This is a genomic window from Mycobacterium sp. 23 (assembly GCF_048287075.1).
Lineage (GTDB): Bacteria > Actinomycetota > Actinomycetes > Mycobacteriales > Mycobacteriaceae > Mycobacterium > Mycobacterium gordonae_B.
This window is the reverse complement of sequence record NZ_JBLVUX010000005.1, coordinates 1,083,382-1,314,067: the sequence shown is the minus strand read 5'-3', so window position 1 is coordinate 1,314,067 and position 230,686 is coordinate 1,083,382. Positions and strand designations below refer to the sequence as shown.

200 protein-coding genes and 5 pseudogenes (2 of these 205 running past the window's edge) are annotated in these 230,686 nt (G+C 67.7%); 119 read left to right on the top strand and 86 right to left on the bottom strand.

Translation table 11 applies throughout. From position 1 onward, the window contains the following. Positions 1-2,526: the 5' portion of a DUF1990 family protein gene (locus ACNQS7_RS07065; protein ID WP_418012007.1), read on the bottom strand. The gene continues 3,885 nt to the left of window position 1, outside the view; the window shows 2,526 of its 6,411 coding nt (coding positions 1-2,526); its start codon is at positions 2,524-2,526; the stop codon falls past the left edge of the window. A 601-nt stretch (positions 2,527-3,127) separates the two neighbouring features. Here ACNQS7_RS07065 and ACNQS7_RS07060 point away from each other — a divergent pair. From ACNQS7_RS07060 to ACNQS7_RS07005, 12 genes and pseudogenes are all read left to right on the top strand, one after another. After that, the gene (locus tag ACNQS7_RS07060; RefSeq protein WP_418012005.1) at positions 3,128-3,670 is read left to right on the top strand and encodes a TetR/AcrR family transcriptional regulator; all 543 of its coding nucleotides are present in this window, start codon (positions 3,128-3,130) and stop codon (positions 3,668-3,670) included. A gap of 37 nt (positions 3,671-3,707) precedes the next feature. Beyond that, on the top strand, positions 3,708-4,571 hold the full coding sequence (locus tag ACNQS7_RS07055) for an aldo/keto reductase (RefSeq protein WP_197419810.1): 864 nt from the start codon (positions 3,708-3,710) through the stop codon (positions 4,569-4,571). Between the two features lie 123 nt (positions 4,572-4,694). Beyond that, positions 4,695-6,514: pseudogene (locus tag ACNQS7_RS07050) on the top strand (PE family protein). Between the two features lie 105 nt (positions 6,515-6,619). Next, positions 6,620-8,425 (top strand): PE family protein, encoded by a 1,806-nt coding sequence (locus tag ACNQS7_RS07045; protein WP_418012004.1) that lies wholly within the window; start codon positions 6,620-6,622, stop codon positions 8,423-8,425. A gap of 35 nt (positions 8,426-8,460) precedes the next feature. Beyond that, positions 8,461-9,084 (top strand): PaaI family thioesterase, encoded by a 624-nt coding sequence (locus ACNQS7_RS07040; RefSeq protein WP_418012003.1) that lies wholly within the window; start codon positions 8,461-8,463, stop codon positions 9,082-9,084. A gap of 171 nt (positions 9,085-9,255) precedes the next feature. Beyond that, positions 9,256-10,251 carry a glycosyltransferase gene (locus ACNQS7_RS07035; protein ID WP_418012002.1) on the top strand — a complete coding sequence of 332 codons (996 nt, stop codon included), beginning with the start codon at positions 9,256-9,258 and terminating at the stop codon, positions 10,249-10,251. Positions 10,252-10,376: 125 nt separating this feature from the next. Beyond that, positions 10,377-12,437: a threonine--tRNA ligase gene (gene thrS, locus ACNQS7_RS07030; RefSeq protein ID WP_418012001.1), complete on the top strand. Its 2,061-nt coding sequence runs from the start codon at positions 10,377-10,379 to the stop codon at positions 12,435-12,437. Beyond that, positions 12,430-12,984 carry an HIT family protein gene (locus tag ACNQS7_RS07025; protein WP_418012000.1) on the top strand — a complete coding sequence of 185 codons (555 nt, stop codon included), beginning with the start codon at positions 12,430-12,432 and terminating at the stop codon, positions 12,982-12,984. The genes thrS and ACNQS7_RS07025 overlap by 8 nt, the downstream gene beginning before the upstream one ends. A gap of 7 nt (positions 12,985-12,991) precedes the next feature. Next, on the top strand, positions 12,992-13,645 hold the full coding sequence (gene pgsA / locus ACNQS7_RS07020; protein WP_418011999.1) for a phosphatidylinositol phosphate synthase: 654 nt from the start codon (positions 12,992-12,994) through the stop codon (positions 13,643-13,645). Further along, complete coding sequence (locus ACNQS7_RS07015) at positions 13,642-14,592, top strand: phosphatidylinositol mannoside acyltransferase (RefSeq protein WP_310785831.1); 951 nt, start codon at positions 13,642-13,644, stop codon at positions 14,590-14,592. Before pgsA ends, ACNQS7_RS07015 begins: the two co-directional genes overlap by 4 nt. Further along, positions 14,592-15,716, top strand: coding sequence for a glycosyltransferase family 4 protein (locus ACNQS7_RS07010; RefSeq protein ID WP_418011998.1), 1,125 nt, complete (start codon positions 14,592-14,594; stop codon positions 15,714-15,716). The genes ACNQS7_RS07015 and ACNQS7_RS07010 overlap by 1 nt, the downstream gene beginning before the upstream one ends. Further along, positions 15,716-16,738 (top strand): NUDIX hydrolase, encoded by a 1,023-nt coding sequence (locus tag ACNQS7_RS07005; RefSeq protein WP_418011997.1) that lies wholly within the window; start codon positions 15,716-15,718, stop codon positions 16,736-16,738. The genes ACNQS7_RS07010 and ACNQS7_RS07005 overlap by 1 nt, the downstream gene beginning before the upstream one ends. Before the next feature lie 94 nt (positions 16,739-16,832). Here ACNQS7_RS07005 and ACNQS7_RS07000 read toward each other — a convergent pair whose 3' ends face one another. Then, positions 16,833-18,542, bottom strand: coding sequence for a PE-PPE domain-containing protein (locus ACNQS7_RS07000; protein ID WP_418011996.1), 1,710 nt, complete (start codon positions 18,540-18,542; stop codon positions 16,833-16,835). Positions 18,543-18,701: 159 nt separating this feature from the next. Here ACNQS7_RS07000 and pdxS point away from each other — a divergent pair, with 159 nt between their 5' ends. From pdxS to pdxT, 3 genes are read left to right on the top strand one after another with little or no spacing between them, the layout of a single operon-like run. Continuing rightward, positions 18,702-19,598 carry a pyridoxal 5'-phosphate synthase lyase subunit PdxS gene (gene pdxS / locus ACNQS7_RS06995; protein WP_156452285.1) on the top strand — a complete coding sequence of 299 codons (897 nt, stop codon included), beginning with the start codon at positions 18,702-18,704 and terminating at the stop codon, positions 19,596-19,598. A gap of 9 nt (positions 19,599-19,607) precedes the next feature. Beyond that, positions 19,608-20,453 (top strand): acyl-CoA thioesterase II, encoded by an 846-nt coding sequence (gene tesB, locus ACNQS7_RS06990; RefSeq protein ID WP_418011995.1) that lies wholly within the window; start codon positions 19,608-19,610, stop codon positions 20,451-20,453. Then, complete coding sequence (gene pdxT / locus ACNQS7_RS06985; protein ID WP_418011994.1) at positions 20,450-21,043, top strand: pyridoxal 5'-phosphate synthase glutaminase subunit PdxT; 594 nt, start codon at positions 20,450-20,452, stop codon at positions 21,041-21,043. The genes tesB and pdxT overlap by 4 nt, the downstream gene beginning before the upstream one ends. Here the strand turns inward: pdxT and ACNQS7_RS06980 are convergent. Then, on the bottom strand, positions 21,040-22,077 hold the full coding sequence (locus ACNQS7_RS06980) for an alpha/beta fold hydrolase (protein WP_418011993.1): 1,038 nt from the start codon (positions 22,075-22,077) through the stop codon (positions 21,040-21,042). The genes pdxT and ACNQS7_RS06980 overlap by 4 nt on opposite strands. 243 nt (positions 22,078-22,320) lie before the next feature. Between ACNQS7_RS06980 and ACNQS7_RS06975 the strand changes: the two genes are divergently transcribed. Both ACNQS7_RS06975 and ACNQS7_RS06970 read left to right on the top strand, forming a co-directional pair. Beyond that, positions 22,321-23,076 carry a YebC/PmpR family DNA-binding transcriptional regulator gene (locus tag ACNQS7_RS06975; RefSeq protein WP_310785839.1) on the top strand — a complete coding sequence of 252 codons (756 nt, stop codon included), beginning with the start codon at positions 22,321-22,323 and terminating at the stop codon, positions 23,074-23,076. Positions 23,077-23,269: 193 nt separating this feature from the next. Continuing rightward, positions 23,270-27,463: a PE family protein gene (locus ACNQS7_RS06970; protein ID WP_418011992.1), complete on the top strand. Its 4,194-nt coding sequence runs from the start codon at positions 23,270-23,272 to the stop codon at positions 27,461-27,463. Positions 27,464-27,473: 10 nt separating this feature from the next. Here the strand turns inward: ACNQS7_RS06970 and ACNQS7_RS06965 are convergent, their stop codons facing one another. From ACNQS7_RS06965 to ACNQS7_RS06945, 5 genes are read right to left on the bottom strand one after another with little or no spacing between them, the layout of a single operon-like run. Continuing rightward, on the bottom strand, positions 27,474-29,042 hold the full coding sequence (locus ACNQS7_RS06965) for a polyamine aminopropyltransferase (protein WP_418011991.1): 1,569 nt from the start codon (positions 29,040-29,042) through the stop codon (positions 27,474-27,476). Beyond that, positions 29,039-29,497: a DUF350 domain-containing protein gene (locus tag ACNQS7_RS06960; RefSeq protein WP_055578324.1), complete on the bottom strand. Its 459-nt coding sequence runs from the start codon at positions 29,495-29,497 to the stop codon at positions 29,039-29,041. The genes ACNQS7_RS06965 and ACNQS7_RS06960 overlap by 4 nt, the downstream gene beginning before the upstream one ends. A gap of 22 nt (positions 29,498-29,519) precedes the next feature. Continuing rightward, the gene (locus tag ACNQS7_RS06955) at positions 29,520-29,951 is read right to left on the bottom strand and encodes a DUF4247 domain-containing protein (protein WP_418015918.1); all 432 of its coding nucleotides are present in this window, start codon (positions 29,949-29,951) and stop codon (positions 29,520-29,522) included. Then, on the bottom strand, positions 29,948-30,442 hold the full coding sequence (locus tag ACNQS7_RS06950) for a DUF2617 family protein (protein ID WP_418011990.1): 495 nt from the start codon (positions 30,440-30,442) through the stop codon (positions 29,948-29,950). Before ACNQS7_RS06950 ends, ACNQS7_RS06955 begins: the two co-directional genes overlap by 4 nt. A 5-nt stretch (positions 30,443-30,447) precedes the next feature. Next, the gene (locus ACNQS7_RS06945; protein WP_418011989.1) at positions 30,448-31,056 is read right to left on the bottom strand and encodes a DUF4178 domain-containing protein; all 609 of its coding nucleotides are present in this window, start codon (positions 31,054-31,056) and stop codon (positions 30,448-30,450) included. Positions 31,057-31,204: 148 nt separating this feature from the next. Here ACNQS7_RS06945 and ruvC point away from each other — a divergent pair, with 148 nt between their 5' ends. The 5 genes from ruvC (at position 31,205) to ACNQS7_RS06920 (ending at position 34,616) form a co-directional block, all read left to right on the top strand. After that, positions 31,205-31,759, top strand: coding sequence for a crossover junction endodeoxyribonuclease RuvC (gene ruvC / locus ACNQS7_RS06940; RefSeq protein WP_418011988.1), 555 nt, complete (start codon positions 31,205-31,207; stop codon positions 31,757-31,759). Continuing rightward, positions 31,756-32,349, top strand: coding sequence for a Holliday junction branch migration protein RuvA (gene ruvA / locus ACNQS7_RS06935; RefSeq protein ID WP_418011987.1), 594 nt, complete (start codon positions 31,756-31,758; stop codon positions 32,347-32,349). Before ruvC ends, ruvA begins: the two co-directional genes overlap by 4 nt. Beyond that, entirely contained in the window at positions 32,346-33,389 is a 1,044-nt protein-coding gene (gene ruvB / locus ACNQS7_RS06930) for a Holliday junction branch migration DNA helicase RuvB (RefSeq protein WP_418011986.1), read from the top strand. The genes ruvA and ruvB overlap by 4 nt, the downstream gene beginning before the upstream one ends. A gap of 10 nt (positions 33,390-33,399) precedes the next feature. Continuing rightward, positions 33,400-33,786, top strand: coding sequence for a DUF1304 domain-containing protein (locus tag ACNQS7_RS06925; RefSeq protein WP_418011985.1), 387 nt, complete (start codon positions 33,400-33,402; stop codon positions 33,784-33,786). Positions 33,787-33,944: 158 nt separating this feature from the next. Beyond that, positions 33,945-34,616, top strand: a complete 672-nt coding sequence (locus ACNQS7_RS06920; protein ID WP_418011984.1) for a hypothetical protein — start codon at positions 33,945-33,947, stop codon at positions 34,614-34,616. On the opposite strand, the gene ACNQS7_RS06915 is transcribed toward ACNQS7_RS06920, so the two are convergent. After that, positions 34,603-37,245, bottom strand: a complete 2,643-nt coding sequence (locus tag ACNQS7_RS06915) for a PE family protein (protein WP_418011983.1) — start codon at positions 37,243-37,245, stop codon at positions 34,603-34,605. The genes ACNQS7_RS06920 and ACNQS7_RS06915 overlap by 14 nt on opposite strands. A 500-nt stretch (positions 37,246-37,745) precedes the next feature. Between ACNQS7_RS06915 and ACNQS7_RS06910 the strand changes: the two genes are divergently transcribed. After that, complete coding sequence (locus ACNQS7_RS06910) at positions 37,746-38,441, top strand: hypothetical protein (protein WP_418011982.1); 696 nt, start codon at positions 37,746-37,748, stop codon at positions 38,439-38,441. Between the two features lie 17 nt (positions 38,442-38,458). Here ACNQS7_RS06910 and ACNQS7_RS06905 read toward each other — a convergent pair whose 3' ends face one another. From ACNQS7_RS06905 to ACNQS7_RS06895, 3 genes are all read right to left on the bottom strand, one after another. Then, positions 38,459-39,154 (bottom strand): GAF and ANTAR domain-containing protein, encoded by a 696-nt coding sequence (locus ACNQS7_RS06905; RefSeq protein ID WP_418011981.1) that lies wholly within the window; start codon positions 39,152-39,154, stop codon positions 38,459-38,461. 104 nt (positions 39,155-39,258) lie between these two features. Then, complete coding sequence (gene car, locus ACNQS7_RS06900) at positions 39,259-42,759, bottom strand: carboxylic acid reductase (protein ID WP_418011980.1); 3,501 nt, start codon at positions 42,757-42,759, stop codon at positions 39,259-39,261. 141 nt (positions 42,760-42,900) lie between these two features. After that, positions 42,901-43,365 carry a MarR family winged helix-turn-helix transcriptional regulator gene (locus ACNQS7_RS06895; protein ID WP_418011979.1) on the bottom strand — a complete coding sequence of 155 codons (465 nt, stop codon included), beginning with the start codon at positions 43,363-43,365 and terminating at the stop codon, positions 42,901-42,903. 57 nt (positions 43,366-43,422) lie between these two features. On the opposite strand from ACNQS7_RS06895, the gene ACNQS7_RS06890 reads away from it, so the two are divergent. Further along, positions 43,423-44,256 (top strand): alpha/beta fold hydrolase, encoded by an 834-nt coding sequence (locus tag ACNQS7_RS06890; RefSeq protein WP_418011978.1) that lies wholly within the window; start codon positions 43,423-43,425, stop codon positions 44,254-44,256. Positions 44,257-44,320: 64 nt separating this feature from the next. On the opposite strand, the gene gabT is transcribed toward ACNQS7_RS06890, so the two are convergent. Further along, entirely contained in the window at positions 44,321-45,661 is a 1,341-nt protein-coding gene (gene gabT / locus ACNQS7_RS06885) for a 4-aminobutyrate--2-oxoglutarate transaminase (RefSeq protein WP_418011977.1), read from the bottom strand. A 238-nt stretch (positions 45,662-45,899) separates the two neighbouring features. Here gabT and yajC point away from each other — a divergent pair, with 238 nt between their 5' ends. The 7 genes from yajC (at position 45,900) to ACNQS7_RS06850 (ending at position 54,613) form a co-directional block, all read left to right on the top strand. Beyond that, complete coding sequence (yajC, locus tag ACNQS7_RS06880) at positions 45,900-46,256, top strand: preprotein translocase subunit YajC (protein ID WP_418011976.1); 357 nt, start codon at positions 45,900-45,902, stop codon at positions 46,254-46,256. A gap of 117 nt (positions 46,257-46,373) precedes the next feature. Beyond that, positions 46,374-48,242, top strand: coding sequence for a protein translocase subunit SecD (gene secD / locus ACNQS7_RS06875; protein ID WP_418011975.1), 1,869 nt, complete (start codon positions 46,374-46,376; stop codon positions 48,240-48,242). A 3-nt stretch (positions 48,243-48,245) separates the two neighbouring features. Next, the gene (gene secF, locus ACNQS7_RS06870) at positions 48,246-49,532 is read left to right on the top strand and encodes a protein translocase subunit SecF (RefSeq protein WP_418011974.1); all 1,287 of its coding nucleotides are present in this window, start codon (positions 48,246-48,248) and stop codon (positions 49,530-49,532) included. A 5-nt stretch (positions 49,533-49,537) separates the two neighbouring features. Next, positions 49,538-51,190 carry an ABC transporter substrate-binding protein gene (locus tag ACNQS7_RS06865; protein ID WP_418011973.1) on the top strand — a complete coding sequence of 551 codons (1,653 nt, stop codon included), beginning with the start codon at positions 49,538-49,540 and terminating at the stop codon, positions 51,188-51,190. A gap of 25 nt (positions 51,191-51,215) precedes the next feature. Then, positions 51,216-51,722 carry an adenine phosphoribosyltransferase gene (locus ACNQS7_RS06860; RefSeq protein WP_418015917.1) on the top strand — a complete coding sequence of 169 codons (507 nt, stop codon included), beginning with the start codon at positions 51,216-51,218 and terminating at the stop codon, positions 51,720-51,722. Positions 51,723-51,749: 27 nt separating this feature from the next. Next, complete coding sequence (locus ACNQS7_RS06855; RefSeq protein WP_418011972.1) at positions 51,750-52,208, top strand: hypothetical protein; 459 nt, start codon at positions 51,750-51,752, stop codon at positions 52,206-52,208. A 44-nt stretch (positions 52,209-52,252) separates the two neighbouring features. Beyond that, the gene (locus tag ACNQS7_RS06850) at positions 52,253-54,613 is read left to right on the top strand and encodes a RelA/SpoT family protein (RefSeq protein WP_055578380.1); all 2,361 of its coding nucleotides are present in this window, start codon (positions 52,253-52,255) and stop codon (positions 54,611-54,613) included. Between the two features lie 80 nt (positions 54,614-54,693). On the opposite strand, the gene ACNQS7_RS06845 is transcribed toward ACNQS7_RS06850, so the two are convergent. From ACNQS7_RS06845 to ACNQS7_RS06835, 3 genes and pseudogenes are all read right to left on the bottom strand, one after another. Further along, positions 54,694-58,158, bottom strand: coding sequence for a PE family protein (locus ACNQS7_RS06845; protein ID WP_418011971.1), 3,465 nt, complete (start codon positions 58,156-58,158; stop codon positions 54,694-54,696). Between the two features lie 581 nt (positions 58,159-58,739). Beyond that, positions 58,740-59,496, bottom strand: a pseudogene (locus tag ACNQS7_RS06840) (serine/threonine-protein kinase); the annotation flags it as partial. A 99-nt stretch (positions 59,497-59,595) separates the two neighbouring features. Beyond that, complete coding sequence (locus ACNQS7_RS06835) at positions 59,596-60,498, bottom strand: peptidylprolyl isomerase (protein WP_055578341.1); 903 nt, start codon at positions 60,496-60,498, stop codon at positions 59,596-59,598. 43 nt (positions 60,499-60,541) lie between these two features. On the opposite strand from ACNQS7_RS06835, the gene ACNQS7_RS06830 reads away from it, so the two are divergent. From ACNQS7_RS06830 to ACNQS7_RS06820, 3 genes are all read left to right on the top strand, one after another. Beyond that, on the top strand, positions 60,542-61,216 hold the full coding sequence (locus tag ACNQS7_RS06830) for an MBL fold metallo-hydrolase (RefSeq protein WP_418011970.1): 675 nt from the start codon (positions 60,542-60,544) through the stop codon (positions 61,214-61,216). Continuing rightward, positions 61,213-62,472, top strand: a complete 1,260-nt coding sequence (gene hisS, locus ACNQS7_RS06825; protein ID WP_418011969.1) for a histidine--tRNA ligase — start codon at positions 61,213-61,215, stop codon at positions 62,470-62,472. The genes ACNQS7_RS06830 and hisS overlap by 4 nt, the downstream gene beginning before the upstream one ends. 615 nt (positions 62,473-63,087) lie before the next feature. Then, on the top strand, positions 63,088-64,110 hold the full coding sequence (locus tag ACNQS7_RS06820; protein ID WP_418015916.1) for an Rv2578c family radical SAM protein: 1,023 nt from the start codon (positions 63,088-63,090) through the stop codon (positions 64,108-64,110). Here ACNQS7_RS06820 and ACNQS7_RS06815 read toward each other — a convergent pair. Both ACNQS7_RS06815 and ACNQS7_RS06810 read right to left on the bottom strand, forming a co-directional pair. After that, positions 64,107-65,675 carry a purple acid phosphatase family protein gene (locus ACNQS7_RS06815; RefSeq protein ID WP_418011968.1) on the bottom strand — a complete coding sequence of 523 codons (1,569 nt, stop codon included), beginning with the start codon at positions 65,673-65,675 and terminating at the stop codon, positions 64,107-64,109. The genes ACNQS7_RS06820 and ACNQS7_RS06815 overlap by 4 nt on opposite strands. A 58-nt stretch (positions 65,676-65,733) precedes the next feature. Next, the gene (locus ACNQS7_RS06810; RefSeq protein WP_418011967.1) at positions 65,734-66,579 is read right to left on the bottom strand and encodes a patatin-like phospholipase family protein; all 846 of its coding nucleotides are present in this window, start codon (positions 66,577-66,579) and stop codon (positions 65,734-65,736) included. 62 nt (positions 66,580-66,641) lie between these two features. On the opposite strand from ACNQS7_RS06810, the gene ACNQS7_RS06805 reads away from it, so the two are divergent. After that, positions 66,642-67,079 carry a hypothetical protein gene (locus ACNQS7_RS06805; protein ID WP_055578347.1) on the top strand — a complete coding sequence of 146 codons (438 nt, stop codon included), beginning with the start codon at positions 66,642-66,644 and terminating at the stop codon, positions 67,077-67,079. A 238-nt stretch (positions 67,080-67,317) separates the two neighbouring features. On the opposite strand, the gene ACNQS7_RS06800 is transcribed toward ACNQS7_RS06805, so the two are convergent. Both ACNQS7_RS06800 and ACNQS7_RS06795 read right to left on the bottom strand, forming a co-directional pair. Further along, positions 67,318-67,995, bottom strand: a complete 678-nt coding sequence (locus ACNQS7_RS06800) for a class I SAM-dependent methyltransferase (protein ID WP_418011966.1) — start codon at positions 67,993-67,995, stop codon at positions 67,318-67,320. Positions 67,996-68,315: 320 nt separating this feature from the next. Beyond that, positions 68,316-68,828, bottom strand: a complete 513-nt coding sequence (locus tag ACNQS7_RS06795; protein WP_418011965.1) for a helix-turn-helix domain-containing protein — start codon at positions 68,826-68,828, stop codon at positions 68,316-68,318. An 88-nt stretch (positions 68,829-68,916) separates the two neighbouring features. On the opposite strand from ACNQS7_RS06795, the gene ACNQS7_RS06790 reads away from it, so the two are divergent. After that, positions 68,917-69,714: an aldolase gene (locus ACNQS7_RS06790; protein WP_418011964.1), complete on the top strand. Its 798-nt coding sequence runs from the start codon at positions 68,917-68,919 to the stop codon at positions 69,712-69,714. A 12-nt stretch (positions 69,715-69,726) separates the two neighbouring features. Next, entirely contained in the window at positions 69,727-70,605 is an 879-nt protein-coding gene (locus tag ACNQS7_RS06785) for a dihydrodipicolinate synthase family protein (RefSeq protein WP_418011963.1), read from the top strand. 3 nt (positions 70,606-70,608) lie between these two features. On the opposite strand, the gene ACNQS7_RS06780 is transcribed toward ACNQS7_RS06785, so the two are convergent. Genes ACNQS7_RS06780 through ACNQS7_RS06765 form a run of 4 tightly spaced genes read right to left on the bottom strand, consistent with a single transcriptional unit; the run spans position 70,609 to position 74,145 of the window. Continuing rightward, positions 70,609-71,823: a cytochrome P450 family protein gene (locus ACNQS7_RS06780; RefSeq protein ID WP_418011962.1), complete on the bottom strand. Its 1,215-nt coding sequence runs from the start codon at positions 71,821-71,823 to the stop codon at positions 70,609-70,611. Beyond that, on the bottom strand, positions 71,820-72,701 hold the full coding sequence (locus ACNQS7_RS06775; RefSeq protein WP_418011961.1) for a neutral zinc metallopeptidase: 882 nt from the start codon (positions 72,699-72,701) through the stop codon (positions 71,820-71,822). The genes ACNQS7_RS06780 and ACNQS7_RS06775 overlap by 4 nt, the downstream gene beginning before the upstream one ends. Positions 72,702-72,743: 42 nt before the next feature. Then, entirely contained in the window at positions 72,744-73,247 is a 504-nt protein-coding gene (locus ACNQS7_RS06770) for an SRPBCC family protein (protein ID WP_418011960.1), read from the bottom strand. A gap of 10 nt (positions 73,248-73,257) precedes the next feature. Beyond that, complete coding sequence (locus ACNQS7_RS06765; RefSeq protein ID WP_418015915.1) at positions 73,258-74,145, bottom strand: oxidoreductase; 888 nt, start codon at positions 74,143-74,145, stop codon at positions 73,258-73,260. Between the two features lie 85 nt (positions 74,146-74,230). Between ACNQS7_RS06765 and aspS the strand changes: the two genes are divergently transcribed. From aspS to ACNQS7_RS06750, 3 genes are read left to right on the top strand one after another with little or no spacing between them, the layout of a single operon-like run. After that, complete coding sequence (gene aspS, locus ACNQS7_RS06760; protein ID WP_418011959.1) at positions 74,231-76,006, top strand: aspartate--tRNA ligase; 1,776 nt, start codon at positions 74,231-74,233, stop codon at positions 76,004-76,006. Then, entirely contained in the window at positions 76,003-76,431 is a 429-nt protein-coding gene (locus ACNQS7_RS06755) for a nitroreductase family deazaflavin-dependent oxidoreductase (protein ID WP_418011958.1), read from the top strand. The genes aspS and ACNQS7_RS06755 overlap by 4 nt, the downstream gene beginning before the upstream one ends. Before the next feature lie 53 nt (positions 76,432-76,484). Then, a complete protein-coding gene (locus tag ACNQS7_RS06750) occupies positions 76,485-77,537 on the top strand; it encodes an FUSC family protein (RefSeq protein ID WP_418011957.1) in 1,053 nt (350 codons plus the stop codon). On the opposite strand, the gene ACNQS7_RS06745 is transcribed toward ACNQS7_RS06750, so the two are convergent. From ACNQS7_RS06745 to ACNQS7_RS06735, 3 genes are all read right to left on the bottom strand, one after another. Further along, on the bottom strand, positions 77,529-77,918 hold the full coding sequence (locus ACNQS7_RS06745) for an MmcQ/YjbR family DNA-binding protein (protein ID WP_418011956.1): 390 nt from the start codon (positions 77,916-77,918) through the stop codon (positions 77,529-77,531). The two genes, ACNQS7_RS06750 and ACNQS7_RS06745, sit on opposite strands and share 9 nt — an antisense overlap. 62 nt (positions 77,919-77,980) lie before the next feature. After that, positions 77,981-78,727, bottom strand: a complete 747-nt coding sequence (locus ACNQS7_RS06740; RefSeq protein WP_418011955.1) for an SDR family oxidoreductase — start codon at positions 78,725-78,727, stop codon at positions 77,981-77,983. A 12-nt stretch (positions 78,728-78,739) separates the two neighbouring features. After that, positions 78,740-79,987 carry an esterase/lipase family protein gene (locus tag ACNQS7_RS06735; protein WP_418011954.1) on the bottom strand — a complete coding sequence of 416 codons (1,248 nt, stop codon included), beginning with the start codon at positions 79,985-79,987 and terminating at the stop codon, positions 78,740-78,742. Positions 79,988-80,134: 147 nt separating this feature from the next. Between ACNQS7_RS06735 and ACNQS7_RS06730 the strand changes: the two genes are divergently transcribed. Then, positions 80,135-81,073, top strand: a complete 939-nt coding sequence (locus ACNQS7_RS06730; RefSeq protein WP_418011953.1) for a transglutaminase family protein — start codon at positions 80,135-80,137, stop codon at positions 81,071-81,073. Then, the gene (locus ACNQS7_RS06725) at positions 81,066-82,109 is read left to right on the top strand and encodes a zinc-binding metallopeptidase family protein (protein ID WP_418011952.1); all 1,044 of its coding nucleotides are present in this window, start codon (positions 81,066-81,068) and stop codon (positions 82,107-82,109) included. Before ACNQS7_RS06730 ends, ACNQS7_RS06725 begins: the two co-directional genes overlap by 8 nt. Before the next feature lie 69 nt (positions 82,110-82,178). Here ACNQS7_RS06725 and ACNQS7_RS06720 read toward each other — a convergent pair whose 3' ends face one another. From ACNQS7_RS06720 to ACNQS7_RS06695, 6 genes and pseudogenes are all read right to left on the bottom strand, one after another. Beyond that, positions 82,179-82,787 (bottom strand): NUDIX domain-containing protein, encoded by a 609-nt coding sequence (locus tag ACNQS7_RS06720; RefSeq protein ID WP_418011951.1) that lies wholly within the window; start codon positions 82,785-82,787, stop codon positions 82,179-82,181. Beyond that, positions 82,784-84,286 carry a nicotinate phosphoribosyltransferase gene (locus tag ACNQS7_RS06715; RefSeq protein WP_418011950.1) on the bottom strand — a complete coding sequence of 501 codons (1,503 nt, stop codon included), beginning with the start codon at positions 84,284-84,286 and terminating at the stop codon, positions 82,784-82,786. Before ACNQS7_RS06715 ends, ACNQS7_RS06720 begins: the two co-directional genes overlap by 4 nt. Continuing rightward, positions 84,283-85,158 carry a phosphoribosyltransferase family protein gene (locus ACNQS7_RS06710; RefSeq protein WP_418011949.1) on the bottom strand — a complete coding sequence of 292 codons (876 nt, stop codon included), beginning with the start codon at positions 85,156-85,158 and terminating at the stop codon, positions 84,283-84,285. Before ACNQS7_RS06710 ends, ACNQS7_RS06715 begins: the two co-directional genes overlap by 4 nt. A gap of 129 nt (positions 85,159-85,287) precedes the next feature. Beyond that, positions 85,288-87,950 (bottom strand): annotated as a pseudogene (locus ACNQS7_RS06705) (circularly permuted type 2 ATP-grasp protein). After that, a complete protein-coding gene (locus tag ACNQS7_RS06700) occupies positions 87,950-91,267 on the bottom strand; it encodes a DUF2126 domain-containing protein (protein WP_418011948.1) in 3,318 nt (1,105 codons plus the stop codon). Before ACNQS7_RS06700 ends, ACNQS7_RS06705 begins: the two are co-directional and overlap by 1 nt. Before the next feature lie 120 nt (positions 91,268-91,387). Continuing rightward, the gene (locus ACNQS7_RS06695; RefSeq protein ID WP_418011947.1) at positions 91,388-92,464 is read right to left on the bottom strand and encodes a hypothetical protein; all 1,077 of its coding nucleotides are present in this window, start codon (positions 92,462-92,464) and stop codon (positions 91,388-91,390) included. A 137-nt stretch (positions 92,465-92,601) separates the two neighbouring features. On the opposite strand from ACNQS7_RS06695, the gene ACNQS7_RS06690 reads away from it, so the two are divergent. Beyond that, on the top strand, positions 92,602-93,954 hold the full coding sequence (locus ACNQS7_RS06690; RefSeq protein WP_418011946.1) for a replication-associated recombination protein A: 1,353 nt from the start codon (positions 92,602-92,604) through the stop codon (positions 93,952-93,954). Positions 93,955-94,089: 135 nt separating this feature from the next. Here ACNQS7_RS06690 and ACNQS7_RS06685 read toward each other — a convergent pair whose 3' ends face one another. Then, the gene (locus ACNQS7_RS06685) at positions 94,090-94,710 is read right to left on the bottom strand and encodes a hypothetical protein (RefSeq protein ID WP_418011945.1); all 621 of its coding nucleotides are present in this window, start codon (positions 94,708-94,710) and stop codon (positions 94,090-94,092) included. A gap of 118 nt (positions 94,711-94,828) precedes the next feature. Between ACNQS7_RS06685 and ACNQS7_RS06680 the strand changes: the two genes are divergently transcribed. The 6 genes from ACNQS7_RS06680 (at position 94,829) to ACNQS7_RS06655 (ending at position 100,982) form a co-directional block, all read left to right on the top strand. Further along, on the top strand, positions 94,829-95,218 hold the full coding sequence (locus ACNQS7_RS06680) for a secondary thiamine-phosphate synthase enzyme YjbQ (RefSeq protein ID WP_197419847.1): 390 nt from the start codon (positions 94,829-94,831) through the stop codon (positions 95,216-95,218). 105 nt (positions 95,219-95,323) lie between these two features. After that, positions 95,324-98,029: an alanine--tRNA ligase gene (gene alaS / locus ACNQS7_RS06675; RefSeq protein WP_418011944.1), complete on the top strand. Its 2,706-nt coding sequence runs from the start codon at positions 95,324-95,326 to the stop codon at positions 98,027-98,029. After that, positions 98,030-98,530, top strand: coding sequence for a Holliday junction resolvase RuvX (gene ruvX / locus ACNQS7_RS06670; protein WP_310785914.1), 501 nt, complete (start codon positions 98,030-98,032; stop codon positions 98,528-98,530). It begins immediately after the preceding gene. Beyond that, positions 98,523-99,758 (top strand): endolytic transglycosylase MltG, encoded by a 1,236-nt coding sequence (gene mltG / locus ACNQS7_RS06665; RefSeq protein WP_418011943.1) that lies wholly within the window; start codon positions 98,523-98,525, stop codon positions 99,756-99,758. The genes ruvX and mltG overlap by 8 nt, the downstream gene beginning before the upstream one ends. Next, positions 99,755-100,558 carry a shikimate dehydrogenase gene (locus ACNQS7_RS06660; RefSeq protein WP_418011942.1) on the top strand — a complete coding sequence of 268 codons (804 nt, stop codon included), beginning with the start codon at positions 99,755-99,757 and terminating at the stop codon, positions 100,556-100,558. Before mltG ends, ACNQS7_RS06660 begins: the two co-directional genes overlap by 4 nt. A gap of 10 nt (positions 100,559-100,568) precedes the next feature. Next, positions 100,569-100,982 carry a prepilin peptidase gene (locus ACNQS7_RS06655; protein ID WP_418011941.1) on the top strand — a complete coding sequence of 138 codons (414 nt, stop codon included), beginning with the start codon at positions 100,569-100,571 and terminating at the stop codon, positions 100,980-100,982. On the opposite strand, the gene ACNQS7_RS06650 is transcribed toward ACNQS7_RS06655, so the two are convergent. Next, a complete protein-coding gene (locus ACNQS7_RS06650) occupies positions 100,979-104,632 on the bottom strand; it encodes a PE family protein (RefSeq protein ID WP_418011940.1) in 3,654 nt (1,217 codons plus the stop codon). The two genes, ACNQS7_RS06655 and ACNQS7_RS06650, sit on opposite strands and share 4 nt — an antisense overlap. A 225-nt stretch (positions 104,633-104,857) precedes the next feature. Here ACNQS7_RS06650 and aroC point away from each other — a divergent pair, with 225 nt between their 5' ends. Genes aroC through aroQ form a run of 4 tightly spaced genes read left to right on the top strand, consistent with a single transcriptional unit; the run spans position 104,858 to position 108,100 of the window. Beyond that, positions 104,858-106,066, top strand: coding sequence for a chorismate synthase (aroC, locus tag ACNQS7_RS06645; protein WP_418015914.1), 1,209 nt, complete (start codon positions 104,858-104,860; stop codon positions 106,064-106,066). A 5-nt stretch (positions 106,067-106,071) separates the two neighbouring features. After that, positions 106,072-106,596: a shikimate kinase gene (locus tag ACNQS7_RS06640; RefSeq protein WP_310785922.1), complete on the top strand. Its 525-nt coding sequence runs from the start codon at positions 106,072-106,074 to the stop codon at positions 106,594-106,596. Then, a complete protein-coding gene (gene aroB, locus ACNQS7_RS06635; RefSeq protein ID WP_418011939.1) occupies positions 106,593-107,678 on the top strand; it encodes a 3-dehydroquinate synthase in 1,086 nt (361 codons plus the stop codon). The genes ACNQS7_RS06640 and aroB overlap by 4 nt, the downstream gene beginning before the upstream one ends. Continuing rightward, the gene (gene aroQ, locus ACNQS7_RS06630) at positions 107,675-108,100 is read left to right on the top strand and encodes a type II 3-dehydroquinate dehydratase (protein ID WP_418011938.1); all 426 of its coding nucleotides are present in this window, start codon (positions 107,675-107,677) and stop codon (positions 108,098-108,100) included. Before aroB ends, aroQ begins: the two co-directional genes overlap by 4 nt. On the opposite strand, the gene ACNQS7_RS06625 is transcribed toward aroQ, so the two are convergent. Next, positions 108,101-108,856 carry a B-4DMT family transporter gene (locus ACNQS7_RS06625; RefSeq protein WP_418011937.1) on the bottom strand — a complete coding sequence of 252 codons (756 nt, stop codon included), beginning with the start codon at positions 108,854-108,856 and terminating at the stop codon, positions 108,101-108,103. It abuts the gene before it with no gap. A gap of 33 nt (positions 108,857-108,889) precedes the next feature. Here ACNQS7_RS06625 and ACNQS7_RS06620 point away from each other — a divergent pair, with 33 nt between their 5' ends. From ACNQS7_RS06620 to ACNQS7_RS06590, 7 genes and pseudogenes are all read left to right on the top strand, one after another. Beyond that, complete coding sequence (locus ACNQS7_RS06620) at positions 108,890-110,002, top strand: M24 family metallopeptidase (protein ID WP_418011936.1); 1,113 nt, start codon at positions 108,890-108,892, stop codon at positions 110,000-110,002. A 167-nt stretch (positions 110,003-110,169) separates the two neighbouring features. After that, positions 110,170-110,400: pseudogene (locus ACNQS7_RS06615) on the top strand (M24 family metallopeptidase); the annotation flags it as partial. Between the two features lie 15 nt (positions 110,401-110,415). Then, positions 110,416-110,979, top strand: coding sequence for an elongation factor P (gene efp, locus ACNQS7_RS06610; protein ID WP_055579581.1), 564 nt, complete (start codon positions 110,416-110,418; stop codon positions 110,977-110,979). Between the two features lie 2 nt (positions 110,980-110,981). Continuing rightward, positions 110,982-111,497, top strand: coding sequence for a transcription antitermination factor NusB (gene nusB / locus ACNQS7_RS06605; protein ID WP_418011935.1), 516 nt, complete (start codon positions 110,982-110,984; stop codon positions 111,495-111,497). Further along, entirely contained in the window at positions 111,494-111,898 is a 405-nt protein-coding gene (locus tag ACNQS7_RS06600) for an antitermination protein NusB (RefSeq protein ID WP_418011934.1), read from the top strand. The genes nusB and ACNQS7_RS06600 overlap by 4 nt, the downstream gene beginning before the upstream one ends. A 104-nt stretch (positions 111,899-112,002) precedes the next feature. Then, positions 112,003-112,440 (top strand): DUF6636 domain-containing protein, encoded by a 438-nt coding sequence (locus ACNQS7_RS06595; RefSeq protein WP_418011933.1) that lies wholly within the window; start codon positions 112,003-112,005, stop codon positions 112,438-112,440. A gap of 21 nt (positions 112,441-112,461) precedes the next feature. Continuing rightward, the gene (locus ACNQS7_RS06590; protein ID WP_418011932.1) at positions 112,462-115,293 is read left to right on the top strand and encodes an aminotransferase class I/II-fold pyridoxal phosphate-dependent enzyme; all 2,832 of its coding nucleotides are present in this window, start codon (positions 112,462-112,464) and stop codon (positions 115,291-115,293) included. A 136-nt stretch (positions 115,294-115,429) separates the two neighbouring features. On the opposite strand, the gene ACNQS7_RS06585 is transcribed toward ACNQS7_RS06590, so the two are convergent. Both ACNQS7_RS06585 and ACNQS7_RS06580 read right to left on the bottom strand, forming a co-directional pair. Next, positions 115,430-115,981: a GNAT family N-acetyltransferase gene (locus tag ACNQS7_RS06585; RefSeq protein WP_418011931.1), complete on the bottom strand. Its 552-nt coding sequence runs from the start codon at positions 115,979-115,981 to the stop codon at positions 115,430-115,432. Beyond that, the gene (locus ACNQS7_RS06580) at positions 115,978-117,186 is read right to left on the bottom strand and encodes a serine hydrolase domain-containing protein (RefSeq protein WP_418011930.1); all 1,209 of its coding nucleotides are present in this window, start codon (positions 117,184-117,186) and stop codon (positions 115,978-115,980) included. The genes ACNQS7_RS06585 and ACNQS7_RS06580 overlap by 4 nt, the downstream gene beginning before the upstream one ends. Positions 117,187-117,579: 393 nt before the next feature. Here ACNQS7_RS06580 and ACNQS7_RS06575 point away from each other — a divergent pair, with 393 nt between their 5' ends. The 5 genes from ACNQS7_RS06575 (at position 117,580) to ACNQS7_RS06555 (ending at position 124,920) form a co-directional block, all read left to right on the top strand. Beyond that, on the top strand, positions 117,580-118,443 hold the full coding sequence (locus ACNQS7_RS06575) for an LppX_LprAFG lipoprotein (protein WP_418011929.1): 864 nt from the start codon (positions 117,580-117,582) through the stop codon (positions 118,441-118,443). Positions 118,444-118,765: 322 nt separating this feature from the next. Continuing rightward, on the top strand, positions 118,766-120,235 hold the full coding sequence (locus ACNQS7_RS06570) for a fatty acid desaturase (protein WP_418011928.1): 1,470 nt from the start codon (positions 118,766-118,768) through the stop codon (positions 120,233-120,235). Continuing rightward, complete coding sequence (locus ACNQS7_RS06565) at positions 120,232-121,413, top strand: type III polyketide synthase (RefSeq protein ID WP_418011927.1); 1,182 nt, start codon at positions 120,232-120,234, stop codon at positions 121,411-121,413. Before ACNQS7_RS06570 ends, ACNQS7_RS06565 begins: the two co-directional genes overlap by 4 nt. A 5-nt stretch (positions 121,414-121,418) precedes the next feature. Then, a complete protein-coding gene (locus ACNQS7_RS06560; RefSeq protein ID WP_418015913.1) occupies positions 121,419-122,387 on the top strand; it encodes a sulfotransferase domain-containing protein in 969 nt (322 codons plus the stop codon). A 280-nt stretch (positions 122,388-122,667) separates the two neighbouring features. After that, complete coding sequence (locus tag ACNQS7_RS06555; RefSeq protein WP_418011926.1) at positions 122,668-124,920, top strand: PE family protein; 2,253 nt, start codon at positions 122,668-122,670, stop codon at positions 124,918-124,920. Here the strand turns inward: ACNQS7_RS06555 and ACNQS7_RS06550 are convergent. After that, a complete protein-coding gene (locus tag ACNQS7_RS06550; protein WP_418011925.1) occupies positions 124,917-125,570 on the bottom strand; it encodes a class I SAM-dependent methyltransferase in 654 nt (217 codons plus the stop codon). The two genes, ACNQS7_RS06555 and ACNQS7_RS06550, sit on opposite strands and share 4 nt — an antisense overlap. Before the next feature lie 236 nt (positions 125,571-125,806). On the opposite strand from ACNQS7_RS06550, the gene pyrR reads away from it, so the two are divergent. From pyrR to metK, 12 genes are all read left to right on the top strand, one after another. Then, positions 125,807-126,358, top strand: a complete 552-nt coding sequence (pyrR, locus tag ACNQS7_RS06545) for a bifunctional pyr operon transcriptional regulator/uracil phosphoribosyltransferase PyrR (protein ID WP_055579566.1) — start codon at positions 125,807-125,809, stop codon at positions 126,356-126,358. Next, positions 126,355-127,302: an aspartate carbamoyltransferase catalytic subunit gene (locus ACNQS7_RS06540; protein WP_065042627.1), complete on the top strand. Its 948-nt coding sequence runs from the start codon at positions 126,355-126,357 to the stop codon at positions 127,300-127,302. The genes pyrR and ACNQS7_RS06540 overlap by 4 nt, the downstream gene beginning before the upstream one ends. Then, positions 127,299-128,591, top strand: coding sequence for a dihydroorotase (locus ACNQS7_RS06535; RefSeq protein WP_418011924.1), 1,293 nt, complete (start codon positions 127,299-127,301; stop codon positions 128,589-128,591). The genes ACNQS7_RS06540 and ACNQS7_RS06535 overlap by 4 nt, the downstream gene beginning before the upstream one ends. Further along, complete coding sequence (locus tag ACNQS7_RS06530; RefSeq protein WP_055579563.1) at positions 128,588-129,088, top strand: hypothetical protein; 501 nt, start codon at positions 128,588-128,590, stop codon at positions 129,086-129,088. The genes ACNQS7_RS06535 and ACNQS7_RS06530 overlap by 4 nt, the downstream gene beginning before the upstream one ends. A gap of 30 nt (positions 129,089-129,118) precedes the next feature. Further along, positions 129,119-130,237 (top strand): glutamine-hydrolyzing carbamoyl-phosphate synthase small subunit, encoded by a 1,119-nt coding sequence (gene carA / locus ACNQS7_RS06525; RefSeq protein ID WP_418011923.1) that lies wholly within the window; start codon positions 129,119-129,121, stop codon positions 130,235-130,237. A 91-nt stretch (positions 130,238-130,328) separates the two neighbouring features. Further along, positions 130,329-133,673, top strand: coding sequence for a carbamoyl-phosphate synthase large subunit (gene carB, locus ACNQS7_RS06520; RefSeq protein ID WP_418011922.1), 3,345 nt, complete (start codon positions 130,329-130,331; stop codon positions 133,671-133,673). Continuing rightward, the gene (pyrF, locus tag ACNQS7_RS06515; RefSeq protein ID WP_418011921.1) at positions 133,670-134,488 is read left to right on the top strand and encodes an orotidine-5'-phosphate decarboxylase; all 819 of its coding nucleotides are present in this window, start codon (positions 133,670-133,672) and stop codon (positions 134,486-134,488) included. The genes carB and pyrF overlap by 4 nt, the downstream gene beginning before the upstream one ends. Positions 134,489-134,903: 415 nt before the next feature. Continuing rightward, positions 134,904-135,218, top strand: coding sequence for an integration host factor, actinobacterial type (gene mihF, locus ACNQS7_RS06510; RefSeq protein WP_036355303.1), 315 nt, complete (start codon positions 134,904-134,906; stop codon positions 135,216-135,218). Between the two features lie 25 nt (positions 135,219-135,243). Then, complete coding sequence (gene gmk / locus ACNQS7_RS06505; RefSeq protein WP_418011920.1) at positions 135,244-135,849, top strand: guanylate kinase; 606 nt, start codon at positions 135,244-135,246, stop codon at positions 135,847-135,849. A gap of 89 nt (positions 135,850-135,938) precedes the next feature. Beyond that, positions 135,939-136,271 (top strand): DNA-directed RNA polymerase subunit omega, encoded by a 333-nt coding sequence (gene rpoZ, locus ACNQS7_RS06500; RefSeq protein WP_055579611.1) that lies wholly within the window; start codon positions 135,939-135,941, stop codon positions 136,269-136,271. Positions 136,272-136,285: 14 nt separating this feature from the next. Next, entirely contained in the window at positions 136,286-137,554 is a 1,269-nt protein-coding gene (gene coaBC / locus ACNQS7_RS06495; RefSeq protein WP_418011919.1) for a bifunctional phosphopantothenoylcysteine decarboxylase/phosphopantothenate--cysteine ligase CoaBC, read from the top strand. Between the two features lie 140 nt (positions 137,555-137,694). Then, complete coding sequence (metK, locus tag ACNQS7_RS06490; RefSeq protein ID WP_418011918.1) at positions 137,695-138,906, top strand: methionine adenosyltransferase; 1,212 nt, start codon at positions 137,695-137,697, stop codon at positions 138,904-138,906. Between the two features lie 94 nt (positions 138,907-139,000). On the opposite strand, the gene ACNQS7_RS06485 is transcribed toward metK, so the two are convergent. From ACNQS7_RS06485 to ACNQS7_RS06470, 4 genes are all read right to left on the bottom strand, one after another. Further along, complete coding sequence (locus tag ACNQS7_RS06485) at positions 139,001-139,567, bottom strand: pyridoxamine 5'-phosphate oxidase family protein (RefSeq protein WP_418011917.1); 567 nt, start codon at positions 139,565-139,567, stop codon at positions 139,001-139,003. A 115-nt stretch (positions 139,568-139,682) separates the two neighbouring features. Next, on the bottom strand, positions 139,683-141,176 hold the full coding sequence (locus ACNQS7_RS06480) for a flavin-containing monooxygenase (protein ID WP_418011916.1): 1,494 nt from the start codon (positions 141,174-141,176) through the stop codon (positions 139,683-139,685). After that, complete coding sequence (locus tag ACNQS7_RS06475) at positions 141,173-142,135, bottom strand: alpha/beta hydrolase (protein ID WP_418011915.1); 963 nt, start codon at positions 142,133-142,135, stop codon at positions 141,173-141,175. The genes ACNQS7_RS06480 and ACNQS7_RS06475 overlap by 4 nt, the downstream gene beginning before the upstream one ends. A gap of 25 nt (positions 142,136-142,160) precedes the next feature. Next, positions 142,161-143,126, bottom strand: a complete 966-nt coding sequence (locus ACNQS7_RS06470; protein WP_418011914.1) for an alpha/beta hydrolase — start codon at positions 143,124-143,126, stop codon at positions 142,161-142,163. Here ACNQS7_RS06470 and ACNQS7_RS06465 point away from each other — a divergent pair. From ACNQS7_RS06465 to ACNQS7_RS06455, 3 genes are all read left to right on the top strand, one after another. Then, positions 143,125-143,850 carry a lysoplasmalogenase gene (locus ACNQS7_RS06465; protein WP_418011913.1) on the top strand — a complete coding sequence of 242 codons (726 nt, stop codon included), beginning with the start codon at positions 143,125-143,127 and terminating at the stop codon, positions 143,848-143,850. The genes ACNQS7_RS06470 and ACNQS7_RS06465 overlap by 2 nt on opposite strands. A gap of 47 nt (positions 143,851-143,897) precedes the next feature. Next, positions 143,898-145,913, top strand: coding sequence for a primosomal protein N' (locus ACNQS7_RS06460; protein WP_418011911.1), 2,016 nt, complete (start codon positions 143,898-143,900; stop codon positions 145,911-145,913). A 170-nt stretch (positions 145,914-146,083) separates the two neighbouring features. Further along, positions 146,084-146,563 (top strand): MarR family transcriptional regulator, encoded by a 480-nt coding sequence (locus tag ACNQS7_RS06455; protein WP_418011910.1) that lies wholly within the window; start codon positions 146,084-146,086, stop codon positions 146,561-146,563. Positions 146,564-146,583: 20 nt separating this feature from the next. Here the strand turns inward: ACNQS7_RS06455 and ACNQS7_RS06450 are convergent, their stop codons facing one another. Then, on the bottom strand, positions 146,584-147,408 hold the full coding sequence (locus ACNQS7_RS06450; RefSeq protein ID WP_418011909.1) for a class I SAM-dependent methyltransferase: 825 nt from the start codon (positions 147,406-147,408) through the stop codon (positions 146,584-146,586). Positions 147,409-147,548: 140 nt separating this feature from the next. Here ACNQS7_RS06450 and fmt point away from each other — a divergent pair, with 140 nt between their 5' ends. From fmt to ribD, 4 genes are read left to right on the top strand one after another with little or no spacing between them, the layout of a single operon-like run. Continuing rightward, positions 147,549-148,481 carry a methionyl-tRNA formyltransferase gene (gene fmt, locus ACNQS7_RS06445; RefSeq protein ID WP_418011908.1) on the top strand — a complete coding sequence of 311 codons (933 nt, stop codon included), beginning with the start codon at positions 147,549-147,551 and terminating at the stop codon, positions 148,479-148,481. Beyond that, the gene (locus tag ACNQS7_RS06440; protein ID WP_418011907.1) at positions 148,478-149,893 is read left to right on the top strand and encodes an RsmB/NOP family class I SAM-dependent RNA methyltransferase; all 1,416 of its coding nucleotides are present in this window, start codon (positions 148,478-148,480) and stop codon (positions 149,891-149,893) included. Before fmt ends, ACNQS7_RS06440 begins: the two co-directional genes overlap by 4 nt. A 1-nt stretch (position 149,894) precedes the next feature. Continuing rightward, positions 149,895-150,596 carry a ribulose-phosphate 3-epimerase gene (rpe, locus tag ACNQS7_RS06435; protein ID WP_418015912.1) on the top strand — a complete coding sequence of 234 codons (702 nt, stop codon included), beginning with the start codon at positions 149,895-149,897 and terminating at the stop codon, positions 150,594-150,596. A gap of 11 nt (positions 150,597-150,607) precedes the next feature. Beyond that, complete coding sequence (gene ribD, locus ACNQS7_RS06430; RefSeq protein ID WP_418015911.1) at positions 150,608-151,624, top strand: bifunctional diaminohydroxyphosphoribosylaminopyrimidine deaminase/5-amino-6-(5-phosphoribosylamino)uracil reductase RibD; 1,017 nt, start codon at positions 150,608-150,610, stop codon at positions 151,622-151,624. Here the strand turns inward: ribD and ACNQS7_RS06425 are convergent. Both ACNQS7_RS06425 and ACNQS7_RS06420 read right to left on the bottom strand, forming a co-directional pair. After that, the gene (locus tag ACNQS7_RS06425; protein WP_418011906.1) at positions 151,605-153,227 is read right to left on the bottom strand and encodes an MFS transporter; all 1,623 of its coding nucleotides are present in this window, start codon (positions 153,225-153,227) and stop codon (positions 151,605-151,607) included. The genes ribD and ACNQS7_RS06425 overlap by 20 nt on opposite strands. Positions 153,228-153,232: 5 nt before the next feature. Continuing rightward, a complete protein-coding gene (locus ACNQS7_RS06420; protein ID WP_418011905.1) occupies positions 153,233-153,952 on the bottom strand; it encodes an LppX_LprAFG lipoprotein in 720 nt (239 codons plus the stop codon). Between the two features lie 75 nt (positions 153,953-154,027). Between ACNQS7_RS06420 and ACNQS7_RS06415 the strand changes: the two genes are divergently transcribed. Next, positions 154,028-154,639, top strand: coding sequence for a riboflavin synthase (locus tag ACNQS7_RS06415; RefSeq protein WP_055579543.1), 612 nt, complete (start codon positions 154,028-154,030; stop codon positions 154,637-154,639). 41 nt (positions 154,640-154,680) lie between these two features. Here ACNQS7_RS06415 and ACNQS7_RS06410 read toward each other — a convergent pair whose 3' ends face one another. The 4 genes from ACNQS7_RS06410 to ACNQS7_RS06395 all read right to left on the bottom strand — a co-directional run bounded on the left by ACNQS7_RS06410 (position 154,681) and on the right by ACNQS7_RS06395 (position 158,745). Continuing rightward, a complete protein-coding gene (locus ACNQS7_RS06410; protein WP_418011904.1) occupies positions 154,681-155,844 on the bottom strand; it encodes an NDMA-dependent alcohol dehydrogenase in 1,164 nt (387 codons plus the stop codon). A gap of 61 nt (positions 155,845-155,905) precedes the next feature. Further along, the gene (locus ACNQS7_RS06405) at positions 155,906-156,700 is read right to left on the bottom strand and encodes an SDR family oxidoreductase (RefSeq protein ID WP_418011903.1); all 795 of its coding nucleotides are present in this window, start codon (positions 156,698-156,700) and stop codon (positions 155,906-155,908) included. Positions 156,701-156,932: 232 nt separating this feature from the next. After that, positions 156,933-157,565 carry a TetR/AcrR family transcriptional regulator gene (locus tag ACNQS7_RS06400; RefSeq protein WP_418011902.1) on the bottom strand — a complete coding sequence of 211 codons (633 nt, stop codon included), beginning with the start codon at positions 157,563-157,565 and terminating at the stop codon, positions 156,933-156,935. A 55-nt stretch (positions 157,566-157,620) separates the two neighbouring features. After that, positions 157,621-158,745 carry a dihydrodipicolinate reductase gene (locus tag ACNQS7_RS06395; RefSeq protein WP_418011901.1) on the bottom strand — a complete coding sequence of 375 codons (1,125 nt, stop codon included), beginning with the start codon at positions 158,743-158,745 and terminating at the stop codon, positions 157,621-157,623. A gap of 147 nt (positions 158,746-158,892) precedes the next feature. Here ACNQS7_RS06395 and ACNQS7_RS06390 point away from each other — a divergent pair, with 147 nt between their 5' ends. Continuing rightward, on the top strand, positions 158,893-160,032 hold the full coding sequence (locus ACNQS7_RS06390; RefSeq protein WP_418015910.1) for an ABC transporter substrate-binding protein: 1,140 nt from the start codon (positions 158,893-158,895) through the stop codon (positions 160,030-160,032). Here the strand turns inward: ACNQS7_RS06390 and ACNQS7_RS06385 are convergent. Next, positions 160,024-161,097, bottom strand: a complete 1,074-nt coding sequence (locus ACNQS7_RS06385) for a dihydrodipicolinate synthase (RefSeq protein ID WP_418011900.1) — start codon at positions 161,095-161,097, stop codon at positions 160,024-160,026. The genes ACNQS7_RS06390 and ACNQS7_RS06385 overlap by 9 nt on opposite strands. Positions 161,098-161,214: 117 nt before the next feature. On the opposite strand from ACNQS7_RS06385, the gene ACNQS7_RS06380 reads away from it, so the two are divergent. Further along, positions 161,215-162,453 (top strand): cytochrome P450, encoded by a 1,239-nt coding sequence (locus ACNQS7_RS06380; protein WP_418011899.1) that lies wholly within the window; start codon positions 161,215-161,217, stop codon positions 162,451-162,453. 57 nt (positions 162,454-162,510) lie between these two features. Beyond that, positions 162,511-163,533, top strand: a complete 1,023-nt coding sequence (locus tag ACNQS7_RS06375; protein WP_418015909.1) for a dihydrodipicolinate reductase — start codon at positions 162,511-162,513, stop codon at positions 163,531-163,533. Positions 163,534-163,545: 12 nt separating this feature from the next. Here the strand turns inward: ACNQS7_RS06375 and ACNQS7_RS06370 are convergent, their stop codons facing one another. From ACNQS7_RS06370 to ACNQS7_RS06350, 5 genes are all read right to left on the bottom strand, one after another. After that, positions 163,546-164,349 carry an SDR family NAD(P)-dependent oxidoreductase gene (locus ACNQS7_RS06370; protein WP_418011898.1) on the bottom strand — a complete coding sequence of 268 codons (804 nt, stop codon included), beginning with the start codon at positions 164,347-164,349 and terminating at the stop codon, positions 163,546-163,548. 38 nt (positions 164,350-164,387) lie between these two features. Then, the gene (locus ACNQS7_RS06365; protein WP_418011897.1) at positions 164,388-165,158 is read right to left on the bottom strand and encodes an SDR family oxidoreductase; all 771 of its coding nucleotides are present in this window, start codon (positions 165,156-165,158) and stop codon (positions 164,388-164,390) included. 157 nt (positions 165,159-165,315) lie between these two features. Beyond that, positions 165,316-166,140, bottom strand: coding sequence for a mycofactocin-coupled SDR family oxidoreductase (locus ACNQS7_RS06360; RefSeq protein ID WP_418011896.1), 825 nt, complete (start codon positions 166,138-166,140; stop codon positions 165,316-165,318). A gap of 3 nt (positions 166,141-166,143) precedes the next feature. Then, complete coding sequence (locus ACNQS7_RS06355; protein WP_418011895.1) at positions 166,144-167,223, bottom strand: dihydrodipicolinate reductase; 1,080 nt, start codon at positions 167,221-167,223, stop codon at positions 166,144-166,146. Positions 167,224-167,253: 30 nt separating this feature from the next. Next, positions 167,254-168,042, bottom strand: a complete 789-nt coding sequence (locus tag ACNQS7_RS06350) for an SDR family NAD(P)-dependent oxidoreductase (RefSeq protein WP_418011894.1) — start codon at positions 168,040-168,042, stop codon at positions 167,254-167,256. Between the two features lie 110 nt (positions 168,043-168,152). On the opposite strand from ACNQS7_RS06350, the gene ACNQS7_RS06345 reads away from it, so the two are divergent. Then, a complete protein-coding gene (locus ACNQS7_RS06345; RefSeq protein ID WP_418011893.1) occupies positions 168,153-168,593 on the top strand; it encodes a VOC family protein in 441 nt (146 codons plus the stop codon). Here ACNQS7_RS06345 and ACNQS7_RS06340 read toward each other — a convergent pair. Continuing rightward, complete coding sequence (locus ACNQS7_RS06340; protein WP_418011892.1) at positions 168,590-170,203, bottom strand: class I adenylate-forming enzyme family protein; 1,614 nt, start codon at positions 170,201-170,203, stop codon at positions 168,590-168,592. The two genes, ACNQS7_RS06345 and ACNQS7_RS06340, sit on opposite strands and share 4 nt — an antisense overlap. A 113-nt stretch (positions 170,204-170,316) precedes the next feature. On the opposite strand from ACNQS7_RS06340, the gene ACNQS7_RS06335 reads away from it, so the two are divergent. From ACNQS7_RS06335 to ACNQS7_RS06320, 4 genes are all read left to right on the top strand, one after another. Continuing rightward, the gene (locus ACNQS7_RS06335) at positions 170,317-170,844 is read left to right on the top strand and encodes a nuclear transport factor 2 family protein (protein ID WP_418015908.1); all 528 of its coding nucleotides are present in this window, start codon (positions 170,317-170,319) and stop codon (positions 170,842-170,844) included. A gap of 132 nt (positions 170,845-170,976) precedes the next feature. Beyond that, positions 170,977-172,182, top strand: a complete 1,206-nt coding sequence (locus ACNQS7_RS06330; protein WP_418011891.1) for a CaiB/BaiF CoA transferase family protein — start codon at positions 170,977-170,979, stop codon at positions 172,180-172,182. 8 nt (positions 172,183-172,190) lie between these two features. Continuing rightward, positions 172,191-173,411 carry a cytochrome P450 gene (locus ACNQS7_RS06325; protein WP_418011890.1) on the top strand — a complete coding sequence of 407 codons (1,221 nt, stop codon included), beginning with the start codon at positions 172,191-172,193 and terminating at the stop codon, positions 173,409-173,411. Positions 173,412-173,413: 2 nt separating this feature from the next. Then, positions 173,414-173,962: a hypothetical protein gene (locus ACNQS7_RS06320; RefSeq protein WP_418011889.1), complete on the top strand. Its 549-nt coding sequence runs from the start codon at positions 173,414-173,416 to the stop codon at positions 173,960-173,962. On the opposite strand, the gene ACNQS7_RS06315 is transcribed toward ACNQS7_RS06320, so the two are convergent. The 8 genes and pseudogenes from ACNQS7_RS06315 to ACNQS7_RS06280 all read right to left on the bottom strand — a co-directional run bounded on the left by ACNQS7_RS06315 (position 173,920) and on the right by ACNQS7_RS06280 (position 180,658). After that, positions 173,920-174,546, bottom strand: a complete 627-nt coding sequence (locus ACNQS7_RS06315; RefSeq protein WP_418011888.1) for a TetR/AcrR family transcriptional regulator — start codon at positions 174,544-174,546, stop codon at positions 173,920-173,922. The two genes, ACNQS7_RS06320 and ACNQS7_RS06315, sit on opposite strands and share 43 nt — an antisense overlap. A gap of 20 nt (positions 174,547-174,566) precedes the next feature. Beyond that, complete coding sequence (locus tag ACNQS7_RS06310; RefSeq protein ID WP_418011887.1) at positions 174,567-175,736, bottom strand: lipid-transfer protein; 1,170 nt, start codon at positions 175,734-175,736, stop codon at positions 174,567-174,569. Next, on the bottom strand, positions 175,733-176,185 hold the full coding sequence (locus ACNQS7_RS06305) for a MaoC family dehydratase (RefSeq protein ID WP_418011886.1): 453 nt from the start codon (positions 176,183-176,185) through the stop codon (positions 175,733-175,735). Before ACNQS7_RS06305 ends, ACNQS7_RS06310 begins: the two co-directional genes overlap by 4 nt. Beyond that, positions 176,182-177,305: pseudogene (locus tag ACNQS7_RS06300) on the bottom strand (acyl-CoA dehydrogenase family protein). Before ACNQS7_RS06300 ends, ACNQS7_RS06305 begins: the two are co-directional and overlap by 4 nt. A gap of 14 nt (positions 177,306-177,319) precedes the next feature. Further along, the gene (locus tag ACNQS7_RS06295) at positions 177,320-177,733 is read right to left on the bottom strand and encodes a Zn-ribbon domain-containing OB-fold protein (protein ID WP_418011885.1); all 414 of its coding nucleotides are present in this window, start codon (positions 177,731-177,733) and stop codon (positions 177,320-177,322) included. Beyond that, positions 177,733-178,281: a MaoC family dehydratase gene (locus ACNQS7_RS06290; RefSeq protein WP_418011884.1), complete on the bottom strand. Its 549-nt coding sequence runs from the start codon at positions 178,279-178,281 to the stop codon at positions 177,733-177,735. Before ACNQS7_RS06290 ends, ACNQS7_RS06295 begins: the two co-directional genes overlap by 1 nt. Then, the gene (locus ACNQS7_RS06285) at positions 178,278-179,486 is read right to left on the bottom strand and encodes an acyl-CoA dehydrogenase family protein (RefSeq protein WP_418011883.1); all 1,209 of its coding nucleotides are present in this window, start codon (positions 179,484-179,486) and stop codon (positions 178,278-178,280) included. The genes ACNQS7_RS06290 and ACNQS7_RS06285 overlap by 4 nt, the downstream gene beginning before the upstream one ends. Then, positions 179,486-180,658: a cytochrome P450 gene (locus tag ACNQS7_RS06280; protein ID WP_418015907.1), complete on the bottom strand. Its 1,173-nt coding sequence runs from the start codon at positions 180,656-180,658 to the stop codon at positions 179,486-179,488. The genes ACNQS7_RS06285 and ACNQS7_RS06280 overlap by 1 nt, the downstream gene beginning before the upstream one ends. 258 nt (positions 180,659-180,916) lie before the next feature. Between ACNQS7_RS06280 and ACNQS7_RS06275 the strand changes: the two genes are divergently transcribed. Together ACNQS7_RS06275 and ACNQS7_RS06270 are read left to right on the top strand one after the other, a co-directional pair. Then, the gene (locus ACNQS7_RS06275; RefSeq protein ID WP_418011882.1) at positions 180,917-182,377 is read left to right on the top strand and encodes an aldehyde dehydrogenase family protein; all 1,461 of its coding nucleotides are present in this window, start codon (positions 180,917-180,919) and stop codon (positions 182,375-182,377) included. Continuing rightward, positions 182,374-184,743, top strand: coding sequence for a CaiB/BaiF CoA transferase family protein (locus tag ACNQS7_RS06270; RefSeq protein ID WP_418011881.1), 2,370 nt, complete (start codon positions 182,374-182,376; stop codon positions 184,741-184,743). The genes ACNQS7_RS06275 and ACNQS7_RS06270 overlap by 4 nt, the downstream gene beginning before the upstream one ends. Positions 184,744-184,747: 4 nt before the next feature. On the opposite strand, the gene ACNQS7_RS06265 is transcribed toward ACNQS7_RS06270, so the two are convergent. From ACNQS7_RS06265 to ACNQS7_RS06255, 3 genes are all read right to left on the bottom strand, one after another. Next, positions 184,748-185,224: a MaoC family dehydratase gene (locus ACNQS7_RS06265; protein WP_418011880.1), complete on the bottom strand. Its 477-nt coding sequence runs from the start codon at positions 185,222-185,224 to the stop codon at positions 184,748-184,750. Further along, positions 185,221-186,414: an amidohydrolase family protein gene (locus tag ACNQS7_RS06260; RefSeq protein WP_418011879.1), complete on the bottom strand. Its 1,194-nt coding sequence runs from the start codon at positions 186,412-186,414 to the stop codon at positions 185,221-185,223. Before ACNQS7_RS06260 ends, ACNQS7_RS06265 begins: the two co-directional genes overlap by 4 nt. An 86-nt stretch (positions 186,415-186,500) precedes the next feature. After that, a complete protein-coding gene (locus tag ACNQS7_RS06255; RefSeq protein ID WP_418011878.1) occupies positions 186,501-187,136 on the bottom strand; it encodes a cysteine hydrolase in 636 nt (211 codons plus the stop codon). Positions 187,137-187,186: 50 nt separating this feature from the next. Between ACNQS7_RS06255 and ACNQS7_RS06250 the strand changes: the two genes are divergently transcribed. Further along, on the top strand, positions 187,187-187,624 hold the full coding sequence (locus ACNQS7_RS06250; protein ID WP_418011877.1) for a nuclear transport factor 2 family protein: 438 nt from the start codon (positions 187,187-187,189) through the stop codon (positions 187,622-187,624). A gap of 7 nt (positions 187,625-187,631) precedes the next feature. Here ACNQS7_RS06250 and ACNQS7_RS06245 read toward each other — a convergent pair whose 3' ends face one another. Both ACNQS7_RS06245 and ACNQS7_RS06240 read right to left on the bottom strand, forming a co-directional pair. After that, positions 187,632-188,534, bottom strand: coding sequence for a TIGR03619 family F420-dependent LLM class oxidoreductase (locus ACNQS7_RS06245; RefSeq protein ID WP_418011876.1), 903 nt, complete (start codon positions 188,532-188,534; stop codon positions 187,632-187,634). Continuing rightward, positions 188,531-189,658: an acyl-CoA dehydrogenase family protein gene (locus ACNQS7_RS06240; protein WP_418011875.1), complete on the bottom strand. Its 1,128-nt coding sequence runs from the start codon at positions 189,656-189,658 to the stop codon at positions 188,531-188,533. The genes ACNQS7_RS06245 and ACNQS7_RS06240 overlap by 4 nt, the downstream gene beginning before the upstream one ends. A gap of 200 nt (positions 189,659-189,858) precedes the next feature. Here ACNQS7_RS06240 and ACNQS7_RS06235 point away from each other — a divergent pair, with 200 nt between their 5' ends. From ACNQS7_RS06235 to ACNQS7_RS06220, 4 genes are read left to right on the top strand one after another with little or no spacing between them, the layout of a single operon-like run. Further along, the gene (locus ACNQS7_RS06235; RefSeq protein WP_418011874.1) at positions 189,859-191,052 is read left to right on the top strand and encodes an amidohydrolase family protein; all 1,194 of its coding nucleotides are present in this window, start codon (positions 189,859-189,861) and stop codon (positions 191,050-191,052) included. A 6-nt stretch (positions 191,053-191,058) separates the two neighbouring features. Further along, positions 191,059-192,027 (top strand): acyl-CoA dehydrogenase family protein, encoded by a 969-nt coding sequence (locus ACNQS7_RS06230; protein WP_418011873.1) that lies wholly within the window; start codon positions 191,059-191,061, stop codon positions 192,025-192,027. After that, complete coding sequence (locus tag ACNQS7_RS06225; RefSeq protein ID WP_418015906.1) at positions 192,024-193,226, top strand: acyl-CoA dehydrogenase family protein; 1,203 nt, start codon at positions 192,024-192,026, stop codon at positions 193,224-193,226. Before ACNQS7_RS06230 ends, ACNQS7_RS06225 begins: the two co-directional genes overlap by 4 nt. Further along, complete coding sequence (locus ACNQS7_RS06220) at positions 193,223-194,779, top strand: class I adenylate-forming enzyme family protein (protein WP_418011872.1); 1,557 nt, start codon at positions 193,223-193,225, stop codon at positions 194,777-194,779. The genes ACNQS7_RS06225 and ACNQS7_RS06220 overlap by 4 nt, the downstream gene beginning before the upstream one ends. 26 nt (positions 194,780-194,805) lie before the next feature. Here the strand turns inward: ACNQS7_RS06220 and ACNQS7_RS06215 are convergent, their stop codons facing one another. Genes ACNQS7_RS06215 through ACNQS7_RS06175 form a run of 9 tightly spaced genes read right to left on the bottom strand, consistent with a single transcriptional unit; the run spans position 194,806 to position 203,661 of the window. Then, positions 194,806-195,990 (bottom strand): amidohydrolase family protein, encoded by a 1,185-nt coding sequence (locus ACNQS7_RS06215; protein WP_418015905.1) that lies wholly within the window; start codon positions 195,988-195,990, stop codon positions 194,806-194,808. 56 nt (positions 195,991-196,046) lie between these two features. Continuing rightward, the gene (locus ACNQS7_RS06210) at positions 196,047-196,805 is read right to left on the bottom strand and encodes an SDR family NAD(P)-dependent oxidoreductase (RefSeq protein WP_418011871.1); all 759 of its coding nucleotides are present in this window, start codon (positions 196,803-196,805) and stop codon (positions 196,047-196,049) included. Beyond that, positions 196,802-197,302: an SDR family oxidoreductase gene (locus ACNQS7_RS06205; RefSeq protein WP_418011870.1), complete on the bottom strand. Its 501-nt coding sequence runs from the start codon at positions 197,300-197,302 to the stop codon at positions 196,802-196,804. Before ACNQS7_RS06205 ends, ACNQS7_RS06210 begins: the two co-directional genes overlap by 4 nt. Next, on the bottom strand, positions 197,299-198,750 hold the full coding sequence (locus ACNQS7_RS06200) for a class I adenylate-forming enzyme family protein (RefSeq protein WP_418011869.1): 1,452 nt from the start codon (positions 198,748-198,750) through the stop codon (positions 197,299-197,301). The genes ACNQS7_RS06205 and ACNQS7_RS06200 overlap by 4 nt, the downstream gene beginning before the upstream one ends. Beyond that, positions 198,747-199,547, bottom strand: coding sequence for an enoyl-CoA hydratase/isomerase family protein (locus tag ACNQS7_RS06195; protein WP_418011868.1), 801 nt, complete (start codon positions 199,545-199,547; stop codon positions 198,747-198,749). Before ACNQS7_RS06195 ends, ACNQS7_RS06200 begins: the two co-directional genes overlap by 4 nt. Further along, complete coding sequence (locus tag ACNQS7_RS06190; protein ID WP_418011867.1) at positions 199,544-200,359, bottom strand: enoyl-CoA hydratase/isomerase family protein; 816 nt, start codon at positions 200,357-200,359, stop codon at positions 199,544-199,546. Before ACNQS7_RS06190 ends, ACNQS7_RS06195 begins: the two co-directional genes overlap by 4 nt. Beyond that, positions 200,356-201,603 carry an acyl-CoA dehydrogenase family protein gene (locus ACNQS7_RS06185; RefSeq protein ID WP_418011866.1) on the bottom strand — a complete coding sequence of 416 codons (1,248 nt, stop codon included), beginning with the start codon at positions 201,601-201,603 and terminating at the stop codon, positions 200,356-200,358. The genes ACNQS7_RS06190 and ACNQS7_RS06185 overlap by 4 nt, the downstream gene beginning before the upstream one ends. Continuing rightward, positions 201,600-202,406, bottom strand: a complete 807-nt coding sequence (locus tag ACNQS7_RS06180) for an enoyl-CoA hydratase/isomerase family protein (protein ID WP_418011865.1) — start codon at positions 202,404-202,406, stop codon at positions 201,600-201,602. Before ACNQS7_RS06180 ends, ACNQS7_RS06185 begins: the two co-directional genes overlap by 4 nt. A gap of 4 nt (positions 202,407-202,410) precedes the next feature. Further along, positions 202,411-203,661 carry a hypothetical protein gene (locus ACNQS7_RS06175; protein ID WP_418011864.1) on the bottom strand — a complete coding sequence of 417 codons (1,251 nt, stop codon included), beginning with the start codon at positions 203,659-203,661 and terminating at the stop codon, positions 202,411-202,413. A gap of 53 nt (positions 203,662-203,714) precedes the next feature. Here ACNQS7_RS06175 and ACNQS7_RS06170 point away from each other — a divergent pair, with 53 nt between their 5' ends. Continuing rightward, positions 203,715-204,536: an enoyl-CoA hydratase/isomerase family protein gene (locus tag ACNQS7_RS06170; protein WP_418011863.1), complete on the top strand. Its 822-nt coding sequence runs from the start codon at positions 203,715-203,717 to the stop codon at positions 204,534-204,536. Positions 204,537-204,539: 3 nt separating this feature from the next. Here the strand turns inward: ACNQS7_RS06170 and ACNQS7_RS06165 are convergent, their stop codons facing one another. Beyond that, positions 204,540-205,406, bottom strand: a complete 867-nt coding sequence (locus ACNQS7_RS06165; RefSeq protein ID WP_418011862.1) for an SDR family NAD(P)-dependent oxidoreductase — start codon at positions 205,404-205,406, stop codon at positions 204,540-204,542. 56 nt (positions 205,407-205,462) lie between these two features. Between ACNQS7_RS06165 and ACNQS7_RS06160 the strand changes: the two genes are divergently transcribed. After that, positions 205,463-207,046 (top strand): class I adenylate-forming enzyme family protein, encoded by a 1,584-nt coding sequence (locus tag ACNQS7_RS06160; RefSeq protein WP_418011861.1) that lies wholly within the window; start codon positions 205,463-205,465, stop codon positions 207,044-207,046. Here the strand turns inward: ACNQS7_RS06160 and ACNQS7_RS06155 are convergent. Both ACNQS7_RS06155 and ACNQS7_RS06150 read right to left on the bottom strand, forming a co-directional pair. Continuing rightward, on the bottom strand, positions 207,018-207,425 hold the full coding sequence (locus ACNQS7_RS06155; protein ID WP_418011860.1) for a Zn-ribbon domain-containing OB-fold protein: 408 nt from the start codon (positions 207,423-207,425) through the stop codon (positions 207,018-207,020). The genes ACNQS7_RS06160 and ACNQS7_RS06155 overlap by 29 nt on opposite strands. After that, positions 207,425-208,570, bottom strand: a complete 1,146-nt coding sequence (locus ACNQS7_RS06150; RefSeq protein ID WP_418011859.1) for an acetyl-CoA acetyltransferase — start codon at positions 208,568-208,570, stop codon at positions 207,425-207,427. Before ACNQS7_RS06150 ends, ACNQS7_RS06155 begins: the two co-directional genes overlap by 1 nt. Positions 208,571-208,646: 76 nt before the next feature. Between ACNQS7_RS06150 and ACNQS7_RS06145 the strand changes: the two genes are divergently transcribed. The 4 genes from ACNQS7_RS06145 to ACNQS7_RS06130 are packed head-to-tail and all read left to right on the top strand — an operon-like array spanning position 208,647 to position 212,490. Further along, positions 208,647-209,423, top strand: coding sequence for an HpcH/HpaI aldolase family protein (locus ACNQS7_RS06145; RefSeq protein WP_418011858.1), 777 nt, complete (start codon positions 208,647-208,649; stop codon positions 209,421-209,423). A 33-nt stretch (positions 209,424-209,456) separates the two neighbouring features. Then, complete coding sequence (locus ACNQS7_RS06140; protein ID WP_418011857.1) at positions 209,457-210,575, top strand: TauD/TfdA family dioxygenase; 1,119 nt, start codon at positions 209,457-209,459, stop codon at positions 210,573-210,575. Beyond that, a complete protein-coding gene (locus ACNQS7_RS06135) occupies positions 210,572-211,669 on the top strand; it encodes an NAD(P)-dependent oxidoreductase (protein ID WP_418011856.1) in 1,098 nt (365 codons plus the stop codon). Before ACNQS7_RS06140 ends, ACNQS7_RS06135 begins: the two co-directional genes overlap by 4 nt. Beyond that, on the top strand, positions 211,666-212,490 hold the full coding sequence (locus ACNQS7_RS06130; RefSeq protein ID WP_418011855.1) for an enoyl-CoA hydratase/isomerase family protein: 825 nt from the start codon (positions 211,666-211,668) through the stop codon (positions 212,488-212,490). The genes ACNQS7_RS06135 and ACNQS7_RS06130 overlap by 4 nt, the downstream gene beginning before the upstream one ends. A gap of 18 nt (positions 212,491-212,508) precedes the next feature. Here the strand turns inward: ACNQS7_RS06130 and ACNQS7_RS06125 are convergent, their stop codons facing one another. Then, complete coding sequence (locus ACNQS7_RS06125) at positions 212,509-213,696, bottom strand: amidohydrolase family protein (RefSeq protein WP_418011854.1); 1,188 nt, start codon at positions 213,694-213,696, stop codon at positions 212,509-212,511. 194 nt (positions 213,697-213,890) lie between these two features. On the opposite strand from ACNQS7_RS06125, the gene ACNQS7_RS06120 reads away from it, so the two are divergent. Next, complete coding sequence (locus ACNQS7_RS06120; protein ID WP_418011853.1) at positions 213,891-214,679, top strand: TetR/AcrR family transcriptional regulator; 789 nt, start codon at positions 213,891-213,893, stop codon at positions 214,677-214,679. Here ACNQS7_RS06120 and ACNQS7_RS06115 read toward each other — a convergent pair. Next, on the bottom strand, positions 214,668-215,840 hold the full coding sequence (locus tag ACNQS7_RS06115; protein ID WP_418011852.1) for an acyl-CoA dehydrogenase family protein: 1,173 nt from the start codon (positions 215,838-215,840) through the stop codon (positions 214,668-214,670). The two genes, ACNQS7_RS06120 and ACNQS7_RS06115, sit on opposite strands and share 12 nt — an antisense overlap. A gap of 103 nt (positions 215,841-215,943) precedes the next feature. Here ACNQS7_RS06115 and ACNQS7_RS06110 point away from each other — a divergent pair, with 103 nt between their 5' ends. The 7 genes from ACNQS7_RS06110 (at position 215,944) to ACNQS7_RS06080 (ending at position 221,922) form a co-directional block, all read left to right on the top strand. After that, positions 215,944-216,963 (top strand): acyl-CoA dehydrogenase family protein, encoded by a 1,020-nt coding sequence (locus ACNQS7_RS06110; RefSeq protein ID WP_418011851.1) that lies wholly within the window; start codon positions 215,944-215,946, stop codon positions 216,961-216,963. An 83-nt stretch (positions 216,964-217,046) separates the two neighbouring features. Continuing rightward, positions 217,047-218,132 (top strand): dihydrodipicolinate reductase, encoded by a 1,086-nt coding sequence (locus ACNQS7_RS06105; protein WP_418015904.1) that lies wholly within the window; start codon positions 217,047-217,049, stop codon positions 218,130-218,132. Between the two features lie 35 nt (positions 218,133-218,167). After that, positions 218,168-218,767 (top strand): nitroreductase family protein, encoded by a 600-nt coding sequence (locus ACNQS7_RS06100; protein ID WP_418011850.1) that lies wholly within the window; start codon positions 218,168-218,170, stop codon positions 218,765-218,767. A gap of 261 nt (positions 218,768-219,028) precedes the next feature. Continuing rightward, positions 219,029-220,306: a bifunctional 3,4-dihydroxy-2-butanone-4-phosphate synthase/GTP cyclohydrolase II gene (locus ACNQS7_RS06095; protein ID WP_055579490.1), complete on the top strand. Its 1,278-nt coding sequence runs from the start codon at positions 219,029-219,031 to the stop codon at positions 220,304-220,306. Positions 220,307-220,319: 13 nt separating this feature from the next. Further along, the gene (gene ribH / locus ACNQS7_RS06090) at positions 220,320-220,802 is read left to right on the top strand and encodes a 6,7-dimethyl-8-ribityllumazine synthase (RefSeq protein WP_055579489.1); all 483 of its coding nucleotides are present in this window, start codon (positions 220,320-220,322) and stop codon (positions 220,800-220,802) included. Then, complete coding sequence (locus ACNQS7_RS06085; RefSeq protein WP_418015903.1) at positions 220,796-221,266, top strand: PH domain-containing protein; 471 nt, start codon at positions 220,796-220,798, stop codon at positions 221,264-221,266. The genes ribH and ACNQS7_RS06085 overlap by 7 nt, the downstream gene beginning before the upstream one ends. Then, positions 221,266-221,922, top strand: coding sequence for a hypothetical protein (locus ACNQS7_RS06080; protein ID WP_418011849.1), 657 nt, complete (start codon positions 221,266-221,268; stop codon positions 221,920-221,922). Before ACNQS7_RS06085 ends, ACNQS7_RS06080 begins: the two co-directional genes overlap by 1 nt. Here the strand turns inward: ACNQS7_RS06080 and ACNQS7_RS06075 are convergent. Then, on the bottom strand, positions 221,919-223,622 hold the full coding sequence (locus tag ACNQS7_RS06075) for a PecA family PE domain-processing aspartic protease (protein WP_418011848.1): 1,704 nt from the start codon (positions 223,620-223,622) through the stop codon (positions 221,919-221,921). The genes ACNQS7_RS06080 and ACNQS7_RS06075 overlap by 4 nt on opposite strands. A gap of 203 nt (positions 223,623-223,825) precedes the next feature. Here ACNQS7_RS06075 and uvrC point away from each other — a divergent pair, with 203 nt between their 5' ends. The 5 genes from uvrC (at position 223,826) to ACNQS7_RS06050 (ending at position 230,194) form a co-directional block, all read left to right on the top strand. Continuing rightward, positions 223,826-225,769, top strand: coding sequence for an excinuclease ABC subunit UvrC (gene uvrC, locus ACNQS7_RS06070; RefSeq protein WP_418011847.1), 1,944 nt, complete (start codon positions 223,826-223,828; stop codon positions 225,767-225,769). Then, positions 225,766-226,650: an RNase adapter RapZ gene (gene rapZ, locus ACNQS7_RS06065; RefSeq protein ID WP_418011846.1), complete on the top strand. Its 885-nt coding sequence runs from the start codon at positions 225,766-225,768 to the stop codon at positions 226,648-226,650. Before uvrC ends, rapZ begins: the two co-directional genes overlap by 4 nt. Beyond that, positions 226,647-227,672, top strand: coding sequence for a YvcK family protein (locus ACNQS7_RS06060; protein ID WP_055579483.1), 1,026 nt, complete (start codon positions 226,647-226,649; stop codon positions 227,670-227,672). The genes rapZ and ACNQS7_RS06060 overlap by 4 nt, the downstream gene beginning before the upstream one ends. Then, the gene (gene whiA, locus ACNQS7_RS06055; RefSeq protein WP_055579598.1) at positions 227,669-228,646 is read left to right on the top strand and encodes a DNA-binding protein WhiA; all 978 of its coding nucleotides are present in this window, start codon (positions 227,669-227,671) and stop codon (positions 228,644-228,646) included. Before ACNQS7_RS06060 ends, whiA begins: the two co-directional genes overlap by 4 nt. Positions 228,647-228,811: 165 nt before the next feature. Then, positions 228,812-230,194, top strand: a complete 1,383-nt coding sequence (locus ACNQS7_RS06050; protein ID WP_306237242.1) for a WS/DGAT/MGAT family O-acyltransferase — start codon at positions 228,812-228,814, stop codon at positions 230,192-230,194. A 13-nt stretch (positions 230,195-230,207) separates the two neighbouring features. On the opposite strand, the gene ACNQS7_RS06045 is transcribed toward ACNQS7_RS06050, so the two are convergent. After that, a protein-coding gene (locus tag ACNQS7_RS06045; RefSeq protein ID WP_418011845.1) for an alpha/beta hydrolase crosses the window boundary here: on the bottom strand, positions 230,208-230,686 show its 3' portion. 799 nt of this gene lie beyond the right edge of the window; 479 of the gene's 1,278 nt are visible here — the last part of the coding sequence; its start codon lies beyond the right edge, outside the window; its stop codon occupies positions 230,208-230,210.

Here is a 230,686-nt window from a genome sequence, read left to right as displayed (position 1 = left end):
CGGGTCGCCGCCGGCGCCCCCGGTACCGCCGACGCCACCGTTGACTGTCATGGCCCCGGTCGCGCCGGCGCCGCCGTCGCCGGCAATGCCGCCGGTGCCGCCGTTACCGCCGGCGCCGCCGACTCCCTGGGCGCCGGCGTGACCGGCAGCGGACTGGGCCGCGCCACCGGCGCCGCCGGCCCCGCCCGCGCCGCCCACTCCGCCGGTGCCGCCATTGCCCCCGGCCTTACCGGCGGAGCCCGGGGTGGTGCCGTCGGCACCGCGTCCGCCGACACCGCCGGTACCACCGTCACCGCCGGCGCCGCCGGCACCACCGACTCCGCCGTCGCCGGCCAGAGCCCCGCCGTTGCCACCGCGTCCGCCGGAGCCGCCGGTTCCGCCGGTGCCGCCGAAGTTGCCGGTGGCGCCCGGCGTGGCGGCAGGTTCGCCGTTGCTGCCGGTAGCGCCGTTGCCCCCGGTGCCGCCGGCGCCGCCGTTGCCGACGAGGCCGCCGTTGCCGCCGTTGCCGCCGGCCGCGCCGCTGATACCTGTTGCGGTTGCGTTGGCGCCGGATCCGCCGTTGCCGCCATTGCCTCCGCTGGTGTGGGCGCCGCCGGTGGCGCCTTGCTTTCCGATGGTGGAGCCGGCGCCTCCGGACCCGCCCGCGCCGCCCGCTCCCGGGTCTCCACCGTTACCTCCGGCACCGCCCGTGCCGCCGTTGATCGAGGCGACACCGTTTGCTCCGTTGCCGCCGTCGCCGGCGATGCCGCCCATGCCGCCGGTGCCGCCTTCGCCGCCGGCGCCTCGGCCGCCGGCCTGTCCGGTCGCCGATCGGGCAGCGCCGCCGACGCCGCCCTTGCCCCCGTCGCCGCCGGTACCACCGGCGCCGCCGTCGCCCCCTTGATTGCCGGCCGCACCGAGGGAACTGGCGTCCGCGCCGCGGGCGCCGCTGCCGCCGTTGCCGCCGTCGCCGCCGGTCCCACCGGTCCCGCCGCTGCCACCGTCACCCGCCCGAGTTCCGCCGTCACCCCCTGCGCCGCCAGCGCCGCCGCTGCCGCCGGTGTGGCCGGTGCTGCCGTTGTCGCCGGGGGTGGTGGCGTCGGCGCCGGCGGTGCCGGCCGCGCCGTTCCCGCCGCGTCCGCCGGTGCCACCGCTGCCGACCAGGCCGCCGTCGCCACCCTTTCCGCCGGCGCCACCGGTGCCGCCGGGTGTGCCGGCGTCGGCACCGCGTCCGCCGGTGCCGCCGTCACCGCCGCTGGTGGGCGTGAGCCCGTGTGCGCCCGCCGCGGCGCCACTACCACCGGCCCCGCCCGCACCGCCGGTACCCGGGTTGCCCCCTTGACCGCCGGCGCCGCCGTTGACGTTGCCTGCCACGCCGTCGCCGCCGGCACCGCCGTTGCCGGCCACACCGCCGCTGCCGCCGGCCCCGCCTGCGCCGCCGGCCGCGGGTCCGCGATCCACGCCGAACAGGCCGCCGCTGCCGCCCTTGCCGCCCTCGCCGCCCTCGCCACCGGACCCGCCGTCGCCCCCGTTCCCGCCGGCATGGCCGGTCGCGCCCGCCAGCAGCGCATCGGCACCACTGCCGCCGGCACCGCCGGCGCCGCCCGTGCCGCCGACCCCGCCGGTACCGCCGAAGCCGCCGTTACCGGCCAACCAGCCGCCGGATCCGCCGTCGCCGCCCGTACCGCCATTGCCGCCCGCTCCGCCGGCCGTGCCGGACGCGCCGATACCCGTACCGCCGGTGACACCGGAGATCCCGGCCGCACCGGCGCCACCGGATCCGCCCGCCCCTCCGTGGCCCAACATCACCGCGCTACCGCCCTGACCGCCCGCGCCGCCCAGGCCGTCCAGGGTTACCGCTCTACCTCCCGCGCCACCGGCCCCGCCGTTGCCCCACAGCATCCCGCCGGTGCCTCCGGTACCACCGGTGCCTCCCACGGCACCAGCCGTCAGCGCGACGCCACCGGCACCGCCGGTACCGCCGGCCCCCAACAGCCACCCGCCGCGGCCGCCGGCACCACCGGTTGCACCGGCCCCGCCCATGCCGCCGGTTCCGCCACGTCCGATGAGGCCGGCAGCACCACCGGCGCCGCCGGACACACCGTCGGCGAACCCGGCCGCTCCATTACCGCCGTTGCCCCACAGCAGTCCACCGGCGCCCCCGGCCTGTCCCGGCGACGTGCCGTCGGCGCCGTTGCCGATCAGCGGGCGCCCCAGCAGCGCCTGCGCGGGCCCGTTGACGGCGTGGGAGAGCAGCTGCCCGGCCCCGGCGACTTCGGCGGTCGCATACGACTGCGCGGCGCCGGTCAAAGCGGCCACGAACTGCTCGTGAAATGCGGCCGCTCGGGCTCCGATCGCCTGATACTCCCGACCGTGCCGGCCGAACAGCGCCGCAATCGCGGTGGAGACCTCGTCGCCGGCGGCGGCGGCCAGCGCGGAGGTCGACATCGCAGCCGCTGCGTTCGCCTCACTGACCGCCCAGCCGACGCGGGTGAGATCCGCCGCAGTCGCCGCCATGAATTCTGGCGTAGCGATCAACAAAGACATGACAATCCTCCACTTCGGGGCGCTCGGCTCGGCGCCGAATAGTCGCGCGCAAGGTCAGGTGTCGCCCGAAGTAAGTCCGTCGCCGGAGTTGCGGGCGCGGCGCGATCGCGCCGATTAAGGTGTCGAAGTCCCGATTGCCGGTGTCTTCGAACCGGTTGTGGCTCCGCTATTCGTCAGTCGGTGCAGGCAGTCCGCGAAAGCATGTGAGTTCGCTCGCTGACCCTGATGGTTCCGCGCGCCGGCAACGGGCATCCAGCGCTTCGCGAAAAGATCGCCAAGCAACTGAAATGGTTTGCATGACAACATCATTCGGTGTTCGAATTGTCGGTGTCAAGCGGTTTGGGAAATCGATAACCGGCGGCGAATGCAATATCGCTTCGGCGTCTCACGGCGACGCTGCGACCTGTGATTTCGTCATGAAAGGCGCTCGTCGGCGTCTCATTGCGAGACATATTGACCGGGCGGCGTCACGGGCCGTGCCTTTGATGCCGGACGCGCTACCGCCAGGCTAAACAACTGCGCTGACTGACATTCGGCTGGGGTCGTGATATTTGATCACAAATAAGGCCGCCGGCAGGGGCCGAGTCGTTAGTATCGTCGCGTGGATTGGCTGGCCGGCGATCGGCATCACAACGCACGAGAGCGAATCTATGACGCCGCCGGTGCGTTGGTTGAGGCCAGGGGCTTCGATCGGCTCAGTATCGATCTCATCGCCCGAAATGTCGGGTGCTCGCGGGCTACCGTCTACCGGCACGCCGGCGGCATCGAGGCCATTCGCGATGCACTTTTGATCCGGGCCACGACCCAGGTCGCCGAAACAGTCGCGGAGTCGGTCAAATCCCTTCCGGCCGACGAGCGGATGGTTGCCGCAATCCTGATGTCTCTCAGGGTGGTTCGCGCTCATCCCGTCTTCGCGGCGGTGGGTTCCTCGACGGCGACGGCCCGACTCATCGAGCAGACGCTGATCGGCTCTCCGCGCGTCCCGGCGGCCGCTGCCACCATCGCCGGACTGCCCGGTGATGACCCATTGGCGGCGCTCTGGATGGTGCGCGTCGTGCTCGGCCTGTTGTATTGGCCGATCACCGAAATCGAGGGTGGGGAAGAGGCGATCGTGCGCCGGTTCGTCGCTCCGCTCTTCGGTTGAGCAGATCTCACAGGACAACGCGCGTACGGTCGGGAGGGTGGCTGCACATGTATCGGAAAAGTTCACCCTGGGTAGTGACCTGACGGTCAATCGCCTCGGCTTCGGCGCGATGCGCCTCACCGGAGACGGCGTGTGGGGTCCGCCCGCTGACCGTGACGAGTGCGTCCGGGTGTTGCGGCGTGCGGTTGAACTGGGCGTGAATTTCATCGACACGGCAGATTCGTACGGGCCCTATGTCTCCGAGGAGATCATTCACGAGGCGTTGCACCCCTACCGGGGTCTGGTGATCGCCACCAAGGCCGGCCTGCTGCGCACCGGCCCGAATGTCTGGATCCCCCTTGGTAATCCGAGCTATCTGCGGCAGGAGTGCGAGATGAGCCTGCGCCGGCTCGGCGTGGAGACGATCGACCTGTACCAGCTGCATCGCATCGACCCGAACTTCCCGCTGGCCGACCAGCTGGGCGAGTTGGTCACGTTGCAGGGTGAGGGCAAGATTCGCCACATCGGCCTCTCCGAGGTCGACGTCGACCAACTCAATGCCGCACGGGAGATCGCGGCCATCGTGTCGGTGCAGAACATGTACAACCTGACGTCCCGCAAGGCCGAGCCGCTGCTGGATGCCGCGACCACTCAGGGCATCGGCTTCATTCCGTGGTTCCCGCTGGCATCGGGCCCGCTGGCGGCACCGGACGGTCCGCTGCAGAAGATGGCCGCCGCGCACGACGCGACGCCCTCCCAGCTGGCGTTGGCCTGGCTGCTCAAGCGGTCGCCGGTGATGCTGCCGATTCCGGGCACCTCGCGGGTGTCGCATCTGGAAGAGAACGTCGCGGCCACCCAGATCAGTCTCACCGATGAGGAATTCGAGGCATTGTCGGCAGCAGGTGCCGCGCAAGGTGACTGAATTGAATTCAACCGGCCATTAGCAGTTTCATTTGTCTTTAGTTGAATCGCGAACGAATTACTGTCGCGCAGCGCACAATACTTCTGCCCTATTCGGGAATGGGTTTGTAGCTTGGAGGCTGCCATGTCGTTCGTCGTCGCTACCCCACAGCTGTTAATGGCAGCGGCAACGGACCTGGCAGGCATAAGGTCGGCGCTCGGTGCCGCGAACGCAACCGCTTTCGCCCCGACAACAGAAGTGCTGACGGCCGCAGCCGACGAGGTGTCGACGGCAATCGCGACGGCATTCGGCGGGCATGCCAGGGCCTATCAGGAGGTCAGCGTGCAAGCGGCGGCATTCCACGCCGAGTTTGCCCGGGCTCTCAATTCCGGCGCCCTGGCGTATTCCGGTGCTGAGGCAACCAGCATCGACCAGCTCGTGCTCGCCGCGGTGAACGCACCCACCCAGGCGCTGCTGGGACGGCCACTGATCGGCGACGGCTATAACGGCGTGGCGGGCCAGAACGGTGGCGCTGGGGGCTTGCTGTTCGGCAATGGTGGCCGCGGTGGCGATGGGCGTCCAGGTCAGGTGGGAGGCAACGGTGGCGCTGCGGGTCTGATCGGAAACGGGGGCGCCGGTGGAACCGGGGGGCGGGCGTGGCGGGCGGCTCCGGCGGTAGCGGTGGCTGGCTGTTCGGCAACGGGGGCAACGGCGGTCAAGGTGGGGCTGCTCTCTTCGGCATCAACGGCGGCAACGCCGGTCCGGGCGGCAACGGTGGCAGCGCCCTGTTTTTCGGCGACGGGGGAGCGGGCGGGCAGGGCGGTACGGGCCTCACCGGTGCCGCGGGAGTCAATCCCACGGTCAGCGGCGTCGGCGCCACAGGGACCGCCGGCACCTGGGATGGCCGAAGTGGGGGTAACGGCAATGTGCAGGGCGGCAATGGGGGCAACGGCGCCGACGCCGGGCTTGGAGCCACCGGTGGTACCGGTGGAGCCGGTGGGGACGCGTCAATCGTCGATGCCGGTATTGGGGACGCAGTGGGCGGCGCCGGCGGCGCCGGCGGCGCGGGTGGAAATGGGGGTGCCGGTGGCCAGGCCGGAGCCGCGGTGGTTGATTCCGGAAATGCCACGGGCGGCACCGGCGGCAACGGAAACGTGGGTGCCGCACCTGGTGGCGCGGGCGGTGTCGGGGGGGACGGCGGCCTGGCGTTGAGCCAAGCGAACGGTGACGCCTACGGCGGGCTCGGCGGCAAGGGTGGGGGCGGTGCCACCGGAGCGTCCGGCGGTGGTGGTGGTGCCGGTGGCTTGGGTGGATATGGCGGTAACGGTGGACTCTTGGTCGGTAGCGGCGGTGCCGGTGGGGTCGGCGGCACAGGCGGTGCGGGAGGTGTCGGTGCGACCGGAGGTAGCGGTGGCGGTGGTGGTTTGGGCGGTTTCGCGTTGACCAATTCCAACCATGGCGCAGCGGGTGGCCCCGGTGGAGAGGGGGGAGATGGAGCCGTAGGCGGGACCGGCGGCACCGGCGGCGCAGGCGGGGATGGCGGCCGCGGCGGCCGCGGCGGCTGGTTGGTCGGAAACGGCGGCAACGGTGGGGACGCTGGACTGGGCGGCACCGGCGGCACCGGGGGCACTGGCGGTCAGGGCGGTGCCGGTGGCGGGGGCGGTGGCGCCGTGGGTGCAGCTACCTCAGGCGGTTCGGGAGGGGATGGGGCTGACGGTGGCACCGGTGGCACCGGTGGCAACGGCGGCGGCAGTGGCAGCGGCGGCATAGGCGGCGCGGCGGGTGTGCTGTTCGGTCAGTCGGGCGTCAACGGCGCGGCCGGTCCCGGCGGCGCGGGTGGTGGGGGAGGCATTGGGGGCGGCTTCGGCACTGGCGGAACCGGCGGTTTTGCAATCCCGAACTATGGCACCAGCGGCGCCGACGGGCAGCCCGGCGGCCCTGGGGCGTCGGGCCAATCTGGCTGAGCCGTCCGGTTGACAAACAATGCAGCAAAACGCGGAGCCAGCATGTCCGCTTGGCGCACAATACTTCTGCCCAAATTCGGGATTGGGTCCTAGCTGGGAGGCCGCGTGTCATTTATCACCGTCACACCGGAGTTGTTGATCACCGCCGCAAGCGATCTCGCGAGTGTGCATGCGACGCTCGGTGCGGCGAACGCGGCAGCCCTCGCCCCGACGACGCAGGTGCTGGCGGCGGCGGCCGACGAGGTGTCAGCGGCGATAGCGACGGTATTCGGCGGGCATGCCCAGGCCTACCAGGCACTCAGCGCACAAGCGGCGGCATTCCACGCGGAGTTCGTGCACGCACTCAATACCGGTGCCAGGGCGTATTCCGGTGCCGAGGCCGCCAGCATCGACCAACTCGTCCTCGGCGCGCTCAACGCACCCACCCAGGCACTCCTCGGCCGTCCCCTGATCGGCGACGGAGCCAACGGAGCGCCGGGCGCTGACGGCGGCGCCGGTGGGTTGCTCTACGGCAACGGGGGGCGGGGCGGGGATGGTCTGCCCGGCCAGGTGGGTGGCAACGGCGGCGCGGCGGGCCTGATCGGTAGCGGCGGGGCCGGTGGGCAGGGCGGAGCCGGGGCGGTCGGCGGCAACGGCGGCAGCGGCGGATGGCTGTTCGGCAGCGGCGGGGCCGGCGGGCAGGGCGGGACCGCGGTCGCGGGCATCAACGGCGGCAACCCAGGACAGGGCGGCCACGGCGGCAACGCCCTGCTGTTCGGCGACGGCGGGGCCGGCGGGCAGGGCGGCACCGGCCTGACCGGGGCGAATGGGGTGAATCCGGTATTCAGCGGTCAGGGCGCCACCGGGGTGTCCGGCATGCCCGATTCAGTGACAGGTAGCGCGTACGCGACCGAAGGGGGGACCGGTGGCGACGGCGGTCTCGGCGCCACGGGTGGCACCGGGGGTAAGGGCGGCGACGCCAGTTCGACGTCGAGTTTTGCCGTCGGCGGTAACGGTGGCATCGGTGGAGCTGGCGGTAATGGAGGCGCGGGTGGTGACGGCGGCTCTGCATACGCGGGCGGCGGTGCTGCTGCTGGCGGTAGTGGCGGGAACGGCGCCATCGGTCAGGGTTTTGGCGGCGCAGGCGGCACCGGCGGTAAAGGGGGTGCCACCACAAGTGTCGGGTCATCCAGCATCGCGGGCCAAGGCGGTAGCGGAGGAGACGGTGGAACCGGCACGTCAGGCGGCGCGGGTGGCACCGGAGGGGTGGGCGGCGATGGGGGACGCGGCGGCTTCTTTGTCGGTCAGGGAGGTCATGGGGGCACGGGCGGTCAGGGGGGCGTGGGCGGTACGGGTGCGGTGGGTGGCGACGGTGGCAACGCCGGCTCCGGCGGCGCGGCGACATCGGTTCTCAGTGCCAACAACACGACGGGCGGTAAGGGCGGCGTCGGCGGAAACGGCGCAATCGGCGGTGTCGGAGGCTCCGGTGGCGCCGGCGGGCGCGGCGGTAACGGTGGGGCTGGAGGTTTCCTCGTCGGTAATGGAGGAGCCGGCGGCACGGCAGGCACGGGTGGAGTCGGTGGAGTAGGCGGCGTCGGTGGAGTAGGCGGCGTCGGTGGCGCCGGCGGTGTCGCCGCGCCGGCCACGTTCAGCTTTGGCGGTAGTGGTGGGGCCGGCGGTAATGGCGGCGGCGGCGGAGCCGGTGGCGATGGTGGCGGCAGCGGGCTCGGTGGGCATGGGGGTGCCGGCGGGCTGCTGTTCGGCGATTCGGGCGCCAACGGCAACGCGGGCCAGGGCGGTGCCGGCGGTGCCGGGGGCGACGGTGGAGCCTTCGGCAAGGGCGGAGCCAAGGGCACCGGAACCACCAGCAGTGGCGCGACCGGGGCGAATGGCAAGGCCGGGGGACAAGGCGCCTCGGGCCAACCCGGCTAGCCGGCAGCCGGGGCGGGGTCGAATACGGTGTCCTGGTGACACACGACCGGGTCCCGCACCCCGGCGGGGGATTCAACCCGCCCGAGCCCACTGACAAAGGCGGCCCGGACTACCACCGGTTCATCGAGGGGGTGCGCAGGCTGCAGGATCACGCCCGCGCCGTCGACGCGCCCGACGACGTGATCACCCGGGCCGCGGACCGGCTCGAGGAACTGTCGGCCATGCTGGCGCCGTTCGACGCCGACGAATGGCAGTCGCCGTCGGGTCGCCGGATGGATCTGCCGATGCGCGGGAACGTCCTGACCATTCCCATGGACGCGCACAAGACGGACGACGGCCGCGTCGAGGGCTGGGCCCGGTTCGCCCGGTTCCACCTCGGCCGCAACGGGGCCGTGCACGGCGGTTCGCTCGGCATGCTTTTCGACACGGTGCTCGGGCTGACCGCCTCGGTGCTGACCGGCAGCCGCCGTCAGCGCACCGCATACCTGAAGATCGATTACCGCCAGATCGTGCCGATCGAAAAGGAATTGCAGTTCGATGCCGGTGTCGATAGCGAGGACGGGCGCAAGATCTTCGTGTCCGCCCGATTGAGAGACGGGGACACCCTGCTGACCGAGGCCAACGCGCTGTTTGTGCGGCTCAAGCCGGGCCAGCCATAGCCCCCAATCTGAATATGCTTCAAAAACAATTTCTTTGACAAACCATTGCCTAGGTGTCGAATATGAGTGCGGGTCGATCGGTGGCCGCTAGCTGATCGACCAGGGCATCCCCACCGCATCTCGCCGGGGCGCATCGGGCAACAGGCGGCAGCAGGGACAGTGGGTCGGGCCATGACCGAATTCTTGAACGCGGTAAGTCCTCGGTTATCCGGTGGATCGGGAGTCTCGGTAGCAATTGTCATTCCCGCCTATAACGAGGAACGATTCATCGGTAGGTGTCTTGCGTCCTGCCTTTGTCAGACATCACTGCCGGACGAGATAATCGTCGTCAACAACCGGTCGACAGACGATACCGCGACGATCGTGCGCCGGTTCCAGGCCCAAAACCGTCACATCGACGTACGGTTGCTGACCCAGGACGAATACCAGGGCATCGCGCCAACCCGCAATTATGGTTTCGACCGCGTGTGCAGCACCGTCATCGGAAGAATCGACGCCGATTCCCGCCTCGCTCCCGACTGGGTTGAGACAATCCGGCGCCGATTTCGGGACCCCGCTGTCGACGCGGTGACGGGACCGGTCTGGTACTACGATATGCCGTTGCGACAAAAGGTCTTTCGACTCGATCGCGCCGTCCGGGGCAGGTTGCATCGCAAGGCGCGGGACCAACGGTTCCTGTTCGGTTCGAATATGGCAATGCGGACTTCGGCGTGGCGCGCCATCCGTCACCTCACGCGGCTGGATCTCGAAGACCAACTGCATGAAGATATCGATCTCGCCCTCACCTTGTTCAAGAATGGCTTCGCGATCGAATACCAGCCCACCTTGGTTGCCGGCTGCTCAGGCCGGCGGGTGGAGAATTCCCCGCGCGATTTCTATCACTACGCGACGCGTTATCTGAGAACCGCGAGGGCACACAACGTCGATAGCCGCTCCGCGTTGATGACCGTGGCGATTTTGTTGCTGGGGTATTTCCCGGCCCATATCTTGCGTTCTTTCTACGACGGTGAAACCAACCGATTCACGGTGGCGCAGCTGCAGCACAGGGAGCGCCCCCGGCACAGCCAGGGGCCGGCGGTCGGTCAGTTGGAGGGTGTCTGGAGCCGTACCTTGCGCCCGGCCCGTACGCCGGGGCTGCCGGTGGCCGCGGCAATGCTCGGTTCCTAGGGCCGGCGCGCCGATTTCCGCACCGCCGCGGGGTCATCGGCTTGGGCTCCTCTTGGTCGGCATAGCATGGTCGCGATCGATTCCGCCGCGTCCCCGACCACGCCCGAGCCAGGGAGAATTACGCAATGAGCGCCCCCGCAGACCACGTCCAGACAGCCCCGATCCGGGTGCCTGCCGGGACTACCGCGGCGGCCGCTGTCGGCGAGGCGGGACTACCGAGGCGTGGGTCGCCGGACGCGGTCGTGGTCGTCCGCGACGCGGACGGCAAGCTGCGCGACCTCAGCTGGGTGCCCGACGCCGACGCCGAGGTGACCCCGGTGGCGGCCAACACCGACGACGGACGCAGCGTCATCCGGCACTCGGCCGCGCACGTGTTGGCCCAGGCCGTGCAGGATCTGTTCCCGCACGCCAAACTCGGCATCGGCCCGCCCATCACCGACGGTTTCTACTACGACTTCGACGTGGCCGAGCCGTTCACGCCCGACGATCTGGACAAGCTGGAAAAGCGGATGCGCCAGATCGTCAAGGAAGGTCAGCTGTTCGACCGGCGGGTCTTCGAGTCCAAGGACGAGGCGCGCGAGGAACTGGCCAACGAGCCGTTCAAGCTCGAACTGGTCGACGACAAGTCCGGCGACCCGGATGTCATGGAAGTGGGGGGCGACGAGCTCACGGCCTATGACAACCTCAATCCACGCACCCGCGAGCGGGTGTGGGGTGATCTGTGCCGCGGACCGCACATCCCGACCACCAAGCACATCCCCGCGTTCAAGCTGACCCGGAGTTCGGCCGCGTATTGGCGCGGAGACCAGAACAACGCCAGCCTGCAACGCATCTACGGCACCGCATGGGAGTCGCAGGAGGCGCTCGACCGCCACCTGGAGCTGATCGCCGAAGCCCAGCGCCGCGACCACCGCAAGCTGGGCGCCGAACTCGACCTGTTCAGCTTCCCCGACGAAATCGGTTCCGGCCTCGCGGTTTTCCATCCCAAGGGCGGCATCATCCGTCGGGAGCTCGAGGAGTACTCGCGCCGCAAGCACGAGCAGGCCGGGTACGAGTTCGTCAACACCCCGCACATCACCAAAGAACAGCTCTACATCACCTCGGGGCACCTGGAGTGGTACGCCGACGGGATGTATCCGCCGATGCACCTCGATGCCGAGTTCAACCCGGACGGCACCGTGCGCAAGCCCGGCCAGGATTACTACCTCAAGCCGATGAACTGCCCGATGCACCACCTGATCTACCGGTCGCGCGGCCGTTCGTATCGCGAACTTCCGTTGCGGCTCTTCGAGTTCGGCAGCGTCTATCGGTACGAGAAATCCGGCGTCGTGCACGGTCTGACCCGAGTGCGGGGAATGACCCAGGACGATTCCCACATCTACTGCACCCTCGACCAGATGCGCGACGAACTCACCTCGGTGCTGCGATTCGTGCTCGACCTGCTGGCCGACTACGGACTCGACGACTACTACCTGGAGCTCTCCACCAAGGACCCGGACAAATACGTCGGCTCCGACGAGGTGTGGGAAGAGGCCACCGAGATCCTGCGCGAGGTCGGCGAGGCCTCGGGTCTGGAACTGGTGCCCGACCCGGGCGGCGCGGCGTTCTACGGACCGAAGATCTCCGTTCAGGTCAAGGACGCGCTGGGCCGCAGTTGGCAGATGTCGACGCTGCAGGTCGATTTCAACATGCCGGACCGCTTCGAACTGGAATACACCGCCAGTGACGGTTCGCGACAGCGCCCGGTGCTCATCCACCGCGCGTTGTTCGGATCCATCGAGCGGTTCTTCGGCATCCTCACCGAGCACTACGCGGGAGCGTTCCCGGCCTGGCTGGCACCGGTTCAGGTGGTCGGCATACCGGTGGCCGACGAACACATACCTTACCTGGAAGACGTTGCGGCAGAACTGAAATCGCACGGCGTCCGGGTCGAGGTGGACGCCAGCGACGACCGGATGGCCAAGAAGATCGTGAACCACACCAATCTCAAGGTGCCGTTCATGCTGCTGGCCGGCGACCGCGACGTGCAGGCCGGCGCGGTGAGCTTCCGCTTCGGTGACCGCACCCAGATCAACGGGGTGCCGCGCGACACCGCGGTGGCGGTTATCGCCGACTGGATCCGCCGCCGCGAAAACGCTGCTCCCACAGCCGAACTGGTGAAAGTCCCGGAGGCCGGCCGTGAGTGACCCCGACGACACCATCCACGACCGCGGCGTCGGCCAGCGGGACCACCTGCAGCGGTTGTGGACGCCATACCGGATGAACTACCTGGCTGAGTCGCCCGCGACCCGGGACAGCGCCGACCGCGGTCAGCCGTTCACCGACATCCCGCAGATGTCCGACGAAGAAGGCCTGGTGGTGGCTCGCGGTGAACTCGTCTACGCCGTACTGAACCTCTATCCGTACAACCCCGGCCACCTGATGGTGGTGCCCTACCGGCGGGTGTCCGAACTCGAGGACCTCACCGAAGCCGAGAGCGCCGAGGTGATGGCCTTCACCCAGAAGGCGATCCGGGTGATCAAGAAGGTATCCCGGCCGCACGGCTTCAACGTCGGGATGAATCTGGGCACCTCGGCGGGCGGCTCGCTGGCCGAGCACCTGCACGTGCACGTCGTCCCCCGGTGGGGCGGCGACGCGAACTTCATCACCATCGTCGGCGGCTCGAAGGTGATCCCGCAGCTGCTGCGCGAGACCCGGCGGTTGCTCGCCGACGAGTGGGCGAAGCAGCCATGAGGCACGGATGAGCAAACTGCCGTTTCTGTCCCGCGCGTTCTTCGCCCGCGCTACCGACCCGGTGGCCCGGGCCGCGCTGAAGGTCGGTCTCACCCCGGACCTCGTCACGGTGATCGGCACTGTCGGCTCGATGGCGGGGGCGCTGGTGTTCTTCCCGATGGGCAAGCTGTTCATCGGCGGGTGTGTGGTCTGGTTCTTCACCCTGTTTGACATGGCCGACGGGGCGATGGCGCGTATCCGCGGCGGCGGCACCCGGTTCGGCGCGGTGCTCGACGCCACCTGCGACCGCATCAGCGACGGCGCGGTGTTCTGCGGGCTGGCGTGGTGGATCGCCTTTCACATGCACGACAAGCTGCTGACCGCGGCGACGCTGATCTGCCTGGTCACTTCCCAGGTGATCTCGTACATCAAGGCCCGGGCCGAAGCCAGCGGACTGCGTGGCGACGGTGGTTTCATCGAGCGTCCGGAACGGCTGATCATCGTGCTGGTCGGGGCCGGGGTTTCGGATTTCCCGTTCGTCGCCTGGCCGCCGGCGCTGCCGATCGGCATGTGGCTGCTGGCTGTCCTGAGCGTGATCACCTGCGGGCAGCGGTTGTACGCGGTGCGCACCTCTCCCGGGGCCGTCGACCGTATTCCCATCCCAGGAAAGAACGAGCAGTGATACCGCCATCCGTAGGTCTGAAACTGCCCGGCCGGCCTCGCGACCTGCTGACCGGCAAGGCCACCGATTGGGCGTACGCCACCGGTTGGCGCGCCGTGCGGGTGCTGCCGGAGTTCGCCGCGCGCAACGCATTCGAGGCCGGCGCCCGCTATGCCGCCCGCAACGGCGGGCCCGAGCAGCTGCGCAAGAACCTGGCCCGCGTGATCGGGACGACGCCGGCGCGGGTACCGGACTCGCTGATGCGCGCCTCGCTCGCGTCCTATGCCCGGTACTGGCGGGAAGCCTTCCGGTTGCCGACGATGGATCTGCGCGAGTTGACCCGCCAACTCGACAGCGGAACCCACGGCCAGGACAATCTCAACGCGGCGCTGGCGGCCGGACGCGGCGTGGTGCTGGCACTGCCGCACAGCGGCAACTGGGACATGAACGGTGTGTGGCTGGCGCAGACCTACGACACCTTCGCGACCGTCGCCGAGCGCCTCAAGCCCGAATCGCTGTACCAGCGCTTCATCGACTACCGGGAGACCCTCGGCTTCGAGGTCATTCCGCACTCCGGCGGCGACCGACCGCCGTTCGAGGTGCTGTGTGACCGGCTGCGGGACAATCAGATCGTGGCTCTGATGGCCGAGCGCGACCTCACCCGCACCGGCGTCGAGGTCGACTTCTTCGGCGAACCCACCCGGATGCCCGCGGGGCCGGCAAAGCTGGCGATCGCGACGGGCGCGGCACTGCTGCCGTCGCACTGCTGGTTCTCCGGCGACGGCTGGGAATGCAACATGCAGACGCCGCTGGACTGCAGCAGCGGCGACGTCGGCGCCATCACCCAGGCCCTCGCCGATGAGTTCGCGCGCAATATCGCTGCCCATCCCGCAGACTGGCACATGCTGCAACCGCAGTGGCTGGCGGATCTGTCGGACGACCGGCAGGCCTGGTTGAAGGACGGCTGATGCGGATCGGGATGGTCTGCCCCTACTCGTTCGACGTGCCCGGCGGGGTGCAGTCGCACGTGTTGCAGCTGGCCGAGGTGATGACCGATCGCGGACATCAGGTCAGTGTGCTGGCGCCGATGTCCCCGGACACTGCACTGCCCGACTACGTGGTGTCCGCCGGCAAGGCCGTCCCCATTCCCTACAACGGGTCGGTGGCGCGGCTGCGCTTCGGCCCGGTCACCTACCGCAAGGTGAAGAAGTGGCTCGCCGAAGGCGATTTCGACGTGCTGCACCTGCATGAGCCGGGTGCGCCGAGCCTGTCGCTGCTGGCCCTGGACATCGCCGAAGGCCCGATCGTGGCGACGTTTCACACCTCGACCACCAAGTCGGTGGCGATGTCGGTGCTGGGCGGCATGCTGCGGCCCAGGTTCGAGAAGATCGTCGGCCGGATCGCGGTGTCCGACCTGGCGCGACGCTGGCAGATGGAGTCGGTGGGCTCGGATGCCGTGGAGATTCCCAACGGCGTCGACGTCGAATCGTTCGCCTCCGCGCCCCTGCTGGACGGTTATCCGCGACCGGGCAGGACGGTGCTGTTCCTGGGTCGCTACGACGAGCCGCGCAAGGGGATGGCGACGCTGCTGGCCGCCATGCCCACCGTGGTGCAGCGTTTTCCCGACGTGCAGCTGTTGATCGTGGGACGTGGCGACGAAGACGAATTACGCTCTCAGGCAACAGGATTCATCGATCACCTGAAGTTTCTGGGTCAGGTCGACGACGTCGGCAAGGCGTCGGCGATGCGCAGCGCCGACGTGTACTGCGCGCCCAACACCGGCGGCGAGAGCTTCGGCATCGTCCTGGTCGAGGCGATGGCCGCCGGCACCGCCGTGGTGGCCAGCGACCTGGACGCGTTCCGGCGGGTGCTGCAGGACGGAGAGCTGGGCAGGCTGGTTCCGATCGAAGACGGAGAAGCGCTGGCCGAGGCGTTGATCACGGTGCTGGAAGACGACGCGCTGCGGGCCGGATACGTCGCCGCCGGGAGTGAGGCGGTGCACCGCTACGACTGGTCGGTGGTGGCCAGTCAGATCATGCGGGTCTACGAGACCGTGGCCGGGTCGGGGGTCAAGGTGCAGGTGGCCAGCTGATGGTGTGGCTGATCGTCGGTGGCGTCCTGCTGTTCGTGGTGCTGGTGGTCTTCGGCGCCTGGGGCTACCAGCGGGCCAACCGGCTGGACCGGCTCAACGTCCGTTACGACCTGTCCTGGCAGGCGCTGGACAGCGCGCTCGCGCGGCGCGCGGTGGTGGCGCGCGCGGTCGCCATCGATGCCTACGGCGGCTCGCCCGAGGGGGAGCGGCTGGCGGCGCTGGCCGACGCCGCCGAGCGGGCGCCCCGCAGCATGCGGGAGACCGCTGAAAACGAGCTGTCCGCCGCGCTGGCGCTGGTGGACCCGGCGTCGGTGCCGGCGGCGCTGGTGGCCGAGTTGGCTGACGCCGAGGCGCGGGTGTTGCTGGCCCGCCGATTCCACAACGACGCGGTGCGCGACACCCTGGTGCTGGCCGAGCGGCGCATGGTGCGGTTGTTCCATCTGGGCGGAAGGGCGCCGCTGCCAACCTATTTCGAGATCGCCGAGCGGCCGCACGCGCAGCGGCACACCGGCGACAAGCTCAACCACCGCACCTCGGCGCGGGTGGTGCTGCTCGACGAGGACGGCGCGGTGCTGTTGCTGTGCGGGTCGGACCCCGCCATCGCCAACGCACCGCGGTGGTGGTTCACCGTCGGCGGCGAGGTCAGGCCGGGGGAGCGACTGGCCGAAGCCGCCGCCCGCGAGCTGGCCGAGGAAACAGGTCTGCAGGTGGCGCCGGGCGATCTGATCGGACCCGTCTGGCGGCGCGACGAGGTCTTCGAGTTCAACGGCTCGATGATCGACAGCGAGGAGTTCTACCTCGTACACCGCACCCGGCGGTTCGAGCCGACGCTGGACGGGCGGACGGCGCTGGAACGCAGCTACATTCACGGCGCGCGCTGGTGCGGGCCGGCCGACATCGCCGAACTGGCCGCCGCCGGCGAGATCGTCTACCCGCGGCAGTTGGGTGAGTTGCTGCCGAGGGCCAATCAGCTGGTCGACTCGGCCCCGCGGGATGCCGTGGCGCCGCAGTCGATCAGCTGACGCCCTGTTCGCCGAGACTGCGCCAGCGGTGTGGTTCGAGGTGGGAAGGGCGATCTGTACGCAGTCCCGCGGCCACGACCGCAGTGTCGCCGCCTCACGGCAAGCGCACCGGCCAGACCAATCCCGCCAGGGCGTCGTTGACCCCCTGTATCGCGCCCTGCTGCAGCTGCGCGCCCAGCACCACCGGATCGACCCGGGGGAACAACCCGGCCGGCGTCGGCACATCTTGGTAGGCGGTGCGGTCGTAGCCCAGCTCGACGAGCACCCGCAGGTCGGGCTGCACCAGGTCGGCCAGCGGATTCCCCAGGAACGGTATGGCGCGCAGCGGATTGAGCAGCGGCAGGTCGTGGGTCGGGATCAGGATGTAGGTGGTCAGGCTGTCGGGCGACACCGGCTGCACGATGCCCGACGCGAACTGGGCGGCCGACAGCGAGTACGACGGGTGGATGTAGGCGAAGCCGGCCAGCGCGTTGGCCGTCGCCAGCAGGTTGAGCGGGTATTGCGGGAAGTCGGCGGCGCCGTCGTACTGGATCGCGTAGTCGACGGTCGGGTAGACGTTGGCAGGGGTGGCGCCGTTGAAGGTGAACCCCATGAACGGGATGGACAGGCCCGTGAACCGGGACAGCAGGCCGCCGTCGGGCCGGTTCGGGTTGGCGACCAGCACGAAGGACAGTTCGTCGGTCCCGGGCCGCAACGCCGCCGGCAACGACTGCAGATAGCGCATCTCCAGCGTCGCCACCGTGGAGCTCTGGGACAGGCCGAAGACGACGGTGTCCTTGCCCGCCGCGTGCAGGTTCATGATCGCGGTGTTGAGTCGCTGCATCCCCTCGGCGATCGAGGCGTCGAAGGTCAGGCTGGTGGGTCCGGTGATCGGGAACAGTTTGGACGGGGTCACCAGAAACTGCGCGTCGTAGGACGGGTGGGTCGGGGTGATGAAGCTGTTCGCCAGTGTCTGAAAGCCCGACCAGGGCAGTGGGCTGGGCCCGGTGCCGCCCATGAGCAGGGCCGACGTGGTCGGACTGCCGCCCCCGACCGGCTTCAGGTCGATCAGGTTGATACCGATGTTGCCGTCGCCGGGATTTCCGTAACCGATCAGCCGGTTGCCGGTGTTGATGAGCCCGACGTTCCAGTTGCCCCTGTTCTGGAAGCCGATGTTGCCGTCGCCCCGGTTGTCGACGCCGATGTTGCCGTTGCCGATGTTGCCGAACCCGATGTTGTTGACGCCCTGGTTGCCCGACCCCAGGTTGAAGGTGCCCTTGGCCCAGTCGATGCTGAGCCCGGGCAGGCCGGTGGCCGCGTAGGCGCCGGCCAGTTGCTCGGCCACCGCCGAGGCCTGCGCGTGATAACCGGCCATGGCGGCGACGTCCTGGGCCCACATCTGCTCGTAGGCGGCCTCGGCGGCCGCGATCGCCGGGGCGTTCTGGCCGAACAGATTGCTCACCACCAGCGAGACCAGGCCCGACCGGTTGGCGGCGACCAGCGCCGGGTGTACCACCGCCGCCTGTGCGGTCTCGAAGGCGCCGGCCGCCGCCCGTGCCTGCACGGCCGTCCGCCCCGCCTGCGCCGCCGCCGTCGTCAACCACGTCAGGTACGGGCCCGCGGCCCGCGTCATCGCCAGCATCGCCGGTCCCTGCCAGGCACTGTCGGCCAGTCCCGAGGTGACCGCCGCGAACGAACGCGCCGCGGCATCCAGCTCCGCGGCCAGCCCGTCCCAGGACGCGGCCGCCGACAGCCACGGTTGCAGCCCGGCACCGGCGAAGATGCGCGCCGAGGTGAGCTCCGGCGGCAGAACGGCGAAATTCATCGCGAGGCTCCCCAACTCGCTGGCCAACAACGCGGAGCTTAAGGCACCACGGGCCTGCGCTGCCGGTAATTCCGGTTGTCGGCCCCCTTTAGACTGATGGTCACTTCCCGAAATTCAAGGAGAGTAGTGAACAGCCAGCAGAACGGCGCCCAGTCGGCTTTGAGCCAAACCGGAGCCGAAACCGGAACGGCACGCGTCAAGCGCGGCATGGCCGAAATGCTCAAGGGCGGCGTCATCATGGACGTCGTCACCCCCGAGCAGGCCCGCATCGCCGAAGGTGCGGGTGCTGTCGCGGTCATGGCGCTGGAACGGGTGCCCGCCGACATCCGCGCGCAGGGCGGGGTGTCGCGGATGAGCGACCCCGACATGATCGAGGGCATCATCGACGCCGTCACCATTCCGGTCATGGCCAAGGCCCGTATCGGGCACTTCGTCGAGGCGCAGATCCTGCAGAGCCTCGGCGTGGACTACATCGACGAGTCCGAGGTGCTCACCCCGGCCGACTACACCCACCACATCGACAAGTGGCAATTCACCGTGCCGTTCGTCTGCGGGGCGACCAATCTCGGCGAGGCGCTGCGACGCATCGGCGAGGGCGCGGCGATGATCCGCTCCAAGGGTGAGGCGGGCACCGGCGACGTCTCCAACGCCACCACGCACATGCGCGCGATCGGCGGCGAGATCCGCCGGCTCACATCGTTGTCGGAAGACGAATTGTTCGTTGCCGCAAAGGAATTGCAGGCACCCTACGATCTGGTCGTGGAGGTGGCGCGGGCCGGCAAGCTGCCGGTGACGTTGTTCACCGCCGGCGGCATCGCCACCCCCGCCGACGCCGCGATGATGATGCAGCTCGGCGCCGAAGGCGTGTTCGTCGGGTCCGGGATCTTCAAGGCCGGCGACCCGGTGCAGCGCGCCGCGGCGATCGTCAAGGCCACCACGTTCTTCGACGACCCCGACGTGCTGGCCAAGGTGTCCCGCGGGCTCGGGGAGGCGATGGTCGGCATCAACGTCGAGGAGATCGCCCAGCCGCATCGCCTGGCGCAACGCGGCTGGTAAAAACAGTCCGTGGCGATCGAAGAGATCCTCGATCTCGAGCAACTCGAGGTCAACATCTACCGCGGCAGCGTCTTCAGCCCCGAATCGGGCTTCCTGCAGCGCACGTTCGGCGGGCACGTGGCCGGACAGTCGCTGGTGTCGGCCGTGCGCACTGTCGACCCGCGTTACCAGGTTCATTCGCTGCACGGCTATTTTCTGCGCCCCGGAGACGCCAAGGAACCCACGGTCTTCATCGTGGAGCGCACCCGCGACGGCGGGTCGTTCGCTACCCGGCGGGTCAACGCAATTCAGCACGGGGAAATCATCTTCAGCATGGGGGCGTCGTTCCAGACCGACCAGGAGGGGATCAACCACCAGGACGCCATGCCGGCGGCGCCGCCACCGGACGGGCTGCCGGGGTTGTCCTCGGTGAAGGTCTTCGACGACGCCGGGTTCAAGCAGTTCGAGGAATGGGACGTCTGCATCGTGCCGCGCGAGCAGCTGAAACTGTTGCCGGGCAAGGCTTCTCAACAGCAAGTGTGGTTCCGGCACCGCGATCCGCTACCGGATGACCCGGTGCTGCACATCTGTGCGCTGGCGTACATGAGCGACCTGACGCTGCTGGGTTCGGCGCAGGTCACCCACATGGCCGAGCGCGAGCATCTGCAGGTGTCGTCGCTGGACCACGCGATGTGGTTCATGCGGTCCTTCCGGGCCGACGAATGGCTGCTCTACGACCAGTCCTCGCCGTCGGCCGGCGGGGGCCGGTCGCTGTGCCAGGGCAAGATCTTCAACCAAAGCGGTGAGATGGTGGCCGCGGTGATGCAGGAGGGGCTGACCCGCTTCAAGCGCGGATACCAGCCGACCACCCAGTGAGTGCGCCGCTGATCGGCGTGCTCGCACTGCAGGGCGACACCCGCGAGCACCTGGCCGCGCTGCGTGAAGCCGGCGCCGAGGCGATCACGGTGCGCCGCCGCGACGAACTGGACGCGGTGGACGGGCTGGTGATACCCGGCGGCGAATCCACCGCGATGAGCCACCTGTTGCGCGACTTCGACCTGCTCGACCCGCTGCGAGCCCGGCTGGCCGACGGGTTGCCCGCCTATGGTGCGTGCGCCGGCATGATCCTGCTGTCCAGCGAGATCCTCGACGCCGGCGCGGACGGCCGGGCAGCGCTGCCGTTACGCGGGATCGATATGACGGTGCGGCGCAACGCTTTCGGACGTCAGGTCGACTCGTTCGAGGGTGACATCCCGTTCGAAGGCCTGGACGGGACGGTGCGTGCGGTGTTCATCCGGGCGCCGTGGGTCGAGCGGGTCGGCGCCGGTGTGCAGGTGCTGGCGCGGGCGGCGGGGCACATCGTCGCGGTACGCCAGGGTGCGGTGCTGGCGACGGCGTTCCATCCGGAGGTGACCGGCGACCGGCGGGTGCATCAAATGTTCGTGGACATGGTGACCGGCCGCTAGCTCGCCGAGTTGTCTGCCGGCAGCGCGAGCAGTTCGCGCAGATGCGCAGTGGTAGTCGCCGGGTCTTCCAGCGTCCAGAAGTGACCCGCGTCGACGAAACGAACCATGACTTCGGCCGCATTCGGGATGTGGTCGCGGGCGTCGAGGTAATACTCCCGGGGCTGGATGGTGCCTTCGCGGCTCTGGATCACCATCACCGGGCACGTCCAGCGATCGAGGAGGCGCGTTCGCCTCGCGATCCATTCCGTCCGAAAGGTTGCGGTGTTGAAGTAACGGGGGACCGCCCTGTCGATGTCGGGGTAGCTGAATTCCTGGATCACCCGTCGCATTTCGCCGTCCGGGAGGTCGATGTGTCCGATCCACGTGTAGACCAGCACGACGAACCGGGTCCGGTCGGCCATCAACCCCGTGAACGGCGAATCCCGGAACAACGCGGCCTGCGGGGCCAGCGCGGGGTGGAAGTGGTAGAGGTGTTGCTCGCCGCGGCCGTACCGCAACACGCGGTCGGGATGGTTGGCGGCAACGAAGTCACCCTGCACGCTGCCGCGATCGTGGGTGATCAGGTTGAACCGGTCGACACCGATGCGGTCCAGGGCGGCCACCAGCTGCTCGGCCGCCGCCTCATGGCGATAGTCGCCCTCCGCGGTGCTCGATTGCCCGTAGCCCTTGAGATCGAAGGCGACGCAACGGCAGCGACCGGCAAACGCCGCCATCTGGTGGTGCCACTGGTACCAGGAGTCCGGCAGTCCGTGCAGAAAGACGACGGGTTCACCGGTCGGGGGGCCGGCCTCGACGTAGTGGAATCGCACAGTCTCCCCGTCAGCTCCCTCGACCTCGGTGAACCGGTGGGTGAAGGTCACTCCGTCGAGTTGCTCGGTGGCGCCGTCGGCGTCCGGGTCGCGCGGTGTCACATCGCGGAACCGCGCGAGCCTTTCCTCGACGCGCCCCGCGTCTGGTCGGTAGGAGGCCAACGCCGGCACGATCCGCTCGGGTAGTTCGCTGTACTGCGGTCTCGTCACGATCGCCGTTGTCATTGGCATCCTTCGCTCACTGCCTGCGGATTCGTCGCTAGTTTCACGATACGTTGAAACTAATTTCAACGCAAGATGAGACTTTTCGTCCGGTACCGAGGCGCCGGTTGGCCCCCCTGCTCCCATGTTGAGCGCGACGGCTGTCCTCGACCCGGCGGTGCCACCCCGGCGCGACGCTCGATGCGTGGAAGCCGCCACGTAGACTCGCTAGGCGAACTTTTCCAGCGAAAGAGGTAAGAGGCACCGATGAGCGGCCATTCCAAGTGGGCCACCACCAAGCACCAGAAGGCCGTCAAAGACGCGCGCCGGGGCAAGGAGTTTGCCCGGCTGATCAAGAACATCGAGGTTGCCGCCCGTACCGGGGGCGGTGACCCGGCGGGTAACCCGACGCTCTACGACGCCATCCAGAAGGCGAAGAAGACGTCGGTGCCCAACGACAACATTGAGCGGGCGCGCAAGCGCGGCGCGGGTGAGGAAGCCGGCGGCGCCGACTACCAGACCATCATGTACGAGGGTTACGGGCCCAATGGCGTCGCGGTTCTCGTCGAGTGCCTCACCGACAACCGCAACCGCGCGGCCAGCGAGGTTCGGGTGGCGATGACGCGCAACGGCGGCACCATGGCCGACCCTGGTTCGGTCGCCTATCTATTCACCCGTAAAGGCATGGTGACCCTGGAGAAGAACGGGCTCACCGAGGACGACGTGTTGACCGCGGTGCTGGAGGCCGGCGCGGAGGACGTCAACGATCTCGGCGACAGCTTTGAAGTGGTCTCCGAGCCGACCGATCTGGTCGCCGTCAGAACCGCGCTCCAGGATGCCGGTATCGACTACGAATCGGCCGAGGCGAGTTTCCAGCCGTCGGTGAGTGTCCCGGTCGACGTCGAGGGTGCCCGCAAGGTATTCAAGCTGGTTGATGCGCTGGAGGACAGCGACGACGTGCAGAACGTCTGGACCAACGTCGACCTCTCCGACGAGGTGTTGGCCGCGCTCGACGAGGAGTGAGCCTGCCGGCGGCCCGCCGTAGGGCGAAACCCCGCCCCGTCTAAGGGGTTTGCCGCGAGCTGTGCAGTGTGCAGTGTGCACTGTGCAGCTCGCCGGATCTGTGCAATTCGACTTTGCGGGCATTGCCCGCCCGTCGTGATCATCTTCCCGGGGATTTCGCTTTATTGACCGGGTGGATGAGAGGCAGTGTCCGATGTCCTTTGTTATCGCGAGTCCGGACCTGTTGGCTTCAACTGCGGTCGATCTGACCGCCATCGGTTCGGCGGTCGGTGCCGCCAACGCGGCCGCGCTGGCGCCGACCGTGAATCTGCTGGCGGCCGGCGCCGATGAAGTGTCAGCGGCGATCGCGGCGCTGTTCGGCACCCACGCTCAGGATTACCAGCTTCTCAGCGCGCAGGCTGCACAGTTCCACGAGCGCTTCGTCCAGAGCCTGAATGCGGCCGGCGGCGCGTATGCCATCTCGGAGGCGGCCAACGCGAACCCGCTGCAGGTCGTCGAGGAGCAGGTGCTCGGCGCGATCAATGCGCCCACGCAGCTGCTGTTCGGGCGTCCACTGATCGGCGACGGCGCCAGTGGTGCTCCCGGAACCGGTGCGGCCGGAGCCCCCGGCGGTTTCCTCTATGGCAATGGCGGAGCGGGCGGGTCCGGGGCGCTCGGGCAGAACGGTGGCGCCGGTGGCGCCGCGGGCTTGATCGGCAACGGCGGTGTCGGCGGCGCCGGCGGCGCCGCCACCACGCCCGGCGGATTGGCCGGCAGCGGCGGTAGCGGCGGGAACGGTGGATTGCTCTGGGGCAACGGCGGTGTCGGCGGTTCCGGTGGACAGGCCGGAGCGCTCGGGGTCGCCGGCAACGGCGGGGGCGGCGGCCATTCATTCATCTTCGGTGATCCGGGCGCCGGTGGGGCTGGTGGGAGCTCGCCCGGCGGGACAGCCGGGGCCGGCGGTGGCGGCGGTACTGACGGGCTGTTCGGCAACGGCGCCGTGGGCGGCGCCGGCGGTGACGGACGCTTCGGTGGTGCCGGTGGCCTCGGCGGAGAGGGCGGATTCATCGGAAGCGGCGGCGCCGGTGGGACCGGCGGCGCCGGTCAGGGCGGTCCGGGTGGAGCGGGCGGCGCCGGCGGAACCGCGGGAGTGTTCGGGGATGGCGGCGCAGGAGGTGCCGGTCAGGGCGGCGGCGCCGGTGGCCTCGGTGGAAACGCGCGGGTATTGGGCATGGGCGGCGCCGGAGGGGTCGGTGGAGACGGGGGTGCTTCGGCGGCGATCCACGGGGGTGCTGGGGGTAACGGCGGCCTCGGCGGAATCCTGTACGGCAACGGCGGCGCCGGTGGCCTCGGCGGCAACGGGGCCGTCGGCACTGGCGGACCCGCGGGCGTGTCCGGCACGGTCGGCGGAAACGGCGGCGCCGGTGGCGCCGGCGGCCGGGGCGGTGCGTTCATCGGCACCGGCGGGTCAGGCGGCCTCGGTGGTCACGGCGGCGACGGCGGCAGTGGCGGTACCGGGGCCAGCCCGCTCACCGCCGGCGCAAATGGCCAGTCGGGCGGTGACGGGGGCGCCGGCGGCAGTGGCGGCATCGGCGGTGCGGGCGGTGCCGGCGGCTGGGTGAACAGCCTGCTGACCCCCACCGGAGGTGACGGACTTGGCGGCGCCGGAGGAGCCGGCGGCAACGGTGGAGCACCCGGCAACGGCGGCAACGGCGCCAACGGCGTCAACGGGGGTGCCGGTGGTAGCGGCGGCAACGGCGGTAATCCCGGCGTCGGCGGCGCGGGTGGTTCCGGCGGCGGGGGCGGCAAAGCCGGTGCCGGAGCGGCCGGCGCCGCGGGCACCAGTCCGACCAGCGGCGGCGACGGCGGCCGCGGCGGCCACGGTTCCGACGCGATCGGCACCAGTCAGGCCGGCGGCAATGGCGGCGCCGGCGGAAACGGCGGGCTGTACGGCAACGGCGGTGCCGGCGGAGACGGCGGCAAAGGCATGTCCGGCAGCCCTGCCATCTCCGGCACGAATCCCGGCAACGGCGGCGACGGGGGAGCGGGCGGCGCCGGCGGTGCCGGGGGCAATGGGGGAGCAAAGGCCGGCAACGGCGGTGCCGGCGGTGCCGGCGGCCTGGGCGGCCGGGGAGCCGACGGCGGCAACGGCTTCAACGGCTTGGACGGCTTCACTGCCGGCGCAAACGGCGGCAACGGCGCCAGCGGTGGAAATGGCGGCCACGGCGGAGCGGGCGGCGCCGGCGGCGTTGGCGGCAGCGCGCCGGCAGGCACGGCTGGGGCGCACGGCGTCGGCGGTGTGGGCGGAGACGGCGGCAATGGCGGGACTCCCGGCAGCGGCGGCAACGGTCGCGACGGCACGATCAGCGTCAACGGTGGAGTCGGCGGCAAGGGTGGCAACGGCGGCAACCCCGGCGTCGGCGGCGCCGCCGGGGCCGGCGGGAGCAGCGGCGGCAGCAGCGTCGCCGCCAGCGGCAAGGCCGGCACCGCTCCCGGCAGCGGCGGCAACGGCGGCAACGGCGGCAGGGGGGCCGACGCGCCGGCCGCCGGCCTCAACGGCGCTGCCGGCGGCGCGGGCGGCGACGGAGGAACCGTCGGTAATGGCGGTAACGGCGGTACTGGGGGAACCGGTGGCGTGGGCACCCAGGGTGGTGCGGTGGCCGGCGCCGGCCAGAACGGCGGGGACGGGGGAACCGGGGGTACCGGGGGAGCCGGAGGCGCGGGAGGCAAGGGCGGAAACCTCGCCGGCAAGGGCGGTAACGGCGGCACCGGCGGTGTCGGGGGCGTCGGCGGAAACGCCAGCAGCGGCACCAACGGCGTGTCCAATGCGGCGAACTCGAACGGAGCGGCCGGAGGGGACGGCGGCGACGGTGGCGTCGGCGGCCAGGGTGGTCAGGGCGGCAAGGGTGGTGTCGCCGGGACCGGTGCGGGTGGCAGCGGAAGTGCCGGTACCGGTGGAGCCGGCGGCAAAGGCGGCAACGGTGGCAACGCCGGAAGCGGCGGTGACGGCGCCAGAGGCACCTTCACCGGTGGTGACGGAACCGGCGGCAAAGGCGGCAACGGCGGTGACCGTGGGGCCGGTGGGGAGGGCGGTGCCGGTGGTGCCGGAGGCGGTCCCGGTGCGAACACGGGTGCCAAGGGGGGTTCGGGCGACTACGGCACCGGCGGCGGCAACGGCGGCAAGGGCGGTGCCGGGGCCGACGCCGTCACCATCACCGGAACCGGCGGCACCGGGGGCGCTGGTGGCAACGCCGGAATCATCGGCAACGGGGGCGACGGCGGCACCGGCGGGGCCGGCGGTACCGGCACCACGGCCGGGACCGCCGCGACGGGCGGCACCGGCGGATCGGGAGGGAAGGGCGGGGCCGGCGGCAATGCCGGAACGTTCGGCGGTGACGGCGGCAACGGTGGCGTCGGCGGCGTCGGCGGCAAGGGCGGCACCGGTGGGAAGGGGATTGCCGGCGGCAACGGCAGCAGCCAGGGGCCGGGTGGTGGTGACGGCGGCAACGCACAGACCGGCGGCACCGGCGGTCAAGGGGGCCAAGGCGGTACCGGCGGTGAAGGTGGTACCGCCGGCAAGGGCAGCTTCATCGGCAACGGCAAAGACGGAGTGACCGGCAAGGGCGGCGCGGGCGGCCAGGGTGGCACCGGCGGGACCGGTGGTACCGGAGGCACCGGCGGTAACGGCGGCGATTCAACCGCGGGCAGGCCACAAGCCGGTCAAGGAGGCCGCGGCGGCGACGGCGGCGTAGGTGGCGCCGCCGGGACCGGCGGCACCGGCGGCGGGTCCGGCGCCAACCAGGGCGCCACCGGTGGGATCGGCGTGCAGGGCAACGGTGGCCAGGGCGGCGTCGGCGGCAACGGCGGCACCGGTAACGTCGGCGGCGTCGTCAACCCCGCGGGTGGTCAGGGCGGCAACGGCGGTAACGGTGGGACCGGCGCCAACGGCGGCAATGCGGGCAACGGTGGCCGTGGTGGCGACGGCGGCGTCGGCGCCAACGCCGACGGAGCCCGTGGCGGCACCGGTGGCGTCGGCGGCACCGGCACGCAAGGCTTCGGTGGCCGCGGCGGCAACGGCGGCGACAGCGGCAACGGCGCGGACGCGTCCGTCCTGTTCGACGCCGGTGACGGCGGTATCGGCGGCAACGCCGGCGGCGGGGGTAAGGGAAGTTTCCTCGGCTCTGGCGGTGCCGGCGGTAACGGTGGTCGGGGCGGCAACGGCGGCAACGGTATTGCTCCCCTGCTCGGCAGCGGAGTCGGCGGGAAGGGTGGTCTCGGCGGTGCCGGCGGGTTCGGTGGCGACGGCGAATTTCCCGAACCCGCGGTACCCGGCGGCAATCCCACCGGTGACCCGTACCCCACCACCGGAGGGCAGGGCGGCGCCGGCGGCAAGGGTGGCGGCCAGTAACGGTGTTCGTCTAGTCGTACCCGCGCCGCATGTCCTCGACGATCCGCGGATTGTCCAACGTCGAGGGCTCCATCGGCCGCGGCCGGACGTCCTCGGAGAACACCGTCGCGGCGTCCAGCACCCGCTGGTCGAGGTAGCGCAGCGGCGGAACATCGCGTGGCAGCGCCGCGATCGGCGCGGCGCCACCGCGTTGTGCCAGCACGAATCCCCAGTCCCCGAATGTGGGCACGTACACGTGGTACGGCGTGACGGCATAGCCGCCCGAATGGATGGTCGAGACGGTGCGCCAGAAGGCCGTTCGGGTCGAGAACGGGCTGCCCGCCTGCACCACCATCAGCCCGCCCGGGTTCAGCACCCCCGCGACCAGCGCGTAGAACTCGGTCGAATAGAGCCGACCCAGTGCGGGCGTGTCGGGATCGGGCAGGTCGACGATCACCGCATCGAAGCGATCCGACCGGGCGCCCCGCAGCCAGCTCAGCGCGTCGTCGATCACCACGCGCACCCGCGGATTCTCCAGCGACCCGCCGTTGGCGGCACGCATGGTGGTGCGCGCCAGTTCGATGACCGCCGGGTCCAGCTCCACCTGCACGATCCGCTGCAAACCCGGCTGGCGCAGCAGTTCGCGCGCCGCCAGCCCGTCACCGCCGCCGAGCACCAGCACCGAACGGGCGCCGCCTCCGAGTGCCGGGTAGACCAGGCTCTCGGTGTAGCGGTATTCGTCCCGGGTGGAGAACTGCAGATCCCCGTCCAGGTACAGGCGCATGTCGTTGTCGCGGCGGGTGACCACGATGTCCTGATAGGCGGAGTGCCGGTGGGCGATGATCGGGTCGGCGTAGAGCTGCTGCCGGGTGGAGATCTCGATGTCCTGGGCGCGGACCAGCAAAGTGATGAGCAGGGCCAGCGCCGCGGCCAGCGCGGCCAGCGCCGCCGCCAATTGCCGTGCCGAAACGACCCGCCGTAGCAGGAATACCGCGACGATCGCCGCTGCCACCAGGTTGACGATGCCGGTGGCGGCAGCGCCTCTGATCATCCCCAGATGCGGGAGCAGGAGGAACGGCCAGGCCAATCCGCCCAGCAGTGCGCCCAGGTAGTCGGCCGCGTTCAAGTTGGCCAGCGCGCGACCGGCGTCGGTGGCCAGATCGGACGGGCCCGGAGCGCGTCCGCGCTGCAGCAGCGTCATCAGCAGCGGCACCTCGGCACCCACCAGACACCCGATCAGCGCGGTGCTCACGGTCAGCACCAGCGTCGAACCGTCGACGAATGCGAACGCGACATACAGGGCCGCGGCGGACAGTCCGCCGACGATGCCTAACAGCACCTCCACCGCGATGAACGTGATCGCCGCGCGCGCCAGCAGCGGCTTGATCAGCAGCGCACCCAGACCGAGCGCGGCGATGTACCCCGCGACGATGAGCGACGTCGCCACGATGCCGCCGCCGTTGAGGCTGGTCGACAGCGTCAGCATCGCCAGTTCATAGACAATCCCGCAGGCGGCACACGCGGCGACCGCGGCCAGCAGCACGGCCCGCCACCGGCCCAGCGACGACGAGACCAGCCCGGCGACAGCGGTTGTCGTCATAAGAGCGCGGCCGCGTTGACCCCTCCCACCGCCAGCAGCATCGCCGCTGTGGCGAACGCGGCCGGATGCAGTGTGGGTTCCTCGACATGCTCGTGAAAGTTGCCCGGCACCGCGATTCGCAGGATGACCAGCGCCAGTCCCTGCAGAATGACGCCGATTCCGCCGTAGATCGCCACCCCGAGCAGGCCCTCGCCCAGCTGGTTGGAGCTGGTATTGATCGCCGCGATGATGACGGTGCCCAGCGCCGCGTACATCGCGGTGGCCAGGATGGCGGCGTTGGGCCGGCGCTCGATGAACACCAGCTGACGCAGATTTCCGGGGGTCAGGACGTCGACCATGAGGAACCCGGCGATCAGTACGGCGATCCCGACCGCGAAGTAGAGGACCGTGGCGACGGCCCCGCGCAGGATCGGATCGAGGCTGACGCTGCCGAACTCCACCGCGCTGTAGTACATGACAGTCCTCCTTTGCGAGTGCCTACTTGACGCCGCCCGGGCCGCCGGGTCGGCCGCCCGAGCCGCCCGATGGGGATCCGGGCGTGAACCCGGGACCGAGGAAGACGTAGGAGCCGTGGCTGTATCCCGCACCCAGGTCTTCGACCCGGATGCTGCAGGGACGGGTGCCGTCCGGGCCGACGATCACGACGTAGTCGCTGTACCGCAGATATTCATTGCCGCCGTTGGACGCCCGGGCGGAGGGCGATTTGTAGTGAGTCAATGTGTCGGCCACCTGCTTTGGTGACCCGGAGCAGGAGTAGCGGTTGGCGTTCGCGTCGTGGGCGTACGCCTGGTAGTGGTCGGCGATGTAGGAGCCGACGTCCCGGCTCACCAGCACGATGCCGAAGACCAGCGACACGGTGGCGGCCAGTGCCAGCCCGCCGGCGACCAGCAGCAGCCGGTTGCGGGTCACGGCTGCCACCGGCTGGCTGTGTAGACGACGGTCCCGCCGGTGCCGGTGGGGTAGAGGTGCCAGGTCTGCCACTGCCAGCCGTCGCCGTCGGGCTCGGCCGCCAGGGCCGTCAGCGCCGCGTCGTCGCCCGGGAACACACCGCCCAGCCAGCCCGGGTCGCGGGCGCACCGCTCGCGCAAGTCGCCGGCCAGGGCGCGGAAGGTGGCTTCGTCGTGCGTCACACTGTGCGATTCGAGGTGATAGCCCGGAGCATCCGAGTGCGCGGGCAGACCGTCCCCTGCGGCGCACGAGACCTGTTCGGAGAACCGGCCGGTGCCGTGTTCCACGGTGACGACGTGCGACGCACCCAGGACGCCCAGCAGTAGCGCGCCGCCACGCGGATGTGCCACTCGGTAGCTGGCCAGCGTGGGCGGTGCCGCCGCGTTGAGCGCCAATGCCAACCTGGCCCCGGACACATCGGCCGGAGCCACCGCCAGATGGTGAAGCGGCACCTCGGTCAGCCCGCGGGTGCGGGGTAGACGGTGATCTCGCCGGTGACCACGGTCTTGCCGGTGGATATCTCCCAGGGTGTTTCCGGTGCCCACCGCTCGAACGAGAGCAGCGTGGCCTTATCGGCGCTCGCGTAATCGACGTAGTCCATCTCGCCGCCGGGCGGCAGGCCGGTGGTGCCCTCGGTGGTGTAACCGGCGTGACCGCGCTCCACTTCGTGTAAGTCGGTGCCGTCGACCGTGTGGCGGCCGCCGGGCTGCAGGTCCAGATCCGCGCGTTTGAACCACATGGCCAACTCGAGTCGGCCGTCGTCCTCCTCGACGCTGAACCAGACCGGCTCGTCACCGCCTTCGAGCAGGTGTTCCCACCACACGAACGGGCCTTCGCGGTAGGTGACCGAGCCGCGCACCACGTAGTCGATGCCGCCGTGGCTGACGATCGCGCCAGGGCCGAGTTGGCGGGGACCGTATTCGGCGGGCATCGCGGTGAACGCGAGCGGGTCCTGCCTGGGTTCGGGGGTCTTGGGGGTTCTGGGCGCCCTCTTGAGCGCATAGACAAGCACCAGCAGAGACGCGATGAACAGCGCCACCGCGATCACGATGAGTTGTGCTCCCACGCGGACCCTTCCGTCGTGCGCATAACGTAACTCACGGCCGCAGCGCGTGTCTTTCACCGGTGATGTCCCACTTGGCGGCTAGGCTATCGAACAGCTGTTCGGAAATTCGGCCTACGACTCGGCCTCGGGAAGAACGTGGGGAGCTGCGGTGCGTGTGATGGGCGTTGACCCCGGCTTGACGCGGTGCGGCTTGTCGCTGGTGGAAAGCGGTCGCGGTCGGCAGATCACCGCTCTGGACGTCGACGTGGTTCGCACTCCGTCGGGCGAACCGCTGCACCGGCGGCTGCTGGCGATCAGCGACGCCGTCGACCACTGGCTGGACACCCACCACCCGGACGTACTGGCCATCGAGCGGGTGTTCTCCCAACTCAACGTCAGCACGGTGATGGGGACGGCGCAGGCCGGCGGCGTGATCGCGCTGGCGGCCGCCAAGCGAGACATCGACGTCCACTTCCATACGCCCAGCGAGGTCAAGGCGGCGGTCACCGGCAACGGCAACGCGGACAAGGCGCAGGTCACCTCGATGGTCACGAGAATCCTGGCGCTGCAGGCCAAGCCCACTCCGGCCGATGCGGCCGACGCGTTGGCGCTGGCCATCTGTCACTGCTGGCGAGCGCCGATGCTGGCGCGGATGGCGGCCGCCGAGGCTCAGGCGGCGCAGCAGCGCAGCAAATACCTGGCCAAGTTGAAGGCCGTCCGGTGATCGCCTCGGTCCGCGGTGAGGTGCTGGAGGTGGCGCTGGACCACGCCGTGATCGAGGCGGCCGGGGTCGGCTACCGGGTCAACGCGACGCCGTCGACACTGGCCACGCTCCGGTCGGGCAGTGAGGCGCGGCTCATCACCGCGATGATCGTGCGCGAGGATTCGATGACGCTGTACGGGTTCTGTGATGCCGAGAACCGCGACCTGTTCCAGACGCTGTTATCGGTCTCGGGTGTCGGGCCGCGGTTGGCGATGGCGACGCTGGCCGTGCACGATGCGGCGGCGCTGCGCCAGGCGCTGGCCGACGGCGACGTCACCGCCCTCACCCGGGTGCCCGGCATCGGCAAACGCAGCGCCGAACGGATGGTGCTGGAATTGCGCGACAAGGTGGGCCTGGTCGCAGGGTCCGGGGCAACACCGGCGGTGAACGGTCACGCGGTGCGCGGGCCGGTGGTGGAGGCGCTGGTCGGGCTGGGTTTTGCGGTCAAGCAGGCCGAGGAGGCCACCGACAAGGTGCTCGCGGCCGACCGGGAGGCGTCTACGTCGTCGGCGCTGCGGGCCGCCTTGTCGCTGCTGGGTAAGGCCAAATGAGCGATCCTGAGGAGCTCGACGAGCGCGACGTCTCGCCTGCGCTGGCCGTCGGCGAGGGGGACATCGACGGCAGCCTGCGGCCCCGCTCGCTTGGGGAGTTCATCGGCCAGCCACGGGTCCGCGAGCAGTTGCAGCTGGTCATCGAGGGGGCCAAGAACCGCGGCGGCACCCCCGACCACATCCTGCTGTCCGGGCCGCCCGGCCTGGGCAAGACGTCGTTGGCGATGATCATCGCGGCCGAACTGGGGTCCTCGCTGCGGGTGACCTCGGGGCCGGCTCTGGAACGCGCCGGCGACCTGGCCGCGATGCTGTCCAACCTGGTGGAGCACGACGTGCTGTTCATCGACGAGATTCACCGGATAGCCCGGCCCGCCGAAGAGATGTTGTACCTGGCGATGGAGGACTTCCGGGTCGACGTGGTGGTCGGCAAGGGCCCGGGTGCGACGTCGATTCCGCTGGAGGTCGCACCGTTCACGCTGGTCGGTGCGACCACCCGGTCCGGTGCGCTGACGGGCCCGCTGCGCGACCGGTTCGGGTTCACCGCGCACATGGACTTCTACGAGCCCGCCGAGCTGGAACGGGTGCTGGCCCGCTCGGCCGGCATCCTCGGTATCGAGTTGGGCGCCGAAGCGGGGGCGGAGATCGCGCTCCGCTCGCGCGGCACCCCGCGGATCGCCAACCGGTTGCTGCGTCGCGTGCGTGACTTCGCCGAGGTGCGCGCCGACGGCATCATCACCCGTGACATCGCCAAGTCCGCGCTGGAGGTCTACGACGTCGACGAGCTGGGGTTGGACCGGCTGGACCGGGCGGTGCTGTCGGCGCTGACCCGCAGTTTCGGCGGCGGCCCGGTGGGCGTCTCGACGCTGGCGGTGGCCGTGGGCGAAGAGGCTGCGACCGTCGAAGAGGTGTGCGAGCCTTTCCTGGTGCGCGCCGGAATGGTCGCGCGCACGCCGCGGGGCCGGGTGGCCACGGCGCTGGCCTGGACGCATCTGGGCATGACGCCGCCCGCCGGGGTCTCGCAGCCCGGGTTGTTCGACTAGGAGGACTCAGATGGTCACCGCCGCTTTGATCTTCGCCGCGCTGGCCGCGGTCCTGCACGTCTACATCTTCACGATGGAGTCGTTGACGTGGACCTCCAAACGCACTCGCGCGACGTTCGGCACCACGGTCGAGGAGGCCGAGACCACCAAGCTGCTGGCGTTCAACCAGGGGTTCTACAACCTGTTTCTCGCCATCGTGTCGGGAGTAGGCATTGCCGCGATGTTCACCGGGCACCGTGACGTCGGGGCGGCCCTGGTGTTCGCCGGCGTCGGGTCGATGGCGGCGGCCGCGGTGGTGCTGCTGCTCTCGGCTCGGGACAAGGCGCGCGCGGCCGTGACGCAGGGGCTGTTCCCGGTCATCGCGATCGTGCTGCTGCTGGTTGGTTTACTGACGTAACACCAGTAACACCAGTCACGGCTGAGCTCGGCATGACCGCGTCTGAAAAACGATATCGCCGGCGATATCACCGGCGTCTGCGCGTTCGGATGAGAAGACGGCTGCTTTAACGCCTCGGGGTCCGGGTACCCACCCCGGTACCTACCGAGGGAGATGTCATGAAAACCATCGAGGACCGCCCCACCCGGGGACGAATCCCACGCTCGCGTGGCGCCGTGATCGGATTGCTGCTGGTGATCCTGGGCGCATGGGGAGCACTGATCCCCTTCATCGGCCCGAACTTCGACTTTTCCTACACACCCGGCCAGGCCTGGACCGCCGCGCGCGGTTGGCTGGAGCTATTGCCCGGCGTGGCCACCGCGGTCGGTGGCCTGTTGCTGATCGTCTCGCGTAATCGCGGCAGCGCCATGCTGGGTGGCTGGCTGGCGGCGCTGGGCGGAGCCTGGTTCGTCGTCGGCCGCACCTTCGCACCGTTGTCGGGCATCGGCTCGGTCGGTGACCCGGTGGGCGCCACCGACCGCAAGCGCGTCGCGGTGGAACTCGCGTACTTCTCCGGCTTGGGCGTCCTGATCGCCTTCCTGGCCGGGGCCGCTCTGGCCCGGATGGCGTTCCGGTTGGCGCGCGACGTGCGCCCCGTCGAGCCCGTCGCGCATCCGGTGGAACCGGCTACTGCGGAGCCGCAGTACAGCGGGTTGGTCGAGCCCGAACGCGAGGTGTCGACCGACGCTCTGACCACACCGCGGGACCGGTTCGGGCCGGCCGACGGTGAAGCCGAGACTCGGCGTGGCGGTCTGTTCCGGCGGCACCGCGCGCCGGTCACACACCGCTAATCCTGTTGTCTAGGCTGCGCGGTCCGACCCCGTTGATACCGGCGCCGCTGGTGCCGCCTCGGCCGCCGCTACCGCCCTGGCCGCCCTGAACGCCCTGGGCCGGGTTAACCGGGTCGCTTGGGCTGCTCGCGCCGGTTGCACCGTTGCCGCCGTTGCCGCCGAGGCCGCCGGTGCCTCCGGTGCCGTGGGTGCCGGCCGCGCCGCCGTCCACTTGAGTCCCTGCCGCTCCGGCGGTGCCACCGGTGCCGCCTTGGCCGCCGCTGGCGCCGGTACCGCCGCCGACGGTGGCGGTGAACCCGTAGTTGCTGCCGCCGTTGCCGCCGGTGCCGCCGGTGCCGCCGCGCCCGCCGTCGCCGGCTTCGCCACCGCCGGCGCCGTTGATGCCGGCGCCGCCGGTGCCGCCTTGGCCGCCGGTGCCGCCTTGGCCGCCTTGGCGGCCGGCGCTCGGGTTGAGGATGTCATCGGAGCCGTTGGTGCCCGCAGCACCGTTGCCGCCGTTGCCGCCGAGACCACCGGTGCCCCCGGTGCCGTGAGCGCCGGCGGCGCCGCCGTCGATACGGGTGCCGGCGGCTCCTGCGCTGCCGCCCGTTCCGCCTTGTCCTCCTTGGCCGCCCATGCCTCCGCCGGTGGCTCCGGTGGTGGTGGTGCCGGTGTTGGTGCCGCCGTTGCCACCGCCCCCGCCGCGCCCGCCGTGGCCGCCGTCGCCGGCTTGTCCGCCGCCTGTGCCGTTGACCCCGGCGCCGCCGGTGCCGCCGGCACCACCGGCACCGCCTTGGCCGCCCTGGTTACCAGCGGTTGGGCTTCCAATGGAGTTCGTGCCCGCGGTGCCGGTGGCGCCGTCGCCGCCCGTGCCACCGTGTCCGCCGGTGCCGCCGGTGCCGTTGGCGCCGACAGTCCCGCCGTCCGTGACGTGGCCGGCTGCGCCGGCGGTGCCGCCGGCGCCGCCTTGGCCGCCCGCGGCGCCCATACCGCCACCGGTGGCTCCGGTCGACGTGGTACCCAGGAAAGAACCACCGTGGCCGCCCCCACCGCCCTGACCCCCGGAGCCGCCGGCACCAGCCTGGCCGCCACCGACCCCGCCGATCCCGGCCCCGCCGTCGCCGCCCGTACCGCCGGCGCCGCCCCGGCCGCCCTGCAGGCCGACCGAGGGCGCGGCGCCGGAGTCGGTGCCGTTGGCTCCGTCCGCTCCCGACCCGCCTGCCCCACCCGCTCCGCCGGTCCCGCCGGTGCCGACGCTGCCGTCCGCACCGCGGTCCACTCCGGTTCCTGCGGCCCCCGCGGCGCCGCCGGCGCCGCCATGCCCACCGTCAGCGCCCGTGCCGCCGCCGGCAGCGCCGGTGGTTGTCGTGCCGGTGGCACTGCCGCCGTTGCCGCCGGCACCGCCACCGCCACCGGTGCCGCCCTGGCCGCCGGCACCTCCGTTGAGGCCGCCGATACCCGCGCCGCCGTTACCTCCTTGGCCGCCGGCGCCGCCTTGGCGGCCCTGCCCGCCGGTCGTCGGCGCCGCGTCGGAGCTGCCGATCGCCCCGGCGTCGCCCTGGCCACCGGTACCGCCGGTGCCACCGACGCCGCCGGTTCCGGCGCCACCCGCGTGACCAGCCGCCCCGAGGTAGCCCCCGGATCCGCCGGCTCCTCCCACACCTGCCGCGCCGCCGTGGCCGCCGGTACCGCCGTTGCCGCCGTCGGCGTCGAACCCCACGCCGGTGCCGCCGGACCCACCCTGGCCGCCGGCTCCGCCGAGTCCGCCGGCCCCACCGGCCCCACCGGCACTCATCAACCCGTAGCTGGCTCCGCCGTCGCCGCCGGCCCCGCCGGCTCCGCCGGCGAAACCGAGGCCACCCTGGCCGCCCTGCGGACCCGCTCCCGCGGCGCCCCCAGCGCCGCTTGCGCCGCTACCGCCGATTCCGCCCGCGCCGCCGGCTCCGGCGCCGCCGCCGAACAACGCCCGTCCTGCCCCGCCCAGGCCGCCGGTCCCGCCGGCCCCGCCGTCACCCGTGACCCCGCCACCGCCGGTGCCTCCGGCGCCTCCCACGCCGCCGAAGCCACTCAGCAGACCACCGGAGCCGCCGGCCCCACCGGTACCGCCCGCCAGACCAGGCGCGCCCACGCCACCGGCGCCGCCCGCGCCGCCGTTACCGAACAGGCCCGCGTCACCACCACGCCCACCGCTCAAGCCGGGCGCGCCCGATCCACCGGCGCCGCCGTTGCCCCAGAGAATCCCGCCCGCCCCGCCTACCGCCCCGGTTCCTGCGGCGCCATTTACACCGTCTCCGATCAGCGGGCGCCCCAGAAACGCGTTGGTCGGCGCGTTGATCAAGCCCAGCACGTTCTGTTCAAGGACGTTGAGGGGTGCCGCGTTGAGCGCCTCGGCCGATGCGTACGCCTGCGCGCCAGCGGCGACGGTTTGGGTGAACTGGCCATGGAACTGGGCCACTTGCGCGCTGAGCGCCTGGTATTCCTCGCCCAGGGCGCCGAAGAGACGCGTCACCGCAGCAGAGACCTCATCACCGCCCAGCGCGGCGATGCTCGTCGTGAGGGGCGCCGCGCTCGCGCCCGCGGCCCGCAGTACCTCTCCGATGCCGCGTAGATCGCTTGCCGCTGCGGCCAGGGTCTCAGGTGTAGCGGTCACGTAAGAAGACAAATCCGGCTCCCTCGACCTCGCGTGTGGCAGATCCCCGACGAGACTGCGCCGCGAACGTTATCGCGCCCTAAGCGTTATTTCAGCAATTTCGACAATTTGCATACAAAATCGAAGAGCTACGCTCGTGGGTGCAGTGTCTTCGTGACGCCTCGCTCTACAGGTGCACCGATGGGGGAGTCGGCCCTCATCAGGCCGTAAGCAGCGTAGCGACGTAAAGACCGTTATCACAAGCATTTTGAGAGCGCGATACGGAGCCTCCGTCGTGCTGGCCTGCTATCTCGGATCGATGATCGGAAGACGCTGGAAACGCGTTTTAGAATCATTTTTCAATTTATTCGTCATTTCGCTGAGGGGTATAACACTGTTCAGCAACGTCCTTGCACGGTCAGGGGGCAGTGAATGACGAACGCCCGTTAAGCGGCGTGCCGTGCCGAAGCGACCCGAAGCCGTCGCCGGTTACTTCGAGCGATGTCGGGTACCCGCCGGCCATGAAAAATCCAGAGCATGAACACCCCGGCCGGCTGCAGATGCCCCGCTCCCGCGGCGCTGTCAGCGGATCGCTGCTTGTCCTGGCAGGTGTTTGGGGAGGGCTGATCCCCTTCCTGGGGCCGCGGTTCGATTTCGCCTACACCCCTGCCCAGGAGTGGGCATGGACCACCGCGCGCGGCTGGTTCGAAGTGCTCCCGGGCGCGGCGGCGGTGCTCGGCGGACTACTTCTGCTCGCTTCCCGCAACCGCGTCGGTGCCACGTTCGGCGGCTTGCTGGCGGTGCTGGCCGGCGCCTGGTTCGTTGTCGGCCCCCGGGTGGCACCGCTGATGCGCCTCGGGACGATCGGTGATCCCGTCAGCGCCACTGAACGCAAGCGTGCCGTGCTCGAACTTTCCTACTTCACCGGTTTGGGCGTACTGATCGTCCTCGTCGGCGGGTTCGCGGTGGCCCGCACCTTCGCCCGCTTGGCACGCGACATTCCGGCGCCGGTGCCCGCTGAGCCCCGCCGTGCGGACGCAGCCGTGACGGTACCGGCGGCGGAAGCGGTGTCGTCGGAAGCGGTGACCACGCCGCGCGGTGACCGGGTCGCGCCGGAGAACGACCCGCGGCGGTGGCGGGAGGTCCGTCGTCCACGGGAGCGGGTCGGCGCGGGACGCAGCACCGCCTATCTGCGGTGGCCCCACCCGCAGGGATGACTCCGCGAAGGCAGCGGTCAGTGACTCCCGCGGGTGTCGATGACTCGCTGCGCAATGTCGACCAGCGAGGTGTTGCTCTCCTGGGACAGCCGCCGCAGCATGTCGAAAGCGCGTACGTCGTCGACATCGAAACGCTCCATGATGATGCCTTTGGCCTGGCCGATGCGGTCTCGGCTCGCCACCGCGGACTGTAGGTTCTCACTCTGGTGGCTGGCCATCAGGGCGGCGGCGGCGTGGGCGGCCAGCACCATGCCGATCGTCTGCCGCTCGGCGTCCCACTCCGTCGGCTGATACCCGAACAGGTTCAGTGCGCCGGCGGTGCGTTCGTGGGTGTAAAGCCGGAAGGAGAGTCCACTGAGCACGCCGAGCTTCTGGACGGCGGCAGAGTAGGCCGGCCATCGCGTTTCGTCGCGGAAGTCGTTGGTGCGCACGACGTCGTAATCCGACGACGAGGCCGCTTCAATACACGGCCCCTCGTTCAGGGTGTGCTGCAGTTCGTCGAGTTCGTGCGGCAGCGCGTCGGTGGCGGCAACCGAATCGAACCGCCCACCTTTGCTGATGAGCAAGATGCCGGCGGTATCGACACCGGGGATCAGTTCGACTGCCGCCGCGGTGACCTCGGTCAAGATGTCTTCGGCTCGGCGGGGTGCGGCGACGAGGCGCGCCAACTCGGCCATGCGCACGGCCAGATCATGCTTGGACGGCTCAGACATGGCCTGGAGTTTGCCCCTCTCGTCCGGCCGTCAAACCGAAGGCCTTGACTCAACCAGAGCAGGCGCCCGGTCTCGACGACCGAACGCCTGCTCCGGTGTGGCGATTACAGCAGCCCGAGTAGCCGCAGATCGCTCACGTACTTGGCGATGATCGCCGGTGTGACATGCGGGATGTCCTTTTCAGGACCGATCTTCGCCTCCTGCACCGCCGTGCGGAAGACGTCGGTGGGAGCGATCGACCCGTTGATGGGCTTCTCCGGCTTCTGGTAGTTGTGCAGCAGCGGCAACAGCGAGGCACTGCGCTGCTTCTCAGGCAGGCCACGGAGGGCGGTCTCGAACCGCTGCAACCACTCGCCGTAGTCGGTGATCCGCTGGATGGCGCATCCTCCCGAGATCATCCAGTCCACGAACTCATCGAAGCCGATGCCGTCGTCGTAGGGGTTCATCACGTGGTAGGTCGCGAACCCGTCGCCGCTCTGTGCCCCGAGCACCGCCACCGCTTCGGCGATGAACTCGACCGGCAGACCGTCGTAGTGGGCGCGCTGCCGGTTGCCTTCGCCGTCGAGTTCGTAGAACGAACCCGGCGCGATGCCGGTAGCAGCCAGGCTCAGGATCGTCCGGGTGAACATGTCCGGCACGTTGAGCTGACCCGCCCAGGTGGTGTCGGCCAGGATCATGTCGCAGCGGAACACCGCCACCGGCAGGCCACACAGGTCATGCGCCTCGCGCAGCAGCACCTCGCCGGCCCACTTGCTGTTGGCGTAGCCGTTGGCGTAGCCGTCGTCGATCTGGCGTGTCGCGCTGATCTGCCGGATATCGGCGTCCTCGGTGAACGCACCCGGCGCGATCCCGCCGCCCACCGCGATCGTCGAGGTGTAGCTGAAGGGCTTGATCTTGGTAGTGAGCGCCAGCCGGATCAGCTCCGCGGTACCCAGCGCATTCGGCCCGAACAGCTGGCTGTAGGGCAGCACGTGGTTGACCAGCGCAGCCGGGTCCACGATCACGTCGACGGTGTCGGCCAACCGCTGCCAGGTCACGCGGTCCAGGCCCAGGTCGGCCTCACCTTTGTCACCGGCCAGGACCTCGAGGTGCTTGGCGGCCAGCCCCTGGTAGTGGGCCAGCAGCTTGGGGTCGCCGCTATCGAACGTGGCGTCCAGCCGGGCGCGCGCGTCCTCGTCCGACTTCGCCCGCACCAGGCAGATCACCTTGCCGTCGACCAGGGCCATCCGCTGCAGCCATTCCAGCGCCAGGTAGCGGCCTAGGAAGCCGGTGGCTCCGGTCAGCAGCACGGTGCGCACCTGCTCGCTGGGTGCCGGCAGGCCGGGCGCGGCGGCCAGGGTGTCGGAGTCGATGAACTTGTCCAGCGTGAGGTCACTGGCATGCACCTCGACGGCGTCCCGGCCGTGCACCGAGGCGAAAGTAGGCCGCTTCGAGCCGGGCTGACGCTCGGCCTCGATGTAGGTCGCCAGCGCCTGCAGGTCATTGGCCGGGCTGACGATGACGCCCACCGGCACCTCGACCCCGAAGATCTCCTGCAGCAGGTTGGCGAAGGTCAAGGCGGACAACGAGTCCCCGCCCAGGTCGGTGAAGTGCGCGTCGGGGGACAGGTCGCTGCTCGCGGTGCCCAGCATCGCGGCCGCGGCCCGGCTCACCGTCTCCAGCACCGGTCCCTCGGCCCCGGCGCGCCGCAGCTCGCTCAGCTCGCTGGCCTGGCCGGCGGCCAGGTCGGCATACAGCTGCTCCAGCCGCTCGCCGTAGTGCGCCTTCAGCTTCGGCCACGCCAGCTTGCGAATGCCGGTCAACAGACCGTTTTCCAGGGTGAACGGGGTGGTCTCGATGATGAAGTCGCGTGGCACCTCGTATGACTGCAGCCCGGCCTCTCGCGCGACGTTCTGCAGCGAGTCGGCGATCATCGGCTTCAGCGCGTCGACATCATGCGCGGCCAGTGCATCCTGCGTCGGCACCACCACAGCCAACAAGTAGGGGTGGGCGCTGTTGCCGTAAACGTAGATCTGCCGGACCAGCGGGCTGTTGCCGAAGACGGCCTCCAGCTTGGCGACGGTAACGAACTCACCCTGGGCGAGCTTGAGTACGTTGTTGCGACGGTCGACGTAGCGCACCTGATCAGGGCCGACCTCGGCGACGACGTCGCCGGTGCGGTAGTAGCCGTCTTCGTCGAAGACGCTGGCCGTGATCTCCGGGCGCTTGTAGTAGCCGGGGAACAGGTTCTCGGTCTTGAGCAGCAGCTCACCCCGCGGGTACGGCTGGTCGGTGGTGAAGTAACCGAGGTCCGGCACGTCGACCAGCTTGTAGTCGATCACCGGCGGGCGCTGCACCTCGCCGTCGAACAGCACCATCCCGGCTTCGGTCGATCCGTAGCCGTCCAGCAGGTGCATCTCCAGTAGCTCTTCGGCCCACTTCTTCAGTTCGGGGGAGGTGGGCGCCGATCCCGTCATCGCGAAGATGAAGCGTCCGCCGAGCAGGTTCTCGCGCTGGTCGACGAGCACCTCGGCCTCGACCGCCGCCCGGTCGCCACCCTCCAAGAGCCGGCGGTCCACCTCGCTCTGGAATTCGCCGTACAAGGTCTCCCAAATACGCGGCACGAAGTTCATCTCGGTGGGCCGCACCAGGGCCAGGTCTTCCAGGAAGGTCGACAGGTCGCTCTTGGCGGCGAAGTACGCGGTGCCGCCGTTACCGAGCGTGCCGTACAGGATGCCGCGACCCATGACGTGGCTCATCGGCATGAAGTTGAGGGTGATCGACGCGGCGGTCGGTCCGAACCAGTTCTTGGCCGACCGGCGGAACATCTTGCCGACGTTGCGCTGCGGGTACATCGCGCCCTTGGGGGCGCCGGTGCTGCCGGAGGTGTAGATCAGCAGGGCCAGCGCGTCGTCGGCCAGTTCCGCGTGCGGTTGCGCCGGGGCATCGGCGCCGCGCCGCAGGACGTCGGCCAGCGTCTCGACCACCACTCCGGTGCCGGACAGGGCGGCCACCGCGCCTTCCAGGGCTTCACGCTCGTCGTCGACCTCAGGGTGGTAGTCGAACACCACGAGCTTCGCGGGGGCTTCGGCCGCTCCGCGGATCAACGCGACGGCGTCGGTCAGCTGGTTCGCGCTGGCCGCGATCAGACTGGGCTCGGTCTCGGTGACGATCGGCTGCAGCTGGGCGATCGCCGCGCTGGTCTGCAGCGGTACCGACACCGCGCCGATCTGGCCGAGCGCCATGTCGATGGTGGTGTAGTCGACGCTGTTGAAGCCCAGTACGCAGACGCGGTCGCCGGTCTGAACCGCGTCGACCAGGGCTCGGCCGACGGTGGCGATCCGGTCACCGAGCTGGCGGTAGGTGATGGTCTCGAATCGGGGGAGCAGGCTCAGCGAGGTGCGTCCGGTTGCCGGGTCCGCAACGAACTCCACTGCCCGCTGGCCCAGTGCCGGCCGGTCGGCGTAGCCGTCGACCACCGTCTGAATGACCTGGGGCAGCCGCAGGTCCGGGTTCTCCAGCGCCTCGGCCACCACCGGGTCGGGCTGGGCGGCGGCGAACTGGGGGTCGGTGGCAGCGAGCTCTTCGGCGCGGCGGGCGATCCGCTCATCTTGTGTGGTCGTCATATCAGATCCTCTTTGAAATGAACCGGAGAAGAATGAAATCTAGGTGGCGCGACATTGCGCTGACAGAAAGAACGTTAGCTAAAGTAAAGATATTCCTCAATGAGGAACCGCTGCATGTTGCCTGTGAATTACGCCACCAGGTCAGGCCCGGGAGTCGTCCGGATCGAGTGCGTCGAGCAGCCGCTGCATGGTTGTGCACATGTGCGCGAACTCGGCGGCCCCCACCAGCTGTGACCATCGTGACTCGATATCGGCCACCCGATTTCCGGCGTCGGCGAGCAGGCGTTGGCCGCGCTCGGTGAGGTCGATGAGTTTGGCGCGGCCGTCGTCAGGGTCGGGCCGGCGGGCCAGGTATCCGAGCGCCGCAAGGTCGTTCACCAGTTCCGATGTCGCGGCGAGGCTCAGCTGCGCCCGTGCCGCCAGTTCGGTGAGGCGGATGCCGCCCATCCGGATGTTGCCGAAGATCTGCAGGTGCGGATCGCGGATGTCCCCGTAGCCCTGCTCGACGTGCGGCGCGGCCAGATCATTGCGGAACTGTCTGGTGAGCCGCACCAACAGCTGGCCGATCGCTTGCCTATCCGGAGGCAGATCGCTTGACGTAGCCACGGTGACCGAAGATACTACGGATACCGAAGTTTCGGTTTCCGAAGTAAATGAGGCGCCATGTCCAATCTGACTGACGAGTTCGTTCCCACGGGGCTGGGACGCCTGCACGTGCTGCGCCGGGGTAGCGGACCGGTGACTGTGCTGTGGCACAGCTTGTTCCTGGACTCCCGGTCGTGGGCGCCACTGATCGATGCGCTGGCCGAGGTGGCTCCACGGCGCACGATCGTGGCCGTCGACGGGCCGTCGCATGGCCGCAGCGCACCGGTTACCCGCGACTTTACGTTCGACGACTGCGCGCGCGTTGCGGCCGAAGTCCTGGACGGACTCGGCATCGATGAGCCCGTCGATTGGGTCGGCAACGCGTGGGGCGGCCATGTCGGCATCCTGCTGGCCGCGACCCAGCCGCATCGGTTACGCACCCTGACCACCATCGGCACCCCCGTGCACGGCATCGACGCCCGATTCCGCCTCACCAAGGGCTGGCCGTTGGTTCTGCTCTATCGACTGTTCGGGGCGACCCCGTTGGTGTGCGATCCGTTGTCGGTGGCGCTGTTGGGGCCGGACGGTCCCGCAGAGGTGATGGACGCGTTCCGCCAGGCCGACCGGAGCGGGATGTATCACGCCGCGCGCTCGATGATGCTGAAGCGGCCCGACCTCCACCAGCGGCTGCCGCAAATCGCAGCGCCGACCCTGATGCTCGCCGCTCACGACGACGACGAAGGCTGGCCGCCGGAACAGGCGCGGGCAGCCTGCGCCATGATGCGCGACGCGCGGTTTGGCGTGGTGAGAGGTGGCGGCCGGGTGGCGCCACTGCTGGTGGATCCACAGACGATCGCCCGGACGCTGGTCGAGTTCTGGGGGAGCGCGTCGCCGCCCGCGCCGCGACACTGAACGTACGCACAGGACACGCCGGGAAAGGTGTGCGTGCTGCAAGTCTCGACGGCGGCCGGCGCCCTCAAAGCTCGGCGAGCAGCCCCGTCAACACCTCTACACCTTCGGTCAGCAGCTCGTCGGTGATGGCCAGCGGCGGCAGCAGCCGGATGATGTTGCCGAACATCCCACAGGTCAGAACGATGACCCCGGCAGCGTGCGCCGCGGTCGCCACCCGCGAAGTCAACTCGGGGTCGGGGTCGGAGGTGCCGGACTTCACCAGTTCCATCGCGATCATCGCGCCGCGCCCGCGCACGTCACCGACCCGGTCGTCGGCGGCCTGCAACCGGAGCAGCGGTTCGGTGATCAGCCGCTCGATCTGCTGGGCCCGCTCGATCAACCCCTCGTCCTCGATGGTCTTGATGGTGGCCAGTGCCGCCGCGCATGCGACGGGGTTGCCGCCGAACGTCCCGCCCAGTCCGCCGGCGTGTGGGGCATCCATCACCTCGGCCCGGCCGGTGATCGCCGACAGCGGCAGCCCGTCGGCGATGCCCTTCGCCGTCACGATGATGTCGGGCACGATGCCCTCGTGCTCGCAGGCGAACATGGCGCCGGTGCGCGCGAAACCGCTCTGCACCTCGTCGGCGATGAACACCACGTCGTTCTCACGGCACCAGCGCAGCAGCGCGGGCAGGAAGCCCTCGGCCGGGACGATGAAACCGCCCTCGCCCTGGATCGGCTCGATGATGACGGCCGCCAGGTTCTGGGCGCCGACCTGCTTGTCCATCACGCTGATGGCGCGGGCCGCGGCCTTCTCTCCGTCGGTGGCCAGTTCCTTGTCGAGCAGTCCGTCCCGGTACGGATAGGACAGGGGAGCGCGGTAGATCTCCGGCGCGAACGGGCCGAAACCGCTCTTGTAGGGCATCGACTTGGCGGTCAGCGCCATCGTCAGATTGGTCCGGCCGTGGTAGGCGTGGTCGAACGCGACGACGGCCGACCTACCGGTGTACGCCCTCGCCACCTTGATCGAGCTCTCCACGGCCTCGGCGCCGGAGTTGAACAGCACCGAGCGCTTCTCGCCCTCACCCGGGGTGATCCGATTCAGCTCCTCGGCCACCGCGACGTAGCCCTCGTACGGCGTCACCATGAAACAGGTGTGGGTGAACTCGGCGACCTGCCGGCGCACGGCGTCCACGACGGGCGGTGCCGCATTGCCGATCGTGGTGACCGCGATACCGGAACCCAAATCGATCAGCCGGTTCCCGTCGACGTCCTCCACGACGCCCCCACCCGCGCGCGCCACGAACACCGGGAGGGTCACCCCGACGCCGTGCGACACCGCCTGGGTACGCCGCTTGTTGAGCTCCAGCGACGCGGGACCCGGGATTTCAGTGGCCAAATGACGGCTCTGCTCGAGGCTGGCCACGGACTCCTCCTCCCGCGGACGCGCAGGTCACGTCGCGATCAAGAGCCTAGCCGGTGACCGGTGCGCAAGCGGCTTCAGCCGCGGCCGGCGCCAGCGGGGTCGATGCCGGTCGGTTTGCGACCTGCGGGAATGGCACACTGGACCCTTAGCGACGTGAGCGAGCCCGGGTCAGACCGGCGCCACCCCCGGATTGTGCGGGGGATTTCGAGCACTACCGATACGAAAGACAGGCCTGTTGATGGAGAGTTTTGTCCTGTTCCTGCCGTTCCTGCTCATCATGGGCGGGTTCATGTACTTCGCGTCGCGACGGCAACGCAAGGCGATGCAGGCCACCATCGACCTGCACGAATCGCTGCAGCCGGGGGATCGGGTGCACACGACGTCCGGCTTGGAAGCGACCGTTGTCAGCTTCACCGACGACACCGTTGACCTCGAGATCGCACCCGGCGTTGTCACGACCTGGATGAAGCTGGCCGTGCGGGACCGGATCCTGCCCGACGACGACGAGGACTACGACGTCGAGAGCGCCGCGGTGGAGCTGGGCGAGGACGAGACCGCCGACTCGGAGTCCGGCCGCGTCATCAAGGATTCCTGACCCGTACCGACCGCCGCGTGCGCGACACTGGTCGCGACGAGGCACGTAGTCTTTGCGGAGGCTCTGTCCGGGGCTGGACGGATCTTCAAGACCGATTCTCAAGGAGATAGAAGGAACGTGGCATCGTCTTCGGCGCCGGTGCAGCCTGCCCGCTATCTGTCGGTGTTCCTGCTCATGCTCGTCGGCGTCTACCTGCTGGTGTTTCTGACCGGGGATAAGAAGGCAAGCCCGAAGCTGGGCATCGACCTGCAGGGCGGCACCCGCGTGACGCTGACGGCGCGAACCCCGGACGGCTCGCGGCCCAGCCGGGACGCGCTGGCGCAGGCCCAGCAGATCATCAGCTCCCGGGTGAACGGGCTGGGTGTCTCCGGCTCGGAAGTCGTCGTCGACGGTGACAATCTGGTCATCACGGTGCCCGGCAGCGACGGCAACGAGGCGCGCGACCTCGGGCAGACGGCGCGGCTCTATATCCGTCCGGTGCTGAACTCGATGCCGGCCCAGAAGGCGCCGCAGGAGCCCAAACCGGGGCAGCAGCCTGCTGGGGGCGAGCCGGGGGCCCCCGCGCCTGGCGCTCCGGGCGCACCGGCGCCCGAACCCGGTGCACCGGCGCCCGCGCCTGGCGCGCCCGGCGCGGCCGTTCCCGCGCCACCACAGTCGGGTGCCCCCGCACCGGCGCCACCGCGCGGGCAGCCCAGGCCCTATCCGCAGGACCCCGCGCCCAGCCCGTCGCCCGCTCCCAGCCCCGCTCCCAGTCCCGCACCCGCGCCGGGCAATTCGCCGGCGCCCAGTCCGGCCCCCGCGCCGTCGCCGACGGGCGAGGCCCCGCCCACCGACGTTCCCGCCGCCCCGGACCCGCGCAAGGATCTGGCTGAGCGCATCGCGCAGGAAAAGAAGTGGCGCCAGAACACCAGCCAGTACATCCAGATGATCGCGCTGCAGTTCGAAGCCACCCGCTGCGACAAGGACGACATCCTGGCCGGCAACGACGACCCGAAGTTGCCGCTGGTCACCTGCTCGACGGACCACAAGACGGCCTACCTGCTGGCGCCCTCGATCATCAGCGGCGACCAGATTCAGGACGCCACCTCCGGGATGAACCAGAGCAGCCTGGGCTACGTGGTCGACCTGCAGTTCAAGAGCGCCGCGGCCAACGTGTGGGCCGACTACACGGCTGCGCACACCGGCACTCAGACCGCCTTCACGCTGGACTCCCAGGTGGTCAGCGCGCCGATGATCAGGGAACCGATCCCAGGCGGGCGGACCCAGATCAGCGGCGGCGACCCACCGTTCAGCGCGGCCACCGCCAAGCAGTTGGCCAACGTCCTGAAATACGGTTCGCTGCCCCTGTCGTTCGAATCATCGGAAGCCCAAACTGTCTCGGCGACACTGGGTTTGACGTCGCTGCGAGCCGGCCTCATCGCCGGCGGGATCGGCCTGCTGCTGGTGCTGGTGTACTCGCTGCTGTACTACCGGGTGCTGGGGGTGCTCACCGCGCTGTCGTTGGTCGCTTCCGGGGCAATGGTTTTCGCGATCCTGGTACTGCTGGGCCGGTACATCAACTACACCCTGGACCTGGCCGGGATCGCGGGTCTGATCATCGGCATCGGTACCACCGCCGACTCGTTCGTGGTGTTCTTCGAGCGCATCAAAGATGAGATCCGCGAGGGCCGTTCATTCCGGTCGGCGGTCCCGCGCGGGTGGGCCCGGGCCCGCAAGACCATCGTGTCCGGTAACGCCGTGACCTTCCTGGCGGCCGCCGTGCTGTACTTCCTGGCGATCGGACAGGTGAAGGGATTCGCGTTCACCCTGGGGCTGACCACCATCCTCGACCTCGTGGTCGTGTTCCTGGTGACCTGGCCGCTGGTGTATCTGGCCTCCAAGTCCGCGCGACTGGGCAAGCCGGCGTACAACGGCCTGGGCGCAGTCCAGCAGGTCGCACGCGAGCGCCGGGCGTCGAGTTCGGCCGCCAAGACGGGACGGGGTTAAGCCATGGCGTCCAAGCCCGAAGCCAAGACCGAAGTCATCGAAGCCGACGACGACTCGAAAATCACTGGGCCGCAACACAGTTTCCTCTCACGGTTGTACACCGGCACCGGCGCCTTCGAGGTCGTCGGGCGCCGCAAACTCTGGTACGGCATCAGCGGGGCGATCATGGCGATCGCCATCCTGGCGATCCTGATCCGAGGGTTCACCTTCGGGATCGACTTCAAGGGCGGCACCACGGTCTCGATGCCGTCCGCGGGTACCTCGGGCACCATCCAGGTCACCCAGGTCGAAGATGTCTTCCACCGCACCATCGGCAAGGACCCCGAGTCGGTGGTCACCGTCGGCAAGGGTTCGTCGGCCACCGTGCAGATCCGGTCCGAAACCCTGTCCAACGAGCAGACCGAGAAACTGCGCAACGCGTTGTTCGACGCGTTCCACCCCAAGGGCCCGGACGGTAATCCGAGTAAAAAGGCCATCAGCGACGCTGCGGTATCGGAAACCTGGGGCGGCCAGATCACCAAGAAGGCGGTGATCGCGCTGGTGGTGTTCCTGGTTCTGGTCGCCGTCTATATCACCGTGCGCTACGAGCGTTACATGACGCTGTCGGCGCTGGCGGCCATGATCTTCGACATCACCGTCACCGCCGGCGTGTATGCGGCGGTGGGCTTCGAAGTCACCCCCGCCACGGTGATCGGGCTGCTCACCATCCTCGGGTTCTCGATCTATGACACCGTCATCGTGTTCGACAAGGTGGAAGAGAACACGCACGGCTTCCAGCACACCACCCGGCGCACCTTCGCCGAGCAAGCCAACCTCGCCGTCAACCAGACGTTCATGCGGTCGATCAACACCAGCCTGATCTCGGTGCTGCCGGTGCTCGCGCTGATGGTGGTGGCGGTATGGCTGCTGGGCGTCGGCACGCTGAAGGACCTGGCGCTGGTGCAGCTCATCGGCATCATCGTGGGCACCTACTCGTCGATCTTCTTCGCCACGCCGCTGCTGGTGACCATGCGGGAACGCACCGAGCTGGTGCGCACGCACACCCGGCGGGTGCTCCGGCGACGCAGTGCCGGCGCGGTCCCCGAGAAGCCGGCCGCCAAGGACGCCAAAGCAGAGCCCGCCGACGGTGACGCCGAGGACGCCGATGACGCCGCAACGGCGGAACAGGCCACCGAGGTCGTCACCGTCAGCAAGCCGGCGGCCACCAACAAGCCGGCACCCGGTGCGCGACCTGCGCGTCCGACCGGTACGCGGCGTCCCACCGGCAAGCGAAACGCCGGCAAGCGGTAGGCCGGATGTCCACCTGGTCTCGCTGGCGGGGAGCCATGCTGGCCACTGGCGTGACGGCAGTGCTGGCGGCGTCCACGGTCACCGCGTGCTCGGGCAGCGCCGCGGGGCGGGTCGACTATGTCGTGGACGGCGTGCTGTCCACCTACAACACCAACACCGTGATCGGCGCCGCCTCGGCGGGTGCCCAGGCGTTCGCCCGCACCCTCACCGGCTTCGGCTACCACGGGCCCGACGGGCAGGTCGTCGCCGACCACGACTTCGGCACCATCTCGGTAGTGGGCGGCTCGCCCCTGGTGCTGGACTACCAAATCGCGGACAACGCTGTCTATTCCGACGGCAAGCCGGTGACCTGCGACGACCTGGTGCTGGCCTGGGCGGCCCAGTCCGGGCGCTTCGGAGGGTTCGACGCCGCCACCCAGGCCGGATACGTCGACATCGCGAACATCGAGTGCACACCCGGCCAGAAAAAGGCCCGGGTCTCGTTCATCCCGGACCGCGGCGTCGTCGACTACACCCAGCTGTTCACCGCGACCACGATGATGCCGTCGCACGTCATCTCCGACACCCTCGGCACCGACATCACCACGGCGTTGCTGACCAACAAAGGCGCGGTGGTCGAGCAGGTCGCGAAGGTGTGGAACAGCACCTGGGACCTCAAGCCGGGTATCGATCTCAAGCGGTTCCCGTCGTCCGGGCCGTACAAGATCGAGCGCGTGCTGGACGGCGGTGCGGTGGTGCTGGTGGCCAACGACCGCTGGTGGGGCGCCAAGGCGATCACCAAGCGGATCACCGTCTGGCCGCAGGGCGCTGACATCCAGGATCGGGTGAACAACCGCAGCGTCGACGTCGTCGATGTGGCGGCGGGATCGTCGGGGGCGCTGGCCACCCCGGACAACTACGAGCGGGCCGATGCGCCGTCAGCGGGCATCGAGCAGCTCATCTTCGCCGCGCAGGGCCCGTTGGCGACGAGCGCCGCGCGGCACGCGTTCGCGCTGTGCACACCACGGGACGCGATCGCCCGCGACGCGGGCGTGCCGGTCGCCAACTCGCGACTCTCCCCGGCGGCCGAGGACGCGCTGTCCGCGGCCGAGGGCGCCAACGAGGCGGCCCAGTTCAGCAAGGCCGACCCGAACGCGGCGCGGGCCGCGCTGAATAACGTCGCGCTGACGGTGCGGATCGGCTACCGCGGGCCGAACGCCCGGCTGGCCGCCACCGTCGGGTCCATCGCCGCCTCGTGCGCACCGGCCGGCATCACCGTCTCCAACGTGACGCTGGACACCTCGGGCCCGCAGGCGCTGCGGGACGGGAAGATCGACGTGTTGCTGGCCAGCACCGGGGGAGCCAGCGGCAGCGGGTCCACCGGATCGTCGTCGATGGATGCCTACGACCTGCACGGCGGCAATGGCAACAACCTGTCGGGCTATGCAAACCCGCAGGTGGACGGGATCATCGGCGCGCTGGCGGTCTCGGCGGATCCTGCCGAGCGGGCTCGATTGCTGGCCGAGGGCGCGCCCATTCTGTGGGGCGATATGCCGACCCTGCCGTTGTACCGGCAGCAACGCACCTTGTTGATGTCGAAGAAGATGTACGCGGTGAGCCGCAATCCGACGCGCTGGGGGGTCGGCTGGAACATGGACCGATGGGCACTGATGCAATGAGGCCGCGGTGAGCACTGTCCCCGCCATGATCACGACGCTGTCCCGTACCGTCCCTGACTTCCCGGAACCCGGCGTCCTGTTCCGTGACCTCACCCCGGTATTCGCCGACCGGGACGCGCTGGCCGCGATCACCGACGGCCTGGCAGCCGCCGCGGTCGGCTCCGACCTGGTGGCGGGCATCGATTCGCGCGGTTTTCTGCTTGCCGCGGCCGTCGCCACCCGGTTACGCACCGGCGTGCTGGCGATCCGCAAAGGTGGCAAACTCCCGCCGCCGGTACTGAGCGAGGACTACGAGCGGGAGTACGGCGCGGCCACCATCGAGATCCCCGCCGACGGGATCGAACTGGCGGGCCTTCGGGTCACGGTCATCGACGATGTGCTGGCCACCGGCGGTAGCGTCGGCGCCGCGCAGCGGTTGCTCGAGCGGGTCGGCGCTCACGTCACCGGTGCGGCGGTCGTCATGGAGCTGGAGGCGCTGGGCGGCCGTGCGGCGATCGCGCCGTTGCCCCTGCACAGCCTGAGCCGCGCATAGCAGTCAGCTAACGGGAAGGAAAGCGTGATGGGTGGCAAGGGTGTCGACGGCGCGGCCAACCCGCGGCCACGGCCTGCCGGGGTCAGCGATGCCACGGTAGAGGCGGTCGGGTCGGTGACCGAAGCGCTGGAGTGGGTGGAGCGGGCCCGCGGCCACCTGTACTCGTTTCACCAGCTCATGGGACACGCGGACCTGCTGCTCGGCGAGGCCTGCGACAAGTTGCGTGCCGCCGGGCACGACGACATCGCCCGACGGCTCGAGGAAGACATGGTGGGCCGCAACGTGCTGCAGGGACGCTGGACCTTCCAGATCGTCGAGGAATTCGACGACGACTACTGGTCGCCGTTCCGCGACCATGAGCGCCGGATCCGTGACGAACTGCAGGCCGGCATGCGGCACATCTTCGAGTCCGAGATGAAAGAAGACCGCCGCACCGTCGGCCGTCGACACCACGAGGCCCGCCCTGACGGAACACCGGATACCTGAACGACCCGTGCGGACCAGATATCCTCTAAGCGGAGGTGACTGACGTGGCGGAAGACCAGAGCACGTTGCAGGCTGCCGCGCCACCGACCGAACCGCTGCCCGTCGCGGACATTCCCGAGCCGCCGGTAGAGCCGCTCAAGACCACGACCAGCGCGTCCCGCCGAGTCCGGGCCCGGCTGGCGCGACGGATGACGGCCCGCAGCGGCGCCATCAACCCGGTTCTGGAGCCGCTGATCGCGGTGCACCGGGAGGTCTATCCGAAAGCGGATCTGGCGATCCTGCAGCGGGCCTACGAGGTCGCCGACCAGCGGCACGCCACCCAGTTCCGGCACTCCGGTGACCCCTACATCACCCACCCGCTGGCCGTCGCCAACATCCTGGCCGAATTGGGCATGGACACCACGACGCTGGTGGCCGCGCTGCTGCACGACACCGTCGAGGACACCGGGTACACCATCGAGCAACTGTCCGAAGACTTCGGCGAAGAGGTGGGCCACCTCGTCGACGGCGTGACCAAGCTGGACCGGGTCGTGTTGGGCAGCGCCGCCGAGGGCGAGACGATCCGCAAGATGATCACCGCGATGGCGCGCGACCCGCGGGTGCTGGTGATCAAGGTGGCCGACCGGCTGCACAACATGCGCACCATGCGTTTCCTGCCGCCGGAGAAGCAGGCGCGCAAGGCCCGCGAGACACTGGAAGTGATTGCGCCACTGGCGCACCGGCTCGGGATGGCCAGCGTCAAGTGGGAGCTGGAGGATCTGTCGTTCGCGATCCTGCACCCGAAGAAATACGAGGAGATCGTCCGGCTGGTCGCCGGTCGCGCGCCGTCCCGCGACACCTACCTGGCCAAGGTGCGCACAGAGATCACCAACACCTTGAACGGATCGAAGATCAAGGCGACCGTGGAGGGCCGGCCCAAGCACTATTGGTCGATCTACCAGAAGATGATCGTCAAGGGCCGCGACTTCGACGACATCCACGACCTGGTCGGGATCCGCATTCTGTGCGACGAGATCCGCGACTGCTATGCCGCTGTGGGCGTGGTGCATTCGCTGTGGCAGCCGATGGCGGGACGGTTCAAGGACTACATCGCCCAGCCCAGATACGGCGTGTACCAGTCGCTGCACACCACCGTCGTCGGCCCGGAGGGCAAGCCGCTGGAGGTGCAGATCCGCACCCGCGACATGCACAAGACGGCCGAGTTCGGCATTGCCGCGCACTGGCGTTACAAGGAAGCCAAGGGCCGCAACGGCGTTCCGCACCCACATGCCGCCGCCGAGATCGACGACATGGCCTGGATGCGTCAACTGCTCGACTGGCAACGGGAGGCCGCCGACCCCGGCGAGTTCCTCGAGTCGTTGCGTTACGACCTTGCGGTGCAAGAAATCTTCGTGTTCTCGCCCAAAGGTGACGTCTTCACGCTGCCGACGGGATCCACGCCGGTGGACTTCGCCTATGCGGTGCACACCGAAGTCGGCCACCGCTGCATCGGGGCCCGGGTCAACGGACGACTGGTGGCGCTGGAGCGCAAGCTCGAAAACGGGGAAGTCGTAGAGGTTTTCACCTCCAAGGCCCAGAATGCCGGGCCGTCGCGGGACTGGCAGCAGTTCGTGGTGTCGCCGCGGGCGAAGTCGAAGATCCGGCAGTGGTTTGCCAAGGAGCGCCGCGAAGAGGCGCTGGAGGCCGGCAAGGAAGTCATGGCCCGCGAGGTGCGCCGTGGCGGACTTCCGTTGCAGCGCTTGGTCAACGGCGAGTCGATGGCCGCGGTGGCCCGCGAGCTGCACTACGCCGACGTGTCGGCGATGTACACCGCGATCGGGGAGGGGCACGTCTCGGCCCGCCACGTGGTGCAGCGACTGCTGGCCGAACTCGGTGGCCTCGACCAGGCCGAGGAGGAACTGGCCGAGCGGTCCACACCGACGACCATGCTGCGCCGTCCCCGCAGCACCGAAGATGTGGGTGTCTCGGTCCCCGGCGCACCGGGTGTGCTGACCAAGCTGGCCAAGTGCTGCACCCCGGTGCCCGGCGACCAGATCATGGGATTCGTCACCCGCGGTGGCGGCGTGAGTGTGCACCGCACCGACTGCACCAACGCCGCATCGCTGCAGCAGCAGGCCGAGCGCATCATCGAGGTGCTGTGGGCGCCGTCGGCCTCCTCGGTGTTCCTCGTGGCGATTCAGGTCGAGGCGCTAGACCGCCACCGCCTGCTGTCGGACATCACCCGGGTGCTCGCGGACGAGAAGGTGAACATCCTGTCGGCGTCGGTCACCACGTCAGGTGACCGGGTGGCCATCAGCCGCTTCACCTTCGAGATGGGCGACCCCAAGCACCTGGGACACCTGCTCAATGTGGTGCGCAATGTCGAGGGCGTGTACGACGTGTACCGGGTGACGTCAGCTTCGTAGGACGACTCAGGCGGATCAGGCGCCGGTCGGGTGCGCAGGACAGGTACGGGTAGCGGTGTCTGCGCGTTGCCCAATGCCGCCTAGGCCTTCGCGCCGGTTCCGCCCTTCCCGCCGGCGCCGCCGCTCCCGCCGAAGACGCCACCGATTCCGGTGGGCGGGTTACCAGGCGAGCCGCCAGTCGCAAAGCCTCCTGGCACCGCTTTTCCGTTGACGGAAATGCTGCCGCCGCGACCCCCATCACCCCCGGGACCGCCTTCTTCTCCGGGGGAGCCGAAGATTCCGGTACTACCGTCCGAGCCCCTGCCGCCGTTGCCGCCGTTACCGCCATTGCCGCCGTTGACCACACCGGCGCCCCCATCTCCGCCCTTGCCGCCTTTGCCGCCTTTGTACGCCTGCACCCCGTCGCCGCCGTTACCGCCGTTTCCGCCGTTACCGCCGATGTTGCCGCTGCCTCCGAGACCGCCATCACCACCGTTGCCGGGGTTGGGGTAGAAGAGGGCGACGCCGTCGCCACCGTTTCCACCGTTTCCGCCGTCACCACCATTGCCGCGGATGCCGGTAGCGCCGGAGGCTCCGACGCTGGAGCCCGACCCGCCGGCGCCGCCGGTTCCTCCGTTGCCGGCATCACCACCTCGCCCGCCGATGCCGCCGTTACCGTTCGGCGGCGTGTTGATGGTGACCCCGGCCCCGGGTCCGCCGTTGCCGCCCTTTCCGCCGTTGCCCCCGGTGCCGCCCACACCTCCGGTTCCGCCGGCACCCTGGATCCCGGCCTTGCCGACAGGGGCTGGCCCGCCGCTTCCGCCGGTCCCACCCTTCCCGCCGATGCCGCCATCGCTGCCTGTGCCGCCCTCGCCGCCGGCCCCGCCAGACGGCGCACCGAGGCCGCCGTTGGTGCCGTTGGCGCCGGTGCCGCCGGTCCCTCCGGTACCACCGACGCCGCCAGCCCCACCGTCACCGGCCCATGACCCACCCCGGCCGCCGCTGCCTCCGATCCCGCCCGTTCCACCGGGGCCGGCCGGCGCGTTTGGATCAGTCGATACCGCGCCCGGGCCGCCGGTGCCGCCGGTTCCGCCCTTGCCGCCGTTGCCCACCAAACCGCCGTCGCCGCCCTTGCCGCCGGTCGCACCCGTGCCGCCCACCGTGGTGGCTGCCGCACCCTGTCCGCCGTCGCCGCCATTGCCCCCGCTGACGGCTCCTGCGCCGATTCCGCCCTTCGCGCCGGGGGTGGATCCGAGACCTCCGATCCCACCGTCCCCGCCCTGTCCGGGGTCGCCGCCGTTGCCGCCGTTGCCGCCGGCGCCGTTGTTGATGCCCTGCACGCCGAGCTGGCCTTTGCCGCCGTTGCCCGCGACGCCACCGGTCCCACCTTGGCCGCCGGCCCCGCCGACCCCTTGAGCGCCCGCTTTGCCCGCCGGCGCGGCGCCGCCGAGGCCGCCGTTGCCGCCCGCTCCGCCGGTACCCCCTTTGCCTCCGTCACCGCCTCGGTTTCCGTCGCCGCCCAGGATCGTGGCGTCGGCTCCGTCGGCGCCTTGACCACCAGTCCCGCCGGACCCGCCGGTTCCGCCATTTCCGCCGGCGCCGCCATTACCGGCGAGTGCTCCGCCGGCGCCACCTTTCCCGCCGTCGCCACCAGCGGCGCCGGTAGCTCCGATCTGCCCTTTCGCGCCGGGTTGTGTCTCGATCGCGCCTTCGCCGCCGGGGCCTCCTTCGCCGCCGTTGCCGCCTGCCCCGCCATTGCCCACCAGGCCGCCGTTGCCGCCGTCGCCGCCGGCACCACCAGGTCTGCTTACACCGGCGAATTCGAAGCCGTTGCCGCCGTTGCCGCCCGCGCCGCCGTTACCCCCGGTCAGGGCAGCGCTGCCGGCGAGGCCTTTGGCGCCAGGAGTGGAGCCAGCGCCGCCGAGCCCCCCAGCGCCGCCGCCACCCGGATTCCCGCCGTTGCCGCCTCTGCCGCCGGCGCCAGGGCCCACAGACCCGTCACCGCCGCGCCCGCCGTCACCGCCAGCGGCCCCGGATCCGCCATTGCCGCCAACCCCACCAGCCCCCTGAAGGCCGGCCTTACCCGCCGGCGTCGCGCCACCGGCGCCACCGTCGCCGCCCTTCCCGCCGGCACCGCCGGCGCCCCCGTCCCGGCCGTCACCACCGATTCCTCCGTTGGGACCACCTTCGATGCCGCGAGCACCGGCGGTGCCGTTACCGCCGTCGCCGCCCGCGCCGCCTGCGCCGCCCGCCCCGCCGACGCCGTTCTTGCCGGCGTTACCGGTCAGGCCGCCGGCCCCACCGACCCCGCCGTTACCGCCGGCGCCGCCCGTTCCGCCGGCGCCGCCTTCACCACCCGTGCCACCGGTACCGCCGGGCATGGCCGCGGCATCTACTCCGTTCGCGCCGGCTCCGGCGGCACCGCCCGCGCCGCCCAGGCCGCCGTCTCCGCCCGGCCCACCTTTGCCGAACAGCAACCCGCCGGCGCCGCCCGCACCTCCGTCGCCCCCGGCCCCGCCCGTGCTCCCCGCAGTTCCGGCGTTGCCTGCGGCGGTGGCCGTCAGTCCGGCCTTTCCGGCCAAGCCGTTGCCCCCGGCGCCGCCGAATCCGCCGGCACCGATCAGTCCCGCAGCACCGCCATTTCCGCCGCTCCCGCCGGCCTGGCCCGGGTCGAGGGCCGTCCCGCCAATCCCGCCGTCGCCTCCGTCGCCGATCAGCCAGCCGCCTCGGCCGCCGTTGCCACCGGTGGCTCCACCACCTCCGTCACCGCCCGCGCCGCCGTTGCCGAACAACCAAGCTTGGCCACCCTGCCCGCCAATCCCGCCGGCCACCGCGCTGCCGCCGGCGCCCCCGTTGCCGAACAGCCATCCACCCACGCCGCCTGCGCCGCCAACCGCCGTGGCCCCTCCGGCGCCGCCCGCGCCACCATTGCCCGCCAGCCAGGCGCGTCCGCCCAGCCCACCTGATCCACCCGCCGTCCCGCCGCTGCCGCCGCTGCCGCCGTTGCCGAACAACCACCCGCCCGCGCCACCCGCACCACCCGGGGCGCCCGCACCCCCCGCGGCCCCTTGTCCGCCGCTCCCGAGCAGTCCCGCAGCACCGCCGGCGCCACCGGCCATTCCGGGAGTGGACCCGGCCATGCCATTTCCGCCATCGCCGTACAGCAGCCCACCGGGTTCGCCCGCTTGTCCCGGTGCCGTCGCGTCGACACCGTCGCCGATAAGTGGTCGGCCCAACAGCGCCCGCGACTGCGTATTCGTCGCATCCAGGAGCTGCCGTTGCACGTTCGCCAGTTCTGTCTGCGCATAGGCATTCGCCGCAGCACTGATGCCCGCTACGAATTGTTCCTGTAGCGCCACCAGACGGCCATTCAGTTGTTGAAAATCCACGGCGTAGTTGCCGAACAATGCCGTAATGGCTGTCGACACGTCGTCAGCGGCCGCCGGCAGGATGGCGGTCGTGGGTAGCGCGGCGGCGCTGCCGGCGGTCTGGATTGCAGCGGCTATCTCAACCAGATCCCTTGCGGCCATTGCCAAGTTGTCCAGCCCGACGTTCACCCACGACACGGCAATCACCTACTGTCTCGAATGGACACGACGCGAAGTTCGCTATCCGTCGGCCGACAGATTTCCGCACTTACACGATGAAAGCGGAGTTTAGGCGTCACGCTGACATCGCATCGGTCACTCCGGGCTCAAAGTTTGCGCCCGCAAACCCGTGTGATATTTGAATTCAATAATCTGCGCAATAAGCGCAGTCCGAAGCTCTTATTGCCAATTACGATCGCCTCGGAATATTCAACTCGCGGGCTACGGCGTACCAGAGACGTCTGTCGTGTCGACCGTGTCTGTGGATTCGGTCTTGCCCCTGTCCGACTGGTCCGCGGTTGTTTCGGTGGTCGTCTCTGGCGCCTGCGTCGTGGTCGTCACTGTCGTGCGGGTAGTCGGGGTGTTCGAACCGTCGTCGTCGCCACCGGCGAAAAATGCGACCAGAGCAGCGACCAGGACCAGCGCCAGTCCCGAGCCCGCGACCGTTGCGATCAGCATGGTGCGGCTTGCCTTGTCCGGGGCCGGCGCGTCAGGGCCCGACGAGGCCAGGTCGGTGTGTGCCTCGGGCGGCGGCGGTGGCGGCAACGCCATCCCGGCGCCCCCCAGAGCGGCGCGGGCGGCCTCGGCGAGTTCGGTCACCGTCTGGTACCGGGCCTCCGGGTCCTTGGCCATCCCGCGGGCGACCACCGCATCGAAGGCCGGCGGCACGTCACGACGGGTCGCCGTCGGGCGCGGCGGCGGCGCGTGCAGGTGGCCGGAGATCTGCTCCTCGAAGCTGTCACCGGGATAGGGCCGCGCGCCGGTGAGGCACTCATACAGCGTGCAGGCCAGCGCGTACACGTCGGCGCGGGGGTCGGTGATACCGCGAAAGCGTTCGGGCGCCAGGTAGGCCAGTGTGCCCATCGTCATTCCGGTCTGCGTCAGGGCCGTGTCGGTGGTGGCGCGGGCGATCCCGAAGTCGATCAGGTAGACGAAGTTGCGGGCGTCGGCGACCAGGATGTTCGACGGCTTGACGTCGCGGTGCACGAGTCCCACCTGGTGCGCGCTTTCCAGAGCGGCCGCGGTCTGCTCGATGATCGCGACGGTCTGCGCCGGGCTGAGCCGGCCGCCGTTCTCGGCGATGAACTTCGTCAGGTCGCGCCCCTCGACCAGACGCATATCGACATAGAGTCGGCCGTCGATCTCGCCGAAGCTGTGGATGGGCACGACGTGCGGGTCGTTGAGGCTGGCGGCCGTGCGTGCCTCGCGCCGGAACCGGTGCTCGAACTCCTTGTCCTCGGCCAGATTCTCCGGCAGCAGCTTGATGGCGACGATGCGGTCGGTCTGGGTGTCGTAGGCGCGGTACACCTGCCCCATGCCGCCTCGCCCCAGCAGCCCCCGCAGCTGGTACCGACCGAACGAGCTCTCGGCCACGAATCTCCTCCCGTAAGCCGCCGCCGACCCCGGGACCCTACGTTAGTCGAGCAGGATGGAAGTAATGGTCACATCCACCGCGGGTGGGCCGTCTTCCCCGCCGCCCGCGACCCCGGCCGCGGCGATCTTGTCCAGCGTGGCCAGACCGTCGTCCTGGATCTTGCCGAAAACCGTGTACTCCGGCGGCAGCGCCGAGTCGCGGTAGACCAGGAAGAACTGGCTGCTGTTGGTGTTGGGTCCGGCGTTGGCCATCGCGATGGTGCCGCGCGGATAGATCACGGGCTCCTTGAGCTTGGGGTCGTTGGCGGGGTACTGGTTGGTGGGGTATTCGTTGGCGAACTGGTATCCGGGGCCGCCGGTCCCGTCACCCTTCGGATCGCCGCACTGCAGTACCGACAGCGACGGCGACGTGGTCAGTCGGTGGCACTTGGTGTCCTTGAAAAAGCCCTGGTTGGTCAGGCTGGCGAAACTGTTCACCGTGCACGGTGATTCGTTGTTGGCCAGCAGCAGGCCCAGGTTGCCCTGGCTGGTCACCATGCTGACGCTCACCTGGGCCGGCTCGGTGGGAACCTTGCCGGTCCGCGGCGGCTTGACGGGCTTGACGGCCTTGTCCGGCGACGCGGGGTACTGACAGTTGGCGCCGAGGTTGGCCGGCGCCTTGAACGGCGGCAACGGCACGGCGTTGCCGAGCTGCACCGGCGGCAGACCCGCGGCCGACGGGCTGGGCGCGGCGCTGCTCGACGTCGGCGACGCCGAGGGGTTGGCTTTGTTGTCGTCCTTGCTGACGACGACGGCGACCACGACGGCGGCCACCACCGCCACGGCGGCGACCGCGCCCCCCGCGATCGTCAGGATGCGGCGCCTTTTGGCCTGCTTGGCGCGGCGCTCCAGCTGCCGCTCGAGTTTGCGCTTTGCTGTCGCACGTCGCTGCTGATTGGTCGGCACGGCCGCTATCTTTCCATGGCTCGCGGGATGGGAAACTGGGACCGTGTTGATCACCGGATTTCCGGCCGGATTGTTGCAGTGCAACTGTTACGTGATGGCCGAGCGGCCAGGCTCTGACGCCATCATCGTCGACCCCGGCCAGCGCGCTATGGGCCAACTGCAGCAAATACTCGACAAGAATCGGTTGACTCCGGCCGCGGTGCTGATCACTCACGGCCACATCGACCACATGTGGTCCGCCCAGAAGGTCTCGGACACCTTCGGCTGCCCGACCTACATCCATCCCGAGGACCGGTTCATGCTGAAAGACCCGATCTACGGCATGGGGCCGCGGCTCGCGCAGCTGTTCGCCGGCGCGTTCTTCCGGGAGCCCAAGCAGGTCGTCGAGCTGGACCGCGACGGCGACAAGATCGACCTCGGCGGCATCTCCGTCAACATCGACCACACCCCCGGGCACACGCGGGGATCGGTGTGTTTCCGCATCCTGCAGGCCGCCGAGAAGGAGGCCGACGTGGTGTTCAGCGGCGACACCTTGTTCGAGCGTTCCATCGGCCGCAGCGACCTGTTCGGCGGCAGCGGGCGTGACCTGTTGCGTTCGATCGTCAATAAACTGTTGGTGCTCGACGACAAGACCGTGGTACTACCCGGACATGGCAATTCCACCACCATCGGCGCCGAACGCCGGTACAACCCGTTCATCGAAGGCCTGAGCCCGTGACGGAATTCGTTGCACCAAAAGGCGTTCCGGACTACATCCCGCCGGATTCCGCGGAGTTCGTCGCCGTGCGCGACGGGCTGCTGTCCGCTGCCCGGCGGGCCGGCTACGGCCACATCGAGCTGCCGATCTTCGAGGACACCGCGCTGTTCGCCCGCGGGGTGGGGGAGTCCACCGACGTGGTGTCCAAAGAGATGTACACCTTCTCCGACCGCGGCGACCGCTCGGTGACGCTGCGGCCCGAGGGCACCGCGGGGGTGGTGCGCGCGGTGATCGAGCACAGCCTGGATCGCGGCGCGTTGCCGGTGAAGCTGTGCTACGCGGGTCCGTTCTTCCGCTACGAGCGCCCGCAGGCCGGCCGGTATCGCCAGTTGCAACAGGTGGGCGTCGAAGCGATCGGGGTCGACGACCCGGCGCTGGACGCCGAGGTGATCGCCGTCGCCGACGCCGGGTTCCGGTCGTTGGGCCTGGACGGCTTCCGGTTGGAGATCACCTCACTGGGCGACGAGAGCTGCCGTCCGCAATATCGGGAATTGTTGCAGGACTTCCTTTTCGGCCTCGACCTCGACGAGCCGACCCGGCAGCGGGCCACGTTGAACCCGCTGCGGGTGCTCGACGACAAGCGTCCCGAAGTCAAGGCGATGACGGCCGACGCGCCGGTGCTGCTCGATCATCTCTCCGATGGGGCCAAGCAACATTTCGACACCGTGCTGGCTCACCTGGATGCGCTGGGGGTTCGGTACGTCATCAATCCGCGCATGGTCCGCGGGCTGGACTACTACACCAAGACCACCTTCGAGTTCGTACACGACGGGCTGGGTGCGCAGTCCGGCATCGGCGGCGGCGGCCGTTATGACGGCCTGATGAAAGAGCTTGGCGGACAGGACCTTTCCGGAATCGGCTTCGGCCTCGGGGTCGACCGGACGCTGCTGGCGCTGCGCGCCGAGGGCAAGAGCGTCGGGTCCGCGGCGCGGTGTGAGGTGTTCGGCGTGCCGTTGAGTGAGGCGGCGAAGCTGCGGCTGGCGGTGCTTGGGGCCGAGCTGCGCGCCGCCGGCGTGCGCGTCGACCTGGCCTACGGTGACCGCGGGCTCAAGGGTGCGATGCGAGCCGCCGACCGCTCCGGCGCGCGGTTGGCACTGGTGGCCGGGGACCGCGATCTGGAAGCGGGCACCATCGGCGTCAAAGATCTGGGGTCGGGGGAGCAGGTGTCGGTTCCGGTGGATTCCGTGGTCGCTGAGGTGCTTTCGCGGCTGGGTTGAGGGCTTGCCCGGCGTTCGGTCCCGCGAGTGTGCGCGTGTTGCCAGCGACACGCCGTAGGTCGCGGACATTTGCGGGCGCTCGCGCCAGGGGTGCGGGTGGCGCGCCCGGCTCCCAACCCGCGAGTGTGCGCGTGTTGCCGGCGACACGCCGTAGGTCGCGGACATTTGCGGGCGCTCGCGCCAGGGGTGCGGGTGGCGCGCCCGGCTCCCAACCCGCGAGTGTGCGCGTGTTGCCGGCGACACGCCGTAGGTCGCGTACATTTGCGGGCGCTCGCGCCAGGGGTGCGGGTGGCGCGCCCGGCCCCCAACCCGCGAGTGTGCGCGTGTTGCCGGCGACACGCCGTAGGTCGCGTACATTTGCGGGCGCTCGCGCCAGGGGTGCGGGTGGCGCGCCCGGCTCCCAACCCGCGAGTGTGCGCGTGTTGCCGGCGACACGCCGTAGGTCGCGTACATTTGCGGGCGCTCGCGCCAGGGGTGCGGGTGGCGCGCCCGGCCCCCAAGTCGCGAGCGTGCGCGTGTTGCCGGCGACACGCCGTAGGTCGCGTACATTTGCGGGCGCTCGCGCCAGGGCCCACCCCCTTGACGCGACGTCGAACTCTTGTTCGAATGAAAGATATGCGCTGGGCAGGTCAAGCGGTGGCGGTCAACGGCACACCCGTCGATGACGGGGCATTGCCCGGCCTGCAGCGCCTAGGCCTCGTCAAAAGCGTGCGGGTGCCGCAGTTCGAGGGCATGACGTTTCACGAGGTGCTCTGCAAATCCGCGCTCAACAAGGTGCCCAACGCGGCCGCACTTCCGTTCCGCTACACGGTCAACGGCTATCGCGGCTGCTCACACGCCTGCCGCTACTGTTTTGCCCGCCCCACCCATGAGTACCTGGACTTCGACGTCGGCACCGACTTCGACACCCAGATCGTCGTCAAGACCAACGTCGCCGAGGTGCTGCGCCAGGAACTCAGGCGCCCGTCGTGGCAACGCGAGACTGTCGCACTGGGCACCAACACCGATCCCTACCAGCGCGCCGAGGGTCGTTACGCGTTGATGCCCGGCATCATCTCCGCACTCGCCGACTCCGGCACACCGATGTCCATTCTCACCAAGGGCACCCTGCTGCGCCGCGACCTTCCGCTGATATCCCAAGCGGCTCAGCAGGTTCCGCTGTCGGTCGCGATCTCGCTGGCGGTGGGCGATCCGCAGCTGCACCGCGATGTCGAGCCGGGAACGCCCACCCCGCAGGCCCGCCTGGCGCTCATCACCGCCATTCGCGAAGCCAATCTCGGCTGCCATGTGATGGTCGCGCCGGTGCTGCCGCACCTCACCGATTCGACCGAACACCTCGACGCTCTGCTCGGAGAGATCGCCGCCGCGGGCGCCACCAGCGTCACCGTGTTCGGTTTGCACCTGCGCGGCGCCACCCGAGGCTGGTTCATGGCCTGGCTGGCCCGGGCGCATCCGGAACTGACCAGCCGCTACCGCGACCTCTACCGTCGCGGCGCCTACCTGCCACAGAGCTACCGCGACGTGCTGCGCGACCGCGCCAGACCGTTGATCGCCAAGTATCGGCTCGGCAGTGATCCCCGACCGTCAACGCCGCCGGCCATCCCCGCGCCGCCTCCCGTGCAACCGACCCTGTTCTAGCCGCCCCGCGGCTTGGTCAACGTGAACTGGTCGATCGGGACAACCCCGCCGTACGGCCCCCGCACCGCGTAGTACGTCGCCTTGATCGACGTCTTGCCGCCCGGCGCACCCGGGTCGACGTCGAAAGCCACGAAACCGTAGGGGTTGTCGCGGTCACGAAACGCTGACCAGGGCGCGTCCTCCATCACGTAGATCGGCGGCTTGCGTCCCAGAGCGGAATCGAAGGCGCCCACACCGGTGATCACCTGGCAGCGCAGTTCGGGGAAGAACAATCCGTTGGTCGGGTGCGACGTGCCGCCCCCGCCGATGACCAGATGCACGGTGCCTTTGGTCACATCGATGACGTCGCTGCGGGTGTCGACCGGTATCGGCGTCCGGGTGTCACTTCCGAGGGTGCCGCGCAACGGGTGCGACCTCTCGTAGTGATGTTCGTGCCCGCAGACCACCAGGTCGACCTGGTACTGATCGAACAGCGGCAGCCACTCCTGGCGGATCCCGAGGTCGGCTCCGTTGGCCTTGGCGGTCGAGATCGCCGTCTGGTGCATGCACACCACTACCCAGTCGATCCCGGGGTCACGCCGTGCCGCCGCCAATTCGGCTGTCAGCCAACGCTTCTGCTCGCCGCCGGAGTAGGCGTGCACGTAGGAGTTGCCGCCGTCCTGATAAGCCACGTCGTCGTTGTTCAGGCTGATCACCCGCACCGCCCCGGCCGTGAACGAATACCACAGACCACGCAACTGCGAACTGGATCCTGAATCCGGCACCGCGAAGTACGTCTGATACGCGCCGTAACCGATTGGCCCGTTGCCCAATTCGTTCTCATGATTGCCCGCGGCCGGCATCCACGGCCGGTGACGGGCCGAGCGGCTGTTGTTGACTAACCAATCCGACCAGGTGTGGATCCGGTCGGCCGCCAGATTGGCGTAGCACAGGTCGCCGTTGACCAGGTTGAACAGCGGCGCCAGTCGTTCGATCGCCGCCGTGGTGTCACCGGCCGCCGGGGATCCGAGGTGGTCATTGACATACCTGCCGTCGGTCAGGGTGCTCAGCGTCGGTGTCGACTGGTCGCCGAAACTGGTGAAGCGGAACGGCTTTCGCCCCGCAGGCGCGGTTCGGAGGCTCCCCAGCTCGGGCTGCGCTCCGTCGTGCACCGCGGCATAGATGTAGTCGCTGTCCGGCTGCAGGCCCGTCAGCCGCGCGTGATTGACGCGAACCTCCGAGTTGGACTTGGCGTCTCGATAGGTCCGGGTTTCGGCCGCCACCGTGCTGCCGAATCCGGACGTCGGCGCGCCCAGCATCACCCGCGGGTTGCGGACGGCGTCGGTGGTATGCCAGGACACCACCGCCTCGGTGCCGGCATCCCGGCCGAACTGCAGATGCAAGCCGGCCACCGGTGGCGCACCGGTGCGATCCGGCTGGGACCAGACCCCGGCGTGACCTGACCGCAGTAACGCGGCCCCGCCCACCCCGGCGCCGACGCCGAGGACACCGGCCACCGCGCCGGTCGTGATCAGCGTGCGGCGGCTGAAGCCAGGTGGGTCTCCCTGTCCCGGATCGTCGCTCATGGGGTGCTTCATACCGGACCCGGGTGAACGCCGCCAGCACTGGCCCGCCGGTAGGCGTCTAGTGGCGGTGCGGTTCCAGCAATGCCGCCTGCCCGGTAGACGGCGGGTGCGCGGCCAGCCACTCCCGGGTCGCGGCATGCGAGCGCTCGATCAGCGTGGCCGCGTGCGAGAAGTCGGAGCCGGAGATGTCGACCGGACACAGCGGTCGGATAACGTGCAGCTCACAGGTGGTTTCGTAGCGGGAGATATCCGCGGCGAGCCGATGGTTGAGGGCGATGGTCATGGCGTGCAGGGCCATGTTGACGGCGGACTTGGGCGTTGCGGGCAAGTCGCAGGAGTAACCCGTGGGCAGCACCCACACGCGGTCGGCGCCGAGCGCAACCGCATGCGACACCGGTGTGTTGTTCACAACACCGCCGTCCATCAGATCGCGTCCGTTGATATTGACCGGCGGAAAGATTCCCGGAATGGCAGCGCTGGCGGCGATCGCGTCCACTGCGTCACCCGACGACAGCAACACATCGGTGCCCGAGACGACGTCCGTGGCCACCACGTGCAGCGGAATCGGCGCGTCCTCGAGCCGGCTGAACTGCAGCTGCTTAGCGAGAATGCGCCGCAGGCCGGAGTTAGGGACCAGGTGCGCCCGGCGCCCGAGAATGCCCATGAAACCCGACATCGGGTGGGCGGGAAAGACCTGTTGGCGGGTCAGCGACACCCACAGATCGGCCAGGCCCCGGATGCCCGCGGCGTCGGCCCGGGACGCGAGCCAGCCGCCGTTGACGGCGCCGACGGAGGTGCCGACGATGACGTCCGGGGTGATCCCTTCGTCGGCCAGGGCGCGCAGCATCCCCACGTGGATTGCTCCCAGGCTGGCGCCACCGGACAACACGAAGGCTGTGGGCACAGCTAGATGGTAGAGACCTTTGCCCGGTTTGGGCAGGTAACGAATCCGGTAGCGTTTCCGATATGACGAACGTGCACAAACTGGCAAGCGCGGTCGCCGCAGGCATCCTGGGCGCGGCCTTCGTGGGCTTGACCCCGACCGCCCTCGCGGACCCGACCGGACACCAGGTGACCTACACGATCACCACCACCGGAAACCTCACCGGCAACGTCCGTTACATCAACACCGATCCGCCCAGTCAAGGGGCGTTCGACGCGAACTCCTCGCAGTTTCTGACCACCGTGCCGGCCACCTTCAGCGCCGATCAGCCGCTCGTGTACACCGCCACTCTCGCGAACCCGGGCCAGTGGGCCTTCGTCAGCGCCAGCGGCGGCTGCCACTGGCCGGACTGCGGCTCGGGAAGCACGCCGGAGCTGCGCTGCGAGATTGCCGTCGACGGTCAGGTGGTGGACTCGCGAAGCGCCACCACCGGAGTCACCTGCTCGACGCGGCCCTGGTAGCCGAGCAGGCATCCCCGGCCCAGGCTTACTCCGCGACGTCGCCGACGACGAAACTGAGTAGCGAGTACGAGGTCTCCTCGTCGAAGAACAGAACTTCGTGTGCCATGGGTGCACACACCACCTTTCGCTCAATGTGATTGAGCCTCAATGGTGCAACGCGGGCATCGGTCCTGGGCAGCCTACGGACGGACCCAATTGTGGTCCTCCGAACGGCGTACGGAGCCGTCCACCGGATGGGTCAAGTCCGTGCGGAAACAATGAGCCATTCGGCGGAATCCGGGTCTTCGGTGTCCAGTGTCAGCCCGACTTCGTCGAGCAATGAGCGGAAGACGTCGACGCTGACCCGGTGAGCTTCGAAGGACTGCGTCAGGCTCTGCCCGCCGTACTCGAGGGTGAACTCGCCGAGAACGACATCGCCGTCGTTGTGCAGGATGGTCATCGTCTGTTGCATGTCGCCGTCGGCACGGTGGTAACTGCCGGCGGGTCGCCGGCCGAACCAGTCCGGCGGCCGCCACTGGATGATGGCTTTGCCGGTGGGATTGAGGTGATGGGCAACCGTGGCGAGCAGACCCCTGCGCGCGTCCACGCCCGGATAGTTGACCAGACTGCTGGCCAGCAGCACGACGTCGTATTTCTCGGGCAGTCGCAGGTCTTCGATGCGGGCCTGAACAGTCCTGGCGCCGCGTACGTGAGCGAGCATGTCGGCCGAGTCGTCCACTGCGGTGACCTGGAATCCGTTGTCGGCCAAGGGGTTGGCGATGCGTCCTGCTCCCGATCCCAGGTCCAGCACCGAGCCGCCCGGTTCCAGGTGCGCGGTGATCAGGTTGACTTCGTCGATCACCGACACGCGTCGATAGATCTCGACCAGGCTGCCGTCGGCGGTTATCGGGCTGGCGGGGGTGTTGTCCGTGGGCATATCGATTCCGAGCCTAGATGTTGGGCGGTTTGCTGACGAGAACCCGGGCCAGCGGGGGGCGATCAATTCCCACCGGTCGGCGAGCCGTTCTCAGTCGGCGATCTCGTCGACGATGAACGAGATCAGGCCGTACGTGGTCTCCTCGGCGGCGAACAGGTTTTCGTAGGACACGATGATTCTCCTAGTGAATCGGCAACTGGTATTTATCATTACACAGTGACGATTTATGTCAATGTGTAACGCTATTTTCCGTTACACATCGGTGCAATGTGTATCCCACGACGGGCCCTTGTTGTGTCCCCCGATCGGGGGACACCGGGCTACGGACCCGGGTCGGTGATGACGACGACTTCCGCGGGCTCACCGCCGACGGCCCTGAGTCGGTGGCCCACGGACGCATCGAAATAAGCACTGTCACCGGCGACGAGTGAGATGACGCGGTCGCCGTACGTCAACTCGACGGCCCCGACGTGCACGAAGATGAATTCCTGGCCGGTGTGCTCGGGATGTGGATCCTCAGAGGCGTTTGCCGTGGGTCGCACCACGAAAGGCGACATGGATTTACCGAGCAACGTGGTGGCCAGGGCCCGGTAGCGCCCGCCGGCCGGGTCGGCGCGGTCGACGGTGATCTGCTCCTCGGCGGCATCGTCGGAGAAGAGCCGGCCGACATCGACGTCGAGCGCCCGCGCGACCTTGAGCGCCACCGCGATCGACGGCGTGCTCTGGCCGCGCTCGATCTTGGACAGGTAACTCTTGGTCAGGCCGGTCCGCTCGGCCAGTTGCTCGAGGGTAAGGCCACGTTGCCGGCGCACCGTCCGCAGTAGAGCGGTCATTCGGCTGGGCCCCCTCCGACGCGGCATGACACAAAGTTTCCTATAGTGTTACTATTGTGTCACACATTCCCGATCGAGGGAGTCGTTGATGTCATCCACATTCACGCATTCGAAGGCCGAATTGATGCGGCGCGCCCAGCAACGCCTAAATGCCGAGAGCTCCGACTCACAGCTGAGCACCCGCCAGAAGATCGCGCTCACCTGCCGAGCCTTGTTCGACGCCGGCCATGATTCCGGTCTGGCCGGGCAGATCACCGCACGCGCCGAGCAGCCCGGCACCTACTACACCCAGCGCCTGGGCCTGGGTTTCGACGAGATCACCGAGGACAACCTGCTCCTGGTCGACGAGGACCTCAATGTGCTGGAAGGCAGCGGAATGGCCAACCCGGCCAACCGCTTTCACAGCTGGATCTACCGCGCGCGGCCCGATGCCCACTGCATCGTGCATACGCATCCCTTCCACGTGGCGGCCCTGTCGATGCTGGGGGTTCCGCTGATCGTCTCGCACATGGACACCACCCCGCTCTATGACGACTGCGCCTTCCTGGCCGAGTGGCCCGGCGTGCCGGTGGGCAACGAGGAAGGCGAGATCATCACCGCCGCGCTGGGCGACAAGAAAGCCGTTCTGCTGGCCCATCACGGGCACGTGGTGGCCGGCGCCAGTGTCGAGGAGGCGTGTTCACTGGCGGTGCTGATCGAACGCGCCGCCAAGCTGCAACTCGCGGCCATGGCCGCGGGTACCGTCAAAGCGCTTCCGGAGGAACTGGCCCGCGAGGCCCACGACTGGACGCTGACACCCTCGCGCAGCCGGGCCAACTTCGCCTACTACGCCCGCCGCGCGCTGGCGCGGCACCCCGACGTCCTGAACCCTCTGTCCGCCAACTGAATTCGAGGAACCGTGTCTGAGATCCACGGCATCATCGCCTACCCCGTCACCCCGTTCTCGGCTGACACGTCAAGCATCGACAAAGACCGGCTTGCCGCGCTGGTCGACCGACTGGTGTCCTCCGGCGTGCATGCGATCGCCCCCCTCGGCAGCACCGGCGAATTGGCCTACCTCGACGAACCCGAGTTCGACGCCGTCGTCAACACCACGATGGCCACCGTCAACGGGCGGGTCCCGGTTGTCGTCGGGGTGTCGGATCTGACCACCGCCAACACGATTCGGCGCGCTCAATACGCGCAACAGGCGGGCGCCGACGCGGTGATGGTGCTGCCCGTCTCCTATTGGAAGCTCACCGATCGCGAGGTCGCGCAGCATTACCGCAGCATCGGCGAGTCGATCGGGATCCCGATCATGGCGTACAACAACCCCGCCACCAGTGGTGTGGACATGAGCCCCGAGCTGTTGGTCACCCTGTTCGACAACGTCGACAACGTCACCATGGTCAAAGAGTCCACCGGTGACCTGACCCGGATGCGGCGCATCGCCGAGCTCAGCGACGGCCAGTTGCCCTTCTACAACGGCAGCAATCCGCTGGTGCTCGACGCCTTGCGGGTGGGGGCGTCCGGATGGTGCACGGCCGCACCGAATCTGCGTCCGCAGCCGTGTATCGACCTGTACAACGCGATCCGGGCGGACGATCTCGAGAAGGCGCAACTGCTCTACGACGACCTCAAACCGTTGTTGCAGTTCATCGTCGCGGGTGGGCTGCCCACCACCGTCAAGGCAGGTCTGGATCTGCTGGGCTTTGCGGTCGGCGACCCACGCGCGCCGCTGCTGCCGCTCGACGAGCAGGGGCGCGCCGAGTTACGGGACCTGCTGGCCGGGTGGTGAGGTTCAGCCCAGGATCACCGGCACTCCGTCGAAGCGGTTCAGCAACGGAATCGGTTGCAGGCGCAGCTCTTCGGGTGCGACTGCCAGCGTGAGGCCGGGAAAGCGGTTGATCAGTTCGCCGATGATGATCCCGGTCTCCAGCCGTGCCAGATGTGAGCCCAGGCAGAAGTGGGTGCCCTTGCTGAACGCGAGGTGATCATTGGGACTGCGGGTGATGTCGAAGCGGTCCGCGTCGGGGAACTGTGCGGGGTCGCGGTTGGCCGATGTCAACAGCGTCGTCACCATGGCCCCGCGCGGGATGGTGACGCCGTGCAGGGTGATGTCCTCGCCGGCGAAGGTGGTTGCTTCGGTGCCGCCGACCGTGCCGGAGTAGCGAAGGATCTCCTCGACGGCACTGCCGATGAGTTCGGGGTGCTGCTGCAACAGGCGAAGTTGGTCGGGGTGGGTGAGCAGCGCCGCGATGCCGTTGGTGATCACATTCGGGGTGGTCTGGTAGTCGCCGGTGATGAGCAGGAACACCATCGCGACGATCTCGTCGTCGGTCAGGCCGCCACCGTCCTCCCGGGCGTCGATCAACCCGGTGATGATGTCCCGGCCCGGGGCAGCCCGTCGTTGCTCGATCAGATCGCGCAGGTACGCGACGAAGCCCTGCATCTGCTCGCCGGCGCCGGCCGCGTTGTGGCTGAGCATCGCCTCGAACAACAACTCGATGAAGCGGTAGAACGTGGGCCGGTGTTCGCTTGAGACGCCGACCATTTCGCTGATGATCGTGGTCGGGACCGGCAGCGCGTACTGCCGGTGCACCTCGAGGCGCTGGCCGGGTTCGAAGCCGTCGAGCAGTTCGCGGGCGACGGTGCGGATCCGGTCACCGAGCCCCTCGATCGCGCGCGGGGTGAACGGCCGGCTCACCAGCTTGCGCAGCCGCAGGTGTGACGGGTCGTCCTGGTAGACCATGGTGTCGGTGGTCAGCAGGCGGATCGCCTCGGGCACCACCGAGGTGTCCTCCGCGGCGCCGTCGAGCACGCGGCGGATCCGCGGGTCGGTGACCAGGTCCAGACAGTCCCGGTAGCGGGAGATGAAGTAGACGTCCTGCTCGGGTGGGCGCAGCGCCAGCCGCCCTCGGTAGACCGGCGCCTCGCGGCGCATCCAGTCGTAGTAGGAATGCTGGTCCGCGTTGAACTCGGCTGTGCCTACCGTGATCGGATGCTCGAGCTTCACCCCAGATCGTTGGTGTTGAACGTGTCGCACTTATTGGGCTCGCCGGTCGAATATCCTGTGGTGAACCACTTCTGGCGTTGCGCGGATGAGCCGTGCGTCCAGGATTCCGGGTTGACCCGCCCGTTCACCTGCCGCTGAATGCGGTCGTCACCCACCGAAGCGGCCGCCGACAACGCGTCCTGAATGTCCTTGTCGGTCAACGGCTGCAGGAACGGCTGTCCGGTGCTGTCCTGCTTGACCGTGGACGCGTAGTGCGCCCACACCCCGGCATAACAGTCGGCCTGCAGCTCGGTGCGGACCCCGCTGCCGGTGGCGCCCTGCGCCCCGGACTGAGCGCGCCCGAGCACCCCCAGCAGGTTCTGCACGTGGTGTCCGTACTCATGGGCCACCACATATTCTTCCGCGAAAGGCCCACCGCTGGAACCGAATTGAGTCACCAGGACCTGGAAGAAATCGGTGTCGAAGTAGGCCGTCTTGTCCACCGGGCAGTAGAACGGGCCGACGTCGCTGCTGGCCGGCCCGCAGCCGGTGCTGACCTGGCCGCTGAACAGGCGCAGGTGGGGGCGGGTGTACTTCGGCATCAACTGCTTCCACACCGCGTCCAGCGAGTTGCTGGTGGCCACCACGCGGCACTGCACGTACTTGTTGGCGTCCGCGCCGGTCTTGCATCGGCTGAGGTCGAAACCGGGAGCCACGTCCTCGCGCGAGTCGAGCGGCTGCTGGCTGATCACGCCGCCGGGGTCGACCCCGAGCAGCATGGCCACCACCACCAGCAGCAGGCCGCCGATTCCACCGCCGATGGCCATCCGGCCCATCCCGCCGCCGCCCGAGGACGACGCGGAACTGGTGTCGATCTGCATACCCTCGTTGAAGGTCATCGGTCGCTCCCGGAATTAGAGTTTGAGCCGCGCCGACACAGCCTATCGCTGCTGCGCGGCGGCGAATCGGGTGTCGGTGTAAGTGCGCAGATTCCGCAGAAACCGGCGCAGCGCCAGGTTGAGCAACGGACCGAACACGGCCATGCCCACTCCGGCACCGCGGGCCGGCTTTTGGGCCATCGTCCAGGTGAGCCGGCAGCCGCCGGGTATCACGTCGACCCGATAGTCTTCGGCAAACGCCGCGACCGCTTTGGTGGAGCACTCGTTGAACCGGAATGCCATGTGCGTGAACGGTTCCCACGCGATGAACTCTTCGTCCCCGACGATGCCGCCGCGCATCTGCACGACGCGGGTGGTGCCGACGCCGCGCGGCTCCGGACTGGTCCAGGTGACCTTGGTGATCACCTTCGCCCAGCGCGGCCAGGACTCGGCGTCGCCCAGCACCTCGAACAACTGCTCGGGCGTGATAGCCAGATCGACACTGTTGCGAAAGCGGTAGGGCGCCGTCTCGATGAAGCTCAGGTCGACGCGTTCGCAGGGGTGCATACCTGCAAACCTAACCCGGCCCGTCGCTGGCGGCAGCGAGCAGCGGCACCAGCACGTCGCTGACCGGAGTGGGCAGCCCGTGCGCGCGGGCTTTGCGGACGATGACGCCGTTACGCAGGTCCCACTCCATCCGGCGGTGCGCCTCCCGGTCAGCCAGGATCGAGGTGCCCATGTCTTCGGGCACCACCCGAAAGGATTCGACGAGCTGCTTCACCACCTCGTCGCCCAGTTGGGCGCCCTCGGCGCGCGCGACCGCCACACACTCGGCCATATACCGGCGGCCCAGTTCGGCCACGTCGTCCCGACGGAACATCCCGGAGCGGCGGCCGGACAGCGCCATCAGTCCGGCCAGCGCATTGAGCAGCAGCTTGCGCCAGTTCACGGTGACGAAGTCGGGGTTGCATTCGACTTGGCAGCCCGCCTCGCGCAGCAGGTCGGCGAACGATTCGGCCGCGCGCCCGGTGGGCACCACCAGCGCCGCTTCACCGCGCAACCGCACCCAACCCTCAGGCTGGGTCTCGGCCGAGAACCACACGCTGCCCGGTATCACGTGCGGAGACGGCGAGAGCGGGGCGACCTGTTCGACCTGTTCGACGCCGTTCTGCAGGACGGCGACGACGGTGTTCTCGTCGCACAACCGGGCCAGCCAGCCGGCCGCCGCCTCGTTCTGGGTGGCTTTGACCGCCAGGATCAGCACGTCCACCGGACCGCTGACGGCGTCCGCATCGGTGTGCACCGGGCCCGGCACCACGATCGGTTCGGCGTCGTCCGGCCGCAGTTCGATGCCCTCCCGCGGGGTGTGGCCGCAGAGCAGCACCCGGTGCCCGGCCGCATGTAGCAGCGCCGCGACGGTCGTGCCGACGGCGCCGGGGCCCACGAGTGCGATATCGGTTGCGATGCAGCCAAAAGTACCGGCAGGATCGGGCAAATCAATCGGCCCTCTAGACTGGGCAGTCAATCTCACCCGGTGTAAAGGAGTATTTGTGCTGCGCAGCCACGCCGCGGGATCGCTTCGGGACGGCGATGCCGGGCAGCAGGTGACCCTGGCCGGGTGGGTGGCCCGCCGCCGCGACCACGGCGGCGTCATCTTCATCGATCTCCGCGACGCGTCCGGCGTCGCGCAGGTGGTGTTCCGCGAAACCCAGGTGCTGGCTCAGGCGCACCGGCTGCGCTCGGAGTTCTGTGTCGCGGTCACCGGTGTCGTCGAGATCCGGCCGGAGGGCAACGCGAACCCCGACATCGCCACCGGCGACATCGAGGTCAACGCCACCTCGCTGACCGTGCTGGGCGAGTCGGCGCCGCTGCCGTTCCAGCTCGACGAGCCCGCGGGGGAGGAGCTGCGGCTGAAGTACCGCTACCTGGACCTGCGCCGCGAGGGCCCGGCCGCCGCAATTCGCTTGCGTTCCAAGGTCAACGCCGCAGCCCGCGAGGTGCTGGGGCGCCACGACTTCGTGGAAGTCGAGACGCCGACGATCACCCGGTCGACGCCGGAGGGTGCGCGCGACTTCCTGGTACCGGCGCGACTGCATCCCGGGATGTTCTACGCGCTGCCGCAGAGCCCGCAGTTGTTCAAGCAGCTGCTGATGGTGGCCGGGATGGAGCGCTACTACCAGATCGCGCGCTGCTACCGCGACGAAGACTTCCGCGCCGATCGCCAGCCCGAATTCACTCAGCTCGACATGGAGCTGAGCTTCGTCGACGTCGAGGACGTCATCGCGGTCTCCGAGGAGATCCTGACGGCACTCTGGGCGCTGATCGGCTACCAGATTCCGACGCCGATCCCGCGGATGACGTATGCCGATGCGATGCGCCGGTTCGGCTCTGACAAGCCCGACCTGCGGTTCGGCCTGGAGTTGGTCGAGTGCGCGCAGTTCTTCAAGGACACCACGTTCCGGGTGTTCCAGGCGCCCTACGTCGGCGCGGTCGTGATGCCGGGCGGGGCTTCTCAGCCGCGCCGCACGCTCGACGGCTGGCAGGAGTGGGCCAAGCAGCGCGGCCACCGGGGCCTGGCCTACGTGCTGGTCGGCGAGGACGGAACGCTGGGTGGGCCGGTGGCCAAGAACCTGTCCGACGCCGAACGCGACGGCCTGGCCGCCCACGTCGGCGCCAACCCCGGCGACTGCATCTTCTTCTCGGCCGGGTCGGTGAAAACGTCTCGGGCGCTGTTGGGCGCGGCGCGCATCGAGATCGCGCACCGGCTGGGCCTGATCGACCCGGACGCGTGGGAGTTCGTGTGGATCGTCGACCCGCCGCTGTTCGAGCCTGCCGAGGACGCCACGGCGTCGGGCGACGTGGCGGTGGGCGCGGGAGCGTGGACGGCGGTGCATCACGCGTTCACCTCACCCAAGCGTGAACACGAGGGCAGCATCGAATCCGACCCAGGCGCCGTGCTGGCCGATGCCTACGACATCGTCTGCAATGGCAACGAGATCGGCGGCGGTTCGATCCGTATCCACCGCCGCGACATTCAGGAGCGGGTCTTCGCGGTGATGGGTCTGGACCAGGCAGAGGCCGAGGAGAAGTTCGGATTCTTGTTGGAGGCGTTCACCTTTGGCGCCCCGCCGCACGGTGGGATCGCCTTCGGCTGGGACCGGATCAACGCGCTGCTGTCCCGCGTCGACTCGATTCGCGAGGTGATCGCGTTCCCCAAGACCGGCGGGGGAGTCGACCCGCTGACCGACGCGCCGGCGCCGATCACGGCTCAGCAGCGCAAGGAGTCGGGAATAGATTTCAAACCCAAGCAGCTTGACCAGTCATGACGACCCCGGACACCGAATCCATCAAAGCGTTCAACAACGGCATCGTCGACGAGTTCCGTTCCAACGGAGGCAAAGTCGGCGGCCAGTTCGCTAATGCCGATTTGCTGCTGCTGACCACGACCGGCGCCAAGTCGGGTCAGCCGCGCATCGCGCCGCTGGCCTACTTCCGCGTCGACGGTCGGCTGATCATCATCGGGTCGTTCGCCGGCGCGCCGATAGACCCGGCGTGGGTGCACAACCTGCGCGCTCGGCCCCGGGCACACGTCGAGGTCGGCACCGAGGCGTTCGAGGTGACCGCACACGAGTTGGACCGCGCCGAGCGCGACGCGATCTTCTCCGAGATCACCGCTGCCGCTCCCGGCTTCGCCGAATATCAGGCGAAAACCGACCGGGTGATCCCGCTGTTCGAGTTGCGGCGCGGGTAGCTCGACACCGGGCGCACGGTCGCTGTGGGCCGGGCGTGGGGTAAGCAGGCGTGGTGAAGACTTCGCTGCTGGCCGGGATGGCCGGTGAGGGCACGGCGGCCGTCCAGCGATTGCGCACCGCGTTGTGGCCGATCGCCCAGACGTCGGTCGTCGCCGCACTGGCCTGGTACCTGACTCATGACCTGCTGCATCACCAGCAACCGTTCTTCGCGCCGATCTCGGCGGTGGTATGCATGTCGGCGAGCAACGTGCTTCGTGCGCGGCGCGCCACCCAGATGATGGTCGGGGTCGCGCTGGGCATCGCCGTGGGCGGCGGTACGGAAGGTTTCGTCGGCGCCGGACCGGTCGGGATCGGGGTGGCGGTGATGATCGCGCTGTCGGTCGCGGTGCTCGTCGGTCGCGGCGCCATCGGGCAGGGCTTGATGTTCGTCAACCAGACCGCCGTCTCGGCGATCCTGGTCCTGGTGTTCTCCCACACCGGCATCGTGGTGACCGAGCGCCTCTTCGATTCGCTGATCGGGGGCGGGCTGGCGCTGGTATTCGCTCTCGTGCTGTTCCCCGCCGACCCGGAAAAGCTCCTCAGTGACGCGCGCGCGGGTGTCCTCGCGGCGGCGCACGAGACGCTGGTGCGGACGGCCGGCATCCTCGATGGTTCCGGCACTCGCCATCCCGACTGGCCCACATCCGTTTCCGACCACCTCCATCAAGAGATCGGCGCCCTGATCGAGGCGCGATCCACGGCGGAAGTCGCCGCGCGTCGTGCGCCGCGCCGGTGGGCCGCACGGGGCACGATTCGGGATATCGACGCCCAGTCCGCGCAGCTGGGCCTGTTCGCCAGTGCCGTGCTGCACCTGGCCCGCTCGGTTAATCGTCCGCTGGGCCGGGCGGCAGCGCCGGCCCTGCAGGCAGCGGTCGCCGACCTGACTGTGGCGACCGGGCTCGCCGATGTCGACTACGCCGCCGCGTCCGCCCACCTGGCCGCCGCGCGCCGCCACGCCGCGGAACTGCAGTCCGGTGCCCGCGACCGAAACGAGGTGGTGGTCGCCGACGTGGTCTCGGGCTGCGCCGACGACCTACAGCAGGTGATCGAGCGGCCGTCAGGATGATTTGGCCAGGAACTCCTTGACGAGCTGCTTCGGTGCCTGCGTCAGCCACGCTTCGGTGACCAACTCCCGCAGGTCGGCCACCGCGATCTCACCCAGTTTGACCAGTACGGCCGGGTAGCCGTTGAAGTGCGGGGTGGTGAAGTACACGTTGGGCTCGTCAGCGACCAGCGCGAACTTCGCCCCCTCGTCCGGCACCCGCACGCCGAGGATGTCACCCCGGGGTGGCTGCACCCCGTCGTGGGTCAGCGCCTCGATGTCGGATTTCCGCAGCGGTCGCTCCCACGCCAGCAATTTCTTGCCCACCCGCCAGTCGCGCGGTGACTGCTCGGTGGTCAGCGGCAGCTCACCGACGATGCGGGCCACGTCGTCCCAGGTGGCCACGTTTCGATTGTGCGCTCCAAACGCCCAGTTCGGCGCGTAATCCGAAATTGCCCGCGCGACGCTCAGATCTGTTCAGCGCCGCCGTCGACGAACAGTTCGGCGCCGGTCATGAAGCTACTTTGATCAGAGGCAAGGAAGAGAACCGCGGCTGCGATCTCGTCGGGCCGGCCGAGACGGCCCATCGGAACCTTTGCCGCCTCACCATCCAGTAATTCCTGTTCCCGGCCGGCGGGCGCCAGGCCTTTCAGACCCGGCGTCTCGACCGGTCCGGGGACGATCGTGTTGACCCGGATACCGCGCCCCACCAGCTCGGCGGCCCAGGTCCGGCCGAACGAGCGGATCGCCGCTTTGGTGGCTGCGTACACGGTGAACGCGGGCGTCCCGTTGTAGGCGGCCGTCGAACCCGTCAGGATGATCGACGACCCGCGGTTGAGAAGCGGCAGCATCGTCTGCACGGTGAACAATGTGCCGCCCACGTTCGTCATGAATGTGCCGCTGAACTGTTCGAGAGTGATGTCGCCCAATGGCGCGAACTCTCCGCCACCGGCATTTGCGAAAAGCACGTCAAGCCCCTTGCCGCGCGACTCGATCGCCGCGGCCACGGTTGCCAGGTCGTCGGCGTTCGACACATCGGCGCGGATACCGGTCGCCTCCTCGCCGATGGAGGCCACCGCGGCGTCGATCGTCTGTTGGTTACGGCCGGTGAGAAAGACGTGAGCGCCCTCAGCGGCCAGCCGCTGCGCGGCCGCCAGACCGATGCCCGAGTTACCGCCGGTCACGAGTGCCGTCTTGCCGCTCAGTTGACTCATCGCGTCAGTCCCCTAACCGACCGATTCCGGCTGCGCCAGCGCCGGCGAGTGACTGAGCCACGCCACCAACTTCTCGTAGATCGACGGGTGGTTGAGCAGGTCGAAGTGATTGAGGCCGGTCAGGGTGAGACCATGGGCGGCCTCGAACGGGACCTGTCGGGATCGGCCGCGGCCGGCCGCGCTCTTGGGTCGCACCAGGTGGTCACCCATCAGCAGACCGACAGCCCGGGGCGCCGCGGTGGTGGAGACGAAGTGGTAGACCGCGTGGGGCAGGAAGGGCACCTCCTGGCAGCGGTCGCGCAGGAACTCGTCCGGGTCGCAGTCGCGCCAGTCCTCGTGGACCAGTGCGCCGAACCGCAGGTCTTTCACCCCGGCGCTGCGAGTGTTCAAAAACGCCGCCAGACCCCGCGTCTCCGGCAGCTTCGCCAGCGCCCACGCTGCGACGTTGACACCCTTTTCGAGGTCGGCGCCCAGGTGCGGGGAGCCCAGGCACACCACGTGCCGCACGGCATCCGTCCAGGCATGTTCCCGGTCGCGCCCGTAGTGGCAGGCGCTGCGGGAGACCAGCCCTCCCATCGAGTGGCCGACCAGGACCACGTCCTCGACCGCCGCCGGCCACAACTCGTGCAACCGGTGCAGCACGTCGGCCAGCGCCTGGCCGTTCTCCGAGATGTGGTGACCGCTGTTGTAACGCACGAACACTGGCGTGAAGCCGAGGTCCTTACGCAGCCGTTTGCCGTAGGGGCGCAGCCCGTCGCCGGTGCGCGGCGTGCGCCACCATGACCGTTCCGTCATGCACCAGCCGTGCACGAATACCGCTATCCGCCCGGTGGCCCGGGGAAAGGCCTCCGCGATGGCTTCCGCGGTCAGGGGCACCGGTTCACCCCTGCGTCGGACCTGCATGGACAGCGCGAAGCCGTTTTCCCGGTTGGTCATCTCGTCGCCGTAGATCCCATTGACTGCGGCGATCGCGCCGGCGACCCGCGGCCGCGCCAGGACCGTCTCGTCCTCGTCGTTGCTCAGGGTGTGGGCCGCCAGCGCCCCTGCGCCGTACAGGGAACCCCGCACCGCGCCATCGACCAGGGTGTAGACGGCCGAGGCGGTGGTGTCGTGAATTACCTGTACGGGTTTGGCTGCCGGACCTATGGAGGTGAAAACGCGACTGGCGATGCCGTGATGAACATCACGAACCAAGGTGGTCAGGACCCGCGTGCCTTCGCCCGCGAGGTCGGCCAGCGACTTCATTTCGTGTCCCTGCACGAGCCGGGCTCCTTTCTGCCGTGACCGATAGGGTTCCCATTTGGAGCGGGACTAGACCTGGAGTGGAGACTGTCAGCATGCGGCCTGAGCTACCCTTGCCGCCACTCGCCGACAGGGAGGTTCGTCTTGCCGTCTGAGGAGCCGTCCGTGGGGTTCAATGGCCGGTCGGCGCCGCTGGCCGCAAAACGCTACCGGGTCACGCACCGTACGGAGTACCGCTACTCCGACGTCGTGACCAGCTCCTACGGGCGTGGGTTCCTCACTCCGCGAGACTCGTTGCGGCAGCGCTGCGTTGCGCACGAACTGATCATCGATCCGGCCCCGGCCGACAGTTCGACCAGCCGCGACTCTTACGGCAACATCAGCTCGTATTTCCACGTGACCGAACCGCATCGCGCCCTGACCATCGTCAGCGACTCGATTGTCGACGTCGCGCCGCAGGCGGCCGGGATCTACAGCACCGGGCCGGCACTGCAACCGTGGGAGAACGCGCGGCCCTGCGGCGCGCAGGGAGCGCTGGCGTGCGACTTCGCGCTGGACCTGACGCCGCCGGAAATCACTGACGAGGTTCGTGAGTACGCCGCGCCCAGCTTCGAGCCGGGACGGCCGCTGGTTGAGGTGCTGCGCGACCTGGCGGCGCGAATTTTCCGTGATTTCACCTACCGTTCGGGCTCGACCACGGTTTCCACGCGGGTAAATGAGGTTCTGACGGCGCGGGAAGGGGTATGCCAGGACTTCGCGCGGTTGGCGATCGCCTGCCTGCGCGCCCATGGTTTGGCGGCCTGCTACGTATCCGGTTATCTGGCTACCGACCCACCCCCTGGAAAGGATCGAATGATAGGCATTGACGCCACCCACGCCTGGGCGTCGGTGTGGACGCCGCAGCAACCGGGTCAGTTCGAGTGGCTGGGGCTTGATCCCACCAACGACCAACTGGTTGACCAGCGCTACATCGTGGTCGGACGCGGCCGCGACTACGCGGACGTGCCGCCGTTGCGCGGCATCATCTACACCAACTCGGAACGTAGCGTGATCGACGTTGGCGTCGACGTCGTCCCGTTCGAAGGGGATGCGCTGCATGCGTGATTTTCACTGCCCAAACTGCGGCCAGCGGTTGGCGTTCGAGAACTCTGAGTGTCTGAATTGCCACAGCGCGCTGGGGTTCTCTTTAGACCAGATGGCGCTGCTGGTGATCGCCAAACGCGACCAAGACAGCGAGCACGCCGGCGCGGTGGCCGCCAACGAATATCAGCTATGCGCGAACCTCTATGTCGCCGAATGCAATTGGCTGGTTCCGGTCGGTCACCCGGGCGGGCTGTGCGAGTCATGCGCGCTGACGATCGAGCGGCCGAACGACAACGACACGGTAGGGCTGGCGGAGTTCGCCCGGGCCGAGGCGGCCAAGCGCCGGTTGGTCGCCGAGTTGCACGAGCTGAATCTGCCGATCATCGGGCGCGACCAGGATCCGGACTACGGACTGGCCTTCCGGCTGCTGTCCAGTGCGCATGAGAACGTCATCACCGGGCACGAAAACGGGGTCATCACACTGGATCTGGCCGAGGGTGACGATGTGCACCGCGAACAGCTGCGGGTGGAGATGGAAGAGCCCTACCGCACCCTGCTCGGGCACTTCCGCCACGAAGTCGGGCACTACTACTTCTACCGCCTGGTCCGGTCACCGGAGTACCTGCAGCGATTCAACGAGTTGTTCGGTGACCCTGACTCCGACTACCAGGCGGCGCTGGACCGTCACTACAGCCAGGGGGCGCCCGAGGGTTGGCAGGAGACGTTCGTCTCGTCGTACGCGACCATGCACCCGGCCGAAGACTGGGCCGAGACGTTCGCGCACTACCTGCACATCCGGGACACACTGGACACCTCGGCGTCCTGCGGCCTGGCGCCGGCGGCCGCCACGTTCGATCGGCCGCCGTTGGGGCCCAGCGCTTTTCCCACCATCATTGAGATGTGGCTGCCGTTGTCGTGGTCGCTGAACATGGTGAACCGCTCGATGGGGCACGACGATCTGTATCCGTTCGTGCTGCCGCCGGCGGTATTGGACAAGATGCAGTTCGTGCACACCGTGATCGAGGAAGTGACCCAGCAGTTGCAGGCCGCCAGCTAACCCCGGCGAGCAGACGCAAAGTCGCCTTGGAGCGCACGCTCCCGGCCGATTTTGCGTCTGCTCGCCAAGCTAGGCGGGCCGGCGGCGGTAGATGTGCGCGGGGCGGCCGGACCCGGCAGGCTTGCGCGACCGGCCGGTCCGCGCGTAGAGCGGGGACCGGTCCAGCCGTGCTCGTGCGGCGGTGTCGGTGATCGAGGTGCAGGCCCGCAGCAGCGAGTAGGCCTCGACGAACGTCGTCTCCGTCCCGAGCAGCGCATAGGTGGTATCGGCGTCGGCCAGTAGGCGCTCACCGATCCTCGACAGCGCAGCACGGGCCATCGCCGTGTGCTGGAACGGCATCGCGCCGGGAATCTCGGTCACCGCGACGGCGCCCGTCGTGCCGGCGGGTACCCGTGCTGCCACCACGATCGACACGGTATGGCCGCGTTCGTCGCGCGCGGGGTCGCTGACCACGTCGACGACGACGATGCCGCTGGTGATTTCCGCGCCTGCCTTCTCGCACAGAATCCTTCTGGCGGCCTGCTCGACCGTTTCCCCTCGCTCGGCAGCCAGCAACCCACCGGGCAACGTCGTCGCCCCGCGGTGCGGGGTCCCGGCGCGCCGGATGAGGACGAGGCGCGGCAGCGGCTCGTCCTCGGTGAGCGCGACGACGTCAACGCTGAGCCAGGTTTGCGTCATGTACAGGTCCACCGTTCGCGGATCGCCGTCTCGCGCCGCAGGTTCGCCCGCACTTCGGCGAAGGTCTGAGTGCGCAGCAGCTGTCCGTCCTCGAAGACGATCCCCAACTCGTCGTCGCATTCGTGGTCGGCGTGTTCGATCAGGTAGGGGCGGCCATCGGCGCGCCGGCGCACGGACAGCCGGCCGGTGGCGGATTTCTTGGAGCCGTCGTCGGTGATCGGGTCTTTGAGTATGTCGCGACCCTGGCCATCGACCTGCACCCAGGTGGCTTTGACGGCCATCTTGAACGTGTCCCGGGTCTGGTACTGGTAGGTGTAGGAACCGAAACCGAAAACGACTGCGGTAGAGGAGAATCCCTGAGACATCAGTCTTCGGGTGATGGCGTCGGCGCGTTCGTAGGTGATCGAATCTCCGTAGATCGCACCGACGTGCGGGTCGAGTTCCCGATAGCCCTTTGCGTTGACGACGGTCCCGAAGGTGTCGGCGAGCAGCCGCACCACGCCCTTGTGTTCCGGAGTGCCGGCGGGGGCGTCCGGGTCACCGCACAGGATCAGCTCGGGGTCTCCGGAGTCGGGCCGGATGACGAGTTTGCCGCTGCGGGTCGTGATTTCGTCGGCACGGGCGGGCAGATACTCGGTGAGCACGCGCCACAGGTTCCAGGTGTCGGAGACGACCGACAGGGTGCCGTCCGGGTACAGCTGCAACAGGCGGTCGAAGGTCTGCAGCTCGCCGTCCTGACCACCGGCGCACATCACCGAGTGTTCGGTGGCCGGGACACTGGCACCGATCAGTTCGCCCTCGTCTCCGGGGTAGTGCTGCTGGATGTAGCGGATCGCGGGCAGGGTGTCGGTGCCGCAGAAGCTGAGCAGATGGCCGGCTCCGGATGCGGCGGCGGCTTCGGTGCCGGTCATGCCGCGGTAGGCGAATTCGTGACCCTGGAACTTCACCGCATCCTCGTCGCCGGACAACGCCGCCCGCCGATCCAGCAGCGTACGGTTGCGCCACGCGAGGGTGGCGCTGGTGATGGGCTGCCACAGCTGCGCGGACAGTTCGGTCTCGAGATAGTTTGTCAGCCAGAAGAATCGGCTGTCGGTGTTCTCGACCGTCAGGTAGGGCACCCGCAGCGGAATCAAGGCGCCTTCCTTGACCGCCCGCACCCGAAGCGGCAGGTAACCCAGCATGTGCAGCTGCCGGAAGTGTTCGGCGCCAATGTCATTCGGGCCCAATAGTGCCGTGACGAACTGCTCGTATTCAGTCAGTACCGCATCGAGTTCGTCGGGCGCAAGGTCGAAGAACACCTGCCAGCGCCGTCGCAGCTGGCGCAGGTATGCCTGCAGCCCGAAGAACACGGTGGCGTCGACATCGGGCAGTCGCGTTCCCCGCGCGGTCAGGTTCGAGTAGACGAACTCGGTGCCCTTCGGGTATTGACGACGGTGATCGAGCTTGTAGGCGTCGGTCGCCAGCAGGGTGTCCAGCGCGCGATCCTGCCTGTCGTTCATGATTGTGCCCCTTCGTGATTGGTGGCGATACGGCTCAGCAGCTGCGTGACGTACGGAGCCAGATCTGTGGTCCGGATGTGTTGGCCGGCGGCGCTCGGCAGGGAGTCGGTGGTGTAGACGCACTGGTATCCGGCGAGCGCCTGGTGCGAGCGATCGGGACCGGTGAAACCGCCATGGGTGACCCACAGGTCCAGAGCCACGTCGCTCGGTATCGCGGCTCGTAGTAACGCGAAAGTCCCTCCGCCGTCGCAGATGTCGTCCACCACGAGATAGCGGCCGTTCAGCACGCCGTCGGGCGCGTGGTAGCCCTTGAGTTTCCCGGTCGCCTGGTCCCGCGACTTCGAGGCGATGAACACCGGCAGCCCGAGCTTTGCGGCCACCAGCGAGGCACGGTCTCTCGATCCCGCGTCCGGACCGATCACGCCCTGATAGGGGCCGCCGTCGGCCACCGCATCGCTGACGATCGCGGCCAGGTCGAGTTCCCAGCGGCCGATGTCCGGGTTTGCCGCACTCATCGCATCCAGCCACACGCGGGAGTGCGGGTCGAGTGTGACGATGTCGGTGATGCCGGAGAGCGCTGCCAGTCTGGCGTTCGTCCGAGCGGGACTGGGCAGGTCCTTGTCGCCTCGGGCGCTGGGGAGGTACGGCATCACCAGCACGCGCCGGGCGGTGCCCGCGACGAGAGAGGCCCAGTTGAACACCACGGACCAATCCGGGGACGGCGTGCGAACCCACAGCACCTGGACAGCGGGGGAGAGCTCCGCGTCGCACGTGCGCCGCACCGTTACATCGCCCATCGGGTAGGCGAACACCTCGATCGGTTCGGGTGTCAATGCTCCGCGGTGGAGGGTGAAGAACTCGTATTCGTTCATGGCACCACCGTAGCACCTATTTCTCACAAATTGTGAGTAATAAAGGTCACCTCACCCTTGCGAGCAGACGCAAAATCGCCCAGGAGCGCGTGCTCCCCGGGGATTTTGCGTCTGCTCGCGCAGGCCAAGTTAGGCGGGCATCGTGCGGCGTTCGTCTGGCCCGCCCCACAACGGCTGCATGCCGCCGGGCAGGGCCAGCTGCGTCGCGGTGATCACGTCCGCCAGGTCGCGCAGCGTGGCATGCACGGCACCGAGCAGCTCCGCCAATTCCTCCCGGCTGCCGTCGGTAATCTCTTCCAGCTCAGTGGGATCCGAGCGGCGCAGGCGGGTGCTGATCTCGTCGACCATCCGTTCCGGGCGGGACGACCCCGACGAGCCGGGCAGGTCGCGCAGGTGAGTTCGCAGCCGCTCCAGCTGGAACAGCAGCGATCGGGGGTTCTGCGCGTCGAACAGCATCAGGTCGGTCACCGCGGCAATGCTGATCTTGCCGAGCGTGCGCCGCCGGTAGATCACCGACGACTCACAGGCCTCCAGCATCGCCTCGACGACGGACTGCTCGGCGACGGTGCTGCGCACGACGGTCAGGGTGTCGGCCAGCAACGCGGTCAGCCACAGGCCCCGCTCGATGCGCTTGCCGATGTCCATCATCGTCCACCCCACGTCATGGACCATCGACTCACCCGCGACCCCGGACAGGGTCAGCATGCCGGCCAGCGCCTGCGACTGCGCCGAGGCCAGCAACGCGTCGGCCTCGGCCAGTGACTGCGGCGGGTCGGACCGAAGTCCCACCGCCCGTTCCACATTCGCCAGCACCATCCAGGTGTCGTTGGACAACTGGTCGCGCACCGCGCGGGCGCACAACGCCAGCCCCTCCACCGACTGGATCAGCGATCCTGGCCGGTCCAGGTCCACGGTCATCGACCACAGCATCGAGGGCGCGACGGCGATCATCTCCGCGTTGTCCGACTCGCCGTCGTTGGTCGCCCCGGTGTCGGTCCCGGTGATCTGGCCCAGGGCGGCCATCAGTACCGGCACGCATTCGCTTTCCTCGGTGTCCTGATGGTGGCGGTAGACGTGGTAGCGCTCGCGCGCGACGATCAGCAACCGGGCCATGTTCTCCGCGCGCTCGCCGTAGCGTCCCATCCAGAACAGGTCGGACAGCACGCGTGGGGAGCTGACGGTCCATCTGCCCGCGCCGGACGCGACGGCCGGTTGCGGGGCCGACGGTAGCGAGATCACCTTCTCGGCGATCGACCGTTCCGTTGGGCGGACCCAGATGTCCTTGGCGGCAACCGTTTTCAGCGTATAGCAATCGGGCTCGGGTGCCACCACGTAGCCCAGGCCGCCGATCATCGGCGCGTAGCCGCTGCGTTGGGCCACCGTGAACAACCGCATGCCCACTCCGGCCGAGGACAGCACGCCGGCGTGGTCGGTGGGTGCCGACGAGAACGTCGGCAGCTCCTGGCCCGCCCACCGCCAGGGCACCGCCTCGATCTGCGCGGCCAGTTCGGACAGCTGCGCCGACGAAAGCGTAGGCCCGACAAGGCTTTCCCCCCGTCAGTAGGTTTGATCAACAACGACGACAGGTTGGCCAGCAGGTGGGAGAGTTCGTTGGGAATGCCGCCCCAGTAGACCGGCGCGGTGGGCAGCAGCGGTTCCTCGCCGAGCAGTCGCTCGGCCATCTCGGGCAGAAAGCGAAGCAGCCCAGCGCTTTCCAGGATGCCGCTACCCAGCGTGTTGACCACGGTCACCGTCCCGCGGTGCAGCGCCTCCACCAGGCCGACCACGCCGAGACGGGAGTCGGCGCGCAGGTCCAGCGGGTCCGCGTACAGCGCGTCGACGCGCCGCAGCACCACGTCGACACGCTTGAGGGTGCCCAGCGAACGCATCCACAGCTTGCCTTCGCGCACCACCAGGTCGGCGCTCTCTACCAACGGGAAACCCAGCAGCGTCGCCAGATACGCCTGGTCGAACGCCGTCTCCGAGTAGATACCGGGGCTCAGCACCACCACCACCGGGTCCTGCACCACGTCGGGCGCGGCGTCGATCAGGCCGAGTCGCAGGGCCTGGGCGAACGGCGTGGTCGGCCGCGGGGCAATCCGTTCGTACAGGTCGGGGATCGCGTGCGCCAGCACCCGCCGGTCGGCCAGCGCATAGCCGGCGCCCGAGGGGGCCTGCGTCCAGTCCGCATTGACCTGGAACCCGCCATAGGGCAGCCGGCTGAGATCGCAGCCGTGCATGAACAGCTGGTGATGGCCCGGCACTTTGATCCCATTGGCGGGCCGCACATATCCGGGGTGGGCAAACACCAACTGGGCCGGCAGCAGCCCCTCGGTGAGCAGGTTGCGCGGCCCGTACAGATCGGCGAGCACGGCATCGAGCAGGCGCGAGCGCTGTACCAGCCCAGCTTCCAGGACCTCCCAATCGGCCGCCGACAGCACCAGCGGCAGCGTGTCCAGGCTCCACGGGTTGGGCTCGGGGCCGTGGCCGGGCGCGGGCGGGGCCTCGCGCGTCGGGTCCACGCCGGTGTAGGTGATCCCGTCGTGGTCGATGAGGCTGTGCACCACCGACCGCATCCGGTCCAGGCCGGCCCGGCCGCCGTGGGAGATGGTGTCGGCCAGCTCGGTCCAGGTGGCGCGCACGTCGCCGTGCGAGTCGACGAACTCGTCATAGCCGCCACCAGGGCCGTCACGCAGGTCGAACAGGGCTTCCTGGGCGCGCGCGGTCCGGTAACCGGCCAGCAGGCGGTCGACGTCGTAGCGGTCACCGACCGAGAAATCTGGAAGCGCCATTACTGCTGCACGGTACGCACGCGCCGCAGGTCGAGGATGCCCGGCGCGCCGATGTCGGTGAGGAATCGGGCCTGCTTCTCCCGCAACCCGGCGAGGTCGAACTTGCCGGAGGTGAATCCGGCCGCTTCGAAGCGGCGGGCGCGGCGCGATTCGGCTTCCACGGCGTTGACGGGCGGCTCGTCGTAGGCGCGTCCGCCCGGATGGGCGACGTGGTAGGTGCAGCCCCCGCGCGAGGTTCCGGCGGTCAGGTCGACGAGCTCGAACTGCAGCGGGACATCGGTGGAGATCGTCGGGTGCAGCGCACTGGGCGGCTGCCAGGCCTTGAACCGCACACCGCCGACGTGGATGTCGGGGTTGTCGGTGGCCAGCAGCGGGACGGGGTAGCCGTTGCAGATCACGGCGTAGCGGTGCCGATCGGCGCCGATCACGCGGACCTGGACGCGTTCGACCGACGAGTCGACGTAGCGGGCGGTGCCGGTGGCGGTCGACTCCTCGCCCAGGGTGTTCCACGGCTCGATGGCACCGCGTAATTCGATTTCGACGCCGTCGAAGACGGCGGTCCCGATACGCGGGAAACGGAATTCCGTGAACGGGTCCAGCCAGCTGGTCTCGAACGCGATCCCGTGCGAGCGCAGATCGGCCGCGACGTCGGCGATATCGTGAATCAGGAAGTGCGGCAACAGGTATCGCCCGTGCAGGTTGGCGCCGTGCCGGATCAGCGGGGCGCGCAGCGGCTGTTCCCAGAACCAAGCCACCAGCGAGCGCACCAGCAACGACTGCACCATCGCCATCCGCAGGTGCGGCGGCATCTCGAAGCCGCGCAGCTCCAGCAGCCCGAGGCGGCCGCGGGCGCCTTCGGGGCTGTAGAGCTTGTCGATGCAGAACTCGGCGCGGTGGGTGTTGCCGGTGATGTCGGTGAGCAGGTGGCGCAGCGCCCGGTCGGTCACCCACGGTTTCGCGGCACCGCCGGCACTCAGACGCGCGATCTCGGCGAAGGCGATCTCGAGTTCGTAGAGCGCCTCGGCGCGGCCCTCGTCCACCCGGGGCGCCTGCGAGGTGGTGCCGATGAACCGGCCGGCGAACAGGTAGGACAGCGACGGATGCCGCTGCCAGTAGGTCAGCAGCGACACCAGCAGGTCGGGGCGGCGCAGCAGCGGAGAGTCCGCGGGCGTGACGCCGCCGAGGGTGATGTGATTGCCGCCGCCGGTGCCCCCGTGAGTGCCGTCGATGTCGAACGACTCGGTGGACAGCCGCGCCAGCCGCGCCTGCGCATAGAGCGTTTCCAGTTGCCGGCGCTGCTCGTCGAAGCTGGCGGTCGGTGCGACGTTGACCTCGATGACACCGGGGTCGGGTGTGATCGTCGTCGACGTCAGGCGCGGGTCCGGCGGCGGACCGTACCCCTCGATCACCACCCGGGTGTCGACCTTCGCCACGGCGGATTCGATGCGCGCGATCAGGTCCACGAAGTCTTCCAGTGCCTCGGTGGGCGGCATGAATACGTACAGCAGCCCGTCGCGCACCTCGGCGACCAGCGCGGTCGTCGGCGCGTTGTGCGGCTCGACGAGCACCGCCTGGTCGGCCGCGGCGGGGGACAGCGGGTCGCTGATGGCCACTGGGTCGACTTCGTAGGACGCCGGTGGCGGGTCCCAGCTGATCGAGTTCAGCGGCAGCCGCAGACCCGCGGGCGAATCGCCCTCGGTGAGCACCAGTCGGCCCCGGCGCAACCGCCAGTCGGCACTGGCCCAGCCGCTGCCGTCGTCGCGGCGGTGCAGGGGGAGCACGAAGGCCGACGGAGCGGTGACGGCTTCATCCAGCCGCGCCAGCAACTCGGACCGGCGCGCGTCGGCGTCGTCGGCGAGGTCGTCGTCGGGGGCCACCGCATCGCCCGCCGGCAACCGGACGGCGGCAGCCAGCCGGGCCAGTGGGTCCTCGAAGGCCGGGCGCACCTGCGACAACGGCAGGCCGAAGCTCTCGGCGATCCCGGCCAGCACGTCGTGGGCGGTGTCGATCTCGACGGGCTCGGCCTCGACGGCCCCCCAGGGGTCGGCCAGCAACGCCTCGTTGGTCCACAGGGGGCGCCCGTCGGTGCGCCAGTACAGCCCGATCTGCCAGCGCGGCAACGGCTCTCCGGGGTACCACTTGCCCTGGCTGCGCTGCACCAGTCCCTGCGGCGCCCACTGCGCCTTCAACCGGGCGGCCAGATCCGAGGCCAGCTTCCGTTTGTGCGGGCCGTCCGCGGCGGTGCGCCACTCCGGGTCGACCTGGTTGTCCACCGACACGAACGTCGGCTCACCACCGATGGTCAGCCGGACGTCACCGGCCGCCAACCGGTCGTCGACGTGGTGGCCCACCGCGCAGATCGTGGCCCATGCGTCGTCGGTGTAGGGCAAGGTGACCCGCGGGTCTTCGTGGACGCGGGTGACGGTGTTGGAGAACTCCATCACCGAACTGCAGGGTTCGGTGCTCCCGGTGATGGGCGCCGCGGACGCCGGGTGGGGCGTGGCCGCCAACGGGATGTGTCCCTCCCCGGCGAACAGCCCCGAGGTCGGGTCCAGTCCGATCCAGCCCGCGCCCGGGATGTACACCTCGGTCCACGCGTGCAGATCGGTGAAGTCGGCGGCCGGTCCCGACGGCCCATCGAGCGCTTCCACGTCAGAGGTCAGCTGCACCAGGTAGCCCGAGACGAACCGGGCGGCCAGGCCCAGCTGGCGCAGGATCGACACCAGCAGCCACGCCGAATCCCGGCATGAGCCGACGCCGGTGCGCAGGGTGAAGTCCGGGGTCTGGACGCCGGGTTCCATCCGCAGGCTGTAGGTGACGTCGACGTTGATGGCCCTGTTCAGTGCGACCAGGAAGTCGATGGTGCGGGTGCCCTCGGGTACGGAGAAGTTGCGAACCCAGGCCTGCGCCAGATCCCCGGGCCCGGACCCTTCGCCGTCTTCGTCGACGGGTCGCAGATACGGCTCGAGGTCGTCGGCCAGCGCCTTGGGATACAGCGATTTGTCCAGCTGCCAGGTCTCGGCCCAGTCTTCGATGAAGAAGTCGAACGGGTTGATCACCTTGAGGTCGGCGATGAGGCCGACGGTGATCGTCATCTCCCGCGTGGGCTTGGGAAACACCAGCCTGGCCAGGAAATTGCCCAGCGCGTCCTGCTGCCAGTTGATGAAGTGCTCGGCCGGCTCGACCCGCAGGGAGTAGGCCTCGATCGGCGTGCGCGAATGCGGAGCCGGGCGCAGTCGCACCACATGGGGATAGACCTGGACCAGCTTGTCAAAGGTGTAACTGGTGCGGTGCTCCAGTGCAACTTTGATGCTCATAACCGCTGATCCCATCACAAGAGACAGCCGCCCGCAGCGCGCGCCTGTGGTGGCTTGCGTTGCGGGCGGCTGTCATTCGATTGTCAGACCGCTCCGTGTGAACGGTCTGTTTCGGTCGCTTTACGAGTACTGCTGCGGCGGCGGGTACTGCCCGGGCGGCGGCCCCGGCGGGTACTGACCAGGCGCTCCGGCCTGCTCCAGCTCGGCGACGTGGCCGCCCGTCAGCTTGCGGTAGGTGTACACCTGGACCAGCGCAGCGACGGGGGCTCCCACCACCAGGCCGATGTAGCAGGCGATCTGGCCGACGGCTACCGCCGCGTACTGCACCAGCCAGGACAGTGCGCTGGGTCCGAGGTTGGCGCGCACGGTCGCGAAGCTGGCCTTGATGGCATCGATCGGCGACAGGTTCTTGTCGACGACATACGGTACGGCGAACTGGGTGAAGAAGGCGATCACCAGCGGCCCGACGATGGTGCAGGACAACAGCGACGAGGCCAGGACGACCAGCAGCGTGGTCAGCAGCACCTTGGCCACGTTGCGCGGCTTGAAGAAGGTCCCGATGCTCACCGGACGGCCGTCGGCGAGGTCCAGGCTGGCTGTGGTCAGGCCGGCCTGCATGAAGGCCGCGACGACGAGGGCGAGGATGATGCCGACCGTCAGCACGATCCAACTGATGATCCCGAACTCGGTATTGGTCGACTCGTAGCTGACGCCGTACCCGTAGTCGGTGGTGGTCGTCGTGGTCTCGGCGGTCGCGAAGGCGATGCCCAGCGGGATACCGACGACGGCGGCGATGATCAGGAAGTAGATCGCGACCGGCGCGGCCAGCGCGGCGGCGTTGTTCTTGAACTTGCCCCACGACCAGTTGAAGGCGTCGCCGACGCTGAACGGGACGCCCGCCGGGCCGCCACCCAGGCCCGCCTGGGGCGGATAGCCTTGCGGCGGGGCGCCGTAGCCCGGCGGCGGGGGCGGCGGAGGCGGGGTGCCGTAGCCGGGCGCCTGGTATCCGCCGGGGCCCTGCTGGCCGTAGTCCGGTGGCGGCGGGGGTGCGCCGTAGCCCGGAGGCGGAGGTGGCGGTGCCCCGTAACCGGGAGGCGGCGGCGGAGGGGCGCCGTGACGCGGCGGGGGCGGATAGCCCTGCGGGTTGCCGCCCTGAGGGTCGGCCGGGTTGCCTGGATATTCTGGCGGCTGGCTCATGGCTTTCCTAGGTGCCTCGTAGTTCGCTCTTGTCGATCGGGGCGTAGCAAACGGGAACTTAGCAAATGTGCGCCCTGGATGCTCGCATTGGTTGGCGGCCGGCTTTCCCCGTCAGTGGCGTGTCCGCGTTGCGTGGTATGCCTGAAGTCGTGTCCGACGGTCTGTTCGACCTGCCCGGTGCGCCGAAATCGACCGACCACTCGTTGAGCGTTTCGGGTGCCGGTGCCCCGCTGGCGGTACGGATGCGTCCGGCCTCGCTCGACGAAGTGGTGGGGCAGGAGCACCTGCTGGCCGCCGGGTCGCCGTTGCGGCGCCTGGTCGAGGGCTCGGGTGTCGCCTCCGCCATTCTCTACGGACCGCCGGGGAGCGGGAAGACGACGCTGGCGGCGCTCGTCTCACAGGCCACCGGGCGCCGCTTCGAGGCGCTGTCGGCGTTGTCGGCCGGAGTCAAAGATGTTCGGGCCGTCATAGATTCAGCTCGATCGGCGCTGCTGCGCGGTGAGCAGACGGTGTTGTTCATCGACGAGGTGCACCGGTTCTCCAAAACCCAGCAGGACGCGCTGCTGGCCGCGGTGGAGAACCGGGTGGTGTTGCTGGTGGCGGCCACCACCGAGAATCCGTCGTTCTCGGTGGTCGCGCCGTTGCTGTCGCGATCGCTGATCCTGCAGCTGCGGCCGCTGACCCCTGACGACGTCCGAACGGTGGTGCAGCGGGCGATCGACGACCCGCGCGGACTCGGCGGGAAGGTGACGGTGGCGCCGGAGGCCGTCGAGCTTCTGGTGCAACTGGCCGCGGGTGACGCCCGGCGTGCGCTGACCGCACTCGAGGTGGCCTCCGAAGCTTCTGATCATGTGGCTGTCGAAACCATCGAGCAGTCCCTGGACCGCGCCGCGGTGCGTTACGACCGGGACGGCGATCAGCATTACGACGTCGTCAGCGCCTTCATCAAATCGGTGCGCGGCTCGGACGTGGACGCGGCGCTGCACTACCTGGCCCGGATGCTGGTGGCGGGGGAGGATCCGCGGTTCATCGCGCGGCGCTTGATGATCCTGGCCAGCGAGGACATCGGCATGGCGGATTCGACGGCGCTGCTGGTCGCGGTTGCCGCGGCGCAGACGGTCGCGCTGATCGGAATGCCCGAGGCGCAGCTGACGCTGGCCCACGCCACCGTTCATCTGGCCACCGCGCCGAAATCCAACGCGGTGACGACCGCGCTCGGTGCCGCGATGGGTGACATCAAGGCGGGCAAGGCCGGCCTGGTGCCGCCACATCTGCGTGACGGGCACTATTCGGGCGCGGCCAAGCTGGGCAATGCGCAGGGTTACAAGTACTCGCACGACGACCCTGACGGCGTGGTGGCACAACAGTATTCACCGGATGAACTGGTGGGCGTGGACTACTACCGGCCGACCGGGCGAGGCGCCGAACGCGAGATCGCCGGCCGCCTGGAACGGTTGCGCGCGATCATCCGCGGGAGGCGGAGGTCGTGAAACACTTCACCGGCGACGAGACGAATCAGTTGCTGCCCTCCGCGAACCCGCTGGCTGACTTCTCACCGAGCCTGTAGCTCTGGCGGCCCTCACTCGCTCTTCGGCTCCAGATTTACAGGCTGGGCGAACGCGCGCCTAGACCAACTCGGGCACCCGCAGGTGAGCCAGCGCCAGCTCGAATTCGCCGACGTCGTCCTGGTCGAGGCCGAGATCGCGCATCATCGCCGTCCGCATCGAGCGGGCCGACTCGGCGCAGCGGTCCATCGCCTCGCGGCTGTCGTAGGTCACCGACACCACGGCCCGCGCCGACGTCGGATCGACCATCAGGCTGGCGCTGCAGAAGCCGTCGAAATCTTCGACGGCCGGCAGGACGGCCCACCGGTAGTAGTCGATGCCGCGCTCGAACAGTTCCGGCCGCGTCCGCAGCCAGGTCGCCCGCACGCAGGCGCCGGGGGCGGAGCGGTGGTCGCGGTGCAGGACCGCGATGCGCCACTGGTCGACCACGGCGCTGCCTCCGAACATCTCGACGGCGCGGTAACGCACCGGCCACACCCGCTCGGCACTGCGCTGCATCGCCGACTCGGTTTCCCAGGAACTGGTGGCGATGCACCGGCCCGTCTCGCGGTCCACCAGTAGCGATAGGCCCAGGCAGCCTTCCATCTCGTCAAGGGCAGGCATGACCACGTCGCGGACATAGTTGATGCCCATGTTGATCGACGAGCGCTGCGCCTGGATGGTCGTGGAACGTGCAAACACGGTCGACCCCTCCTGTGAGTCGGGGCAGCGCCCCCGGCGGCGCCACCGGTCCACCACCACCTTCCTCCGGCACCGGCGGCTGATCAAGCCCCGTAGGCTGGTCCGGATGGATACCGATGTGCTGGATGTGGACACCACGCGTCGCCGCATCGTCGACCTCACCGACGCGGTGCGCGAGTTCTGCGGCAACCACGCCGACGGCCTCTGCAACGTGTTCGTCCCACACGCGACGGCCGGGGTGGCCATCATCGAGACCGGCGCCGGGTCCGACGACGACCTGCTGGACACACTGGAGCGGCTGCTGCCCCGCGACGACCGTTACCGGCACTCGCACGGCTCGCCTGGCCACGGTGCCGACCACGTCATGCCGGCGATCATCTCGCCCTCGGTGACAGTGCCGGTCAGCGGCGGCGAGCCGCTGTTGGGCACCTGGCAGAGCGTCGTGCTGGTCGACCTGAACCGCGATAATCCGCGGCGGTCGGTCCGGTTGAGCTTCGTCGACGGCTAGATGGAAGGCTAAGCGGGCCTAATTGCATGTTCGGCGGCCAGTTCCGGCGAATAGGCTGATACCCGACTCTCGCCAGCGAGCCCAGGAAATTAAGGAAGAAGCACAGTGCAGACACACGAGATCAGGAAGCGGTTCCTTGATCATTTCGTGAAGGCGGGCCACACCGAGGTACCCAGCGCCTCGGTGATCCTCGACGACCCCAACCTGCTGTTCGTCAATGCCGGCATGGTCCAGTTCGTGCCGTTCTTCCTCGGCCAGCGCACACCGCCGTATGCCACCGCCACCAGCATCCAGAAGTGCATCCGCACCCCTGACATCGACGAGGTGGGCATCACCACCCGGCACAACACGTTCTTCCAGATGGCCGGCAACTTCTCCTTCGGCGACTACTTCAAACGCGGCGCCATCGAGCTGGCCTGGGCGTTGCTGACCAACCCGGTGGCCGACGGCGGCTATGGCCTGGATCCCGAAAAGCTCTGGGCAACGGTCTATCTCGACGATGACGAGGCCGCGCAGCTGTGGCGCGATATTGCCGGCCTGCCGGCTGAGCGCATTCAGCGCCGCGGCATGGCCGACAACTACTGGTCGATGGGCATCCCCGGCCCGTGCGGCCCGTCCTCGGAGATCTACTACGACCGCGGACCCGAATTCGGCGTCGACGGTGGTCCCATCGCCAACGAGGACCGTTACCTCGAGGTGTGGAACCTCGTGTTCATGCAGAACGAGCGCGGCGAGGGCACCTCCAAAGAGGACTACGAAATTCTCGGACCGCTGCCCCGCAAGAACATCGACACCGGCATGGGCGTCGAGCGCATCGCGCTGGTCCTGCAGAACGTGCACAACGTCTACGAGACCGACCTGCTGCGTCCGGTCATCGACCTCGTCGCCGGCCGGGCGCCTCGCGGTTATGACGTCGGAAACCACGCCGATGACGTGCGCTACCGCATCATCGCCGATCACAGCCGCACCGCCGCGATCCTGATCGGCGACGGCGTCAGCCCCGGCAACGACGGCCGCGGCTACGTGTTGCGGCGACTGCTGCGGCGGGTCATCCGCTCGGCCAAGCTGCTCGGCATCGACACTCCGATCGTCGGTGACCTGATGGCCACCGTCCGCGACGCGATGGGCCCCTCCTACCCCGAGTTGGTCAACGACTTCGAGCGGATCAACCGCATCGCCGTCGCCGAGGAGACCGCGTTCAACCGCACCCTGGCCTCGGGTTCGAAGCTGTTCGACGACGTGGCCGGCGCCACCAGATCCTCCGGCGCCACCGTCGTCTCCGGCTCCGATGCCTTCACCCTGCACGACACCTACGGGTTCCCGATCGAGCTCACGCTGGAGATGGCCGCCGAATCGGGCCTGACCGTCGACGAGGCTGGCTTCCGCGAGCTGATGGCCGAGCAGCGCCGGCGCGCCAAGGCCGACGCCGCCGCGCGCAAGCATGCGCATGCCGACCTGACCGCTTACCGGGAACTGGTCGACGCCGGACCCACCGAGTTCACCGGTTTCGACGAATTGACTTCCGAGGCAAGGATTCTCGGTATCTTCGTGGACGGCAAGCGGGTGCCGGTGGTGGCTCACGCCGACGCCGTGCACGCCGATCGGGTGGAGCTGATCCTGGATCGCACACCGCTGTACGCCGAGTCGGGCGGCCAGATCGCCGACGCCGGCAGCATCAGCGGCACCGGTTCCGGGGCCAGCGCCCGCGCTGCGGTCACCGACGTGCAGAAGATCGCCAAGACCCTGCATGCGCACCGGGTCAACGTCGAGTCGGGCGAATTCGTCGAGGGCGACACGGTGGTCGCCGCGGTGGACCCGGGCTGGCGCAAGGGCGCCACCCAGGGGCACTCCGGCACCCACATGGTGCATGCGGCACTGCGACAGGTGCTGGGCCCCAACGCCGTTCAGGCCGGATCCCTGAACCGTCCGGGCTACCTGCGCTTCGACTTCAACTGGCAGGGACCGCTGTCGGAGGACCAGCGCACCCAGATCGAACAGGTGACCAACGAGGCCGTGCAGGCCGACTTCGAGGTGCACACGTTCCTCGAGAAACTCGAGAAGGCCAAGGCGATGGGCGCGATGGCGCTGTTCGGCGAGGCCTATCCCGACCAGGTTCGGGTGGTCGAGATGGGCGGGCCGTTCTCGCTGGAGTTGTGCGGTGGCACCCACGTGCACAACACGGCGCAGATCGGGCCGGTGACCATCCTCGGCGAATCCTCGATCGGTTCCGGCGTGCGCCGGGTGGAGGCCTACGTCGGGCTGGAGTCTTTCCGCCACCTCGCCAAGGAACGCGCGCTGATGGCGGGTCTGGCGTCGTCGCTGAAGGTGCCGTCCGAAGAAGTGCCGGCTCGGGTTGCCAGCCTGGTCGAACGGCTCAAGGCGGCCGAGAAGGAACTCGAACGTGCCCGGCTGGCCGGCGCTCGCGCCGCGGCCACCAACGCCGCGGCCGGGGCCGAGCACATCGGCAACGTCCGGGTGGTCGCGCAACGCATGTCGGCGGGTATGACCGCAGCGGACCTGCGCTCGCTGGCCGGCGACATTCGCGGCAAGCTGGGTAGCGATCCCGCGGTCGTCGCTTTGATCGCCGAAGGTGACGGATCTACCGTCCCGTACGCGGTGGCCGCCAACCCGGCAGCTCAGGACCTCGGCCTCAACGCCAATGAACTGGTCAAGCAGCTGGCCGGCAGTGTCGACGGCCGGGGCGGCGGCAAGGCCGACCTGGCTCAGGGTTCCGGCAAGAACCCGACCGGCATCGACGCGGCGCTGGACGCGCTGCGTTCGGAGATCGCCGCGATAGCGCGGGTCGCTTGAGTGGTCGAGTCACCGCAGCGCCAGCCTGACCGGCCGGGCGAATCAGACCCCGGCCGAGGCCGACGCCTCGGTGTCGACGTGGGTACGGTGCGCATCGGTGTGGCCGCCAGCGATCCCGACGGCATCCTGGCCACCCCCGTGGAGACCGTGCGCCGCGACCGGTCCGGCAAACACCTGCGCCGGCTGGCCGCGCTTACTGCCGAGTACCAGGCCGTCGAGGTGATCGTCGGGCTGCCGCGCACCCTGGCCGACCGCATCGGTCAGTCCGCCCAGGACGCCATCGAGGTGGCCGACGCACTTGCCGAACGGGTGGCGCCCACTCCGGTCCGCCTCGCCGACGAGCGGCTGACCACGGTCACCGCCCAGCGGTCGCTGCGGGACGCGGGCATCAAGGCCAGGGAGCAGCGGTCGGTCATCGACCAGGCCGCGGCGGTGGCTATTCTGCAGGGCTGGCTGGACCAGCGCCGCGCCCTCCTCGCACGGGAGGCGTCCGATGTCTGAGCGGGAGAAAGCCAAGCCGGTGGCAGTCGGCCCGAGCCGGCACCGCAGAACCCGCTCCGACCGCAAGAAGGAGCAGCGCACCCGTCGTCGCCGCCGGGCGGCCGGCGGGTTCGCGGCCGGGCTGCTCGTCGTCGTGGTGGTGGCGGCCGTGGTCGTCGGCGCGAAACTCTGGCACGTCTTCTCGGGCAACGACGACGACTACACCGGCGCCGGCAAGCAGGACGTCGTGATCCAGATTCAGTCCGGAGATTCCACCACCGCGGTGGGGGAGACGCTGCTCAAGCGGGGCGTCGTGCGTACCGTGCGGGCGTTCGTCGACGCCGCCCACGGCAACGCGGCGATCTCGGCGATTCAGCCCGGTTACTACCGGATGCGAACCGAGATTCCGGCGGCCAACGCCGTGTCGCGGCTGGCTGACCCGAACAGCCGGGTGGGCAAGCTGGTCATTCCGGAAGGGCGTCAGCTCGACGACACCACCGACATGAAGACCAACAAGACCACGCCCGGGATCCTGACCCTGATTTCTCGCGCGACCTGCGTGGATCTGGATGGCAACCAGCGCTGTGTGTCGCTGGCCGATCTCAAGGCGTCGGCCAGCAAGAGCACTCCCGCGGCGCTTCAAGTGCCCAAATGGGCTCTCGAGCCGGTGACCGAGTTGCGCGAAGATCATCGCCGGCTGGAGGGCCTGATCGCGCCCGGCACCTTCAACATCGACCCGGCGGCGTCGGCGGAGACCATCCTGGCGAGCCTCATCAGCGCCGGAACCGTGGAATACCTGACCTCGGGGCTGGAGGACACCGCCAAGGCGATCGGGCTGTCGCCCTACGACATTCTGGTGGTGGCCTCGCTGGTGCAGCAGGAAGCCAACGTCCAGGACTTCACCAAGGTCGCGCAGGTCATCTATAACCGCCTGCACGAACATCGCAAGCTGGAGTTCGATTCGACGGTGAACTATCCGCTGGACCGCCGGGAGGTCGCCACCAGCGACGCCGACCGCGCGCAGCGGACCCCGTGGAACACCTACATGTCCGAAGGCCTGCCGGCCACCGCGATCTGTTCACCCGGGGTGGACGCCCTGCGCGCGGCCGAGCATCCGGCGGCGGGCGACTGGCTGTACTTCGTCACCATCGACGCCCAGGGGACCACTTTGTTCACCCGCGACTATCAGCAGCATCTGGCGAACATCGAACTGGCCAAGCGCAACGGTGTCCTCGACTCGGCGCGATGAGTCCCCGTAAAGCGGCCGTGCTCGGCTCGCCGATCGCGCATTCGAAGTCCCCGCAACTGCACCTGGCCGCCTACCGCGCGCTGGGCCTGCATGACTGGACCTACGACCGCATCGAGTGCAACGCCGAGCAACTGCCGGGCCTGGTGGGCGGCTTCGGCCCCGAGTGGGTCGGCGTTTCGGTGACCATGCCGGGCAAGTTCGCCGCGCTGCGGTTCGCCGACGAACGCACCGCGCGCGCCGAGCAGGTCGGGTCGGCCAACACCCTGGTGCGCACGCCGCGCGGGTGGCGGGCCGACAACACCGACATCGACGGCGTGGCGGGGGCGCTCGGGCAGGCGTCGGGACAGGCCCTGGTGGCCGGGTCGGGTGGCACCGCCCCGGCGGCCGTGATGGGGTTGGCCACGCTCGGGGTCACCGGCATTACGGTGGTGGCCCGCAATGCGGACAAGGCCGCCCGGCTGATCGACCTGGGCACCCGGGTAGGGATGCCGACGACATATTGCGGCCTGGACGACGATGCGCTGACCGATGCGGTGGCCTGCGCACAGGTACTCGTCAGCACCCTGCCCGCCGACGTCGCCGCACGCTACGCCGGGACCTTCGCTGCGATCCCGGTGCTGCTGGACGCCATCTACAACCCGTGGCCCACCCCGTTGGCCGCTGCGGTACAGGCCGCCGGCGGCCGGGTGGTCAGCGGGCTGCAGATGCTGCTGCATCAGGCGTTTGCGCAGGTGGAGCAGTTCACCGGGATGCCCGCGCCGCGCGAGGCGATGACTTGCGCATTGGCGGAACTGGGTTAGCCTGCCGCGCATGCGGATCGGGATGGTCGCGGCCTGGTTGATCGCTCTCAGTTACTACGACATCCGGCAGCGCCGGATGCCCAACCGGCTGACGCTGCCCGGCGCGGCCGTGATCCTGATCGGCGCGGCCCTGGCCGGCCGTGGGGTGGCGGCCCTGCTGGGCGGACTGGCGCTGGCTGCGGTGTACCTCGCGGTGCATCTGGTGGCGCCGACGGCGATGGGCGGCGGCGATGTCAAGCTCGCGGTCGGCGTCGGCGGGCTGAGCGGCTGTTTCGGTGTTCAAGCCTGGTTTCTGGCCGCGCTCGGGGCGCCGCTGCTGACCGCTGTAGTCGGGTTGCTGTGGCGGTTGCGCGCCGTGCCGCACGGACCGTCGATGTGCCTTGCGACCGCCGGTGCGGCGGCGTTGGCTTTGCTGGGTTCTTAACCCGGCAGTCCGTCGGCGCCCTGGTCGCCGACGGTTCCTGCCCTGCCGGGCACACCCGGATGACCACCTAACCCGCCGCCGAGACCACCGGCGCCGCCGGTGGCGCCGGTGATCGCCCCGCCGGCACCGCCGGCGCCACCCGCTCCGCCGGCACCGGAGGAGGAGTGACCTCCGTCCCCGCCGGCGCCGCCGGCCCCACCGTCGCCGCCGTCGGCGCCGTTGCCGCCACTGCTGCCGGTGCCACCACCGTTGCCGCCGGCGCCGACAGCCGTCCCACCGACGGCGGCACCACCGGCCCCACCGGCCCCGCCGGTCCCCCCGGCGCCGCCGGTGCCGGGGCCCAGTGCGTCGCCACCGCGTCCGCCCGCGCCGCCATGGCCGCCCGAACCGGCGTCGCCGGCGTCGCCGCCCTGACTGCGGGCAGGTCCGCTGGTGCCGCCGTTGGTATTCGAAGTGGGTGTGCCCGCGTTGCCGCCGTTACCGCCCAGGCCACCGCTGCCGCCGGCGCCGCCGTTGCCGGTTCCGTGGGCCGTACCGCCGTTGCCTCCGGCGCCGCCATGGCCGCCACCGCTGGCGGCGCCCCCGTCGCCCCCGTCGCCACCGATGTAGCCGGAGCCGTTGCGCCAGGCATTGCCGCCCCAACCACCGGCGCCACCCCAACCGTTGACCTGAATGGTGCGTCCCACCAGGGGTTCGTATCGCAACAGGGCGGTTCCACCGTCGCCACCCGTGCCGCCGGCGCCGGCGTTGCCCGACCCGTACGCGTCACCACCGTCGCCACCCGTCCCGCCGTCGCCGAAGTAGGCCCCGGCCGAGCCGTTGCCGCCCGCGCCGCCGTTACCCAGGCCCGTCGCATTCCCGCCGAACCCGCCGTTGCCCCCGGCGCCGACCCCGGTCTGGGGTGGGAAGCCGGGGGCGCCGGACCTGCCGCCGTTGCCGCCATTGCCGCCGTTACCGGAGATGGAGCCGCCGGCCGCGCCCTTGCCGCCGTCGCCGCCGGTGCCCCACTGCCCGACGGCTCCGGCATCGCCGCCGTTGCCGCCGTTGCCGGTCACGGTGCCGCCGGTGCCGCCGTTCCCGCCGGCGCCGCCCCGGCCGGCCCAGCCGCCGTAACCGCCGTCACCACCCCGGCCGCCGTTTCCGGTGCTGCCACCGGCGCCGCCGTCGCCGCCGGCCCCGCCGTTGCCGGCCGCGCCCACGGTTCCCGCATTGCCGCCGTTGCCGCCGTTGCCGTTCTGGCCGGCGGCGCCACCGGCACCACCCTGGTTGGCGAACCCACCGCCCCACCCGTTGCCACCCACACCTCCGTCACCGCCGCCGCCGCTGCCGCTGCCAGCGCCCCCGTGGCCGCCGGCTCCACCGTTCCCGCCTGCGCCGATGTTTCCGCCGCTTCCGCCGTTTCCGCCGCTGCCGGAGACCGTCCCGCCTGTTCCGCCGCTTCCACCGTTTCCGCCCATCCCGGGCCCGCCGCCGGTGCCGCCGGCACCGCCGTGGCCACCCGCGCCGTCGGGCCGGGCGGCGTCTCCGCCCGCTCCGCCGTGACCGCCGGTCCCGCCGGCGCCGACGGCGCCACCGTTTCCGCCGCTGCCACCGTCTCCCGACTGTCCGCCGTTCCCCCCGTTGCCACCGTTACCGGTGGCGCCGCTGCCTTGCTGGGCGGTGCGGGTCTGGCCGTTGCCGCCCGTCCCGCCGTCACCGCCGGTTCCGCCGGTCCCGCCGCCGGCAGCGCTGCCGCCGTCGCCGCCGTTGCCGCCGGCGCCGACCGCCCCACCAGTTCCGCCGTTGCCGCCGTTGCCCGTGCCGGCACCGTTGCCGCCGTTGCCGCCGTTGCCGCCGGCAGCGCCGTTGCCTCCCGCGCCGCCGGCACCGCCATTGCCGGGTCCCAGGGCGGCGCCACCATTGCCGCCGCTGCCGGCGACCCCCGAGTCGCCACCCTCGCCGCCGGCGCCGCCGTCCCCGGCTCCCACGGCTGACGCGCCGGCGCCTCCATTGCCACCCGCGCCGGCGTTGCCCCCGGCACCGCCGCTGCCGCCATTGCCGGAGTGCGCGCCACCGGTCCCGCCGTTGCCGCCCGCCCCGCCGTTACCGCCATTGGTGCCGTCCGCACCCGGCCCGGCCGCGGACGTGAGCAGACCCCCGACGGTGGTGCTGCCGCCGCCATTGGTGCCGCTCAGGATGCCCCCGCCGTTACCACCACTGGTGGCACCACCACCTCCGCTGGTGGTTCCGCCGCCGACACCGCCGGCGCCGCCGACGGCGTCGTTGAACGCGCCGTTCGCTCCGGCTGTTCCGGCGCTGCCGTTGCCACCCCGGCCGCCGCTGCCGCCGTTGCCGTAGTTGCCGCCGGCACCGCCGTTACCGCCCCTGCCGCCACTCTGTCCCGGACCAACCGCATCCGCGCCACCGCCGCCACTGCCACCGTTCCCGCCTGTGCCGTGCGCGCCGGTGAGGCCCGCGACACCGCTGGTGGCGGAGTGGGCCCCGATCGCACCCGCGGCGCCACCGAGCCCGCCCAGGCCGACGTTGCCGCCGGCCCCGCCGTTGCCGCCGGCACCGTCGTTGACCCCCGCGACGCCGACCGCACCTGAACCGCCGTTGCCCGCATTGCCACCGGTGCCGCCGGCCCCGCCGTTGCCGGCGGAACCCTGCTGGCCGGCGTGCCCGGCGGTCGACGTCCCGCCGGCGCCGCCGTTGCCGCCGTTGCCCCCGGCTCCACCGCTACCGCCGTTGCCGCCGCCGGCACCGCTCTGGCCCGCCGCAGTGGCGTCGGGGCCGCTGAGCCCGTGGCCGCCGGCACCACCGCCTCCACCAGCTCCACCCGCGCCACCGTCGCCGGCATAACCCGACACCGTCCCGCCGGCGCCGCCCCGGCCACCGTCCCCGCCGCGTCCTCCGGTGCCGCCTTCGACGCCCGAGCCGCCCGCGACCGTCGCCGACGCACCCGCCTTGCCGGCGGCGCCAGCTCCGCCTGAACCGCCGGCCCCGCCGTTGCCGTACTGCCCGGCCGCGCCGCCGTCCCCGCCACGGCCACCCACCATGTTCGGCGACGTCGCCGCACCCCCCACACCTCCGGCGCCGCCGTTGCCGATGAACGATCCGCCCCGGCCACCGGCCCCACCGGCAGCGCCGGCGCCACCGGCGCCGCCGCGCCCGCCGTTGCCGATCAATCCCGCAGCGCCACCGGCGCCGCCGGCCATCCCGGCAACGTTGCCCGCCGCGCCGTTGCCGCCATTGCCGAACAACAGTCCGCCCGGGCTGCCAGCCTGACCCGGAGCCTTCCCGTCAGCACCGTTACCGATCAGCGGGCGTCCCGTCACCGCCGCAGCCGGGGCGTTGACCGCTCCGAGCAGGGAGTCCACCGACCAGGCGTTGAACGCCTCGGACGTGGCGTACGCCCCCGCGGCGTCGGAAAGCGCTCGCGCGAACTGGGCCCGAAACGCGTCCACCCGGACGCTGAGCTGCTGATATTCCCGGGCGTACCCGGTGAACAGCGACGCGATGGCCGTCGACACTTCGTCCTGGGCAGCGGCGGCCAGGCTGGTGGTCCGCGCGGCCGCTGCCGAGTTGGCCGCGCCGATCGCCCGGCCGATGCCGCTCAGATCGCCGGCCGCTGCCGTCAATGACGTCGGGGCCACCACTGCAAATGACATGAAATCTCCCGCCGCGCCGATGCCTGACCTCGTCGTCAGGGTGGCCTTCGCGGACTGAGCAACAGTGGGATAAATGTGGAATCCCCAGTTAGAGGGCGCAATCCTGCGGGTGAGTCCGTCGGCCGCAGCGGGGCGTGCACCGTCGACCCGCCGCGGACCGCCGGCGGAATCGCCTGGTCACGGGTGCGAATCGGGGCACGGCCGCACACGTGGGAAGATGTTCGGGTGTTGCGCTGGATCACTGCTGGGGAATCCCATGGCCGCGCGCTGGTGGCCATGGTCGAGGGCATGGTCGCCGGCGTCGAGGTGACGTCCACCGAAATCGCCGACGAGCTGGCCCGCCGGCGTCTGGGCTATGGCCGTGGCGCCCGGATGAAGTTCGAGCGCGACGCGGTGACCATGCTGTCGGGCGTGCGGCACGGCGTCACGCTGGGCGGGCCCATCGCGATCGAGATCGGCAACACGGAGTGGCCGAAGTGGGAAACCGTGATGGCTCCCGACCCGGTCGACCCGGCGCAGCTCGCAGACAGCGCCCGCAACGAACCGCTGACCCGTCCGCGGCCGGGACACGCCGACTACGCCGGGATGCTCAAGTACGGCTTCGACGACGCCCGCCCGGTGCTGGAGCGCGCCAGCGCCCGCGAGACCGCGGCCCGTGTCGCGGCGGGCACCGTTGCCCGGGCGTTCCTGCGCCAGGCGCTGGGCGTCGAGGTGCTCTCGCACGTCATCTCCATCGGCGCGTCAGAGCCGTACGCCGGCCCGCCGCCGCGACCCGAAGACCTGGCGGCGATCGACGCCAGCCCGGTCCGCGCGTACGACGAAGACGCTGAGAGGTCGATGATCGCCGAGATCGAGGCGGCCAAGAAGGACGGCGACACCCTCGGTGGCGTGGTCGAGGTGGTGGCATCGGGCCTGCCGGTCGGACTGGGCTCGTTCACCAGCGGGGACAACCGGCTGGACAGCCAGCTGGCGGCCGCGGTGATGGGCATCCAGGCGATCAAGGGCGTCGAGATCGGTGACGGCTTCGAAACCGCCCGCCGTCGTGGCAGCCGCGCCCACGACGAGATGTACCCGGGTCCCGACGGGGTGGTCCGCTCCACCAACCGCGCCGGCGGGCTCGAAGGCGGCATGACCAACGGCCAGCCGCTGCGGGTGCGCGCCGCGATGAAGCCGATCTCCACCGTTCCGCGGGCGCTGGCCACCGTCGATATGGCCACCGGCGATGAGGCCGTCGCCATCCACCAGCGCTCGGACGTCTGCGCGGTGCCCGCGGCCGGGGTGGTCGTCGAGACCATGGTGGCGCTGGTGCTCGCCCGCGCGGCGCTGGAGAAGTTCGGCGGCGATTCGCTGACCGAAACGCGCCGCAACATCGAGTCCTACCAGCGGACGGTCGCCGACCGGGAGGCGCCGGCGGCCCGCGCCGCCGGAAGCTAGCCGACATGGCTCCCAGGGCGGTACTCGTGGGCCTGCCGGGTTCCGGCAAATCGACCATCGGGCGTCGGCTGGCCAAGGCGCTCGGAGTCGGCCTGCTCGACACCGACGCCGCCATCGAGCAGCGGACCGGGCGCACCATCGCCGACATCTTCGCCACCGACGGCGAGCCGGAGTTCCGCCGCATCGAGGAGGAAGTGATCCGTGCTGCGCTCGAGGAGCACGACGGCGTGCTGTCGCTGGGCGGCGGCGCGGTCACCAGTCCGGGGGTGTGCGCGGCGCTGGCCGGTCACACCGTCGTCTACCTCGAGATCAGCGCCGCCGAAGGCGTGCGGCGCACCGGCGGTAACACGGTGCGGCCGCTGCTGGCCGGGCCCGACCGCGCCGAGAAGTTCCGTGAGCTGATGTCCAAACGTATTCCGCTGTACCGCCGGGTCGCGACGATCCGGGTGGACACCAACCGCCGTAACCCCGGCGCGGTGGTCCGCTACATCGTGTCGCGACTGCAAACCCAGGTAGAGGCCACCAAATGACAGACAACGCACCGGTCACCGTCGAGGTGGCCGTCGACCCGCCGTACCCCGTGGTGATCGGCACCGGGCTGCTCGACGAGCTGCTCGAGCAACTGGCCGGCCGGCACAAGGTGGCCATCCTGCATCAACCGGTGCTTGCGCACACCGCCGAAAAGATACGAACACGCTTGGCGGACAACGGGGTTGACGCACACCGTGTCGAAATACCGGACGCCGAAGCGGGTAAGGAGTTGCCGGTCGTCGGCTTCATCTGGGAAGTGTTGGGGCGCATCGGGATCGGGCGTAAGGATGCCCTGGTCAGTCTGGGCGGCGGGGCCGCCACCGATGTCGCCGGTTTCGCCGCGGCCACCTGGCTGCGCGGGGTGTCGATCGTGCACGTGCCTACCACGCTGCTCGGCATGGTCGACGCGGCCGTCGGCGGCAAGACCGGCATCAACACCGATGCGGGCAAGAACCTGGTCGGCGCGTTTCATCAGCCGCTGGCCGTCCTGGTCGATCTCTCGACGCTGAAGACGTTGCCGCACAACGAGATCGTCGCCGGCATGGCCGAAGTGGTCAAGGCCGGGTTCATTGCCGACCCGGTGATCCTCGACCTCATCGAGGCCGACCCGCAGGCGGCGCTGGACCCCGAAGGTGAGGTGCTGCCCGAACTCGTCCGGCGGGCGATCGCCGTCAAGGCCGAGGTGGTCGCGGCCGACGAGAAGGAATCCGAGCTCCGCGAAATCCTCAACTACGGCCACACACTGGCCCACGCAATCGAACGCCGCGAGCGATACCAGTGGCGCCACGGGGCCGCGGTGTCGGTGGGACTGGTGTTCGCGGCCGAACTCGCCCGGCTCACCGGCCGCCTTGACGACGCGACCGCCGCCCGCCACCGCGACATTCTGACGTCGCTGGGCCTGCCGGTCAGCTATGACCCCGACGCGCTGCCGCAGCTACTGGAGTACATGGCCGGTGACAAGAAAACCCGTGCCGGTGTGTTGCGGTTCGTGGTTCTGGACGGACTGGCCAAACCCGGCCGGCTGGTGGGGCCCGACCCGGGTCTGCTGGTGACGGCCTACGCGGGAGTGTGCGCGCCATGACGATCAACGTGATCAACGGACCCAACCTGGGCCGGCTCGGTAAGCGGGAGCCTGCCGTCTACGGAAGCACCACCCACGACGACCTGGTCGCCCTGATCGAAGCCGAAGCCGCCCAACTCGGCCTGAAAGTCGTTGTGCGGCAGAGTGACAGCGAGGCCGAGCTACTGGACTGGATCCACCGGGCCGCCGATGCGAGCGAGCCGGTGATCCTCAACGCCGGTGGTCTCACCCACACCTCGGTGGCCCTGCGCGACGCCTGCGCGGAGTTGAGCGCACCGCTCATCGAGGTGCACATCTCGAATGTGCATGCGCGCGAGGAGTTTCGGCACCACTCCTACCTCAGTCCCGTCGCGACCGGGGTGATCGTGGGTCTGGGGATCCAGGGCTACCTGCTGGCCCTGCGCTACCTGGCGGCCGGATAGCTACTTCTTGTCCGGCTTTTCCAGGTTGATGACCTCGGTCTTGGCGTCACTATTGTCGCCGGTGCGGATCACCTCGGTCTTGTCCTCGTGACCGTGGTTGCCGGTGCGGATGACCTCAGTCTTGGCGTCGTCACCGTGGTCGCCGGTGCGAATCGTCTCGGTGGGTGCTTCGTGTTCGCGCTCGACGGTGGCCACCGACGACGTCCGCTCCTCGGTCTGGGCGCCGGAGGTCCGGATCTCGCCGGTTGGGCTGTCGTCCGCGCGCACCGCGGAGAACACGTCGGTGTCGGCGCTGCGATCGCGGTTCGGGTCATGGTCGGGCTTCTCGACCGGGGGAGCATTGCGGTCGATGCGCCACCGCCCGACGGCCACGCCGACGATCGCGAACAGGAACACGATCAGCGCGGTGAACGCCGCGAAAGTTGTTAGCTCGTTGAGCAGACCGCCGGTGTAGATGCCCTTGTAGAAGATGGCGATGATCCAGGCCACCAGCCCACTGACCACTCCGGCCACCAACCCGCCCAGCAACCAGACCATGGCCAGGTCCTCGCGCCGGTCCGGGTCCGGGTTGGCCTTGGCGTCGGCGCGGCCGTCGAAATAACCCCACACGGCCGCACAGATGACGAAGATCGTCAGGAGCACCACGCTGATCAGCGCCGACTGGGTCTGCCACGCGTTGATCAGCGCCCCTTGAAACAGGCGAAGAACGACCATCCCGGCGGCAAAGACCAATCCACGCAGCATCCACTTGTTCATGGGCAAACAGCGTAGCGAGTACGGTCAAGGGTCGTGACACATTCCCAGCGCCGACACAACCTGAAAACCAAAATCAGTGCCGCCGGACTAGACGCGATGCTGGTCACCGACTTGATAAATGTCCGCTATCTATCCGGTTTCAGCGGGTCCAACGGCGCGTTGCTGGTGTTTGCTGACGACCGCGAGGCGGTACTGGCCACCGACGGCCGCTACCGCACCCAGGCGGCGCAGCAGTCACCTGATCTGGAGGTGGCCATCGAGCGGGCCGTGGGACGCTATCTGGCTGGCCGGGCCGGGCAGGACGGCGTCGGAAAGCTCGGGTACGAGAGCCACGTGGTCACCGTCGACGGCCTGGACGCGCTCGCCGGCGAACTCGACGGCCGCACCACCGAATTGGTGCGCGCGTCGGGGACGGTGGAGACCCTGCGGGAGATCAAAGACGCGGGTGAGCTGGCCTTGTTGCGGCTGGCCTGTGAGGCGGCCGACGCCGCGCTGACCGACCTGGTGGAACGGGGCGGTCTGCGGCCGGGCCGTACCGAGCGTGAGGTCAGTCGCGAACTGGAAGGCCTGATGCTCGACCACGGCGCCGATGCGATCTCGTTCGAGACGATCGTGGCCGCCGGCCCGAATTCGGCCATCCCGCACCACCGGCCCACCGACGCGGTGCTGGCGTCGGGCGACTTCGTCAAGATCGACTTCGGTGCGCTGGTCGCGGGCTATCACTCCGACATGACCCGCACCTTTGTGCTGGGCAACGCCGCCGATTGGCAGCTGGAGATTTACGAGCTGGTCGCCGAGGCGCAGCGAGCGGGCCGGAAGGCGCTGCACCCGGGCGTTGAACTGCGGGAGGTCGACGGCGCCGCGCGGCGGATGATCGCCGACGCGGGTTACGGCGATCACTTCGGCCACGGTCTGGGACACGGAGTCGGCCTGCAGATACACGAAGCGCCGGGCATCGGAGCGACATCGTCCGGGAAGCTGCTTGCGGGCTCGGTGGTGACGGTGGAGCCAGGCGTCTACTTGCCCGGCCGTGGCGGGGTTCGCATCGAGGACACGCTGGTGGTGCCCGGTAGCACCCCTCATCACCCCGACCACGCTCCGGAATTGTTGACGCGGTTCCCGAAGAAACTTGCCATCCTGAGCTAACGATCGCAGGCCGCTACCCTTCGCACGTTGCCCACCGCGCCATCGCGCGGTGTGGGGTCGCCACCACTTAGTTTTGCGAGTCAACTGGTCATCCGCAGCGGCGAAGACGACGTGAGTAGCGCGCTACCTCACCTTCGCAGCCTGCCTTTTTCGGGTTGTCGAACCGCGGGGTAGCGCGCGCAGATAACGAAGCGTTGGGCATCGGGCCGGCATCCGCCGGTACACTACTTGCGGGCTCCGTGGTGACCGTGGAGCCCGGCGTCTATCTACCCGGCCGTGGCGGTGTCCGCATCGAGGACACACTGGTGGTGCCCGCAGAGGCAACAGCCGCCTTGCACCACCCCGGGCAGACCCCGGAATTGTTGACCCGGTTCCCGCAGGAACTGGCCATTTTGTAGGAGATTTAAAAGAACGTGGCGAGCACTGCTGACTTCAAGAACGGACTTGTCCTGGTCATCGACGGCCAGCTGTGGACCATCACCGAGTTCCAGCACGTCAAACCCGGCAAAGGCCCTGCCTTCGTGCGGACCAAGCTGAAGAACGTGCTCTCCGGCAAGGTCGTCGACAAGACCTACAACGCAGGAGTCAAGGTCGACACCGCCACCGTCGACCGGCGCGACGCCACCTACCTCTACCGCGACGGCTCGGACTTCGTCTTCATGGACAGCGAGGACTACGAGCAGCACCCGCTGCCGGAGTCACTGGTCGGCGACGCCGCCCGGTTTCTGCTGGAGGGGCTGCCGGTGCAGGTGGCGTTCCACAACGGCGCGCCGCTGTACCTCGAGTTGCCGGTGTCCGTCGAGCTCGTGGTCTCCCACACCGAGCCTGGTCTGCAGGGCGACCGGTCCAGCGCAGGCACCAAGCCGGCCACAGTGGAGACCGGCGCGGAGATTCAGGTTCCGCTGTTCATCAACACCGGCGACAAGCTCAAGGTGGACACCCGCGACGGCAGCTACCTGGGGCGGGTCAACACCTGAACATGCCGGATGACAAAGCGAGCAATCAGCGGCCGTCCAGGCCATCGCGCCCCGCGCGCCCTTTCAAGGGCCGGCACCTGGCCCGCAAAGGCGCGGTGGACCTGCTGTTCGAGGCGGAGGCTCGCGGCCTGAGCCCGGTGGAGATGGTCGAGATGCGCACAGCGCTGGCGCAGTCCAACCCGGACGTGACCCCGCTGCTTCCATATGCGGCAGTCGTGGCGCGCGGTGTCGCCGAGCACGCGGCCCACGTCGACGAACTGATCACCTCGCATCTGCAGTCCTGGAACCTGGACCGCCTGCCCGCGGTGGACCGCGCGATTCTGCGGGTCGCGGTATGGGAGCTGCTGTACGCCGACGACGTGCCGGAGCCGGTCGCCGTCAACGAGGCCGTGGAACTGGCCAAGGAACTCTCCACCGATGATTCGCCTGGCTTCATCAACGGCGTGCTGGGCCAGGTGATGCTGGTGACGCCACAGATCCGCGCGGCCGCCCGAGCCGTCCAAGGAGGTGCCTCGTGACCCGGCTGGAACTGCGTGTCGTCCTGGCGGTCCTGGCGGCGGTCACGGTCGTCGTAGGAGCGGTCATCAGTGCCGCATTCGACTGGACCATCCTCGCCTCGGTGCTGGCGATCTTCGGCCTGGGCGTGGGTGCCGCGGTCTACCACACGGTCGAACGCCTGATCCTGGCCCGCCGCATCAGTACCGTGCGTACCGCCGCCAAGCCGCTGCAGCCGCTGCTGCCGGTGATGGCGGCCATCATGGGCCTGACCCAGGGCGTGGTGCGTTCGCTCGGCGACGTCACCGATCTCCCCGGTCGGCGCTTCGAACTGCCGCAGCTTCCCCTGTTCAAGTGGATGGAAAACCCGCTGAGCAAAGGCAATCGACAGATCGTCGACAGCGACGACGAGTTGGACGGCTGATCGCCCGCTGAACCCGGGCCGTCAAAATTCCGGATCGAAATGATCGCGCTTTGCGCGCGGGCACGACACAATGGCCGTTGGTTACCAATGGAAAGCGGTCGACGGTGAAGTCAATCAAAGCCCCGGTCATCCTGGCCTGCGCCGGGACGGCGCTGGGGCTGATGGCTCCGGCTACCGCACATGCCGACGGCTTCGACTTCTTCCAGACACCGTCGGGCAACATCGACTGTGCGATGGGGTTGTTGGAGGGCTCGGTGCTGGCCATGTGCGAGATCGCCGACCATACCTATGCCGTGCCGGCACGCCCGACGCCGTGCATGGGAGCGTTCGGAGACCGGATCAGCATGCGTCAGGGCAGTGCGGCCAAGATGACCTGCCACAGCGACAGCGTTCGCGGCGCTGGGTACGCGGTCCTGGAATACGGCCAGTCCCGCTCACTCAACTCGGTAACGTGCGAAAGTCAGGAATCGGGCATCACGTGTACCGACAAGGCTTCGGGTCATTATTTCCAACTCTCCCGCGATACCTACGAGCTGCATTGACGCTTGAGAACAGGTGACGACATGAATCGAGACAGTGCCCCCAAGCGACGGCTTCGCGTCTCTGCCCTTGCGGCGGTGGCCAATCCGTCATACACGCGCATCGACACCTGGAACCTGCTCGACGACGCCTGCCGCCACCTGGCCGAGGTCGACCTGGCCGGGCTCGACAAAACCCACGATCTGGCCAAGGTCAAGCGGCTGATGGACCGCATCGGCGCCTACGAGCGGTACTGGCTCTATCCCGGCGCGGCGAATCTGGCTACCTTCCGCGCCCACCTGGAAAGCCTGTCCACCGTGCGCCTCGCTGAAGAGGTGTCGCTGGCCGTGCGGCTGCTCTCCGAATATGGTGATCGCACAGCGCTATTCGACCTTTCGGCACCCTTGGCCGATCAGGAATTGGTGGCGCAGGCCAAACAGCAGCAGTTCTACACAGTGCTGCTCGCCGACGATGCGCCGTGCACGGCACCGGACTGCCTGGCCGACGCGCTGCGCGAGTTGCGAAATGCGGCCGAAGACATCCAGTTCGAGATCCTGCTGGCGCCCAGCGTCGAGGACGCGATCACCGCGGTCGCGTTGAACGGTGAGATCCAGGCCGCGATCGTCCGCCACGACCTGCCGCTGCGTTCCCGGGACCGGGTGCCGTTGATGAACACCCTGCTCGGCTGCAATGAGGACACCGGGGTGTCCGACCGGTCGCACGACTGGATCGAGTGCGGCGAGTGGATCCGCGAATTGCGGCCCCACATCGATCTCTACCTGCTCACGGATGAGTCGATCGCGGCCGGCAGCGACGACGAACCCGACGTCTACGACCGCACCTTCTACCGGCTCAACGATGTCACCGACCTGCATAGCACGGTGATCGCGGGGCTCCGGAACCGGTTCTCCACACCGTTTTTCGACGCGTTGCGGGCCTACGCCGCCGCACCGGTCGGCCAGTTCCATGCGCTTCCCGTCGCCCGCGGTGCCAGCATCTTCAACTCGAAGTCGTTGCAGGACATGGGCGAGTTCTACGGCCGCAACATCTTCATGGCCGAAACATCCACTACCTCAGGTGGTTTGGACTCACTGCTGGACCCGCACGGCAACATCAAGAAGGCGATGGACAAGGCCGCGGTCACCTGGAACGCCAACCACACCTACTTCGTCACCAACGGAACCTCCACGGCGAACAAGATCGTCGTGCAGTCGTTGACGCGGCCGGGTGACATCGTGCTCATCGACCGCAACTGCCACAAGTCCCATCACTACGGGCTGGTGCTGGCCGGGGCCTATCCCCGATACCTGGAGTCCTACGCGCTGCCGGAGTTCGCCATCTACGGGGCGGTGCCGCTGAGCACCATCAAGAAGGCGCTACTGGATCTCGAGGCGGCCGGACACCTGGACAAGGTGCGCATGCTGCTGCTCACCAACTGCATCTTCGACGGTGTCGTGTACAACCCGCGGCGGGTGATGGAAGAGGTGCTGGCGATCAAGCCCGACATCGTCTTCCTGTGGGACGAGGCCTGGTACGCGTTCGCGACCGCCGTGCCGTGGGCCCGGCAGCGCACCGCGATGGTATCGGCCGAGCGGCTCGAGCAGATGCTCACCTCACCGGAATATGCTGAGGAATACCGCAATTGGAAAGCGTCGATGGAAGGGGTGCCGCGCGAGGAGTGGGTCAACCACCGACTGCTGCCGGATCCCGCCAAGGCCCGGGTGCGGGTGTACGCGACCCACTCCACCCACAAGTCGCTGTCCGCGTTCCGGCAGGCCTCGATGATCCACGTGCGCGATCAGGACTTCAACGCCCTGGCTCGCGACGCGTTCGGCGAGGCGTTCCTGACCCACACCTCCACGTCGCCGAACCAGCAACTGCTGGCGTCGCTGGACCTGGCGCGCCGGCAGGTCGACATCGAGGGCTTCCAACTGGTGCGGCAAACCTACGACATGGCGCTGGTATTTCGGCACCGGGTGCGCAAGGACCGGTTGATCAGCAAGTGGTTCCGCATCCTCGACGAGGCCGACCTGGTGCCCGAGGAGTACCGGGCATCGCACGTCAGCTCCTACCGCGAAGTCAGGCAGGGCGCACTCGACGAGTGGAACGAGGCCTGGCGTTCGGATCAGTTCGTCCTGGACCCGACGCGGGTGACGCTGTTCCTCGGCAAGACCGGGATGAACGGGTACGACTTCCGCGAGAAGATCCTGATGGACCGCTTCGGTATTCAGATCAACAAGACCTCGATCAACAGTGTGCTGCTCATCTTCACCATCGGTGTCACCTGGTCGAGCGTTCACCATCTGCTCGACGTATTGCGCAGGGTGGCAACCGATTTCGATCGCACCCAGGCCGCCGCCAGTGCCGCTGACTGGAAACTGCACGAGCGCCGGGTCGAGGAGATCACCGAAGACCTGCCCCACCTGCCCGACTTCAGCCAGTTCGACGTGGCGTTCCGGCCCGACGAAGGCAGCGTGTACGGCGACACCCGCTCGGCCTTCTACGCCGGGTATGAGGAGAAGGACCGTGAGTACGTGCTGATCGGCACCGCGGGGCGACGCATTGCCGAGGGAAAGACGTTGGTTTCCACCACCTTTGTGGTGCCCTATCCGCCGGGCTTCCCGGTGCTGGTGCCAGGGCAGGTGGTGTCCAAAGAGATCGTGTACTTCCTGGCTCAGCTCGACGTCAAGGAGATCCACGGCTACAACCACGAGCTGGGCCTGTCGGTGTTCACCCAGGAGGCGCTGAGTCGGATGGAGGCCGCCCGTGCCGCGGTCACCCAAGCCGCCAAGGTGTCCGGCAACGGGTCGTCGGAACCGGCCCGGGCGCCTGAAGCGCCGATGTTGGCCAGCGAGCACTCGGTGCAGGTGAACTGACGCTCGGCGCCGCCTTCGCGTCGAGTGTGCGGACAGCTGCACGCTCGGCGTCGAACGTGCGGACAGCTGCACGCTCGGCGTCGAACGTGCGGACAGCTGCACGCTCGGCGGGCGCGGCCGGCCCCAGTAATCGATCTCAGCGCGTGATCCTGGCGTAGATCAGGCTGTCGTGCGGTTCGGGACCCATCGTCGGGTACACCGCGTGCCGACGCAGCCGGCCTTCCAGCGAGAACCCGGTGCGCTGCAGCAGCCGCGCTGATCGCGAGTTGTCGACGTGGCAGGTCGCCCAGACCCGGAACACGGCGGGGTCGGCGGCCAGCTCGTCCACCACCAACTTGAGTGCCTCGGACATGTAGCCCATGTCCCACCAGTTCCGGCCCAGGCAATAGCCGATCTCGACGGAATGGCTGACCGGACGCCGGCAGCTGATCAGCCCGACGATGTCACCGGTGCGGCGCAACGTGATCACCCAGTTCCGGTCGTTTTTCGTCGAGATGAGTTGCTCGATGAGCACCCGGCGGGTCTCCGCCGCATCCGGGTGGGCGGTCCAGAGCAGGAACCGGGTGACTTCGGGATCGCCGGACACGCTTTCGAAGATCTCGGCAGCGTCCTCGACGACCGCCGGCCGCAGGTGCAGCCGGGGGCCGTCCACGTGCGTCGGCGGCCGCTCGTAGGAGTAACCGCTCACGACAGCCCGAGAGCACGGTAGGTGTGGCGGACGAAGTTGGGCTGGGCGGTCCGCAGCCGGGCCAGGACCGGGTTGCCCGCGACCGCCGCCGCCGCGTTCGCGGTCAGGTCGGGGCAGTACTGGATGAGGTACATCAGGATTAAATCCGCGCTCGGGTCGGCCTGCCACCACGTCCCGTACGCGCCGGGCCAACCGAACGTCCCGACGCCGCCGGGGCCGAACAGGGGCGTGGCCCTGGCGGGATCGGTTACGACCGACAGGTTCAGCCCGAATCCCCGGCCCACCCAGAAGGGCGAGCCGAGAAAGTTGTGCCGCTTGTGTTCGTCGGTCAGCCGGTCGGTCCGCATCTGGCGCACCGACTCCGGGGACAGCACCCGGACACCGTCGACCGAGCCGTCGCCCAGCAGCATTCGCGCAAACCGCAGGTAGTCGTCGGCCGTCGACCACAATCCGCCCCCGGCATTGCAGAACGACGGCGGCTTGACGTGCGGCGGACCCATCACGTCGTGCCGCAACTGGTCGTGCTCGTCGTGCCGGTACATCGTCGCCGCCCGCGATCGCGCCGGCGGCGTGACGAAGAATCCGGTGTCCGGCATGCCGACCGGGCCCAGGACCCGATCGTCGAAGACCTCATAGAGCGGCTTGCCGTCGATGCGTGACGCGATCACTCCGAGCACGTCGATGGAGTGGCTGTAGGTCATCTTCTCGCCGGGCTGGTGCACGAGCGGGAGCGCGGCCAGCTCGGACAGCCACACGTCCGAACCCTGGTTGAACGGCAGCCGCAGGTACGCCCGCGCGATCGGTCCGGTCACCGAGAAGCCGTAGGCCAGGCCGCTGGTGTGGGTCAGCAGATCTTCGATCAGGATCGCGCGCCGGGCGGGATGGGTGCGGTCCAGCGGGCCGTGCGGGTCGTCGAGCACCCGCACGTCCGCGAGCTCCGGAACCCATCGGGCGATCGGGTCGCGCAGCGCGAGCTTGCCCTCGTCGACCATGCTCATGATCGCCGCCACGGTCACCGGCTTGGTCATGGACGCGATACGGAACAGCGTGTCCCGTTGCATCGGCAGCTTGGCCTCGACGTCGCGGTAGCCGATCTCGTTGACCTGCAACAGTTCTCCGCGCTGCCAGACGACGGTGACCGCTCCCGACAGCAGCCCGGCGTCGCAGACCTCGCGAATGGTCGCCTGATTGCCGTCGAGATTCACCGGCATGAGGTTAGCCCCTCGAAGTAATTGGCGCACACGTGGGATCGCCTTCGACGCATCGATGAAATCTGTGTGAACTCCGCAAAGATCAGCGAGGCCCGAAGCGGCGCCTCAGATCCGGCGATAGTTACTTCCGCGAATCTGTTTGCAGCGCATCGGCCCCGTGTTACTGTCGCGCTCTCCGGCAAAAGCTATCTGGGGAACGTGCTGAGAGGGCAGTGGCCTGCGGTTGATCGCAACGTCGTTGCTGGTGAACCAGGGTGCGGGTGTGCAGTCACCAAGATCCGCGACCATTGAGCGTGGACCGGACACCGGGCCTCGTTCAAACCACACGACGAAGGTAGCGACTCGCTGCTCATCACCACCGGTTGGATAACTCAGCAAAGGCTGGCCATGAATGGCTTGATGTCACAAGCGCAAATCTCCCACCGACGTGTCTCCCGTCGACCCTCGACTCCGGTTGTTGCGATCGTTTTCGCAGCAGCCCTCGTCGCGGCGATCGCCGGATGCGGACACAAATCTTCAACCGCGACCTCCCAGACTTCGGGTTCATCGGGAACCTCTGCTGCGACGTCGTCCGGGGCTACGTCCGGGGCATCCGGAACATCCGCCGCCCCGTCGCCGGAAGCGCAGCAACTCCTCACGGACGCCTCCAAGGCGACCACCGCGCTGCACTCACTTCACGTCAACCTGCAGACCACCAACATCACCACCCTGCCCATGGAAATGGTCAACGCTGACGTCACCAACCAGCCGGAGGGCAACGGCCAGGCCGTCGGTGACGCCATGATCAGGCTGCAGCCCAAGACCCCGGCGGTACCCAAGCAGTTCATCGTCACCAACAAGACGATGTACACGAAGAACGAGGCCGGTGCTTACACCTCGGTGGGGCCGGCGGACAAGATCTACGACCCGGGTGTCGTCCTGGACAAGGAAAAGGGCCTCGGCGCGGTAGTCGGCAAGGTCTCCAACCCGCAGTCCGGTGGCAGCGAGACGATTGACGGCGTGGCCACCACCAAGGTGACGGGCACCATCGACCCCGCGATCATCGACCCCCTGGTGCCGCAGATCGGCAAGGACGCGAAGGGGCCACTGCCGGTGACCTTGTACATCGCCGACGTGAAGGCGCCGGGCGCGCCGGGAACGCCGCCGAGCGCATACCTGGTCCGGATGGTGATTGACAAGGACCAGGGCCACGTCACCATCACGCTGTCCAATTGGGGAGCCCCGGTAACCATTCCGAACCCCGCCGGGTAACAGGTTCCGGGACCACAACAAGTGAACTCCGGATCGAGGACCGGCCCGACAGTGGGGCACGCCGATGGCGTCCGTACCGCGGGTCGGTTCTCGTCTGTGGTTCTCGATCGGCAGCGACGGGGGCGGCCTGCTGACGGCGCGGGGGATTCCGGGCACACCCAGGTCGGGTGAGTGTGTCTGGCGTGGCGGTGTTTTCGTGAGCCGCACGTCCTTTGAGAATCCGCCGAGAATCCTTTGAGGCCGCGCTCTAACTATTGGGGCCAGCTCGCCGGAAAAGCCGGCGTGCAGCCGATTTCACCCCAACAGATTCGCAGGAGCACGAATGACCAACGACCTTCCTGATGTTCAGGAGCGTGGCCCGAGTCCACACCTGGGGCCGCCGCCGGGTGGGCCTCCCGTGCTCCCGGATGTGTGGGTGTACAACGGGCGGGCCTACGACCTCAGTGATTGGATATCCAAGCACCCTGGTGGCGCCTTCTTCATCGGTCGCACCAAAAACCGTGACATCACCGCGATTATCGCCTCCTACCACCGCGACCCGGCCGTCGTGGAGCGGATCCTGGAGCGCAAGTACGCATTGGGCCGCGACGCGACTCCGCGCGATATCCACCCCAAGCACAACGCGCCGCCGTTCCTGTTCAAGGACGACTTCAACAGCTGGCGCGACACCCCGAAATACCGCTTCGACGACCGAGAAGACCTGATGCACCGGGTCAAGGCGCGGCTGACCGAGCCCGCGCTGGCCGCCCGGATCAAGTGGATGGACCGCCTGTTCAACATCGTGGTCGCTCTGCTGGCGGTCGCCTATTTCGCCGTCCAGGGCGTGCGACTGGTCCAGCCGGCGTGGATGCCGCTGTGGGCGTTCGTGATTGCGATGGTCCTGCTGCGCAGCTCGCTGGTCGGGTACGGCCACTACGCACTGCACCGCGCCCAGCGGGGCCTGAACCGGGTGTTTGCCAACACCTTCGACTTGAACTACATCGCGCTGGCGTTGGTGGTCGCCGACGGGCATACGCTGCTGCACCACCCGTACACCCAGAGCGACGTGGACATCAAGAAAAACGTGTTCACCATGATGATGCGGCTACCTCGGTTGTATCGCGTTCCGGTGCACACCCTGCACAAGTTCGGCCACCTGGTGACCGGCATGGCTATCCGGATCGCCGACGTGTGGAACATGACGCGCAGGGTCGGTGTGCAGGAAGGATACGGAAGCTGGCGTAACGCGCTGCCGCACTTTCTCGGTTCATCGGGGGTGCGCCTGCTGCTGGTGACGGAGATGGTGGTCTTCCTGGCGGCCGGCGACTTCTGGGCCTGGGCCCTGCAATTTGTGGCGACGTTGTGGGTCAGCACGTTTCTGGTGGTGGCCAGCCACGAGTTCGAGGACGAGGACGCCGACGAGGTGGCCGGCCAGGACTGGGGTGTCGATCAGGTCGAGCACGCCAACGATCTGATGGTCCTCGGGAACCGGTACGTCGACTGCTTCCTGTCGGCCGGGCTCAGTTCGCACCGCGTCCACCACGTACTGCCGTTCCAGCGCAGCGGATTCGCCAACATCGTCACCGAGGACGTGCTACGTGAAGAAGCGGCCAAGTCCGGCGTCGAGTGGTTACCGGCGAAGAGTTTCCTCACCAACCGGTTGCCCAAGCTGTGCCGCACTTATCTGCTGTCGCCGTCGCGTGTCGCCCGGGAGAACCAGTGGGGCGTGTTGCGCGAGCATCTCTCGCCGGCTGCCTGGAAAGAGAGCGCCCACTACGTCGCTGCCGGTTTCGTCGGAATCGGGTCGGTATGAGCACCGCAGCCGAGAGCGGCATCGTGTCGCCACCCGCAGCGCAGTCCGCGATCGATCTGGCCCAGCTGCCGCCCGCGCCACCGACGACGGTGGCGGTCATCGAGGCCATCGCGACCGGCGGGCCGCAGCGTGAGGTGGGGCAGACTTCGGCCGCCGCTCATGTCGCCGGGCTCTTCGCCGATCCCGAACAGCGGGAACGGATTCCGCGGCTGTACCAGAAGACGCGGATTGACAGCCGCCGGATGGCGGTCGACCCTCTCGATCCAGAGTTCGACGCGTTCCGGCGCAGTCCCGGAACAATCCGGGAGCGGATGGACCTGTTCTTCGACCACGCGGTGCCGCTTGCGGTCGACACGGCTCGGCGCGCCCTGGCCGGACTGCCCTACCAGACAGACGAGATCGGGCTGCTGGTGTTCGTCACCAGCACGGGGTTCGTCGCACCGGGAGTGGATGTCGCGGTCGTCAAGGAACTGGGGTTGTCCCGCTCGGTGTCGCGGGTCGTGATCAACTTCATGGGATGCGCGGCCGCGATGAACGCGATCCGTACCGCCGCGACGTATGTGCGCGCTCACCCGAGCATGAAGGCTTTGGTGGTGTGCATCGAATTATGTTCGGTCAACGCGGTTTTCGCCGATGACATCAACGACGTCGTGATCCACAGCCTGTTCGGTGACGGCTGCGGGGCGCTGGTGATCGGCGCCAGCCAGGTGCAGCAACCGCTGCCGGCGGCCAGTGTGGTGATTCGCAGCAGCTTCAGCCGGCTGCTCGATGATGCCGGCGACGGCATCGTGCTCGGTGTCAATCACAACGGCATCACCTGTGAGCTGTCCGAGAACCTGCCGGACTACATCTACCGCGGCGTCGAACCGGTGATCGCGGAGGTGTTGCGGGACAACGGCTTAGCGAAAGCAGATATCGATCTGTGGGCCGTCCATCCGGGCGGGCCCAAAATCATCGAGCAGTCCGTGCGATCGCTGGGTATTTCCGCCGACTGTGCCGCGCAGAGTTGGGAGGTGCTGGCCCGGTTCGGCAACATGCTGAGCGTGTCGCTGATCTTCGTGCTGGAAATGATGGTGCGGCAGGCGGAATCGGCCAAACCGATTTCGACGGGCATAGCTTTCGCCTTCGCGCCGGGCGTCACCGTCGAGGGCATCCTCTTCGACATCATCCGGCGGTGAGTGAGATGACCCGCGTGTTGTACCGCTCGCTGATGAGCGACAACCTGCGCTGGGACGCATTGCGATTGCGTGAGGGTGACATCATCATCTCCACGCCGTCGAAATGCGGGATGACCTGGATGCAGCGGCTGGTGTCCCTGCTGGTTTTCAACGGACCGGCCCTGCCGGGGCCGCTGTCGACCGTGTCGCCCTGGTTCGACCAGACCATCCGGCCGCTCGACGAGGTCGTCGCCGTTCTCGAGGCGCAGACCCATCGCCGGTTCATGAAGACGCACACTCCGTTGGACGGCCTCGTGCTCGACGAGCGGGTGACGTACATCTGCGTGGGACGGGATCCGCGCGATGCGGCGGTGTCGATGTTGTTCCAGACCGCCAACATGGACCGGGACCGGATGCGGGCGCTGCACGACGCCGCCGTACCGGCCGGGCACCGGCACGGCCCGCCGGGGCTCGAACCTCTGCACGAACCTGCCGAGCGCGGTCCGATGGAGGAGTTTCGGGACTGGATGGAGGGTCCGGCGCACCCGCCCCCAGGGGTCGGGTTCGCGCCACCCAAGGGGATCGGCACGCTCGCGAACATTCTCGACCAGTTCGGCAAGACCTGGGAGCGCCGGCAGCTGCCCAACGTCGCGTTGTTCCACTACGCCGACCTGCAGCAAGACCTGGTCGGTGAGTTGATGCGGCTCGGCGCGGTCCTGGGTTACGACGTCAGCCAGGACCGGGCGCGGGAGTTGGCCGGGGACGCCTCGCTGGATGCGATGCGGTCGCGCGCCGCGGACGTGGCCCCGAACACCACCGACGGCATCTGGCACAGCAACGAGAGGTTCTTCCGCAACGGGGGTTGCGGGGAGTGGCAGCACTATTTCGGCCCGGCCGAGTACCGGCGCTACAACGACCGCATCAACCAGTTGGCGCCGCCGGATCTGCTCGCCTGGGCACATGAAGGTCGGCGCGGGTGCGACCCCGCGCGCTGATCGTGTTGTTGTCCGAAGCCATTGAGGGTGAAATCTGGAATGCTTCCAGTGTCATTTTCAGCGTTTTGTAAAGCAAATTGTCACGCGGAAGTCTTCTTATCACAAATACATAACAGGATAATTTCACTTCCATAACTCCTCGCGCAATCATCGCAAATGTTTATACGCTCCACTGATCTCGCGAAGCTAAACGTCGTGTGCACGGGTTCCGCCGATTTTTGCAGCGGAAAAACGTCTTTCACTTGATGAATGCAAACGGCTGGCGATACGGAGGCCCACAATGTCGTATGTACTGGCGATGCCCGAGGCGATCACTTCGGCGGCCGCGCAGGTGTCCGATATCGGTGCTGCGGTCAGCGCGGTGAACACGGCCGCTGCACGCTCCACTACCTCGGTGTTGGCGGCGGGCGCCGACGAGGTGTCGGGAGCCATCGCTGCGCTTTTCGGCTCCCACGGGCAGGCCTATCAAGCGATCAGCATCCAGGCGGCCGCAGTGCACGAGCGATTCGTACAGGTGCTCACTGCGGGCGGAAGCGCTTATGCGGCGGCCGAATCGGCGAATGTCGCTCAGCAAGTTCTCGACGCGATTAACGGACCCACCCAACTGCTCCTCGGCCGTCCCCTGATCGGCAACGGCACCGACGGCGCGGCAGGTAGCGGCGCCGACGGCGGGGCCGGCGGGCTGTTGTACGGCAACGGCGGGGCCGGTGGATCGGGTGCGGCAGGTCAACGTGGTGGCAACGGTGGTGCTGCGGGTTTGATCGGCAACGGTGGGGCGGGCGGGAATGGCGGCAACGCCTCGCTCGGCCCTAGCGGCGAGTTCGGCATGGCCGGAGGCGCGGGCGGCAATGGAGGCGCCGGCGGCTGGCTCCTCGGCGACGGAGGGACCGGCGGCTCTGGCGGCGCCGGCTTTCGGGGCGAAATAGGTCCCGCCCTCGCGGTAATTGGTGGAGCCGGAGGCAACGGCGGCCACGGCGGTGCCGCCGGATTGATCGGTGCGGGTGGAGCCGGGGGTTTGGCCGGGACCGGTGGTATCGGCGGCACGACGATTAGTCCGTCAGGCCCGCAGGCCATTGGCGGCGCGGGTGGGATTGGTGGGATAGGTGGGGCAGGTGGGCACGGTGGGTGGTTGTGGGGTAATGGCGGGATGGGCGGCTACGGCGGGGGAGGCGGTCTGGGCGGCGATGGCAATGTGGCTGTCGGGGCCGCCGGCGGAGCTGGCGGGGTAGGCGGTGCCGGCGGAAATGCGGGCCTCTGGGGCAACGGTGGTGACGCCGGGCAGGGTGGGGTTGGCGGTCAAGGCGCGATATTTGGGCTGGCGGGGGGTACCGGCGGCCTGGGCGGTGCGGGTGGTGCTGGAGGTTCTGGCGGCTCCTTGTCCGGCAATGGTGGGGCGGGCGGCGCCGGGGGAGCAGGCGGGCCCGGCGCGGCCAGTGTTGTCGGACTACCCAGTGGGGACGGCGGCAAGGGCGGCGTTGGTGGGACCGGTGGTGTGGCCGGACTGATAGGCAACGGCGGGGTCGGCGGGGCCGGTGGGCATGGCGGGGCCGGTAGCGCCGGTATCGACCCGACATCCGCAGGCTCGGCCGGCGGGGCTGCCGGCAACGGCGGCACCGGCGGGGCCGCCGGCGCGGGTGCTCGTGGCGGAATGCTGTTCGGACATGGCGGTGCCGGTGGCATCGGTGGGGCCGGCGGGGTCGGTGGGTCGGGTGGAAACGGCACGGACGGCGCGGTCGGGGGAGCCGCCGGCGCCGGCGGCACCGGTGGAGCGGGCGGCGCCGGTGGCCTCGGCGGTGACGGCGGGATGCTCTACGGCGACGGTGGGGCCGGCGGCACCGGAGGGAGCGGTGGGCAAGGCGGAAACGCTGGCTCCGGTGGGCTTGGTGGCGGCCCTGGCAAAGGTGGCGACGGGGCCGCCGGCGGTTCCGCCGGCGCCGCGGGCAGTGGTGGCAGGGGCGGTTCCGCTCAGATGTTCGGCGACGGTGGGGCGGGAGGATCCGGCGGCATGGGCAGCAACGGTGGTGACGGGGGACCCGGAGGCGGTGGCGACAACGGCGCCGGCGGTAACGGCAGTTGGGGCGGGTCGGGCGGCAGCGGCGGCGCCGGCGGAACTCTGATTGGCAATGGCGGCGCCGGCGGGTCCGGCGGCGGTGGCGGCAACGGTGGCCGGATCGGCATCGGCCCGGGCAACGCCCTCGGAATTCCCGGCGGCGACGGCGGCGCCGGCGGCAATGGAGGTTACGCCGGCAACGGCGGACTGCTGTACGGCAACGGCGGAGCGGGCGGCGCTGGTGGCGGCGGCGGCGCTGGCGGGAACAACGGCGTCGGCGCTACGAGCGATGGTGGCGACGGAGGCGCCGGGGGCAACGGCGGCACTGCACAGCTGATCGGCAATGGCGGGTCCGGCGGCGCGGGCGGGTCCGGCGGGGCCGGCAACAGCGGCGGGCTGGACGGGGCCGATGCGACCGGCGGGATTGGCGGCAACGGCGGGTCGCTGTTCGGCAACCCCGGGATCGCAGGCTTATCCGGCTAATCTCGTCGCAGTCCGCGCACGTACCAGAACGTCATCTCGACCTCGGCGCCGTCCATCTCACGGGTCAGCGTGACCTGGTCGGCGGAGTCGATGTCCCACCCGGCCCCACCGAGCACGTCGCGCAGCGTCTGCTCGGAGACCGACGGACGCGGCCACTCCTCGCTGGGCTGGTTGGCATCGGAGAAGCAGCTGATCAACAAGGTGGCGCCCGCCCTGGTGGCGCGATGCGCCGCGGCGGCGTAGCTGCGCTTCCCGTCGTCGTCGAGGCAGTGGAACATCCCGCTGTCGATGACGGTGTCGAACCGGTCGGTGTATCCGTCGAGTCTGGTCGAGTCGGCCGCCGCGAAAGTGATGTCGACGCCGGCGTCGTGGGCGCGACGTTCGGCGGTGATCAGCGCCGTCGGGGAGATGTCCAGCCCCGTGACGTGATAGCCCTGCTTCGCCAGGTAGATCGCGTTGTCGCCGAGCCCGCAGCCGATGTCGAGCACGTCGCCGTGCACCCAGCCGGCGTTGTGCCAGGCGACGACGTTCTCCTTGGGGGCCTTGGTATCCCACGGCGGGGTGTGCACCGGAGGAAGGCCTTCGCCGGGGCTTTCGCCGCGGTAGAGGGCGTCGAAATCGATGTGCGGGGAGGAACTGGAAGAACTCATTTCCGCCAGGGTAGGCCGATAGCGTGAACAGACGCCCGGCCGAGACGATCGACTGTGCGCTGCGCGCCTTCAGTGTGCGGGGGCTGCGGCATTTCGCGCCGGAAGCCACCGTGGACGCACGCGCAAAGCAGTGAGCGCACACCCGTCGCACGGGGAGGCCGTGTTAGGCTGCCCCCGCAAGTCGACATCCTTTAACGATCCGTCCGGAGAGGCGGAGAAGGAGGTCAAGATCTCGCATGGGTGCCAGTGATCAGCGGGAATTGATGTCAGCGGCCGATGTCGGTCGCACCATTTCCCGTATGGCGCACCAGATCATCGAAAAGACCGCGCTGGACAACCCGGATTCCACCCGGGTGGTACTGCTCGGCATTCCCACGCGTGGGGTGACCCTGGCCAGCCGGTTGGCCGCCAACATCGCCGAATACAGCGGCGTGGACGTCGGCCACGGCTCGCTGGACATCACGCTCTACCGCGACGACCTGATGATCAAGCCGCCGCGTCCCCTGGAAAACACCTCGATTCCGGCCGGCGGCATCGACGACGCGCTGGTGATCCTGGTCGACGACGTGCTGTACTCCGGGCGCTCCACCCGTTCCGCCCTCGATGCGCTGCGCGACGTGGGCCGGCCGCGCGCGGTGCAACTGGCGGTGCTGGTCGACCGCGGCCACCGCGAACTGCCGATCCGGGCCGACTACGTCGGCAAGAACGTGCCCACCTCACGCAACGAAAGCGTGCACGTACAACTCAAGGAAGACGACGGACGAGACGGCGTGGTGATCACCCGATGACCCCAAGACACCTGCTGGCCGCGGGCGACCTGACCCGCGACGAGGCGACCGCGATCCTCGACGACGCCGACCGTTTCGCGCAGGCGCTGGTGGGCCGTGACGTCAAGAAGCTGCCGACGCTGCGCGGCCGCACCGTGGTCACCATGTTCTACGAGAACTCCACCCGCACCCGGGTGTCCTTCGAGGTGGCGGGCAAGTGGATGAGCGCGGACGTGGTCAACGTCAGCGCGTCGGGTTCGTCGGTGGGCAAGGGCGAGTCGTTGCGCGACACCGCGTTGACGCTGCGCGCGGCCGGCGCCGACGCGCTGATCATCCGTCACCCCGCGTCCGGCGCCGCGCACCTGCTGGCCGACTGGACCAGGGTCGCCGACGGCTCGCCGTCGGTGATCAACGCCGGCGACGGCACGCACGAGCACCCCACCCAGGCCCTGCTGGACGCGCTGACCATCCGGCAGCGCCTCGGCGGTATCGAAGGCCGTCGCATCGTGATCGTCGGTGACATCCTGCACAGCCGGGTCGCCCGTTCCAACGTCATGCTGCTGCATACGCTGGGGGCCGAGGTCGTGCTGGTCGCGCCGCCGACGCTGCTGCCACGCGGCGTCGAGGGATGGCCGGTCACGGTGTCCAACGACTTCGACGCCGAACTACCGGCCGCCGACGGCGTCCTGATGCTGCGGGTGCAGGCCGAGCGTATGAATGGCGGCTTCTTCCCGTCGGTGCGGGAGTACTCCACGCTCTACGGTCTGTCCGCCCGGCGTCAGGCCCTGCTGCCCGATCACGCCGTGGTGCTGCACCCGGGGCCGATGCTGCGCGGTATGGAGATCTCGTCTTCGGTGGCCGACTCGCCGCAATCGGCTGTGCTGCAACAGGTTTCCAACGGAGTGCATGTGCGGATGGCGGTGCTGTTCCATGTGCTGGTCGGGGCGGAGGAAGTCGCGGCATGAGTGTGCTGATTCGGGGTGTCCGGCTCTACGGCGAAGGGGACCCGGTCGACGTACTCGTCGATGATGGTCAGATCGCGCAGATCGGGGCCGGACTCGACATCCCCGAAAGTGCCGACGTCATCGACGCCACCGGCCACATCATGCTGCCCGGCTTCGTCGACCTGCACACCCACCTGCGTGAGCCCGGCCGCGAATACGCCGAAGACATCGAAACCGGTTCGGCGGCAGCGGCTCTGGGCGGCTACACCGCGGTCTTCGCGATGGCCAATACCAACCCGGTAGCCGACAGCCCGGTGGTGACCGACCATGTCTGGCACCGTGGCCGGCAGGTCGGCCTGGTCGATGTGCATCCCGTGGGTGCGGTCACCGTCGGATTGGCCGGGGTCGAGCTGACCGAGATGGGCATGATGCACGCGGGCGCAGCGCAGGTGCGGATGTTCTCCGACGACGGCATCTGCGTACACGATCCACTGGTGATGCGCCGCGCCCTGGAATACGCCACCGGCCTGGGTGTGCTGATCGCACAACACGCCGAAGAGCCCCGGCTCACCGTCGGCGCCGTCGCGCACGAAGGGCCCACCGCCGCCCGGCTCGGACTCGCCGGATGGCCCCGGGCGGCCGAAGAATCCATCGTCGCCCGCGACGCGTTGCTGGCCCGCGACGCGGGCGCCCGGGTGCACATCTGCCACGCGTCCACAGCGGGAACCGTCGAGATCGTGAAATGGGCTAAGCAGCAAGGTATTTCGATCACCGCCGAGGTCACACCGCACCACCTGCTGCTCGATGACGGCCGGCTGGTCAGCTATGACGGGCGTAATCGGGTGAACCCGCCGCTGCGGGAGTCCTCTGACGCGCTGGCGCTGCGGCAGGCGCTGGCCGACGGCGTCATCGACTGTGTGGCCACCGATCACGCGCCGCACGCCGAGCACGAGAAGTGTGTCGAGTTCGCCGCCGCGCGCCCCGGCATGCTGGGACTGCAGACCGCGCTGTCGGTGGTGGTGCAGACCATGGTGCAACCGGGACTGCTGAGCTGGCGTGACGTCGCCCGGGTGATGAGCGAGAACCCGGCGCGCATCGTCGGGCTACCCGACCACGGCCGTCCCCTGGAGGTCGGTGAGCCGGCGAACCTGACCGTCGTGGATCCCGAGGGCAGCTGGACGGTCACCGGGGACGAACTGGCCAGCCGGTCGGCCAACACCCCGTATGAGTCGCTCACCCTGCCGGCCACGGTGACGGCGACGCTGCTGCGCGGGAAGGTCACCGCCCGGGACGGGAAGAGCCCGGCATGACGTCGGGCACCCTGGTGGGATCGCTGATCTTCGCGGCGGTCCTGGTGGTGTTGCTGGCGGTGGTGATCCACCTGATGATGCGGGGCTGGCGACGACGGGCCGAATCGCAGGTCGAACTCATCGGCGAGCTGCCTGGTCTACCGGACGCGGTCGGCGCCCCGGCGGTGAGCACCCGCGGCCTCTACGTCGGCAGTACGTTGTCGCCGGCCTGGAACGACCGGGTGGCCGTCGGTGATCTGGGCTACCGCAGCAAGGCGGTTTTGATCCGTTACCCCGAGGGAATTCTGGTTGAACGCATTCGCGCGCAACCGATCTGGATTCCACAGGAATCTATCACCGCCATCCGCACCGAACGCGGCGTCGCGGGCAAGGTCGCGGCCCGCAACGGGATCCTGGCGATCCGGTGGCGCCTGCCCTCGGGAACCGAGATCGACACCGGGTTCCGGGCGGACAACCGGGACGAATACGTGCATTGGATAGAGGAGGAGGCCGCGTGAGTCGCGCCGAAAACGCAGTGGAGGCAGCCCATGAGTAAGGCTCTGCTGGTACTCGAAGACGGCCGTGTCTACACCGGCACCACATTCGGGGCGATCGGTGAAACCCTGGGTGAAGCCGTGTTCAGCACCGGTATGTCCGGTTACCAGGAAACGCTGACCGACCCCAGCTACCACCGGCAGATCGTGGTGGCCACCGCGCCGCAGATCGGCAACACCGGCTGGAATGACGAGGATGCCGAGAGTCGCGGCGACAAGATCTGGGTTGCCGGCTACGCCGTGCGGGACCCGTCGCCGCGCGCCTCCAACTGGCGCGCCACCAGCACGCTGGAAGCTGAGCTGGTCCGCCAGCGCATCGTCGGGATCGCCGGTATCGACACCCGGGCCGTGGTGCGCCACCTGCGCAGCCGGGGCTCGATGAAGGCGGGTGTCTTCTCCGGCCCGGCCCTGGCCGAGCCCGAGCAGCTGGTCGAACGGGTCCGCGCGCAGCAGCCGATGCTGGGCGCCGACCTGGCCGGCGAGGTCAGCACACCTGAGACCTACGTCGTCGAACCCGAAGGGGCCCAGAGGTTTACCGTCGTCGCGCTGGACCTCGGTATCAAGACCAACACGCCGCGCAACTTCGCCCGTCGCGGGATCCGCAGCCACGTGCTGCCCTCGTCGGCGACCTTCGACCAGATCACCGCGATCAAGCCCGACGGTGTGTTCCTGTCCAACGGCCCAGGCGACCCGGCCACCGCCGACCACACCGTCGCGCTCACCCGCGAGGTGCTGGGCGCCGGAATACCGCTGTTCGGGATCTGTTTCGGCAACCAGATCCTGGGCCGCGCACTCGGGCTGTCGACGTACAAGATGGTGTTCGGCCACCGCGGCATCAACATCCCGGTGATCGACCACGCCACCGGCCGGGTCGCGGTGACATCACAGAATCATGGCTTCGCGCTCGAGGGGGAGGCGGGGCAGTCCTTCGACACGCCGTTCGGCACGGCGCAGGTCAGCCACACCTGCGCCAACGACGGTGTGGTCGAAGGCGTCAAACTCGTTGACGGACGGGCATTTTCGGTGCAATACCACCCGGAGGCCGCCGCCGGACCGCACGATGCGGAATACCTGTTCGACCAGTTCGTCGACCTGATGGAAGGGAACCGCTGATGCCCTTCTGCGCGAACGTGCGTGTCTGTACAGCGACACGCCGAAAATCCCGGACAACCGCGCACGCTCGCGCCGGCAAAGGAGGCTGCTAGTGCCGCGTCGTACTGACCTCAACCACGTGCTGGTGATCGGCTCCGGGCCGATCGTCATCGGCCAGGCCTGCGAGTTCGACTACTCCGGCACTCAGGCGTGCCGGGTGTTGCGAGCCGAGGGGCTGCAGGTCAGCCTGGTCAACTCCAACCCGGCCACCATCATGACCGACCCGGAGTTCGCCGATCACACCTACGTCGAACCGATCACCCCGGCGTTCGTCGAGCGGGTGATGGCCCAGCAGGCCGAGCGCGGAAACAAGATCGATGCGCTGCTGGCCACCCTGGGCGGGCAGACCGCCCTGAACACCGCGGTCGCCCTCTACGAGAACGGCGCGCTGGAGCGCTACGGCATCGAACTCATCGGCGCGGACTTCGAGGCCATCCAGCGCGGTGAGGACCGGCAGAAGTTCAAGGACATCGTCGCCAAGGTCGGCGGCGAATCCGCCCGCAGCCGAGTGTGTTTCACGATGGACGAAGTTCGCGAGACGGTGGACGAACTCGGTCTGCCGGTCGTGGTGCGGCCCAGCTTCACCATGGGCGGGCTGGGTTCGGGGATGGCGCGCTCGGTCGAGGAGGTCGACCGGATGGCGGGCGCCGGCCTGGCGGCGAGCCCCAGCGCCAACGTGCTGATCGAGGAATCAATCTACGGCTGGAAGGAATTCGAACTCGAGCTGATGCGCGACGGCCACGACAACGTGGTGGTCGTGTGCTCGATCGAGAACGTGGACCCGATGGGTGTGCACACCGGTGACTCGGTCACGGTGGCGCCGGCGATGACGCTGACCGACCGCGAATACCAGCGGATGCGTGATCTGGGCATCGCCATCCTGCGCGAGGTCGGCGTCGACACCGGCGGCTGCAACATTCAGTTCGCGATCAACCCGAAAGACGGCCGGCTCATCGTCATCGAGATGAACCCGCGGGTGTCGCGCTCCAGCGCGCTGGCGTCCAAGGCCACCGGTTTCCCGATCGCCAAGATCGCCGCGAAATTGGCCATCGGCTACACCCTCGACGAGATCGTCAACGACATCACCAAGGAGACTCCGGCCTGCTTCGAGCCGACGCTGGACTACGTCGTGGTCAAGGCGCCGCGGTTCGCCTTCGAGAAGTTCCCCGGTGCCGACGACACCCTGACCACCACGATGAAGTCCGTCGGTGAGGCAATGTCGTTGGGCCGCAACTTCGTTGAGGCGCTCGGTAAGGTGATGCGCTCGCTGGAAACCACCCGCGCGGGGTTCTGGACGAAGCCGGACGCCGAAGGTCGAGTCGACGACGTGCTGACCCGGCTGCAGACTCCCACCGAGGGCAGGCTCTACGACATCGAACTGGCGCTGCGGCTCGGCGGGTCGGTGGAGCAGGTGGCCCAGGCCAGTGGCGTCGACCCCTGGTTCGTCGCCCAGATCGACGAACTGGTGGCCCTGCGCGCCGAACTCGTCGACGCCCCGGTCCTGGATGCCGAACTGCTGCGGCACGCCAAGCACTGCGGACTCTCCGACCGCCAGATCGCCGCGCTGCGGCCGGAGCTGGCCGGTGAAAACGGGGTGCGCTCGCTGCGCGAGCGCCTGGGAATCCACCCGGTGTACAAGACGGTGGACACCTGCGCCGCCGAGTTCGAGGCCAAGACGCCGTATCACTACAGCAGCTATGAACTCGACCCGTCCGCCGAGACGGAGGTGGCCCCGCAGACCGAGCGGCCCAAGGTGCTCATCCTGGGTTCCGGCCCCAACCGGATCGGGCAGGGCATCGAGTTCGACTACAGCTGCGTGCATGCGGCAACCACGTTGAGCGAGGCCGGTTTTGAGACGGTCATGGTCAACTGCAACCCCGAGACGGTGTCCACCGACTATGACACCGCCGACCGGCTCTACTTCGAGCCGCTGACGTTCGAGGACGTGCTCGAGGTCTACCACGCCGAAGAACAGTCCGGCACCGGTGGACCGGGTGTGGCCGGGGTCATCGTGCAGCTGGGCGGCCAGACCCCACTGGGCCTGGCGCAACGGCTCGCCGACGCCGGGGTGCCGATCGTGGGCACCCCGCCGGAAGCGATCGACCTCGCCGAGGACCGTGGCTCGTTCGGCGACGTGCTGAACACCGCGGGGCTGCCCGCGCCCAAGTACGGCACCGCAACCACATTCGATCAGGCCCGCCGCATCGCCGCCGACATCGGTTACCCGGTGCTGGTGCGGCCGTCCTACGTGCTCGGCGGTCGCGGGATGGAGATCGTCTACGACGAGGAGACGCTCAAGGGTTACATCACGCGGGCCACGGAGCTCTCTCCCGAACATCCGGTGCTCGTCGACCGCTTCCTCGAGGACGCGGTCGAGATCGACGTCGACGCTCTGTGCGACGGCACCGAGGTCTACATCGGCGGCATCATGGAGCACATCGAGGAGGCCGGCATCCACTCCGGCGACTCGGCCTGCGCCCTGCCGCCGGTGACCCTGGGCCGCAGCGACATCGAAAAGGTGCGCAAGGCGACCGAAGCCATCGCGCAGGGTATCGGGGTGGTGGGCCTGCTCAACGTGCAGTACGCCCTCAAGGACGACGTGCTGTACGTACTGGAGGCCAACCCGCGAGCGAGCCGCACCGTTCCTTTCGTATCGAAGGCCACCGCGATCCCACTGGCCAAAGCTTGCGCGCGAGTGATGTTGGGCGCCAAGATCTCCCAGCTTCGCGAAGAGGGAATGCTGGCCGAATCCGGGGACGGCGGCAGCGTGGCTCCCGACGCCCCGATCGCGGTCAAGGAAGCGGTGCTGCCGTTCCACCGGTTCCGCCGCGCCGACGGCGCGGCGATCGACTCGCTGCTCGGTCCGGAGATGAAGTCCACCGGTGAGGTGATGGGCATCGACCGGGATTTCGGCAGTGCCTTCGCCAAGAGCCAGACCGCCGCCTACGGCTCACTGCCCGCACAGGGCACGGTGTTCGTCTCGGTTGCCAACCGCGACAAGCGATCCCTGGTGTTTCCGGTAAAGCGCCTGGCGGACTTGGGGTTCCGCGTTCTGGCGACGGAAGGTACCGCGGAAATGCTGCGCCGCAACGGGATTCCGTGTGACGAGGTCCGAAAACACTTCGAGGCGCCGCAGGAGGGCAGACCGGCGATGTCGGCGGTGGACGCCATCCGCGCCGGCGAGGTCGACATGGTGATCAACACGCCGTACGGAAACTCGGGGCCGCGGGTGGACGGCTACGAGATCCGGTCGGTCGCGGTGGCCGTCAACATCCCTTGCATCACCACGGTTCAGGGTGCGTCCGCGGCGGTGCAGGGCATCGAAGCCGGAATCCGGGGCGACATCGACGTGCAGTCGCTGCAGGAGTTGCACCGCGCCATCGGTACCAGACGGTGACCGGTTTCGGGGCTCGGCTGGCACAGGCGCGGTCGAGTCGCGGACCGCTCTGCCTGGGCATCGATCCGCACCCCGAGTTGTTGCGGGCCTGGGAGCTGCCGGTCACAGCCGACGGCCTGGCCGCGTTCTGCGATGTCTGCGTCGACGCCTACGCGGGGTTCGCGATGGTCAAGCCGCAGGTGGCGTTCTTCGAGGCGTACGGTTCGGCCGGTTTCGCGGTGCTCGAGCGCACCACCGCCGCGCTGCGGGCCCGCGGCGTGCTGGTGCTCGCCGACGCCAAACGCGGCGACATCGGGTCGACGATGGCGGCCTACGCGACGGCGTGGGCCGGCGACTCGCCACTGGCCGCCGACGCCGTGACGGCCTCGCCCTACCTCGGGTTCGGGTCCCTGCGGCCGCTGCTGGAAGTCGCGGCGGCACACGACCGCGGCGTGTTCGTCCTGGCCGCCACCTCGAACCCGGAGGGGCCGACGGTGCAGCGCGCGGATGCCGGCGGACGTACGGTCGCCCAGTTGATCGTGGATCACGTCGGTCAGGCCAACCAGGGGGCCGGCGCCGGCTCCGTCGGCGTGGTCGTCGGCGCAACGGTGCTGCAGGCCCCCGATTTGAGCGAGTTGGGCGGGCCCGTCCTGGTGCCCGGCGTAGGGGCTCAGGGCGGGCGTGCTGAGGCGCTGGCCGGTCTCGGTGGGGCCGCGCCGCACCAGCTGTGGCCCGCGGTGTCGCGCGAGGTGCTGCGGGCCGGACCCGCCGTGGCTGAGCTGCGTGCCGCCGGCGAGCGCATGCTCGACGCCGTCGCCTACCTCAACGCAGGCTGACGGCGCGACACGCGCGAAGCGCCGCGAAAAAGCGTGATCCACGGCACTGCCACCTGCGGTTGTCTGCCGCCACCGACGCCGCCTGCGCGCCGCCGACGCCTCCGCGACCGGCATGACATCCCAAATGGCAGGGAAAACTGCAGGTCGAGGCCATTTTGTCGACGGGGGCCGGTCCGGGGGCGCCTCGCGCAGCCCACGGTAGGAGGGTTCGCCGACGTTGCTGAGCAAACCGTGCGACGGCGGCGCCCGGCGCGTCGCGGCGGTGCCACGCTGGACAAATGACCCCGAAACCGGGGGGTCGGGTTAGATTTCGTCAGGAAGCGTGGGTACGGTCGTCTGCGCTGGCTGGAGTACCCGGCCAAGACAATGAAGATCGACAGATATCCGAGAGATATCGCTGAGAGACGGAGGAATCGTGGCCCTTCCCCAGTTGACCGACGAGCAGCGCGCGGCCGCGTTGGAGAAGGCTGCTGCCGCACGTCGAGCACGAGCTGAGCTCAAGGATCGGCTCAAGCGTGGCGGCACCAACCTCACCCAGGTGCTCAAGGACGCCGAGAGCGACGAAGTACTCGGCAAGATGAAGGTCTCTGCGCTGTTGGAGGCGTTGCCGAAGGTGGGCAAGGTCAAGGCGCAGGAGATCATGACCGAGCTCGAGATCGCGCCGACCCGTCGGCTGCGTGGTTTGGGCGACCGTCAGCGCAAGGCCCTGCTGGAAAAGTTCGGCTCCTAGTCGGGCCACCGACCCTGGAGCGCCGGTGAGCGCCGGCGGGGGACCGGAGGGTACGACGCCTGTTGGGAGAACAGTCGTGCTGTCCGGTCCCTCCGCGGTCGGCAAGTCGACGGTGGTTAGGTGTCTGCGCCAGCGGATACCGAACCTGCACTTCAGCGTCTCGGCCACGACGCGGGCACCACGGCCGGGGGAGGTCGACGGCGTCGACTACCACTTCGTCAGCCCCGCCCGTTTCCAGCAGCTGATCGATCAGGGTGAACTGCTGGAATGGGCGGAAATCCACGGGGGATTGCATCGATCGGGCACGTTGGCCCAGCCGGTGCGCGCAGCCATGTCAGCCGGGTTTCCGGTACTCATCGAGGTCGATCTGGCCGGCGCCCGTGCGGTCAAGCAAGCCATGCCGGAGGCGCTGACGGTGTTTCTGGCCCCGCCGAGCTGGGAAGATCTGGAGGCCCGGCTGGTCGGCCGCGGCACCGAAACGCCCGATGTCATCGCGCGCCGGCTGGATACCGCGCGCGTCGAATTGGCTGCGCAGGGCGACTTCGACGTGGTGGTCGTGAACAGTCGATTAGAGTCTGCGTGCGCTGAATTGGTATCCTTGCTGGTGGGAACCGTCCCTGACGCCGTTTAGCGGGTCCCCGAATTTCGATAATCGAGTTTTTCACCGTTCAGAACCGTTTGAACGCACTACGAACGTCCGAGCACCAGGAGATTTTTTACGTGACCATTCCGCAGTCCGACACGTCGCTGACCGCCGTCGCAGCCGGGGATCAGCTCGATCCATCGGCCGGTGTGGCGGGCGCCTACGACACCCCGCTGGGCATCACCAACCCGCCCATCGACGAGTTGCTGGACCGCGTCTCGAGCAAGTACGCGCTGGTGATCTACGCGGCCAAGCGGGCCCGCCAGATCAACGACTACTACAACCAGCTCGGCGAGGGCATCCTCGAGTACGTCGGCCCGTTGGTCGAGCCCGGCTTGCAGGAGAAGCCGCTTTCGATCGCGATGCGCGAAATTCACGCTGACCTTCTCGAACACACCGAGGGCGAGTAACAGGGTCTAACGCCGTGGACAGTGAGCGCAGCAAGCGGATCATCGTCGGCGTTTCCGGCGGTATCGCGGCCTATAAGGCCTGCACGGTTGTCCGTCAGCTCACTGAAGCCGGCCACCGCGTCCGGGTGATACCCACTGAGTCGGCCCTGCGCTTCGTGGGCGCCGCGACCTTCGAGGCGCTCTCCGGAGAGCCGGTGCGCACCGGGGTATTCCAGGACGTTCCCGAGGTGCCCCACGTCCGGCTCGGCCAGCATGCCGATCTGGTCGTGGTCGCCCCGGCGACCGCCGATCTGCTCGCCAGAGCGGTGGCCGGTCGGGCCGACGACCTGCTGACCGGGACGCTGCTCACCGCCCGCTGCCCGGTGATGTTCGCGCCGGCGATGCACACCGAGATGTGGTTGCACCCGGCCACCGTCGACAATGTCGCCACCCTGCGCCGCCGCGGCGCGGTGGTGCTGGAACCCGCCTCGGGCCGCCTCACCGGCGCCGACAGCGGCGCCGGGCGCCTGCCTGAGGCGGAGGAGATCACCACTCTGGCCCATTTGCTATTGGAGCGCCACGACGCGTTGCCCTACGACCTCGCCGGCTGCAAGGTGCTGGTGACGGCCGGCGGCACCCGCGAGGCGATCGATCCGGTGCGCTTCATCGGCAACCGCAGCTCCGGCAAGCAGGGGTATGCCGTGGCCCGGGTCGCCGCCCAGCGCGGCGCCGAGGTCACGCTCATCGCGGGGCACACCGCGGGACTCATCGACCCCGCCGGGGTGAATGTGGTTCACGTCAGCTCCGCCGAGCAACTCGGCAGTGCGGTATCCAAGCATGCCCCGGAAGCCAACGTGCTGGTGATGGCGGCGGCGGTGGCCGACTTCCGGCCCACCCAGGTTGCCACCGCCAAGATCAAAAAGAGCCCGGACAGCCAGCAGGGGCCCGCTCCCATCGAACTTGTCCGCAACGACGACGTGCTGGCCGGCGCGGTGCAGGCCCGCTCACACGGTCAGCTGCCCAACATGCGCGCCATCGTCGGGTTCGCGGCCGAGACCGGTGACGCCAACGGTGACGTGCTCTTTCACGCCCGCGCCAAGCTGCGGCGCAAGGGCTGCGATCTGCTGGTCGTCAACGCCGTCGGTGACGGCAGGGCGTTCGAAGTGGACAGCAACGACGGCTGGCTGCTGGCCGCCGACGGCACCGAGTCGGCGCTGCAGCACGGCTCAAAGACTTTGATGGCGAGCCGTATCGTTGATGCGATCGCCACGTTCCTGCACGGGGACGTCGCCGAAGACAGATAACGTGCGCCGGGCAGCGTGGCCCGTCGGGTAACCTCCGAGAATTTGCAGACTGGCCGTCGGGTCCGGTTTGCTTGATGGCAGTGAAAAATAATTCGCCTAACTAACAGTTGGGCGGGCATGGACTGGAAGGACGTACCAGGGTGAGCGAGAAGGGTCGGCTATTTACCAGCGAGTCGGTGACCGAGGGGCATCCAGACAAGATCTGTGACGCGATCAGTGACTCGGTCCTCGACGCGCTGCTGGCGAGCGACCCGCGCTCCCGTGTGGCGGTCGAGACGTTGGTGACCACCGGGCAGGTGCACGTGGTGGGCGAGGTGACGACGTCGGCGAAAGAGGCGTTCGCCGACATCACCAACACGGTGCGCGCACGGATCCTCGACATCGGCTACGACTCTTCGGAGAAGGGCTTCGACGGCGCGTCCTGCGGCGTCAACATCGGCATCGGCGCGCAATCCCCGGACATCGCCCAGGGCGTCGACACCGCCCACGAGGCCCGGGTCGAGGGCGCGGCGGACCCGCTGGACTCCCAGGGCGCCGGCGACCAGGGCTTGATGTTCGGGTACGCGATCAACGACACCCCGGAGCTGATGCCCCTGCCCATCGCGCTGGCTCACCGGCTGTCGCGGAAGCTGACCGAGGTCCGCAAGAACGGCACGCTGGACTACCTGCGGCCGGACGGCAAGACCCAGGTGACCATCGCCTACGAGGACAACGTCCCCGTGCGGCTGGACACCGTGGTGGTCTCCACCCAGCACGCCGACGGCATCGACCTGGAGAACACGCTCGACCCCGACATCCGCCGGCACGTGCTGCAGACGGTGCTGGAGGAGCTGGGTCACGAGACGCTGGACTCGTCGTCGACGCGGGTGCTGGTGAACCCGACCGGCAAGTTCGTCCTGGGCGGGCCGATGGGTGACGCCGGCCTGACCGGCCGCAAGATCATCGTCGACACCTACGGCGGCTGGGCCCGGCACGGAGGCGGCGCGTTCTCCGGCAAGGACCCGTCCAAGGTGGACCGGTCGGCCGCGTACGCCATGCGCTGGGTGGCCAAGAACGTCGTTGCGGCCGGGCTGGCGGAGCGCGTCGAGGTCCAGGTGGCCTACGCCATCGGCAAGGCCGCCCCGGTGGGGCTGTTCATCGAGACGTTCGGCACCGAGGCCGTCGACCCGGTCAAGATCGAGAAGATCATCCCCGAGGTGTTCGACCTGCGGCCCGGCGCGATCATCCGCGACCTGGACCTGCTGCGCCCGATCTACGCGCCTACCGCTGCCTACGGGCACTTCGGCCGGACGGACATCGAGCTCCCCTGGGAGCAGCTGGACAAGGTCGACGACCTCAAGCGCGCGATCTAGCGTTCCCCGCGAGCAGACGCAAACTCGCACTGCGCGGCTTCGCCGCGCGCGAGTTTGCGTCTGCTCGCGCGCGGGGCGTGCCCCAGTTCGCGTACTAACGGGGCGGCAGCGGGTGGTCCGGGTCCAGCCCGGTCAGGCCGTCGATGCTGTGCTGATTGCGCCCGATCGTGCCGGCGTAGGCCTCGTGCGGCTGCTTGCTGTGATAGTTGTCCAGCACCGGACGCTCGTCGACCAGTTCGTAGTAGGGCACCGCGAACCCGCACGCGTCCGCGATCCGTTCCACATCGACGACGATGGCCGCCCGCACGCCCGCCCGCAGCTCCCCGAAATGGGCTCGCACACGGCCGAATTCGTCCTCATCGGGGCGCAGCACCCGGCCCGTGCCGAACAGTCGCAGAATGCGCGAGTTTCGGGTGAACGAGCAGAACATCAGCGTGATGCGGCCGTTGTCCCGCAGGTGCGCAATGGTTTCCACGCCGCTGCCGAACAGGTCGAGGTAGGCGACCGTGTGGTCGTCGAGCACCGCAAACGTGTCGGCGTATCCCTTGGGGGACAGATTGATTCGGCCGCCCTCGGTGGGAGCGGTGGCGACGAAGAACATCGCCTGTTCGTCGGTGAACGCCCGCAGCGAGTCGTCGAGATGGGAGAACACTTTCGCCATGGTCTGAGCCTAGCGGCAGGTGGGTGACGGCCGACGGCACCGTCGAAACTGAAACCAGGCACACCTCGCACGGCGTGTCGTGTGCCCAGGTTAAGTGTCGCGAACGCCGGGCGGACTACCCCGTGTACCGGTAGTCGTCTAAGTCGAAATGCCTGCTGCGCCAGTATGCTTCGACGGTCGTCGTAGGCCGCAGCGGGACGTCGCCGTTCTTGTCGAAGTAGTAGCTGTTGGCCAGCCGGCAGCTGTCCTGCCAGAACACCTGACGGTAGCGGCGGCGCATCATCTCGGCGAAATAGCGATCGTTGGCCTCCTCGGTGACCTCCACCCGCGTCGCACCCTCTGCGCGCGCCCGCTTCAGGCAACGCAGGATGTGGTGTGTCTGGGTCTCGATCAATGCGAAGTAGGACGACCCGACGTAGCCGTAGGGCCCGAACACCGCGAAGAAGTTGGGGAAGCCTGGAATGCTGACTCCCTCATAGGCCTGCGTGCGACGTTCGTCCCAGAACCGGCTCAACGACTGCCCGCCGACGCCGGACACCGCATAGGTCAGCACGTCGTCGCTGTCGAGCACCTTGAAGCCGGTGGCCAGGATCAGGACGTCGACGTCGAAATGGGTCCCGTCATCCGTCGCGACCGATGACGGCGTGATCTTCTCGATCGGCCTGGTGACCAGCCGAACGTTGTCCCGGTTGAACGTGGACAGGTAGGTGTTGTGGAATCCCGGCCGCTTGCAGCCCACCGCGTACTGCGGCGTGAGTTGCTCGCGCACGTCAGGGTCCTTGACCTCTTGGCGCAGATAGCGCCGTCCCGCCGCAGCCATCCACTTGGCCAGCGGAAACACCTTGAAATAGTGCGCCGAGATCGGGAAGGTCGCTTCGACGAAAGCCTGGCTGAGCATTCGCTGCACCGCTTTGCCGCCGGGAATCCGCATTGCCCAGCGCGCGGCCGCCGGCAGCGGAACGTCGAACTTCGGGAAGCACCAGATGGGCGTGCGCTGAAAGACGGTGAGGCTCGAGACCGTCGGCGCGATCTCCGGGATGATCTGGACGGCTGAGGCGCCGGTGCCGATGATCCCGACCCGCTTGCCGGTCAGATCCTGCGTGTGGTCCCAGCGCGCCGTGTGCATGGTGATGCCGTCGAACGAGTCGACTCCGTCGATGTCGGGCAACTTCGGCACCGTCAGGACGCCGCTGGCGCTGATGATGTAGCGAGCCGTGATTTCGCCGCCCGGGTCGGTCTGTACCCGCCACAGACCCCGCTGCTCGTCGAACTCGGCCGCGATCACTTTGGTGTTGAAGCGAATCCGCGACCGGATCCCGTACTTCTCCACGCAGTGTTCGGCGTACGCCCGCAACTCCCGGCCGGGGGCGTAGGTGCGCGACCAGTCCGGGCTCTGCTCGAAGGAGAACTGGTAGGAGAACGACGGAATATCCACGGCGATACCGGGATAGGTGTTCCAGTACCAAGTTCCACCGACGCCATCACCGGCTTCGACGATCAGATAGTCGGAGAAGCCGGCCTCGTCGAGCTTGATGGCGGCGCCGATGCCGGAGAACCCGGCGCCGACGATCAGGACTTCGTGGTCGGGAGCGGTCTCGGCGCGGCTCACGGGTACAACGCCTTCTTCAGCGCGGTGAGACCGCGGTTGGTCGCCTCCGCGGCGGCCGGCACCACCAGGCCGAAACTGACGTACCCGTGCACCATGTTCGGCTCGTTGACAAGTTCCACCGGAACGCCTGCCTCGCTCAGCAATTCCGCATATCGCGCACCGTCGTCGCGCAGCGGATCGTGGTGGGCCGTGCCGATGAACGCCGGCGGCAGGCCGGCCAGAACTCCGTTACCCGGCGCCAGGTTGACCGGGAGGGCGGTGTGGTCGCTGACGTCGAGATGGGGGACGTACCAGTTCAAGAACGCGTCGATGACGTCGTCGTCGAGGATGTGCGCGTTGGCGTTCTCGATGAATGACGGCAGGGTTCGGTCACCGATGCACGACGGGTACCACAACAGCTGGAAAACCACCGACGGCGCGTCGTGGTCACGGGCCAAGTGCGCCATGATCGCCGAGAGGTTGCCACCGGCGGAATCGCCGGCGACGGCGATCCGGGACGGGTCACCGCCCAGTTCGGCGGCGTTTTCCCCGACCCAGCGCAATGCCGCCCAGCTGTCCTCGACCGCTGCCGGGTGAGGGTGCTCAGGGGCAAGCCGGTAATCCACTGACACCACGATGGCGTCCGCACCCACGGCATGGGCGCGCGCGACATGGTCGTGGGTGTCCAGGTCACCGAGCGCCCAGCCGCCGCCGTGATAGAAGACGACCACCGGCAGGTTGTCCTGCGCGGCGGTGGGCGGCCAGTAGATCCGTACCGGAATGTCGGCGTGCTCGCCGTAGCCGATCGTGCGGTCCTCGATCCTCAGATCCGGCAGCAACTCCGGCGGCGCCTTCAACGCGGCCAGCTGGGCGCGGGCAACCTCGACACCGTCGGACGCTTTGAAGGTCATGGGAACCGCGTCGAGCAGCATCTTCAGCAGCGGATCGATTTCCGGTCGGGCATCGGTGGGGTCCGTCATGGAACTAGGGTATGCACGCTGGCAACTATCCGTGCAGCGCAACGCGCAGTGCGGCCAGGCCCCGGTCCATCGCTTCGGTGGCAGCCGGTACCACCCCGGCATAGCCGACGTAGCCGTGCACCATGGTCTCGGCGTTGTGCACCTCGGTGGGGACACCGGCGCCGGCCAGCAGTTCGCCGTACTTGATGCCGTCGTCGCGCAGCGGGTCGAAGCCCGCTACGGCGATATAAGCGGCCGGCAGCTCAGCGAAGTTATCCGCCCGTCCCGGAGCCATGGCGGCCGGTGGGTTGGCCATGTCTGCTTCGCCCGCATACCAGCGGGAGAAGTCGGCGATGGCCTTGGCGTCCAGGATGAGCGCGTTGGCGTTCTCGGTGAAAGACGGCAGCGACGCGTCCCACATCGTGGATGGGTACCACAGCAGCTGGAACGCCAGGGCCGGTGCGCCTTCGTCACGCGCCCGTTGGGCCACCGCCGCCGCGATGGTGCCGCCCGCCGAGTCGCCGGCGACGGCGATCCGGCTGGGGTCGGCGCCGATCTCGGACCCGAACTCGGCCACCCATTTCGTTGCGGCCCAGGCATCCTCGACGGCGGCGGGGTAAGGATGCTCCGGTGCCAGGCGGTAGTCGACGGATACGACGATCGCGTCGGCCCCCACCGCGTGCTGGCGCGAGGTGCCGTCGTGGGTGTCCAGGTCGCCCATCACGAAGCCGCCGCCGTGGAAGAACAGGACCACCGGCGCAACGGATGTCGTTGGCGGCCAATATATTCTGACGTCGATGGGTCCGCTGGGCCCGTCGATCGCACGGTCTTCGACGCGCAGTTCGGGGTGTAACGCGCGACGCGGCAGGTCGCGGAGTCGCTGTCGCACGGCATCGATTCCGTCGTCGGTTGATAGCCGGAACGGAACCGCATCCAGTACCTTCAGCAGGATGGGATCGACTCCGGGTTTCTCGTTACCCCGAAGCAAGGCGGCGTCGTCGAAATTCGGCATGGACGTACCGTACGCATCCCGTCTGATGGTCGGCGGCTGGGTGGCGGCCTGCTGGGCGGGAATCGCCTACGGCGTCTACTTGACGGTCATCGCGCTGCGTCTGCCGCCCGGCAGCGAACTCACCGGACACTGGATCCTGCAGCCGCCGTTCAAGGCGTCGATGGCGCTGCTGCTGATGGTCGCCGCGTTCGTGCATCCCGTCACCCGCGAGCGGCGCTGGCTGGTGCCGGCGCTGCTCTTCTCCGCCGGGGGTGACTGGTTGCTGGCGATCCCGTGGTGGACCATGTCGTTCGTCCTGGGACTCGGGTCATTTCTGTTGGCGCACATCTGTTTTCTTGGTGCGCTGGTGCCTCACATCGCAGCGACCCGGCAACGGTTCGCGGCCGCCGCGGTCATGGTACTGGCCTCGGTGTCGATGCTGATCTGGTTCTGGCCCCATCTGAACAACGGCAAGGAGAACCTGACCCTGCCGGTGACGGTCTACATCACCGTGCTGTCGGCGATGGTGTGCACGGCGCTGCTGGCCAAGCTGCCCACCATCTGGACCGCCGTGGGAGCGGTGTGCTTCGCGGCCTCGGATTCGATGATCGCCATCAGCCGGTTCATCCTGGGCAACGAGGCGCTGGCGGTGCCGATCTGGTGGTCGTATGCAGCCGCCGAGATCCTGATCACCGCCGGCTTCTTCTTCGGTCGCACCGACGTTGCCGCGTCCGCCGAGAGCTAGTTGTCGCTGCCCGCAGTTACGGTGGTCCTACCGTGACAAGAAAGAGCATGTCTGACAACGCAATTCGGCATACCGCCGGCGCGGTGGCCGAAGTGGAGCCGATCGCCCGGGTGCTGCCGATGCTGTCGGTGCCGCATCTCGATCGCGAATTCGACTACCTGGTGGCACCCGATCAGTCCGACGACGCGCAGCCCGGGGTGCGGGTCCGGGTGCGTTTCCACGGTCGGCTGGTCGACGCGTTCGTCCTGGAGCGGCGTAACGACACCGATCATCAGGGGAAGCTCGGCTGGCTGGACCGGGTGGTGTCCGCCGAACCTGTCCTCACTCCGGAGATCCGGCGACTCGTCGAAGCGGTCGCGGCCCGCTACGCCGGCACCAGGCCGGACGTGTTGCGCCTGGCGGTGCCGGCCCGGCATGCCAGGGTCGAAAAAGAGCTCACCGCGGTCCCGGCCCTGCCGGTGGTGCAACCGGTAGACCCTGCCGGCTGGCAGAGCTACGGTCGCGGTGGTCAGTTCCTGGATGCGCTGGCGCAGTCCCGCGCCGCCCGCGCGGTGTGGCAGGCGTTGCCGGGGGAGCAGTGGGCGGAGCGGTTCGCCGAGGCGGCCGCCCAGACCGTGGCGGCCGGTCACTCGGCGCTGGCGATCGTGCCCGATCAGCGTGATCTCGATACGTTGTGGCACGCGGCGGTGGGACTGATCGACGAGACCAGCGTGGTGGCGCTGTCGGCCGGACTCGGCCCGGCGGCGCGGTACCGGCGGTGGCTGGCCGCGCTGCGCGGTAGCGCACGCGTGGTGATCGGTACCCGCAGTGCGGTGTTTGCGCCGGTCAGCGATCTGGGTCTGGTCATGGTGTGGTCTGATGCCGACGACAGTCTGGCCGAACCGCGGGCGCCTTATCCCCATGCCCGCGAGGTGGCGATGCTGCGCGCCCATCAGGCGCGTTGCGCTGCGCTGATCGGCGGCTACTCTCGCACGGCCGAGGCGCAGGCGCTGGTTCGCAGCGGGTGGGCTCAGGACGTCATCGCGGCCCGGCCGGTGGTGCGCGCCCGCACGCCGCGAGTGGTGGCGCTGGACGACAGCGGATATGCCGACGAGCGCGACCCGGCCGCGCACAGCGCACGCCTGCCGTCCATCGCGCTGCGTGCCGCCCGGTCCGCACTGGACACCGGGGCGCCGGTGCTGGTCCAGGTGCCGCGGCGCGGCTATGTGCCGTCGCTGGCGTGTGGTCGCTGCCGGGCTATCGCACGTTGCCGGCACTGCACCGGCCCACTGGCGCTGACCGATCGCGGCGGCGCTGCGATGTGCCGGTGGTGTGGCCGGGTTGACCCGGCGCTGCGCTGCGCCCGTTGCGGGTCGGATGCGATTCGCGCCGTGGTGGTCGGCGCCCGGCGCACGGCCGAGGAACTCGGCCGGGCCTTCCCCGGCACGCCGGTGGTGACCTCGGCGGGCGACGTCATCGTGTCGCAGGTGCCCGCACGTCCAGCGCTGGTGGTCGCCACGCCCGGCGCCGAACCGTGTGCCGCGGGCGGCTACGGTGCCGCGTTGCTGCTGGACACCTGGGCGCTGCTGGGACGGCAGGACCTGCGTGCTGCCGAGGACGCGTTATGGCGGTGGATGAACGCCGCTGCCCTGGTACGGCCGCGCGGTGACGGCGGGGTGGTCACGGTGGTCGCAGAGTCGGCGCTTCCGACGGTGCAGTCGCTGATCCGCTGGGACCCGGTCGGTCACGCCGACGCCGAGCTCGCCGCGCGAGCCGAGGTGGGTCTGCCGCCGAGCGTGCACATCGCCGCCCTGGACGGCACCGCCGAGGCGGTGGCCGCCCTGCTCGAGGAGGCGCGGTTACCCGAGCATGCGGAGTTGCTGGGCCCGGTGGAGCTACCGGCGGGAGCTCGCCGCCCGGCGGGCATCGCGGCCGACGCGGCGGTCACCAGGATGCTGGTGCGGGTCCACCGTGCGGACGGACTGCGGCTGGCGGCGGCGCTGCGCGGCGCCGTCGGGGTGCTCAGCGCGCGCCAGGCCCATGATCCGGTTAGGGTCCAGATCGACCCGCTGCACATCGGCTGACCCTCACCGACCCACGGTCGGTCAGCCGAGTGGTTGTTGCCCCTGCCGGCCGGCCTCCGGCAAATAAAATCCGGTGGCAATTATGTGGCCAGGCAATAATCAATCTATTCGATAATAGGAGGCTGTTACAATTTCGTTGCCCTAACTAGGCACCGGGGAAGGGGGCTTCGATGGCAACAGAGAACACGACGGCCGAGTCGCTGGACATGATCACCGACGCGTTGTTGACAGCGTCCCGGCTGTTGGTCGGCATTTCGGCGAATTCTATTGCGGCAGTGGACGACACCATCACCATCCCGCAGTTCCGCACGTTGGTCATCCTGTCCAATCGCGGTCCGGTGAATCTGGCGACGCTGGCGACTTCGTTGGGTGTGCAGCCCTCGGCCACCGGTCGCATGGTCGACCGCCTGGTCGGGGCCGGTTTGATCGACCGCCTGCCGCACCCGACGTCGCGTCGGGAACTGCTTGCATCTCTGACCAAGCGGGGTCGTGAAGTGGTTTCGAAGGTGACCGCCAACCGGCGGAGCGAGATCGCCCGCATCGTGGAGAAGATGCCGGCGGCGGAGCGCCACGGGCTGGTCCGGGCGCTGACCGCGTTCACCGCCGCCGGCGGCGAACCCGACGCTCACGTCGACTTTCACGAACTGTAAGCGCCGGGTCGCTCCGGCTTTCAGCGCTTATCTGCGGTGAGCAGCAGATACTCCCACTCCATAACGCCGTTCGTCAGATATTCGTCGGCAAGCTCGACGAGTTGAGTGTCGAGTTCGTCGGCCAGCACCTTGTTCCCGCCGATGTTCTGGTAGGCCTCGATGGTCGGGCCATAGTTGTATTTGAAGTAGTCGTGAACGGCTTCGGCCGTGTCGAAGCGGGTCACCTCGAGCAGTCCGCGGCCGCTGTCGACTCCGATCACGCGACTTCCCAGCATGCCGGCGATGTAAGCCTCACGTCCCCACAACGCCGACGGCGGCAACGCAGACGACAGGCTGGGCCGGTACGGCCGGATGGTCGCCAGCATGCGGCCGAAAAAGCCTTCGTGTGTCCAGCTGATCAGGCCGATCGTCCCGCCCCGCCGGCACACCCGGACGAGTTCGTCGGCGGCACGCTGGTGGTCGGGCGCGAACATCACCCCGATTGCCGATATCACCGCGTCGAACGTGTTGTCGGCGAACGGAAGTGCCTGGGCGTTCGCCTCCTGGTAGTCCAGTCTCAGGCCTTCCGCGACCGCGCGCTTCCGGGAACGCTGCAGCAGCTCCGGGGTGAGGTCGGTGGACGTGACGGTGGCGCCGGTCCTGGCCGCGGGCAGGGAAATGTTGCCGGACCCGGCTGCGACGTCAAGCACCCGGACGCCCGGTCCGATACCGGCGGCGGCCACCAGCAGCGGACCCAGCGGCGCCATCACCTCCTCGGCCATCAGGGCGTAGTCGCCGAGGGCCCACATGGCCCGGTGTGCGGCTTCGAGCGCGCCATCGGCGCGAATGGAGGTGTCAATCGTCATAGAAGTTCTCCTTGCAGAGAGATCAAAGTGCGGCTTTGTGTCGTACGGACACAGTATGCATAGGCAAGTTTGTAGGTTCCTGTGACTTCGCTGTCGGGCTGTAGGGCGGCCCCGATCAGTCAGGTTCATAGACTGTCCCGGTGCGCATCGTCTTCGCCGGTACCCCCGACCCCGCGTTGCCCGCTCTGCGTCGCCTTATCGACTCGCCCCGCCACGAGGTGATCGCGGTCTTGACCCGTCCCGACGCGGCATCCGGGCGGCGCGGTACACCCGAGCCGTCGCCGGTGGCGCGAGAGGCGCTGGATCGGGGCATTCCGGTGTTGCGCCCGGCGCGACCCAACTCGCCGGAGTTCGTGGCCGAACTGGCGGCACTGTCCCCGCAATGTTGCGCGGTGGTGGCCTACGGCGCGCTACTCGGTGATGCGCTGCTCGCAGTACCCCAGCACGGGTGGGTGAACCTGCATTTCTCGCTGCTGCCCGCCTGGCGCGGCGCGGCGCCGGTGCAGGCCGCGATCGCGGCGGGCGACACAGTCACCGGTGCCACCACCTTCCAGATCGAGCCCAGCCTGGACTCCGGGCCGGTGTACGGCATCGTCACCGAGACCATCCGGCCGACCGACACGGCCGGCGACCTGCTGGCGCGACTCGCCGTTTCGGGCGCGGAGCTATTGGCGGGCACCTTGGACGGAATCGCCGATCAGGCGCTGACGCCGCGCCCGCAACCCGCCGACGGGGTCAGCCTGGCGCCCAAGATCACCGTCGAGCAGGCCCGGGTGCGCTGGGACCTGCCGGCGCAGGTGGTCGAGCGGAGGATCCGCGCCGTCACGCCCAACCCGGGCGCCTGGACCCTCATCGGGGACATCCGGGTGAAAGTCGGCCCGGTACAACTGGATTCGGCTGCCCCCGCATCGTTGGAACCCGGTGCGATTCAGGTCGACCGCAAGAGCGTGTGGGTCGGCACCGCTTCGCAACCGGTCCGGCTGGGTCAGATACAGCCGCCCGGGAAGAAGCCGATGAACGCCGCCGACTGGGCGCGGGGTGCTCGGCTCGATCCAGAGATCCGGGCCTCATGACCCAGGGCCGGCCCTACCGCAAGCGTCCCGACCGCAAACCACAGAAGCCGCCGCACCGTCCGCGCCGCAAGCCCCTGGACCCCGCGCGCCGCGCGGCGTTCGACGCGCTGCGCGCGGTCAGCGAGCGCAACGCCTACGCGAACCTGGTGCTACCCGCGCTGCTGCGCGAGCGCGGGATCACCGGCCGCGACGCCGCGTTCGCCACCGAACTCACCTATGGAACATGCCGCAGTGCCGGCTTGTTGGACGCGATCATCGCCGCCGCCGCCGGCCGGGCGCTGGACACCATCGATCCGGTCCTGCTCGACCTGCTGCGACTGGGTGCCTATCAGCTGTTGCGCACCCGGGTGGACGCGCACGCCGCGGTTTCCACCACCGTCGACCAGGCCGGCATCGAATTCGATTCGGCGCGAGCCGGTTTCGTCAACGGTGTGCTGCGCACCATCTCCGGCCGAGACGAGCAGTCCTGGGTGCAGGAACTGGCCCCCCGCAACGACCCGGTCGGCCACTCGGCATTCGTGCACGCTCACCCACGCTGGATCGCTCAGGCCTTCGCCGACGCGCTGGGCACCGCGGCCGGCGAGCTGGACGCGGTGCTGGCCAGCGACGACGAACGGCCCCTGGTGCACCTGGCGGCCCGGCCCGGGGTGCTGACGGCTGCCGAGCTCGCCGAGAGCGTGCACGGCACCGTCGGGCAGTACTCGCCCTACGCGGTGTATCTGTCCGGCGGTGACCCCGGTCAGCTCGAGCCCGTTCGCGAAGCCCGGGCGCTGGTGCAGGACGAGGGCAGCCAGTTGGTGGCACGGGCGCTGACACTGGCTCCGGTCGACGGCGACAACGGGCGCTGGCTGGACCTGTGCGCCGGACCCGGCGGCAAGACCGCGCTCCTGGCCGCCCTCGGCGCCCAGTCGGGAGCCGCCGTGACGGCGGTGGAACCCGCCGGGCACCGGGCGGACCTGGTGGTGGAGAACACCCGCGGGCTGCCGGTCGAGGTGCTGCGGGTGGACGGTCGGGAATCCGGCCTGGCCCCGGGTTTCGACCGCGTTCTGGTCGACGTGCCGTGTACCGGGCTGGGTGCGCTGCGCCGCAGGCCAGAAGCGCGCTGGCGGCGCCAGCCGTCCGACGTGCCGGCCCTGGCCCGGTTGCAGCGCGAACTGCTGGGTGCCGCGATCAAGCTCACCCGCCCCGGTGGGGTGGTGCTGTACGCGACCTGTTCACCGCACCTCGCCGAGACGGTGGGAGTGGTCGCCGACGCGCTGCGCCGTCACCCGGTGGAGGCCATGGACACCCGGCCGCTGTTCGAACCGGTGCAGGGGTTGGGTGAGGGGCCGTACGTGCAGCTGTGGCCGCACCGGCACGGCACCGACGCCATGTTCGCGGCTGCCCTGCGCCGGCTTCCGGACGGTCAGTAGTCTGTCGCACATGCCTGGTACGGGGGGTCCGCTGATAGCGCCGTCGATCCTGGCGGCTGACTTCGCTCGGCTCGCCGACGAAGCCGCCGCGGTGCACGGCGCCGACTGGCTGCACGTCGACGTGATGGACGGCCACTTCGTGCCGAACCTGACGATCGGTCTGCCCGTGGTGGAGAGCCTGCTTGCGGCCACCAGCATCCCGATGGACTGCCATCTGATGATCGACAACCCGGACCGCTGGGCGCCGCCTTACGCCGAAGCCGGCGCCTACAACGTCACCTTCCACGCCGAGGCCACCGACAACCCGGTCGGGGTCGCCCGCGACATCCGCGCCGCCGGCGCGAAGGCCGGAATCAGTGTCAAGCCTGGTACCGAACTCGAGCCGTACCTGGAAATCCTGCCCCAGTTCGACACGCTGCTGATCATGTCCGTCGAACCGGGTTTCGGCGGCCAGAGCTTCATCCCGGAGGTGCTGAGCAAGGTGCGTACGGTACGCAAGCTGGTCGACGCGGGGGAGCTGACGATCCTCGTCGAGATCGACGGCGGCATCAATGAAGACACCATCGAGCAGGCCGCCGAAGCCGGTGTCGACTGCTTCGTGGCGGGGTCTTCGGTCTACGGCGCGCAGGATCCGGCCGCCGCCGTCGAAGCGCTGCGACGACAGGCCGCCGCCGCGTCGCGCCACCTGGGGGACCGGTCGTGACCGGCCCCAACGTGCCTGAGCAGGTCAAGAGCATCGAAGAGGCCATGAAGCTGGCCATCGAGCACTCGTATCAGGTCAAGGGCACCACGTATCCGAACCCGCCGGTGGGTGCCGTGATCGTGGACCAGGAAGGCCGCGTCGTCGGTGTCGGCGCCACCCAACCCGCCGGCGGGGACCACGCCGAGGTCGTGGCGTTGCGCCGGGCCGGCGGTCTGGCCGCCGGCGGTATCGCGGTGATCACCATGGAGCCGTGCAATCACTACGGCAAGACGCCGCCCTGCGTCAACGCCCTCATCGAAGCGCGGGTGGGGACGGTGATCTACGCGCTCAACGACCCGAACGGCATCGCCGGCGGCGGGGCCGGCCGACTGAACGCGGCCGGTGTGCAGGTGCGGTCGGGCATCCTGGCCGACCAGGTCGCGGCCGGACCGCTGCGGGAGTGGCTGCACAAGCAGCGCACCGGTTATCCGCACGTGACGTGGAAGTACGCGACCAGCATCGACGGCCGCAGCGCGGCGGCGGACGGATCCAGCCAGTGGATCTCCAGCGAGGCCGCCCGCGCTGACCTGCATCGTCGCCGCGCGATCGCGGACGCGATCGTGGTCGGCACCGGAACCGTTCTCGCCGACAATCCCACGCTGACCGCCCGGCTCCCCGACGGTTCGCTGTCGCCGCAGCAGCCGCTGCGGGTGGTGGTGGGCAAGCGCGAAGTCCCGCCCGAAGCCAACGTGCTTAACGACGACTCACGCACCATGGTGATCCGCACCCACGAACCCGTAGAGGTGCTCCGGGCGCTGGCGGACCGCACCGACGTGCTGCTGGAAGGCGGCCCCACGCTGGCCGGGGCGTTCCTGCGCGCCGGGGCGATCAACCGGATCCTGGCCTACGTGGCGCCCATCCTGCTGGGTGGTCCGGTGACCGCCGTCGACGACGTCGGCGTGTCCAGCATGTCGCACGCGTTGCGCTGGCAGTTCGACAGCGTGGAGCAGGTCGGACCGGACCTGCTGCTCAGCCTGGTGGCTCGCTAGCGGCCTCGACCTGCGGCTCGACCGCCGGTTGCTCGGCCACCTCCGGCTCGTCGGCGTGCTCGCTACGCCCACCGATCAGCAGCCCGAGCAACGCGCCCACCACACAGATGACCACGGTGACTTTGAAGATGTCGCCGTACATCAGCGCGAACGCCTGCAGGTACTGGTGTCCTTGAATGGTCACCCGTTCCAGCACGCTGGCGTCCGGGGGAATGGTCGCCGAGAGGTGCGCCAGGTTCTGGTTGAACCGGTACAGCCCCCAGGCGCTCAACGCCGCCACGCCGATCAGCATGCCGGTCATCCGGGCGACCACGACGGCGGCCGAGGCGATGCCGTGCTGGGCCGCGGGCACCACGCGCAGCGCCGCCGACGACAGCGGTCCGATCACCAGACCGAGCCCGATGCCGGCCACCAGCAGGTCGGTGTGCACCGCCGGCAGCATCAAACCAAGGATGTCGTGCTTGCGCTGCATCAGGTCGCCGCGCCAGAACGAGATCAGCCAGTAGCCGGCGCCCGCGATGAGCATTCCGACGAAGGCCACGACGCGGTCGCCGGCCCGGGTGGCGATCCACCCGCCGAGCACCGCGCCGATCGGCAGCGCGATCAGGAACCACAACAGCAGGCCCGCCGCCTGGTTCTGGTCCATCTGCAGCACGCCCTGGCCGAACAACTCGACATTCACCAGCGTCACCATCAGGGCCGCGCCGGCGCAGACCGAGGTGCCCAGGGCGGACAGGAACGGACGGAAATGCACGCCGGCGGGTTCGATGAGCCGGGTGCGTGCGAAGCGCTCCCAGGCGAAGAACGCGAGCGCTGCGACGGCCGCGCCGATCACCAGGGGCAGCCCGTAGCTCGGCAGTACCTGCTTGCCGTCGGGGTTGGGGTTGTACAGACCGATCACGGCCAGGCCCAACGCGAGGGCCAGCAGCAGACCGCCGGTGATATCGATCTTCTCGGGGGATTCGCTGCGGTCGTGTGAGGGCAGGCTGAAGTGGATCATCACCATGGCGATCAGGGTCAACGGGACGTTGATCCAGAACACGTGGCGCCAGTCGTGGAACAGAAAGACAATGAAAATGCCGTACAGCGGGCCGAGCACGCTGCCCAGTTCCTGTGCGGCGCCGATGCCGCCGAGGACCCCGGCGCGGTTGCGCTCCGACCACAGGTCGGCGCCCAGCGCCAGCGTCACCGGCAACAGGGCGCCGCTGGCGATGCCCTGGATGGTGCGGCCCACGATCAGCACGTGGAATGCCCGGTTCGGGTCCGGGGACAGCAGGATGTAGTCGCCGGCCTCGATCGTCCAATTGCCGATCTGCACCGACAGCGCGGTGACCACCGAGCCGACGATGAACATGAGCAGGCTGGCCTGCAGCACGAACTTGCGCCCGAACCGGTCGGAGGCGCGGCCCAGCAGCGGCATCGCGGCGATGTACCCCAGCAGGTACATCGTGACGATCCAGGTGATCCGCTGCAGCTGGTTCACCGGGATGCCGACACTGCTCATGATGTCGCGCATGATCGTGACCACGACATAGGTGTCGAGGGCACCGAGCAGCACCGCCAGGCTGCCCGCGCTGATTGCGATTCGACGTCCCGCTTGCATGGCCATCAGCTCAGCGGGGGCTTGGTGACCTGGACCTGCTGGCCCCAGTTGGACAAGGTCATCTGCACGGAGTTGCCGGTACCGCGCTCCAGCTTCGCCTGCACCAGCTGGTGATCGCCGCCGTCCTGGATCCAGATGGTCGTCGGCACCGGATCGGATGCGCTGAAGGGCGGTGCGATCGCGTTGACCGCCTGGGCCGTGGTCTTGCCGGTGATCCTGACGGTGTTCTGGCCGTTGATGTTCTCGCGCCCGTCGGCCTTGGCCTCGCTGAAGTTGGCCAGCACGTTGGCCACGCCTTTGTCGGTGCTCAGGATCTGCGACGGGTCATAGACGTCAGAGGCCTTGCCGAAGTCGCTCCACTTGTTCGGGGTGAGCGTGGCGTACAGGATTCCGTCGATCACCACGAAGTCCGCGTCGATGTCGGAGCCGGCGAATGTCAGCTTGACGTTGCCCTTGGCGGCGGTGGGCTCGGTGTTGAGGTCACCGGTCAGCGTCTTGATGGACAGACCGGGGATCTTGCCGTTCACGGTCAAGACGATGTGCGCGCTCTTGACGGCCTTGCTGGCTTCGGTGGCCTGGGTGACCAGCGTCTGGGTGGCCTTTTCGTCCGGAAGTGGCCCGCCGCTGTCCTTCTTTTTGATCGAGCAACCTGCGGCGAACGTGATCGCGACGACCAGCGCAGCCAGGACAGCCAGAAGGCGGCGGGATTTTTGCATACCCTGCATCGTAGAGGGTGCCCATGACCCGGCCGGGGAACCAGGCGGGTGCAGGGGCGTCAGGACACTCATTAACCTGGTGCGATGTTCACGGGAATTGTCGAGGAACTCGGAGAGGTGACCGGGCGCGACGCGCTGGTCGACGCCTCCCGACTGATCATCCGCGGTCCGACGGTCACCTCCGACGCCGGCCACGGGGACTCGATCGCCGTCAACGGGGTCTGTCTGACGGTCGTCGACGTATTGCCGGACGGCCAGTTCAGCGCCGACGTGATGGCCGAGACACTCAACCGTTCGAACCTGGGTGACCTGCGGCCGGGGAGCCGGGTGAACCTGGAGCGCGCCGCCGCCATCAACAGCCGGCTGGGCGGGCACATCGTGCAGGGCCATGTGGACGGCACCGGGGAGATCGTCGCGCGCACCCCCTCCGAGCACTGGGAGGTGGTGCGTGTTGAGATGCCCGCCTCGGTGGCGCGTTACGTCGTGGAGAAGGGTTCGATCACCGTTGACGGGATTTCGCTGACCGTTTCCGGTCTGGGCGCCGAGCCCCGGGACTGGTTCGAGGTTTCGCTGATTCCGACGACGCGCGAGCTGACCACGCTGGGTTCCGCCCCGGTGGGCACCCAGGTGAATCTCGAGGTGGATGTGATCGCGAAGTACGTGGAACGCTTGTTGGGAGCTGACCGAAGTATCTGACGGCGGGGCTTCACCAGCGGCGTAGGCCACCGGGGCCGACCTCAGCCGAATGCGATGACGCCACGAATGTTCTTGCCTGCCCGCAGATCTCTCATCGCTTCGTTGATCTCGTCGAGCTTGTATCTCTGCGTCACCAATTCGTCGAGTTTGATGAGGCCGGACTCGTACATCGACAGCAGCCTCGGCATGGCTTCGCGTGGATTCATCTCGCCGTAGAGGGCGCCCTTGAGGGTCTTGCAGGAACTGACCATGTCGCCGAGTATCAGCGGCACCATCATGTCGGTGATCTTGGCCATACCAGTCAGCACACAGGTTCCGCCTTTGCGCAACAACATCATTCCCATCAGCACCATGTCCACGGGCACCACCCCGGGCGTGAGAATAACTCGGTCGGCCATTACGCCCCACGTGATCTCCTTGACCAGTTCCAGCGCGGCGCCGGTGTCGACAGCGGTGTGCGTGGCGCCGAAGACCGGTGCCATCTGACGTTTGAACTCGTTCGGGTCGACGGCGACGATGTGCCTGGCGCCCGCGACCTTCGCGCCCTGCACAGCGTTCATGCCGATCCCACCGACGCCGATCACCACGACGGTGTCGCCTGCTTCGGTACCCGCAGCGACTGAGCCGGATCCGAATCCCGTTGTCACACCGCAAGACACCAGCGACGCGGCTTCCAGCGAAATCCAGTCGTGCACCTTGACCAGGGAGCGCTCGGAGGCGACCACGAACTCCGAGAACGTGCCGACCTGCATCATCGCCATCAGGTCTTCCCCGTCGAGATGGCGGCGGCGCGTCTTGTCAGTCGTCATCGCCTTGTCGTAGATGTCGGCGCCTATGTCGCACAGATAGGCGTGTCCGGTAGTGCACCACCGGCAGTTGCCGCAGGCGGGGAAGAACGAGATCGCCACGTGGTCACCGGGTTTCAAGGTCTTCACCTCCGGCCCGACCGCCTCGACGACACCCGAGCCCTCGTGACCGCCCAGCATGGGAAACCATTCGGGTACCGGAACACCCGATGCCCTCATCATCTCTTCCATTTCTGAGGTCGGCACGCTGTCACCGCTGTGAAAGTGCTCGTCGGAATGGCAGATTCCCGCGTAGGCCATTTTCACCAGAACCTCACCCGCGTGCGGTGGGTCAAGCTCGACGTCGGCTACTTCCCAGTCCAGTCCCACTCCGCGCAACACCGCTGCCCTGGACTTCATCGGCTCTCCTTTGTGAAAGGAATGGTCAGACGGGAGGCTTGCCACGGGGGAGATTCGTGCATCACCACTGTCGCAGTTCTTTCACCGCTCCGGAGGCACGCGGGGCCAGCGTCAGGTACGGTATGAAACTACTGTTGCCGCAACGAATCACAGCGTCGACGACATCGGTCAGGTGCTCGGCGTCCACAAGGCCGCCGAGCATGTACTTGTTCTCCATCCAGTATCGGATCGCCGTATCGAGAACGCCGGGATCCCAGCTCTTGTTGAATTCCGTTTGCGCGTCACCGGTCCCGCCGAGACTGTCACCCACCGCGAGGCGGGTGAAGCCGATCTCTGGATGCTCGATGCGCCAGGCCTCGACGAGCTTGTCCAGCGCGCCCTTACTGACCGCGTAGGCCCCAAGCATGGGCCAGGGAGTCGTGTAGGACGCACTCAGCGATGACAGGTAGACGGCCGAACCCCCGGACTCGGCCAGATGCGGCGCGGCGGCCGCGGTAAGCAGCGAAGCGCCGGTGACATTGGTGGCGAAGAGCTTCGCCCACTGCTCTGCCGTCACCTCGCGCAGTGGTGCCAGCACGCCCATGCCGGTCGTGTAGACCAGGGCATCGAGGCCGCCGAGCGCGCCGACTACGTCGGTTATCGCCCGCTGGCACGTATCGGTTTCGGTGACATCACAGGTAACGGCCACCGCCCCGTTGCCAGCGTCCTTCGCCGCTTCGACAAGCCGGTCGTACCGGCGGGCCAACAGAGCGACGTGGGCACCGCGTTGCGCGAGGCCGGTGTCGATGCAGCGGCCGAGACCGGATGAAGCGCCGACGACCGCCACCCGCAGGGGTCGGCGCGGCGCGTCAGTCATGGGGACCGACGCCGAGCAGCCCGCGGTTAGCGCACGCGGCGCACTGAAATCGGCCGCGGCCGAGGCATTGCAAGTGTTGCCTACTACTCAGCGGGATCATGTTCAGGGGCCGCATCAGTCTCCTCGCGCGCGTCAAAAGAAAGGTTATCAGAGATGCAGAGCATGGATATTCATTATCGGCAATGAGCATTTCCGTAGCGTCCGCATGGCCGTTCGGATCATGCTGACTTCGTCAGCGCCGCAGCACCTTTCGTGGTTCTGAAGCAAAGGAGAGCAACAGCCGGTCGAGAACCTTGGCGGCTTGCCTGCGCGCCCGGACGGGATTCGCCGAATGGACAACCAGCAGTGAGGCTTCTTCGAGGGCGGCGACTAGCATGTGCGTCAGTTCCCGGACGGGTTGGTCGTCGATGATGCCCTCGGCGATGGCCTCACGCACCACCTCTTTGATCAGGGCAATGCTGTTGTCCTCCTGGATCACGCGCAGTTCGTGCCAGCCCAGCACTACTGGTCCGTCGACGAGCATCACTTGTTGCACCGCGGGTTCGGTTGCCGCCTCGAGAAATCCGTGCAGACCGCGGGTCAGCCGCTCCCAGGGGTCGGCGCCCGGCGGAGGAGCGGCCATGGACCGGAGCGTCAGCTCGTTCTCGATTTCTTCGAACACCGCACGAAACAACTCGGACTTGTCCTTGAAGTGATGGTAAAAGGCACCTCGCGTGCCTACGCCTGACTTCGAAACCAGATCGCCGATGCTCGTGTTGAAATATCCGCGTTCCACAAACAATTCGCGGCCTGCCTCGACCAGGTCCCGACGGGTCTGCTCGCCACGCGCACGTCGCTCGCCGTCCGCCCCGCCGCGCTTGGCCATGACGACGATGGTATCAACATTCACCCTGCATGTTGAGTGTCGGTCCATGGCGTCGTCAGCGCACGATCCCGCGGACTGTCATGAGCCCGAGGTCGGCATGGGACTTGAAACCCGGCGGCGCATCGCAGATGGCGGGAATGGAGTTAACGGGCTCCATCGCAGTCCATGCGTAGCCGACGTAGCCGGGCCTCGCGTGTTCTCGTGCATGCGGGCTGCCCCGAAGGATGAGCTCAGTCCCTGGATCACCCTCGATCACAACCCGATAGTGGTAGTACGGCTCCCAGTCGGGTCTGGGATCGATCGCGGCGTGTTCTGTGAACGAGTAAAGCTCGTGCAAGGTGATGAATGGTCTGCCCGCCACCCACGCAGTCCAGAGATGATGCTGGGACGCAACGGTGCCCTTCTTGATCACACCCTTGAGGCCCGGCATGTCCATGTCCGGAGTCCCCTCATACGGAATGTCGCGGGTGGCCGTGCCCAGCTCGACGTCCGTCGTGAACTTCTCTACAGTCTCGCCCAGACCTTCGACGACCATGGTCAGGGACTGCGCGAACAACGTCCACGCGTCCTGGAAAAGATTGCCTTTCGCAAACTCGGCCGGGGTCTTTCCGAACCCCATCTCGTTCAGATACTTCAACGTGTCCTTATTGAAGTTCACCGCCTCGTAGATGTGGATGTGGTCGGTCTTGCCGGCGATCCGGGCGAGTGTCAAGACGAGCAGATCCGCCGCGTAACCCGGGTGGATGCCCCCGCCGTGAAACGAGGTGCCACCCACCTTGCATGCCGCGTCGATCTTGTCGATGTCTGCGCTGTTGTTTTCAGTCCGGTGCCACCACGCGCCGCCCGAGGCGACGACGCTCTTTCCTCCACGCAGCAGGCGACAGATCTCGTCGACGTCCGACCAGAGGGGCGCATAAAACACGCAGTCGGCGTCAAGGGCCTCGAGTGCGGACTTGTCGGTCGTGGCGAGCACGCCGATTGGATCCACTCCGACGAGTTCACCCGCATCCCTTCCTACCTTTTCGGGGCGGTTACACAGCACCCCAACCACCTCGTAGAGGGGGTTATGCGCGAAGTGGCGCAAGGCCAGGGTGCCAACGTTGCCCATGCCCCACTGGATCACGCGGTACCGCTTTTCTCCGGCCTGCTTGCGTGAATCCAGCGTTGGTGCGAGTGTCATTTGCGTCTCCCAAAGACGGTGGGCCGCTAGCCACGAAGCTAACACGTGGGAAGCGCAATATGCAGGTTCTGCAAACAGTCATTTCCGTGCTGTGGCCGGTCTGATCGCCAGCCGATCGCTACAACCTTCATGCTGTATGTTGCCCCTATGGCAGACGTTCGCGCATACGGTTTGGTCGCGCCTCTCAAAGTCGGCCTGCTGAATGACTATCCGACCAAAGGTGACACCGATACCGACACCATCGACGCACTGCGTCTGGTCATGGACGAGGCCTTCGCCAGCGGGCTGATTGACCGCCCGGTCGAACTCGTCTCGCGCGATGTCGTCGGGTTGCCGAACGGCACGTACCTCGCCGTCGAAAGAGCCTTCGACGAACTGGTGGCGGAGGGTTGCCTGGTCATCTACGGACCGTGGGTGTCGGACAACGTTGTGCCGCTGCGTTCCCACGTGGAGACCACCGCCCGGGTTCCCATCGTTACTCTCTCGGGCTCCGAGGGCGCACTCGGCGAATGGTGCTTCGCCCTGAACAACGGCTCGATGGCCGAGGAGCCGGTAATGCTGGCCGCGGTGATGATCGGCGACAGCCGCACACGGATCGCAATAGCCTACGAGTCGTCGCTGATCGGAAAGGAGTATCTCGCCTTTGCCCAGCGAGCCTACGACGCGGCAGGTCTGAAGATCGTTGCCACCGTGCCGATTCCCCAGGTCGAAGCCGACAAGTCCGAGACGGTGACCGCGTTGCGCGCAGCCGAACCCGACGCGCTGGTGCATGTCGGGTTCGGACACGGCCTGTGGGGTTTTACGGATGCGCTGCTGGCCGCGGGCTGGGACCCGCCGCGCTACACCACGACCGCGTTCGAACTGGCCCACATCAACGCGGAATGGATGCGCCACCTGTCTGGCTGGATCGGCCTGGACAGCTACGATGAACGAAATACCGTAGGCCAGGGCTTCCTCGACCGATTCGAGGCTCGCTTTGGTCGCCGGCCGGGAAACTCGATGCCGGGCCTGTCACACGACGCTGCCACCGTGATCGTGCGCGGTCTGGCCGCCGCGCGCCCGCTCACGGGCGAGGGTGTGAAGAACGGGATGGAGCAGGTCAAACTCGTGCCGTCGGCCAGCGGCGCCCCGGGAACATTCCTGCGCTTCGGTCGCTTCATCCGACAGGGCTGGATGGGTTCCGATTATCTGGTCGCGCGAAAGGTGTTGGCGGACGGCAGTGCACACGTCTTCCACACAGCGCCCAGTGATCACATCGCACGCGCGGTCACTTGCGCCTCAAGCTAGTTGGATCGCGCCGAACACCGGCGCGGTGACGATGCCGGGCGGCTGCGCAAGCACGTAGGGAATGGCACGGACCGCTCCCATCGCGATCATCAGGTGCCCTGGCATGGCGTGTCGGCCCGCGTGCGGCGAACCGTCGAAACCTACGTCGAGCTGAAGCTCAAAACTCGGCTCACCCTTGATCACCGCCCGGATCAGAGGCGCCTTCTCGCCGGGCCCCAGCCTCGCCATGCCCCACTGGGGGAGGTCGCGAGTCAACACCCATTCCTCGTGGATGGCCAGCAGCGGACGGCCCGACCAATGACCTACCCACGAGAAACGCTGGCCGACAACTGTTCCGGCGGCGATGGTGCCGGCCGGCACCTCCAGGTCGTAGGGCAGTGTGGTGGCGTCGACCGCCACGTCGATATGCGACAGGTTGACCCCGAGAACGTCGGCAGTGGCATTGAGGGCCTGGCGGTAGGCCATGTCCAGCTTCCCGATGATCGGCGAGTCAACGGTGACGTCCGCTGGCGGACGGCCCATGCCCATCAGGTCGACCAGCATCGGCCGACTGTCGACAGCCGAAACGTCAGTTGCCTCATAGAGGTCTATGCGGTCGATAGTCTTGCTGAGCCCGGTCACCGTCGCGACGAGCCGCTCGAACATGAAGCCCGGGTTCTCGCCGGCGGCATGAAAACGTGACCTGCCCTGCCGACAGGCCTGAACGAATGCCGACTGAATTTCCGCGCCATAGGTCGGCAAGTGGTTGTACGAGGTTGTGGTGATGACACTGGTGCCCGCGGCGAGCAGGCGGCAGATGTCCTCGGCGTTGGTCTCCACGGCGTGAGCCTTGCTGGCGGCGTGCACGACGACGTCAGCGCCTGTCGCGATGATCTCGTCCTTGTCCGTCGTGGCGAGTACACCCGTTGCCGGCGGTAGGCCACACAGGGCGCCCGCATCGACACCGGCCTTTTGCGGATCGTAGACCAGCACACCCACCAGCTGATAATGCGGATTTTCAATGAGTTCTTGTAGTGCGGGTCGACCGATCGCACCGGTCGCCCACTGTGCGACTCGAATAACCAATCAAATTCTCCAGGTTGCTCTTTCGCGATTGGCAGGGGTGCTCGTCGACTCAACATACATCATGTAGGTTTGCAACCGACAGAATGTATGTTGAACCCCCTTCGCGGAGGTGGCAGGGTGACCGAGCCGACAATCGCCGATGACATCGATCGGCGCATCCGCGACGCGCAGGCGAAGTTCAACGCCGGAATGGGCGCCGACGGCGATGCGACGCCCTACCCGCTGCTGCGCGAGCTGCGCGCGAAGGCCCAGGTCCACCCGGGTTGGCCCGAAATGGGCATCCCCGGGGATGGGCCCAACGGCAAAAAGACTTTCACGGCCTATTCGTTCGACGCCGTCAAAGCCGTCTTCACCGACAACGTCACCTTCAGCACGCGCATCTACGAGGACATGGTGCGACCTCTGCAGGGACCGACCATTCTCGAGATGCAGGAGCCTGAACACGCAACCTACCGTCGGTTGCACGAATTCGCCTTCGCGAGATCATCGATGAAGCGTTGGGGTGCCGAGCTTGTGGAGCCTCTGGTAGCCCGCACCGTCGCAAAGTTTCGCGACGGCAAGCGTGCCGACCTGGTCGATGCGGTGTTCATGCCGATTCCGGTGCGGATCATTGCGGCTCTCCTCGGATTGCCGGAGTCTGAAGTCGGGGAGTTCCATCGACTGGCCATCGACCTGCTGGGCTTCCGCGCCGACATGGCAACCGCGATGAAAGCCTCCGCGGAGATGAAGGAGTACTTCGTGGGAGTGCTCGCCGACCGGCGCAAGTCGCCGCAGGATGACATGGTGACCATCCTGTCGCAGGCCGAGATCGATGGCGTCAAGATGTCCGACGAGCAGATCTATGGATTCATGCGCAATCTGCTTCCCGCCGGGGCGGAGACCACGTCACGATCGACCGCCAGCCTCGCGCTTGCTCTGTCGACCCACACCGATCAACTCGACGCGGTGCGACGCGACCGCAGCCTGCTGCCGCAGGCGATCGAGGAGGGTATCCGATGGGAGACGCCGCTGCTGAACTTCATCCGGGAAGTCAGCACGGACATCGAATTCTTCGGGCTTCAGATCCCGAAGGGCTCCACGATGATGGTCAACCTCGGCAGTGCCAACCATGACGAGACGCGCTGGGCGGACCCCGAATCTTTCAATATCTTCCGGGAACGCAAGCCGCACATCGGTTTCGGTCACGGCGCACACGTATGCCTGGGTATGCACCTGGCACGGCTGGAGAGCATCAAGATCTTCAATGCGCTGTTGGACGAATTGCCAGGCTTACGACTCGATCCAGATGCCCCGCCGCCGTACGTGACCGGCACGATGTTCCGTTCGCCGCCGCGGCTCGACGTAGTGTGGGATTGAACGGACCTGACTGACGTGACTCGCGTAATCCAGTGGGCGACCGGGATGACCGGCATGATGTCGTTGCGCCACGTCCTGAGCCGCCCCGACCTGGAATTAGTCGGAGTGCGGGTCTACGACCCGGCAAAGGCCGGCGTCGACGCGGGCACCCTGTGTGGGAGTCCCGAAGCGGGGTTGCTGACCTCCGCCGACCGCGACGCCATCATCGCCACCGACGCGGATGTGGTGCTGTACATGGGAAAGGTGGAAATCGACACACCCGGCTGCTTTGCCGACGTCTGCGATTTGCTGGCGTCGGGCAAGAACGTGGTGGCTACGGGCAGCCGATTCATCCATCCCCGCTCACTGCACGAATCGCTGGCCGATGGGATCGAAAAGGCCTGCCGCACAGGCAGTTCATCGTTCCTGGGGCTTGGCCTTTACCCAGGCTTCGTCGGCGAGTCGCTGGCGCCGATCCTGTCCCGGCTCACCGAGCGCATCAACCGCATCAATGTGCGCGAGGTGTTGAACTACTCGACCTATGCCAGCCACGACCTGATTTTCAACGCGATGGGATTTGGTCATGCGCCGGACGACACCACGCCCTTGCTGACCAACACCGAGTACGCCGCGAGCGCCTGGATCGGCAGTGCGACGGTGCTCGCGCAGGCCCTAGGTCTGCAAATCCGGTCCGTCGAGGGCTTTCGCGAAGTGGTAATCACGCCAAGGATACTCACGGTGGCGGCTGGGGAGATTCCCGCGGGAACCGTGGGCGCCATGCGATTCGGAGTCGTAGTCGACTGCGGCGAAACCACGATCGCCGTCGAACACCTCACCAGGATGGCCGACGACCTGGCCCCCGACTGGCCGACGGATATCGGCTATGCGGTGACTTTCGAGGGCAAGCCCAACATGAGTTGCCATCTGGTGATCGGCTCGCACGACGAGGATCACGCCGAGCAGGGTTGCCTGGCCACCGCCATGCACGCCATCAACGCCATCCCGGCCGTGATTGCGGCCGATTCGGGGCTCTACGATCTATCGACGATTGCTCCGTTCGCCGCGCATTGGGTGGAGCGAGGCGTGGTGTCCACACCGTAGGCGGCGCTCGCGTCAGATGAAGTCCGATCCGCCATCGACGTTGACCGTGGCTCCCGTCACGTAGCCGTTGCGTTGTGACGCCAGATATGCGGTGACGGAAGCGATCTCCTCGGGAAGCCCGGCACGGCCCACGTCACAGGGATGGCCGTAGGTGGCCTCGACCCATGTCATCACGTCCCTCGGATCTGAAGAGTCCAGTCCGTCGGCCGCCAGGACGTCGCGCAGGATCTCGGTGAAACTGGCGGTGACGATCGTGCCGGGACAGACACAGTTGACCAGGATGCCCTCGGAGCCGAGGCTCTTGGAGAGATTCTTGGTGAAGCTCGAAAGTGCGGATTTCACGGCCGTGTAGGCGACGAGGCGGGTGCTCTGGCGCTGGATGGAATGCGCTGACAAGGTCACCACCCGGGCCCACGGGGCCGATCGGAGCATAGGCAGCGCGGCCCGGACCGAGCGTACGGCCGAGAGCGTGCCGAGGTTGAAGGCGGCGTGCCAGTCGTCGTCGGTGAGGTCCTCGAACGCGCCTGCGCTCGGACCGACGGTATGCACCAACACATTCAGCCTGCCCCAGGCGTCGCGGACGGACGCGAATGACGAGGCAATGGACCCGGCGTCCATCATGTCGACACTGAGCGCCAGCACTTCGGGAGCGCCGGCCCGTCGGATTCGCTCCGCGGCCGAGTCCAGAGCGTTCCTGCCGCGGGCCATGATTGCCACCGAAGCGCCCTCGGCACCAAGGGTTTCGGCGATGGCAAGACCCATCCCCTTGCTGCCTCCGGTCACGACAGCCGTAGCACCTGCGAAACCAAGATCCATTTGTGTTTGGTCCTTCGTGATAGGCCCGGCGGTTGTGCTTAGCCGCGAGCCAACTGCGGCTTCACGATTCGTGGGGCCAGGTGCACGATCTCGCTGATCACGGTGGGATTCGCCCGGGCAACCGCGATCAGGGAGAGCATCGCGTTGGCAACGTCCTCTACTGCGGACATCTCGACCGGGATCTGGCCTTCGCGCGCCCAGGCCCGGTACAAGTTGGCGAGCAGGTCGCGATCGGCACCGCGCAGTATTTCGGTGTCACAGGTGGGTCCGACGCTCACCCGGATCAGCCCGAGACCAGGGTGCTCGGCCCGCCAGGAGCGCAGAATCTCGTCGAGCGCAGCCTTGCTTGCGTGGTACGCGGCAACTCCCGCTCGGGGCCGGCCGACGTCGTGGCTCGACGCGACGAGGATCGTCGCGTTTTCGGACAGGTGGGGTAGAGCGGTCCGAAGCACGTGAGAGGCGCCCACAGCATTGACGGCGTAGGCGTGCAGCCAGGTCTCCACATCGGTTTCCTCGATCAGCGCGAACGGCACCACGGCACTGGTGAACACCACCGCGTCGAGGCTGCCGAACACGGTCGCGACGTCGTTGATCACCCCTTCGATCGCATCAGGGTCGGAAACATCTAGCTCGTAGGCGGATCCGGAGAGTTGATCTGCCAGGTCCTCGAGTAAATCCACTCGGCGTGCAGCGAGCGCCACCTCAGCACCCCGGTAATGTGCGGCATGAGCCAACGCCTGGCCGATCCCCGAGGACGCCCCGATGATCAGCATCCGTGTCCCCGCCAGATTGCAGTGCAGGTCTTGCATCACCTGATTCCTTCACGCCAGAGTTACACCAATTCTCGCATGCGAGAATCAATATTCTCGGACTGGGGCATCGGCTCCGCCATTTACCGGAGGGCGACCGCCTGATCCACTTCTACCCCCAGCTCACGACTGTCACCGCGGGAACGCGTAACTGCTGCTAAGCCTGAGCGACTCCAACATCGACGGAAATCGCGGCAGCGGTAACAAATTTCGACTCGTCCGAGGCCAGCCACGCGACCGCATTCGCGACATCCTCGGGCATTGTCAACGCGTTGGGTATGAGTTGCTTGCTGAATCCATATTGCGGGTGCGCATATGTGTCCGCGGCCTGCTGCATGGCTTCGATCATCCGGCCACTGCCCATCGGTGTTGCGACCGAACCGGGATGAAGGCTGTTCACGCGAATGTTGTAACGGCCCAATTCCACCGCGAAGGACCGGGCGAGCCCGGTGACGCCGTGCTTGCTTGCGGTGTAGGCGACCATGAACGGCTCCACTTTCACACCGGCCACTGATCCGATCAGAATTATCGACCCGCCGCGCCCGCCGGCGATGATGTGTTTGGCCCCGGCCATCACCGTGTTCCAGGTCCCTGTCAGGTTGATGGCGACGGTGTCCTGAAAGTCCCTCGGGGTAACCCGATCCCATGCGGCCGGACAGCAGATGCCCGCGTTGGCGACGATCACGTCCAGCCGGCCGAGTTCGGCGACTGCCTCGTCGACCGCACCGCAGAGGGCATCGTGGTCGCGGGTGTCGGCGATCGCCGTGACAGCGCGCCTGCCGTTGGCGGCGACCAATGCCGCCGTTGCCGCCAGTTCTTCGGGAGTTGCCGAATCGTACGGGACGCTCGGCGGTAGGGGCCCGGCGATGTCGACGAGGATGACGTCGGCGCCGTCAGCGCTCAACCTGACGGCGTGAGCGCGGCCCTGGCCACGGGCGGCTCCGGTGATGAATGCGACCTTGCCGGTCAAGTCTGTGCTCACCGTCTAACCGAAGTCCAACGCGTTGCGAGGCGCGGTGAGGGGCAGGTCCAGCGATGTCGCAATACCCGGGGCGGCGTCGACGACGTAGGGGATGGCGTTGACCACGCGCATCGCCGTTGCCTCCATGGCGTTGTCATTCGCCGATGCCGCGGTGCCCTCGGTCCCGAAGCGGAGATCGCACTCGATGTGCGGCTCTCCCTCGATGACGATGCGGTAGGTGCCGTGTGGCGCTGATGCCCACTCGGGTGCGAGGTCGGGAGCCATGCGGTTGATGTGCTCGATGGTGATCACCGGATGACCGTCGACGACCCCGGTGGTCTCGGCCCGCACTGCCCCACAGGTGCCCGCGGGGATCAGGCCGCACGCCACGTGCAGGTCCCGGGGTGTGGCCACGCGCTCGTAGCTTTCGGTGACCTTGTCGAGTTCGACACCCAGCGCCCGCGCCACCAGCCCGATCGGAGGTCCCCAGGCGAACTGCTGTGCGCCCTCCAATTCCAGCAGCGGGGTGAAGTCCAGCGGGCGACCGAAACCCATTGCGTCGAACATCAGATACTCGTTGGGATAGGCCGAGTAGTCGAAGATCTCCTGCGCCCGCACCGAACGGATGGTGTTGGACAACGTCGACAGCACGACGGCGAACTGGTCGCCGGCGAACCCCGGCTCGATGCCTGAGGTGTATATCGTGACGCCGCCCGCCAGGGCCGCGGCCCGCACCTGATCGGCCAGATCCGGAATCCACCTGTCGGGGAACATCATTCCCGGCGTGTTCGTGGTGACCACATTGATGCCCGCGCGGAGCAGGCGGACGTAGTCGCGCACCGCGGCCGCATCCATGTCGGGGCTGGTGGCCGTGTAAACCGCGCAGTCGGGCTTGAGCTTGATGATGTCGTCGAGATCAGCCGTCGTCGTTACGCCGACGGGGCCGAGCCCGACGACCTCGCCGGCGTCCCGTCCCGCCTTCTCGGGACTGTGCACCCAGACCCCGACCAGATCGAGGTGCCCGCGCCGGTTGATCGCGCGCAAGGCGATGCTGCCGACGCCGCCCGTCGAAATCAGCGCTACACGTGAGACTTGTTCTGCCACAGTGATTGCTCCTAGGTCGGGCGGTGACGGTTAAAGATCGGGAATTGGAAGGGATGAGTTGGGTCCCTGCAGGCCACCGTCGACGATGAAAGTGGAACTTGTGGCATAACAATCGCGAGTGGACAGGTACAAGGTCAGCCTGCCGAGATCCGCGACGTCGCCGATACGATGCAGCGGCGTCAGCTCCTTCAACTTCTCCTCGGAGCCAGGCATCAGGTCGAAGCTCGACTGCAGCCCGGTCGTCATGAAGGCACCCAGCGCGATGGCGTTCACCCGGATCTTGGGGGCCAACTCCTGCGCCATGGCTCGCGTCAGGGCTTCCAGCCCACCCTTGGCCACCGAGTAGGGCAGCAATCCGCGGATCCCGAATCGTCCGGCGCCGGAGGAGATGTTGACGATGGAGCCCCGTCCCACCTGCAGCATGTGGGGCACCGCGAGCTGACTCATGATGAACGCCGAGGTGACGCAATATTCGAAGGTCTCACGGAGGTTGTCGTCGGTGAGGCCCAGGAACGGGCCGTAGGTCGCGAAACCGACGTTGTTGACCAGAATGTCGATGCGGCCGAACTGGTCGACCGCAGTCTGCACCACCCGCTCACTGTCGGAGCGTTGAAGGGCGTCGGCGGTGAGTGCGAGGCCTTTGCCGCCGGCCTCTTCGATCTCTTTGACCGTCTGCTGCACCTCGGCCGATGTGCGGGCGGTACCGACCACGGTGGCACCCGCTTCCGCAAGGACTTTGGCGATGCCCGCACCTACGCCGCGTCCGGCCCCGGTGACTATCGCGACCTGACCCGCTAGCTCGAACTGTTCGAGTGCCATAAAGCGCCTCTCTGCACGGCAGTTGGTGACGCAGCCGCAAATCTACCGTAATGAGAATTATTGTTTCCGTAAAGCGCTAATGCTCTTTGCCGCATCGTAGAGTCGTTGACATGTCGCAGCCGCTGCCCTCATTGCACCACGTCGTCTTCGCGATCGCGCCCGAGCGGCTCGACCGCGCCGCGGATTACCTGACAGCTCTGGGCTTTCAGTTCCTGGCGTTCGAGCTGGAGCATCTGGGTCTGCAGATCCGCCTCGACTGGGACCGCGGCATCGAGCTGATTGCCCCCACCGCCGCCGCACCCACGGACGTAGGCACTGCGGCAGACTTTCTGGCCCGCAATGGCGACGGGCTGTTCTCGGTCGTCGTGCGTACCGCGGACTGTGATGCGGCCGAGCACGCCGCTGCGCGCTACGGGGTCAGGTCCGATTTCCGGCAGCGACACGAGGGAGACGGATTTGAGTTGACCGAAGTCAAGCTCGAGGCGCTGTGCGGTATCCCCTTGACGCTGATGACCACGAATATGCCCAAAGGACAGGAGATTACTCCCTAGCGGCGCTCCAACAACCCACTGAGCTGCTGAGCCAGTTCCGACTTCTTGACCTTGCCGGTTGCCGTGAACGGAAGGTCCGACTTCGCGGCGACCCAGATGAACTTCGGCACCTTGTAGGTCGACAGCCGGTCACGCAGTTGTGCTCGCAAGGACTCGCCATCGAGCTGGGATTCGCCGCGGGGTACCACCGCCGCGGCGACCACCGTTCCGTCGTCACCACTTTCGGCGCCGACGACGTATGCCTCGAGCACACCGTCGCAGCCGGCCAGCGCCGATTCGACTTCACCGGGTGTGACGCTGGTGCCACCGCTGGTCTTGATGAGATCGCCCAACCGCCCAGTGAACCCGATCCAATTGTCGTCGTACCTGATGCCACAATCACCAGTCCGGTAATAGCCGCCCGGGGTGAAGACTTCTTCGCGCTCGCGCTTGTGCAGGCGTTGCATCAACGAGTATCCGCGGACCCAGATTTCACCCTCCGTGCCGGTCGGCACCGGCTCTCCTGTGTGCGGGTCGACGAGTAGATGGTGCAGCCCTTCCATGGGTGCACCGCCGATCTCGGCTCGGTGCGCCGGTTGAGGTAGGTATGGGTCGGCGGCGATGTGGTTACCGCACAGTTCGGTCATTCCCAGCCCGACCGAGCCCTTGGGTTGTCGGTCGGGCGGCACCATGGCGGGCATGCTGCTGCGTCGCACCGAGCTCAGGTCGCGCACGGAGAAGTCGGGATGCTCGGCCAGCGTCTTGCCCTGCTGCGGCCAGCCCAGCGTGATCGTCGCGCGGTGGCGCTCGATGAGCTCAAGAGCCTCGGCCGCGTCGAATGCGGGCTGGGTGACCAGGGTCGCGCCGTGGTGAATCACCGCATGCAATCCGGTGATCAACCCGCCCACCCAGAAGAACGGCATGGCGGTGAACATCACGTCGTCCTGGTTGACGTCGTAGGGGAAGGTGAGGCTGTAGGTATGGCGGACCAGGGTGCCCTGAGTGTGCACTGGCCCCTTCGGATCGCCGGTGCTGCCTGAGGTGTAGACGATCATCGCCTCATCAGCCGGTGTCACGCACGATTCCACTTCGAGGAGGAAGTCGGCGTCATCGGCCGAGATCGCATCATCGGCGTTGATGGTTGTCGCCCAGGGCCGATCAGACTGTCCCCACACCGCTATGGTCCGCAGGAACGGGGCTTCGCGCAGCGTGATCCGGCCCGGCTCCCGTTGGTCCGCCAGACCCGGCAGCGCCTGCTGCAGCCGTTCGAGGAAGTCATGATTGCGGAATCGGGACCACGTCAGAATCGCTCGCAGGTCTGCATGGCGTGTAGTCCAGGCCAGCTCGGAGCCCTTGTAGAAGGTGTTCAGCGGGACCGCGACCGCGCCGATGCGGGTGGTGGCAAACCAGGCAAGTGCCCAATCGACACTGTTGGGCATCAGGATTCCGACGTGATCGCCCTTTCCGAAGCCCACCGCCAGTAGCTCGGTCGCCAGTGCCGCCGAGCGGCGGTTGAGGCCGGCGTAGGTCAGTTCCTGCCCCCCTGCCACGAGGAACGGCTTATCCCCGAAACGCACTGAGCACGACCTCACCAAGGCGGGAATCGTGGGTGAAATGTCCGGGAAGGGCATGACCGAAGGATAGTCGGATTTCCGCATATCGAGAACACTGGTTCTCCAAACTTGCTCCTGCCTACAATCGCGCCATGGCGACAGCATCGGAGGGTTCGTTCGCCGCTGACCGTTTGGACCGGGTGGAGTCGAGCCTGGCGATCAGCCAGCTGCCCACCCGATACGCGATGGCCCTCGACGCCCGTGATCTTGATGCGTTGGTGGCGCTGTTCGTACCCGATGTGGAGGCGGGTGAGGGGCGTGGCAGAAATGCATTGAGGGGTTGGTACGACAGTGTGCTGCGGCGGTTCTACCGGAGCATTCATTTGATCTGCGGTCACCAGTTCGATCTTGCCGACGCCGACCATGCGACCGGATCCGTCTATTGCCGTGCCGAACACGAGGACGGTGACGGGTGGTATGTGATTGCGATGCGTTACGACGACGTCTACGAGCGGCGCGACGGCCAATGGTGCTTCGTCAAGCGACGGGAACATCCTTGGTACTCAGTCGATGTGACACAGCGGCCGGGGCCGGAATTCATCCGCTGGCCGGCCGACGTCCGACTGCGCGCCACCATGCCCCACCGGATGCCGACGTGGGGGGCGTTCTGGGCCGATGGAGACCCGGCCTTGCAGGAGAGACTCTCAGCACGCCCCTAACAGTTTACAAACAGACGTGAAACTGACATTCTCACAAGGGCAAACCAGCGTTTCCGCTGTTGCCCACTTGTTGGTGCGCTGGCACCGCTGACCACCGCGAACAAAGGGGAGGCCGCCATTTCCGTCGACAAAGTGCTCAGCGGGGTCCGCGTGCTGGAGGTGGCGGCGTGGACGTTCGTGCCGTCGGCCGGTGCGGTGTTGGCCGAGTGGGGTGCCGAGGTCATCAAGGTGGAGCCGCGCGAGGGCGGTGACCCGCAGCGCGGTCTCGTGACGATGGGCATCGTCGACAAGGGCGGCAGCTCAGTCAATTACATGATCGAGATACCCAACCGGGGCAAGAAGTCGATCGGGGTCGACCTCGGTACCGCCGGCGGCCGAGAGGTGATCCTCAAGCTCGCCGCGACGTGCGACGTGTTCCTCACCAGTTACCTGCCGAGCCGCCGCAAGAAGTTCGGCATCGACGTCGACGATATCCGGGCCGTGAACCCAGCCGTTGTCTACGTGCGCGGATCGGGCCACGGCCCCAAAGGTCCGGATGCAGACAAACCCGGTTACGACGGCGTCTCATACTGGGCGCGCGGCGGCATCGCCGCCATGCTCACCGAAGACGCCGACGAACTGGTTCGCTCGCGCCCGGCCTTCGGAGATCTGCTCGGGGGCATGACGATTGCCGGTGGAATCGCGGCCGCGTTGTACAAGAAGGCCACCACCGGCCAGGGGTCGGTGGTGGACGTCTCTCTGCTCGGCCTGGCGGCCTGGAATCTCAGCCCCGACGTTGCCGTGAGCCAGATCCACGGTGGCACTTCGATCCCGAAGTACGGCCACGCGGACGCTCCGAACCCCTTGGTCGGGACCTACCGCACCAAGGACGGCCGCTACGTCCAGCTGATGATGCTGCAACTCGACAAGTTCTACCCCGAGGCGATGCGCGCCATCGGCCTACCCGAGTTGATCGACGACGCCCGATTCGCCGATCCCGCAGCACGATTCGCCAACCGCGCCGAGCTCATCTCGCTGATGGACGAGGTATTCTCCCGGCGTACGCTCGCCGAATGGCGCGAACAGTTGGCGGGCATTTCCGGTGCTTGGGGCGTGGTGCAGACGCCGGGAGAGCTGTGCCATGACCCGGCGGTGACGGCAAACGGATATGTCGCGAGCACCAGCACGATGAACGGCGCGCCGTACGCCTTGCCCACCAACCCCGTTCAGTTCGACGAGCAGGCGGTCATCCCGCCCGGTGCGCCCGAACACGGGCAGCACACCGAGGAAGTATTGATGGACGCCGGGCTGGACTGGGACGCCATCATGCACTACAAGCAGGCCGGAGCGATCTTGTGAGCCCTGCGATGCCGCAGGCTGTTTCTGGAGACTCCGTCGAATTCGACCCTTTCTCCGAGGACTTCTTCAACGGAGCGTTCGACACCTACCGGCGTCTTCGCGACACGGCTCCGGTGTATTACAGCGCGAAGTGGGACTTTTGGGCACTGACCCGCTACGACGACGTGGCACCCGCCACCAAGGACCATGAGACCTTCTCGTCGGCTAAGGGTGCGACGCTGGACATGGTGCAGGCGCACGACGATGCGATTCCACTGCCCAAAGTAATCATCTCGATGGACCCGCCCGAACACCAGAAGATGCGCAGGCTGGTGAGCAATGTGTTCACGCCGCGCGCCATCGCGGCGCTGGAAGACATGGTGCGCGAGAAGATCTACGAGCGTGTCGAAGCGCTCGATCCGTCCTCATTCGACGTGGTGGCCGACTTCTCGGCCCTGTTTCCGAACGAGGTCATCACCACCATGTTGGGGGTTCCCAAGCAGGATCGTGACCAGATTCGGGTCTGGCTCGACCTGTTGCTCGAGCGACACCCAGGTGAGATCGCCACCACCGCAGAAGGTTTCCAGGCCTCGATGAACACCGGGCTGTACTACTACGACTTGGTGCAGCAGCGCCGCGCCGAACCCCGCGACGACATGATCAGTCGACTCATCGAGACCGAGGTAGAGCGAGACGGGCGGGTGGAAAAGCTCACCGATGTCGACATCACCGGTTTCGCGACAATGCTGGGTGGAGCGGGTGCCGAGACCGTTACCAAGCTGGTCGGCAATGCCATGGTTGCGTTCGCCGACTTTCCTGACCAGTGGCGGAAATTGCAGCAAGACCGCAGCAAAATTCCTGCGGCGGTAGAAGAGTTACTGCGCTACGAGGCGCCCTCGCAGTACCAGGTTCGCACCGCCACGCGCGACGTCACGTTGCACGGCAGGGTGATCCCGAAAGGCAGCGCGGTCTTACTCGTCACCGGTTCGGCGACGCGTGATGAGCGGATGTTCCCGGATCCTGACCGCCTCGACATCGACCGCGAACGCAGAATGGGCTTCAATCTTGCGTTCGGTTACGGCGTGCACAGTTGTCTGGGGGCGGCGCTGGCCAGGATGGAGAGCCGCATCGCGCTCGAAGCGCTGCTCGATCTCATTCCCGAATACGAGGTCGACCGCAGCGGGTTGCGGCGGGTGGCGATGGCGAATGTGTGCGGTTGGTCCAATGTGCCGGTGCGCACGGGGAGGTAGAGATGAGGTCCGATCGGTTGGCCTTGCATCGCAGGATCGCCCACGCGAAATGGGAGACCTACGCCAGGGCGCCGGAGACCAAGCGAATCACTTACGGCGATGAGTGGATCTACGCACCGGTCGCGGTGATGATGTGCCCTCTGTTCAATGGCGGTGCGGAGAGCCCGTTAGCCGACCTCGCTTCCGATGAATTGCTGGCGGCCATAAAGGAATTCGCACCGGATGGCGACATGCTCACATGCGAATTCCGCATGTGGTGGAAGCATATGCCCGACTTTCGGATCATTACCCCGTTCGAGTGCATCGCCGCCGATTGGGGTTTCGCGGTCCGTGATACCTATGCGGGAACGCTGGCCGACGGCAGGCTGCTGGAGCTCCACGAATGGGATTACGTCTGGATCAATGAACAGGGCCAGATAACCCGCTGGGACTGGTTCGTCGATTCGCGGGAATGGAATCCGTTCCTAGAGCTCATCGGCCTCGACCCCGACGGCTTGACGTATCAGAACTACACCCTCAATTTTCTTCGTGAAGGGAGCAGTTTGGGCTGATCGCTCACAAAGCCCCGCACGACGTGGGCGCGGACGAAGGCGGCGACCCCCTCGTCGTCGCTCATGTCGACACAGGGTGACGGTGTGGTGAACAGTGAGAACAACATTCTTGCGAACCACTCGCACGCCGAGCGGATGTCGAGGTCGTTGCGCACCTCGCCGGTCAGTCGCGCGGCCGAGATATACGGCGCGAGGAAGTCGCCACATTCGCGGAGGAGGGTCGACGCATTCTTCGTCAACATCAGGTCGACTTGTTCTTGGTCGAAATACAACTCGGGCTCCACCACCCTGCGTGCCTGAGTGACGAAAACGCCCGCCCGGACCAGTTTGTCCGCCAGCGTGCTGCCGCCGTCGCGGTCGATCGCCGTGGCGAGCTTGCGATAGAAGGTCTGCGATGCCGCCTCCGCACAGGCCTCGACGATCGTTTCCTTGTCCCGGAAGTATTCGTAGAACGTGCTTCTGGATACCTCCGCGGCGCGCGCGATGTCGACGATCGTCGTCTTACGCAATCCGTGGGTGCGAAAGCAGGCGAAGGCCGCAGAGATGAGCACCGCCCGGGTGTCGACCGCGGTGGCCTGGGTCATAATGCGCGCTCGCTCCGTGCTCAGTGATCGGGCGCCAGTATCAAACCGCTGGTCGGAACCCCCGTACCCGACGTGACGAGCACGTGTTCGACGTTGTCGACTTGGTTGTGCGACGTGCCCCGGATCTGGCGGACACCTTCGGTGATGCCGTTCATGCCGTGGATGTAGGCCTCGCCGAGCAGCCCGCCGTTGGTGTTGATCGGCATGCGCCCACCTAGCGACAACTCCTCGACCGAGACGAAGTCCTTGGCTTCACCTCGGCCGCAGAATCCCAGTTCCTCGAGTTGGGCGAAGACGAACGGCGTGAAGTGATCGTAGAGAAACGCCGTCGAGATGTCTTGTGGCTTGAGTCCGGAGTTGCGCCAGAGCTTTTCGCCGACCACACCCATCTCCGGCAGGCCGGTGATGTCGTCGCGGTAGTAACTCGTCATCACCTCGCCGTCATAAGCGGCGCCCTGTGCCGCGGCTGTGATGACGGCCGGCGGCTGGGCCAGGTCCCGCGCTCGTTCGAGGCTGGTCACCACCATCGCCACGCCACCGTCGCTTTCCTGACAGCAGTCGAGCAGCCGCAGCACCGGATCGATGATCCAGCGCGACTGTTGATGCTGCTCAAGGGTGATCGGCTTCTCGTAGAACCATGCGTCAGGGTTTCTGGCAGCGTGCTTTCGGTCGATGACGGCGATCTTGCCGAAATCGGCGTTGGTGACGCCGTAGGTCGTCATGTACCGCTGAGCGTGCAACGCGACCCACGCGGCCGGCGTCATGAATCCGAACGGGGCATACGGCGCCATCCACAGTGGCGTCACGCCCGGCTGGCGGCCGGCGCCGCCGAACCGGAAACCGGAACGCTCGTTGAACGCGCGGTAACACACCACCGCCTCGGCGACTCCCGTCGCGACCGCCATGGCAGCCTGCATCACGGTGCCCGCGGCCGCACCGCCGCCGTGTGGAACCCTGGTGAAGAATGTGAGATCGCGGATCCCGACGTTTCGGGCGACCTCGATCTCCTCGTTGTCGTCGACGCTGAAGGTGACCATGCCGTCGATGTCGGAAGGCCGGAGACCGGCGTCGTCGATCGCGGCCTTGACCGCCTCGCAGGCGAGTTGCATCTCGGTGCGGCCCGACTCCTTCGAGAATTCGGTTTGACCGATCCCGGCCAGGGCGGCCCGGCCACCGATCCCGTCAATCATGCAGCGAGGCCTTCGAGCAAGCTCAGCACCGCGGTTCCCGACACGTGGTCGCCGAGGCTGTTGGTGCCTTTGAAGGTGACTTCGACAAGACCCTCGCCGACGGCCGACGATTTGCCGGTGACGGACCCGGTGAAGCGCAACGGATCGTTCGGGTAGGACGGCACACCAAGTCGAATGGACAGCTTCTTGACCATCGCCTCCGGGCCTGCCCAGTCATGGAGGAACTTCACGCACAGGCCGTTGGTGGTCAGGATGTTCATGAAAATATCCTTGGAGCCCTGAGAATTGGCGAAATCGCGATCATGGTGCACCGGCATGTAGTCGCGGGAGGCGATGGCGCCGGCGACGATCAGAGTGGTGGTCACCGGAACGTCCAGCGGCGTGACTTCGTCGCCGACGTTGATGGAATTCCAGGCCAGCGTGGTGGTGCGGTCGACGGTGGACGTCATTTGCTTCCTTCCGGGTACGTGGCGCCGAGGCGGGTGAGTTGTTGGGTGGCCGACCCGAGCGAAAGCTCGATCTGCTTGGCCCACAGAAAATATCGGGAGAGTGGATAGTTGACGTCGATGCCGATGCCGCCGTGCACCTGCTGGGCCGAGGCCGCTACCCGTGCCCCGGCTTCCGCCGCCCAGAACTTGGCGATGGCTGCTTCGCGGGACGCGGGCCGGCCCTCAGCGATCAGCCAGGCCGCGTGCCAGGTGGTCCAACGAATGGCCTCCACATCGATGAACGCGTCGGCCAGCCGTTGTTGCACCGCTTGGAACGAGCCGATCGGTCTGCCGAATTGCTCGCGTTCGCTGGTGTAGGAAGCTGCGATCTTGAGAGCACGTTCGGTCACGCCGACCTGCATCGCGCACAGCCCGACAAGCGCCCTGGTGTAGAGCGATCCGACCATGTCCGCACCGCCGGACTCGGTGAGCCGGTGCCCGACTGCGCCCGCGAGTTGGACGTCTGCGTGCGGATCACCGTTAGTCGTGCTTGCCGGGGTCACGATGACTCCATCGGTTGCGGTCTCCACGACGAACAAGCCCGCGCCGTCTTCGGTGCGCGCCGAAATCACGATGGCGTCCGAGATTTGTGCCGCGGGCACCAGTTCCTTGCTTCCGTGCAGTACCCAGGTGTTGTCCCCGTCCGCGCGCGCGGTCGTGCGTGGCGCGGTGGGGTCCGAATTGCCCTCTTCGACCAGTGCGGCCGTCAGGATGGTGGTGCCGTCCAGCACCTTCGGCAGGTAGCGCTGCTGGAGCGCCGAGTCTCCATGTCGCGCAATGGTATCCGCGCCGAGCACCAGGGTCGGGTAGACGGGTACCGGCGCGACGCTGAACCCGACCTCGGCGAGTAGCACGCCGAGCTCGAGGAACCCGCCACCGCTGCCGCCGACGGACTCGGGCAGGGCGATGCCCAGGAGGTCCGACGAAGCCAGCTCACTCCACAGTGCGCGGTCGAAGCGGACCCCCCGGCTTCCAAGCCGGCTTCCAACTCGGTGAGACGCTCAGGGGTGGCGCGGTGCTCGAAGAGCTGGCGGGCCACCTTGCGGACCGTCTCTTGCTCCTCGGTGAAGGAGAAATCCATATGTACCTCGCTTGTCAGCGCGCCGGCCGGAACTGGTGCAGCACCAGCTCGTCGCCGCTCGGGAGTGCCTCGAATTTCTCGAAGTAGACCTCGACGGGTAGCCCGACCTCGATGGCAGCGGGCTCGATGTCGCACAAGTTCGACACGATGCGGACCCCCTCGTCGAGTTCGATCAGCGCTACCACGTAGGGGTACTGCAGAAACGGCAACGGCGGATACTGCGGCATCACAAAGCTGTAAACCGTTCCGCGGCCGGTTGACTCGACGGCGTCCCACTTGAGCGACTGGCAGTTCCCACACATCGGCCGCGGCGGCACCCGCAACGTCTGACAGTCACTGCACCGTTGGATCAGCAGCTTGTGGTCCTTGAGGCCCGACCAGAAGAACTCGGTGTCCGGACTGATCGATGGGGCTAGTCTGCTGGCCATCAGCGTCCTGTCTTGAACCGCAGGGTGCGGAATCGCTGTCGCCCGATCACTTCACCGTCCTGATCGCGGTAGGTGGTGATCCAGGTGACGAAGTAGCCGTTGCCCATTGCCGTCTTCTTCTCGTCGGAGATCGTCTCGAACACGGTTTCGGCGGTGATCTCGTCGCCCACTCGCGGGTACCGCTCCAGCTCGAATTCCGAGTTGGTGGCGACGGTGCCGGTGTAGCCGGCGTCGGTGAGGAACTGCAGCGGGTTCTCCTTCAGCACGATCGGCACGCCGCCGCGTTCCCGGATGCCGGTCAGTTTGGGCGGGGCCATCGTCCACGACTGCAGCATGACGGGGGACGAGACGATGCCTCCGTAGCGCGAAGAGGCGGCGAATTCCGGATCCAGATACGCAGGGTTCCTGTCGTCCAACGCGTACGCCCAGTGCCGGATCATGGCCGCGTTCACCGGATCTGGCGCCTTGGCGGGCTGTCCGGAGCTGATGGGTTGGCCAATGAGCGCGTCGAGGCGTTCACGCAATTCGTCTCTCGATGTCTCGGTCACGGTTTGGAGCTTCCTTTCTCCGATCCGCCGGCCCGCATGTCCCGGGGTGCGCGGGGCATCCTGAGACCGGCCATGGCGATGATGTCGCGTTGAAGTTCGTTGGCTCCGCCGCCGAATGTATTGATGACCGCCAAGCGGTAGGCACTTTCCAGCTCTCCCTTGAACTGAGCCGCCGCGTCCTTGCGCACCCCGGCTTGGCCCACGACTTCCAGCAGTTCGCGCGCGACCTGTTGGGTCAGCTCGGTGCCGAAAACCTTTGCCGCCGACGCCTCGCCCATCCCGAGGGCGCCGGAGCTCATTGTCGCGTTCACCCGGAGGTTCAGTAACCGGTACGCGGCTACCTGGGCTTCCACCCGCGCCAGGGCCTGCTGTACCCACGGTTGATCGATGACCATGCCGTCGTCCAAAGGTGTCGTCGACGCCCAGCGGAGCGTCTTGCGGAACAGCGGTTCGAGGGCGCCGAGGTTTCCGAGGGCTGCTCGTTCCAAGTTGAGCTGATTGGTGACCAGCGTCCAACCCTGGTTTTCGCCGAGCACGATGGCGCTCTCGGGAACCCGGACGTCATCGTAGAAGGTGTAGTAGGTGGAAACGCCCGGCATAGTGTGCAGCGGCTTCCAGGAGAACCCTGGAGCGTCGGTCGGCACGATGAACAGAGTGATTCCTTTGTGCTTCTTCACGGTTGGATCCGTACGCGCCGCCAGCCAGATGTAGTCGGCGAATTCGGCGCCGCTGGTGAACATTTTGGAGCCGTTGATGACGAAGTGGTCGCCGTCCCGCGTCGCGGTGGTACGCAGCGAGGCGAGGTCGCTGCCCGCGCCGGGTTCGGAATACCCGATCGCGAACTCGACGGTGCCTTTCAGAATCGCCGGCAGGAATTCGGCCTTCTGAGCCTCGGTGCCGTATTGGATGAGCGTGGGGCCCACCGTATTGAGGGTGATCATCGGCAACGGCGCGTTGACCCGCCGCGCTTCCTCCGAGAAAATGTACTGCTCCAGCGCGGTCAGCCCGCTGCCACCATATTCGACGGGCCAGGCGACACCGAGTAGGCCGGCATCGCCGAGGGCGCGCCTGCACTCGGTCACGGCGGCGCCGCCCTCCAGGACGCCGGCCACCGCAGCACGGCGTTCGGGCGTCATCACCGCTTCGAGGCGGGTTCGGTAGTCCTTCCGAAGCTGCTCCTGTTCGGCCGTGTAGTCGAAATCCATCAGCTGCCTGCTCCCAGTCGAATTGGCATGTGCTTCACGCCGGGCACCATGGTGGCGCGAAGCCGTGACACATCGCCGGTGAGTTCCAGGGTCGGATAGGCGCCCAGCAGCACTTCGAACATCACCCGGGCCTCCAGTCGCGCCAGTTGAGCGCCAAGGCATGCGTGTTCTCCCGCACCGAATGCAATGTGTGGGTTGGGAGTACGGGTTATGTCGAACTCTTCGCAGCTGGGTCCGAAGATTTCTTCGTCGCGATTGGCCGCGCCGTAAAGCATGACGACGGTGTCGCCGGCTCTGATCAGTTGACCGCGGATCTCGACGTCCTGCGTGGCCCGGCGCGCCATATGGGTGACCGGGCTGGTGTAGCGCAGCATCTCCTCCACCGCGCACGGCAGCAGCGACGGATCCGAGCGCAGCAGCGCGAACTGGTCGGGATGGTCGATCAATGCCAGGGTGCCCAAAGCGATGAGATTGCGGGTGGTTTCGTTGCCGGCCACCAACAACAGGAATGAGAAGTTCAGCAGGTCCGCGTCGGTGAGTTGCTCGCCGTCAACCTCGGCGGCGGCCAGAATGCTCAGCAGGTCGTTCTGGCCGCCGGCAGCTGAGGAGCGTCGTGCGGTGATGAGCTTCATGAAGTACTCGTAGAGCTCACCGAGCGCGACCATGGAATCCAGTTCGACATCCGGGTCGGCGGTGCCCACGGCAGCGTCCGACCAGGCGCGGAACTGTTCCCAGTCTTCGGGCGGGGCGCCGAGCATCTCGGCGATCAACCGCGTGGGTAGCGGAGCGGCGATCTCATCCGCGAAGTCGTACTCCCGGGATGGGTCGATGCCGTCGACAATGCCGTTGACGATCTGGCGCACCTTGGGTTCCAGCAATTGCACCTGGCGGCGGGTGAATCCGGAGTTGATGAGCTTGCGGAGCTGACGGTGACGCGGTGGGTCGGTGAAGATCAGGTTCCCTTCCTGCACAGGTTCGGGCTGTGCGGGATCCGGGATGGTGATGCCCTTCGTCGACGAGAACATCAGCGGGTGCCCCGAAACGTAACGAACATCCTCGTACTTGAGCAGCGCCCAGAAATTCGTGACATCGTTCCACACGACGGGCGTCGTATTTCGCAGCTCCCGGTAGGCGGGGTAGGGGTCGCCTGCGTAGAAATCTGGGGAGTGCAGGGGGACTGATGTGGTGGGCACCGCGGGCCTTCCTTGAGGCAGAGCCTTGGTCGGACAGATAAGCTAAGAATGTCCGTTCTCATTGTGTCTACCGGAGACGTGAGTCCACTGTCAATCGCCGAAGAAGTCCCCAAAAATGTGGATTCCACTCGACGTTGACGAGGCCGCTTCGCCGGTGTACACACGGTCTGGATATGTAAGTTCTCGGCATCGATTCGCTCTGGTCACGAGACTGGGCGTTCAAGAAAGCGGGGGGTGATGGCCGGATCGGGCATCCGCTTGGAAGCTCATAGGCTCTATATCGGCGGCAAATGGATCGACCCCGACAGCGGCCGATACGACGTCGTCAACCCCGCCACCGAGACGGTGATCGGGACGGCGCCCGACGCGAGTGTTGCGCAGGTGCGGCAGGCGGTTTGCGCGGCGCGAGCCGCTTTCGATACCGGTCCGTGGCCGCGGGCCGAGCCCGCGGAACGCGCCCGTTGTCTGCGGCAGCTCAGCGATGCATTGCTGGCGAAGGGCGAGGAGATCTATGCGCTTGCGCAGGCCGAGTGGGGTTGTACGGCAAACGAACGGTTGATTCACGTGGAAGGCCCGGCGTTCATGGTCGGCCACGCCGCCGAACTCGCCACGGAGCCCGCCGAGGCGCCGATGGACGCCTGGGGTGCCGCAGGCATCACGCTGCTGCGCTACGAGCCCCTCGGAGTGGTGGCTGCCATGACGCCCTGGAACTTCCCGCACACCCTCAACGTCATGAAGCTGGGTGCGGCCCTGGCGGCGGGGAATACCCTGGTACTCAAGCCATCCCCGCTTACGCCGCTGGCCGGGCTGGTGTTGGCGCGAATAATCGACGAGCACACCGATATCCCGGACGGCGTTGTCAACGTGGTCACACCGACCAGCATCGACGCCAGCCGAAGCCTGACGTTGGATCCCCTCGTCGACATGGTCAGCTTCACCGGCAGCTCGGCGGTCGGACGGGACGTGATGGCGGGCGCGGCGACCACGATGAAGCGCGTCCTGCTGGAATGCGGGGGCAAGTCGGCGACCGTGCTGCTCCCTGACTTCGACGTCAGCGACGACTTGTTGGAACGACTGCTGTTTGAGGGTTGCACGATGCATGCCGGTCAGGCATGCATCCTCAACAGCAGGCTGCTGGTGCCCGATGCGATTCACGACGAGGTGGTGGACCGGCTCGCCGAGCTGGCCCGTGACGTTGTGATCGGTGATCCGGTAGATACCGGTGTCACCATGGGGCCGTTGATCACCCGCGAACACCTCGACCGCGTCGAGGGATTCGTCAGGCGCGCCGAAGCCGATGGCGCGACCGTGGTGGCAGGGGGAGCCCGCCCGAAGGATCTCAACCGCGGGTTCTACTTCGAGCCGACGATCCTCACCGATGCCTCGGCGGATTCCCACATCGCGCAGGAGGAGGTGTTCGGTCCGGTGCTGACCGTGCTGCGCTACCACGACGACGACGACGCCGTAACCATCGCCAACAACTCGGCCTACGGGCTCGGAGGCGCGGTGTGGGGGAGCGATGTCGAACGCGCGGTGGCCATCGCACGCCGGATCAGGACCGGACAGGTGTCGATCAACGGCACTATTCCCGGAGACGCGCCGTTTGGGGGCTTCAAGCAGAGCGGCATCGGTCGGGAAGGCGGTGTGATGGGTCTGCGAGCGTACATGGAGCCCAAGGCGATCGGGGTACCCGCGTGAATGGACCGCTGTCGGGTGTGCGCGTTGTCGAGCTGGCATCCGAGATCGCGGGTCCCTACTGCACGAAGCTGCTCGTCGATTTGGGCGCCGAGGTATTCAAGATCGAGCCGCCATCGGGTGACCCGTTGCGCGGCTGGGGCACCCACGGTGGACTGTTCGAATATCTGAACGCCGGAAAAAGCGGCAGCACAATCGATCTCGCAGAGCAAGGCAACCTCGCCGCTGTCCACGAAATGATCGCCGGGGCCGACGTGCTCGTCGAGGACCTGACGGCAGGCGCGCCGGAGCGGCGCCAGTGGGGCCTTGACGCAGACTCCCTCGGCAGGATCAACCCGAATCTCGTCGTGGTCCGAATCTCCAGCTTCGGCCAGGAGGGGCCGTTGCGTGACCGGGCGACAACGCCGCTGACTCTGCAGGCGGCAGCGGGCTGGGTCAACGTGCGTGAGCCTGGCCGGGCCCCGGTGCAGGCCGGCGCACGAATCGCGGAGTACATCGCGGGGGGATACGCGGCCCTCGGCGCGCTGACGGCGCTGCGGATCTCGATGGCCCGAGTGAACCGACCGGTGGAGGTGGACGTCTCGATATTCGAGTCGCTACTGGCAACCCTGCCGTATCCCATGCTGATGGCCGCGCGCCTGAAAAGCCTTGGTTTGCCATCCAATTCCAAAGCGGCTCCCATGCTGGGCATTGTGCGTGCCGCCGACGGGTGGATAGGGATCAACTGTCTGACCGGGCAACACTGGCTGGACGTGTGCGCCATGGTCGGGTTGCCCGAGTTCGGCGAACACCAACTCGCAATCATGCTCGGCGGTCCCGAGCGCGATGAGTTCTTCGCCAAGGTCCAGCCGTTCCTTGACTCCATGATGGTGGCCGACCTTGTCGAACTGAGCCAGGCCATGCGGATCCCAGCGGCCCCGATCTCCCAGCCCGACACCATCCAGAGTTGCCCGCAGTATGCCGAACGCGGGTTTTTCGTCGAGTCCGTCGCTGACGAAGCACGATTCGTCAGACCCGGTGCGCCGTTCCGATTCTCGAAGACACCAGTCCCGGCGCCACTGCCTGCACCCGCCGCGCATGCGGATGCACCGGCCGGGTGGGCCGAACGCGGTGCACCCCGACGGCGGACGGACGTACCCGACGCATCACTACCTTTCGCCGGGCTGAAGGTGTTTGACCTGAGCACGTTTTGGGCGGGCGCATACCTGACCTGCTACCTCGGTGCGTTCGGGGCCGACGTGATCAAAGTCGAATCCATCCAGCGTCCGGACGGGCATCGCTACTCGGGGTCGTTGCTCCGTGAGGGCGATGACTGGTACGAACGTGGACCGCTCTGGCAGGGCACCAATCTCAACAAGCGCGACATCACGCTGGATCTCACCTCCCGCGACGGCCGAGACCTCGCCCTGCGGTTGGCCGCGGAAGCGGACGTGGTGGTGGAGAACTTCTCCCCGCGGGTGGTCGAGCAGTTCGGACTGGACTACGGCTCCCTTGCGAAAGTGAATCCCGGCGTAATCATGGTGCGGATGCCCGGGTTTGGCTTGGAGGGACCGTGGCGCGACTACGTCGGGTGGGCGCTCAACATCGAGCAGGTGTCCGGGATGTCGGCAGCGACGGGTTATCCGGATGGCCCACCGTGCAATCTGCAGGGGCCTGCCGACCCCATCGCAGGCGTCCATGCATGTATTGCTTTGCTTGCTGCTCTTGAGCACAGGCGGTCCACCGGTGAGGGTCAGCTCATCGAGGTCGCGCAGATCGAGGTCGGTGCGGTGGTGACCGCCGAACCCGTCATCGAGTACTCACTGACGGGAACGGTGCGGCCGCGCGAGGGAAACCGCCACCGCCACTACGCCCAGGGCGTCTACCCGACCGGCACCCCTGACAAATGGGTCGCGATTTCGGTGCGTGATGACGCCGACTGGCACGCCGTAGCGGCCACAGTCGGCCGGGACGACCTGCGTGACGACCCGAGATTTGCGACCGCCGAGACACGCCGGGTGAACCACGACGCTTTCGACGACATACTGGCGAAATGGACGAGCGGACGAGCCGCCGACGAGGTGGTGGCAAGCCTGGCAGCGCGTGGCGTACCCGCCGAGCAACTGCTGACGGCCGACCGGATGTATGACGTCGAGCAGCTCGAGGCGCGGGGTTTCTACCAGGATCTGGACCATCCGATCACCGGGCGGCATCGGTTCCCGGGATGGCCGTTTCGTATGTCGCCGGGTCCGACCCACCATCACCGTTCGGCGGCGCCGACTCTGGGGCGGCACAACTCCGAAGTCCTTGGCGCGCTTGGGCTCGACGATGCGCAGATTGCGGAACTGCGTGAACGGCAGGTCATTGGGGAACGTGTGCTGAACGCGTAGCCGTTCAGGCGTCGACCATCGCGGCAATCGTGTCGACGACGCACGCCGGCCGATCGCTTCCCTCGACCTCGACGGTGACACGTACCGTAGCCCGGCCACCCTTGTCGTTGCGCTCGACCTTGAGGAGCTCGGCACCGGCCCTGATCCGGGAGTCGACAGGCACGGGGGCGGGGAAGCGCAGCTTGTCGCTGCCGTAGTTGACCTGCATCGCCAAGCCGGTCACCCGATAAATCTGTTGCACCAGAATGGGGACCAGCGACAACGTCAGATAACCGTGTGCGATGGTCTTGCCGTAGGGCCCTTGAGCAGCCCGCTCCGCGTCGACATGAATCCACTGGTGGTCACCGGTGGCCGCGGCGAACAGGTCGATTTCCTGCTGCGTGACCGCCCGCCAATCGCTGTAGCCGAGGTGCTCGCCCACGTGAGCCTCGAACCCGGCGACCCCGTCGTACTCCGTCGGAGAACTGGGAGTCTCCGTCACGCCGGGACCTTGAGCGCCAACTGCTCGATAGCGTTGCCGCCCATGATCTTAGCCTTGGCCGAGTCCGGGATGCCGTCGAGCCGATCGGCGAAGCTGAGTGGGTCACCGATACCCTCCGGGTGCGGGAAATCGGAGCCGAACATCACATGGTCTTCACCCATGATGTCGACGATCCCCTTGATGTCGTCCTCGAGGAACGGGTGGATGTAGATGTTGCGCTTGAACACCTCGACGGGATGTTCGTCGAATTCTTTGGGCATGATCTTGTAGGCGGTGTTGAGCTGCTCGAGCAGATTGCGCACCCAGCCGCTTCCGTTCTCGACGCAGAAGATCTTCAGATCCGGGAATCGTGACAGCGCGCCGTGGCAGATCATCGCGGCCAGCGTGTCCTCGATCGCCCGATGTCCCATTACGACCTCGCGCAGCGCGCTCGGCTTGAAGGACAGGTATTCGTCGCCGCCCTCCCACTCCATCAGGTGCTTCTGGTAGCCGCTGTCGGAGGCGTGCATGGTGACCGGCATGCCCGCCTTGACCACTTCCTCCCAGAACGGGTCGAACTCGGGCAGCCCCATCGAACGCGAGCCGCCGAACCGGCTGGGCACCGGCGCGGGCCGGACGAGAAATGTCTTCATGCCGCGTTCCAGCCCCCAGTGGAATTCCCTGATGGCTTCGTCCACCATGGGAAGACAGATCACGGGCGTCGCGAAGATCCGGTTGTGATAGTTGAAGGTCCAGTGCTCGTGCATCCACTCGTTGAGTGCGTGGATGATCGCGTGAGTGAGGACGACGTCGTCGGTGGTGCGTTCCTCGATGAGGCTGGCGAGCGTGGGGTACATCACGCACTGGTCGAGGCCCAGCTCATCCATCAGCTCGAGCCGCGGGGCGGGAGCCTGGTAGGCGGGTATGACATCCATTGCCTCGCCGATGAATTCGCGGAAGTTGAGGCCTTCTGGGTTCTTCCCGAGGAAGTAGTCCTCCGCACTGCCCGGCCTGGCCACCCGTGCGAACGTCGGGTTCGGAATCATGTGGCTGATGTGGTCTTTGACAACGAGTTTGGGACGCCCGTTGACCTCCACGTACCCGACCTTGCCGCGGTGCTCCTTCGGCAGGTACTTGGTGAGCGCCTCCGTCGTCTCGTACATGTGGTTGTCGATATCGAAAACCGGGTACGGCAAAGAGCGGGAAGGCATGGACGTTCCTCCTGAACAGCGAATATGATCATTTACGCTTTATGAGAACGAAGTTATCATTATCGTCACGCAACATCCAGGTCGGGTCAAGTCAAGCGGCGCTCGCTCCACGCGGCGACGACGGCATCGGTGGTGGTCACCGTGGCGAGCAGAGCCAGTGTGTTGTCGATGATGGACTCTGCGTACTCCCGCGGGTACCCACTCACCGCGTCGCGGGGTAACACGAACTGATAGCTGCGGTTCACCGCGTCCATCACGAAATTCTGGATCGCAATATTCACCGAAACACCAACTCCCACAATGGTCTTGACGTTCAGGTTCCGGAGCACTGAGTCCAGGTCGGTGCCGGTCATGGGTCCCAGGCCGTGGGTTCGGGTAAGCACGATGTCACTGGGCACCGGACCGAGCTCGGGCAGGACCGACGCCCCGGGACTGCCGGGAGTCAAGTCCGCAGCAAACGACTTTCCGGCCATGAACAGCCGCGCATTGGTATTCGACCCGCGGCCGTCCGGGCGCCTCGCCATGAGGCAGTGCACCACGGTGACGCCTGCTGCCCTCGCGGCGTCGAGTAATTCGACGATGTTGGGAATCGCCTCGCGCCGAGCCTCCTCGGCGAGGAAGGGAAGGCCTGCCTGGGGTCCGATCACCCCACCCTGGCATTCCTGCGTCACCAGCGCGGTGGTGGCGGGGTCGAGCAGCTCTTGCAGACTTGGTTGCGGCATGAGAACAGACGTTATCGTGTGCCCTGGGCAATGTTTCAGGAGGACGCCACATGGAGGCTTGGGAGCTCGAGGTTCGGGAGTCGGTGCGCCAGACGTTGGCCGACTACACCGCGGCCACCGATCGGTTCGACCTTCGGGCGCTGGCAGCCTGCTTCTCAGACGACGGCGTGCTGGAATTCACCGGCGGCGCAGCACCCCTGACGGGACCCGCGGAGATCGAGGCCGGTCTCGCTGCCGCGGTGAGGAAACCCGGACATCCGGAGCGCCCAGCGCCGACTCACGTCCGTCACCACGTCTCGAGCATCCGGTTCGGCTCGGTAGGCCGGGACAGGGTCGAGGTCAGCAGCTACTTCGCCGTACACACCGACATCGGCCTGGATCATTGGGGTCGCTACCGCGACGTGCTGGTCCCGGCGAACGGCCGTTGGGTATTCGCTCATCGGAAGATCGGCGTGGACGCATTCGCGGCCGACAGCTTGATGGGCTGAAGGCGCATCACGCCGTGATGAACTCCTTTGCGAAGCCGCGGGAACGCTCGATGAGTTCGCTCCGGTCGCCTCCTGCCGGCGCGATGGTCAGCCAGGTGACTCCGGCCGCGGCGAGTCTGGCGATTGTCGCGTGACGTTCGTCAGACGATCTGTTGTCGTCCAACAGGTTTCCCGCTGAAAAGCAAATATCCAGTGGTGTGGTGCGGCCGATTTCACCGGCATACCGCCTGGCCCAGTCGATCGCCAGCTCCAGTTCTTCGATAGTCGAGATCTCCGCGGTACGCGAGGCTGCGGCGTAGCCGAACGTATTGAACGGTGCCCAGCCCTGAGCCCGTGACACCGCCCGCCGCACGGCCGGCTTGCTGTTGCCACCGACCCACACCGGTGGCGGAGTCGCCGGAAGCGGCCGCAGCCGAACGCCGCGGGCGGCGAAAGACGTCCCCTCGTAGGCGACGTCCGCACCGGTGAGAACTTTGTCCAGCACGTCCAATGCCTCATCGAGCAGGGCGCCACGGCTGTCGAAATCGATTCCCAGTGCCTTGAATTCCGGCTTGAGGTAGCCGGCCGCGGTACCGAGGATGAGCCGTCCCTTCGACAGCGTGGCAAGGCTCTGAATCGATTTCGCGCCGAGAAAAGGGTTGCGGTAAGCGGCGATGTAGACGTTGGTCAGCAGCTTGACGTCAGTGGTCGCGGCGGCCGCGAACGCCAGCGCGACAAACGGATCGAGAGCGTGGTGGCCGCCGTGGTCGAGCCACTTTGTATCGGGTGCAGGATGGTCGGTGACGTGGACCGCCGCGAAACCGGATTGCTCGGCCACCCGTGCGATATCCGCGATGGCTTCGGCAGTGACAAACTCGTCGACGGCCTCGACACGCTGCGTGGGTAGTTCCAGGGAGAACGAAACGGTCACAAGTGTCCTTTCATTTCGGGGACGAGCATCGCCAACCGCTCGGCGTGGTAGTCGGGCGTGCCGAAGGACAGTTGGCTGGCCTTGGCGCGCCGGACGAACAGGTGGGCATCGTGTTCCCACGTGAACCCGATGCCGCCATGGATGCGCATATTGTCCAGGGCTACCTGCAGTAGGGCCTCCGAACACGCGAGCTTGGCGACCGACGCCGCGATCGGCAAGTGTCCGGTGGCGGCGGTGTCGGGCAGGGCCGCGATCTCGGCCGCATGCCACGCGGCCGAGCGCGCACCCTCCACCTGAATGAGCATGTCCGCGCACCTGTGCTTCACCGCCTGGAAGCTTCCGATGGGCCGGCCGAATTGGATTCGGTTCTTGGCATAGTCGACGGCCATGTCGAGGCAGCGTTGTGCCGCGCCGACCTGTTCGGCGCTCAGCGCGACAATCGCGAGGTCCGATGCGCGAGCCAGGAAGCCCGCGGCATCGCCGTCGGTTCCGACGAGTTCCGCCTGCGCGCCCTCGAAACTCACTGTGGCCACCTTGCGGGTGCGGTCGAGGCCGGCCAGTGGCGTGCGCACCACCCCGTCCGATTCTGCCCGTACGGCGAACAGCGAGATGCCGGCGTCGGTGTTGGCCGCCGCTAGCAGAACATCTGCGGTGTGACCGTCGATCACCATCGGCGCCAGACCGTGGACATGGTGGCGTGTGCCGTTACGCTCACCTCGCAGTGTCACCGCCGCAGGGTCCCAGGCGCCGAGTCGGCCGTTCAGGATCAGCGTGGCGGTTGTCGATCCGTCGGCGAGCCCTGGGAGGAATCGTTCCGCGGCCGCTTGGTCGCCGCAGGCCAGGATGGCTTGGGTCGCCAGGCCCACGGTGGCGAAGAACGGGGAACATAGCAGCGCCCGCCCCATTTCCTCGAAAACCACCGCGAGTTCGGTCACCCCGGCGCCGGCACCACCCCACTGCTCGGGAACGGCGATACCGTGCAAGCCCAATTCGCCTGCCATCTGGCGCCAGGATGCCTCGTCGTAGCCGCTTTCGGTCTTCATCAACTCGCGGACGGTGCTGCTGGGCGACGTCGCGGTCAGGTACTCGCGCACGACGCCGCGGAGCTCGTCGGTCTCAGTCATCGGCGTACCGATCGCGTTGTCCACCAGTGCCGTTGATGAAGCCGAACCTTTCTTGACGCGGACATGGGTGCCGTCACGGTCGACCCCCGCGGCCCTTACTCGGAATCCCGGCTCTGGGTAGCCTGAATAACCCCTACCGGATCAGGATAGTATGATTTTTGAAATTGGAGAATAATCATTCTCGCTTAAGGAGTCACGGGGTGACGAAACTCGACTACGGGATCTTCGACTGCGATACCCACTGCTACGAGACACGGGACGCGTTCACCCGCTACCTTCCGGAGAAGTTCCGGGACCGGGCTATCACGACCGTGCGGGGAGCGGACGGTGTCGAGGTGATCCTGGCCGGGCACCGGGTGGCCACGTTCAACAGTGAGGGGGGACTGGGTCTCGACGTCGCCTACCGGCCCGGTTCCCTGAAGGAGATGCTGCGGCAGATGGGCTCGGGCAACCCCGAGGAATCCTACGAACCGCAACCCATGCAGCCGGAATTCGTCGAGCGCACTGCGCGTCTGTCCGTCATGGCGGAGCAGAACGTCGAGCGCATGGTCATCTATCCGAGCGGTATGGCCCTGGCCGCTGAACACTACGTCGACGACACGGCGGCGCTCTATGCCAATCTTCGTTCGTTCAACCGGTGGTTTGACGAAGAGTGGGGATTCAATTACCACGAGAAGATCTTCGCAACGGCCCTGATGTCGTTGCGTGACTTGGATTCTGCCATCGCCGAGACTGAGGCGATCATTGCGCAGGGGGCTAAGTTCGTGCTGCTGCCGACAGGGCCGGCGTACGGTCGCTCACCGGGTGACCCCTACTTCGACCCGATTTACGCACGTCTGCAGGAGGCCGGCTGCATCCTGGTTTTTCACATCATGCCGTTCTGGTACTTCACTGCGATCTCACCCGCGTGGGGACAGAGCCCAGACCCGGCTTCATGGCACATGTCGGCGTGGCAGTGGATGAACGTCTACGGCCAGCGGCCGATCGAGGAGACGTTGTCCGCGCTGATCTTCGACAATCTCTTCGGTCGATTTCCGGACCTGAACGTTCTCGTTGCCGAGCACGGGGCGGAATGGGTGCCGTTCTTCGTCAGGCATATGGACAAGAGCCGCGGGATGGGCCGCAATGGCCCGTGGATCGGGGGGAAGCTGACCGAGCGGCCGTCGGCGATCTTCCGCCGCCATGTGCGTGTCGTGCCGTACCCCGAGGACGACATCCCAGCGGTCGTCGCCAGTATGGGATATGACGATTGCCTGGTCATGGGCTCGGATTACCCGCACGCGGAAGGCATGGCCGAGCCGGCCGATTTCGTGAAGCTGCTAGACCCCCTCGACGACGTCGTCAAGCGGCGGATCATGCGCGACAACGCCGAGCAGTTGCTTTTTCGGAGTTGAGGCGGCGTGCCCGGCGAGAGTTCATCTGACGTCGAGCTCGACCTGCTGCGGGCGTCGGCGCGCGAATTTCTCGCCGAACGGGCAGAGAAGGGCTCCGTCAAGGACCTCGCGGCGATGGACTGGACGGGGTTACTTGTCGATGAGGTGCTCGGTGGTGCCGGCCGGCGTCCGGTCGAAACGTGCGTCATAGCCGAGGAACTCGGGCGAGCGCAGGACGCATCGGCGTGGTTGGGCACCACCGTGGCAGCTGCAGCGGTTGCCTCGGCGCCCGATGAGGTCAGGGAACCGTTGTTGCCCGGCCTGCTCACCGGAGCCGTGACCGCGGGCTGCAGCCTGGCCGGCGACTCGGCACGGGTCGTTCGCGGCGACCAGACGGACCTGGTGATTACTCTGGGCCACAACGGAGTTCATCTGCATCGCGACCTGAATCGGCGGCAGTTCACGCCGGACGGCGATCTACTGGACGTCACCCGGACGGTATGGCGGATTGATCTCGCAAACGCGCCGGGCGTCTCGATCGGATCACCCGAGCGGGCCGCGCAGTTACTCGGGATTGCTCGGTTGCTGGTATCCGCCGACTCTCTCGGGGCCGCATCCATGACTTTGGAGCGGCTCACGGCCTACCTCAGGGAGCGGGTGGCGTTCGGCGCGCCGATCGCGAGCTTTCAAGCGATCCAGCACCGGCTCGTCGAGCTGCTGACCTTCGAGGTCAAAGCGCGCGCCGTGATCACCAGGGCGGCTCGGGCAATCGAGGCCGGGGACGAGCGGGCGACCGCGCTGACCGCGGCGGCGCACGCGTTCGTAGCGGCGAAAGCCGCAGCCGCCGTGGACGAGTGCATGCAACTGTCCGGTGGGATCGGCTTCACCTGGGAGTATCCGCTGCACTACGAACTGCGCCGCGTCTTCACCAATGCACACCTGATCGGAACGGCGCGGTCCAGCCGGGCGCTGCTGGCGGAGGAATCGGGATGGTGAGCGTCTTCGGGGATCGGCCCAGCGAGGCGCAGCTGGCCGAATTCAGGCAACGGGTCAGTGCCCACATCGCCGAACATGCACCGGCGATCGAGGCGCGCGAAGGACATCGGGCGCCGGAGACCGACGAACAGGAGGCATTGCTGCGCAGCTGGTTCGCCGGCCTGTTCGAGGCGGGGCTGGTGGGTGCGGACTGGCCGGTCGAGTACGGTGGTCGCGCCGATCACCACCCGCTGCACGACCGCATTGTGAGCGAGGAGATTCTGCGGGCCCGCGCGCCGCGCCCTGTCGACCAGGTCAACCTGGCCGCGCATGTGCTGCTGCACTTCGGTTCCGAAGAGCAGAAGCAAAGGCTGCTGCCACCGATCCGCAGCAGCGAGCATGTCTGGTGCCAGCTGCTCAGCGAGCCCGACGCCGGCAGCGACATCGCGGGAGTGCGCAGCCGCGGTGTGCGGCAAGACGACGGCGGCTGGCTTATCGACGGGCAGAAGACCTGGATCACCGACGGCCACTGGGCGGACATGGGGCTTGCCCTGATCCGCACCGACCCGGCGTCCTCCCGCCACCATGGCCTGTCGGTCTTCACCGTGCCGCTGGCGGCGGACGGTGTCGACGTCCGTCCGATCCGGACGATCGGGGATGCGATCGAGGTCAACGAGGTCTTCCTCACCGGGGTACGGCTCGGGGCCGACAGCCTGATCGGCGAGGTGGGGCAGGGTTGGTCAATCATCATGGCCGGCCTTGACTTCGAGCGATTCGGCATCGGCGGGAATGTCATCCTGCTGGAGCTGCTGATCGATGACCTGGTCGTCATCGCTCGCCACGCGCACGTCGACGGCGTGCCCGCACTGGAGTCCGCCGACATCCGCCAGCAGGTGGCGGAGTTGGCTGTCGAGGTCGAAGTGGCCAAGGCATTCATCGACGACCACGTGGAGCGGCTGACATCGGGCGACGAACAACCAGGCGACGGCTCGATCGCCAAGTTGAGCTTCGCCGAGACCTACCACCGAGTCTCGGCCTATGGCGCGGAGCTGGCGGCGTCTGCGACAGTGGTCGGGGACGCGCATGATGGTGTGCGGCAGGCCAAAGAACGGTTGCGCGAATGCTGGCTGTGGTCGCGCGCCTACACGATATCGGGTGGTAGTTCGGAGATGATGCGCAACATTCTCGCCAAACGCCGTCTGCTGCTGCCGAGTCGATGAGCACACCGCCGACCGCCGAGACCTATTGGGGCCTGGTCGATGCCGCGGCCCGGTCGCATCCCGACTGGATCGTCCTGGCCGATGATTACGGGCGCCAACTGACCTGCGCACAGTTGCGCGACGCCGCGCTTACCTGCGCAGCGGCCCTGGCGCAGCGGGGTATCGGCGCAGGCACGATGGTGTCGTGGCAGCTGCCGAGCACGCTGGAGACGATGGTGGTCATGGTGGCGCTCGCCCGTCTTGGTGCCGTGCAAAATCCGGTGCTACCCATCTGGCGCGAGAGCGAACTGCGGTTCGTGACCGGGCAACTCGAGACCGAGGTGTTCATCGTTCCCGGGCTGTGGCGGAACTTCGACCACGCTGACCTTGCCCGTCGGCTCGCCGATCAGCAGCCCATGTCAGTCGTCGTCATAGACCACGACGCGCCGATCGACGACAAGCTTCGGTTGCCCGCGGGCGACCCGGCGGCGCTGCCGGAGCCGCCGGGCACCGGCGAGGAACCTCGGTGGATCTACTATTCGTCCGGGACGACCGCGGCGCCGAAGGGGGCACGGCACTGCGACCGTTCGGTCATCGCCGGCTCGGCGGGCGTGGTCGGGATCGTGGGCGCATCGAGCGACGACGTGAACCCGATCGCGTTCCCGGTCTCCCACATCGGGGGCGCCGCCATGCTCGCCGCGGGCCTGCGCACCGGGATGCGCCTGGTGCTGTTCGACGCCTTCGATCCGGTCGAGACCCCTTTCGCGGTCGCGGCGCACCGCCCGACTCTGCTGGGCAGCGCCACCCCCTTCTTCGTCGCCTTCATGGCGGCGCAGCGCAGGCACGGTGACGAACCGCTCTATCCCGAGCTGCGGGGATGCGTGGGTGGGGGTGCGCCCATCACCGCCGAGTTGGGACGCCAACTGAGAGAGACCTTTTCGGTCAACGGTGCTGCCAATTCCTGGGGCTTGACCGAGTTTCCGGTCGCTACATCGCAGACGCCGGACGCCGCACCCGAACTTGCTGATCGAACCGTCGGAAGACCGGTGGCCGGGGTTTCGGTGCGGGTCGTCGACGAGGCGGAGCGGGAGGTGGGCGTCGGCGCGGAGGGGGAGCTTCGGCTCAAGGGACCGCAATGTTTCCTCGGCTATGTCGATGCGTCCCTGGATGCCAATGCCTTTGACGCGCAAGGCTGGTTCCGAACCGGTGACTGCGGGCTGATCGACGCCGAGGGGCACGTGGTTGTGACCGGACGCATCAAGGACGCCATTATTCGCAACGCGGAGAACATCTCGGCGCTGGAGATCGAGGGCGTGCTCGCCGCTCATCCCGCCGTCGCAGACGTGGCGGTGATCGGTGTGCCAGATTCCCTTACCGGAGAACGGGTTTGCGCTGTCGTCGTAGTGCGCCCGGGCGCGACGGTTACGCTCTCGTCGATCTTCGATCACTGCCAGGCGCAGGGGCTGAGCAAGCACAAGACGCCTGAGCGCCTCGAAATCGTCGATGCGCTGCCTCGCAACCTGACCGGCAAGGTGCTCAAGAACGAACTGCGGGCCCGCTTCGGCGGCTCCTGAATTCCACCGGAGCCCGGCTGCCTCGCTCAGATGCCGATGAGTTCCTTGAGGTTGGCGCCCATGACCCGTGCCGTGGTGGCCTCCGGCAGGTTCTGAAGTTCCTTGACGAACTCTGCCGGCTCGGCCAGGCCCTCCGGATGCGGGTAGTCCGATCCGAACATCACCCGATTCGCGCCGAGAATGTCGATGAGGTGCGACATGTCCTCCTCGTGAAAGGGGTTGACCCACACATGCCGACGGAAGACGTCGCAGGGATGGTCGCTGAAGTCCTTCGGCTTCTTGCGGTACACCCGGTCGAACGCGTCCATCAGCCGGTTCGCCCACGCCCCACCGTTCTCCACCACACCGATGCGTAGGGCGGGGAAGCGCTCGAACACCCCGTGGGCGATGAAGGCCGCGAGCGTGTCGAAGATGTGGCGGCTCTCCTCATAGATGAAGCCGCGGAATTTAGTCAGCTGAAAGCCCTGGAACTCGTTGCCACCTTCCCAATCGGAGAGGTAGCGGTCGTATCCGGCGTCGGAGTTGTGCATCTGCACTGAGATGCCCGACGATTCGACCAGCCGCCAGAAGTCGTCGAATTCGGGCAGCGCGGGTGACCGCGAGGTGCCGTCGCCGCGCGGCACCGGCGCGGGCCGGATCAGCACTGTCCTGGCTCCGTTGTTCAGGCACCACTCCAGCTCCTCGACGCCCTTGGCGGCGTCGTTGAGCGAGATTGCGGGGACGGCGAAGATGCGGTTCTCGTAGTTGAAGGTCCAGTCGTCCAACAGCCAGCGGTTGAAGGCATGGGTGACCGCGTGGGTGAGTTCGGTGTCGGACTTCGTGCGCTCCTCGAGCATGCCCGCCGTGGTAGGGAACATCACCGCGCCGTCGACACCCTGGCGGTCCATCAACGCCAGGCGCAGGTCGGGACGCCGGAATTCGTCGGGACAACGGATCGGCTCGGCAAGTTCGCGCAACGTCTTACCCTCCGGGTTGACCCCCCGGTAGTAGTCGGCCCACGAACCCGGCGTAGGAATCACCTCGTAGGTCGGGTTCGGTATGGTCTCCGTGACGACGCCGAGGATCTGGAGCTTCTGCCGGCCGTTGATATCGACGAACTTCAGTGCTTCGGAATACTTCTCCGGTAAGTACCGCGTGTAGGCGTCGATCGTCTCGTACATGTGATTGTCCGCATCCCACACTTCCATCTTTTTCTCGTCGCTCATCAGCACCTCCACCCACCTGAGAATCGTGATTCTCAACATAGCAGAACAGTGGTATCCCGGGTCTACGGGCTCATGAAGTGGCCGCCGTCCACCCCCAGGGTTTGCCCGGTGATGTAACGGGCCGTCGGGCCGACCAGGAACGCGACGGCCGATCCGATGTCGCATTCGGGATCACCGACGCGACCCAGCGGAACTCGCCGCGACAGGCGCGCCTCCATCGCCGGATCCGCCTCGATCGCGGCGGTCATCGCGGGCGAATAGGCAAGCGGCGAGACCACATTGACAGTTATTCCGCATGACGCCCACTCGCGGGCCAGACTTTTGGCGAAGCCTCGGAGAGCGCCTTTCATCGTCGCGTAGAGGGGCAGCGTTGCGCTGCCCTCGATACCTGCCGGCGACGTCATGACGAGGAAGGTGCCGCCACGCACCTTCAGCGCACCGTAAGCCGCGGCCGCGCAGTGCTGCGCTCCGCCGAGGGACACCGAGTAGTGCTCATCCCACAGCGAGCGATCGACCTCCGCCAGAAGATGCGGCCGGCTGGACCGGTTGCTGGTGGCGTTGTGCACCACCGCATCTAGTCGTCCTGTCTCGGTGAGGGCGGACGCAACCGCGCTGGCGACTTGGTCCGGCGCGGTAACGTCGCAGCACGCCCATGTCGCACGCTGTCCCCGGTCGGTAATATCCTGGGCGACAATGCGCCCCGACCCGGACCGGGAAGCGACGACCACGTGCGCGCCTTCGGCCGCCAAAGCCATGGCGATACCGCGTCCGACTCCGGCCCCCGAGCCGGTGACCAGTACCGTGTGGCCCTCAAGTCTCACGGCAACATCACCGAGCCGCCGTCCACGATGACGGTCTCGCCGACTACGTGCGTGATGTCGGACCGCAGAAGGAATTTGGTGGTGGCTACGACGGAGTGGACGAGACCCGAGTCGTCCTCTACCGCCGCCGCGGTCAGATGTTCGTCGCAACCCGCCAGTCCGGGCGCAAAGATCCGGACGGGTGCACCGACCATGTTCACCCGTATTCCCTCTGAAAGCCACTGCCGGGCAGCGGATTTGGCCATCGCCCGGATGCCTTCGACGGCGGTGGTGTAGCCCACCAACCCGGCCGAGCCCGCTATACCGATGGTCGGGAGAACCACGACTATCTGCCCGCCCGGTGGCGTCAGCGCGAGCCGCGCCGCCTGCAGCGCGACGAGAGCGTTCCACATCGTCGCCCCGGCATCTGATATGACATCGACGACGGTCACGCCGGCTATTTCGTCGGACAGTGCTCTCGAGAGCAACTCGGCCGGGCCCAGAACGATCGCGGTCATGTGTCGGCCAGCGTTGCCAGTTCTCGTTTGACCACCTTGCCGACCTCGTTGCGGGGCAACTTCTCGACGAACACGACTCGAGCAGGGACGCGGTATGGCGTCAGGTGCTCACGACACCAGGCGATCAGAACTTCCTCGGACAATCCGTCATCGGCGCGTGCGACAAACGCCCAGGGGACTTCGCCGAGGCGCTCATCGGGGATTCCCACCACCGCGGCTTCGCGGACACCGTCGGCGCTGAGCAGCACGTCTTCGACGGTCCCCGGAAAGACCTTGAGCCCGCCGCGATTGATCATGTCCGACACCCGGCCATCGAGCCACAGAAACCCGTCGGCGTCGAACCAGCCCAGGTCACCAGTGTGAAACCAGCCGTCGTCGGTGAGCCGGTCCAGGAAGGCCGGATCGATCTTGCGGGCCGCCGTCGTCGGCGTGCGCACCATCACCTCGTCGTCGACGATGGTCACGTCGATGCCGGGCAGGGGACGTCCGACGGAACCGAGCTTGGTCTCACCCCATTGCCGGGCGTCCCCGGCCGACCATCCGACCACCTCGCCGCCGAGCTCGGTCTGGCCGTATGAGTTCAAGACGATCACCCCGAACCTGTCCCGGAACCGGCCCGCGTGAACGGGTGACAGGGGAGCGGTGATCGACCGAACGATCTTCAGCGGCGACAGGTCGGTCACGGTTTCGTCGTGCAGGACCATCGTCAGCGCAGCGGGCGGCAACACGGTGGAGCGCAACCGGTGCCTTTTGACCAGTTCCGCGAAATCCGCGGGCGCGAACCGCTCCATCAGCACCACGCCCGAGCCGGCACGGAAAGCGAACAGCACCTGGTAGATGCCGGCCCACAGCGACAATGACAGGGGCACCAGGTTCGGCATGGGCGGGCGGCTGGCTTTGTCCGGGCCGGATTTCGCGCCCCGGAGCTTTTCCAGGAGTCGGTCGATCAGGTCGAGCACCGTGGAGTGGCGAAGCGGCACCGGCTTGGGGGGACCTGTGGTGCCAGACGTGAACTGCAGCAGCGCGACATCATCGCCGTAGGCGGGCGAGTTGGCCGGGCGGTCGGAAGGTGCGGCCGTCGCCCATCGCAGCGCCTCACCGGTGATCACCGGTAGGTCAGATGTCGAGAAGCGTTGTGCCAGTTGGGGAGTAGTGAGGACCGCAACGGGGTGCAGTGTCTGCAGCTGGGTCGCGATCTCGATGTCGGGCGCCCGCGGGTTGAGCGGGGTGTAGACGCCGCCGGCGCGCCACGTGCCGAACAGCGCGGCAATGGTGGTGGCGTCGTTGGGCAGCATTGCCGCGACGACCTGACCCTTCGCCAATCCGCTTGCGGCGAGCAAGGTGCCGAGTTGTGCGGCGCTGGCAGCCAGATCATCGCGCGGTACGTCGGCGCCTGGCAGGTGGACCGCGATTACAGGCAGGCCCTCGAGCAGGTCGGCGAGCGTCATGAGTCCGCCTCCAACGGGGCCCATCGCGGAGTCCGCTTGTCCGCGAAGGCCAGCGGTCCCTCATTCTGGTCCGGATGCCCCCACATGGATGTCAGGTGCTTGGCGCCCGCGCGGCAGGCATCAGTGAGGCCGTGTTCGAGCGCGCCCCACAGGGCCCGCTTGGTGGCGCGCATCGCGGCCGGCGAGTTCCTGGCGACCTTCTCCGCAAGTTCTTGGGCGACCTCGCGCAACTTCTCGGGCGGGTCGACGACCTGACTGATCATGCCGAGCTGGTATGCGCGCTGAGCGGAGAGCCGTTCGTGGCTGCCCACCAACGCCATTCGCAGGACCGCCTCGGCCGGCATCTTGCGCATCAGTGCGATCGTCTCCAGGGCGCTGACCTGACCGATCGACACGTGTGGATCGACGAAGCTCGCGTTCGACGACGCGATGACGATGTCGGCGTCGGCCACCCAGTGCAATCCGCCGCCGGCGCACACCCCGTTGACCGCTGTGATGACGGGTTTCTCGACATTGCAGTGCCACGCCGTCAACTTGAGGTCCAACGTCCGCATGGTCTCCTGGAACTGCAGCACGGCCTCACCGTCGAGCTCAGCGACGTCGGCGCCCACCTGGAAGGCGCGCCCGTTCCCGGTGTGCACAATGACCCGCACCTGCGGATCGGCGTTCAATTCCGCCCAGGCTCTGGGGAATTCGGCGCGCATCACGGCGTCGTAAGCGTTCAGCCGGTCCGGCCGGTTGTTGATGATCCAGCCCACCGGTCCGCTTCGCTCGACGACCAGTCTCTGATAGGTCATAAAACCTCCACCGTGTCGGACAGCGGTTGCCACTTCGGTGGGCGCTTCTCTTGCCACGCCCGGGCACCTTCGCCGTGATCCGGGTGATTACGCAGTCGCCAGATCTCGTCCGCGGCCTCGTTGCGGGCCTGCGTCATGCCGACCTCCAGAGAGTTCCACAGTGCCACCTTGGTGGCCCGCATCGCGGTCGGCGAATTCGTGGCGATCGCGGCGGCAAGCCGGCCGGCCGCCGCGCGGAGTTGGTCGGCCGGCACCACCTCGGACAGCATGCCCAGCTCATAGGCGCGCCGCGCCGAGATGCGTTCTCCCCTGCCGCACAACGCCATCCGGGTGATCGCCTCCATCGGGGATTTGCGCGCCAGCGTGATCGCCTCGTAGGCGACAGCCTGGCCGGCCGATACGTGCGGGTCGAGGAACGTCGCCTCATCCGTAGCGATCACGATGTCGGCATCGGCCACCAGGTGTAGACCACCGCCCGCACACACCCCGTTTACGGCCGCGATCACCGGCTTCCACACACCGCAGTGCCAGGATGAGATCCTCAACTCGGCATCTCTGGTCCGGCGTGAATGCCGTCGCATCGTCTCTTTGTCCCGCGCCACCTGCAGCATGTCCATTCCGGTGCAGAATGCGTGACCGTTGGCGGTGTTGACGATCACCCGGACATCGGGGTCGGCGTCAAGGTCGGCCCAGGCGGACTCGAGTTCGTCGAGCATCAGCGCGTCGAACGCGTTCCCGGCGTCCGGCCTGTTCAGGATCAGCCAGCCGATGCCGTCGGATTTCTCTACCACCAGGCGCTGGTACTTGCTCACGAGCGGGGAATGTCTTTCCAGGGCTTGCCTTTCCACTGGTCGGGTTCTTTGGGCAATCCGAGTACCCGTTCGCCGAGGATGTTCTTGTTGATGTCAGTGGTGCCGCCCTCGGTTCCGTTGGCGAGGCTGCGCAGCATTCCCCGGACGTCGCGCGGCAGCACGTCTGGGTCGTCGGCGGCGGGCCAGGCGACCGCGTCGATGCCCAGCAGGTCGACCATGAGGTCCTGGATCTGCTGGTTCAGCGTGGCCTGGTGCACTTTGCCGATCGAGGACGCCGCACCGGGGGACTGGCCTGCGGAAAGGGCTGCGCGGACACGGGCGTTCGTCCAGCCACGGATCTGCTCCTGTGACCACAGGCGCATGACCTTGTTGCGGACCAACGGGTCAGCCCATTTCCCCGTTTCTTGTGCGAGGGTGATCAGGCGCGTGGCGCCGGAGCCACCGAGCCGGCCCGTGCCGCCTGACCCGGAGCCCGAAACCATCTGGCGCTCACTGGACAATGTCGATGCGCTGACGCGCCATCCGTCGTTGATCTCACCCACGCGGTGCTCATCGGGGATTCGTGCGTTGTCAATGAAGACCTCGTTGAACTCCGCTTCGCCGGTGATCTGGCGCAGCGGTCGCACCTCTACGCCTGGTTGATGCATCTCCAGCAGGAAATAACTGATGCCCTTATGTTTTGGCGCGTCGGGGTCGGTGCGCGCGAGCAGGATCGCGAAGTCGGCTTCGTCGGCCCAGGTGGTCCAAACCTTTTGGCCGGAGATCACCCAGCTGTCACCGTCCCGGACGGCTCGCGTTGCGAGCGAGGCGAGATCCGAGCCCGCACCCGGTTCACTGAAGAGCTGACACCATTTCTCGTCGTTGCGCACGATCGGGGGCAGGAACCGCAAGCGCTGTGCTTCGGTGCCGTGGCTGAACAACGCCGCGGCGGCATTGTTGAGCCCCAACGGATTCAACCGGAACAGCCGCAGTGGACGCAGAACCCGATCGATCGCGCTGGCGACCTCGTTACCGAGACCGAGGCCGCCATACTCGGGTGCCCACGTCGGCACCACCAGGCCGGAGGCGGCGAAAACCGGATACCAACGCTGGTAATCCGCGTGGCTGCGCACCGCCCGCAAGGCGGCGGGACTCTTGGCCGCGGCGGTCCGCCAGGCTGCGGGAACCTCGGCCTCGATCCAGCGCTGCGCCTCCGCGACTGCCTCGGCAGTGCTGGTCGAATTGGTGATCGGCAGCGCCATCATCGACCCTGAAACTTCGCGTCGCGCTTGTCGCGGAAGGCCGCCAGGCCCTCTTTGAAGTCTTCGCTGCGGCTGGACAGCTCCAGAGCCAATGCCTCGTTCTGCAGATGGCGATCAAGATCGAGCCCATTGCCGGTCTGGAGCAGCCACTTGGTGAGTCCCAGGGACACCGTTGGTGCCTCGCCGAGCTGTGCGACGAGCTGCTCTGCGAGCAGACCCAAATCGTCAGGCGGACAGCTGCCGTGGATGATCCCCCAGTCGGCCGCGGTCGCACCGGTGATCTCCTGGCCCAGCATCAGTAGTTGTCTGGTACGAACCAGCCCGATAAGCCGGGGCAGCAACCATGTGGCGCCGCTGTCCGGCGTGAAGCCCCGGGCCATGAATGGCTCCCAGAACCGGGCGTCGTCGGCGGCGATGCAGAAGTCCGATGCCAGCGCAATGTGGAATCCGAGGCCCGCCGCCCAGCCGCGCACCACGGCGACGATGGGCACCTGGGTCTCCAGCATCAGCGGGATGAGCCGGTTGGCCTTGTTCGGCAGCCGACGCTGGGTGCTGCCCACCCTGGGCTTGCGCTCCGAGCGCGTGTTGTTGGCGATCAGGTCGGACCCGGCGCAGAAATCCGGCCCCTCGGCGTCGATCCTGATGACCCGTACCGCCTCGTCGGTGCCCGCAGCCGCAAAATGTCCGATCATCGCGTCGAGCATCTCGTCGTTGACCGCATTCCGGCGGTCGGCGCGGTCCAGGGTCAAACCCAGTACAGGCCCTTGCTGCTCGGCGCGAAGGTCCGGCACGCTGTGGTAACCCATGGCCTCAGCGCTCGGCGAACTGGACGGACACGGCGGAGAGTAGCTCGGCGAGGTTGCCGGCCGCACCGGGCGGATCGGGTAGCCGTACCGGACCCAGTTCGCGGCTGGGCAGCAAGATCGTGGCGCTCCCCGGCGCCGTGACCTCGCCGCGCTGGTTGGTCGCCGCCAATTCGAGATCGACCGCGGGGCGGTCATCGGAGGCAAGGTACTTGCGCATCACCTTTCCGGTGATGGTATGCAGATCGCCGACGTAGTTGAAGAGCCGGAACTCGCAGTCCAGCTTCCACAGCCAGGCGTCGTCACCCATCCAGTTCGTACACAGGTGGACAAGCCACGTCTCGCGCATCCGCCCGTAGTCGAACGTAGTGGGATTGCCGGCATTTCGGGCCGCGTCCGGATCCCAGTGCACGCGTTGCTGCACATCCGGGACGCCGTGCTCGTCAGGGGTATAGAACCGGGGAATGCGTTGTCGGTTAAGCCATGCCAGCCGCAGGGGACGTACGCCGTACATTCCGGTCCCCATACCGACGTGCCAGCAGACCATGTCGGTGACCGTCAGTGGGCCTTTGGTCAGTGGGCCGACGTCGTCGCCCTCGTTGACGTCTTCCCACCACCGTGGTTCCGGCCCGCGCGGTGCCTCGCGTGCATACCTCTCGTCGATTTCCGCGATCTCTTCGGGCGTCCAGGATTTCGGCTCGACGGCCTCGTATTTTTTTAGGCCGCGCGCCTTGCTTCGCTCGGTGCGGATCATGTTGCGGTACTGGCCGCCCAGGATGACGCCTTCGTCGTCGCGAAATACCTGCGCGGACCATTCGTGGACGGCCCGGCCGGCGAATTCGCTGCTCTTGTCCAGCGCCGCAACCAGAGCGTTGCGCCGGAAGACCCGGTGATTCGCACGCAGCGGAGCCCACCATTCGCGCGACGACGAGGCGTAGAAGGCGTGGACACCGCGAAGCGGATCCCCCTTGGTCAACGCGCGGTCTTCGTCGGAGAGCGTGGTCACCTCGTCCTCGCCGATCAAGGTGTCACCGCCCACGAGCGCCGGCGGCGCGATCGGCTCGCCCCACACGGATTTCGCCGCGTACTCCGGATCTGCCCACAGCGGGTTGGCGTCGCCGTAGCTCTCCGCCACGTGCCGGAAACAGTCCTCGTTCGGGCGAAAGTAATGCGGCGGCTGGGTATGCGGAACGGCGATACCGATGGTGGCGCGCAACCGGGCCAGTCCCTCGTCGGTAATCTGGCCGGTCTCGGGCATGGAAATTAAGATACCCGAAAAGCGGAAACGTCGTTAACGTAGGGATGGGGCACATGACTGTAGAAGAGTCGGGGATTGTGACAGCCGTCGGTGACGACGCGGTCCTGCGAATCACAATTGATCGTCCAGATGTCGGAAATTCGTTGTCGCCGTTGGCTCGTGAAGCCCTCACCGACGCTTTCACCCAGGCGAACGATGATCCGGCCGTGCGCGCGGTGCTGCTGGCTGCGGCGGGGGAGAGGCACTTCTGCGCGGGCGCCGGCCTGGCACCTCAGGCATCGGACCAGTCGCCGAAATCCGTGGCTGACCGGCAGCCCGGCGACATCGCCCGGATGCTGCAGCAGGGCTGGCAGCGTTTGGTCGCGTCGATACTCGACTGCGACAAACCAGTGGTCGCCGCGGTCAAGGGCGCCGCCGCGGGCGCCGGCGCGAGCATGGTGCTGGCATGCGACCTGGTCGTGATGTCCACGGAGGCAAGGCTTATCCATGCTTTTGTGCACCGCGGGATTCTGCCGGATTCGGGCGCCATCTTCCTGTTGACGCGGATTGTGGGACTACGCAAAGCCGCCGAACTGCTAATGCTCGGTGAGCCCGTCGATGCTTCGACGTGTGAGCGCCTCGGCATTGTCAATCGGGTGGTCGCACCCGGTGACACGGACGCCGCCGCGGGCGATATGGCGGGACGTCTTGCAGCGGGCCCGACCGTGATGTTGGCGCTCACCAAGCGATTGTTGTCAGTGTCGTCGGAGTCCGGCCGCGACCGCGCGTTCGAACAGGAGGCGTGGGCGCAGGAAGTGGTGTCTCGAACCGCCGACCTGCAGGAAGGACTGCGGTCATTCGCCGAGCGCCGCAAGCCCGACTTCCGTGGCCGCTGAGCGTCAAACCGTGGCCGGTCCGCCCCGGATGGTGAACGTGGAGCTGTCATCAATCCGATCGATCGCCTCGGCCACCGTCTCCGCCGTGAGGGCGCCGTCCTCGATGCCCTTGGTGACCCCGATGAACACGCGCGACACCTTCCCGCCGCCCACCGAGTAGATGTGTGCCGTGCGATCGCAGCTGGGGTGTGACAGGTAGACGACCACCGGTGTGACCAGTTCGGGGTTCATCGCCTTGCCCGCCTCGCCCATGATGTCCTCGGTCATCCGCGTCCGGGCGATCGGCGCGATGGCGTTGACCGCAATGCCATTGCGTTGCCCCTCGATGGCCAGGACGTGCATCATCCCGACCAGGCCCATCTTCGCGGCGCCGTAATTCGCTTGCCCGAAGTTCCCGAAAAGGCCTGTGCCCGAGGTGGTCTGGACGATGCGGCCATAATTGCGCGCGCGCATGACCGGCCACACCGCGCGGGTGACGTTGAACGTGCCGGCGAGGTGCACCCCGATCACCGCGTCGACCTGTTCGGCGGTCATGTTCTTGAACGCGGCGTCGCGCAGGATCCCGGCGTTGTTGACCAGGATGTCCACCTGTCCGAAGGCGTCCATCGCCGCGGCCACGATCGCCGCGCCACCCTCGTCCGTGGCGACCGAGTCGCCGTTGGCTATGGCGGTGCCGCCGGCCGCGATGATCTCATCGACCACGCTCTGGGCCGCCGATGTCGAGGCGCCGGTACCGTCCACCGCGCTACCCAGGTCATTGACCACGACGCGTGCTCCGCGCCGGGCCAGCTCCAGCGCGTGGCAGCGGCCGAGTCCACCACCGGCACCGGTGACGATGGCTACCTGGTTGTCGAAAGTCATTGAGTGCATGCGTGAGAGGTTACATTTACTCTGAAAGAGAACGGACATTTGCATCGGAGGCGCTCATGGGTGGCCGTGTTGACCTGCTGGGACACGCGCCCCGGCGGGCCGCGGTGCGCAGGCCCCGGTACCGTGCCAGCGGATCGTGGTCGCCCGAACCGGTCGACGTCGTGCGTTCCGCGGCGGCGCGGCATCCGCATCGGCCGGCCTTGAAGGACAGGACCGGCGAGTTGACCTATGCGGGCCTCGACGCCCGCGTCGACAGCGCTTGCCGCGCGATGGTCGAGGCCGGTGTGGCGGCGTCGACCCCGGTGCTCCTGGTGGTGGGCAACGATGTCGAGTCGGTGGTCGCGGTACATGCCGCCCTACGGTTGGACGCGGTGATCCTGCTGGTGCCGCGCAGTGCGGGCGCCAGCCAGGTGGCGGACATCCTCTCGCGCACAGCCGCCGCGTACGGGGTGGCGCCGAACTGGCCGGTTAAGGCTGAACTTGCGGGCCGGTGCCGATGGATCGAGACGGACCGCGGGGCGGGTGACAGCGTCGTCGACAGGTGCCGTCGGCCGGCCGACGAGCCGTGCTTTGTGTTGTACACCTCGGGGACCACGTCGAAACCGAAAGGCGTCGTGCACTCGCTGAGCACGTTGCTCAAATCGTCCACCAATTACATCGCCGCGGCGGGTCTCACCGAACGGGACCGCATCTTCCTCATCAGCCCGCTGGCGTCGGTCACCGGGGTGCTGCAGGCCGTGTTCATCCCGCCCATGCTGGGTGTGCCGGTCGTCCTCGAGGACCGCTGGGACCCCACGACGACGTGCGAACTGCTGGTCTCCTCGGGAGCCACCTGGTACGGGGGCCCCGATCGCCTCCTCGATCGGTTGCTCGACGAAGCCGTGGCCCGCGACGTGCAGATCCCTTTGCGCGCCGTCTATCTCGGCGGCACCATGTTGGATCGGCGCATCGTGGAAAGGATCGAGAGCCGGTTCGGCATCGTCGTCATGCGCGCCTACGGATCTTCCGAAGTGCCGGTGAGCAGTTCGGGTCTGCGCGATGAAACCGCGCAGGTACGCCACGCCGACGACGGGGTCCCTCTCGACGACGTGGAGGTACGGATCGGTTCCAGCGGCGAGGCCTCCGAGTGCTGCGTCCGCGGGCCGCACGCGTTCCTCGGCTACGCAGACCCCGCCGACGACACAGCGGCATTCGACGGAGACTGGTTCCGCACCGGCGATGTGGCGGACCTGACCGGCGGCCGAGTTCGTATCGTCGGCCGGATCAAGGAGATTGTCATCCGCAACGGGATGAAGATCCCCACCGCCGAGGTCGAAGAGGCGGCCGCGCGGATCGACCGGGTCCGGGAGTGCGCGGCATATTCGGTCGCCGACGCGACGACCGGGGAGCGGCTCGCGTTGGCCATGGTTGTGGACGGCGCGACCCCGATGTCGCTATCGGAAGTCGTCAACTCACTGGTCGCGGAGGGGCTGCCCAAGTACAAGCTGCCCGAAGAGTTGGTGTTCTGGGACGAGCCGCTGCCGGTCAACGCCAACGGCAAGGTCGAACGCAACACGCTTGACGCGCGGTCCGCGGGCAGGCCGCGTGTCCTTGCCGATCGGCTGGCCACCGCTACCGGGGCCGAAATACCGGGACAGTAAATCCGTCTGAATCCCGGCGGAAGGCGATCTGGAGATCGAGGTCCGCGCGCAATTCGTCGACAGGGCAGTCTTCGACAACCGTCATCAGCCTGGGGCCCTCGGCGAGGTCGACCATCGCCAACACGTAGGGCGTGCGCGCGTCGAAGGGTGCCGCGTTCTGGTGGATAACGCTCCATGTGTAGAGGCGCGCGCGCCCGCTCGCCTCGGTCAGAACGACGTTCTCGCTCCAGCAGTGTGGGCAGAATGGGCGGACATACAACGACTTTCGGTCGCATGCTGCGCATGCGTTGACGACCAGGCGCCCGTCCTGCACCGCTGTCCACCAGGATTCACTGTCACTGTCGACGGTGGGGCGGTCGGGGCCGGTCGGCGTTTCCATCACTGCCTCGCCAGGATCATCGTCGCGCTGTGGGTGAAGAAGCCGCCCATCGCATGCACGCATGCCAGCCGGGCCTCGTCGACTTGTCTTGGCCCGCATTCGCCGCGGAGCTGTCGCACGGCCTCGACCATGAGGAACATGCCGCGCATGCCTGGGTGGCAGGAGGCCAGGCCGCCGCCGTCGGTGTTGGTCGGCAGAGCGCCACCCGGGCGCAACGCACCCGACGCGATGAACGGGCCGCCTTCGCCTTTGGCGCAGAACCCCAGATCCTCCACCGTCAGCAACACCGTGGAGGTGAATGAGTCATAAAGCTGACACACGTCGATGTCACCAGGGCGGACGCCGGCCTGCGCGAATGCGGCGGGGCCTGACCTCGCTGCCGCCGACGTCGTGAAATCCCCCCACTCGCTCATGCTCACGTGTGACGTCGCGTCGGTCGCCCCGAGAATCCAGATCGGCGTTTTGGCGCAATCCCTGGCGACTCGTTCGCTAGCCAGCACAACCGCCCCACCACCATCGGTGCGCAGGCAGACGTGTTTGGTAGTGAACGGATCGGCGAGCATCGGTGCCGCCGCTACATCGTCGACGGTGATGCGATCGCGTTCAAACGCGTTGTCATTCAATGCCGCCCATTCGTGCGCGGCTACGGCGACCTCGGCGAGCTGCTCGACGGTGGTGCCGTGCTCGATCATGTGCCGTCGGGCGGCCATGGCGTACTTGGCAATGAGAGTCGCGCCGAACGGGGCTTCGTACTGCAGGGCGCCACCGGTGCCCATCGCCGCCGCCGAGGCGCGCACGCGGCGCTTCACGTCCGAGCGTGCAGTGGAACCGTATGTGAGCAGGGCGACGTCGATCTCGCCCACGCTGATGGCCGCTGCCGCGTGGCGTGCCATCACCTCCCAGGACGACCCGCCGACATTGGTCGCGTCCACCCACATCGGGCGCAGGCCCAGATACTCGCTGACTTCGACGGGAGGCAACAGCGATCCGTGTCCGCCGAAACCCTGGATGTCATCCTTGGTCAGGCCCGCGTCGGCGATCGCACGCCGTGCGGACTGCGCCATCAGCGCCATGGCGGTTTTGTCCGGCACTCGTCCGCAGTCCGAGAGGGCGGCACCCACGATGGCGACACGATTGGGCGGCATGATCAATGGTTATCACATGGAAAACATCATTAGCGAAGAGGTGGAACGCCGGTTCTCGTTCGGTTAACGTGGGCATGTGCAGGGATCGCTCCGGGACGCACTCAAGGGTGACGGCCTGGTGCTGTGCCTGGCGCTGCTGAACTCTCGTACCCCGGATGTTCCGGCAATCGCGGCAGCCTGCGGTTACGACGCCGTGTACGTCGATCTCGAACACACATCCGCGTCGCTGGAGACGGCGGCGATGCTGTGTGCCAGTGCAGTGGGCGCAGGCATCTCCGGACTCGTCCGGGTCGCCTCGCACGATCCCAGCGTCATCGCCCGCGTTCTCGACGGAGGCGCAGTAGGAATCATTGTGCCGCACGTTAATTCAGTAGAAGAAGCTCAAGCGGTGGTGGACGCGGCCCGGTTCCCGCCGAGCGGACACCGATCCATCTCCGGGCCTAACGCGGTGAGCGGCTACGGCGAGAGAACCGCCACCGAACTGGCCGGGCTGCTCGAGCGGCACACGGTCGTGGCGGTGATGGTCGAGACACCCGAAGCTGTCGAGGCTTGTGACTCCATTGCGGCAGTACGCGGAATCGACATGATCCTACTGGGTCCGAGTGATCTGACCGCCGAGATGGGCATCCACGGGCAGTATGAGAATGATCATTTCCACCGTGCAGTAGAATCGGTTGCGGCGGCTTGTCGTCAGCACGGCGTGGCACTGGGAGTGGCGGGGATCAGGTCCCTTGACCTGCTGAATCGCTTCGTGGGCCTTGGTCTGCGATTCATCTCGGCAGGTACCGATGTCGGGATGATGACGGAGGCGGCCACCGCCCGGGCGCGCGCCCTGCGAGCGCTCGAGTCATAGCCGACACCTGCGCCACGACAACGAGGAGCACCGATGCCCACCCCGATCTACACCGAACAGGTCACCGACCCGATGGCCTGGACCGGCGCCGACTTCTCGAGCAAAGAAGACTTCGCCTTCGACCTGTCGGCCCGCAATGTGGCTGCGCTGGAATCGATCCTGACGAAGACTGCGCGCAAGGACCGGGACGACATCACGCCGGAGGACGCTCGGCACCCCGATCTCGACGACGATCTCACACGGCTGTATTCCGACCTGATGTTCGGAAAGGGATTGGCGTGCGTTCGCGGCTTTCCGGTCGAACAGCACTCGATCGAGGATCTCGAACGCATCTACTGGGCATTCTGTACGCACCTGGGATACCTGGTGTCCAACAACTCCTTCGGACACCGAATGGTGCGCGTCCAGGAAGAGATCTTGCCGGGTGGGGTGCAACCCGCACGGGGCACCAAGTCACGCGCGGAGCTGGCCATGCACAACGACGCGGCCGATATCCTGTCGCTGCTGTGCGTGTACCCCGCAGCTCAGGGCGGGGAGAGCCAGTTCGCCAGCGGACCCGCGGCGCACAATCGGATACTGGCGGAGCGTCCGGACCTGCTGGGGGTGCTCTACCAAGGATTTCCGCACCACCGCCGAAGCGAGCAGCCCGACGACCAACCGGACGTGACACCTTATGACGTGCCGGTCTTCTCTCAGGTCGACGGTCGGATCTGCATCAACTTCACCTACAGCAGCATCCTGCCGGCCATGCACACACTCGGACGGGAGTTCACTCCCGCGCAGGAGGAGGCCGTCGAACTGTTGCGCCGCATCCTCGTCGAGCAGCAGGTGGAATTCCGGCTGGAATCCGGAGAGGCGGCGGTTGCCAACAACTTCGCCATGTGCCACTCGCGCTCCGACTTCGTCAGCAGCAACGACCCCAAGAAGGCCCGCTGCTTCCTCCGAGCCTGGATGGAAGTGCCCCGAGAGGACCGGCGGCTGCCGATCGGTCGCGAATACTTCCACATGGAGAACAAGGATCTGCGGCTCGGCTACGACATCGTGGCCGGCCGCGACGGCGCCATCGCGCGCAACGACTACAAGAACGTGAACACTGAACTTGCCGACATGTTCAAGGCGGCGCAGGCGAAGCCCAGAGTCAGAAACACGTGAGCGCCCGTCCGCGTCTGGTCTACGAGCGCTGGACTGACCTTGTGGCCGGTCAGATCCTCACAGACTGTGACGTTGACGTGGTCCAACTCGACCTGAGCGCGGAGGCTGAAACCAGTTGGAGTTCAATGGAATCCGCCCACGGGTACCAGGTGGCCACCCGCACCGATGTGGCAGGATACGCCGACGGTGCGCAGTGGCTGGTGGGTCCGGGGTTGGTGCGGCGTTGCGAGAGCCTGCTGGCTGTGTGTTCGGCCGGAGCGGGATACGACGTGATCGACATGGAAGCGTGCACCCAGGCGGGCATCGCCGTCTGCAACAATTCCGGTCCAGGCGCCGAAGCTGTGGCCGAGCACGCTCTGGGCTTCATGCTCGACCTCGCCAAGAACATCACGGCCGCCGACCGCGTACTGCGCGCCGGGCCGCTGGGTGATCGGTTGGCGCTGCGTGGAACTCAGCTCTTGGGGAGGACGCTGGGCATCATCGGACTCGGCGCGATCGGGGGCCGCCTGGTCGAGTTGTGCGCACCGTTTGCCATGGATGTCCTGGTCTTTGATCCTTACCTCGACGTCACCGGCGCGCAGGCCCGTGGCGTGCAAGTCGTCACACTCGCCGAACTTGTCGAACGTTCGGATTTCGTCCAGGTGACGTGCCCGCTGACGAGTGAGACCGAGGGGCTCATCGGACGGGCGGAGTTCGCGGCGATGAAATCGAGCGCGTTCTTCATCTCAACGGCACGCGGGCCCATCCACGACGAAGCTGCGTTGTTTGATGCCTTGAAGAACGGCGGCATCGCGGGCGCGGGGCTCGACGTGTTTCATGAGGAGCCCCCGCAGCAGGACAACCCGCTGCTTCAGTTCGAAAACGTTGTGGCGACTCCACACACCGCGGGTATCACGGTCGAAGCGGCGCGCGACCTCGCTGTTGCCACGGCCACACAATGGCAGAGAATATTCGCCGGTGGCGTACCACCGCGTTTGTTGAACCCGGAGGTGTGGCCGCGCTACCGCGCGAGGTTCACCGACATCTTCGGATTCCGGCCTGACGCCATAGACGCATCGGAGAACGCTTCGCAGAAGGGCGGCGACACCAGGTGACGAACTACAACACGATCGAGGTCGAGGTCAGGGGTCATACGGCATGCGTGACCCTGAACCGTCCCGAGGTGCTGAACGCGATCAACGACGAGATGATCGCCGAACTCGCCGCTGCCTATGCGGAAATTGAACGTTCGCAGGATATCTGGACTGTCATCATCACTGGCGCCGGCCGTGCCTTGTGCGTCGGGGCGGATGTGAACAAGGCCGCCGACCATGACATGGAGAACGCCGCGGGCATCGACAACCAGGGCGAACCGATTTTGAGCTCGCTGCGACAGTGGGACGCGCCGCAGGAGGCCACCCCGCCGTGGCTGCAGATGACCAAGCCGATCATCTGCGCGGTCAACGGAATTGCGTGCGGTGCGGGAATGGACCTCGTCACCACAGCCGACATCACCATCGCCTCCGATCGTGCAACGTTGATGGACCCGCATGTCAGCATCGGTGTGACATCCGGTCGCGAGGGCGTCAGGCTGGCCCGGATCCTGCCGCTGCCCGTCGCGATGCGGCTGATTCTGATGGGGAAACACGAGAAACTCGATGCACAGCGCGCCTACGACCTCGGGATCTTCACGGAGGTGGTCGGGCACGACCTGTTGATGGCACGAGCCTGGGAGATCGCCGAGATCGTGAATTCCAATGCACCGCTGGCGGTCCGGGGCTCGAGAATGGCGGTCCGCAAGGGACTCACACTACCGATCTACGAGGCGGAACTGCTGGCCGAAAACTACCGCATGAAGGTTGCACTGACCAAGGACGCCATCGAGGGGCCGCGGGCCTTTCTGGAGAAGCGCACCCCCGAGTGGAAAGCGCGATAACGCAACAGGTCCGGTGCGCTAGGCGAGTCCGAAGAACCGCTTCGCATTGGTAGACAACACCTTTCGCTTGGTCTCTTCATCCAGGCCCTCAGTGGCCTTGTTGGCGACCTCCAGGCTTCTCGGCCAGTTCGTGTCGTTGTGCGGGTAATCCGTCTCGAACATGAGTTGATCAGGCCCGACCAGATCGAGGATGCGGAACGCAACCGGGTCACCGAAGGTGGAGAAGTACACGCGCCCATGCACCTGGCTGCTGGGCGGTTCCGTCAGCAGGGGATGGATGCCGCCCCAGGCTCGACGATCTTCCCAGACCTCGTCAACACGCTGCAGGTAGTACGGGATCCAGCCCGCCTGCGCCTCGGCAAACGCGATCTTGAGGTTGGGAAATTGTATGAGCTTGGCGGAAAAGAGCCAGTCGACAAGGGCGATTGTGCAATTGACCGCCATCAGCGCGCTCGTGACGACGTGTGGGGAGTCAGGGGAGGACTTGGTGAGGGACGAACTCGACCCGATATGCAGCATGATGCCCACTTCATTGCGCTCACACGCGGCGAAGAACGGATCCCAGTAACCACTGTGGATGGACGGCAGATCGAGGCGCGAGGGCAACTCGGAGAAACAGACGGCGCGCATCCCTTTGGCGGCGAATCGATCCACCTCTCTAGCAGCGAGTTCCACGTCCCACAGTGGAATGATTCCCAGCGGGATCAGCCGGCCGTTGGAACTGCCGCCCCACTCGTCGATCTGGAAATCGTTGTAGGCCTCGACGCACAGCCTGGCGAGCTCTTTGTCCTTGCCGTAAAGGAATCGCTGGCCGCAGAAGCGCACGAGCGTGTTGGGGAAGCAGGCCGACGCCTCGATACCGGCAATGTCCATGTCTGCGAGACGATCTGCGGGCCGGTAACACCCGGGCCGCATCTCGTCGTAGGTGATCGGGTCGGTGGTGAGTTCGTCGAGGTCATATCCCGCGGCCGCGCTGATCAGCGGGATCGGGATGACCGCATCCTCGTAGTGCCAGATGTCCGCGTCCCGGCCCTCTTCGTCCTCGATGAACGCGACATCGGAGGTCACCGCCGGATTCATGCGGCCGCGGGTGCGCACGATTCGTGGCCCGACGTCTTGATATCGCGCCGGCAGCCTGCTGGTCCACAGATCGGCCGGCTCCACCAGGTGGTCGTCCGGCGAGACGATCAGAATGTCTGTGCTCAACGCTGGGCTCCTTCAAATGAGAATGACCGTTTCCACGGTACCGCACCCGCCTGCTGCGGCATGCTGGGCGCCCACCGACACCGGCAGACGGCCCTGTCCGAACCGAGAATTAGCACATGCAAAGACTGGCAAGCCGCATACACGTAAAGTCAGATCGCACTTTTGCGCAGCAGGGCGCGTATCCTTTCCGCATTATGCCTACGAAGAAGCCTGCCGGTTCCGACCCCGACGCCGGCCTGGAGTTGATCGATACGGATGTCGAGCTGCCCGGCTCATGGCAGCAGCGCACGATCGACCGCCGGCTCAGTACAGCAAGAGCGCGTGCTCTCGCCCGCAGTTCGCGGTTTCTGGCCACCGCGCTGGAGCTGGTGGAGGAGTCGGGCAAGGCCGACTTCACCATCCAGAAGTTGATCGACAGGTCGAATCTCAGTTTGAGGGCGTTCTATCAACACTTTGCCGGCAAAGAAGAACTCATGTTGGCGCTCTACGAGAACGTCACCAGTCAGTTCACCGAGGACATTCGGCACGAGGTGGCGGCGGCCGACGGTCCGATGGAGCAACTCGAGGCTTTCTGTCGCGGCGTGCTGTCTCGTGCGGAGTCCTCGGAAGCTGTCGGTGGCCGTGTGATGACGATCTACAACCTGAGCCTGGAGATCGAGCGCCCAGCCGACTTCGCCAAAGTATGGGAGCCACACCTGAAGCTGCTGACGAAGATCATCACATCGTGTGCTCGCGCGGGACTGGTGCGCACCGATCTGACGCCGGCGCAGCTCACCACCCTGCTCAACACCACGCTGACCGCACTCGCGCAGATCGGGGTATTCCACCTGGGGGGCAAGGGAACCAAGCTCACCGAGGATCAACTGTGGGCGTGGTGCAAACAGGCCGTCACACCGCCCGACACCGACACCAAGGCCAAACCCGCACGCAAGGCCGCGCCCCGCGCCACCCCGGCCCGACGGGTGAAGAAGCTAACGGGGTAGGCCGAGACCCCGCTGCGCGATGATGGTGCGCTGGACCTCGCTGGTGCCCGCGTAGATGGTGGTGCCCAACGAGAATCGCAGGGAGTGGTCGAACCGTCCGTTCTCGGGCGCGGTCGGCTCGAGATAGCTGCGTAAGCCGTCCGGTCCGACGAGTTCGACGACGTCCTGGCTGGCGCGTTCGAGCGCCTCGGTGCTGAACAGCTTGGACATCGGACCCTCGGCAACGGGCTCGTCGCCCTGTTCGAGCATCCACACGCACCGACGCTGTAGCAGGGTCGCGACCTCCGTTTCCATAGCGATGCGGGCGAGCCGGCGGCGAACGTCCTGATTGACGATGGGATGTGAGCCGTCATCGCAGACAGCGGTAGCGGCCCAGTGCTCCGCATGTTGCAACAGACGGATGAGGTGTGGACCCCAGCCGGAGGCATGCTCGTCGTGCAGGGACAGTCCCAGCACCTGCCAGCCACCGTCTACCTCACCGATGCGCCACTCGTCGCCGACGCGGACATCGCTGTAAAACGTGATGTTGGTGCGCTCCCCGGACAGTGTCCATACTGCCTGTGCGGCAAAGCCTTCGGAGTTGCACGGCACCAGGAACATCGTCAGGCCCCGATGCTTCGGCTTGTCGGGACTGGTGCGTGCGAGCAGGAACACGTAGTCGGCGATATGCCCGTTGGTGGTGAACATCTTGGATCCGTTGATCACCCAGCCGGCGTCTGCTCCCGTGCCGTCGCGCACGGCCCTCGTGGCGGCCGCGGCGACATCGGAACCGCATTCGGGTTCAGTGAAGCCGAGGGCGATCGTTACGTCACCGTTGAGCGCACCGGCGAGGATGCGTTCCTGCAACACCGGAGTGCCGATCTTACGAATGATCGACGCGACCATCCTGGTTGTCTCGGAGAGGTACATCGGAGCGTCGAAGCGCATGAGTTCCTCGTTGAGCACCTGTTCGTCCCAGAGGCTGCGGTTTTGTCCGCCGTACTCGACGGGCCATGTCGGGGCGAAATATCCCTTCTCGACTAGCCCCTTCGCGAAGGCGTCGTCGTGTGCAACTCCACTGCGGTACAGGCGTTCCTCGAGGTCCGGCGTCAACACTTCTTGGAGGTGCGCACGAATGCCGTCGCGAAACGCTACAGTCTCGCCGTCGAGCTGAAAATGCATGTGGCACGCCGTTCTGTCGTGGTTGGTGCCGCGCCGCGGTAAGCGGCAATGTTACTCTCAGAATTGAGAGTAACCATATCCGCACGTAAGGATGTTGACGGTCGTGGATCTGAGGCTTACGCGCGAGCAGCGGCAGTTGTCCGATTCGTTTGCCGCATTGTTCGCGCGTGAGTCGACCTCGGAGCGCATTCGCGCTGCGGAGCCCATCGGCTTCGATGTGCGGTTGTGGAAGGCGCTGCTGGAAACGGGAGCGGTGGAGATGGCCGTCGCTGAGGCGTCCGGTGGCTGGGGCGCGTCGGAATTGGAACTCTGCTTGCTTGCCGAGCAATTCGGGCGTGCCGTCGGGTCCGCGCCCGTCATCGAAGCGCAGGTTGCCGCGCGGCTACTCGCAGAGTCGGGCGATGCCGGTACCGGACTGTTGGCGGCAGTCCTCGACGGCGGCCTGTTGGTCACGTTCGCTCCGCGTGCCGCGCGCGGCGGTCGTCTGGCGATGGTGCCCTCCGGGGCCGTGGCGGACCACGTCATCGCCCTGGTGGACGGGCGACTGCTCGCTATTCCTGTCGGTTGTGACCGAACAGTGGTGGGCAACCTCGCCTCAATGCCGCTGGCGGACATCTCCATTGGGAAGGACTTCGTGGTTCTGGCTGACGAAGCGCAGGCACGCGACCTCTTCTCCGGTGCGCTGGACCTGTGGCTCACGCTGACCGCTGTCGCGTTAACGGGCGCGGCCACGAAGGCCGTGCAGATCGGTGTCGAGTACGCGAGACAGCGCCATGCGTTCGGCGCCCCGATCGGCACCTTTCAGGCGGTATCGCACCCTTTGGCAGACAGCGCCACCGCAGCCGACGGGGCGCGCCTGCTCGGGTTGAAGGCGGCGTGCGCGTTCATGGACGACCCGGAGCGCGTTCGCGAACTGGCGGCGATGGCTTTCGCATTCGCCTATGAAACGGCGCGCGACGCGACGCGACGCAGCCTGCACATCCATGGCGGGTATGGATTCGGCATGGAGTGTGACATCCAGTTGTATTACCGCCGCGTCCGCGGCTGGGGGATGGTTTTCGGCGACCCTGCCACCGCTCTGGATCGCGCAGCCGATGCAAGATATGGCCCCGCTGCCGGCTGACCCTGCTCGTCTGAATTCGGGAATGGTGTTATCAATAGCGAGCCGAGGGGGTGTCGGTGACGAACGGTCAACCGAAGCCACGAGTGATTCTTTGGGGCCCGGGCCAGGTAGGTGTCGCGGCGTTACGCGCTGTCATTGCACACCCGGGACTCGAACTGGCCGGCGTGGTGGTACACGCAGAAGCCAAGGAGGGCAAGGACGCCGGCGAACTCTGCGGCATGCCTCTGACGGGAGTCATCGCTACCCGTGACATCGAAGTCGCGCTGTCGGGCGATGCCGACGTGGTGGCGTATTTCGCATCCGGTGACTATCGCTACCACGACGCGGCGTTGGATATCGCGCGCTGCCTGCGTGCAGGTAAACACGTCGTGTGCACCTCATTGGTGCCCCTGTGTTACCCGCCGGCCGCCGACGCGGAGACCGTGGAGTTGCTGGAGAACGCGTGTGCCGAAGGCGGTGCCAGCTTTTTCAACAGCGGCGTCGATCCAGGATGGGCGAACGACGTGATTGCGCTAACGATGACCGGCTTCAGCAGTGTCGTAGACAGCATCACCATGCTCGAGATGTTGGACTACGGCCCGATCAATCAACCCGACATCATGTTCGACTTCATGGGTTTCGGGCATCCGCCGGATCATCCGGCCCCGCTGTTCGACCCGGATCGCCTGGCCGCACTGTGGTCTCCCGTCGTACATCTGGTCGCGGATGGCGTTGGTCTGCCCCTCGACGGGGTGCAGACGACGATCCATAAGTGGCTGGCCACGTCGCGATACCAGGTCGCTTCGGGATGGATCGAACCCGGAACCGTGGGCGGAATGCGGTTCAAGCTCGCCGGCATGGTGGACGGTGCGGAGCGGGTTGTGCTGGAACACATCACGCGGATGGGTGAAGGTGCCGCGCCCGATTGGCCGCGGCACCCGTCGCCGCACGGTGGCTACCGGGTCATCGTCGACGGATTGCCCACCTACACCGTCGACATCGAGATGCACGGCCGCGGCAACAACATGCGCGGTCTCACGTACGCGACCGTCATGCGCGAACTGAACGCCATCCCGGCGGTAATGGCCGCCCCGCCCGGGCTGCTCTCCACCCTCGATCTGCCCCTGGTCACCGGACCCGTGCGTGGCGGCACATGGCGGGGCATGTTGCCTACGGCGGCCAGACCGTGAGTACAGAGTCGGCGCCAGCGGATCTTTGGGAGGTCATGCGCACGGCGTCGGCCGTGCGCCGCTACCGCGACAAGCCGGTGTCCGACGACATCATCGACAGCTGCCTGCGCGCCGTAAGCTGGGCGCCCTCCGGAGGTAATCAGCAGCCGTGGAAGTTCGTGGTGCTGGGATCGGACCGTGTCCGGGACGTGGTGACCGCCGCCGCCCACAAGACATGGAACGTCATGACAGACTTCTATCGGATCTCAATGCCTGAAGAGGCAGCCAACGACCCCAGATCACGCGTGCTGCGTACGATGGCCGAGCACATGGAGACGGGGGGCGCGGTGCCCGTGCTCGTGCTGTTCTGCGTTCAGCCGCAACCAGGCGCCACCGAATTGCAGCAGGGGGGCTCGATCTTCCCCGCCGTGCAGAACTTCCTGCTGGCGGCGCGAGCGCAGGGCCTTGGTGCGGCCATCACGTTGTGGCACAAATTCTGCGAAGACGACTTGCGGTCAGCCATCGGAATACCCGATGACTGGATGATGGCCGCGCTGCTGACGGTGGGCTGGCCCAAAGGTGGACACCACCGGGTGCGGCGTAAACCGCTGTCGGAAGTGGCAGTGACCGATCGGTGGGACCGGCCCAGGGGCTGACGGAACGGCGGAGTCGCCGGGAGTATCGTGGCTAACAAAGAGTCTCGTAAATCTGCACGTAAACGCTATTTAGCGAGAATTGCAGCAAATAATTTTGGTCTGCTGGACGGGTATCAAGCCGCAAGCCGTCTGCCCAGGTCACGGGGTGCAGGTACGGCCAACCGGCATATAGTTGCTGACCGCTCAACGAGCACGGGCAATAACTGGCGGGCTGCGGTGGTTCATACTTGAGAGCAACAGCAGCCAGGTGAGGAAACGAAGATGACGAGGTTGGACTCCGTCGAACGGGCGGTTGCCGACATTGCGGCGGGCAAGGCCGTCGTCGTCATCGATGACGAGGAACGCGAGAACGAAGGCGATCTGATCTTCGCGGCCGAGAAGGCCACCCCCGAACTGGTCGCCTTCATGGTCCGCTACACGTCGGGCTATCTGTGCGTCCCGCTGGATGGTGAGATCTGTGACCGGCTGGGCCTGCTGCCGATGTACGCGGTGAACCAGGACAAGCACGGCACGGCATATACGGTCACCGTCGACGCCAGGATCGGTGTGGGCACCGGGATTTCGGCATCGGACCGGGCCACCACAATGCGGTTGCTGGCCGACCCGGCCAGCATCGCCGCGGATTTCACCCGGCCCGGACACGTCGTTCCGCTGCGCGCCAAGGACGGCGGGGTGTTGCGCCGGCCCGGGCACACCGAGGCCGCGGTCGACCTGGCCCGGATGGCGGGATTGCAACCGGCGGGCGCGATCTGCGAGATCGTCAGCCAAAAAGACGAGGGCGCGATGGCCCAGACCGACGAGTTGCGGGTGTTCGCCGACGAACACGGGCTCGCGATGATCACCATCGCGGACCTGATCGAGTGGCGCCGCAAGCACGAGAAGCACATCGAGCGCATCGCCGAGGCCCGGATCCCGACCCGGCACGGAGAGTTCCGCGCGATCGGATACTCCAGCATCTATGAGGACGTCGAACACGTCGCGCTGGTCCGCGGCGACATCGTCGGGCCCATGGGTGAGGGTGATGACGTGCTGGTGCGCGTGCACTCGGAATGCCTCACCGGCGACGTGTTCGGGTCGCGTCGCTGCGACTGCGGGCCGCAGCTGGACGCCGCGATGGCCATGGTGGCCCGTGAGGGACGCGGTGTGGTGCTGTACATGCGCGGACACGAGGGCCGCGGGATCGGGCTCATGCACAAGCTTCAGGCCTATCAGCTGCAGGACGCCGGCGAAGACACCGTGGACGCCAATCTCAAGCTCGGATTGCCAGCCGACGCAAGGGATTACGGTATCGGCGCCCAGATACTCGTGGATCTCGGCGTCCGCTCGATGCGGTTGCTGACCAACAACCCGGCCAAGCGTGTCGGCCTGGACGGCTATGGCTTGCACATCATCGAGAGGGTGCCGCTGCCGGTGCGCGCCAACGCGGAGAACATCCGCTACCTGATGACCAAGCGTGACAAGATGGGCCACGACCTGGCCGGGCTGGATGATTTCCACGAATCAGTACATCTGCCAGGTGAATTCGGTGGGGCGCTATGAGCGGCGGTGCTCTGTGAGCGGAGGCGCCGGCGTGCCGGAGATGCCGGTACTCGACGCGTCGGGTCTCAGGCTGGCGATCGTCGCCAGCACCTGGCACGACAAGATCTGCGACGCACTGCTGGCGGGTGCCCGCAAGGTGGCGACCGACTCCGGAATCGACACTCCGACGGTGGTCCGGGTACTCGGCGCGATCGAGATCCCGGTCGTCGCCCAGGAATTGGCCCGCAACCACGACGCCGTCGTTGCGCTCGGCGTGGTGATCCGCGGTGAGACACCGCACTTCGACTACGTGTGCGACGCGGTGACCCAGGGCCTGACCCGAGTTTCGCTGGACGCGTCGACCCCGGTCGCCAACGGGGTGCTGACCACCAATACCGAGGCGCAGGCGCTGGATCGCGCCGGCCTGCCGTCGTCCGCCGAAGACAAGGGCGCGCAGGCGGCCGCGGCGGCCCTGACCACCGCGTTGACCCTGCGCGACCTGCGCGCTCAATCGTGACGAAATCAGAATCCGGTGATTGGGACCTGGTTTGCCGCGCCCACCTGACCCCGAAGTTCGCCTATGCCGCGGCGGTGGTACTCGTGGTGGCTCACATCGCGATCGGCCTGGTGCTCAAGATCGGCTCCAGCGGCGTCGTCTTCCAGACGGCCGACCAGGTGGCGATGGGCGTGCTGGGGGTGGTTCTGGCCGGCCTGGCCCTGCTGTTCACGAGGCCCCGGTTGCGGGTCGGCGCGTCCGGGCTCTCGGTACGTAATGTGTTCAGCGACAAACTCATTCCGTGGGCCGACGTGGTCGGTGTGTCCTTTCCGGTAGGCAGCCGATGGGCCCGGGTCGACCTGCCCGACGACGAATACATCCCGATCATGGCGATTCAGGCGGTGGATAAGGAACGCGCCGTGCGCGCGATGGATGCCGTTCGCGAGCAGCTGGCCCGCTACCGCCCGGACCTGCACGCGCGCTGATGGCAGCTGGTGGGCGACGCCGGGCGGCGTTCATGCTCTGCCTCGCCGCCACTGTCTCGGCCGGCTGCACCTTATCGGTGGACGGGCATGCGGTGCGAGCGAAAGGCCAATCAGCTCGCCCACCCTCCGCGCGCGAACTACTGCTGGCGGATGGAGACGAAACGCCATGGGGGCCGGCCCGCTCGGCTCCCGTGGGGGACGACTACTTCACCAGCGTCCGGCCGAAGGAATGCACGGCGGCGCTGCTCTTCCGGAGGTCGCCGCTGCGGCCATCGGATGCCAGTGACTACGGCGAGTCGGCCTACACCTTCGGCGATGCGAAGCGGTACGCCGAATCGATCAGCGTGTACGACTACGAACTGCGACCCTATGGGGTGGCCTGGAAGGCATTCGGCGACGTTTCCGACTGCCGGGGTGACGCGGTGGGGTCAAGCCCACGCGGGGATTTCGAGCCGATGCAAGTCACCGAGTTCGGCTCACCGCAGGACGACATCATGACTTGGAGCATGGGTCGTCCGGACTGGACCTGCAGCTACGGCCTGATCGCGGAGACCAAAGCAGTTTTACTGATCACTGCGTGCGATGCCGCGCCGGGTTTCCCGATGGCCGAGTGGGCACCAATTCGCAAGGCGCAGTTGAGCCGTCGCACCGCCTAGCGATTGTAGAAAATCGTTCCCGACGGCGTGCTGTACGAGAAATAGATCGGCATCAGTTCAAAGGGAGTGTTGCCGGTATTCATACTCAAGAACCCGACGCGCGGCGCGTCGGAGCCGGCGCCGACGGTCTGCTGATACAGCGGCACGCCGCCGTCGTTGTAGAACGTCAGTTGGGTTCCGGCCGGTACCAATCCGTCGACAGCCCCGGTCCCGAGGTAGAAGGGCAGGAGACCCGATAGGCCACCGGTATCGACGATCGCGCCGAACACGGGCAGGGGAATGCCTCCGTTGACGCTCACCAGCAGGTTGGTGATCGGAGCGCCGTTCGAGACGGCGAACGCGGTGCCCGGGTTGGCGCCGAACTGAACGAGTCCCGCGGGCTCGTTGATCAGAATGCCCTGGCTCAATGTGCCCGGGAGTGCCTGTACCGGACCGGCAATGGGTGACCCGCCCAACTGGGTTGCTCCGATACCGAGCACAGGCACCCCTGCTGATGTCGGGAGAATGGTGGTCACGCCGTTGACCGTCTGCGCGACGGATGTGATCACCCCGATGCTGGTGGGCGCGGTGATGATCCCGTTTCCGAAATTCACCGTCGTCGCATAGGTGTCGTAAGTTTCGGTGATCTGATTGGCGAGGTCGCCGTAGGTGATGCTGTACCCCGAGTGAGTGACGGGGCCGAGGGACGCGAAGTTCACGTCTTGCGGCGGAACGATCAGGCCCACCGACCCGGTGTCGAGAACCACCTGGGAAATCGGGCCGCCACCGATGGACACGTTCACATACGGTCGGTGTATCTGGTGGTCCACCAGCACCGGGATCGCGGGTGCGCCGCCTGTGGCACCGGGAGCACCGGGCGAGCCCAACGTGGCGGCGCCACCGGCGCCGCCCGGACCGCCGGCGACGCCGCCAGGCCCGCCGGAAACGCCGCCGGTGCCGCCGGCGCCCCCATCTCCGATCAGCCACCCACCACGACCACCCACACCGCCGGCACCGCCGAGTACCCCGCCCAGCCCGCCGGTCCCGCCGGCTCCGAATAGCAGCGCACTGCCGCCCGTACCGCCGACGCTGAACGGACCACCGATGCCGCCGGTGCCGCCGTTGCCGTACAGCCACCCTCCGGTGCCGCCGGCCCCACCGGGGGCGCCGAAGCCGCCCATGCCTCCGGTGCCGCCGGTGCCGAGTAGCCCGGCCGGACCGCCGGCGCCGCCGACGACTCCCACCGCGATGCTGTCACCGCCCCTGCCGCCGTTGCCGAAGAACAGGCCGCCGCCACCACCTGGCGTTCCGACGCCCTGCGCGTTCGTCGTCCCGCTGGCGCCATCTCCGATCAGCGGCCGTCCGACGAGCAGGTTCGTGGGCAGATTGACGATGTCGAGCAGCCCCTGCTCGATGCTCTGGGCCGACAGATCCGCAGCGGCCGCGGCCTCGGCGGCCGCGTACTGGGTCGCGGCCGCGTTCAGCGTGCGTGCCAGTTCGGTATGGAAGTCCGCCGCTCGGGTGCTCAGTGCCTGGTACTCCTGGGCGTGTGCGGAGAACAGCCGGGCGATCGCGACGGATACCTCGTCGCCGGCTGCGGTCAGCACCTCGGTGGTGGACGCGGCAGCGGCCCGATTGGCCCTGAGAAGCAGCGATTCGATGCCGTCAACGTCGGCGGCTGCGCCAGCCAGCAACGCTGGCATGACAGCGAAAAACGACATCTGACCCCCCGCGAGTCCCCGTGCCTGCCCCCTATGGCAACTTTCAAAATAATAAATTCAGGCGCGCTTTGCTGGTGTTTGGCAGGTGTTCGCGCCCGTGTCGTGAGGCGCTGCCCCCGGTGACGCCGTCCGCCGCCGCTCACGAGCCGTCGGCGCCGATCCCTATGCCCTGCCGCGATTCCGGCGACCACTAGCCTGGACACGTGCCAGATCCCGCTACCTACCGTCCTGCGCCCGGGTCCATCCCGGTCGAGCCGGGCGTCTACCGGTTCCGGGACACCCACGGGCGCGTCATCTACGTCGGCAAGGCCAAGAGCTTGCGCAGCCGGCTGACGTCGTACTTCGCCGATATCGCCGGACTGCACCCACGGACCCGGCAGATGGTGACCACCGCGGCCAAGGTCGAGTGGACGGTGGTCAACACCGAGGTCGAGGCTCTCCAGCTGGAATACAACTGGATCAAGGAGTTCGACCCGCGCTTCAACGTTCGCTACCGCGACGACAAGTCGTACCCGGTACTCGCCGTCACCCTCAACGAGGAGTACCCGCGGTTGATGGTCTACCGCGGGCCGCGGCGCAAGGGGGTGCGGTACTTCGGGCCGTACTCGCACGCGTGGGCGATCCGCGAAACTCTGGACCTGCTCACCCGGGTCTTCCCGGCCCGCACCTGTTCCAACGGAGTCTTCAAGCGGCACAACCAGATCGACCGTCCCTGCCTGCTCGGCTACATCGACAAGTGCTCGGCGCCCTGCGTCGGGCGGGTCAGCGCCGAGCAGCACCGTCAGATCATCCTGGACTTCTGCGACTTCCTGTCCGGCAAGACCGAACGCTTCGCGCGCGAACTCGAGCAACAGATGCACGCCGCATCCGCCGAGCTGGACTTCGAACGGGCCGCCCGGTTACGTGATGACCTGGGCGCGCTGCGGCGGGCCATGGAAAAGCAGGCCGTGGTGTTCGGTGACGGCACCGACGCCGACGTGGTCGCCTTCGCCGACGACGATCTCGAGGCCGCCGTGCAGGTATTTCACGTCCGCGGGGGACGGGTGCGCGGTCAGCGCGGCTGGATCGTCGAAAAGTCCGGCGATCCCGGCGATTCCGGTGCCGAACAGCTGGTCGAACAATTCCTGACCCAGTTCTACGGCGAGCAGGCCGAACTCGGTGGTTCCGCCGACGAGGCCGTCAACCCGGTGCCGCGCGAGGTGCTGGTGCCCTGCCTGCCCTCCAACCACGACGAGCTGGCCAGTTGGCTGTCCGGCCTGCGCGGCGCCAAGGTCACCCTGCGGGTGCCGCGGCGCGGTGACAAGAAGGCGCTCGCCGAAACGGTGGAACGCAATGCGAAAGAGGCGCTGCAGCAACACAAATTGAAGCGGGCCGGTGATTTCAACGCGAGATCGGCTGCGCTGCAGAATATTCAGGATGCGCTCGGCCTCGCCGAAGCCCCGCTGCGCATCGAGTGCGTCGACATCAGCCACGTGCAGGGCACCGACGTCGTCGGCTCGCTGGTGGTTTTCGAGGACGGGCTGCCGCGCAAGTCGGACTATCGGCACTTCGGCATCCGCGAGGCCGCGGGCCAGGGACGCTCGGACGACGTGGCCTCCATCGCCGAGGTGACGCGCCGCCGGTTCCTACGGCATCTCAGTGACCAGAGCGACCCCAATGTGCTTACCGCGGAAGGCAAATCGCGCCGGTTTGCCTATCCGCCGAATCTGTATGTGGTGGACGGCGGCGCCCCGCAGGTCAACGCCGCCAGCGCCGTACTGGACGAGCTGGGCATCACCGACGTCGCGGTGATCGGCCTGGCCAAGCGCCTGGAGGAGATCTGGGTGCCCGCCGAGCCCGACCCCGTCATCATGCCCCGCAACAGCGAGGGTCTGTATCTGCTGCAGCGGGTGCGCGACGAGGCGCACCGCTTCGCCATCGCATACCATCGCAGCAAGCGATCCAAGCGAATGACGGCCTCGGCGCTGGACTCCGTGCCGGGATTGGGCGAGCACCGGCGCAAGGCACTGGTCACCCACTTCGGATCGATAGCCCGCCTCAAGGAGGCCACCGTCGACCAGATCACCGCCGTTCCGGGTATCGGCGTCGCCACCGCCACCGCCGTACTCGAGGCACTACGGCCTGACGCGACGGGAGCTTCGGAATGACGAACAGCGACAACACCGCCGGCATCGACGTCGTTCTGGTGACGGGGTTGTCGGGTGCCGGCCGCGGTACGGCGGCCAAGGTGCTCGAAGACCTCGGCTGGTATGTGGCCGACAATCTGCCGCCCCAATTGATCACCCGCATGGTGGATTTCGGGTTGGCCGCCGGATCGCGGATCACCCAGCTGGCGGTCGTCATGGATGTCCGATCCCGCGGCTTCACCGGCGACCTGGACGAGGTCCGCAACGAACTGGCCACCCGCAACATCACGCCCCGGGTGGTGTTCATGGAGGCCTCCGATGACATGCTGGTGCGCCGCTACGAGAACAACCGGCGCAGCCATCCGCTGCAGGGCCAACAGACACTCGCCGAAGGCATCGCCGCCGAGCGCCGGATGCTGGCCCCGGTGCGCGCCACCGCGGACCTGATCATCGACACGTCCACCCTGTCGGTGCGCGGCCTGCGGGAAAGCATCGAGCGGGCCTTCGGAGGCAACGGCGGCGCAACCACGAGCGTCACGGTCGAGTCGTTCGGCTTCAAGTACGGCCTGCCGATGGACGCCGACATGGTGATGGACGTCCGGTTCCTGCCCAACCCGCACTGGGTGGACGAGTTGCGTCCGCTGACCGGCCAACACGAACCGGTCCGTGACTACGTGCTGAGCCAACCTGGCGCGGCCGACTTCCTCGAGACCTACCATCGTCTGCTGTCGCTGGTGGTCGACGGCTATCGGCGGGAGGGGAAGCGCTACATGACGGTCGCCATCGGCTGCACCGGGGGCAAGCACCGCAGCGTGGCGATTGCCGAGGCACTCATGGGCCTGTTGCGCTCGGATCCGCAGTTGACGGTGCGGGCGCTGCACCGGGATCTGGGCCGCGAATGACGGAGAACATCGTCGCGCTCGGCGGCGGCCACGGCCTGTACGCGACGCTGTCGGCGGCGCGCCGGCTGACACCGCACGTCACCGCGATCGTGACCGTCGCCGACGACGGCGGTTCGTCGGGCCGGCTGCGTAGCGAGCTGGACGTGGTGCCGCCGGGTGACCTGCGAATGGCGTTGGCCGCGTTGGCATCTGACAGCCCCCACGGCCGGTTGTGGGCGACCATCCTGCAACACCGGTTCGGCGGTAGCGGTGCGCTGGCCGGGCACCCGATCGGAAACCTGCTGCTGGCCGGGATGTCTGAGCTGCTGGCCGACCCGGTCGCCGCCCTCGACGAGATCGGGCGCATCCTGGGCGTGAAGGGACGGGTGCTGCCGATGTGCCCGATCGCCCTGCAGATCGAGGCGGACGTGTCCGGGCTGGAATCGGACCCGCGCATGTTCCGGGTGATCCGCGGTCAGGTCGCCATCGCATCGACGCCGGGCAAGGTGCGCCGGGTGCGGTTGCTGCCGGCCGATCCGCCGGCCACCCGGCAGGCCGTCGACGCCATCATGTCGGCCGAGTTGGTGGTGCTGGGTCCGGGCTCCTGGTTCACCAGCGTGATCCCGCACGTCATGGTGCCCGGGTTGCTGCAGGCGTTGCAGGCCACCGAGGCCCGCAAGGCGCTGGTGCTGAACCTGGTCGCCGAGCCGGGGGAGACGGCCGGCTTCTCGGTGGAACGCCATCTGCACGTGCTGGCCCAGCATGCGCCCGGGTTCACGGTGGACGACATCATCATCGACGCCGAACGAGTGCCCAGCGACCGCGAACGCGACCAACTCCGACGCACCGCCACACTGCTGCAGGCCGAGGTCCACTTCGCCGACGTGGCTCGACCTGGTACACCTTTACATGACCCGGGCAAGCTGGCGGCAGTCCTGGACGGGGTGCGTGTGCAAAAGGATCCGGCGGCGCCCGCGGTGAAGGCCACAGAAGAGATACCGATCGACGGTGCACGACCGAGGGGTGACGACGCGTGGCGATGACGACCGAAGTCAAGGACGAGCTGAGTCGCCTGGTGGTCAAGTCGGTCAGCGCGCGACGGGCGGAGGTCACGTCCCTGCTGAGGTTCGCCGGCGGGCTGCACATCGTGGCCGGCCGGGTCGTCGTCGAGGCCGAGGTCGATCTGGGCAGCATCGCGCGGCGGCTGCGCAAGGACATCTTCGACCTCTACGGCTACAACGCGGTGGTGCATGTGTTGTCGGCCAGTGGAATCCGCAAGAACACCCGATACGTGTTGCGGGTGGCCAACGACGGCGAGGCCCTGGCGCGCCAGACCGGCCTGCTTGACATGCGCGGACGTCCGGTACGCGGGTTGCCGGCGCAGGTCGTCGGCGGCAGCATCGCGGACGCCGAGGCCGCCTGGCGGGGAGCTTTCCTGGCGCACGGGTCGTTGACCGAGCCGGGCCGGTCATCAGCCCTGGAGGTGAGTTGTCCCGGGCCGGAGGCGGCGCTGGCGCTGGTCGGTGCGGCGCGCCGACTCGGGGTCAGCGCCAAAGCCCGCGAGGTGCGCGGCGCCGACCGGGTGGTGGTGCGCGACGGCGAGGCGATCGGCGCCCTACTCACCCGGATGGGCGCCCAGGACACCCGGCTGGTCTGGGAGGAGCGGCGGCTCCGCCGGGAGGTTCGCGCCACGGCCAACCGGCTGGCCAACTTCGACGACGCCAACCTGCGCCGCTCGGCGCGCGCCGCCGTGGCCGCCGCCGCCCGCGTGGAGCGCGCGCTGGAGATTCTCGGCGACACGGTGCCCGACCACCTGGCCACCGCGGGCCAGCTGCGCGTCGAACACCGGCAGGCGTCACTGGAGGAACTCGGTCGGCTCGCCGACCCGCCGATGACGAAAGATGCGGTGGCAGGGCGTATTCGGCGTCTGCTGTCGATGGCCGATCGCAAGGCGAAAGTGGACGGGATTCCCGACACCGAATCCGCGGTGACCCCCGACCTCCTCGAAGACGCCTAAGCCGCCCAGTCCCGCGAGCTGGGGGCACCTCCCGCTTGCGAGCAGACGCGAACTCGCACAAAACCAGTTGTTCTTGTGCGAGTTTGCGTCTGCTCGGCATGACTGACGCGCGCTCTGAGAAAGAAGTATTGGCTTCGGAAGGTGGCTGCGGGCTACGGTCGTGGGATGAAACGGCTCTCGAGTGTTGACGCTGCGTTCTGGTCGGCCGAAACCGCCGGCTGGCACATGCATGTCGGTGCCCTGGCGATCTGCGACCCCAGAAAGGCGCCCGACTACAGCTTTCAGCGCCTGCGTGAACTGCTCATCGAACGCCTCCCCGAGATCCCGCAGCTGCGCTGGCGGGTGACCGGCGCTCCGCTGGGGCTGGACCGGCCGTGGTTCGTCGAGGACGAAGAACTCGACATCGACTTCCACGTCCGGCGCATCGGTGTGCCGGCTCCTGGCGGCCGGCGCGAACTCGAGGAACTCGTCGGCAGGTTGATGTCCTACAAGTTGGACCGTTCCCGCCCGCTGTGGGAACTGTGGGTCATCGAAGGTGTCGAGGGGGGCCGCATCGCCACGCTGACCAAGATGCACCACGCCATCGTCGACGGCGTCTCGGGCGCCGGCTTGGGTGAGATCCTGCTGGACATCACGCCCGAACCTCGCGAGCCGCAGAAGGAAACGGTCGGATTCGTCGGGTTCACCATCCCGGGCCTGGAGCGACGTGCGCTCGGCGCGTTGATCAACGTCGGCATCATGACGCCGTTCCGCATCGCCCGGTTGCTCGAGCAGACCGTGCGTCAGCAGATCGCCGCGCTGGGCGTGGGCGCCCGTCCGCCACGCTACTTCGACGCTCCCAAGACCCGGTTCAACGCGCAGGTGTCACCGCACCGGCGCATCACCGGTTGCCGGGTGGAACTGGACCGGGTCAAGGCGGTCAAAGACGCCTTCGGGGTCAAGCTCAACGATGTGGTGCTCGCGCTGGTGGCCGGCGCCGCGCGCGAGTACCTGCAGAAGCGGGACGAGCTGCCCTACAAGCCGCTGATCGCCCAGATTCCGGTATCCACCCGCACCGAGGAGAACAAGTCCGACGTCGGCAACCAGATCAGCTCGATGACGGCGTCCCTGGCCACCGACATCGACGACCCGGCCGAGCGGCTCAAGGCCATTCACGAGAGTACCCAGAACGCCAAGGAAATGGCGAAAGCGCTGTCGGCGCACCAGATTATGGGCCTGACCGAGACCACGCCGCCCGGGCTGCTGCAGCTGGCCGCGCGGGCCTACACCGCCAGCGGTCTGTCGCACAACCTCGCGCCGATCAATCTGGTCGTCTCCAACGTGCCCGGCCCGCCCATCCCGCTGTACATGGCCGGGGCCAAACTCGACTCGCTGGTTCCGCTAGGGCCGCCGGTGATGGACGTCGCGCTCAACATCACCTGCTTCTCCTACCAGAAGTTCCTGGACTTCGGGTTCGTGACGACGCCCGAAGTGGCCAACGACATCGACGAGATGGCCGATGCCATCGAACCGGCCCTGGCCGAGCTGGAACGCGCCGCCGGACTTTGAAACGGGGTGAGCCCTAGCGGTCGCCGGAATAGTTCGTGACGTAGACCCACGACAGGAACCGGGCGACCGCCTCGGCGGCCTTGTTCGCGCGCGGGGAGCCGAAGATGTCGAAGGCGTGCTGGGCGTTGGGCAACTCGGCGTAGGCGACCGGCGCCTTCGACACCGACCGCAGCTCCTCGACGAACTCCCGCGCCTCGGCAACCGGGATAAGGGAGTCATCGGTGCCGTGCAGGACGAAGAACGGCGGCGCGTCCACATGCACGTACCGCAGCGGGGAGGCCTCTTCGTAGATCTCCCGGTGGGTGTCGAGTTTGTGCTTGACGACCAGCCTTTCAAGCACCTGCACGAACTGCGCGCGTCCCGGCTCCTCGGTGGAATACCAGTCGTAGCGGCCGTAGAACGGGACGGCCGCCATCACCGAAGTGTCGGCGTCCTCGAAGCCCGGCTGGAATTTCGGGTCGTTGGGGCTCAGGGCGGCCAGGGCGGTCAGGT

Coding starts and splice junctions, on each gene's coding strand:
- ACNQS7_RS06205 (WP_418011870.1), bottom strand. CDS start 197,302: ATGACCGCGATCGTTCTGGGCCCGGCCGAGTTGCTCTCGAGAGCACTG.
- ACNQS7_RS06905 (WP_418011981.1), bottom strand. CDS start 39,154: ATGTCTGAGCCGTCCAAGCATGATCTGGCCGTGCGCATGGCCGAGTTG.
- ACNQS7_RS06175 (WP_418011864.1), bottom strand. CDS start 203,661: ATGCCCGAGACCGGCCAGATTACCGACGAGGGACTGGCCCGGTTGCGC.
- ACNQS7_RS06165 (WP_418011862.1), bottom strand. CDS start 205,406: ATGCACTCAATGACTTTCGACAACCAGGTAGCCATCGTCACCGGTGCC.
- ACNQS7_RS06530 (WP_055579563.1), top strand. CDS start 128,588: ATGACGTCGGGCACCCTGGTGGGATCGCTGATCTTCGCGGCGGTCCTG.
- ACNQS7_RS06695 (WP_418011947.1), bottom strand. CDS start 92,464: ATGAGCCAGCCGCCAGAATATCCAGGCAACCCGGCCGACCCTCAGGGC.
- ACNQS7_RS06575 (WP_418011929.1), top strand. CDS start 117,580: ATGAATGGCTTGATGTCACAAGCGCAAATCTCCCACCGACGTGTCTCC.
- ACNQS7_RS06650 (WP_418011940.1), bottom strand. CDS start 104,632: ATGTCATTTGCAGTGGTGGCCCCGACGTCATTGACGGCAGCGGCCGGC.
- ACNQS7_RS07005 (WP_418011997.1), top strand. CDS start 15,716: ATGGTGTGGCTGATCGTCGGTGGCGTCCTGCTGTTCGTGGTGCTGGTG.
- mltG (WP_418011943.1), top strand. CDS start 98,523: ATGTCTGAGCGGGAGAAAGCCAAGCCGGTGGCAGTCGGCCCGAGCCGG.
- ACNQS7_RS07035 (WP_418012002.1), top strand. CDS start 9,256: ATGACCGAATTCTTGAACGCGGTAAGTCCTCGGTTATCCGGTGGATCG.
- pgsA (WP_418011999.1), top strand. CDS start 12,992: ATGAGCAAACTGCCGTTTCTGTCCCGCGCGTTCTTCGCCCGCGCTACC.
- ACNQS7_RS06690 (WP_418011946.1), top strand. CDS start 92,602: ATGCCTGAAGTCGTGTCCGACGGTCTGTTCGACCTGCCCGGTGCGCCG.
- ACNQS7_RS06925 (WP_418011985.1), top strand. CDS start 33,400: ATGGTCACCGCCGCTTTGATCTTCGCCGCGCTGGCCGCGGTCCTGCAC.
- ACNQS7_RS06400 (WP_418011902.1), bottom strand. CDS start 157,565: ATGGCCAAGCGCGGCGGGGCGGACGGCGAGCGACGTGCGCGTGGCGAG.
- ACNQS7_RS06555 (WP_418011926.1), top strand. CDS start 122,668: ATGTCGTATGTACTGGCGATGCCCGAGGCGATCACTTCGGCGGCCGCG.
- ACNQS7_RS06140 (WP_418011857.1), top strand. CDS start 209,457: ATGCCCACCCCGATCTACACCGAACAGGTCACCGACCCGATGGCCTGG.
- ACNQS7_RS06390 (WP_418015910.1), top strand. CDS start 158,893: ATGGCAGACGTTCGCGCATACGGTTTGGTCGCGCCTCTCAAAGTCGGC.
- ACNQS7_RS07010 (WP_418011998.1), top strand. CDS start 14,592: ATGCGGATCGGGATGGTCTGCCCCTACTCGTTCGACGTGCCCGGCGGG.
- ACNQS7_RS06475 (WP_418011915.1), bottom strand. CDS start 142,135: ATGACGGACCCCACCGATGCCCGACCGGAAATCGATCCGCTGCTGAAG.
- rapZ (WP_418011846.1), top strand. CDS start 225,766: ATGACGAACAGCGACAACACCGCCGGCATCGACGTCGTTCTGGTGACG.
- whiA (WP_055579598.1), top strand. CDS start 227,669: ATGACGACCGAAGTCAAGGACGAGCTGAGTCGCCTGGTGGTCAAGTCG.
- ACNQS7_RS06250 (WP_418011877.1), top strand. CDS start 187,187: ATGGAGGCTTGGGAGCTCGAGGTTCGGGAGTCGGTGCGCCAGACGTTG.
- ACNQS7_RS06470 (WP_418011914.1), bottom strand. CDS start 143,126: ATGCCGAATTTCGACGACGCCGCCTTGCTTCGGGGTAACGAGAAACCC.
- ACNQS7_RS06345 (WP_418011893.1), top strand. CDS start 168,153: ATGTCGCAGCCGCTGCCCTCATTGCACCACGTCGTCTTCGCGATCGCG.
- ACNQS7_RS06980 (WP_418011993.1), bottom strand. CDS start 22,077: ATGACAACGGCGATCGTGACGAGACCGCAGTACAGCGAACTACCCGAG.
- ACNQS7_RS06775 (WP_418011961.1), bottom strand. CDS start 72,701: ATGACCTTCAACGAGGGTATGCAGATCGACACCAGTTCCGCGTCGTCC.
- ACNQS7_RS06800 (WP_418011966.1), bottom strand. CDS start 67,995: ATGCCCACGGACAACACCCCCGCCAGCCCGATAACCGCCGACGGCAGC.
- ACNQS7_RS06455 (WP_418011910.1), top strand. CDS start 146,084: ATGGCAACAGAGAACACGACGGCCGAGTCGCTGGACATGATCACCGAC.
- ACNQS7_RS06410 (WP_418011904.1), bottom strand. CDS start 155,844: ATGAAGTCCAGGGCAGCGGTGTTGCGCGGAGTGGGACTGGACTGGGAA.
- ACNQS7_RS06405 (WP_418011903.1), bottom strand. CDS start 156,700: ATGACTGACGCGCCGCGCCGACCCCTGCGGGTGGCGGTCGTCGGCGCT.
- ACNQS7_RS06570 (WP_418011928.1), top strand. CDS start 118,766: ATGACCAACGACCTTCCTGATGTTCAGGAGCGTGGCCCGAGTCCACAC.
- ACNQS7_RS06485 (WP_418011917.1), bottom strand. CDS start 139,567: ATGGCGAAAGTGTTCTCCCATCTCGACGACTCGCTGCGGGCGTTCACC.
- ACNQS7_RS06160 (WP_418011861.1), top strand. CDS start 205,463: ATGGGTGGCCGTGTTGACCTGCTGGGACACGCGCCCCGGCGGGCCGCG.
- ACNQS7_RS06855 (WP_418011972.1), top strand. CDS start 51,750: ATGGGTGGCAAGGGTGTCGACGGCGCGGCCAACCCGCGGCCACGGCCT.
- ACNQS7_RS06790 (WP_418011964.1), top strand. CDS start 68,917: ATGTCATCCACATTCACGCATTCGAAGGCCGAATTGATGCGGCGCGCC.
- ACNQS7_RS06970 (WP_418011992.1), top strand. CDS start 23,270: ATGTCCTTTGTTATCGCGAGTCCGGACCTGTTGGCTTCAACTGCGGTC.
- ACNQS7_RS06115 (WP_418011852.1), bottom strand. CDS start 215,840: ATGCATTTTCAGCTCGACGGCGAGACTGTAGCGTTTCGCGACGGCATT.
- ACNQS7_RS06535 (WP_418011924.1), top strand. CDS start 127,299: ATGAGTGTGCTGATTCGGGGTGTCCGGCTCTACGGCGAAGGGGACCCG.
- ACNQS7_RS06100 (WP_418011850.1), top strand. CDS start 218,168: ATGCGCACGGCGTCGGCCGTGCGCCGCTACCGCGACAAGCCGGTGTCC.
- ACNQS7_RS06320 (WP_418011889.1), top strand. CDS start 173,414: ATGAGGTCCGATCGGTTGGCCTTGCATCGCAGGATCGCCCACGCGAAA.
- ACNQS7_RS06465 (WP_418011913.1), top strand. CDS start 143,125: ATGGACGTACCGTACGCATCCCGTCTGATGGTCGGCGGCTGGGTGGCG.
- ACNQS7_RS06640 (WP_310785922.1), top strand. CDS start 106,072: ATGGCTCCCAGGGCGGTACTCGTGGGCCTGCCGGGTTCCGGCAAATCG.
- ACNQS7_RS06740 (WP_418011955.1), bottom strand. CDS start 78,727: ATGAGTCAACTGAGCGGCAAGACGGCACTCGTGACCGGCGGTAACTCG.
- ACNQS7_RS06425 (WP_418011906.1), bottom strand. CDS start 153,227: ATGCAAGCGGGACGTCGAATCGCAATCAGCGCGGGCAGCCTGGCGGTG.
- ACNQS7_RS06795 (WP_418011965.1), bottom strand. CDS start 68,828: ATGACCGCTCTACTGCGGACGGTGCGCCGGCAACGTGGCCTTACCCTC.
- ACNQS7_RS06120 (WP_418011853.1), top strand. CDS start 213,891: ATGCCTACGAAGAAGCCTGCCGGTTCCGACCCCGACGCCGGCCTGGAG.
- ACNQS7_RS06910 (WP_418011982.1), top strand. CDS start 37,746: ATGAAAAATCCAGAGCATGAACACCCCGGCCGGCTGCAGATGCCCCGC.
- ACNQS7_RS06195 (WP_418011868.1), bottom strand. CDS start 199,547: ATGACCTATCAGAGACTGGTCGTCGAGCGAAGCGGACCGGTGGGCTGG.
- ACNQS7_RS06720 (WP_418011951.1), bottom strand. CDS start 82,787: ATGACGCAAACCTGGCTCAGCGTTGACGTCGTCGCGCTCACCGAGGAC.
- ruvB (WP_418011986.1), top strand. CDS start 32,346: ATGAGCGATCCTGAGGAGCTCGACGAGCGCGACGTCTCGCCTGCGCTG.
- ACNQS7_RS06275 (WP_418011882.1), top strand. CDS start 180,917: ATGGCCGGATCGGGCATCCGCTTGGAAGCTCATAGGCTCTATATCGGC.
- aroB (WP_418011939.1), top strand. CDS start 106,593: ATGACAGACAACGCACCGGTCACCGTCGAGGTGGCCGTCGACCCGCCG.
- ACNQS7_RS06860 (WP_418015917.1), top strand. CDS start 51,216: ATGATCACGACGCTGTCCCGTACCGTCCCTGACTTCCCGGAACCCGGC.
- ACNQS7_RS06150 (WP_418011859.1), bottom strand. CDS start 208,570: ATGCCGCCCAATCGTGTCGCCATCGTGGGTGCCGCCCTCTCGGACTGC.
- ACNQS7_RS06655 (WP_418011941.1), top strand. CDS start 100,569: ATGCGGATCGGGATGGTCGCGGCCTGGTTGATCGCTCTCAGTTACTAC.
- ACNQS7_RS06540 (WP_065042627.1), top strand. CDS start 126,355: ATGACCCCAAGACACCTGCTGGCCGCGGGCGACCTGACCCGCGACGAG.
- ACNQS7_RS06420 (WP_418011905.1), bottom strand. CDS start 153,952: ATGCAGGGTATGCAAAAATCCCGCCGCCTTCTGGCTGTCCTGGCTGCG.
- ACNQS7_RS06725 (WP_418011952.1), top strand. CDS start 81,066: ATGCGTGATTTTCACTGCCCAAACTGCGGCCAGCGGTTGGCGTTCGAG.
- ACNQS7_RS06095 (WP_055579490.1), top strand. CDS start 219,029: ATGACGAGGTTGGACTCCGTCGAACGGGCGGTTGCCGACATTGCGGCG.
- ACNQS7_RS06815 (WP_418011968.1), bottom strand. CDS start 65,675: ATGAGCGACGATCCGGGACAGGGAGACCCACCTGGCTTCAGCCGCCGC.
- ACNQS7_RS06080 (WP_418011849.1), top strand. CDS start 221,266: ATGGCAGCTGGTGGGCGACGCCGGGCGGCGTTCATGCTCTGCCTCGCC.
- ACNQS7_RS06440 (WP_418011907.1), top strand. CDS start 148,478: ATGACCCAGGGCCGGCCCTACCGCAAGCGTCCCGACCGCAAACCACAG.
- thrS (WP_418012001.1), top strand. CDS start 10,377: ATGAGCGCCCCCGCAGACCACGTCCAGACAGCCCCGATCCGGGTGCCT.
- yajC (WP_418011976.1), top strand. CDS start 45,900: ATGGAGAGTTTTGTCCTGTTCCTGCCGTTCCTGCTCATCATGGGCGGG.
- ACNQS7_RS06805 (WP_055578347.1), top strand. CDS start 66,642: ATGACGAACGTGCACAAACTGGCAAGCGCGGTCGCCGCAGGCATCCTG.
- carA (WP_418011923.1), top strand. CDS start 129,119: ATGAGTAAGGCTCTGCTGGTACTCGAAGACGGCCGTGTCTACACCGGC.
- ACNQS7_RS06315 (WP_418011888.1), bottom strand. CDS start 174,546: ATGACCCAGGCCACCGCGGTCGACACCCGGGCGGTGCTCATCTCTGCG.
- ACNQS7_RS06200 (WP_418011869.1), bottom strand. CDS start 198,750: ATGACGCTCGCCGACCTGCTCGAGGGCCTGCCTGTAATCGCGGTCCAC.
- ACNQS7_RS06050 (WP_306237242.1), top strand. CDS start 228,812: ATGAAACGGCTCTCGAGTGTTGACGCTGCGTTCTGGTCGGCCGAAACC.
- ACNQS7_RS06185 (WP_418011866.1), bottom strand. CDS start 201,603: ATGATGGCGCTGCCGATCACCAATTCGACCAGCACTGCCGAGGCAGTC.
- ACNQS7_RS06770 (WP_418011960.1), bottom strand. CDS start 73,247: ATGCACCCCTGCGAACGCGTCGACCTGAGCTTCATCGAGACGGCGCCC.
- ACNQS7_RS06350 (WP_418011894.1), bottom strand. CDS start 168,042: ATGGCACTCGAACAGTTCGAGCTAGCGGGTCAGGTCGCGATAGTCACC.
- ACNQS7_RS06865 (WP_418011973.1), top strand. CDS start 49,538: ATGTCCACCTGGTCTCGCTGGCGGGGAGCCATGCTGGCCACTGGCGTG.
- ACNQS7_RS06755 (WP_418011958.1), top strand. CDS start 76,003: ATGACGACCCCGGACACCGAATCCATCAAAGCGTTCAACAACGGCATC.
- ACNQS7_RS06560 (WP_418015913.1), top strand. CDS start 121,419: ATGACCCGCGTGTTGTACCGCTCGCTGATGAGCGACAACCTGCGCTGG.
- ACNQS7_RS06295 (WP_418011885.1), bottom strand. CDS start 177,733: ATGGCCAGCAGACTAGCCCCATCGATCAGTCCGGACACCGAGTTCTTC.
- ACNQS7_RS07000 (WP_418011996.1), bottom strand. CDS start 18,542: ATGAATTTCGCCGTTCTGCCGCCGGAGCTCACCTCGGCGCGCATCTTC.
- pyrR (WP_055579566.1), top strand. CDS start 125,807: ATGGGTGCCAGTGATCAGCGGGAATTGATGTCAGCGGCCGATGTCGGT.
- ACNQS7_RS06285 (WP_418011883.1), bottom strand. CDS start 179,486: ATGGATTTCGACTACACGGCCGAACAGGAGCAGCTTCGGAAGGACTAC.
- ACNQS7_RS06625 (WP_418011937.1), bottom strand. CDS start 108,856: ATGAACAAGTGGATGCTGCGTGGATTGGTCTTTGCCGCCGGGATGGTC.
- ACNQS7_RS06975 (WP_310785839.1), top strand. CDS start 22,321: ATGAGCGGCCATTCCAAGTGGGCCACCACCAAGCACCAGAAGGCCGTC.
- ACNQS7_RS06590 (WP_418011932.1), top strand. CDS start 112,462: ATGAATCGAGACAGTGCCCCCAAGCGACGGCTTCGCGTCTCTGCCCTT.
- ACNQS7_RS06075 (WP_418011848.1), bottom strand. CDS start 223,622: ATGTCGTTTTTCGCTGTCATGCCAGCGTTGCTGGCTGGCGCAGCCGCC.
- ACNQS7_RS06890 (WP_418011978.1), top strand. CDS start 43,423: ATGTCCAATCTGACTGACGAGTTCGTTCCCACGGGGCTGGGACGCCTG.
- car (WP_418011980.1), bottom strand. CDS start 42,759: ATGACGACCACACAAGATGAGCGGATCGCCCGCCGCGCCGAAGAGCTC.
- ACNQS7_RS06240 (WP_418011875.1), bottom strand. CDS start 189,658: ATGACTGAGACCGACGAGCTCCGCGGCGTCGTGCGCGAGTACCTGACC.
- nusB (WP_418011935.1), top strand. CDS start 110,982: ATGCCGGATGACAAAGCGAGCAATCAGCGGCCGTCCAGGCCATCGCGC.
- ACNQS7_RS06365 (WP_418011897.1), bottom strand. CDS start 165,158: ATGCAAGACCTGCACTGCAATCTGGCGGGGACACGGATGCTGATCATC.
- ACNQS7_RS06340 (WP_418011892.1), bottom strand. CDS start 170,203: ATGCCCTTCCCGGACATTTCACCCACGATTCCCGCCTTGGTGAGGTCG.
- ACNQS7_RS06310 (WP_418011887.1), bottom strand. CDS start 175,736: ATGATTGACGGGATCGGTGGCCGGGCCGCCCTGGCCGGGATCGGTCAA.
- ACNQS7_RS06395 (WP_418011901.1), bottom strand. CDS start 158,745: ATGACACTCGCACCAACGCTGGATTCACGCAAGCAGGCCGGAGAAAAG.
- ACNQS7_RS06450 (WP_418011909.1), bottom strand. CDS start 147,408: ATGACGATTGACACCTCCATTCGCGCCGATGGCGCGCTCGAAGCCGCA.
- ACNQS7_RS06700 (WP_418011948.1), bottom strand. CDS start 91,267: ATGAGCATCAAAGTTGCACTGGAGCACCGCACCAGTTACACCTTTGAC.
- ACNQS7_RS06180 (WP_418011865.1), bottom strand. CDS start 202,406: ATGGGTTACCACAGCGTGCCGGACCTTCGCGCCGAGCAGCAAGGGCCT.
- ACNQS7_RS06375 (WP_418015909.1), top strand. CDS start 162,511: ATGTCGTTGCGCCACGTCCTGAGCCGCCCCGACCTGGAATTAGTCGGA.
- ACNQS7_RS06710 (WP_418011949.1), bottom strand. CDS start 85,158: ATGAACGAATACGAGTTCTTCACCCTCCACCGCGGAGCATTGACACCC.
- ACNQS7_RS06660 (WP_418011942.1), top strand. CDS start 99,755: ATGAGTCCCCGTAAAGCGGCCGTGCTCGGCTCGCCGATCGCGCATTCG.
- aroQ (WP_418011938.1), top strand. CDS start 107,675: ATGACGATCAACGTGATCAACGGACCCAACCTGGGCCGGCTCGGTAAG.
- ACNQS7_RS06260 (WP_418011879.1), bottom strand. CDS start 186,414: ATGCCTTCCCGCTCTTTGCCGTACCCGGTTTTCGATATCGACAACCAC.
- ACNQS7_RS06960 (WP_055578324.1), bottom strand. CDS start 29,497: ATGTACTACAGCGCGGTGGAGTTCGGCAGCGTCAGCCTCGATCCGATC.
- ACNQS7_RS06820 (WP_418015916.1), top strand. CDS start 63,088: ATGCGCTGGGCAGGTCAAGCGGTGGCGGTCAACGGCACACCCGTCGAT.
- ACNQS7_RS06965 (WP_418011991.1), bottom strand. CDS start 29,042: ATGACGACAACCGCTGTCGCCGGGCTGGTCTCGTCGTCGCTGGGCCGG.
- ACNQS7_RS06415 (WP_055579543.1), top strand. CDS start 154,028: ATGTTCACGGGAATTGTCGAGGAACTCGGAGAGGTGACCGGGCGCGAC.
- ACNQS7_RS06060 (WP_055579483.1), top strand. CDS start 226,647: ATGACGGAGAACATCGTCGCGCTCGGCGGCGGCCACGGCCTGTACGCG.
- ACNQS7_RS06460 (WP_418011911.1), top strand. CDS start 143,898: ATGTCTGACAACGCAATTCGGCATACCGCCGGCGCGGTGGCCGAAGTG.
- ACNQS7_RS06550 (WP_418011925.1), bottom strand. CDS start 125,570: ATGAGTTCTTCCAGTTCCTCCCCGCACATCGATTTCGACGCCCTCTAC.
- ACNQS7_RS06305 (WP_418011886.1), bottom strand. CDS start 176,185: ATGACGTCCACCGTCGACCGCACCACCACGCTGGCCTGGAATTCCATC.
- ACNQS7_RS06920 (WP_418011984.1), top strand. CDS start 33,945: ATGAAAACCATCGAGGACCGCCCCACCCGGGGACGAATCCCACGCTCG.
- secF (WP_418011974.1), top strand. CDS start 48,246: ATGGCGTCCAAGCCCGAAGCCAAGACCGAAGTCATCGAAGCCGACGAC.
- ACNQS7_RS06255 (WP_418011878.1), bottom strand. CDS start 187,136: ATGCCGCAACCAAGTCTGCAAGAGCTGCTCGACCCCGCCACCACCGCG.
- ACNQS7_RS06325 (WP_418011890.1), top strand. CDS start 172,191: ATGCCGCAGGCTGTTTCTGGAGACTCCGTCGAATTCGACCCTTTCTCC.
- ACNQS7_RS06715 (WP_418011950.1), bottom strand. CDS start 84,286: ATGAACGACAGGCAGGATCGCGCGCTGGACACCCTGCTGGCGACCGAC.
- ACNQS7_RS06565 (WP_418011927.1), top strand. CDS start 120,232: ATGAGCACCGCAGCCGAGAGCGGCATCGTGTCGCCACCCGCAGCGCAG.
- ACNQS7_RS06170 (WP_418011863.1), top strand. CDS start 203,715: ATGACTGTAGAAGAGTCGGGGATTGTGACAGCCGTCGGTGACGACGCG.
- ACNQS7_RS06155 (WP_418011860.1), bottom strand. CDS start 207,425: ATGGAAACGCCGACCGGCCCCGACCGCCCCACCGTCGACAGTGACAGT.
- ACNQS7_RS06220 (WP_418011872.1), top strand. CDS start 193,223: ATGAGCACACCGCCGACCGCCGAGACCTATTGGGGCCTGGTCGATGCC.
- ACNQS7_RS06370 (WP_418011898.1), bottom strand. CDS start 164,349: ATGGATCTTGGTTTCGCAGGTGCTACGGCTGTCGTGACCGGAGGCAGC.